We start from the raw sequence: 226,059 nt of genomic DNA on the forward strand, positions 1-226,059 counted from the left end.
GGGGGATCCGCGATGGTCGTTTCCGAGGCCGTGGCGAGAGAGAAGAGGACGCCACCCCCCCCCCCCCCCCCCCCCCCCCCCCCCCCCCCCCCCCACAACCCCTTTCGCCCCACGACCGGTCACCCGCTACGGCCGGCCGATCGCTGGGCCCGCTACGGCCAGCGGGTGAGCGCGGCCCGATGCCCGACCTGTGCCCCGCTGCCCGGGTCGACGCGAAAGGCTCCCAACAGCGTCGTGGTCTCCAGAGCGGTGGCAACGCCCCACAACGCTGCACGCCCGGTGCTCCCGGCCAGCATGGCGCAGTGGGTCGCGACGACGGCGGCGGCCACCGCCTGCACGGCTACATAGTCGGGCACCACCCCGGCCCGCTCCCGGTAGGTGGTCACGAACTCCCGCTCCGACATCCCGACGGCCGCTTCCCGTTCGCAACTCGCTTCGCTCTCGACGGTTGCCCTGTCCCTGCTGTCCGCTTCGCCCTCGCTCGGGAACCACTGCCCGATCCCGTAGATCCCGTACGGATCGCCGACCGCCTCCCCGAATGCCCGCACGCCCGCCGCCACGGCGCAGACCATCCGCGGGTTCGAGGCTCGCCGCAACACCTCGACGTCTTCCTCGAAGGACCCGCAGCACAGCAGGTTCCACGACCCGCCAACGGGCAACGCGGCACCGGGTTCGGCCACGATCACCGGGATGCCGCGCTCGTTCGCGGCCCGCTCGGCGCCCGCCGCCACCTGCCGTCCGAAACTGCCCTTGCCCGGCACGACCCACAACCGGTCGCGCTCGCCCTCCTCGGCCAGTCGCCGCACGAACGGCTCCGCGTACGCGCTTGCGGGCGCCAGGACCGACACGACATGCCCGGGATGCGCGCCCTGCACGTCGTCACCCGCCCCGCCGTGATTCCACACCAGCAGGTCCAGCTCTGCCGCGACCCGCCCCGCCCTGCGCATGAGATGCGTGGAGTACGGCCCCAGCAGCAGATCGCACCGGCCGGCCAGCCCTCGCAACACCCGCTCCAGCACGTCAGGATCGCTGCGATCGTCCTCGACGACGAGTTCCACACCGTCTGCGGCCGCCCGCCAGACCTCCAGCCCCAGCCTGGCCTGCTCACCGAACCGGGCGAACCTCCCGGTCAGCGCTAGCGGAACCCCGATGACCTGCGACGTCATCTATCCATCATGTAACCCTGGGGGTCCCCGCGAAGTGACAGGTGGCCAGCGGAAATGCCTCTCCCTCAATTCATTACGTGACCATACGATGACAAGGAGCATTCGGCGCGAGTAAAGGGAGAACATCCGTGGGCCGACACGAGGACCCCGACAGCCCCAAGGACACGCCGCTCGACCCCAAGCGGGGAGGTCAGGGCAGCAACGACGACGAGAACAGGACAGGCTCCGGCCAGCACGGTGAGGGCGAAGGCGGCAAGAAGTAGTGGACCTCACCGCGCGGATGGAGTCGTTGATCGCCGACCTCGACCCACTCGGGGACATCAGAAATGTTGTCAAGCAAGCGGTCCGCGCGGTGCCCCGTCACCTGTTCATCCCTGACGTCGGTCTCATCTCACCCCGCAGAACCGGCACCGCGGTCCTGATCGACCGCGACGCCGATCCCAGAACCTGGTGGGACATCGTCTACTCCGACACCAGCATCGTCACCCAGCTCGACGACGGCGGCACAGACCTGCGCGAAATGGAAGGTGACTACACGGCCTCGGCGTCCGCTCCTAGCACGGTCGCCCACCTGCTGAACCTGCTGGACCCCTGCCCCGGCCACCGGGTGCTCGAGATCGGCACCGGCACCGGATGGACCGCTGCCCTGCTGTCTCATCTGGTCGGTGCCCACGGGGATGTGAGCACGGTCGAGGTGGACTCCGCCGTCGCCGGACAGGCGGCCAAGAACCTCGCCGCCGCCGGTGCCCAGCCGCATCTGGTCATCGGTGACGGCGCCGCCGGGTGCCCGCAGCAGGCGCCGTTCGACCGGATCCACGTCACGTGCGGGGTCCGGACCGTTCCGTACGCCTGGGTGGAGCAGTCACGGCCGGGCGCGGTGCTCGTGCTGCCGTACTGCCCGGGGTTCGGCACAGGCCACGCGTTGCGGCTCGTGACCATGCCTGACGGTACGGCGATCGGCCGTTTCCCCGGGTTCGCCTCGTACATGCTGATGCGCTCACAACGCGGCATCCATGACCGTCCGCCGCGCGGCCCTGAGGACAAACACCACCTGACCACGCGCATCGACCCGCGCACCATCGCTCATGCTCCCGCCGGTGCCGATCTGGCCATCGCGGCACTGACCGGCCTGACCTCCAACGGCAGCGGCGCGCCGGACGAGGACGGCGATCTGTACCGGTTGTGGGTGTCCGACCCCGCCGAGCCGTACTCCTGGGCGGCGGCGGACTGGCGTCCGGACACCGCGCGGTACAAGGTGTTCCAGGTGGGTGCGCGGGCTCTGTGGGACGAGGTCGTGGACGCCTATTTCCGGTGGGTGAGCTGGGGCGAGCCGGGGCGCGACCGGTTCGGCATGACGGTCACACCCGAGGAACACCACCTCTGGCTCGACTCCCCGGACCGCGTGGTGGCACAGGTGTGGAAGCGGGCAAACAGGAGCTGGTCGCCAAGGTGAAGGACCTGAGCTCTGAGCGATGAGCGGCGGGTGCGGAAAGTGCAAGCCCGCGGGCCGCTTTGGCTTGTGCGCAGGAGTTGGTTGCAGGCGTGCTGTTCGTCGTGCAGGCTGTGTCAGCCGGCCCTCTTCTCGATCGGGACATGCATGAGGTCGGCGGCGGCGAAGATCGCGGGCTCCAGGGCTGTCACGACGATGTCCGTCCCGGCTCCGGCTCCGTTTTGTATGTTGCTTCTGGGGTCAGGAGGTCGCGCCGTACGTTGAGCGGCGGGCGGCTTCCGGGGAGCGCAGACGCACGGTGATGGACAGGCCGCCTTCGGGGCGGGCGCTGGTGGTGAGGGTGGCGTGGTGGGCTTGCGCGACGGCGTTGACGATGGCGAGGCCGAGGCCGTAGCCGTCGCTGCGGCCGTGACGATCGGGCGCCAGTTTCTGGAAGGGCTGAAAGAGCCGCTGGATCTGGTCGCCGGTGATGTCCGGTCCGGTGTTGGTGACCGTGAGGGTCGCCTCCGTGCCGGAGATCCGGGTGGTGATCTCTACGTGCCCGTCCGGGTGGTTGTGGCGGATGGCGTTGTCGATGAGGTTGGCGACGAGGCTTTCGATCAGTCTCGGGTCCCCGGCCGTCACCGCGGGCGCGAGGTGTTCGGCGAGGTCGATGTCTCGCTCCGTGGCCTGGGCGCGGCGGGAGGTGAGCACTCCTTCGACGACATGGGCGAGGTCGAGAGTGTCCCAGCGGGTGACGCCGCGCTCGCTGGTGGCCAGGGCGAGCAGCGCTTGGACGAGTCGCTCCTGGTGTTCGCCCAGAGCGAGGGCCTCCCGGCAGACCGAGCGCAGGGCCTCGGCGTCGGCGTCGGGGTCGGTGAGGGCGACTTCGAGGAGGGTGCGCAGGCCGGCGAGTGGGGTGCGCAGTTCGTGGGAGGCGTTGGCGACGAAGTGGCGTTGGGCGTCGAAGGAGGCTTGCAAGCGGGCGAACAGGTCGTCGAGGGTGTGGCCGAGTTCGGTCAGCTCGTCCGTGGGCTCGCCGAGGTCGAGGCGCCGGTGGAGGTCTCCGGCGGAGATGCTCTGGGCGGTGGTGGTGATGGCGCGCAGCGGGTGCAGGAAGCGGCCGGCGACGTACCAGCCGAGAGCCAGGGCGACGGGAATCAGTACGACCAGGGCGACGGCGGATCCGGTGAGGAGCTGGGGCAGGCTGATCCCGGGTCCGGGCCCGGTTTCGATGACCGTGCCGGATGAGGCGGGGCCTGCGGGCATGGTCTCCTGGACGCTGGCCAGCGGGACGTTGACGAATATGAGCACGAAGGTCCCGGCGGCGTAGATGCCCGCCGCGTAGGCGAGCGCGAGCCGCTTCTGCAGGGGCCTTCTGGTGAGCGTCTGGGTGGTCATGACGGTCCGATGCGGTAGCCGCCCTCGCGGACGGTCTCGATCACGGGCGGGTCGCCGAGCTTGGCCCGTAGCCGGTGCATGGTGTGCTTGACGGCGCTGCTGAAGGGGTCGGCGGCCTCGTCCCAGACGCGTTCGAGCAGTTCCTCGGCGGAGATGACCAGGCCGGGTACGGCGAGCAGGCATTCGAGCAGGGCGAACTCCCGGGGGCTCAGCTCAAGGCGCCGGCCGGCCCGGAAGGCGATACGGCGAGCCGGATCGAGGGTGATGTCCCCGCATGCCAGGGTGGGTGGCAGCGGCGGGGTGGCGCGGCGGGCCAGGGCACGGACGCGGGCGACCAGTTCGGCGAACGCGAAGGGCTTGGGCAGGTAGTCGTCGGCGCCGAGGCTGAGCCCGTCGACGCGGTCCTCGATCGTCCCGGAGGCGGTGAGCATCAGGACGCGGGTCTCACAGCGGCCGTGGGCGAGTCGCCGGCAGATTTCGTCCCCGTGGACGCCGGGCAGGTCGCGGTCGAGGATTACCACGTCGTAGCGGGTGGCGGCCAGGCGGTCGAGGGCGGCGGTCCCGTCCAGGACGACGTCGACGGCCATGCCCTCGCGGCGCAGCCCGGTTCCGATGGAGCGGGCGAGGACCTCGAAGTCCTCGACGACGAGGACCCTCACCGCCCCTCACCGCCGGTCATCGTGCGGCCGAACCTGCCGCCGGGTCGAGGTGCCATGCTCTGACGATGCCAGATCCCAGGTTCCAGCCGGGTCGCAGCCGCTGCGACCGTGCTGGAACCGGGTGCCGCGTACAACCGTCGGCATGAGTTCATTCACACCGAACCGATCTCGCCGGTGGGCCGATCTCTCCGCGTTGCTGCGCGGGGAGTGGGCCACGTTTCGCTCTTCGCGGGGCTGGTTGTGCACCATGGTGGCCTCTGTGCTGGCTGCCGTGTCGCTCGGATTGCTGATCGCCGGGGGCGCGCGCAGTACGTGTGCGACGGGGAAGGGGGAGGGTCCCTGCCCTGCGCCTTTGGTGGGACCTGATGGTACGGCGGTCAACGACAGGTACTACTTCGTGCACCAGCCGCTCAAGGGGGACGGCGGCATCGTCGCCCGTGTGTCGGACATGACCGGGCAGATGCGGATGCCGGACGCCGTACCGGGGGTGCGCAACGTCAAGGAGGGGGTGGTGCCGTGGGCTAAGGCCGGGCTCCTGCTCAGGCAGAGTCTTCGGCAGGGCTCGCCGTACGCGGCTGTCATGCTCACCGGAGCTCACGGCGTGCGGATGCAGCACAACTACATCCATGACGTGGCCGGTGGTCCTCACAATGGCCCGCAGTGGTTGCGGCTGACCAGGTCGGGCGACACCGTCACCGGCTATGAGTCAGATGACGGCAAGGCGTGGGCCGAGGTCGGCACGGTCAAGCTGACGGGGTTGGCGGAGACGGTGGAGATCGGGTTGTTCGCCGCCTCGCCAGGCGTGTTGTGGGAGAGGGCGGAAGCCTTCGCCGAGGTCACCGCCACCTTCGACCAGGTCGCGTTGCAGGGTGCGAACGGTTCGTGGCGGCGTGACGACGTCGGCGTTTCCCTGGAGTCCGATGGCGTGACCCCGCATCACCCGGGCGGGGTTGTCGAGTCCGGTGGCAAGTTCATGGTGACGGGGGTCGGTGACATCGGGCCCGCTCCGGTGGAGGGTGGTCTGCGGGCTGATCTGATGCTGACCGGCGGGGTTGTGGGGTTGATCCCGGTGCTCGTGGTGGCGGTCACGTTCGTCACGGCGCAACGCGGGCGCGGGCTGATCGGGGCCGGTCCGCCGGGCGGGCCGCATCCGGAGTGGGTGCTGGCGGCCAAGGCCGTGGTGGTCGGCGCGGTCGCGTTCGCGGCGGGGCTGGTGACCTCGGGGGTGGTGGTTCCTGTCGGTCTGGCGATGTTGCGTGCCAACCAGAACCCGATCCAGCCGATCACCCTGGCCACCGGGCTGCGGGTGGCGGTCGGCTACGCGGTGCTGACCGCGGTCGCCGCGGTGCTGGCTGTGGGCCTCGCCGCGCTGGTCAGGCGGGCCGTGGTCGCCGTCGGGCTGGCCGTCGCGCTGGTCGTCGTGCCTTACCTGGTGGCGACCGCGGGTTTGGTGCCATGGCTGCTGGCGATCACCCCTGCCGCCGGGTTCGCGATCACGCAGAGCGTTCCCACGTTCGCGCATGTGGACGTGGACCAGTCACTGCTCGGGGGCTATTACCCGCTCCCGCCGTGGGCAGGTTTGACCGTGGCCTGCGGATATGCCGCCCTCGCCCTCGGGACGGCGATGGCTGTACACCGCAGGAAAGCTTCACGTCAGTCTCCGCTCCCCTGAAGGAATGGCCGACGTCCTGTCCGGGGCCGGAGAGGGGAGCGTTGGTGACCACGTCGAGCAGGTCGTGCGTCTCTTCGCTGCGGGCGTAGAAATGGATGCGGGCCGTTTCGTCGGGGCCCGCATCCGGATGCTCTCACTGGATGACCACCGCGGTGCCACGAGCTGGAGCCTGGTGCTGGGGTCAGAAGTCGAATTCGCCGAGTTTGGCGCCGCCGATGAAGGCGCGGAAGACGTCGCCGCGCAGGATCATGGGCGGAACGTCGGGTTGCTCGGAGTCGCGGATCGCGTATCGGTCGCCGCTCAAGCTGGCCGCATAGAGGCAGTCGCCGCCGCTTGAGCCCGACAGCGTGGATTTGATCCACTGAGCGACTTCGAGTTCGGCGTCGAGTTCGTCACTGATCTTCATACCGTGCCGTCACCTCGCGTATCAGTCGCTGACTCATGTGGATGGGATGTGCCCATTTGTGAATAGCGTCATATCTGACACTAACGCGCCGCACGGCCTCCTCGTGAGCGGTTACGGAGCCGAGTGCGGCGTCTTCGAGTGAGATGTGGTCTGGTATGCCTTCGCTTCGGGCGAGAGAAAAGCCTCCCAGCAGACCCGCTGTGGCCCCTACGTCCAGTGGCACGACCTGGATCGAGATGTTGGGGCGTTCCGCCATCGCCAGCAGGTGCTCCAACTGCTCCCGCATGACTTCTTTCCCGCCGACGGGCCGGAGGAGAACGCATTCGTCGAGCAAGGCCCAATACATGGGCGGATCGGTGCGCTCGAACACTGACTGCCGTCGTAGCCGTGTCTCCACGGCCTCCTCAACCCACTGTTCGGTGGCTCCTGGTTCGGCGGCGAGGATGGCTCGGGCGTAGCGCGGAGTCTGGAGAAGGCCGGGAACCACGAGCGGTTGCCACGTGCGAATTGTGTGGGCGTTCTCTTCCACGGCCGGCCACTCGCTGAACCACTTCGGCACGGACATGACCCGGGTGTTGGGCAGGAGCCGGAAGAGGTCGCCGTTCAGCCCGAGGGCGGATTCGACCGCGATGGTGAAGCTTTTGGTCGGTTTTCGTTGGCCGCGCTCGACCAGCCCGATAAGGCTTTCGCTGCACGAGAGAATGTTTCCCAGGGCCACTTGGGAGAGGCCGGCGGCGGTGCGTGCATTCTTCAGCACAACGCCGTAGGAGGGTGTTTCAGGGGGCGGGGGTTGGAGTTGCTCGTCCAAGGTCATGCCGGGCTCCTTCGCGAAGCATGCGCACAGACAATGGCTGCACAGGTCTGTTCCAGCACGGACAGTCATGTGCTGATTACAACCTAGCGATCGGAGGTCACCCTGGGAAGGAGTCCAAGGGCGCAAGAAAGGCATTCAGGCTCATGCTCAGGATTTCGCAGGGATCAAAAAGCTACACACCGGAGAGACCGGACATATCCCTCTGGAGGGGGGCGACGTTGCGTCGCGGGGGCCGTACCTCGTGGCAGGCGCGCCAGGCGGTCGGGCTGTGGCTCGCCGACGCTCCCGCCGCCGTGCGGGCCGATGCGCTCCAGATCGTCGCCGAGTTGGCGGCCAACGTCATCCAGCACGTGCCGGAAGGGCCGGGGCGCGACTGGGTGAGGCTGCGGCTGGGGGTCAGTGCCAAGTTCGTACGCCTGGAGGTGATGGACCCGGGCACCCTGGCGTCGGCGCCGTGTTTCGTGCCCCTCCAGGCGTCCATGGAGGAGGCGGGTCGCGGCCTGGGCATCGTGGCGGGGCTCAGCGCCCGATGCGGCACGTATGTCGTCGAACGTGGTCGCCGCGTCGTCTGGGCCGATCTGGCGACCGCCGGTGCCGTGCCTGAGACGTGACGGACAGGAGATTCCAGGGTTGGACGATCATGGAAGGGGCCGGCGGCGGCTATATCGCCTTCCGCACTGTCCTGGTGCCCCAGGACGGCGGGCTTTCCAACGTGCGGTGCGGTGCGACGCTGGCCGAACTGTACAAACATCTGGAGCAGGAATCCCGTGTCCGGGAGCCTGGCCGTAGGTGACCGACAGGAAGCGCACCAGCACCGCCTCCCTGGCCGGAGCCGGCAGCGCGTCGAGGACGGCGTTGCCCGTCGCCAGATGGACGACGCGGCTGCGCACGCCGCCCACCCGCGGGGGCATCGGGCAGGCCAGAAGGCGCCGCTCGTCTTGTAGGTGCTGTGCTAATTGCATGTGTAAGCACTGCCAACGACAAATTCAATAGTTCATGGCACTCTGGCTCGTGGGTCAAAGAACAGTCGGACGGCTGGACCCTTGAATCGGCCTCGACATAAAGGCTGCACGCTGTCCGCGCCACGCCTCGGAGTGAAGGATTGTCCATGAAATTGCTGACAGGCGTCGTCGGCGGTCTGTTTGTTGTATCCGCGCTCACCGTAACCACTGCTTCGTCGGCGGTCGCAAGCAGTCTCCCTGCGGGGGCGACCATGGCGACAGCGGCCGTAACGGCCACACATGCAGAGCCCAGAGACGTTCTACGCAAAAAATTCGACTGCAAGTCTCCCAAGGGAAAGAAGCTCAGTGTCTCTTGGGGGACCGGCGGCAATGTCTCGACGACCATCTACTTCAACAACCACTGCGATCAGAAGCGTCGCATTCAAACGTGGGTCGACGGTGCAGGCATCCCTGAGCCTGTAAAGGGAAAGTGCCTCACCGTGAATCCACATACAAAAGGAAAGAAGAAGATCTCCACGGTCGGTCGTGACGTTGTGAAGGTGACGTCGCCGAAGAAGTGCTGACGCGCACGGGAATCCCGGATAGCCAGCTCATGCAGCACGTCAGCGATGCCGGGCAGGCTACGAGCCGTAGATGACCGACAGGAAGCGCACCAGCACCGCCTCCCTGGCCGGAGCGGGGAGCGCGTCCAGGACGGCGTTGACCGTCGCCATCTCCGGCTGCCCCGCCCCCGGCCGCAGGTCCACGCCCACCGACGCGGCCAGCTCCGCGAACGCGGCGTCGTCGAGGGCGTCCAGGTCGAGCCCCGCCACCAGCTCCACCAGCCCGTCGGGCAGCATGACCGGGCCGCGCAGCCGGGCGGACTCGGCCGACTCGGCGATGACCTTCAGCATGGCCTCCACCCCTGCCATCGTCACCCCCGTGACCGTGATGTGCAGGTTGGCCGGGATGCCGGCGTAGGAGAGCTGCGGTTGCAGGAACCAGCCCCGCGCCCGGGCCTCGTCCGCCAGCACGAACACGTCGATCCCGTCCCCGGCGAACGCCACCAGCGACGACTCGGGCTCGCCCAGCACGCGCAGCCCGGGGATCGCGGTGATTCCTTCGCGCAGCCTGGCCGTCGCCTCCAGCGTGGCCCGGCCGAGCTCGACGTACCCCTGCCTGCCGAGCGCCTGCAGCGTGGCCCACGCGCCGCCGAGCGGGCCCGCCGACCTGGAGCTCTGCACGGTCGCGTTGATGATCGTGTAGCCGGGCCAGGCGGCCGAGGCGAAGTACGCCCTGCGCCGCATCGCCGGGTCGGCGAACAGCACCACGGAGGCGCCCTTGGGGGCGTACCCGAACTTGTGCAGGTCGCAGGAGAGGGACGTGACCCCGGGCACGGACAGGTCGAACGGCGGGACCGCCGCCCCCGCCTCCCGTAACCACGGGAGCAGCCACCCGCCGACGCACGCGTCCACGTGGCACGGAACGCCCGCGCCCGCGGCCACGGCGGCGACCTCCTCGATCGGGTCGACCACCCCTTGGGGGTAGGAGGGCGCGGACACGGCCACCAGGATCGTGTCCGCGTCGATCGCGGCCTCGACGTCGCGGGCCCGCACCTTGTACGTCGCCAGGTCCACGGGCACCGGCACGACCTCGATCCCGAGGTAGTGCGCCGCCTTGTGGAAGGCCGGGTGGGCGGTGACCGGCAGCACGAGGTTGGGGCGGGAGCTCCGTGCGGCGTCGCGGGCGGCCTTGACCGCCAGCATGATCGACTCGGTGCCGCCGCTGGTGAAGATGCCGTGGCCGCCGCCGAGCAGGTCCGCGACCGCGCCGACGACCTGCCGCTCCATCTCGACCACGCTGGGGAACGCGGTCGGGTCGAGGCAGTTGACCTCCAGCATCTCGGCGTACGCCCGCGCCGCCGCCTCGCCGATCTCGGGCCGTCCGGTGTCGTAGACGTACGCGGTCACCTGGCCGCCGCGCACCGGTAAGTCGTTCCCCTTGAGCCTGGCGATCTCGCTCAGCAGGTCCTCGGCCGTCCGTCCGGTCAGGGGGAGGTTCACGCGGGCTCCTTCGGGGGCGAAGCTCACCGGGGGTCGCCGGGCAGGCTGAGCATGCGGTGCAGGGTCAGGTGCAGGTGGGCGCGGAAACGGCGCAGCACGGCCCGGTCGCCGGCTCCTCTGCGGCGGCCCTGGTCGTCGAGCACTCCGCCCTTGGCGAAGCCGTGCACGGACCAGACGACCGTCCACATCGCGTATTCGAGGTCCACTCTCGCGTCGATCAGCCCTGACTCGGCGATGGGACGCATGGTGGCGGCGACCGCGGCGAAGAGCGGCTGCACGTAGCGGCGCTCCAACTCGGTGATGTCGCCCGCGTCGGAGAGCCATCGGTGCATCCACAGGGCGGGCACCTCGGGGTTGTCCACGCAGAAGTCGAGGTAGTCGTCGACCAGCCGGTGGATCCCGGCGGCGGGGTCGTCGCCGGGCAACCGGTCGAGCGCCTGCTCCAGGGCTGCCTTCTCCGCCAGGTGCGCGCGTTCCATGACGGCGAGGTAGAGCTCGCGCTTGCCGCCCACGTGGTAGTTGACGGTGGCGATGTTGAGCCCGGCAGCGTCGGCGATCTGGCGCGTCGAGGTGCCGTCGTAGCCCAGCGCGGCGAACAGCTGCGTCGCGACCTTGAGGATCTGCGCGACCTGTGCGTTCTCTCCGGGTGGCATGCTACCGAACGTAATTCGGCTGCCACAGCTCAGTCAATCACTTGATGGGGAAATCTACCTTCGGCCGCCGTGGCTCGGATCAGCCCTATGGGGCGCGAGCGGGTCGCGTTCAGCTTGTCTTCATGGCACGAACGGCGAAAGGTGGGGAAGCGCTCTTCCCGCAGCTTCAACGACAGCTGTCGCCGCCGAAAGGTCGTCGCGAACGGTATCCTCGTCGATCCAAGTGGAGGGCGTTGGATATTCGCTTTCGTGGCGAGTCGTACGAATGCGGTCGATCGGCCGGAGGATCGCCCCCATGGACGTGCCGAACTGTGCTCGAGCGGCATGTTGGATCGCAAGGTGGCCGCCGGTTGTCGTCGCACGTAGGCCCTGCATCTGCAGAAGCGCCGCCAATGACTTGCGTACCGCGTCGTGCAGGGCCGCGTAAGCGAGGTGTGGATCTGTGCTGGCCAGTGCCTCGGCGCTGACCAAGTGCTGCCGGGCGGTTGCGATCAGGCGTTCGGCGAGCTCAGAGTCTGCGGTGACCTGGGTGAGTTCGCGTCGTTGTAGCATGCCGACGATCTCGTCCCGCCCTCGCCCCCAACTCGTCATTCGTTCTCTCCGTCGACAATCGGTACGTTCGCCAGCGGGCGCTTGTGAAGCTCACGGATGAATCCGTCTTCGTTCGCTTCCCACCGTGTGCGAGTGACGACGACGGTGTTGACCTGGCGGGCAAGCCTTGATCCGGCGCGTCCCGTGGCGTCGTGGAGATCGTCACGATCCGGTCGGCCGACGACGAGGAGGTCGATGTCCACTGGTGCGGGACCGGCCTCTCCCTGTATGCGTGCCGCCCATGAACCGAATACGGCGGCTACTTCGATGCCTTCGACGTCGGCCAGTTCCTCTGCGAGGACCTGTACTGGACCCAAGGTGATCGTGACGAGGTCGAGCAACGGTCCGTAGAAAGGGGCCGTTTTATTGGCGTGCACCAGTTTGGTACGGCCGACATGCCGACTACCGAGTACTGCGGCTTGCTCCAGCCTGGATACCTCGCGCGCCATCGTGCCACTGTCGGTTTGGGCAATTGCGGCCAACTTGCTGACTGAGGTCTCCCCGCCGCCCAAGTACGTGTGGGCGAGCACCGTACACGTGATCTTGGAGCGGAAGATGGGAAAGACAGGAGGCGGAGGATGTTGCATGCCTGCGTCCTTGGTCGAGGGCATGCGTGACATGTAGATCACGCTCTGTAGTTTACTGTCAAAACGCCAGCATATCCTGGCTCTTTGCCAGAATACCTGGTCGGAGTCATGGTGTGCGTCACCTCAGGGCGTCCACCGGCTCCATTCTGGCCGCGCGCAGCGCCGGGTAGAGGCCGGCCAGCAGCCCCACCACGGCGCCCGCGACGGGCGCGGCGATCGCCAGGCGCACGTCCAGGAGCGGCGTCCACTGCTTGGCGGCCGAGACGGCGACCACGGTGACCACTCCCAGGCTGGCGCCGATCACGCCGCCGGTCAGCCCGATCAGCGTCGACTCCAGCAGGAACTGGGCGGCGACGTGCCGGCGGGCGGCGCCGAGCGCGCGGCGCAGGCCGATCTCGGGTACGCGTTCCATGACGGTGACCAGGGTGACGTTCGCGATGCCGACGGCCCCCACGACAAGAGAGACCAGGCCGAGGATGAGGAAGAGCGCGTTGACGTCGTCCTGCGCCTGGTCGCGGGCCCTGGTGGGGCTGGGCGGGGCGACCACCTGGAGCATGTCGCCGTTCCCCGGGCTGAGCGCGGCCGGCGCCTGCCCGGCGATCAGCCCGGCGGCGCCCAGGGTGGTGTTGACCAGCACCCGGGTGACGTCGCGCAGCCCGAACTGCCGTCCCGCGGTGGGCGGCACGATCACCGCGGTGCTCAGGTTCCGCTCGCGGCGCAGGTCGCCCATGACGCCGATGACCGTGTACGCGTGCTTTCCGATGAAGATCGCCGGTGACCGGTCGAGCCGGGTGACGCCGAGTGCCCGAGCCGCCTGGTCGCCGATCACCGCCACGCGGTCGCCCCGCCGGATGTGTCCCGTGTCGTAGAAGCGGCCCTGCACCATCCGGCCGCGCGCCGCCTCCGGCAACCCGGTCGTCGCGGACAACACGGTCAAGGACTGCGTGGTGACCCTGGTCGGGTCCACGATGTCGTTGGAGCGTACGGACAGGTTCGTGCTGTCCTTGCTCTCGGACACCGCGGCGGCCGACTCCACGCCGCGCAGCCGGGTCAGCCGGTCGATCGCGTCCCACTCCACCAGCGGCTCGAACTCCGACTCGGGCACCTCCACGGTGATGGCCGTGGCCACCAGCGCGTCGAAACGGCCGACGATCTGGTTGCCCGCCGTCGCGGCCACGCCGAGCGTGACGACGAGCGTGGTGATGCCGAGCACGGTGCCGAGCGTGGTGAGGGCCGAGCGCACCGGCCGGGCGAGCATGCCGGCGACGGCCTCGCCGATCAGGTCGCGTACGCGCATCAGCCCTCCTCGACCAGCACACCGTCGGTGATGCGCACCCGTCGCCCGGCCCGCGCGCCGACCTCCTGCTCGTGCGTGATGACCACGATCGTCAGCCCCTGCCCGCGCAGCTCGTCGAACAGGCCGAGCACCGCCTCGGTGTTGCGGCTGTCGAGGTTGCCGGTGGGCTCGTCGCACAGCAGCAGCGACGGCTCGCCCATGAGGGCTCTGGCGATGGCCGCCCGCTGGCGTTCGCCGCCTGACAGCAGGCCGGGCAGGAAGCCGGCGCGGTGGGCGACGCCGACCCGCTCCAGCGCGGCCATCGCCCGTTCGCGCCTGCCGCCGCGTCCCTTCCTGATCGTGCTGACAGCCGTGCGGGAGCGGTAGATCTCGGCGAGCATGACGTTCTCCACGACGCTGCGGTGGGGCAGCAGGTGGAACGACTGGAAGACGAAGCCGATCCGGTCGCCGCGCAACCGGGTCCTGGCGCCGTCGCGCAGGGCGGTGGTCTCGGCGCCGTCCAGCCGGTAGCTGCCCGAACTGGGCCGGTCCAGCAGCCCGAGCACGTTGAGCAGGGTGGACTTCCCGGAGCCCGACGGGCCGGTGACGGCCACGTAGTCGCCCCTGCCCACCCTGAGCGTGACGCGGTCGAGGGCGCGGACCGGCGGCAGGGCGGGGAAATCCCTGCACACCTCCGTCAGCTCGATGACCGGTTCAGCCACCGCTGACCACCACCCGGTCGCCCTCCTGGAGCTCGCCGGTGACCTCGACGTTCCCGTCCGCGGTCAGGCCCGTGCGCACCTCGACGTCCTTGGTCCTGTCGGGCGCGTACTCGACGCGTACGCGGGCCCTCCCGTCCGCCGAAGTGATCACCGCGGCCACCGGGACCACCAGCACGGGCTCCTCGGTCGCCCCCACGCTGACCCGCGCCGTCACCGCCGTCCCCGCCCTGAGCCCCTTGCCCTTGGCGGGAGTGAGCAGGATCGGTACGGTGCCGCCATCCTGTCCCGCGGCGGGCTCCTCGCCGCCCGGCACCTTGGCCTGGTCGCCGGTCGCGGTGAGCGTGGCCTGGTACGTCTTCCCCGTGTCGAGCTCGATGCTCGCCTCCATGCCCGCGCGCAGCAGCTCGGACTCCGCCGCCTCGACGCTCGCGGTCACCATGAACGACGAGCTGGTCACCGTGGCGACCTCGTCCTCGATCCGCTGCCCGGCCTTCACCGACACCTTCTGCACCCGGGCGGGCAACTTCGGCAGGAACACCACCTCGCCGGGCGGGACGGAGGTGCCGTACGTGCGGGCGTACTCGGCCAGCATCGCCCTGGCCGCCGCCACGTCCTTCCTGGCGCCCGCCACCTTGAGCCTGGTGGGGGAGAGCTGCCGGGCCTGCCGCAGCGCCTGCCGGGCCGTGACCAGCGCCTCCTCGGCGGTGCGCACGGCCTTGCGCAGCTCCTCCAGCCGCTTCTCCCTGGCCTGGCGCGCCTTCTCCAGGACGCGGCCGCGCGCCTCGTGGGCGGCGGCGAGGTCGGCCCTGGCGTTCTCCACCCTCATCCGCAGCACGCTCGTGTCGGCCGGTGGCTGGGTCGCCGCGACGACGGACGTCCCGGACGTGGGCGTGGCCGTGGGGCCGGGGGTCGCCGTGGGCCCGGGGGTCGGCGGGGTCCTGGCCGCCTCCAGCGCCTGCTCGGCCGCCGCCAGCTTCTCCTCCGCCGCGCGCACGGCCGCGTCGGCCGCCGCGAGCTCGGTCTCGTCCTCGGGCGTCAGCCGCTGTTCCTCGGCCTTCTTCAGCGCCCGTTTCGCCGACGTCATGTCCGCCTCGGCGTTGTCGAGCTTGACCTTCAGCGGCAGCACGTCGCGGCCCTGGTCCAGCGCCTTCTCCTCGGTCGCGAGGGTCTCCCGCGCCGTCTGCACGGCCTTGCGCAGGGTGTCGTACGCCTGCCGGTCGGCCAGCGTCGGCTCCTGGGCCTCGTACCCTTTCTTCGCGTACATCCTGGTGAGCGCGGCGATCGTGGCGCGGTCGAACACGCCCGTCAGCGGGCCGCCGAAGCCCAGCCGGCGCAGCGCCCGCTGCAGTTGCCTGACGTCGTCGCCCTTGCTGCCGGGCGCGATCGTGCGGTGCATCGGCACGGAGCCGCGCAGCGCGAACACCGGGCGGCCGTTGACCTCCATCAGCACCGCGCCCTCCTTGATCCGGCCCTTGCGCGGAGCCCGGGTCGCCCGTTGCAGCCCTGACGCGCCGCCGACCGGGTCCGCCACTGGGCCGCCGACCGCGCCGGCCAGGCTGATGGGCAGGGGCGAGCCGTACTCCAGGGTGCCGCTGGTCGTGACGGTGCTGACGAGCTTGCGGCGCTCGACGGCGGCGGTGACGAGCGAGGGCCTGGGCGCGGCCCTGCGGGCCGCCTCGTCGGCGGGAGAGCGGAGCCGGGTGCTCAGCGCCCAGCCCACGGCGGCGATGACGACGACGCCGGCGATGACGCCGGCCATGAGCCTGCGTGGCGACTTCATGGGGGCTTCACATGCCGAACTGGTCGTTGACCTGCTTGTTGATCGCCTGCTCGCGCGGGAGGTAGGCGGGGTAGAAGGCCCTGCCGCACTCGAGGTCGTCGAGCGCCGCCTTGATCTCCCTGTTCAGGTAGGGGCGGGCCTCCTCGGGGGTGAGGGTCGGCGCGTAGGTCATCGGCACCTCGTCCTCCTTCGGCGGAGGCGCGACGTCGGGCACGTCGTCCCGCTGCGCCCGGCCCAGCCTGTCCTCCTGGGCACGGAACTTCTCCGGGCCGAGCTCCGCCATGGCCAGTGGCGTGGTGTCGCTGATCGCGTGGCCCTTGCCCTTCAGGCAGGCGGCCATGGCGCCGGCGAGCTCGATCAGCTCCGGATCGCTGTTGACGCCGCTCTTGAGCGCGCGCCGGCGGGCCTTGTTCTGCTCGGCGTGGTAGTCGGCGCCCGGCTTCAGTTCCAGGCCGAGCACCTGGCCGGCCGCCGTGGCCATGCAGGCGTCCAGCGCCTTGCGGTAGGCGCCCATCTGGGCCTTGGAGAGGGAGGACTGGATCTTCCAGTTGGGATTGATCTCAGGGTTGTCGGGCTTGACGGCCGGGTTCCCCATCTCCTTCGGGTAGACGTACAGGGCGAACACCCCGAACCCGTATTTTTCGCGATATTTCCGCAACGTTTGGTAGTCGCCTGCTGCGCGCTTGCGGCTCTCGTCGGTGTCCGGCACCTGAAGGCGCGACACGTGCGGGACGTACTTGAAGCCCTTCTGCTTCATGCAGTCGCCCTTGGCCGCTTCGAGCCGGTGTTTCTTGTCACTCGTCGCGCTCGGCGACGGCGCGGCGGTCCCTGCGGCGCCCCCGCAGCCGCAGAGCAGGGCCAGGGCGGCCAGCGGCAGGAGCGTGCGCACGTGGAGTCTGTACGGCATGCCGCCAGACCATACTCCGTTCAACAGAGTATGGTCAATCCAGGCAGTGCCGCCGTTGCCGGAAGGGCGCGCCGGCGGCCCAGAGCGCCAGCACCGCGAGCACGCCCCAATAGGCCAGGTGCTGCCTGGTCAGCTCGGCGGAATGGGCGGCCAGGTCACCCGACGCCACCGCCAGATAGATCCCCGCCCCCAGCGCCCACCGGTAGTCGCGCGCCAGGTAGCCGCCCCCCGCCGCCAGCCCGAACGCCGCCGCCTCCACGGCCATCCTGCTCAGGGAGAGGGAGAACGTGCTCTCCTCCGCCATCCACTGCGGGCCCGACCACGCGGCCGCCACGGCCGCCGCGCACCACCACCACGACCTGGCCCGCAGCGGCCGCCCGCGCGCGGCCAGCACCCCCAGGCCGGCCAGCGTGACCGCGTAGCCGCCCGCCACCACGTAGGGGCCGCTGTCGGCGAACAACGCCTGATCGCCGAGCGGCGACGGGTAGACGGGCAGCAGCGTGAGGTCGAAGATCTGCCGGCCGCCCGCGATCGCGACCGCCTTCATGCCGACGACCAGCGTGAGCGGGATCGCCGCCCACGCCCACCCGCGCAGGACGGCGACCAGGGCGAGCGCCGACGCCGCCGTCCACAGCGGCATCGCCCCCGCGTACGGCAGCAGCGCCGCCAGCTGAGCCGCCGCCAGGGCCGTCACGCCCAGGTGCAGGCCGTCCTTCCACGGGTTGCCCGTCGCCAGGTGCACGATGCGGCTGCGCACGCCGCCCGACAGCAGGCCCCACGCCTCCCTCGGCACCGGCACGGTCCTGCCGGGGCCGGCCGACTCCAGTAACACGTCGAGCAGCTCGTCACCGTGCGCCGCGCGGTAGGCGCGCGGATAGGCCCGCAACAACCTGCGGTAGCGGCGCTCCAGAGCACTCATGGCGGCCGCGGGCGGGGCGGCGGTCATGTGCTGGACGGCCGAAGGACGAGGGAGGCGGCCTCCTGCATCCGCCTGGCCTCGGCCTCCACGAGCGCCTGGCCCTCGTCGGTGATCCTGAAATAGCGGCGGTTGCGGCCGTTCACCGTCTCCTCGCGGTCGACGGTGATCACTCCGCGCTCGTTCAGCCGCTCCAGGATGCCGTAGAGGGTGCCGACCGAAGGCTGCACCCTGCCCGCGGACAGCTCCTTGATCGACTTGCTGATCGCGTGTCCGTGCAGCGGGCCCGCGCGCAGGGCGGTGAGCACGAAGTACATCGGCTCGCTGACTTCAGATGTTCCCCTCGGCATGGGGCGACAGTATTCCGTTCAACGGAGCGTGTGCAACGGCTCCACCCGTCACGCGCAGCGCTCGCCGTTCAGGTGGAAGACCTCGGGGGCAGGATCCGGGCCCGCGCCGCGGGTGCCGGCGAACCCGAACGTCACCGACCTGCCCGGCTTGATCCGGTCGTTCCAGCCCAGCCCCGTGGCCGTCACCACCGAACCCGACTGCGCCAGCTTCACGCCCCAGCCCTCCTTCACGCGCTGGCCGCCGAGCCACGACCAGCGCAGGCTCCAGCCGTCCACGCTCTGCCTGCCGGTGTTCTCGATCACCACCTGGGCGATGAACCCGCCAGGCCACGAGCCGTGCCCCGAGTAGCGCACCCGGCAGTCGGAGCGCCCGCCGCCGTCCGCCAGGAACGCCGCCACCCACGCCAGCGGGGCGTTCCAGTTGATGGTCAGCTCGTTCGTCGCCCACGACTCGATGTCGTCGATGTAGCAGAACTGCGGCTTGCAGCCCTGCAGCAGGCGTTGCGCGACCGGGTCCTGGATGGCGGAGTTGGGGCCGCCGGCCAGCGTCCCGCGCGGCGGGTTCGGCAGGGCGGGGTCGAGCTGGCGGGCGTACCAGCGGCTGTGCTGGTTCTTCGAGGCCACCTCGCCGTAGCCGGTCACGTACGACTGGTTGAGCGCGTTACGGCCCAGGAGGTAGTCCATGCCCTCGCGTACGGCAGCCAGGTACCTCTCCCGCCCCGTCAGGTCGTAGGCCGTGGCCACGACGACCAGGTTGTTCAGCACCAGATTGTTGGAGCCCCAGTCGAAGTCCGGCGGGTTGTACGGCAGCCCGTACGGGTGCGCCTTCTGGACGGCGAGATACTTGTCCGCCCCCTCGATCACCGACTTGCGCACCCGGCCACGGTCGGGGATGGCGTTCGGCACGGTCGCCAGCTCCAGCCGGCCCAGCTGCGCGGTGTTGCCCCAGTCGAACCCGCGATCGCGCCAGACGTCGCCGGTGTGGTGCGGCGATCCCAGCACGAACTCCTGGAACTCCTTCTCGCCCGTGGTGATGAACAGCTCCGCCGCCGCCCAGTAGAACTCGTCGCTCACGTCGGCGTCGTTGTAGGCGCCGCCGCCCACGCCGTCGGCCGGGTCGGCGTACCGCTCCGGGTTCGCCTTCGCCGCCGCCCACGCCCTGCGGGCCGCCTCCAGGTTCCTGGCGGCGAACGCGGCGTCGTACGGCGCGAACAGCCGCGCCGCCTGCGCCGCCGTCGCGGCCAGGTTGAGAGTGGCGGCGGTCGACGGCGGGTGCAGCTCACGCGGCTGCGGGTCCAGGTGCGGCAGCAGCGGCAGCCCCGTCCAGTTCTGGTCGTGGATCTTGTGGTGGGCCATCCCCGCGTCCCGCTCGCCGTCCGGCACCTGCATGCTCAGCAGGAACTCCTGCTCCCAGCGGGCCTCGTCCAGCACGTCGGGGACGCCGTTGCCGCTCTCCGGGATGTCGAGCTGCCCGTCCTCGAACGCCGCCTTGTTCCGCTCGTACGCCGACATGAGCTGGTGGACCGAGATGCCGCCGTTGACGACGTACTTGCCGTGGTCGCCGGCGTCGTACCAGCCGCCCTTGACGTTCAGCGTGTAGTCGCAGACGCCCGGCTGGCACGGCACCTCGACGTCGCCCTGGTTCGGCGCGACTCCGGCGTGGCCGGCCGGCCTGCCGTAGCCGGGCCGGAGGGCGTCGAGGATCTCGATGCCGCTGCGCTGCGTGTAGTAGAACTTCAGCGCGTCGGCCGGCAGCTCGTCGTAGAGGCCGGCATCGATGTCGAACGGCCGGCTGGTCTCGCCGTCCGCCGTCACCGTGTAGCCCTTGCCCGGCTTGCGGTAGGAGCTGAAGTCGAGGGTGTGCACGTTCTCGCCGGAGCTGGCGTCCACGCCTCTCGGCGTGGTCCTGCCCCTGGCGACGGTCTTCTTGTCGGTGTCCTTGAGCTCCCACTCCAGTGCCGTGGTCTCGGTGGTGACCACGGTGGCCTTCTTGGGGCCCGCCGGGAGGTAGCCGACCATGTTCACGCGCACGCGCGGTCCGGTGTCCGGTTCGTACTCCTCCGGCTCGGCACCGCCCTTCAGCGAGACGTCGTCCATGCAGAACCTCCATGGCTCGGCGCTGCCGCCCAGTTGGAAGACGACCTGGGCGTCGGGCAGCGACACGGGTGCGGTGAACGTGTAGGAGTAGTCGTCACCCGAGACGCTGAGCTCGGGGGCGGCCGACAGATACTGCGTCCACGGGTCGACCGGGAGCTGGATCAGCGCGCGGCCGACCTTGGCGGGGGTTGCCGAGGCGGCGAAGCGGTACGCGTACGTCTCGCCCTCCACCAGCGGGATGCCGTCCTGGCCGATGATCACGTCCCACGGGTTGGCGGTGCCGCCGGGGATGTCGGCGCACAGCCGGCCCTCGTCCACGGCGAGGGTGAGGTTGGCGGTGCCCCACCAGGGAGCGGTGCCGGCGTCGAAGGCGCCGTTCACGATCTGCTCGGGTCCCTCGTCGGCGTGCGCCGCCGTGCCCGGGTGCGCGGCCGGGGACAGGGCGACCATGGTGAGGAGGGCCAGCAGGGCGGCCCGGCATCGGGTCATGGAGGTCCTTCGATGGAGGGTGGGAGCGCTCCCAAACGGCGCGCGCCCTGATACTGCTTTCCCGTCCGCCACCTCGTCAACGCCCCGGCGACGCCCGGCGCCATCGCCCCCGGAAGGCCGTGAAACTTTCAGCCCTGGCTGATGCCCGCCGTCCGGGCGCCGGCGCCCTTGAGGACGAAGTCGGCCGTCTTCTCGAGGAACGCGTCGTCGAGTGGACGGCCGAGCATGAGCAGGCGGAAGTAGAGCGGTCCGGAGATCGCCTCCAGCAGGAAGTCGGGATCGGTGCCGGGCGGCAGCTCGCCGCGTTCGACGGCGCGTACGAGCATCGCACCCGACGCCCGGAAACGTGCCGGCCAGAAGGCGTCGAGGAGTTGGTACAGGTCGGAGTTCTCGGCGGTGCGCGGCCCGGTTTCGCGCAGGAGCGCGGCGATCCAGGGGGTCTGCAGCCCGAGCCGGATCTCCTTGAGCAGTTCGAGGAGGTCGCCGCGCAGGGTGCCGGTGTCGGCCGGGGGGAGGAGCTCGCCGCGGCGCTCGATGAGGGCGGTGGACACGAGGCCGACCTTGTTGCCCCAGCGGCGGTAGATCGTGGTCTTGTTGACGCCCGCGCGTTCGGCCACGGCGTCGATGCGTAGCGCGCCGTAGCCGACCTCGGCCAGTTCGGCCAGGGTGGCGTCGATGACCGCTTCGCCGACGCGTGCCGTGCGGCCTCCTGGCCGGACGGTCGCCGCGTCGGCGTGCAGGTGCTGGACGTCTTCGAGCGGATCTCCTGCCACGGGGACAGGTTAGGGCGCCGGCCGCCATAGGGACAAGTTAATGCACCAATGGGTTGCGCTAGCGAGGGTGACGATCTATGGTCTACAAACGCAACAGCAGGTTGCATCAAGGTTCGCGTGAGGAGAACGCCGTGATCTACCACCAGGTCCGTATGGCCATGAAGCCCGACGCCCCCGCCGATCAGGTGCGGCACGCGCTCGACCTGATGCGCGAGCTCGGCGAGAAGCTCGACGCCGTCGAGTTCCATCTGGTCGGGTGCGACTTCGGCGGTGAGTTCGACTACGGCGCCCTGTACGCGCTCAAGGACATCGACGCCTACCGCACCTACATGTACGACCCGCTGCACCGCCGGATCGACGCGCTCGGCCTGCCGCTGGTGGCCGACATGGTCTCCTCGGACCTCACCGACGACCCCGACCCCGACATCGGCGCCAAGATCGCCCAGGTGCACGCCGACCGCTTCAGCGATCACCCCGAGCTGCGCCACCTGGTCGAGAACCTCGGCTCCTACGAAGGCAGCGGAGTCGACGACGGAGGCCCCGAGCCCGCGTGAGCAGGCGGACGCCGGCCGTGCCCCCCGATCAGGAGTGACGTCCCGTCAGCGGCGCGTGGGGGCGAGGCGCCGGATCAGCTCCGTCGCGCGGTGGCGGTCGTAGGGCACGGCCAGGCGCTCGGCGGCCGCCCCTGCCTCGATCGCCGCCTTCCTGGCCGCGCGCTCCCTGCCGGCGGCGGCCAGCACGAGCGCTCGGGCCCAGCCGATCCTGGCCGCCGCGCCCGGCGTGCGTGACAGGTAACCGGCCAGGTGGGCGTGGAGCCGGTGCACGGCCGCACGATCCGGCCACGGCGCGAGCTCCCACAACACCTCGGCGAGCCCCGCCCAGCACTCGAACATGCCGGGCTGCGCGGCCGGCAACCCCTCCGCCAGCCGCAACGCCTCCGCCAGCGCGGCCCGTGCCACTGCCCGAGGGCTCTGCGGCTGCGCCACCGCGGGTCGCGGGGGTCCGTCCGCGGTCGGAGCGCGTCCCTCCGCCGCGGGAGCGCGGAGGGCGAGGCGGGCCGCGACGGTGAGCAGGCGCATCTCCTGGACCGCCTGCCTGACCGGCCCGTCACGGAGACCCAGCTCCCTCTCATGCGCACGGCGCCGGTCGGCGGACGCGCGGGCGCCCGCCAGCACCCCGCCGATCCGCTCCGCCGCCACCCCGTCCATCCGCAGCAGCGCCTCCGCCCGGCCCGTCAGGCACCAGTGGCGGCCGATGTCGTCACCGCCCACGCGCTTGACAGCCAGTTCCTCCGTCGTGGCGAACAACTCCGCCGCCTCCGCGAAGTCACCCCGCCACAGCGCGGTCTCCGCGAGCATGCCCGCGCAGTGCTCCGCGATCCTGGGATCGAGCGTCCTGGCCCGGCCCTCGGCGAACGACCTCCTCGCCGCCACGAACGCGCCCGCATGGAGCTGGTCGAGCCCTCTGGCCAGCCGGGCTCGGTTCGCGGCGTCCGTCGGGTGCCGGATGCCGGCGAGCGCGCGGTCGGCGAGCACACCGTAGCGGGCGGCCAGCCGGCCGCGTCCGGCGATCCGGACGATCGTGGTGAAGTTCGCGTACGCCTCGGCTCTCAGCGCGGGGTCGGTGGCACGTTCCGCGGCGTTGAGCTGGCGGAGCGAGGTGGCCAGCATGGTGGGGAGGTCCTGCTGGAAGTACGCGAGCCTGGCCAGCAACGTCAGCGCCTGCGCGGCTTCAGGACCGGCGGCGTCCGTCCGCTCCCACGGCAGCAGGCGGTGCGCGGCCTGCCGGACGGCGGCGGCCAGCGCGGCGGCCGCGAGACCGGTGGGCGAGGCGGGCAGCGGCTCGCCCAAGGTCTCCAGCGCCTCCCTGGCCAGGCGGGTGGCCTCGGCCTCCCTGGCGAGCTGGTGCGCGCTCACCGCCGCCATCCAGAGCCGGCGGGCACGCAGGTGCGGGGCCTCGCGCGTACGGGCGAGGTGGCGCAGGACGATGGCGCCCGACTCCTCGTACAGGCGTAATCGCAGGCAGAGCGTCCAATAGTGGTCCAGGAACCGGGGTTCGCCGGACGCGGCCCAGGCCAGCCGGATGTTGTCCAGCTCGGGGCCGAGCACGCGGGTGACCTCCGTGTCCGAGGCGTCCTGGAGCGCGGCGGCGTGCTGGTCGAGCAGGCGGGCGAAGTGGGCGGCGTGCCGCCTCCGTACGGTCCCGCACGTCTCGGGGTCCTCCTCCAGGTGGGAGGCGGCGAACTGCTGGATGAGGGGGTGGAGGGCGTACCTCCCCGAGGGGGTGAGGGTGATCATGCTGTGGTCCACGAGGTGGACCAGCACCTGCGAGGTGGTCACTGCGACCTCCAGCGCCGCGTCCAGCGTGCACCCGTCGCGGAACGTCGACAGCGCCGCCAGCGCCCGCTGCCCCGCCGCGTCCAGCAGGCGCCAGGACGTCTCGAAGACCGTGCGCATGCAGGCGTGCCGCGGGCGGGCGGCGGGCCCGGCGGCGGCCAGCAGGCCGGTGTCCACGCCCAGGCGCTGGGCCAGTTCCGCGATCGGCACGGCCCGCAGCAGGCCGGCGGCCAGTTCGATGGCCAGCGGCAGCCCGCCGGTGGTGGCGCAGATCGCGGCCACGAGGGGCGCCTCGCGATCGGGGTCGAACGCCGGCCGGGCCGCCGGCGCCCGCTCCGCGAACAGGGTTTCCGCAGCCGGTGGCGCCAGCCCTGCCACGGGTACGGCCACCTGGCCGGGCACGTCGAGCCGCCGCCGGCTCGTCGCCAGGACCCGCACCCGGGGCGCCACGCGCAGGACCTCGCCGATGACCGCGTCGAACGAGGGAAGGTGTTCGAGGTTGTCCAGCACGAGAAGGAAGGAGCGCCGGGCAAGGGCCGACAGCAGGAGCTCCAGGGCGGGACGCGGCGGCGAGAGGTCGACGCCCAAGCGGCGGGCCAGCAGGGTGACGGCCGCCTCCTCCCGCACGCCGGCGAAGGACACGAACGCCGTCTCCGACCCGGCGACCGGGGCGGCGTCCGAGGCGGCGGCGATGGCCAGCCGGGTCTTGCCCACGCCGCCCGGCCCGAGCAGGGTGACCAGGCGCTCGCGGGCCAGCAGCCGCCGCAACCGCCGCACGTCGGCGTCCCGGCCGATCAGCTCCGTGCCGGGTACGGGCGGCGCCGCGCGGCGGGGCTGCCGGGGCCGCGGCACGAGCTCCCGCCGGACGGCCAGGGTCTCGGGGGCGGGTTCGACGCCCAGCTCGGTGGCCAGCCGCCGGCGCAGCTGCTCGTAGCAGGCCAGCGCGCCGGCCCGGTTGCCCGCCCTGGCCAGCGACGTGATGAGCAGCCTGTGCGCCTCCTCGTCGTACGGATCCAGCGCGGCCACCACCCGCGCCAGCCGGAGCACCTCCGCGGAACCCGCGGGCGCGGAACGTACGAGCAGGTCCCGCAGCAGCGTGCGCACCCGTACCCGCTCCGACTCCAGCCATCCGGAGAAGGCGGGCGCGTCGCAGAAGGAGACGCCGTCGAGGAACTCGCCGCGCCACAACCGCAGCGCCTCGGCCACCGCCTGCGCCTGGACGAGCCGGCGGTGGTCCACGAAGCAGCCGTCGTTCTCGCGCAGGCACACGTGGTCCCGGGTGATGTCGAGCCAGCGGCCCACCTCCCTGCGCAGCTCGGTGAGCGCGAGGCGCAGGCTGCCCCTGGCGTTGGCGTCGGGGCGCTCGCCCCACAGCAGCCCGGCCAGCTCGGCCCGCGAGCGCGGCCCGGGCGTGGCGGCGAGGTAGCAGAGCAGGGCTCTGGACTTGGCGGAGCGGATGCCCACGGGCTCCCCTCCGATGGCCATTTCAGGCGTGCCGAGCAGCAGGAGCGTCAGCGAGTCCCTCATAGCGGGCAGGCTAGGCGCGATCCGTTCCCCTGACTGTGCCAAACGCTACGGATGGCGTGTGCTCTGCACTACTGACCTGGGCGCTCACGATGCGCTCACGCCGCCTTCCGCACTCTGACGGCGCGTTCCGCGAAGGTCGCGAGACGTCAGCACATCGAGGAGAAGGCAGCATGCGCTCTCACAAACTGATCGCCGCGTTCGCCCTGGCCCTGGGCATGGCGGCACCCGCGGTGCTGGTGGCGAGCCCGGCCACCGCCATGGCCACGTCGTGCCTGGTGGAGCTCTACGACATCGACGCCAGCAACGTGGCGGAACAGGACGGGCGGGACGAGCTCCGCTTCCTGGTGCAGGGCAACCTGTTCCCCAACAACGGCGCCCACAACATGAGAAGCGGGGACGACGCGAACCCGAGCGACTTCGGCTACCCGACCGGGGCCATCAACAACGGCGTGAACGTGGCCTTCAACCTGCGCGAGGTCACGCGGCCGGCCCTCGGGCAGGGCGACAGTCTCGGTTCGGCGGTCGCCGAGGCCGCCACCTGCACCGGGCTCAGCGTCGGCCAGACCCACATCGACACGGACATCATCTCCGGGACGGACGAGACGGCGTACTCGTACACCGTCAAGCTCAAGCTGACCGGGCTGTAGCCGTACCTGACGCGGGCCCCGCCGTATCACGGCGGGGCCCCGCGCCGCGCGCCGGGTCAGGGCGCGGCGGGCCGCCACATCGGCCAGAACACCGTGCCGTCGGGCAGCGCGAACGTGCCGCGTCCCTGATAGCCGTTCCTGGCGTACAGGTCGCGGTTGCGCGGGTCGTTGGCCTCCAGGTACGCGGGCGCGCCGTCCAGCCGGGCGTGCTGGTACCGGAGCAGCGCGGTGCCGAGCCCCTGCCCCTGGCAGTCGGGGTGGACCGCGAGGAAGGCCAGGTAGTCGCAGGGCTCCGCCGGACGGTGCTCTTCGAACAGCCCGTCGAGCACCCGGAACCGGTCGGCCCACTCGCCGGTCGCCTCGGCCAGGCGGCGGTCGTACGCTGACGGCGGGGACGGCGGCGAGACGTGCGGGAACCAGACCGCCGCCGCGGGGCCGTCGTCGATGAGGTGCACCTCGCCGTGCTCGATCGCGTGGTCGACGAGGATGCGGTGGTGGGCGGCGATGACCTTGTGCCGCTCGCGGCGTTCCGGCACCAGATATCTCACGACCCTGAGCTCGGCGAACGCGGTAGCGATGAGCTCCGCGACCTGCCCGGCGTCGTCGGCGCCCGCGTGGCGGACGGCCGGTCTCATCGTGAACGTCTTTCCCACGGCCCAGGCTCCTCTCGTCGCGTGCGGTGTCCTGGGCGGCCCCGCGCCCCTCCTGAGGGTAGACCTCCGTTCGCCCGTGTGGGAAGACGACACGAAATCCCAGGTCATAGCCGGTATTGGGCTTGATGTCCGACGCCGGGTACGGTCGGTCCCATGGGCGCCTTCCTCACGGGATCCGCGGTGCTGGCCACGCTGGCCGCGCTGTCGGTCGCGTGCGCGGGGGCCGTGCCCGCCGTACGCGAGGCGAAGGCGCCGGCAGCGTCGGCGGCGGCAGATCCGTCGCCCACCGGTCGCGGAGGGCCGCTGGCGGGGAAGGTCGTGGTGATCGACCCCGGCCACAACGGCGGCAACGCCGCGCACCGCGAGGAGATCGACCGCCTGGTCGACGTCATCACCGGTCGCAAACCCTGCAACACGATCGGCACCCAGACCCGGGCCGGCTACCCCGAGCACGCCTTCACCTGGGACGTCGCCGGCCGGCTCAAGCCCCTGCTGGAGGAGATGGGGGCCAAGGTCGTGCTCACCAGGCCCGACGACAAGGGCGTCGGCCCCTGCATCACCGAACGGGCCGCCATCGGCAACGAGGCCGGGGCGGACGCGGTCGTGTCCATCCACGGTGACGGCGCCGCCGCGAGCGGGCACGGCTTCCATGTGATCATGCCGGGGCTGATCGCCGGGCACAACGACGCCATCATCAGGCCGTCGCGGCGGCTGGGGCTGGCGATCCGCAAGGCGTACCGGGTGGGGACGCGCATGCCGTACGCCACCTATGCCGGGCGCGACGGCCTGCAGACCCGTACCGACCTGGGCGGGCTCAACCTGTCGAAGCGGCCGGCGGTGTTCGTCGAGTGCGGCAACATGCGCAACAGCCGCGACGCCGCCAGGATGTCGAAGCCCGCCTTCCGGGAGCGCATCGCCACCTCGCTGGCGGCCGGGCTCAGGCAGTATCTGCGCTAGCGGGGCCCAGCGGGATCCATACGAGGTGCGGTCGAGGTCGGGGAGACGTTCGGCGTCGGATCACCAGCCGCAGCGGTTCGGGACGCAGGATGGCGCCAAGGAGCCGCCAGGCCGGCAGTGCGGGAGGCGGCCGACAGGCTCGTCGAGTCAGGCGAGGAGCGCGGGCTCCAGGTGGCCGTCCACCGGGACGGCGTGCGGATCGTGGACGTGGTCGCGGGCGTGGCCGACCTCCGGGAGGTCAGCCGTCACGGCAGAGCGGCTTGCCGCCGACGACGCAGGCGATGTCGTCGAGCTGGCAGCTGAGCAGGGTGCCGTCCATGCCCTGTACGACCACCAGGTCGCGCCGTGACCGGTGAGCCAGCATGACCCTGCCGACGACGCCGTTGTCCAAGATCACGGTCGGGCGGCCTGCCGCGTTCTCCATACCCTTGTGACTCCTCTCAGGTGCGGAACAGGCCTCACGCCGGATCCGTCACCACCAGCATGCACAGGCTTGTGCCGTAAGCGCATCGGTCATGCGGTTGTATTTCCGGATCCACCAGGGAAGGGCGGTGCCTCAGCGGCTCACGAAGAAGCCTCGCGGATGCGGTCGGAACAGGCCGGGAGCCGGCGCCGCGGGACCTGAAAGGGCTGCGGGCGAGAACCTGTTCTGCCCGCACGTTCCTGCCGGTCCGGTGCGATGCCCTCTGCTGGGACGGTGTGCCCGCGTAGTATGACGACCAAGTCCTACGAGGCAGGGAGGAAGGCCCCTAGTGACCGAGCTAGAACGTGTTCCGCCCGGGGTTGACCCGAATGTTCCGAGTTCTGCGCGGGTGTACGACTATCTGCTCGGTGGCAAGGACCACCTCGCCATCGACCGGGCCGTGGCGGAGAAGCTCCTCGCGGTCGCGCCCGACTCCCGTCTCGTGGCCAGGGCCAACCGCCGCTTCCAGGTGGCGGCGGTGCGCCACCTGGCAAGGCAGGGCATCCGGCAGTTCATCGACCTCGGCACCGGCATCCCCACCTCGCCCAGCATCCACGAGGCCGTCCGCGAGGTGCACCCCGCCTGCCGGGTGATCTACGTCGACTACGACCCCGTGGTGCGGATGCACGCCCAGGTGCTGCTCGCCGACTCGCCCGGCGTCGAGGGCATCCAGGCCGACCTGCGCCGCCCAGAAGAGGTCCTGGCCGACCCCTACGTCATCGGGCTGATCGACTTCGACCAGCCGGTGTGCGTGCTGATGGTCGGCGTGCTGCACTTCGTCATGGACGAGGAAGACCCGGCCGGCATCGTGGCCGCCTTCAGGAAACGCATGGCGCCGGGCAGCCATCTCGTGCTCTCCCACGCCATGGCGGAGAGCGACCCCGAGGCGATCGCCCAGCTCACGATGGCCACGGCCGGCTCGCCCGCGCAGGCCAGGTTCCGCGCCCACCACGAGGTGCTCACGTTGTTCGACGGGTTCGACCTGGTCGGGCCCGGCCTCGTGCCGGTGCAGGACTGGCACATCGACGCCGACGACGCCGCGATCCCGCTGCTCGACCGCACGCCGCAACTACGCATCGACGGCGGGGTCGGCCGGCTCAGCGCGGCCCCGCCCCCGCACGGTCCGTGACGTCGAGGCGGGCCGCCGCTACCGGGCGACGGGCTCCTTCGGCTGCTCGGGGGCGGGCAGGTCGAGGCTGTCGCGGAGCTTGACCGGCTTGAGGAAGAGGGCGGCGATCACGCCGACCACGGCGATGGCCGCCGAGAACAGGAAGATGTGGCCGGTGGCGTCGCCGTAGGCGGTGCTCACGATGGTTCTGAACGGCTCGGGCAGCGCCTGGATGTCGAGCGTGCCGGTCCCGCCGGCCGCCTTGGCCGGGTCGATGCCCGCCTTGACCAGCCCTTCGTTGATGCCGACCATGACCCGGTTGGCCAGGACGGCGCCGAGCACGGACACGCCGATGGTGCCGCCGAGCGAGCGGAAGAACGTGATCGCGCCGCTGGCCGCCCCCAGCTCGCTGAGGGGGACGGTGTTCTGGATCGCCAGCACGAGGTTCTGCATCGACATGCCGACCCCGGCGCCGACCAGCACCATCGCGGCGGCGATGAGGAGCAGAGGGGTCTGGTGGTCGATCGTGGACAGCACGAGGAATCCGCCGGTGAGCACGATCGAGCCGACCACGATGTACGGCTTGACGTTGCCGCTCCTCGACACCATGCGCCCGCTGATCGTCGAGGAGACCAGCACGCCGAGCATCATCGGGATGGTGAGCAGGCCCGCCTCGGTCGGGCTGTATCCGCGGCCGGTCTGGAAATACTGGCCGAGGAAGACCGAGCCGCCGAACATGGCCATGCCGACCGCGAGGCTGGCGACGATGGCCAGCGCGGGGGTGCGCCGGCGTACGACGTGCAGGGGCACGACCGGCTCCTTGACGACCGACTCGACCCAGGTGGCGGCGACCAGCAGGAGCGCGCCGCCGCCGGCCATCGCGGCGGTCTGCCAGGAGAGCCACGCGAACGAGTTGTCCACGAAGGTGACCCAGATGAGCAGGACGCTGACGCCGGCGGCGATCAGGGTGGCGCCCACGTAGTCGATCTTGACGTCGGGGCGGCGTACGGAGACCACGTGCAGCGTCTTGTGCAGCATGAAGAAGGCGATCACGGTGAACGGCACCGCGATGAAGAAGCACCACCGCCAGCCCAGCCAGGAGGTGTCGGCGATCAGGCCGCCGAGCAGCGGCCCGGCCACGGTGGCGACGGCCATGACGCCGCCGAGGTAGCCGTTGTACTTGCCGCGGTCCTTCGGGCTGATCATCGCCGCGATCACGACCTGCACCAGCACCTGGAGGGCGCCCATGCCGAGGCCCTGGAGCGCGCGGAAGGCGATCAGCTGCGCGGTGTCCTGGGCGAATCCGCAGGCCAGCGAGCTGACCATGAAGATCACGATGGAGGCCTGGAGCAGCAGCTTCTTGCTGAACAGGTCGGCGAGCTTGCCCCAGATAGGCGTGGACGCCGTGGAGGCGAGCAGCGACGCGGTCACGACCCACGTGTACTGCGACTGGGTGCCCTTGAGCGCGCCGACGATCTGCGGCAGCGCCACTGACACGATCGTTGCGCTGATCATGGCGACGAACAGCACGAGCAGCAGCCCGCTGAGGGCCTCCATGATCTGCCGGTGCGTCATCGGTTCCGATGCCGGAGCCGTGGGTGCGCTCACGCGCGACCTCCCCTAAGGTCTCGGGTAAATAGATGCCGAGTGAGCAACTTTTCTCATTGAGCATATATTCCCCGACGGTAGAGTGAGCGCATCATGGAGACCACGGTGGGGCTGCGCGAGCGCAAGAAGGCCGCGACGCGGCAGGCCGTGCACGAGGCCGCGCTGCGGCTCGTGGTCGAGCACGGGCTCGACCACGTCACCGTCGAGTCGATCGCCGACGCGGCCAACATCTCGCGCCGCACCTTCTCCAACTACTTCGCGGGCAAGGAAGACGCGGTGCTCTACGGGGAGGAGCAGCGTTTCCGCACCCTCGTACGGAAGGTCCGCGCCCAGCCGCCCGCCCTCAGGGCCTGGCCGGCGCTGCGCGGCGCGACCGAGGAGCTCTACCAGGAGATGGGCGAGCCCGAGCGGGAGTGGGCGCAGCGCACCCGGCTGGCCCGGCAACACCCGTCGCTGCTGGCCCGCCAGCTCGCCAACCACGCCGCACTCGAACGCGACCTGTCGGAGGCGCTCGCCGAACGGGCGAGCGGCATACCGCCCCGCGTGATGGCGGCGGCCTTCCTGGTGGGGCTGCGCATCGCCGCGAACGTCTGGAGCGACGAGCAGGAGTCCCGCATGCTCATCGACGTGATGAACGAAACCCTCGACCAGATCGCCCGGCCCTTCACCTGATCGCCGGGGAGCGCACCGTGTCGCGTCGCCGGCCGAAAGACTAGTGCGGGCTCCACCACCGGGTCTCGCCCGCGCGCCCGTGTGCACGGGCCGCGCCGCCGATTCACTGGTCGGCATGACGATCACACGGATGATTCCCGGCCGCTGGGTGGAGGGCACGGGCGCGGTGCTCGGGCCGCCGCTGCTCATCGCGGGGGTGCTCACCCGGATCGGCGAGGACGACTTCTTCCCCGGCCAGCTCGCCGCCTACGCCGCCGATCCGGGGCGGATGGCCGTGTCCTACGCCCTGTTCACCGCCGGCGTGGTGCTGCTGTGGCCGGCGGCCACCGCGCTGGCCCGGCGGATCGCCGCCACGCACCCGGGCTGGGCCCGGTGGGGGGCCACGCTGGTGGTTCTCGGGCTGTTCGGGCGGGTCTTCCACGCCGGGGTGAGCCACCTGGCCTTCCAGATGGTGGACGAGCTCGGGCTGGAGGCGGCGCAGCGGGCGGTCGCGGACACGTACGGCGCGTTCCACGTCTTTAAGGCGGTCAGCGTCTGCATCGTGGCCGGCTGGATCGTGCTCGCCATCGGCGCCTACCGGGCCAGGGCGTTCGGCTCCGGCGCGTACGGCGTGGTCAGGTGCGTCGCGCTGGCGCTCGGGCACGCGCTGCCGCTGGGCGTGCTGAAGGGCGCCGCTGATCCGATCTCGCTGGCCGCCCTGGCCGGGCTCGCCGTCGCCCTGGTGCCTTTCGGCGTCGGCGTGCTGAAGGACGGGCCCGCGCCCCGATGGCAGGCCGTCGCCCTCACCGTCGTGCTGGTGCCGGTCGCGTACGTCCTCGGGATGTACGGCTGAGCGCCCGCCAGGGTCAGCGCGGGGCAGGGCCGGTGCTGGCGCGCGTCACGAGCTCGGCCGCCGGGGCCGGCACGTGACGCGGCTCGCCGCCGTCGAGCAGCTCGAACAGCAGGCGTACGGCCTGCGCGCCGAGCGCGTCCACGTCGCGGCTCAGCACGGTCAGCGCCGGGCGTACGGCCTGGCAGAGCGGGAAGTCGTCGCCCGCCACGAGGGACAGCTCGCCCGGCACGGCCAGGCCCATCTCGCCGGCCACGCTCAGCCCGGCGACCGCCATCACGTCGTTGTCGTAGACGATGGCCGTCGGCCGCGGCGTCGAGCTGAGCACGCGCCTGGTCACCTGCGCGCCCGCCTCGCCGGTGCGGTCGGTGGGGATGAGGGTGCAGGCCATGCCCGCCCGCTCGCAGGCGGCGGCGAAGAGCCCGGCCCGGCGCGCGGCCGGCAGCAGGCCGGCGGGCCCGCACACCCGCGCCACCCGACGGTGGCCGAGCGCGGCGAGATGGCCGGCGACCAGGCCGGCGCCGACGGCCGGATCGGACCAGAGGTGCGTCAGCCCGTGGGGCCCGCTCGGCTCGCCGAGGATCACGGCGGGCAGGCCCATGGACGCCAGGGCGCGCGGGCGCGGGTCGTCGAGCGCGAGGTCGGAGACGATGACGCCGTCGACGCGGCGCTCACCGTGCCAGCGGCGGTAGACGTCCAGCCCGTCGTCGTGGCCGGTGACGAACTGCAGCACGAGCCCGAACCCGCGGCCCGCCAGCTCGGCCTGGATGCCGCTGATGAGGCGGCGGTGGAAGGTCTCGACGGACAGGCCTGGCGACGGGCGCGACACCGCCAGCCCGATGGCGTGCGCCGCCGCGCCGTGCAGGGCCTGCGCGGGGACGCTGGGGAGGAAGCCGAGCTCGGCGGCGATGCGCAGGATGCGCTCGCGCACGGCGTCGGACACCCCGGGACGGCCGTTGATGGCGTAGGAGACCGCCACGCGGGAGACTCCGGCGCGGCGGGCGATGTCGCTCATGGTCGCCTGCCGCCCCATCGCACCTCCACCCGCCGGCCTACGGACATGCTAAGGGTGGCCCGCCGCCGGCGGGACGGTGGCGCGGTGCCGCCCAGGAAGGCCCCGCGGTCAGCGGGACGGCGGCGCGGTGCTGCCCCGGGGCGTGAGGTGGGCCGGCTCGTCGTGCACGTCACCGGGCCTGTCATCGGGCCCGTTGCCGGACCCGCTGTCCATGGCTGCCAGCAGCAGCCGGGCCGCGTGCACGCCGTAGGCGCCGATGTCGCGGGTGAGCGCGGTCAGCGGCGGGTGCAGCAGGTGGCAGATGGGAGAGTCGTCCCAGGCCACGATGGACAGGTCGGCGGGCACCGACAGGTTCAGCTCCTGGGCGACGGTCAGGCCCGCGATGGCCATGATGTCGTTGTCGTAGATCAGCGCGGTGGGCCGGTCGTCCGCGCAGAGGAGCCGCCTGGTGGCCTCGGCGCCGTGCTCGGCGCTGTAGTCGGTCGGCACGGTCACCGCGCTCACCCCGAGCCGCGCGCAGACGCCGGTGAACACCTCGGTGCGGATCGCGGTGTGCGCCAGCTCGGAGATGCCGCTGATCCGCGCGATCCTGCGGTGGCCGAGCGCCGCCAGGTATTCCACCGCCTCCACCATGGACACCCCGTCGTCGGACCAGATGCTGGCAAGCCCGCCCGCGGCCGTCGGCGGGCCGATGACCACGGCGGGCAGGCCCAGCTCGCGCAGCGCGCTCACCCGCGCGTCGTGCACCCGCAGGTCGCAGACGAGCACGCCGCCGACCCGGCTCTCGCTCCACCAGCGGCGGTAGAAGCCGATCTCCTCGTCCTGGTGCGCCACCATCTGCAGCAGCAGCGCGTAGGAGCGGGTGGACAGCTCCGCCTCCAGGCCGCTGATCAGCTCCATGAAGAACGGCTCGACCCCGAGCGTGGCCGGTGGGCGCGGCAGGGCCAGGCCCACGACCTTCGCGGGGGCGCCGGCGAGGGCGCGGGCGGCGCTGTTGGCGCGGAACCCGAGCCGGTCGGCGATGGCCAGGATGCGCTGCCGGGTCTGCGGCGAGACGCCCGGCTGCCCGTTCAGCGCGTAGGAGACGGCCCCCTTGGACACGCCCGCCTCCTTGGCGATGTCCGCGATGGTCGGTCGCTTCACGGCTGGCCTCCCGGGTGACTTTCACGGTTCACCGATCGTACGGGCCGGGCGGGCTGCTGTCGCGGGTGTCGAGCCGGCAGCGGCCCTCGTGCTGCTGATGGACGTTGACGGTCATCGGGGGCCCACGTAGAGTCTGGCTCGCTTACTCGGTTTAGCTTCCAGCGTCAGGAGACCACGTGTACCGTCCGCTGCACGACGGCTGGACCCTCCGCCCTGACGGCGACACCCCGGTGGGCCCTGCGGTCATACCGGCCGCCGTTCCGGGCAGCGTGCACACCGACCTGCTCGCCGCCGGCCTGATCGACGACCCCTACCTCGACGACAACGAGACGCGGCTGGGCTGGATCGGGCGTACGGACTGGGTCTACGAGACGTCCTTCGAGTGGAGTGACGACGGTCACGAGCGGGCCGACCTGGTGTGCGAGGGGCTCGACACGATCGCCACCGTACGCCTCAACGGCCACGAGGTCGGCGCCACCGCCAACATGCACCGGTCCTACCGGTTCGCCGCGCGCGACCTGCTGCGCGAGGGCGCCAACACGCTCCAGGTGTCCTTCCGCGCCCCCTACGCCTACGCCGAGGAGCAGCGCGCGCGGCACGGCGAGCGCCCCGGGGCCTACGACGAGCCGTACGCGTTCATCAGGAAGATGGCCTGCAACTTCGGCTGGGACTGGGGGCCCACGCTGGTGACCAGCGGCATCTGGCGGCCCATCGGCCTGCACTCCTGGTCCGGCGCGCGCCTGGCCGAGGTCCGCCCGCTCGTCCGCGGCGACGGCGTGGACGTGCACGTACGCGTCGACCGCACCGGCGACGCGCCGGTCACCGTCACCGCCGACGTGGCGGGCGTGCGCGCCGAGGCCGAACTGGCCCACGGCGAGAGCGAGGCCGTGCTCCGCCTCGACGTGCCGGGGGCCGAGCGGTGGTGGCCGCGCGGCCACGGCGCCCAGCCCCTCTATCCGCTCACCGTGCGCGCCGGCTCCGACCGGTGGCGGCGCGAGATCGGGTTCCGCACGGTCGAGCTCGACACGGACGCCTTCCGCCTGATCGTCAACGGCCGGCCGGTGTTCGTGCGCGGCTTCAACTGGATCCCCGACGACTGCTTCCCCGCCAGGACGACCAGGGAGAGCCTGGAGGAGCGCTTCGACCAGGCCGCCGCCACCGGCGCCAACGCGCTGCGGGTGTGGGGCGGCGGCGTCTACGAGTCGGAGGACTTCTACACCCTGGCCGACCGCATGGGCCTGCTCGTCTGGCAGGACTTCACCTTCGCCTGCTCGGCCTACCCCGAGGAGGAGCCGTTCCGCTCGGAGGTGGAGGCCGAGGCGCGGGAGAACGTCGCCAGGCTGGCCGCCCATCCCAGCCTGATGTTGTGGTGCGGCAACAACGAGAACATCGAGGGTCACCAGCACTGGGACTGGCGCGAGCGGCTGGCCGGCCGGAGCTGGGGCGCCGGGTTCTACTACGACCTGCTGCCCGGCGTCGTGGCCGAGCTCGACCCGACGCGACCCTACTGGCCGGGCAGCCCCTACTCGGGTGCGCCCGACCGCGACGTGCGCGACCCCTCGACCGGCACCGTGCACATCTGGACTGTGTGGGGGCAGGGCCGCGACTACACGCACTACGCCGACTACGAGCCGCGGTTCGTGGCCGAGTTCGGCTACCAGGGCCCGCCCGCCTACGCCACGCTGCGGGCCGCCGTCTCCGACGAGCCGCTCGCTCCCGGCTCGGCCGGCGTCACGCACCACCAGAAGGCGGTCGACGGCAACGCCAAGCTGCTGTCCGGGCTCGGCGACCACCTGCCGCGGCCCGCCACGTTCGACGACTGGCACTACTACACGCAGCTCAACCAGGCCCGCGCGATGGCGTTCGGGATCGAGCGGTTCCGCTCGCTCATGCCCCACTGCATGGGCACGGTGGTGTGGCAGCTCAACGACTGCTGGCCGGTGACGTCCTGGGCCGCCGTCGACGGCGCGGGCCGCAGGAAACCCCTCTGGTACGCCCTGCGCCGCGCCTACGCCGACCGGCTCATCACCCGGCAGGACGGCGAGATCGTGCTGGTCAACGACACCGACGAGGAGTGGGCGGGCACGCTGGAGCTGGCCCCGCGCGACCTGGGAGGAAGGGCGCTCGCGGCGCACGGACAGCCTGTCACCGTGCCCGCCCGTGCCACGCTGCGCGTCACCCCACCGGATGACCCGGCGGCCGGGCTGCTCACCGTGGAGCTCGGCGGCGAGCGCGCCCTGTTCGTGTTCGCCGAGGACCCGGCCGCCGGCTATCCGCCGGCCGAGTTCACCGCCGCGGTCGAGCCGGAGCCGGGCGGCGTCGCGGTCACCGTCACCGCCGCGACCATCCTGCGCGAGCTGGCGCTCTTCCCCGACCGGCTCGACCCGGCGGCGGCCGTGGACGACCAGCTGGTCACGCTCCTGCCGGGAGAGAGCGTCACTTTCCACGTCACCACCGGACGCGACCTGGACCCGGCGGCGCTGACCTCCTATCCGGTGCTGCGCTGCGTCAACGAGCCGCGGCCGTCACCCGCCTAGCGGGGTGCGGGCGAGCGCCCGCTTGAGGATCTTGCCCGTGGGGCTCATCGGCAGCTCGTCCACGAACGACAACCGCCGCGGGTATTTGTAGGCGGCCACGCGTTCCTTGACGAAGTCGCGCAGGTCCTCGCGGGTCACCGGGGCGCGCAGGGTGACCGCCGCCTCGATCTCCTCGCCGAGCTCCGGGTGCGGCACGCCGTACACGGCCGCCTGGCGCACGGCCGGGTGCTCGTACAGGACCTCTTCGACCTCGCGCGGGTAGACCGTGTAGCCGCCCCGGATGATCACGTCGCGGCGGCGGTCGACCAGGAAGAAGTAGCCGTCCTCGTCGACCCGGCCGAGGTCGCCGGTGTGGAACCAGCCGTCGCGGATGGCCTCGGCCGTGCCGGCGGGGTCGTTCCAGTAGCCCTTCATCACGTTGGGGCCGCGGACGACGACCTCGCCGATCTCGCCGGGCGGGGCCTCGGCGCCGTCCTCGCCGACGATCTTCATCTCGACGTCCCTGATGGGCCAGCCGATCGAGCCGGGCCGGCGGTGGGGTCCGCCGCGGTTGGTCGCGGCCACCGGGGAGGTCTCGCTGAGGCCGTACCCCTCGATGATCTCGCAGCCGAACCGCGCCTCGTAGGCCCGCAGCACGTCCAGCGGCAGCGCCGCCCCGCCGGACGCGCAGACCCGCAACATCGACAGGTCGGAGGCGCCGGGGTGGTCGAGCAGCGCGATGAACATGGTCGGCACGCCCTGGAAGACCGTCACGCCGTCCCGCCTGATGACCTCGAGCGCGCGGCCGGCCTCGAAGCGCCGCAGCAGCGTCAGCCGCGCGCCCGCCTGCACGGTCGCGTTGAGCGAGCAGGTCTGGCCGAACGTGTGGTAGAGCGGCAGCGCCCCCAGCACCACGTCGTCCACGCCGAGCGCGTGCATGCGGGCCACGGTCGCGGCGTTGCCGGCCAGGTTCGCGTGGGAGAGCTCGATGCCTTTCGGGCGCCCGGTGGTGCCGGAGGTGTAGTGGATGACCGCGGTGTCGTCGTCGCGCGTGCCGGCGACGTCGCGGTCGGGCGCCACCTGGCGCAGCAGCCTGCGGAACTCCTCGGGGACGACGAAGAAGCAGTCGGCCTTCGTGCCCGCCGACCCCGCCTCCGCCGTCTCCGCGAACGCGTGCCAGGCGATCAGCAGTCGCGCCCCGCAGTCACCCAGGTAGGCCGCGATCTCCCGCCGCTTCAGCAGCGGATCGAGCGGCACCACCACGGCCCCGATCCGCAGCACCCCGTAATAGACCACGCCGAACTCGGGCACGTTCGGCAACATGATCGCGACCCGGTCGCCGGGGCCGATGCCGCGGCAGCGCAACAGCCCCGCGAGCCGGGCGCTCAGCTCCGACAGAGCTCCGTACGTGAGCTCCGCCTCGTCCAGCGTGAGAACCGCTCTGCCGCCGAGCCGCTCGGCGGTGGTGAGGAGCCGGTCAGCGAGGTTCATGGAAAGACCGTACGTCCGCTCTCCCACGCCCCTCATTGGTCGCGGTGGCCAGTCTTTCCCGGCCGGAATTGGTCGGCAAAGCGTCCTGGAGAGCGATCGCGACGAGCAGGTCGACGAGATCGTTGATGGAGCGCAGGCTCCGGCCCGTGCGCTCCTGGATCCGGCGCATGCGGTACTGGGCGGTGTTGGGATGGATCTGCAACCGTTCTGCCGCGGCCCGCAGGTTGAGGTCGGCGGCGGCGAACGCCCTGATCGTGGCCGTGAGCACGCCGCCACGCGCGCGGTCCTCCGACAGCAGCGCCGAGATGCGCGGATCGACCAGGTGACGGGCGGTGTCGTCGGCCTTCAGCGCCAGATACTGGAACGGCGTGATCCGCGGCAGCGCGGCGACGCCGCCCTCCTCGGGCACGAAGTCCAGCACCGCCCTGGCCTCCTGGTAGGCCTGCGGGATCTGCGCCGGGCCCGCCGCCACGGTGCTGATGCCCATGGCCAGCCTGATGCCCTCGCCCGCCAGGCTCTCCAGCACCTCCTGCAGCCGGTCGCAGAGCCCTCCCGGGTCGGCGCCGGGGCCGAGCACGGGGATCGCCACGATCTCCGACTGGCGCACGACCGACAGCGTACGGGTGCCGTTGCCGCCGGTCCTGGCGATCGCGGCACAGGCCGCGTGGCGGGCGTCGGCGCCCCGGTCAGGGCCCGTCGTCACCGCCGAAGGCGAGCCGACCAGCACCGCGGTCACGACGAGCAGCGGCGTGCGGGACGCCAGGCCGTGCGCCTGCGCCGCGGCCAGTTCCCTGCCGCGCGTCGGCACGCCGCCCACCAGCAGCGTCTCCAGCAGGTCACGGCTCTCGCGGACCGCCTCGGCGGCGGCGTACTGCTGGAACTCCATGTACGCGTTGGCCGCGTGCGTGCTGGCGAAGTCGCAGTAGCGCATCAGGGGGGACGCCAGCGACAGCGCCGCCTCGCGGCCGGCCGGCGTGCGTCCGGCCCGGTCGACCACCGACTGCCAGAACACCTGCTGCCCGACCCTGAACGCGTTGATGTAGTCGGCCAGCGCCACCCCCGCCCTGGCCCGGCGCATCGCCGCCCGCCGGGTGAAGGCGATGTCCTCGAACGTGACCGTGCGCTCCTCCAGCAGCACGGCCAGCTTGGCGCGGTAGTGCTTGACCACCTGGTCGCGCACGTCCGCGTGGAAGTCGGGGCCCTGCGCCGCGTAGGCGGGGATCTCCTCCCGCATGGTGGCGAGCGCGGCGGCGGCCAGGGACGGGAGGTCGTCGAGGAGTTCGGAGAGGATGCGCGCGCGTTGCGCGCGGACCGCCTCCGCACCAGTGAGCGTTTCCGTGCTGGAACCACTGGACATGCCGGGATGATCCATGGCCATGGGCGGGCGGTCAACGGGTCGTGACCGGTATGAGACCCACGCTGTGCTCAGAGGACAACTCGCCTGAGACATCTTGGGTCACCGTGCCCAATGCGGCGCTTCGCGGCCGGATCCTACGCTGAGCCCAACTTCAGAACATTGTTCTCCAGGAGGCCGGATGCTGGAGGTACACGATCTTACCGTTCGCTTCGGGGGCATCACGGCGCTGGACGGCGTCGGCTTCGACGTGAGGCGCGGCGAGATGGTGGGGCTCATCGGGCCGAACGGCGCCGGCAAGACCACCCTGTTCAACTGCCTGACCCGGCGGTACGAGCCCGGGTCGGGGACGATCGTGTACGAGGGCGGCGACCTGACGGCCGTGGCCCCGCACGCCATCGCCGGGCTCGGCATCGCCAGGACGTTCCAGAACCTCGGCCTGTTCCCGCGCCTGTCCGTACGCGACAACGTGCTCGTCGGCGCGCACCACCGGGGCCGGGCCGGCTTCCTGTCGGCCGGGTTGCGCCTGCCGGGCGTGCGCCGCGAGGAGCGCGCGTTGGGCGCCGACGCGGACGGGGTGCTGGAGCGGCTCGGCCTGACCGGGGTGGCCGGGCATCCGGCGACCGGGCTGCCGTTCGGCACGCTCAAGCGGGTCGAGCTGGCCCGCGCGCTCGTCGGCCGGCCCCGGCTGCTGCTGCTCGACGAGCCGGTGAACGGCCTCAACGCGGCCGAGGTCGAGGAGTTCGCGACCACGCTGAACGCGCTGCGCTCCGAACACGACCTGACCGTCATCGTCGTCGAGCACCACATGGGGTTCGTGATGGGGATCTGCGAGCGCATCGTCTGCCTGGACTTCGGCCGCAAGATCGCCGAGGGCCCGCCCGCCGAGGTGCAGCGCGATCCCGGCGTCATCGAGGCCTACCTGGGGACGGCGCCATGACGGATCTGGTGGTGGAGGAGCTGACGGCCGGATACGGCGACGCCCGCGTGCTGCACGGCGTGAGCCTGACCGTCGGCCAAGGGGAGATCTGCGCGATACTCGGGCCCAACGGGGCGGGCAAGACCACGCTGCTCAGGGCGCTGTCCGGCATGATCAGGGCGCGCGGCACCGCCACCCTGGGCGGCGCCGACCTGACCGGCCGCTCGCCCGACACGCTCGCCCGGCAGGGCATCGCCCACGTTCCCGAGGGGCGTGGCACGTTCGTGCCGCTCACCGTCGAGGAGAACCTGCGGCTCGGGGCCTACGTCCGCAGGCGCGGGGCCGGCGTGGAGGCCGACCTCGACCGCATCCACGGCTATTTCCCGGTGCTGAAGACGCGGCTCAAGCAGACCGCGGGCAGCCTCAGCGGGGGCGAGCAGCAGATGCTGGCCATCGGCCGGGCCCTGATGTCGCGCCCTCGGCTGCTGCTGCTCGACGAGCCGTCGCTCGGCCTGGCTCCGCTGGTCACCCGGGAGCTGTTCCGCATCGTCCAGGCCATCAACGCAGAGGAGCGAACCACCGTGGTCGTCGTCGAGCAGAACGCCCATCTCGCCCTCGGCATCGCCCAGCAGGCGCACGTCCTGGAGACCGGGCGGATCGTCCTGTCGGGCACGGCCGAGGAGATCAGGGCCGACGAGCAGGTCGCCCGGTCCTACCTCGGATACCGGGTGTAGCCGATGGCCGGATTTCTGCAGCAGGTCGTCCAGGGGCTCGGCGCGGGCGCCATCTACGCCAGCCTGGCCCTGGCCCTCGTGCTGATCTACCAGTTCACCGGCATCGTGAACTTCGCCCAGGGCGAGCTGGCCATGTTCTCCACCTACGTCGCCTGGCAGCTCACGGCCGCCGGGCTGCCGTTCTGGCTGGCGCTGGTGGTCACCCTGGCGGTGTCGTTCGCCGGCGGGATGCTCATCGAACGGGTGATCATCCGGCCCGTCGAGGGCGCGCCCGAGCTGACCCTGGTGATCGTCACCGTGGGGCTGTTCATCTTCGTCAACGCCGCCGCCGGGTGGATCTGGACGTTCCTCATCAAGGACTTCCCGAACCCGTTCCCCGCCGGCGCGCTGGAGGCGGGCGGGATCAGCGTGAGCTTCTCCACGCTCGGCGTGCTGGCCGTCGTGGGCGCCGTCATGGGGCTGCTGTACCTGCTCTTCCGGCACACCAAGATCGGGCTGGGGATGCGGGCGGTGGCCACCAACCCCGAGTCCGCCCGGCTGGTCGGCATCCGGGTGGGCTGGACGCTCGCGCTCGGGTGGGGGCTCGCCTCGACCGTGGGCGCGGTGTCGGGGGTGCTCGTGGCGCCGCTGCTGTTCCTCGAGCCCAACATGATGGGCGGCGTCCTCATCTACGCGTTCGCGGCGGCGACGCTCGGCGGCTTCGACAGCCCGCTGGGCGCGGTCGCCGGCGGCCTGATCGTCGGCGTCGCGGAGACGCTCGCCGGGGCGTACGTCGGGTTCATCGGATCCGACCTCAAGGTGGGCGTGCCGCTGGTGATCATCCTCGGTGTCCTGCTGCTGCGGCCCCAGGGCCTGTTCGGGCGAGCGGTGGTGGAGCGGGCATGAGCGAGGCCACGAACGCCGCCCGGGCGCGGACCGCCACGCCGCCCCCGCCCCCCGCGCCGCGGCCCGCTGAATGGTGGCGGTCGGCGCGCTGGCGCTGGGGCGCGGCCGCGCTGCTCGCCGCGGCCGCCTGCTACGCGCCGTTCCAGCTGGTGCCGTTCCACGTCTTCCAGCTCACGATGGTGCTGATCTACGCGGTCGCGCTGCTCGGGCTCAACCTGCTGGTCGGGCACGCCGGGCAGATCTCGCTCGGCCACGGCGCGTTCTTCGCCATCGGCGCCTACACGGCCGCCATCCTGCTCGAACACTGGGCTGTGCCGTACCCGCTGACCCTGCCCGTCGCGGCCGGGGCGGCGTTCCTGCTCGGCCTGGCGTTCGGGGTGCCGGCCATGCGGCTGCGCGGCCTCTACCTGGCGCTCGTGACGCTCGCCATCGCGATCTTCCTCGTCCCGCTGCTCAAGAGGTTCGAGGAGCTGACCGGCGGCTCGATGGGGCTGACGCTGGCCAAGCCCGCGCCGCCCGCGTGGAGCGGCCTGGCCGAGGACCAGTGGCTGTACTTCCTCACCCTGGCCGTCGCCGTCGCCGCGTTCCTGCTCTGCGCCGGCCTGCTGCGCTCGCGCGTCGGCCGGGCGCTGCACGCCATCAGGGACAACGAGGGCGCGGCCGAGGTCATGGGCGTGCGGCTGTCGGTCCACAAGACGCTCGCCTTCGCCTGGAGCGCCATGTTCGCCGGGACGGCCGGCTGCGTCTACACGTGGGTGATCGGGTTCGTCTCGCCCGACTCGTTCACCGTCAACCTGTCGATCACGCTGCTGGCCGGCCTGGTCGTCGGCGGGCTCGGCTCGCTGTCGGGGCCCGTGCTCGGGGGCTTGTTCGTGATGTTCGTGCCCAGCCTCGCGCAGGACATCAACGACGCCGCGCCCGGCGTCATCTTCGGCCTGCTGATCATCGCGGTGATGTACGTGGCCCCGACGGGGCTGGCCGGGCTGGCCGGGCGCTTGATCAGGAAGATTCCCCGGAAGGAGTAAGAGGGATGCGAGTATCTGCGATCGGCTGTACGGCGCTGCTCGTGCTCGCCGTCGCCGCATGCGGGGGACGGGACCAGGGCGCCGCCACCGGCACGGCCACGTCGGGCGGCCAGTGCCAGGGGCAGCAGACGACCGGCATCACCGACACGAGCATCAAGCTGGGCGGCATCTACCCGCTGTCCGGCCCCGCCTCCGCCTACGGGGACATCCCCAAGGGCATCAAGGCGTACTTCGACTACGTCAACGCGGAGAAGAACGGCATCGGCGGGCGCAAGGTCGAGTTCGTCGTCCGCGACGACGGCTACCAGCCGCCGAAGGCCGTCGAGGAGGCGCGCAGGCTGGTCGAGCAGGAGCAGGTGTTCGCCCTGTTCCAGACGCTCGGCACGCCGTCGACCACGGCGACCTGGGACTACACCAACCAGCGCAAGGTGCCGCAGATCTTCGTCGCCACGGGCGCGTCGAAGTGGGGCGCCGACACCCAGCACCCGTGGACCATCGGCTGGCAGCCCAACTACATCTCCGAGGCCCGCGTCTACGCCCAGTACCTCAAGCAGGAGAGACCGGACGCCAAGGTCGCCGTCCTCTACCAGAACGACGACTTCGGCGAGGACCTGCTCGGCGGCTTCAAACGGGCCATCGAGGGCACCGAGGTCAAGGTCGTGGCCGAGCAGAGCTACGAGGTGAGCGACCCGAGCGTCGACCCGCAGATGCGCAACCTCGCCCAGTCGAAGGCCGACGTGTTCCTCAACGTCACCACGCCCAAGTTCGGCTCGCAGGCGCTGGCCGCCGACGCCAAGAACACCAAGTGGAACCCGCTGCACATCGTCAACAACGTCGCCGCCTCGATCACCGTGCTCAAGCCCGTCGGCTTCGAGAACGTCCAGGGCGTCGTGTCCAGCACGTACTACAAGGACCCGAACGACCCGACGTGGCAGGACGACGCGGAGATGAAGCTCTACAAGCAGAAGATGGAGCAGTACGCGCCGGGCGCCGACCCCAACGTGCCGTACCACACCTTCGGCTGGGCCGTGGCCAGCAGTTTCCACAAGGCCATGGAGGCGGCCGCCTGCCCGACCCGCGAGGGGCTGCGTGACTCGGTGCGCAACATGAAGGGGATCGCGGTCGACATGCTGCTGCCCGGCGTGACGATGGACACCGCGCAGGGCGACGGGTTCCCGATCGAGTCGATGCAGCTCATGGAGTTCAAGGGCGAGCGGTGGGAGCTGTTCGGCGAGGTGATCGACACGCGCAAGGAGTTCGGGCCCCTGACCAACTGACCTGTCAGGTCGCGGCGACGATCGTGCCCGTCGCGACCAGCCGGTCGACCGCCTCGGAGATGGCCTCGAGCGCGGTGTGGCGGGGCCGGTGGCCCAGCAGCCGCGCGGCCTTCTCCATGCTGCAGTGCGGGCTGTGCGCGATGTGGTCGTACGTCACCCGGGCGTCGTCCTCCGTCACCGTGTCGCGCCACTGCTCCCACGGCAGGTAGGCCAGCCGCGCCTCCCGCCCGAACCAGCCCGCCACCGCCTCGGCGTAGCCGCGCAACGTCACGGCGGTGGTGGCCACGGAGTGGAAGCTCTCGCCCCTGGCGGCGGCCGGGCTCGCCATGGCGTCCATGAAAAGTTTTGCCACGTCGTCGGCGTGCACGTGCTGGACGGTCTCCATGCCCAGGTTGGGCAGCGCCAGCTCGCCGCCGTCGGCCAGCGTCTGGAAGACGGCCGGGTTGACGTTGCCGGCCGGGTTGACCGGCACCCATCCCGGCCCGGTGATGTGGCCGGGATGGATGACCGTGGCGGGGAAACCGTGGCGGTGCGCCCGGTCGAGCAGGTAGGCCTCGATGGCGGCCTTCTGCCGGCCGTACTCGGCGATCGGCCGGCGCGGCCGGTCCTCGGTCGTCGGCACCCGCGTGCTGGGGCCGTGCACCCAGATCGTCCCGCAGTGCAGGAACTGCCGCACCCGCCCGTCCAGCGCCTGCGCGAGGTGCCTGGCGCTCGCCTCCGTGAAGCAGATCAGGTCGATGACGACCTCGCCGCCGAGCTCCGCGACGCGCCGCCCGAACGAGCCGTCGGCCTCCTCCGCCGTCCGGTCGGCGGTGACCTGCTCGACCCGCCGCCAGGCGGGGTGCGGCGTGTAGGGCTGCCGCTCGCCCCGGCTCACGGCGGCCACGTCGTGGCCCGCGTCGACGAGCCTGGGAATGAGATAGGTGCCGATGTGCCCGCTGCCGCCGATCACCACTACGCGCATGCGCACAGCGTAGACCTCCGTGGCGGGCCGGTCACCGTCGCCTTGGGCGGCCCAGATACGCTCCTGATGTCCAGTTTCGGAGGTTAGGGCTTGTCGGGGGTTGTCGCGGCGTTCGTCGCTCTGGTGTCCGTTGCCGTGCTCGGTTACCTCGTCGGCTGGAGCGGGCTCCTGCGGGCCAGCGACGAACTGGTCCTGTCGCGGCTGGCGTTCTTCGTGGCCACGCCCGCGCTGATGTTCGCCACCGTGTCGCGGGCGGACCTGGGCTCGCTGTTCTCGCCGGTGTTGCTGACCCAGATCGTCGCCGTGGCGTGCGTGCAGCTCGCGTACGTGCTGGTGGCGCGGGCGGTCTGGCGCAGGGACCGGCGCGAGGCGACGATCGGCGCGCTCGCCGCCTCCTACGTCAACGCGGGAAACCTGGGCATCCCCATCTCGATCTACGTGCTCGGCGACGGCGCGCTCGTCGCGCCCATCCTGCTCTTCCAGCTTGTCGTGCTCACCCCGGTCTCCTTCCTCGTCCTCGACAAGGGGGCCAGGTCGGTCCGGGCGGTGCTGCTGCTCCCGCTGCGCAACCCCCTCACCGTCGCCTCGCTGCTCGGGCTGGCGTTCGCGCTGACCGGGACCTCGCTGCCGGTCACGTTCATGCGCCCGATCGACCTGCTCGGCGGCGCCGCCGTGCCCGTCGCGCTGCTGGCCTACGGCCTCAGCCTGTACGGCTCCCGGCGCGCGCCGGCGACCCCCGAGGACGGCGGCGTCGGGAAGGAGGTCTTCCTGGTGATCGCGCTCAAATCGTTCGCGCAGCCGGGCATCGCCTACCTGACCGCCCGCCTCGCCCTCGGGCTGGAGGGCGGCGACCTGCTGGCGGCCACCCTGTTCGCCGCGCTGCCCACGGCGCAGAACATCTACGTGTACGCGGTCACGTACGACACCGGGCGGCGGCTCGCGCGCAGCGCCGTGCTGCTGACCACGGGGCTGGCCATCCCGATCATGACAGCGATCGGCGCGGCCCTGGGCTGACTCCCGCGGTCGCCGGCTCACCCCCGGCCGCAGCGCTCGCGCAGGGTCGCGACGCCGTCGCCGTCGAGCTCGTCGCAGTGGGCGGTGCGCCCGGTCATCGCCATCACGAGCGCCAGCGTGCTGCCGGAGACGAGCGCCCCCGAGCCGGTCGCGAAAGGACCGTCGGTCGCCTCCAGCCGCAGGCCGCCGATCCGCCCCTTGGCGAGGACGACGAGATCGGAACCCCGGTAGTAGCGCGCCAGGCGGGTGAGCGTGCCGATCGGGTGGTCGCGGCGGATGCCCAGCGGCCGCCTGATGTCCTCCCCGTGCACGACCGTCTCGCCGAGTATCGCGATGGCGGGGAGCGGCGGCGAGGTCGTGCTCGTGACGGCGCGCCGGAAGCCCTCCAGCGTGTCCTTCGGGGTCGCGCCCAGGTGCTCGGCCAGCCGCATCGCCACCTGCTTGTCGAAGTCGAACCTGCAGCGGATCACGCCCGCCAGCCACCTCAGGGCAGTGAGGTTCGCCGAGGACGTGAGGTGGGCGAGCACCTCGCGCACGGTCAGCCCGGCGCACAACGACGGCGTCGCCCACTGATCGTCGGTCAGATCCGCCAGATCCGCCGCGAGTGCCGCCCGCTCCGCGTGGATCAGCGGCCAGACGTCTTCGCCGTGCTTCGTCATGCTGGGTGCTCTCCTGCTGTGGGTCCTGACTCGTACGGAGAGAAGACTCCCGGACGCGGACAAAGTCATCGCTCCCCCTGCCATCGCATCATCGCCATTTGGGGGCAAAAGGGATCTTAGATGTGAAACGTATATTTCGCCGCGCGACGCAGGGAGAACATTTACGTATACGCGTATGATCGCCCTAGAGGGCGCCCGCCCTGGTTGTTACGGTTCTCGCGATACCGCGACTATCCAGGGGGTTTCATGGGCGAGTCCTCGACCGTCCCGCTGCACATGCGGCGGGTGGGGTTCGATCCCGCGCCGGAGCTGACGGCCGCGCGCGACGGCGAGCGGGTCAAGCGCATCACGACGGCGTTCGGCGACGAAGCCTGGCTCGTGACCCGCTACGCGGACGTACGCGAGGTGCTGGGCGACTCCGAGCGGTTCAAGATCGCGCCGCAGGGCATCGCGCGGTTGCCCGGATCCCCGAAGATGACCGAGGAGCAGCGGGCCAAGGTACGCGCGGGCAACCTGCTCGGCGTCGACCCGCCCGAGCACACCCGGCTGCGCAGGATGCTCACCGCCGAGTTCACCATCCGCCGCATGCGCCGGCTCGAACCGCGGATCAAGCGCATCGTGGACGACCACCTCGACGCCATGGAGGCCGCCGGCTCGCCCGCCGACCTGGTGTCGTCGTTCGCGCTGCCGATCCCGTCACTGGTGATCTGCGAGCTGCTCGGCGTCCCGTACGAGGACCGCGAGACCTTCCAGCACCGCACCAGCAGGATGCTGGACATGACGGTGCCGGGGGAGGAGCGGCTGCGCATGCAGTTCGAGCAGCGCGCCTACATGGAGCAGCTGGTCGCCCGCATCCAGGCCGACCCAGGCGACGAGCTGCTCGGCATGCTGGTCCGCGAGCACCCCGACGACCTGACGACCGACGAGCTCGTCGGCATCGGCGGCCTGCTGCTGTTCGCCGGGCACGAGACCACCTCCAACATGCTCTCCCTCGGCACGCTCGCCCTGCTGCGCCACCCCGAACAGCTCGAACTGCTGCGCAAGGAGCCCGAGCGCATCGACGCCACCGTCGAGGAGCTGCTGCGCTGGCTCAGCATCGTGCACTCCGGCACCACCAAGATCACGACGTCCGAGGTCGAGATCGGCGGCCAGACCATCGGGCCGGACCAGCTGGTGATCTGCTCGCTGCCCTCCGCCAACCGCGACCCCGAGCTCATGTCCGGCGCCGACACGTTCGACATCACCCGGGGCGCGCCCGGCCACCTCGCCTTCGGTCACGGCGTGCACCACTGCCTCGGCGCCCCGCTGGCCCGCATGGAGATGCGCATCGCGTTCCCCGCCCTGCTCCAGCGCTTCCCCGAGCTGCGCGTCGCCGACTCGGGCACCAACTTCCGCTCCTTCAGCGTCGTGTACGGCATGACCGCGCTGGAGGTCGCCTGGTAAGCGCTCCTTCACCGGTCCGGGAGAACGGGACAGCGGCCCCTTCACCGGCTCCGACAACCGGACATCGATCCTTCTCCGACGTGGGAAAGTGTCGGCCCGGCCGGATACCGTGCAAGCGTCATGTCCAGGACGTCACGTCGCACGAGCTGATCGGCAGGGTGCACCCTGCCGCGCTGCTGCATGCCGAGATCTCCAGGGCGATCGGCAGCCACGGCGGCCTGCCACTCGTCATAGGCGAAGTCGATCGCCTGCTTGAGCGGGGCGGGGAAGCCGCGGTTGTACTCGGAGGTGACGACGACGAACGCGTCCGCGGCGCCGACGGCTCCGGCGAAGCGGCACATGGCCGGCGTCGCCTGTGCCGGATGGCGCGCGGGGGGTCCTGCGGAATCCCGTCCGGGTGTCAGCCGGCGGGCCTGATGGTGTAGCCGACCCCGCGCACGGTGTGGATCATCGGGGGGCGCCGGGCGTCGATCTTGCGGCGCAGGTACGAGATGTACAGCTCGACGACGTTGCCCTGGCCCGCGAAGTCGTAGGCCCACACCCGGTGGAGGATCAGCGCCTTGCTGAGCACCCGCCCGGGATGGTGCATGAGCAGCCGGAGCAGCTCGAACTCGGTGGGCGACAGCTTGATCTCCACGCCCGCCCGTCGTGCCTCGCGGGTTCTCTGGTCGAGCGTGAGGTCGCCGACCACGAGCGCGGGCAGGCGTACGGCCTCGGACCACAGGGTCGGGATGGTCGTGTGCATGCTCGTGATGATGGCGTCCGCGCATGAGTTTTTGATGATGACGGTTTCGCAGTCCGCTGTGAAAGGCGGGGCGCCCGGCCGCGTCGCGGGCCGGGCGCCCGGGTGGCTCAGGTGCCGATGTTGCTCTGCGGCCCCGCGTACGTCCTGAGTATGGACGGCACGTCGGCGGCCGGGTCGAGCGTGTAGGAGTAGAACGAGCTCGGGTCGAAGGCCGAGCCGCCGGTCTCGCGCTGCCCGGTCGAGTTGACGACGATGCTGCCGCTCTGACGGAGCTGGGCGGCGTCGTCCTTGTAGTAGGGGTCTTTCACGTTGTCGTAATAGCTGTTCTCGATCACCATCCTGGTGGCGCCGCGCGAGTAGTTGCCGTAGCCGGTGATGTTCTGCAGGTGGTTGTTGTACAGGTGGGCGTAGGCGACGTTGTCGGTGCTGGGGTTGCGCGAGTTGGTGTCGTGGATCCAGTTGTGATGGATGGTCATGCGGGCGGTGACGTTGTCGGTCCAGCCGATGCCGAATGTCTTGTTGTTCTCGGCGAGGATGTTCCACGACACGGTGAGGTACGTGGTGTCCTTGCGGCTGTCGATCAGGCCGTCGTTCATCCGCATGAGCTTGTTGTGGTCGATCCAGATGTGGTCGGCGGTGTCGAGCTGGATGGCGTCGTAGTCGTACGCGTCGTCGCCGGGGTCGTCGTCGGCCATCCGGGTGTCGCGGATGGTGAGGTTGCGGATGATCACATTGCGGACGCCGGCGCCGACGAAGAAGCCGCCGCCCACGATCTGGCCCGACGTGCCCACTCCGACGATGGTCTTGTTGGAGCTGACGCGGATCTCGGTGCCGTACGGGGTGATGGGGATGGCGCCGCTGACTTTGATCACGTATGGGGTGCCGGCGGTGGCGTAGCGGACCAGGTCGGACTGGTTGGTCACGGTCACGGTGGGCCCGGCCGCGCCGCCGGTGGTGCCGTTCACGCCGCCGGCGTTGATCGAGGCGAACCCGTCGGCCACGTCCGGCCAGGTGCGTCCGGACGTCAGCGGGGTGAAGGCCCACTGTTTGTTGCTGTTGTGGGTGCAGGTTTCCTGGATGAGGGCGGCGCCGTTGGTGGTGGAGGCGTTCTGGTCGCTCATGCACAGGCCGCTGGCGATGCTGATGATGTGGTAGGTGCCGGTGCCGGAGGGTGCGAAGCGCCAGAGTTGGTTGGTCTTGTTGTGGTCGCCGCAGCCCCATTGCTGGAGTCGTAGTCCTTGGGTGGTGGCGCCGTTGGGGACGTCGATGCAGCGTCCGCTGTTGATGTTGGACAGGGTGTATCGGCCGTTGCCGGCGGAGGTGACCTTGAAATGTTGCCAGGGGCTGTTGTTGTTGCAGGTCCACTGCTGGAGTTGGGCGCCGTTGACGGTGGAGTGGTCCACCACGTCGGCGCACTTGCCGCTGGTGGCCACGACGAGTTGGTAGACGCCGCCCGCGACGGGTTCCGCCACCGCTCCGGCGGGAGCCGGGGATGCCACCGGTGCGAGGGTCGCGGCCAGCATGGCGATCACTAAGTACCAGGGTCTCTTCGTCATAGGGGGTTCCATCCGTCTGATCCGGCCAGGTACTTCTGCGGGGTGTGGTCGGCGGCCTGGGCGTCGGTGAGCTGCGGCCGGTTGGAGTTGATCGTGGCGCCCGACCCGGTGTTGCGGTATTCGAAGAAGCGGGCGTTCCGCCAGTCGTTGTCGGACATGTTGGTCCACGGTGCCGACGTGTTGATCACTGAGCTGAGCGAGCACTCCCGGTAGAGCACCTGCGCGTCCGGACGCCAGGGGCGGCCCAGCGTGGTCGTGCCGGCGGCCGACGCGCCGGTGATCCGCGACCTGTAGAACAGGAAGCCGTAGGTCCGGCCGGCCGCCGTGCTGGCGGCGGTGATCGGGCCGCCGGTGCTGCGCTTCTCGCGGATGTCGCTGTCGTCGAACACGGCGATGCCGCCGCCGAAGATGAAGTCGACGGTGCCTTCCACGTACGAGTCCGAGATGTAGGCCCGGGCCGAGTCGTTGACCAGGAACGTGTCCTGATCGCCGAGCAGTCGCACGTTCGTCAGCCTGGCCCGATCGGCGCCCAGGTTGAGCGCCACCGCCTGGTGGCCGCTAGGGGCCGAGTTCTCGTCGAAGTCGTTGGAGATCGTCAGGTTCTCGGCGATGAAGTCGTGGCCGTCGATGAACGCGGTCGCGCTGCCGGACGTCCCGTATTCGCCCGCGTGGTGGTTGTTGACGATAACCGTTTGGGCCGCCGAGGAACCGAGGCCCTGGAGCGTCACGTACGGCTTGTTCGAGGGGATCCGGACGATCTCGCGGTACGTCCCGGGGGCGATGGTGATCGTGACCCGGCCGGCGTTTCCCGCCGGCACGGCGTCGACAGCGGCCTGCACGGTCCGGTAGGTGCCCGAGCCGTCCGCCGCCACGGTGGCTCTGCCGGTCGAGAGGGGGGTGAAGGCCCACTGTTTGTTGCTGTTGTGGGTGCAGGTTTCCTGGATGAGGGCGGCGCCGTTGGTGGTGGAGGCGTTCTGGTCGCTCATGCACAGGCCGCTGGCGATGCTGATGATGTGGTAGGTGCCGGTGCCGGAGGGTGCGAAGCGCCAGAGTTGGTTGGTCTTGTTGTGGTCGCCGCAGCCCCATTGCTGGAGTCGTAGTCCTTGGGTGGTGGCGCCGTTGGGGACGTCGATGCAGCGTCCGCTGTTGATGTTGGACAGGGTGTATCGGCCGTTGCCGGCGGAGGTGACCTTGAAATGTTGCCAGGGGCTGTTGTTGTTGCAGGTCCACTGCTGGAGTTGGGCGCCGTTGACGGTGGAGTGGTCCACCACGTCGGCGCACTTGCCGCTGGTGGCCACGACGAGTTGGTAGACGCCGCCCGCGACGGGTTCCGCCACCGCTCCGGCCTGGGGTAACGGCCCCCAAGCCAGCATCGCCGCCGCTGCGAGCACGACGGCGCCCGCACGTCTGCGCTTGGACATCCGCGCTCTCCTTCCTCTCGGGCCATGAGGAAGCATCAGCACAGATATGTATGTCAAGTAAACAAACTAAAGCGGGGTCGAAAGGCCTAGGTGAGGCGTGAAAGTTTCATGCCGCGGCGGTGCTCGAACGCACGATCAGCGCCGTGGGCAGCTCCGTCCTGGCCGGCCGGCCGCCGGAGAGCAGCGCGGCAAGGGCGGCTCCGCCCAGCTCAGGCCAGGGCTGGCGGACCGTGGTCAGCGCGGGCGTGACGTGCCCGGCCGCCCACGAGTCGTCGAACCCGACCACGCTCACGTCGTCGGGCACCCGGTGGCCGTGCTCGCCGAGCGCCTGCAGGACGCCGACCGCCATCGAGTCGGAGCAGGCAAAGACGGCGCTCGGCGGCTCGGGGAGCCCGGCGAGCAACTCGCGGGTGGCCTCCAGGGCGCGCTCGCTCTGGAAGTAGCCGCACACCTCCCAGCGCGGGTCCACCCGGAGCCCGGCGGCGGCCATCGCCTCGCGGTAACCGGACAGGCGTTCGGCGGCGCACGGCACGCCCGGGCGGCCGGTCACGATGGCGATGCGCTCGTGCCCCAGTCCGATGAGGTGCTCGGTGGCGGCGCGGGCCCCGGCCAGGTTGGCTGACACGACGACCGGCATCCCGGGCGGCGGCTTGCGGCGCGGGTCGACGATCACCAAGGGGATCCCGTGGTCGGCCAGCCAGGTGCGCTGGGTCGCGGTCGGTGACGTGCGCACCAGCAGCGCACCTGCGCTGTCGCGGGTGCTGATCCGGTCCAGCCAGGCGGACGGAGGCTGGCCGTTCTTGGTGCTCCTCGCCGCCGCGGAGACCACGAGGTCAACGCCGAGCCGCCAGGCTGCCTCCTCCACACCACCGAGGATCGCCAGCGCGTACACCGAGTCCAGGCCCTGCATCATGACGTCCACCATGCTGCCGCGCGCGGGCTTGGCCCGCTGCCGGGGGTAGCCGCGCCGTTCCAGCACCTCACCGACCAGGCGGCGGGTGTGCGAGGAGATGTCGGGCCGGCCGTTGAGCGCTTTGGAAACGGTTGCAACAGACACGCCGGCCTCGCGGGCGATCACGGCCAGCTTGGGCAGTGGCGGGGGCGTTTCCGGGGCGGTCATGTCCCCCACTCTGCTCCGGTTGCCCCGGCCCAGGCCAGGTGGCCGCCGCGAAAATTTCGAGATTTCGGCATTTCGCCTGATAGCAGGGCTCGGCGCGTTCATCTGCCATTGACGATGCGTTCGTGCTCGCGCAACGTTTCCCTGCAACCGATTGCACAATCGACCACCCGAAGGAGTCGTGCACGTGGCCGTCGTCTCGGCGCGTCCTCCCAGTAAGAAGTCACGCCGTTCCGGCACGTGGACACCATATTGGCTGATCGCCCCATCAGTGATCGCGATGCTCGGGTTCCTCGTCTACCCGATGGCCAGCGTGATCTACTACAGCCTCCAGCACTACAACGTCACCAAACCCTGGGACAACGGCTTCGCCGGGCTCGAGAACTTCCGCACGCTGCTGTTCGAGGACCCGATCTTCTGGCAGAGCCTCGGCTTCAGCCTCAAATGGGTGGTCGTCCAGGTCACGCTCCAGCTCCTGCTCGGCCTCGCGCTCGCGCTGATCGTCAACGAGAGCTTCGTCGGCCGGGCTCTGTCGCGGGCGATGGTGTTCTCCCCGTGGGCGGTCTCGGGGGTGCTCACGACCGCGATCTGGGTGCTGCTCTACAACCCGTTCACGGGGGTGTCGCGCTATCTCGCGGACATGGGCCTCATCGAGTACGGGGCCGCGCCGCTGGCCGACCCGGACACCGTGTTCTGGGCCGCCGTGCTGGCCGAGCTCTGGCGCGGGGTGCCGTTCTTCGCAATCCTGCTCCTCGCCGACCTGCAGTCGGTGTCGAAGGACCTGTACGAGGCCGCGTCCGTGGACGGCGCCGGCCGGCGGCGCAGGTTCTTCCACATCACGCTGCCCCACCTGAAAGACGCGATCATCCTGTCGACGTTGCTGCGCTCGGTCTGGGAGTTCAACAACGTCGACCTGCTCTACACGCTGACCGGCGGCGGCCCCGCCCACCAGACCACCACGCTGCCGCTGTACGTGGCCTCGCTGGCCGCCCAGTCGCACGACTTCGGCTACGCCACCGCGCTGACCACCGTGGCGTTCCTGATCCTGACCTTCTTCTCCATCGTCTACCTGCGGCTCAGCAAGTTCGGGGTGAAAGCATGACCCTGAGGGCGAACCGGGTGTCCCGGTGGCAGATCTACCTCCCGCTCGGCCTGTACCTGCTGTTCACGCTGGTGCCGTTCTACTGGATGCTGGTCTTCGCGTTCCGGCCCAGGGGCTCCACGGCGATCGTGCCGTGGCCGATCACGTTCGAGCACTTCGACACGGTCTGGAATGGGATGGGATTCGCCGTCTTCTTCCGCAACAGCCTGCTCGTCGGCATCGCCTCGCTGATCACGACCACGGTGGTGGCGCTGGCCGGAGGTTATGCCCTGGCCCGTTACGCCTTCCGCGGCAAGGCCGCGTTCATGATCGGGATGCTGTGCACACAGTTCATCCCCGGCGCCCTGATGATCATTCCGCTGTTCGAGATCTTCCGGACGCTGACGCTGACCAACTCGCTGTGGAGCCTGGTCATCGCGGAGACCGTCTTCCAGCTCCCGCTCTCCCTGATCCTCATCAGCGGCTTCATCAGGAACATCCCGTACGAGCTGGAGCAGGCGGCCTGGGTCGACGGCTGCGGCCGGCTGCGCGGATTCCTGGCCGTCGTGCTGCCCCTCCTGCGCCCGGCGCTGGTGGCGGTCGGCTCGTTCGCCTTCATCCACAGCTGGAACAACTTCCTTTTCGCCCTCATGTTCATCAACGACCAGGAGAAATTCACCGTGCCCGTGGGCCTGGCCTACAACCTGGGCGAGAACAGCGTCGACTTCGGCGCCCTCGCCGCCGGCGGTGTCGTCGCCGCCCTGCCCGTCGTCATCGTCTTCGCGTTCATCCAGCGCTACCTCGTCCAGGGCATGTCGGCCGGGGCGGTGAAGGGATGAGCCGCACCTACCGCAACCCCGTGCTGAACGCCGACTGGTCCGACCCGGACGTGATCCGGGTCGGCGCGGACTTCTATCTGACGGCCTCCACCTTCACCAAGGTGCCGGGGCTGCCGATCCTGCACTCACGCGACCTGGTCAACTGGACGATCATCGGGCACGCGTTCACCAGCGGGTACGACGACGTACGGCCGGGCTGCGGGGTGTGGGCGCCGTCGCTGCGCCATCACGACGGCCGGTTCTGGATCTTCTACGGCGACCCCGACGTGGGGATCTGCGTGGTGAGCGCCGTGGACCCGCGCGGCCCGTGGACCGCGCCGCACGTCGTCAAGCCGGGTCTCGGGCTCATCGACCCCTGCCCGCTGTGGGACGACGACGGCCAGGCGTACCTGGTCCACGGCTGGGCGAGGAGCCGCGCGGGGGTCAACAACCGGCTCACCCTGCACCGCATGGCGCCGGACGCGCGGAAGGTGCTCGACGGCGGCACGCTGATCATCGACGGCGACCTGCTGCCGGGCTACCGGACGCTGGAAGGGCCCAAGCTCTACAAGCGCGACGGGACGTACTGGATCTTCGCTCCCGCGGGCGGAGTGGAGCAGGGCTGGCAGTCGGTGTTCCGGGCCGCGTCGATCTTCGGCCCGTACGAGGACCGGATCGTGCTGCGGCAGGGCGGCACGGACGTCAACGGCCCGCACCAGGGCGGCTGGGTGGACACCCCGTCCGGTGGGCACTGGTTCATGCACTTCCAGGACCGCGGTCCCTACGGCCGGGTCGTCCACCTGCAGCCCATGGAGTGGAACGGCGGCTGGCCGGTCATGGGTACGGACGGTGAGCCGGTGCCCGGAGGCCCGGTGCCGGTCGAGGGCGGCGGGCCGGGCGCGCCCGCGACCTCCGACGACTTCGCCGGACCCAGGCTCGGCCTGCAGTGGAGCTGGCAGGCCAATCCCGACCCCGCCTGGTGGGAGCTGTGGGACGGCAGGCTCCGGCTGGCCTGCGTGCCGGGCCCGGACGACCTCGGGCAACGCCCGTCCGTGCTCGGGCAGCGGCTGCCCGGCGACCCCTGCACGGTCACCACGAGCCTCACGCTGGACGGCGAGGGCCGGGCAGGGCTGGCCGTCATCGGGACCACCTCCGCGTGGGCCGGGCTGGAGCGCACCCGAGGCGGGACGGTGCTGGTGTGCGGGGACATGGAGCCTGTGCCGGTCGAGCACGGCTCGCCCGTCACCGTCGGCGCGCGGGTCGGCGACGGCGCGATCGTCACGTGGCTGGCCGACACGGGGGCGGGGCCGCGCGAGATCGGCGCCCCCTTCCAGGCCACGCAGGGCCGGTGGGTGGGGGCGGTGCTCGGCCTGTTCGCCGCGGGCAGCGGCACCGGTCAGGCGATCTTCGACGCGTTCACCGTGGACATCGAAAGGTAGCAGGCAATGACACGACGTGTGGCGGCGGTTTTCCTCGCTGTGACCGTTCTCGCCGGGTGCGGCTCCGACGCGGCCTCCGAGGGCACGACCGAGATCACCTTCTGGGACACCAACGCCGGGCCCGCGCGCACGCCGGTCTGGCAGCACGTGATCGCCGAGTTCGAGAACACCAACCCGGCCATCAAGGTCAACTACGTGGGCGTGCCGATCGCGCAGGCCCCGCAGAAGCTCGGCACCGCCATCGCCGGTGGCGGCACTCCCGACGTGGCCGACGTTGCCACCTCTGGGCTCGGCATCCTCGTCGCCCAGAAGGCGCTGGAGCCGGTGGACGAGCGCATCGCCGCCAACCCCGCGCTGAACGGCAAGTTCAGCGAAGGGCTCATGGCCACCGTGAAGAACGTCGTGCCGGACCGCAAGGCGTACATCATCCCGACCTCCACCAACGCGGGCGCCTTCTGGTACCGCAAGGACTGGTTCAAGGAGGCCGGGCTGGAGCCGCCCGAGACGTGGAGCGAGTTCTTCACCACCGTGGACAAGCTCACCGAACCGGAGGAGAACCGGTACGGGTTCACCATCCGCGGCGGCTCCGGATCCATCGCCCAGATGCTGGAGGTCGTCTACGGCCAGTCGGGTCTCACCGCGTTCTTCGACCCCACAGGCAAGGCCACCCTCAACGACCCGCGCAACGTGACGGCACTGGAGAAGTACGCCGTCCTCTACAAGAGGAACACGCCCGAGGGGGACCTGCAGAACGACTACGTGAAGATGGTCGCCCAGTTCGACACGGCGGGCAACATCGCGGTCATGCAGCACAATCTGGGCTCCTACCAGGACCACATGAAGGCGCTCGGACCGGACAAGGTGGGCTCGTTCTCCGTGCCCAGGTCCGACTCCGGCACCCAGTCGGTGTTGTCCAGCCCGGTCAGCGGCGTGGCGGTGTTCTCGGCCGGCAAGCAGAAGGAGGCCGCGTTCGAGCTCGCGGAGTTCTTCGCCTCCAAGCAGGCCGACAGCTACATCGCCGAGAAGACCGGCGTCATCCCGGCCAACAAGGACGTCGCCGGCGAGCCGTGGTTGTCGGAGGCGGAGCACATCGCCGAGGCGCAGCGGGTGATGAACGCCCCGGAGACCAAGGTCGTGCAGATGCCGTACCACCTGCCGGAGTTCAACGAGATCACCAAGACGTGGGCGGAGCCGCTGTTCCAGAAGGTGCTGCTCGGCCGGCTCGGCGCCAAGGAATTCCTTGACCAGTTCGCGGCCAGACTGACCGAGGCCCAGGCCGCGTACAAGAAGCGGAACGGCTAGCTGACCAGGGCGTTGTCCACCGTACTGCCCGAAATGTGCTTTCAGGTCCGCTGTCGGACGCTCTAGTGTGGCGTCGTGACCACTAACGTGATCTTGCTGAACGGTGGGTCCAGTTCGGGGAAGTCCGGCATCGCCCGGTGCCTCCAGGCGGTCCTGCCCGACCCATGGCTGGCTCTCAGCGTCGACACCATGGTCGACGCGATGCCCGCTGCCATGCGGGGGTCGGAGTCCGGGATCGAGTTCGCTCCGGACGGCGCCGTGAACGTCGGGCCGGAGTTCATGGCTCTGGACGCGGCGTGGACCGAGGGGGTCGCCGCCATGGCCCGTGCGGGTGCCCGGATCGTCATCGACGACGTCTTCCTCGGGGGAGCGGGATCCCAGGAGCGGTGGCGGAAGGCTCTCGCCGGGCTGGACGTGTTGTGGGTCGGCGTCAGGTGCGAGAGCGCGGTCGCGGCCGGCCGCGAGATCGCGAGGGGCGACCGGCCCCGGGGCATGGCCGCTCTGCAGGCGGAGGTGGTCCACCAGGGCGTGACCTATGACCTGGAGGTCGACACCACCCGCACCGAGTCCCTGGACTGCGCGCGGGTCATCGCCGCCCGGGTCGGCTGAGCGGGGGTCCCCCGCGAGGGCGGTCTTGGGAAGACACATATGACCCCAGAGTGATCAAACTGTTACTCATAGTTACTATGGGTCGGGTTGGTGCACGTATGCAGCGTGCAGCCGCGGATCACTCCAGGGGGCTGAAATGACCGATGACACCCGGGCCGAGAAGATAGAGATCGACGCTGAGGAGACGGCGGTGGGGGCCGAGGCCACGCTGCTGCACTCCCAGGACGACCCGGCGGCCTCGGCGGCGATCGACGAGGCGGTGGCGTCAGAGCTGCTGGAAGACGCCTCCGCCCGCACCGCGGCCGAGGCCAGGCGCGAGAGCGAGAGCCAGATCGCCGCACTCGCCGCGCACGATCAGGAGCGCGTACGCGGGCTCCAGCGCGACCTGGGCGCCATGGGCGCGGAGGTCTGGCCGGTGGCCAGATGGTGGGGTTTCGAGATCCACCTCAACGAGAGCGCGGCGCTGCTGGCCTCCGAGATCGCGCAACCGGCAGGAGAGCTCTCGGGCACCGTGCTGGGCTCCTGGCTCGCCCGGATCGTGGAGCGCTCGGTACGGGACAAGGCCGCCTGGATCACTTCGGCCGCCCGGCCGTACGGGGTCCGGCTGGTCTCGCCGTGGACCGCGCCCGCCATGCTCGTCCCCGCCCGCGACGACGACAGGCCCGGCGGCGACGCCCAGCTCTACTGGGCGATGCACGAGCCGGACGAGGGGTGGAGCGACGACCAGCCGTTCGTCGACCACTTCAGCGTCTCGGGGCCGGCCCTCGCGGAGTTCCAGGACCGCCTCTACCTGGCGCACCGCGGCGGCGACGGCGACTCCAGCCTGTGGTGGGCGGTCTACGACGCCGAGGAGGGCTGGAGCGAGGACCAGCGGTTCCCCGAGCACTTCAGCGACTCGGGGCCGGCGCTGGCCGCGTACGACGGGCAGCTCCACTGCGTGCACCGGGGCGCGGGCGACGACGCGCTGTGGTGGACGCGCTGGGACGGCACCTGCTGGACCCCCGACCAGAAGCTGCCCGGCCACGCCGGCTCCGCCGCCCCCGCGCTGGCCGCGTACGACGGGCAGCTCCACTGCGTGCACCGGGGCGCGGGCGACGAAGCGTTGTGGTGGACGCGGTGGGACGGCGCCGAGTGGAGCCCCGACCGGCGGCTGCCCGGCCACTCCAGCCGGTCGAACCCGGCGCTGGCCGTCTACCAGGGCCACCTCTACTGCGTGCACCGCGGCGCCGGCGAGGACTCGTCGTTGTGGTGGACGCGGTGGGACGGCGCCGAGTGGAGCCCCGACCAGAAGCTCCCCCGCCACCACGCCGCGGAGGGCCCGTCGCTGACCGTCTACAAGGACCGCCTCTACTGCGTGCACCGCGGCGACGCCGACCAGAGCCTGTGGTGGACCGCTTTCAACGGCTCCGGCTGGAGCATCGACCAGCGGCTGCCCGGCCACCACAGCGGCGAGGGCCCGGCCGTCATCGCCTACCGCGACAAGAACGCCACCCGCGACCAGCTCATGTGCGTGCACAGGGGCCGCCGCTGAAACGCCCCGCAGAAACACCGGGTGCCGGCCCGAGCCGGCACCCGGTGCGCGGGTCACCACCCCGCGAGCTGCTCCAGGAACCACTCGACCAGGGTCGGGGACACGCTGCTGTGCGCCGAGTTGCCGAGGTCGCAGCAGAACGCGTCCAGGAACGTCTCGTCCTTGGGCAGGTCGCTGAGGTCGCGGTAGAGCTCGGCCTGCCACTGGAAGGGGTCCCTGGCCAGGGCGACCGCGCTGACCACGGGGACGAAGCAGCCGGCGCGCAGGGCGTTGTCGATCGGCAGGCCCATCGCGTCGGCGAGCCGGCCCCACGAGTCGAGCGTGCCGCCCGGAGCGCCGTCGAACGCGGCCACGTGGCTGGTGGCGCTCGTCCACACCGGCCCGCCGAACCGTACCGTGCCGACGTTCTGCAGCTCGCCCAGGTCCGGCTGGATCCTCGCGGTGAGCTGCAGGGAGTCGTGGCGCAGGTCGAAGACCGGCGTGCCCGGCGGCAGGACGGGGCCCGTGCCGTTGCCGATCCCGTTGGCCATCCCCAGCTTGTACGGGCGCATCGGGAACCAGCCGACCCGGCGCAGGTCGTCGAGGAAGCCGGTGCGCAGCGTGCTGGCGGTGGCGACCGGGCCCGAGTAGTTCTCGTTCTCGACCCAGGCCCACAGGAGTTGCTGCGCGGCCGGGCTGCGGATCAGGTCGGCCTGGCCCGGCCCGTCGGAGGGCGGCTGGATCGACTCGTGCAGGTAGGCCAGCTGCTGGAGCACCAGCGGGATCCAGGCGCCGAGGTGCGGCGTGTCGTAGGAGAAGTACTTGTCCGTCTGGTGGTCGAGGCGCTCGCTCTCCATGCGGGCCAGCGCGTACCTGGTGATCATGCCGCCCATGCTGACGCCGCCGACGACCAGCGGATCGTCGCCCCGGCGCTCCTCGATGGCGCGCAGGACGCAGGTGACGGCGACGGCGGCGTTGGCCTGGATGTAGGTGTGCCGCTCGTCGAAGCCGAGCAGCACCACGTCGATGCCCATCATCCTGAGCTGGTCGAGGAACCCGGGGACGTTCTTCTGGTAGGGGGCGTTGAGGTGCAGCCAGAGTGCGTCGAGATCGCTCGGCCCGTGGTTGAAGCCGTCGGCGATGATCAGTGGCCGCGACAGCGCCGTGTGCCCCTCCGCCAGGTGCACGGCGGCCCGGCCGGTGGCCGTGTGGCCCTGGTACGGCTCGTCGCCCACCAGGTCCCAGACGAGGTCGGCCCTGGGCGCCTGGCCGTCGCGCTCGGGCGGCGTGGCGAACCAGACCCCCTGACGCCCGAGCGCGTCCGCGATGCGCTGGACCTGGTCGGCGGAGAGAGTGCCCTCGATCCCCGCTGCCTTGGCCTCGACGTCGATTCTCGGTTCCTGGGACATGTGCTCGATCCTCTCGCTCAAAGCGAAGCCCGCTGGGCCACTGGCCTCACCTTACGGTCACTCTTAGCGATATATCGAGCACATACGGTAGTGGCGCTACTTGTCCGCAGGTCCCCTGGTTTCACCGCCTCCAGTGGGGTAAGCGCAGTGCTGAGGCCAAGCCGGGCACCCGTGCGGCGACGGCCGCCAAGCACTGTCGGCAGGCACTGCCGGCACGTTCTGTCGGCGAGGAGCCGCGATGTCACTCATCGATCCGGAATGCGTCCGTCAACTGCTGGACTCGCGCCACCAGGACGCCACGCTGGTCTACGTCCGCGGCGACTGTGTCGTGCTGCCGGCCGCCGAGGTGGACGACGCCCACCGGGGCCTGGTCATCGCCAGCCGCGACGAGGTGGCGGCCCAGTTCCCCGACGACGGCCCGACCGACGAGACGCTGGAGGCCGTCGCGACCCGGCTGGACAACATCGTCAGGGACCTGGGCGCCTGACGCCGGCGAGCCCGCCCGCTCCCACGGAAGCGGCCGGGCTCCGGAGAACGGCGGGCGCGGCCCGCGCCGGGTCATTCGCAGAGGGCGCGGTCCAGCGCGGTCTCGATGTTCTTGACGGTCTTCATGTCGGCGGGGAGCGCGGTGGTGGCGATGGTGGCCGCCCGCCCGTCCTCGGTCGCGGCGTTGCTCGTGGCGTAGCCGGGGGCGGAGCCGCCGTGCGACCAGGCGACGCCGCCGCAGCTCAGCTTGAAGGTGGCGATGCCGAGCCCGTAGCGGGCCTTGCCCGAGGTGTCGAACTGCGGGGCGGCGACGGTCTTCTTCATCTGCGCGAGCTGCGCGGGCCTGAGCAGCCTGCCGTCCAGCAGCCCGACCATGAACCGGTTGAGGTCGCTCGGCGTGGAGACCAGCTGGCCGGCGGCCCAGGCCATGGACGGGTCCATCGTGGACACGTCGGTGTACGGCTCGTCGGGCTTCGTCCGCCAGTAGCCCTTGGGGTGCGGCCCGCGGATCCTCTGCTCGCCCAGGCTCGGCCAGTACGTCTTCTCCAGGCCCAGCGGCTTGATGACGCGCCGGGTGATCTCCTCGCCGACCGGCCGGCCGGTGACCTTCTGGATGATGAGCCCGGCGAGCACGTAGCCGGTGTTGCTGTAGCTCCAGCGGCCGACGGGCGTGCCCTTCCGCGTCCTGGCCGCCTCGACCAGCTCGTACGGCTCGTAGTGGCGGTGCTGGATGTCGAAGTAGTCCTTGAGCAGCACGCCGTCGTAGTCGGGCAGGCCGGCGGTGTGCTGGAGCAACCGGCGTACCGTGATCTTCCTGCCGTCGCCGGCCTTGCCGCGCAACATTCCGGGCAGGTACTGCTCGACCTTTCCGTCCAGCTTGATCTTGCCCTCGCCGACCAGCTGCAGAACGACCACGGCGGTGAACATCTTGGTGTTGCTGGCGATGCGCACCCGGCCGTCCACGGGCACCTCGGCCCCGGTCCGCAGGTCGGCCACGCCCGCGGTGTAGCGCCGGGTGCGCCCGTCGCGCCCGCGCACCGCCGCCAGGGCGGCGGGGAACCCGCCGTCGGTGACCAGCGCGTCGAGCCTGCGCTGCAGGGACGACGACGGCTCGGCCGCGCTCGCCGGGGCGGCCGCCAGCGTGCCGGCCAGCGCCAGCCCGGTCAGTCCTGCCAGCGTACGCCGGGTGGTGACACGCGGATCGATCATGGGGGGAACGCCTCCTGCTCGCGGCTGTCTGTGATGCCTCCAAGCATGTCGGCGAGCCGGTCCCTCGAGCGATCCCACGTGCTGGAGTCCGGCGGTACAGCCAGCACTACGCCGAGTGCCGCGCACCGCTCTCGAGGTAGTGCAGAACGGCGGCCACCCGGCGGTCCGTGCGATCCGTGGGCGCCAGGTCGAGCTTGGCGAAGATGTTGCGGATGTGCTTGTGCACGGCGCCGTCGGTGACGAAGAGCCGCTCGGCGATGGCCGCGTTGCCCAGGCCTTCGGCCATCAGCGCCAGCACGTCGCGCTCGCGCGGGCTGAGCCGTTCCAGCCGGTTGCCTGGGCGGGTGCGGGTGAGGAGCTGCGCGACGACCTCCGGATCGATCGCCGTGCCGCCGTCCGCCACCCGGTGCAGCGCGCTCAGGAACTCCTGCACCCGCCCCACCCGCTCCTTCAGCATGTAGCCCAGCCGGGAGCTGCCGTGGGCGAGCAGCTCGGTGGCGAAGGCCTGCTCGACGTACGCCGACAACACGAGCACCGCCAGGCCCGGCTGCCGGCGCCTGGCCTCGACGGCGGCCCTGATGCCCTCGTCCGTGTGGGTGGGCGGCATCCGCACGTCGACGATGGCCGTGTCGGGCCTGTGGGCGTCCACCGCCTCCAGGAAACCGTCGGGGTCCGCCGTGGTGGCCACGACGTCGAGCGCCTCGGCGCGCAACAGCAGCGCGAGACCCTCGCGCAGCAACGGGTCGTCCTCGGCGATCACAATCCGCATGGCAAACTCACATTCAGGGTGGTCGGCCCACCTGGGGGGCTGGTCAGCGCAAACGTTCCGTCGTGCGCTTCCGTACGGTGACGGATCCCGGCGAGGCCGGACCCGGATCGTTCCCCGGCTCCGCCGCGGCCGTCGTCGACGATCGTCAGCCAGAGCCGGTCGTCCCGCTGGCGGACGGTGACGGTGGCGCGCCCCGCCCCGCTGTGCCGGGCGACGTTGTTCAGCGCCTCGGCCACCACGAAATAGGCCGTGGCCTCGACGGACACGGCGCACCGGCGGGGGAGGTCGGCGTCGATCCCGCAGGGCACCGGACTGGCCGCCGCGAGGCCCGTCAGCGCGTCGGACAGGCTCCGGTCTTCGAGCACCGGAGGCAGGATGCTGCGCACGACGCCGCGCAGTTCGGCGAGCGCCTGCTCGGCGGCGCCCTGCGCGTCCTCGAGCATGGCCTCCGCGGTCGCCGGGTCGCGGGCCACCGCGCGGCGGGCGGCGCCGAGCATGACGGTGACGGCGACGATCCGGTTCTGGGTGCCGTCGTGCAGCAGCCGTTCGATCCGCCGCAGTTCGGCGGCGTGCGCGTCGACCGCCGCCGCGCGGGTCGCGGTGAGCTGGGCGACCCGCAGCGCCAGGTCCGCCCCAGGGACGGGGGCCAGCAGCCGGCGGCCCGGCCACGCCTGTAACCGCGGGATGACCGGGACCAGAAGGAGGGTGAGGGCGATCCACCCCAGACCCATCAGGACGACCACGAAGGTGTCGGTGAGCTCGTCGACCTCCAGCAGGCCCATGCCGGGGCCGCCGGTCTCGCCCGGCGGCAGGAGCCGCCACCACAGGGGATAGGTGAGGTCACGCGCGGCGTAGAGCGGAAGGGTGATGCCGGCCAGGCCGAGCACCAGCCCGAAGCTCCCGTGCGTGAGCGCCCAGGCCAGCTCGCGCCGGGTCACCGGCTGTTTGAGAGCGGCCCGCAGCCCGGACGGCAGCGGATCGGGGACGATGATCTCCGGGCCCCAGCGGGACAGCCGCGCCCGCTCGCGGTCGGCGATGGCCCGCAGCACCCGCAGCGCGGTGGGCAACACGAGGAGGCCGGCGCCGACCAGGCAGGCCAGCGCGCTGACGATCACCCCGAGCAGGGCTATCAGCGTCAGGACCGCCGTGCCGAACCCGCCGGCCAGATATTCGAGCCCGTCGAGGGTGGCGCGGGCGCGAACGATCGGGTCCCATGGGCGGACCGGCTGCTCACCCCTCGCAGGGTCGTTGACCGGCATTCCCGCACCTCCCGTGCACGACGATAGGACATCGTCGGAGGACCGGTGGAGATCGCCGGGGAAGAGTACAGCCTGCTGTACCGCCGGTGTCCCGATGGCGGGATCGCCGATGCCGGCGACGCTCCGTAGCTTCGACGGCATGACGACCACGACGAGTGAGGAGCGCACCATGACCGACTCCGGCATCGCCGCCCGCGGCAGGATGACCAGGCCCGTTCTCTGGGCGCTGCTGGGCGTCAGCGCCGTGTGCAACATGGTGACGTCCACGATCGGCATCAATCCGCTCATCGGGATCGGCTTCGGCCTGCTCACGCTGGCGCTGGGAGCCGGGTTGATCGCCCAGTACCGCAAGGAGCGCCGCCGCCGGTGACGGAGCACCCGCCCCCGTGGTGCCGGCTGGCTCCACCGGGGGAGGAGGTTCCCCCGGTGGAGGGAACCTCCGGCGGCCCGTCGCCGACAGGCTGGCGGGCATGAAACGAACCATCGCACTCGCCACCCCGATCGCCGCCCTCGCCCTGCTGGCCGGCCCTGCAGGGGCTGTCACGGCCCCCGAGGCGCCCATGTACTCGTTGCGCGGCAGCGCCTCGGGGACGCTGCCCGAGTCGTTCGGCCAGTGGGCGGGGGACAAGGTGCGCTTCGCCATCGACGCCAGGAGTGACGGGGCGAAGACGCGGGGCACCTTCGACGTGTTCCACGCGGGCAAGCCCGGCGAGCCGGCCGTGGGCGAATTCCAGGGCAGGATCAGCTGCCTGGTCGCGGCCGACGGCATCGCGGTCGCCACCGGGGTCATCACCAAGGGTCACGTCACCATCGGCGACAAGCCGGCCATGGACGTGACCGGCAAGAAGGTCTCCTTCACCGTCCACGACAAGGGGCGCCGCGACACCATGTTCTGGATGTGGGAGTTCCTGGGCGCGCCGGTCAACGACTGCCAGGGCACGGTGCCGGTGTTCAGACCGTCGAAGAGCAGCCTTAAGGTCAAAAACTGACTGGTTCACTTAATCACTCCCGAACCGGTCTATGTGCGTGGTCCGACGGCCGTCTAGCCTCGGCCGTATGACGATGACGAGACGGTCGCGGACGGTTCTGACGACCCTGGACCACCAGGTCCCGCCGTTCATCCCGCAGGGGGCGGAGATGATGACGGCGAAGGTCGAGTTGCCGCCGGGTGACCCGGGCACGCCGCCGCACCGGCACTCCGGGCCGGTCTTCGGCTACATGCTCGAAGGCGAAATGATCTTCGAGCTGGAGGGGGAGCCCGAACGGGTGATCAGAGCGGGTGAGGCGTTCTGGGAGCCGGGCGGAGACGTGATCCACTACCAGGCGGCCAACAACCTCAAGGACGATTGGAGCCGGTTCGTGGTGGTGATGGCCGGTGTGCCGGGTGAGCCGATGCTCACCCTCGTGGACGAAGGCGAGCTCGTCGCCCGTCGCGACCGCCGCGTGCCCAGGCCCGCGCAGGCATGACCATGCACGTCTTCCTCGCGGGCGCCACCGGCGTGCTCGGCCACCACATCGTGCCGCGGCTGCTCGCCGCGGGCCACCAGGTCACGGCGCTGACCAGGGGCCGGCGGCCGGTGCCTGACGGCGCCGCCGCCGTGCGCGGCGACGTCCGCGACGCGCACGGCCTCGCCCTGGCGGTCCGCGAGGCCGCCCCCGACGTGATCATGCACCAGCTGACCGACCTGAGCGGCGGTGACCCCGCTGCGAACGCCGAGCTCCGCAAAGCCGGCACCCGCGCCATGGTCGACGCCGCGCTGGCCGCCGGCGTGCGCCGCATCGTGGCACAGAGCATCGCCTGGATGTACGAACCCGGTGACGTCCCCGCGGTCGAGCGGACCCCGCTCGACGTCCACGCCGAGGGCCTGCGGCGGGTCAGCGTCGACGGTGTGGTGGCGCTGGAGGACACGGTTCGCGAGCTGCCCGAATGGGTGGTCCTGAGATACGGGCTGCTGTACGGCCCCGGCACCTTCTACGAGCCCGGCGGCCCGATGGCCGGGCAGGTCCGGCAGGGCGCGCTCGTGGCGGGCCGCGACGTCAGCAGTTTCGTCGAGACCGGGGACGCCGCGACGGCCGCCGTACAGGCACTCGACTGGCCGACCGGGGCGGTGAACATCTGCGACGACGAGCCCGCGCCCGCCGCCGACTGGGTGCCCGCCTTCTGCCGGGCCGTCGGGGCCCCGCCGCCGCCTCGCTCGGACGCTCCGAGGAGCCCGCAGGCGCGGGGCGCGGACAACCACCACGCCCGCAGTCACCTGGGATGGGAGCCCGCCTACCCCTCATGGCGCGACGGATTCGCCGAGGTGATCTCCCGAACGGGCTGACCCCGGCGCGGTGCGGCGGTCGGCTTTTACGCTGACGAGGTGGTGAGCGCGCAGAGGGCCTCCAGGGCGCGGCGCCAGTCGTGCCGGGGCGGGGCGGCGTAGCCGATGAGCAGCGCGGCGGGCCGGTCGCCGGACGGCTCGTGCCAGTAGCCGGCCGCGTGCAGGCCCTGGAGACGGACGCCTGCGCGCCGCCCCGCCTCGATCAGCCGCCGTTCCCGCTCGGCCGAGGGGAGGGGCAGCAGCGCGTGCAGCCCCGCGGCCACTCCCGGCAGCGGTGACGAGAGCCGTCGGGCCAGCTCTGTGCGGCGCCGCCGGTAGACCAGGCGCGAGCGGCGGATGTGCCGGTCGTACTCGCCCCGCTCGATCAGGTCGGCGAAGGCCAGTTGGGTCACGGACGGAACCGACGCCCCGGTGTCCTCGACGGCCCTGATCACCGGCTCGCGCAGCGAGCGGGGGACGATCAGCCAGCCGAGCCGCATCCCCGGTGCCAGTGCCTTGCTGGCGCTGCCCGCGTAGACCACGCGGTCGGGTGCCAGCGCCTGCAGGGCCCCGACCGGGTGGTGGTCGTAGCGGAACTCCCCGTCGTAGTCGTCCTCGATCAGGTAGCCGCCCGTGTGCCGCGCCCAGCCGGCGAACGCCACCCGCCGCTCCGGTGCCAGCACCACGCCCAGCGGGTGCTGGTGCGCGGGGGTGAGCAGCGCGGCCGCGCAGCGTACGGGCAGTCCTGCCGGGTCGGCGCCGCCCGCGTCGACGGCGAGCGGCGCCGTCTCCAGCCCCGCGGCGCGTACGAGCTCGCGGTGGCGCGGGAGACCGGGGTCCTCGGTGGCGATCCGCGTGCCACCGAGGCCGCGCAGGGCCCTGGCGAGCAGCGCCAGCCCGGAGGAGAACCCGCCGACCACGATCACGGAGCCGGCGTGGGCCCGCACACCGCGGGCCCGCCCGGCGTAGCCGGCGATCGCCTGCCGCAGCACCGGCAGCCCGGCCGGGTCGCCGTAGTCCAGGTCACGGGAAGGGGTGGTGGCCAGGGCCCGGCGCACGGCCGACGCCCACGCCGTACGCGGGAACGAGCCGACGTCGGGCCGGCCGGGACGCAGGTCCACCGACCAGGTCTCCGCCTCGTGGGACCTTCCAGCGAGCGCGTCTTCGCCGGGTTCCGCGGTCGGCGTGGGCGGCGTCGCGACCGAGGTGCCCGATCCCGGCGCGCCGGTCAGCCAGCCTTCGGCGATCAGCTGGGTGTAGGCCTGGACGACGGTGCCCCGCGAGATGCCCAGGTCGGCCGCGAGGCTCCGGCTGCCCGGCAACCGGCTGCCGGGCGGCAGCCGGCCGGAGCGCACCCCGTCGCGCAGCGCCGACTCCAGCGACCGCCCCAGCGCTCCCGGCCCGCGACGCCCGTCGCGAGGCCCGTCAAGACGCACGTCGAGATGCAGGTCGAGCCCGCCCGGCTGCTCCGCCACGCCGCCTCCATGCCCCCTGTCACGCCACGTGAACGACGTGAAGGATGGTACGCGTCCACGCCCCGGCGCTCAGGAGCGGGCTTCGTGGTCCGGGGCGGCCGCGGCTCGCGTCCTCCCGACCCGGCCCGTCACGGGCGGAACACGGCCCTGACGCAGCCTTCCTGCTTCGTCTTGAACAGCTCGTAGCCCCTGGGCCCGTCCTCCAGGCGCATGGGGTGGGTGAGCAGGGGCGAGGCGTCGATCTCGCCCTTGCTCATCCGGTCGAGGATCATCGGGATGTAGCGGTGGCCGTGCTGCTGGCCGCCGCGGAGCGTCAGGCCCTTGTTCATGACCGCGCCCATCGGGAACTTGTCGACCACGCCGAGGTAGACGCCGAGCACGGAGACGACGCCGCCCTTGCGGCAGGCGTGGACGGCCTGGCGCAGCGAGATCCCGCGGTCGGTCTGCAGGCGCAGGGCGTGCTTGACCCGGTCGTAGGCGTACTGGGCGCCGGTGCCGTGGCTCTCCATGCCGACGGCCTCGATGCACACGTCGGGCCCGCGCCCGCCGGTCAGCTCCTTGAGCGCCTCCAGCACGTCGGACTCGCCGTAGTCCAGGATCTCCGCGCCCATCTCGGCGGCCATGGCCAGCCGTTCGGGGAACCGGTCGATGACGATCACCCGGTCGGCGCCCATGCGCAGGGACGCCAGGGCCGCCATCTGGCCGACGCCGCCGCAGCCCCACACCGCGACCACGTCACCGGGCCCCACCTCGCCGAGGTCGGCGCCCATCCACCCGGTGGGTACGGCGTCCGAGGCGAACACGGCGCTCGCGTCCGGCACGTCGTCCGGCACGGGGAAGGCGTTGACGTCCGCGTACGGCACCCGTACGTATTCGGCGTGGCTGCCCGCGAAGCCGCCCAGCGCGTGGGAGTAGCCGAAGATGCCCGCCGAGGCGTGCCCGTTCGCCGTCTCCAGGAAGCCGGGGTTGGGGTTGGAGTTGTCGCACAGCGACCACAACCCCTCCTTGCAGTAGTGGCAGCGCCCGCAGCCGATGATCGAGCACACCGTCACTCGTTCGCCGACGCGCCGCCGGCGCACGTCGGGGCCGGTCTCGACCACCTCGCCGACGAACTCGTGCCCGAGCACGTCACCGGCCATCATCGTGGGCACGTAGCCGTCCAGCAGGTGCAGGTCGGAGCCGCACGTGGAGCTCGCGGTGACCTTGACGACGGCGTCCTGCCGGTTGAGCAGCCCGGGGTCGGGGACGTCCTCGACCGCCACCTCGTTCACGCCGGTCCAGCACAGCGCCCTCATCGTGCGCCCTTCCTCGTGAGATGCCGGAACGCCGGCGTGCCGGCGCGGCCGAGCGCGGTGCGGTGGCCCTCGGGCTGCCCGTCGACCAGGAGCACCTCCCCGGTTTCGAGCACCTGCTTCAGCTTCCGTACGCGGTCGCGCGTCTCCCCGTCGGCCTCGCGTACCGCGATCTCGCTGCCCCGGCCGCCGGGTGCGGGCCTGACGCGGATCTCGTGCCGTTCGGCGATCCGGGCCAGTTCGTCGGGCCGGTCGGGGCCGGTCAGCCGGGCCGGGTCCGTCTCGACCGTGACGGTGAACCATCCGTTCGGGTTGGGCGGCGCTGAGCGTGCCGCGCGCACGATCGCCATCCCGGCCACCGCCGCCGCTCCGGCGAGGAGCAGGGCCGTGCGGCCCTTACGCCGCCGGGGGCCGCGGGCGGGCAGTTTCGCGCGGGCCCGGGCGGCCCGCTTTGTGCTGGACGCTTTCATGCTCCGCGGCTGCCCGGGGCCGCCCCCGGCAAACCGGCCCGGCGGAGGGACCTGATCGGCAACACCGGTTGGTCGCGGGTCCAGGTATCAGCGTATATCGTACTCATAACTGGGTACGCTATACGCAGCCAAGGCGCCGCCGCCAGCGAGATCCGTCGAATGCGGCGGTGGGCGGCCCCCGCTACGGTGAGCACATACGCGTTGAGCAGGGGAGTGGCGCGCCGGAGTGGCGCTCCGACGTGAGGGGGAGGCGATGACCGGCGGCAGCCGCGAGGGGTCCGGGCCGCTCACGGGCGCCGAATGGCTCTGGGGAGATCGGCGGCGTGCCCCCAGGGGCCCCAAGCCGGTGCTGCACCTCGACCGGATCGTGGCCGAGGCGATCGCCATCGCCGACGAGGAGGGGCTGGCCGCGCTGTCCATGCAGCGGATCGCCGCCCGGCTCGGCTCCGGCACCATGTCGCTCTACCGCCACGTCTCCACGAAAGACGACCTCGTCAGCCTGATGCTGGACACCGCGATCGGCCCTCCCGCGAAGGAGCCGGCCGAGCCCGGGCACTGGCGGGAGGCGATCGAGCTGTGGGCGCGCGACACCCGCGACATCTTCCTGCGCCACCCCTGGGCGCTCGCGCTGGTGACGACCCGGCGCGTCATGGGGCCGAACGAGACCGCCCGCCTCGAAAGCGCCATGGCCGCCATGTCGGGCGCCGGACTGTCGCCCCGCGACGTGCTGAACTCCGTGCTCCTCGTCAACGGCTACGTCCGCGGCGCCGTCCAGCCGTCCGTCGACCACCAGGACTCCTCCTTCGGCCACGAGCTGATCAGGCGGGCCCAGGACCGTTTCCCTCACCTGAACGCCGTGCTGGGCCACCTCGCCGACGAGGGCAGGCCGGCCGAGGGGTTCGAGTTCGGCCTGGAACGCGTGCTCGACGGCATCGAGGCCTATCTCGACCGGGGATGACGGTCCTGCGCCTGGCCTCTCACGAGGACGACCGGACGCCGTCGAGCACGATCCGGGTGAGCCTGGTGACCAGCGCGCACGACACGGGCGGCGCCTCGAAGCTCGCGTCCGCGTCCTCCAGCTCCAGCTTTCCGCTGGAGAGGCCGACGGTCACGTAGTGCGCGCCGTTCTTCCTGCTGTTCGTGGCCCGCCGCAGCTCCACGGAGTTCTGGCAGGACTTGGAGACCTTGTAGTCGGACCTGGAGTTGAGGGTGTAGAGGCCGTTCATGGTGAGCCGCCGGTTCTTGACCTGCTCGGTCGACTCGCCGCCGGTCTGGCGCTCGTGAAAGGCCAGGCCTGAGGCGAGCGTGAGCTCCTGGTTCTTCGCCTTGTTCGCCAGCTGCAGATCGCAGCTGTACGGGCCGGAGTAGCGCACGTCGATGAGCGTGTACGAGCGGCCGATCGCGGCGAGCAGGTCGTCCTTGCGCGCGCACGGGTCCTTGCCCATGATGCCCACCGCCCGGCCCTTCCTCGGCGGCAGCTTGAGGACCCTGTCCATGACCGCGCCGAGATACTGCTTGGCGGCGGCGCAGCGCTGCGGCCACTCCTGGCTCTCCTCGCCGCGCGGCGGGGTCTTCAACAGGTCGAGGGCGAACGCGCTGCCCTCCACGCCCTCATAAGGCACCTTGTAGTGGCAGCTGCGGTGGCTCGCGCTGTCGGTGGAGTATTCCTCGCGGTAAATCGTGCGCCCGTCGAGCTTCTCCTGCTCGGCGTCTTCCGCGTCCTTCTGCTCGAAGTGCGTGTGCAGATCGATTTTGAAGCTGTAAACGCTCTTGGAGGCGTCGGAGTATCCGGTCAGGTACTGGCATTCGGTGATGCCCGACCCGCGCACGACGAGCTGCTCGGGGCCGTACTTCTTCAACATGGAGTGCGGCACGAGCTCGCACGGGTCGGCCGCCCGCACCCGCTTGAAGTGCGCGAACAGAGGGCCGTCCCCGGCGAGTGGGTCGTTCTTCGGCTGGAGGGGCTCCTCGCTCGGGCTCTCCTCCCGGCTCTGCGCCGGGGGGTCGTCGCCCGGCCGCTCCGCCCCGCGCCGGGAGCCGAGCTCGATCACGCCGCAGCCGCTCAATACAACGGCGGAGCCGAGCACGGCGGCAAGTGTTCGTACGCCTTTACTGACATATTTCGAATTATTTTGAAATGTTGTCGAATTCATAGCGGGACGTCACGGTACAGCAAAGGGGTTGGCCCCTTCAAACCGGCGACGGGTTCAGGGCGGGCGCAGCCCGAGGAGCTCGCCGAGGTGGTGATCATTTCGTGCCCTGGATGATCTCTTATGGCCCCGGGACGGCGAAGAGAGCGAAACGCATGTCCCGTATCCGGGCAATGGCGGTGTGTCGCCCGCTCGCTCCGAAATATGGTGTTTGAGGGGCGCCTGCGTGGCAGGATTGCCGGTGGGCGGCCCGGGGTGATGTGCCGAATTAGGAGCATTTATGTCGACTGCTCGTGAGATGAGCGATCCGACCGATATACCTGACAGGGATTCTCTGCAGCCTGGACCCACGGCGCTGCGCATATTGGTGGGGACACAGTTGCGCCGGCTGCGGGAGTCACGGGAGATCAGCCGCGAAAAGGCGGGATATACCATCCGCGGCTCCCATTCGAAGATCAGCCGGATGGAGGGCGGGCGCAGCAGTTTCAAGCTGCGCGACGTGGCCGACCTGCTCACCCTGTACGGCGTGGCCGACGACGCCGAACGCCAGGCCCTGCTCGTCCTCGCCGAGCAGGCCAACGCGCCGGGCTGGTGGCAGGACTACCGCGACGTGATCCCCGACTGGTTCGAGCCCTACCTCGGGCTGGAGCAGGACGCGGCGCTGATCCGTACGCACGAGATCCAGTTCGTCCCCGGCCTGCTGCAGACCGAGGACTACGCCCGCGCGGTCTTCGTGCAGGGCCACAAGGACGAACCCGCCGAGCTGATCGAGCACCGCGTCGAGCTGCGGATGCGCCGCCGGCGCATCCTGTCCGAGCCCGCGTCGCACAAGCTGTGGGCGGTCCTGGACGAGGCCGCGCTGCGCCGCCGCGTCGGCGGCGAGACGATCATGCGCGACCAGCTCCGCCACCTCGTCGAGCAGGCCGAGCTGCCGCACATCACCCTGCAGGTGATCCCGTTCAGCATCGAGGGCGCGGCCGGCGGCGCCGGCCCCGTCACCATCCTGCGCTTCGCTCAGGCGGAGCTGGACGACGTGGTCTACCTCGAACACCTCGCCGGCGCGCAGTATCTCACCAAGGACTCCGAGGTCCGCCCCTACCAGCACCTGATGAACGAGCTCAGCGTGCAGGCGCCGCCGCCGTCGGAGACCCCGGAGATCCTGCGTCAGATCATGGCCACGATGTAGGTCACCGCTTGCGGGCGACCCCGCACAGCGCGTCGACCTCTTCCATCGGGGCGAGCGGGTCGGGGTCGGGGCGCCACAGCGGCAGGGACACCACCCCGGGCTCCACGAGGTCCATGCCGTCGAAGAACGCGGCGAACCGCTCGGGGGTGCGCAGGTTGTAGGGGACGCCGCCGCCCGAGTTGTAGTCGTCCTGGGCCTGGTCGAGCGCCTCGCCGGTGACCAGGTTGACGCCGTCCCACAGGGCGAGGTGGCTGCCGGGCGGCAGGGCGTCGACCAGCCCTCGCACGATGTCGTGGGCGCCCTCCTCGTCGGTGACGTAGCCGACGATGCCCATCAGCATGAGCGCGACGGGCCGGTCGAGGTCGAGTGTCCTGGCGGCGGCGGAGACGATCGCGCCGGGGTCGCGCAGGTCGGCGTGGACGTAGTCGGTGGCGCCTTCCGGCGTGCCGACCAGCAGGGCGCGGGCGTGCGCGAGCACCAGGGGATCGTTGTCGACGTAGACGACGCGGCACGACGGATCGGCCCGCTGGGCGACCTCGTGCGTGTTGTCCACCGTGGGCAGCCCGGTGCCGATGTCGAGGAACTGGCGCACGCCCGCCTCGTTGACCAGATGGCGCACGATGCGGGCGAGCAGGTGCCGGGACAGGCGGGCGATGTGCACGATGTCGGGGAACGCCTGGCTGAACTGGTCGCCGGCCACGCGGTCGACGTCGTAATAGTCCTTGCCGCCGAGCCAGTAGTTCCACATCCGCGCGGCGTGCGGCACGGACGCGTCGATGCCGGACGCGGCCACGTGACCGGTGGGAGGGGGTTCACCTGCCATGAGAGTGCTGGGCTCCTTCCGAAAGGGCCTGCGGAAATCTCAACCTAGCGTCCCGCCCGCTCCGAAAGGAGATCACGCACAGAGCCGCGGCGCCGGAGACGGCCGGCGCCGCACGATCTCTCGCCGCCGCTCAGCCGGCGGCGACCGGTTCGCCGTTGCTCAGGCTGGTGAACAGGCGCTCCCACTGCGGCATCACGACCTGCGGCGTGTACGCGTGGGCGACCTCGGCGGCGGCGGCGCCCAGCCGCCGGCGCAGCGCGGGGTCGCTCATCACCCGCCTGAGCGCCGCCGACAGCGCCTCGATGTCGCGCGGCGGCACCAGCACGCCGTCCACGTCATGCGTCAGCACGTCACCGGGGCCCGTCGGGCAGTCGAAGGCGACGATCGGCAGGGCGTGACCCATCGCCTCGATCATCGCCATCGGCAGGCCCTCGATCCGCGAGCTCAGCGCGTAGACCGACGACTGCGACAGCTCCTCGTGGATGCGGTCGCTGCGGCCCATCAGCCGGATTGCGTCGCCCAGGTCGAACTCGTCGAGCCGCTGCTGCAGCCGGTCCTTCGACGGGCCCGTGCCGAAGATGCGCAGCCGCCAGTCGGGGAACTCGGGCGCGATCGCGGCGTAGGCCTTGATGAGCATGTCGAAGCCCTTCTGGGGCACCAGCCGGCCGACGGCGATCACCACCGGACGGGTCAGGTCGGAGTGCTTGCGCCCCTCCATGTCGACCGCGTTCGGGATGCGCACGACCGGGGTTCCGGGCAGCAGCGGCCGGTATTCGTCGACGCTGGTCTCCGTCAGCACCGTCACCGCGTCGAAACGGCCGTAGTGCTTGGTGATGTCCTCGCGTACCGCCGGGTGGTAGGAGCCCAGGTTCATGTGCTCCTGCGCGACCCTGATCACCTTGCGCGAGCCGCGGCGCGCGGAGATGAGGTTGAGCGCCGGCCGGGTGGTGACCAGGATGCCGCCCTCAAGCCCGGACACGTAGTCGATGACCGCGCCCTCCACCCGCTCCGTGAAGTATTCGGCGGCGAACTCGCCGTACGGCACGATCTTGCCGCGGGCACGCCGCCACACCTTGCGGGCCAGCGAGTCGGCGGCGACGCCGTCGCGCTGGTCCACCAAGGCCCACACCCGCACGCGCTCGTCGATGGCGAACTGCGGACTGCTCCGCCGGCGTACGACGCTGACGATCTCGACGTCGTGACCCGCCTCGGCCATCGCGTTGGCCTGGTTGACCACCGTCCTGATGGTCCCGCCCATGCCGTACGCGTGCAGCAGCATGTATCGGATCTTCACGGTAGGTACTCCCACGTCCGGCACATGGCGTGCAACACCTCGGGAATCTCCGCCGGCTCGGGCAGGTCGCGGCCCTTCTGCACGGTGCCCGAACGGATCTTGTCCTTCCAGTCGCCGAGCCCCTTGGTCACCACGTCGGGCGTGCCGTAGGAGAGCAGCTCGGGCGCCCAGCCGATGCCGAGGAAATCGCAGATCAGGCGGCTGATCTTCTCCGGGTCGGCGGTCAGCTCCTCGTAGCGCACGGTCAGGCCGGGCAGCGCCTTCCTGGCACGCTCCACCGCCTTCATGTACCGCAACGCGTCGGCCGCCGCTTCGTCCGGCGTGCGTTTGCCGGGGCTGGCTTCGTACCAGGACGTCGCGATCGAGGCGGGGTGGCGCAGCAGGAACACGAACCTGGCATCCGGCCAGCACGCGGCGAGCCGTTCGTAGGCGAAGGCGTTGGCCGGCGTCTTGTCCACGATGTACCGCTTCCCGCTGCGTACCAGCTCGCGGTGGAGCACCCGGTCCCACAGCAGGTGCTCGATGTCGGCGCGGTTGTGCCCGAGCGCCTCCATCGCCTTCTCGGCCAGGGTCGTGCCGAAGTCCACGCTCAACCGGCGTACGTGCAGCTCGTGGGGGGCGTGCAGGTCCGGGTGCGCGTTGAGCATCGACCGCAACAACGTCGAGCCGGACCGGACGGGGGAGATCACGAACACCGGGGCCTCGAGCAGGCGATCGCGGGGGTCGGACGGCGGCCGGAAAGAAGTGTCGGGGGCGGCCTTCCTGGGCCGCTCGACGACCTTCTTCGCGTTCTCCGCTTTTCCTACCCGTTCGATCCGGAATCCTGCGTACTTGGCCAGCGCGCTGTTGAACGTACGCTGCCACATCATGGTGGGCGAGGTTACCTGCCCTTTCTGTGGATTACCTGAAAATCATCGCCGAACTCGATCGTGGCTCAAGAACACGCCATCTCACGGCAAGAAATGACCATGTGTCACGCCAAGAACACGCGATGCAAACCGTATGTCGAGGAAACATCACGGCTATTACCCGTGCCCATTTTCCCGTCGTTCCAGCGGGTACCTGCCGGGTTGGGTAGATGCTCCAGCATGAAAGAGCACACGGTGCGCTGAGGGCGCCATGGGAGCCATCGAACGGGCCGCGAGAGAGCTGCGGCGCAAGGCCGAGCAGACCCCTGCCCACCGCGACCGCCACGTCGACCTCCTGCGTGCCGTCGCGATCGCGGCCGTGGTGACCGGGCACTGGCTGGTGCTCTCGGTCAGCTACAACGGCGGCCTGCACGGGGTCAACGTCCTGGACGTCGTGCCGTGGACCCGGCCGCTGACCTGGTTGTTCCAGGTCATGCCGATTTTCTTCCTGGTCGGCGGGTACGCCAACGCCGCCTCGCTCGCCGCCCACCGCCGCGAGGGCGGCGGCGCCGCCGGGTGGACGCTGCGCCGTACCGACCGGCTGGTGCGGCCCACCACGATGTTGCTGGCGGTGCTCACGGCCGCCGGCCTGGCCGCCGGCGTCGCGGGGGTCGGCCCCGAGCTGGTCGGCATGGGGGTCTGGCTGGCGGGCATCCCGCTGTGGTTCCTGGTGGCGTACCTGTCGGCGGTGGTCCTGACACCGGTGATGCACGCGCTGCACCGCAGGTACGGGCTGGCCGTGCCCATCGTGCTGGTCGTCCTCGTCGCGGCGGGCGACGCGGGGCGGTTCGTGCCGTGGATCCCTTACGGCGGGGCGGGCAACTACCTGTTCGCCTGGCTCGCGGTGCACCAGCTCGGCTTCGCCTGGCAGGACGGGCGGCTGCCGGCCCGCCCGGCCGTCGCGCTGCCCCTGGCGCTGACCGGGCTGGCCGCCCTGGTGGGGCTCACCGTGTTCGGCCCCTATCCGGTCAGCATGGTCGGCGTGGCGGGGCAGGAGATCCAGAACACGTCCCCGCCCACCCTGGCCCTGCTGGCGCTGGCCACCGCCCAGACCGGCGTCGCGCTGCTCCTCCACGAGCCCGCCAACCGGTGGTTGCAGGGAGTACGGCAGTGGACGGCGGTCGTGGCGGTCAACTCGGTGATCATGACCCTGTTCCTGTGGCACATGACCGCCGCCGTGCTCGGCGTCCTGGCGCTCTACCCCACCGGGCTGCTGCCCCAGGCCGCCCCCGGATCCCTTCCGTGGTTGTTGTTGCGCATCCCCTGGCTGGCCGCGCTCGCGATCATCCTCGGTCTGCTCGTCGCGGTGTTCGGGTCCGTGGAACGGCGCAGCGGCCCCAACGCGCCCCCGGGACGCGGCGCCGCTGCTCTGACCTTCGCCGGGATGGCCGCCGTCGTGGGCGGCCTCCTCGCCGTCGCCCTGGCAGGGCCCGGCAACCACGGTCCCGCCGGCTTCCCCACGGCGGCTCTGATCGGCTATTTCGCCGGGGCCTCGCTCCTGCGGATCTTGAGGAGCGGCTTCCCCGGCCGCTCCCGGCCGGACCCCTGACGTTCGAGGCCGGCCCGGGTCCCCCGACCCCCGTCCGAGGAGGTTGCACGGGCCGAGTACGGTCACGCGCTCAGGTCACGCGGGTGCCGTCCGTGCCGTCGCCGTACTCGCGGTCGAGCGTGCCGACGCCGTACTCGCGGTCGAACGTGCCGCCGCCGGAGTCGCGGTCGGCCATCGCCGGGGTCGCGAACAGCGCGGCGGAAAGCGCGCCGAGCGTGATGCCCGCCGCGATACGTGAGATCTTCACCAGTCACTCCTCTCGTGAGGGGAGCCGCTCCCCGTTCACGTCATCGAGTCTTGGCGGGTCGCGCGGGCCAGGACCAGGCCGCGAGCCGGACATTCGCCGGACATTGCGGCGTTCAGCCGGCGCCGCTGAGCTCGTTGGGGCTGCGCGGCAGGGTGGTGCTCCTGACGACCTTCCCGGACGCGAGGTCGATCGCGTGCACCTTCCTGGTCGCCGGGTCGCTCACGTAGACGCTCCGGCCGCGGACGAAGATGGCCGGCCGCGGCTGCTGCCAGTCGATCGGCTCCTTCCACTCGCCCATGACCTCGATCGACCTGACGACCCTCGCCTCGGCGGGGTCGATGACGTGGACGCGGCCGTCGGTGCCGAGCACGAGGGCCTCCCCCTGCGGCCCGCGGGCCAGCGAGCGGAAGGTGTAGCTCGTCCCGAGGTCAAGCAGCCGCATCGTGCCGGCGGCGGTGTCGATGAGCGAGACCTGCGTCGGGCGCTCCAGCTCGGCGTCGGGATCCTTCTTGTAGTCGCCGAGAACGATGGGGGAGACGTCGGAGCCCGCCTGGTTGCCGATGCGGCCGTACTCGTCGGGGCTGTCGACCTTGGTGAACTCGCCGTCCTTGTAGATGAGCACGCCGTCCTCGCAGCCGACCACGACGGCCTCGTCCAGCGCGGTGGCCTCCCCGTGGACGCCCGGGCAGTCCTCGCTGCGCGCGATCTCCTTGCGCGACCTGTCGAGGACGAGCAGGCCCGTCCGCTTCTCCTCGGTGCCGAGGGAGACGACCAGCTCGCCGTTCTCCAGCTGGAGCGCCACACCGTGGTGGGGCGCGGCGGCGGTGTAGACCTCGCCTTCCGGCAGGCCCCCGGCCAGGTCGGCGGGGTCGAACACGGTCACCTCGCCGGTGCCGTCCGAGAACAGCACCGTGGTGCCGCCGTGCCTGACGACGTGGCCCGGCTTGCTGCCCTTGAACTCGTCGTCCTTCAGCGCCGGGGTGACCGCGTCGAGCACACGGAAACCGGTCGCGGTGGAGACCATCACGTGCCGCTCGTCACCCGCGGGGTTGACCCGGTTGAACCCGGCCAGCGGGATGTCCTTGGCCAGCCGCAGGCTCTGGCCGTCGAGCACGTAGAGCCCGCCGTCGTAGGTCACCACGATCGGATCCGTCACGGGCGGCTGAGGGGAGGAGGCGGCGGGCGGCGCGGCGCCGGGCGCAGGGGCGGGCGGCGCGGTTCCGCACGCGGCCAGCAGGGCCGCGGCGGCGACCAGAACGGGAAGGGATGTCCTGACGGTCATGAGTGTGCCTTTCTCTGGGGGTTCAGCGGCCGTTGAGGCCGTCGACGATGGCTTTCGTGTTGGTGCGGACCATGTCGAGGTAGGTGGTGGCGCCCGCCGTGCTGCTCAGCGACTCCGAGAACAGGGGGACGACCTTGACCCGCACGCCGGCCTCGGAGGCGAGCACCTGGGCGAGCCGGTCGGGCTGGGAGGAGTCCGCGAAGATCGCGTTCACCTTCGTGCGCTGGACGGCGACCTTCAGCGACTGCAGGTCCGAGGCGCTCGGGGAGGCCAGGGTGGTGCCGCTGGGGATCACCGCGCCGACGACCTCGAAGCCGTAGCGCCGCGCGAAATAGCCGAAGACATGGTGGTTGGTGACCAGCTTGCGCGCGGCGGGAGGGACGGTCGCGACCTGCTCCGCCACCCAGGCGTCCAGCCGCTCGACCCGCTCGCGGTAAGCGTCGGCGGCGGCCCGCACGGCGGCCGGATCGGCGCCGTCCACGTGCGCGATGACCTGCTCGGCGATCAGGTCGACGGCCCTGGCCATGCGCCGCGGGTCGGTCCAGAAGTGGGGGTCGAGCTGCCCGGCGCTCTCGTCGCCGGCGAAGCGGAGGGGTTCGACGCCCTCGGCGACGGCCAGCGTGGGCAGGCCGGCGTCCGCGGCGGCCCGTACGTTCCGCAGGACGCCCTCCTCCAGGCCGAGCCCGTTGTGGACCACGAGGTCCGCGCGTTCGATCAGCGCGGCCTCCTGGGCCGAGACGCCGAACGAGTGCGGGTCGGAGTCGGGCTTCATCAGCACGGTCACCTCGGCCTCGCCGCCGGCGACGGCGCGGGTGACGTCGCCGAGGATGTTGGTGGTGACGACCACCTGGGGCCCCCGCGCGTCCTGGCCGGCGCATCCGGCCAGCGCCGCCAGCACGACGGCCGCCGCGACGCAGGCGGCCCTGCGCGCCCTCATCGCCCGGTCTCCGTCATGTGCGCGGGCGCGAAGCCGGGCTCGAACGTGCGGGCGTGCCTGAGGCCGTCGTTGTAGTCGATCTCGTGCACGGCCCGGCCCGCCGGGTCGTTGACGTACGCGCGGGCGGCGTCGACCTCGATGGACGGCGCGCCGGTCAGCGGCGTGCGGAGCACCATCGTGCCGGCCTGTTCCTTCCCGGAGCCCGGGTCGTACGCGCGCAGCGTGCCGTCACCTGTCAGGACCAGGACCGGCATCCCGTCCCCCGCGGCGTTGACCGCCACGGCGGGCCCGGTCCTGATCCGCCGCCACGTCCTGGCGGTGACGTCGAGCACCCACACGCCCGCGTCGCCGGCCCTGGCCGCCAGGATCGTGCTGCCAGGCCGGTGCCGGAACTCCGTGGCCCGCCGGCCGGCGGACGGCACGCGCGGGTAGGGGATCCGCACGATCTCGAACGCGCCGTCGTCCTCGGTGACGAGCACGGCGCCGCCGGCGCAGCCGATGATGACGCCGCGCCTGGTCACCGCCGTTCCCGCCGCGTCCGCGCAGGCGCCGATGGCCTGGCCCGGCTCGCCGGCCCGCGTCACGAGCCGCACCTCGCCGCCATCGGCCACGATCACGTGCTCCGCGTACGGCACCGCGGCGGCGGCCGTGAATCTGGCGGTCTCCGCCAGCGTGCCCTTCTCCATGCGGGCGCGGTCGAGCAGCATGACCGTGCCGTCGGAGGAGCGCACGGCGGTCACGGCGGCGTCGCCGGCGATGGTGTACGGGGGCCGCCCGCGCAGCGTGCCGAGGTCGCGGGGCGCCGCCCGGTAGTAGTGCACGTGGTCGCCGTGGTCGACGGTCCACGCGCCGGTGTCGATCACCCGGAGCCCGCCCGTGGCGGTGGTGAGGTAGGCGAAGCGGCCGTCGCCGGTCACGCTCTCGACCTGCTCGACGTCGGCGACCGGTGACACCTTGCCGGTGAGCAGGTCGAGCACGCGCACGGCGCCCGCCCGGTCACCGGCCAGCAGCAGCCGCGACTGGGGCTCCGGCATCTCCTCGGCGCCCGCGACGTACCCGTGCGGGGTGCGGGCGGCCGTGCTCTGCTGCGGTTGCCGCCCGCACCCGGCCAGCAGGAGCAGCCCGGCGAGCGCCGCGGCGACGGCGGCCCTCATGACGGCGCTCCCGTACGGGCCGCGAGGCGGTGTCTCAGCAGGCCGGCCGCCGCGGAGACGAAGAACAGCGCCACGGCGACGGCGGCGATGGTGGCGCCCGCCGCCGTCGCCGCATGCCAGGAGACGACGAGCCCGGCCACGGTCGAGACGATCCCGAGCAGCGCCGCCCCGAGCATGATCTTCGGGATGGCCCGCGCCCACAGCGCGGCGGCGGCGGCCGGCGCGATGAGCAGCCCGAAGACCAGCAGGGTGCCGACGATGTGGAACGAGGCGACGATGGCGACCGTGACCAACCCGACCAGCAGCACCTGAGCCGCCCGCGGGCGCAGGCCGAGCGTGTGGGCCTTGCGGGGGTCGAACGCGAGCGCGACGAACGCCCGGTGGCCGAGCGCCGCCACCACGACGGTGACCGCGAGCGCGGCGCCCAGGCCCGCGAGGTCGTCCCCGCGGACCGCGAGCACGTCACCGAACAGGAACGCGGTCAGGTCGACGGCGAACGACCGGGAGTGGGAGACGACGATCACGCCCAGCGCCAGCATCCCGGCGAAGAGCAGGCCGATGCCGGTGTCCTGGGACAGCCGCGGCGACCTGCCGAGCACGCTCACGCCCAACGCCATCCCGGCGGCGCTGAGCAGCCCGCCGACGAGCACGTTCACCCCCGTCAGGGACGCGAGCGCCACGCCCAGGAGCATCCCGTGGGACATCGCGTCGCCGAGGAAGGCCATGCCGCGCAGCACGACCCAGGTCCCGGCGATCGCGCAGATGAGGGAGACGAGGACGCCCGCCCAGAGCGCCTGCCGGACAAATGACACCTGGAAGGGATCAAGCAGCCAATCCATGACAGCCACACTACAATGAAAACCGTTGTCGTTTTCAAGTGGAGGTTGGCCATGAAGCTCGGCGATGCGGTCGCCATCCATGACGTCGTGGCCGGATTCGGCCGCAGGACGGTGCTGCGCGGGATCTCGGCCGGACTGCCCGCCTCGGCGGTGACGGCCGTCGTCGGCCCGAACGGCTCGGGCAAGTCCACGCTGCTCGGCGTGCTCGCCGGCGTCATCAGACCGGTACGCGGGCGGATCGAGCGCGACCGGCGGCGCCCGGGATACGTGGTTCAGCGCAGCGCGGTGCCGGACGCCCTGCCGCTCACGGTCCGCGACGCGGTGGCGATGGGCCGCTGGGCGCTACGCGGGCCGTGGCGGCGGCTGACGGCGGCCGACTGGGCGGTGGTCGACGCCTGCATGTCTCGCCTGGGCATCCTCGACCTGGCCGGGCGGCAGCTGGGCGCGCTGTCGGGAGGGCAGCGCCAGCGGGCGCTGGTCGCCCAGGGGCTGGCCCAGGAGCCGGGGCTGCTCCTGCTCGACGAGCCGGCGACGGGGCTCGACGTGGAGGCCGGCCGTCTCATCGGCGGCGTCGTCGACGAGGAGAGCGCGGGCGGTGTCACGGTGGTCCACGTCACCCATGACCTGGCCGCGGCCATGAGAGCCGGCCACTGCCTCCTCCTCGACGGTGGCCGGCTGGTGGCGCAGGGCCCTCCCGGCGAGGTCCTGACGCCGGAGGCGCTGCGGGAGGTGTTCGGCGGCTCTCATCCACAGCCTGTGGGCGCCGTGACAGCGCCTCCCGCCACCCTGGAACCGGAAGGGTGACGGGAGGCGCGCGGCGGAAAGGTGCGCCGGTCTCTCTCGCGGGGCGGTCAGACCTCTTCGGCCACCCCCAGGTACATCACGCTGGAGTCGGCGGGGTTGAAAGCGATCGAGGTGACCCGGTCGTAGGCGTTGTGCCGGATGGTGACGTTGTCGCGCCAGAAGTCGTACCGGTAGATGTCGGTGCCGAGGGAGGACCAGCCGGTGCCCCACACGAAATAGAGCACGCCCGGGTCCTTCGGGTGGGCGGCGAGCAGCGGCCCGTTGGGGATCGTGATGCCGTTGCCCTGGTCCACGACGGGGACGAAGCGGCGGCCTCCGTCCATCGAGCGGTAGATGTGCCGGCCGCCGGACGGCGCGCCCGCGTGCAGCTCGTCGAGGTCGAGCCCCATCACGTACACGACGTTCGGCGAGGTGGGCGAGATCGCGGCGCTGAACACGTTGACCTTCCCGCCGGACGCGCTCAGCCCTTTCGCGGTCGTCCAGGTGCGCCCGCCGTTGGTGGTGACGCGCACCCCGGTGTTCGACGCGCCCAGCACGACGTGGTTGAGGTTGTGCGGGTCGAACACCGCCGTGTAGACGCTGCGCAGCTCGTCCTTCTCCCAGGCCGGCACGCCGATGGGCTGCCACGTGCGCCCGCCGTCGCGCGACTCGTGCAGCTGCCCGTCGCCGTCGGCCACCCGCAGCTGGTCGCCGTGGCGGCGGTGGGTGCCGAGCCCGGCCAGCCTGTCGGCCGGCGAGGTCAGCGGCGTGACCCCGTCGGTCGTGGCGAGCGAGAGGTGGCCCTCGCGGTCCCACGCGTAGGCGCGGTCGCCGCGGGCCGCGGTCAGCTCGATGTTCGAGCCCGCCACCTCGCCCACGGGTTCCCACGTGCAGCCGGCGTCCGAGGAGCGCGACAACTGGTTGTTGGCCAAGGAGAGCAACGTGTCAGGGCGGTCGAGGGTGACCAGGCCGTTGGTGTAGACGACCGGCTCCAACGTCTTGCTGGTCGGTGTGATGGTCTTGCCTTCGTCCCGCGTGTACGTCACCGTGCCGTCGCCGGTGACCGTCTCGCAGGAGGGCTGGTGCCAGCGGCCGAAACCGTCAGCGGACGCGGGCGTCGGGGCCGACACGACCGCGAGCGCGGCCGTCAACCCGATGGCGAAAGCCTTCTTCAAAGCTGCCTCCCTGGCAGGCATGGGTGCGAAACATCAACAGGTCCATGTCCGTCCTACCGGGAAGCGGATCGCCGAGGCCAGCTCAGCGGTTGGCAGCTTTGCGACATTTCATGAATATGACATGCTTGTGGATCGTGGACCCGCATGACAACGCACTCGCGGCGGTCGGCGTCGACGCCGAGGACGAGCAAATATACCGTGATCTGCTGCGCCGGCCGCGCGCGACGCTGCACGAGCTGGCCGCGCACACCGGGCGCACCACGGTGGCTCTGCGCCGCGCGTTCGCCCGGCTGGAGGCGCTGGGTCTGGTCAGCCGCATGGCGGGGCGACCGGTCCGGTTCCTGGCGACCCGGCCGGACGTGGCGGTCTCCGCCCTCATCTCGCGCAGGGAGGAAGGGCTGGCGCAGGCGCGGCTGGCAGCGCTGGCGATGCTCGCCGAGACCCCGCGCACGGAGAACCACTCGCCCGAGGAGCTCGTCGAGGTCGTCCAGGGCCGGGCGGCCGTGGTCCAGCGGTTCACGCAGCTCCAGCAGGCGGCGACCGGGGAGATCCTGGTACTGGACCGGCCACCGTACGCGCAGGATCCCAGCGAGCAGAACGTCGCCGAGATGGAGCGCCTCGCGTACGGCCTGCAGGTCCGCGGCATCTACGACGCCTCCGCCCTGGAGATCCCCGGCAAGCTGCGCCTCGCCCAGGAGTCGGTGGCCGCGGGCGAGCAGGCCAGGGTCAGCCCCGAGGTGCCGATGAAGCTGGCCATCGCCGACCGGCGGATCGCGATCCTGCCGCTGAGCACCGACGAGTCCGCCCATGCCGACAGCGCGGTCATCGTGCACTCCTCGACGCTGCTCGACGCGCTGGTCGCCCTGTTCGAGGTGTTGTGGAGGTCGGCGCTGCCGCTGCCGGCCAGACCGCTCGACGCGCCGTCCGGCGGCCCGGCCGACCTTCCCGACCCCGAGCTGTTCACGCTGCTGGCGGCCGGGCTCAAGGACGAGGCCGTGGCGCGCCAGCTCGGAGTGAGCCTGCGTACGGTGCACCGGCGGGTCAGCGAGATGATGGAGCGGCTCGGCGCGCGCACCCGCTTCCAGGCCGGGCTGCTCGCCGCCCGCCGCGGCTGGTGGGGCGAGGACGGCCCCCGACCCGGCTAGGGCCACCGCCCGAGGCCCGGCTGTTCGTCCATGGCATGGCTCCAGCCGCCCGCGACCCGGCTGGGCCCGCCGCCGTCCCCTTCTGCGCTCAGGCGGTCACGGCGAGCGCCGCCTTGACGGCCTGCTCGTGCCAGCCCGTGGCGCCGATGCCGGCGAAGATGTCCGCGGCCTGCCGGAAGCAGCCGATGCTCCCCTCGCCTTCGAGATGGCCGAGCGCGAGGAGAACGCGGCCCTCGATCAGCCTGTCACCCACCTGGCGGGCGATCCCCAACGCTCTGCGCAGGTCGGCGGCGGCCGCGACCAGCTCCCCACGGTCGTGCCGTGCCTCGCCCAGCGCGTGCAGCGCGTACGCCTGGCCCACCAGGTCGTTCAGGTCGATGGTGATGGCCAGGGCCTGCTCGCCGTCCCTGACGGCCTCGGCGTGCAGGCCCTGGCGGCGGCGGACCTCCGCTCTGCGCTTGAGCAGCTGCGCCTGCGACAGGGCCCGGTTCGTGTTGATGACCAGCGCACGATCCAGCAGCCGCGCGGCCTCCTCCAGCCGGCCTTCGAGCATGTGGATGTGCGAGAGGAAACCCAGCCCGTGCGCCAGCGACATGGCGTCGCCGACCTGCTCGAACAGCCCCAGCGCGCGTTCGAGCTCCGCCCTGCTCCTACCCAGGTCACCCTGGAAGAGATGGACGGTGCCGAGGTGACGGAGCACGATGGCCTGGCCGGGCACGTCCGCGAGCCGCTCGAACAGGCCGAGCGCCGCGCGCAGGAACCCGGTGGCCTGCGGCAGCCGCCGCAGGACGAGGTGGAGCGAGCCGATGGAGTAGAGCATGGCGGCCTGGCCCGGCAGGTGGGAGGCGGCACGGCAGGCCTCGAAGGCCCTGGTCGCCACCGCCTGCCAGTCGGTGAAATAGGCGCGACACTCGAACAGGTGCACGTAGCTGGCCACCAGGTCGCGGCTCAGGTCGGCGAGTCCCAGCTCGGCGCACTGCGACACCGCGGCGACAAGCGTCAGCCGCTCGCTCTCCAGCCACGCCAGCGGGTCGCTCAGCAACACCGCCTGAGCCGCCTCGCCGGGCAGCCAGCGCGGCGCGTCGCCGCGCGGAACCCTGCTGTACTGGTGGCCGTAACGCAGGTCGCGCGCCTTCTCCGCCAGACCGAGCAGCCCGCCGAAAGCCCGGCACAGCGCGGCCGACGCTGCGCCCGGCGGCCCAGCCGAGGCCTGCTCGCGGGCGAACAGGCGGATCAGATCGTGGAAGCGGTAACGCGGCTGACCGGCCCCGTCACTACCGAGCGGCTGCAGCAGCTGGGCGTCCACCAGCTGTTCGAGCAGCAGTTCCGCGTCCTGGACCGACGTGTCCAGCAGCGCCGCCGCCAGCCAGGGCGCGAACCCGCCCGGGGTTTCCACCATCGCGAGCCAGCGGAAGGCCAGGGCGGCGCGCTCCGACAGCTCGCGGCAGGACAGCTCGATGCTCGCCCTGACCTCGAAGTCGCCCCGGCTGAGCTGGTCCAGCCGGTGGTGTTCGTCGGCCAGCCGCTCGGCCATCTCGGAGAGCGACCACCGCGGCCTCGCCGTCAGCTTCGCCGCCGCGATGCGCAGCGGCAGCGGTGACCTGTCGCACAGTGTCGCCAGCCGGGTCGCCGCCTCGTGCTCGGCCGACACCCGCTCGGCTCCCACCACGCGTTCGAGCAACTCGACCGACTCCTGCTCGCTCAGGACGTCCAACGGCACCTGCAGCGCGCCGTGGCTCACGGCCAACCCCTCCAACCGGCGCCGCCCGGTGACGATCACGCAGCAGTCCGGCGTGCCGGGCAGCAGCGGGCGCACCTGCGCGGCCGACTCGGCGTTGTCCAGCAGGACCAGCACCCGCTTGCCGTCCAGAGTGCTGCGGAACAGCGCGGTCCGCTCCTCCAGCGCGGGTGGAACCGCCGTCCCCGGCACCCCGAGCGCGCGCAGGAAACGCTCCAGGACGGCCGACGGCTCCGCCGACCTCCTGTCCCGGTCGTAGCCGTGCAGGTTCGTGAACAACTGACCGTCGGGGAACCGCCCGGCCACCTCCTGGGCCCACCGCAGGGCGAGCGAGGTCTTGCCCACCCCAGGGGCGCCGCTGATCACGGCCACCGGCAGGCCGTCCCGCTGCGGCCGCGTCAACCCGTCGAGCATCCGGATCTGCGGCGTACGGCCCACGAACGCCGACACAGCCGGCGGCAACTGGGCCGGACGTACCTTGACCAACGCAACGGGCTGGTCCACCTGAGCACCGGACGCGCCCGGCTGCGCGGTGGACGCGCCGGGTGGCGCGGTGGATGTGCCGGGCTGCGCGGTCGACCCTCCGGGTGGTGCGATGGACTGGCCCGGTGGACCGGACGGAGCGGTGGACGTCGGTACGGATGGCGTGCCGGTTGGGACGGCGGGCGTGCTGGGCGGCGGCGCGGGTGGGTCCTCGTGCGCTGTGCCGGCAGGGGGCGGTCCTGCCAGGATCGCCTGCTGGAGGTCCCGCAGAGCCTGTCCCGGCTCCAGACCGAGCTCATCCAGCAGGTGCCGGCGCCCCTGCTGGTAGCTTTCCAGCGCGTCGGCCTGCCGTCCCGAACGCCACAGCGCCAGCATCAGCCGCTCGCGCAGCCCTTCGCGCAGCGGGTGCTCCTCCACCAGCCCGGCCAGCCGGGCCACGGCCTCGCGGGGACGGCCGCAGGCCAGCTCCGCGTCGGCCCACTCCTCGGCGATGTCGAGCCGGGCGTTCTCCAGGCCGCGGGCGGCGGCGGCGATCTCGGTGGTGTCGATCTCGGCCAGCACCGGGCCGCGCCACAGGTCGAGCGCCCGTGCCAGCGTGGCCGACGCCTCCTCCGGCCGGCTCGCCCGCCGGGCGGCGGCGGCCTGCTGCCGCGCCTCGTGCGCGTCCAGCCATACGTCGTCGGTGAGCAGGCGGTAGCCGACCCGCTCGGTGGTGATCAGCTCCGCGTCCCGGCCGGCGGCCCTGACCGCCTTGCGCAACGTGTGTACGTGGATCGCGACCTGGTTGCGCGCCGAGCCGGGCAGGCGATCCCCCCAGATCGCCGTCACCAGCCGGTCGAGCGGCACGATCCGCCCGGCGTCCAGCAGCAGGGCGGCGAGCAGCGAGCGCGGCCGCGGGCCGCCCAGCTTGACCGGACGCCCCAGGCAGCTCGCCTCCAGAGGCCCGAGGATCCGGAATTCCATCTGTGTTGTCATGTCATCCCCCGTCGACCGTTCGATTGCCGTCTCCCCCTAGCGGCCGGGCCATCATGAATCGGTTCGAAATCACCCCTAAAGCCGGGGCCCTTAGCCTCGCACCTCGGCCTGACATGGCGTACCAGTTACGTAACAGGGAGGCATGAACAAGGCCGGATCCCGAGGAGGCCCGGGTGGCGGTCACCGGTGACCGTGCCGGTTGGACGGGCTCAGGTGAGAGGGCGATTCCGGGCGAGGAGGTTTACCTGGCCCTGCGATCAGGCAGGAGGAAAGCCCGTACGAACCCTGGAGCAGGAGCTGACCGTGCACCATTTCACCATCGCGACCGTTGCCGAGGAGAGCGCCGACTTCCGCCGCGTGTTGTGGACGGGGGAGAAGAGCCAGCTGGTGATCATGACCATCCCGCCGGGCGGCGAGATCGGCGACGAGGTCCACGAGGGCATCGACCAGATCCTGACGTTCGTCTCCGGCGTGGGCGAGGCCCGGGTGGGCGGCGAGACCAGGGAGGTACGGCAGGGCGACCTGGTGGCCGTCCCCGCCGGGACCCGGCACAACTTCGTCAACACCGGCGTGAACCCGCTGGTCCTCTACACCGTGTACGGCCCGCCGGAACACGCCGACGGGGCCGTGCACAGGACCAAGGAGGAGGCCGACCGGGCCGAGCACGCCGCCTGACCCCGCCGCCCCTCCCGGGCCGCCACCCGCGAGCGTCCGGCGTTCATGGGATGGGCTCGTTGCCCTGTCGGGTGGGCGGAGAGGGCCTACCGGGGGGCGTCGAGAGCGAACGGGATGTTACGCCAGGGGCTGCCGGGATCCTGGGTGAGGATGCGGTGCGGGGTGAGCGCGGAGCCGTACATGTGGCCGAACGCCTCGTCGTCGAAGCGCAGCACCCGACCCAGGACGTAGCCGGCGGAGAACGACTCCCACGTCTCGTACACCTGCCGGGTCAGCTCGCCGGCCTTGGTCACGACCTGCTCCACCTCGAACGGCTCGGCGAAGCGGGCACTCAGCCCCCAGCGCGCGAAGTTCACCGCCCGGCCGAAGTCGTAGCCGAGTGCCGAGGTCACGTACCCGTCGGGCGGCAGGATGCCGTCGGCGCGGAACCGGTCCTCGTAGCGGGCGATCCGCCCGATCAGCTGCATCATGGCGTCGATGCCGGGCGGGCCCATGCCCTTCTGGGCGAGCACGCCGGCCGCCGCCTGCTGCCACATCGACGGGTCGCGGTGCGAGCCCGGGTACTGCCGGGCCAGATCGCTTCTCACCTGGAGCAGGAACTCCGGCTCGACCGGGCTGTTGCGTCCCTCCAGCAGGGCGGTGACCTGCGTGTGCCAGCCGCCGCGGTCGGTGACGCCCCAGGACTCGCGCAGGGTCTCGACGTCGCCCTCGTAGTGGGTGTAGACGTCGCCGATCTCGTTCCAGATGACCCCGTTGTGCACCGCGAGGTGCCCGCCGCAGGCCAGCCCGTGGGCCAGCGGCCCGTGCAGGGGGCCGGTGTACCTGGTGAGCAGCTGGTCGGCGTCGTGCTCGCGCTTCGGGACGCTCTTCTTGAGCGACTTCCAGTGCCGGCGTTGGCGCTTGGCGTCGTTGAAGTACGCACCCGACGGGCTCCCCGGGTTGACCAGCAGCCCCTGCAGCTCGCCGCCCCACCACTCCTCGGGAGGGAAGGGCAGGCCGACCTCGCAGGCGACGGCGTCGTGCCGTCTCGGGGGCAGCTCGCCCCGGGTGTAGACGACCAGGCAGTCCTTGCCCTCGGGCCCCTGCTCCGTCAGCCAGTTGACGACCAGCTTGCGGCTGTCGACGCGGTCTTTGGGCTTGTAGGAGAACGTGTCGACGCCCAGCAGGACACTCACGTACGCGTCCCAGTCACCGCGCGACTTGGCTTCGAACAGTGCCCGCTCGACGTCGGTCGGCGGCACCCAGGGCGGTCCCTGGCCCTGCGGGTTGTTGATCGGCATTCCCATGCAGGCGACCTTAGTGAACAAACTCCACGTAAAGGGGCGAAATCACAGGTCCCTCTCGGCGTTCCGGAGCTCGGCCGGCAGCTCGTCCTGCCCGGCGATCACGTCGGTGAGGATCCGGCGTGCCGAGCGCATCAGCTCGGCCACGTCTCCGCTGCTCAGGTCATAGACGGCGGTGGCGCCCCTCCGGGTCGCCGTCACGATCCCGGTCCGGCGCATCACCGCCAGATGCTGGGACAGGTTGGAGGGCTCGACGTCGATGGCGCCGAGCATGTCGCGCACTGACCGGGGTCCTTGCTGCAGGAGCTCCAGCACCCGGATGCGTACGGGGTGGCCGAGCGTACGGAAGAACTCCGCCTTCGCCTGGTGAAGGGGCACAGACATGCGTCAACCTTTGGTTGCCGAGCTCCGCATGGCTCACATGCGGGCTGGAGGTTGTGCGGGGGCCCGGAGGGCGTCAGGCCTTTCGGCCGACGCCGCCGTAGAGCCACTTCGTGGCCTGCGGGGCAGGGTCGGAGGGGTCCGGGTGCCAGTTGTCGATGGTCACCAGCCCGGGCTCGACCAGGTCGAAGCCGTCGAAGAAGCGGGCGATCTCCCCGTGCCCGCGGAAGAAGATCGGCGTCGGCGTCCTGGCGTAGACGGCCTCGATCTGGGCGACCGCCTCCGGCGAGTGGGCCTCGGTGGTGACGTGGGTGGCCGTGAGGTGGCTGCCGGCCGGCAGGGCGTCGTGCAGCTGGCGCATGATCGGGCCGCGTTCGTCCAGGGTGAGGAAGTGCACCATGGCGATCATGAGGACGCCGACCGGCTCGTCGAAGTCGATGAGCTTGACCGTCTCGGGGTGGCCGAACACGTCGGCGGGGCGGCGCATGTCGGCGGCGGCCACGCTGGTGTTGTCGTCGGTGGCCAGGAGCGCGCGGCCGTGCTGCAGCACCACCGGGTCGTTGTCGACGTAGACCACGCGGGAGTCGGGGGCGATCTCCTGGGCGATCTGGTGGGTGTTGCCCACGGTCGGCAGGCCGGAGCCGATGTCGATGAACTGCCGGATGCCGTTGCGGGCCATGTAGCGCACGGCGCGGCGCAGGAAAGCGCGGTTCTCCTGGGCGAGCTGGCGGATCTCGGGCATCGCCTTCTCGACCTGCCGCACGGCCTCCCGGTCGATCTCGAAGTTGTCCTTTCCTCCGAGGTAGTAGTCGTACATCCGGGCGACGCTCGGCCTGGTGACGTCGATGCTCGTCGGTCCGTTGGGCCCCTGCTCCACCATTTCCCCGACCTCCACGGTAGATCATTTCTTACTCAAGTTAGCGCAGTAGGGCAGGTCGAGGTGTAAAGAAGGCGTCATTCGACACCGAACCCGCCAAAGACCCCGGATGGTGCGATCGTTCGCCGACGGTCACGGGGCGCCGCGGCCACGGCGCCCCGTGTGGCGGTCGTGTCGTACCGGTGCAGGGTCCTGGCAGGGCTGGGGTGGCGCTACGGGAGGGTGACGTACTCGTCGAGGAATCTCCGGGCCGTGGGGGTGTCCAGGCGGTAGTCGTAGTTGGTGCCACGGCAGGCGTCGTCGGCGCCGCTGATCGAGGTGGCGACGAGGAGGTGCGACTCGGGACCGCCGAGGAAGTTCGGGCCGCCGGAGTCACCGAAGCACGTGCTGCCGTCGCCTTCGGCCTTCAGTGACAGGTCGAGCCACCGGCGCGAGAGGTTCTTGAAGGAGATGGTGGCCTGGTTGCGGGTGTCCGGGTAGTGGAACCGCGGGGCGTCCTTCTTCTTCCTGGTGGGGTTCAGCGAGCCGTAGCCGACGGGGGTGAAGGCCGACTTCTGCAGCTTGCCCTCGGCTTCGAGCTCGTCGAGCATCCCCTCGCGGGGGAGCTGGGCGGGCTTGATGCCCGGGATGGGCTTGTCGAAGAGGACCACGGCCATGTCGTGCAGGGCTGATTCGTCCTTGAAGCGGGGATCCGGCACGTAACGCCCGGTGTAGTACGCGGTCCCGGGCTGGTAGCGGTCGGCGAAGGTGACCCTGGCGGTCTCCTGCCCGCGCTCCCCGCAGTGGGCGGCGGTGAGGAAGACGGTGGGCGCGATGAGCGTACCGGTGCAGTAGGCCCATGAGCCGTCGGGGTGCGCCTTCTTCGCGATGAGAGCGCCGACTTCGGGGTGTGCGTTTCCGTCGGCGACGCCGTTGGTGATGGCTGCTGCCGGCGCTGAGGGGCTCATCATCAGGGCAGCAAAAATCATGATAAAAAGGACGAAACGCATTAAATGAGTATAAACACCCCTGTCCTCTCCATGAAGATGAGGGGAAAAGATCTACTCATGCCGTTTCCGGCCCGGATCCGGAGCGGATCCAGGCCGGGAACACCCTTCAGAGCGCGTTGGTGTTCTGGGCGGCGCGGTAGACGGCCATCGCCTCGTCGCCGAAGAACGGGCCGAACATGAAGTCCGGGGCGAAGTTGTACTTGAAGCTGTTGACGGAGTTCAGCCAGCCCAGCCCCGTGGACTCGTCGAACCCCTGGAACCACGGGCCGCCGCTGGCACCCCCGGTCATGTTGCAGCGCAGCCCCAGGTCGCGCGTCTGGACGGTGTCGTTGAACGACCGCCCGCTGCAGTAGATCAGCTCGGAGCCGTCGAACGGCTCCGCGGCCGGATACCCGAACGAGAACATCTGCCGGATCCGCGGCTGGTTGAACGCCACCCCCTGCCCGCCCACGACGTCGGTCAGCGTCCGGTTCTGCAGCGGCGCGACCACGGCGGCGCCGACGTCGAAATTGATGTCCTCGCGCGCGTTCCACTGCTGGGTGGTCAGCAACCTGCTGGCCACCCAGGTGCCGAACGGCCGCTGCCCCTCATCGAAGGCCGGGACGAACGCCCAGTTGCGGTGGAACTGGCCGTTCAGCTTCACGCAGTGCCCCGCGGTCATCACCACGCTCTCGTTCGCGCTGGTCACGGCCGTGCCGGAGCAGGAGGAGTTCTGGCCGTCGGCGGTGGTGAAGAAGACCCGGCCGGTGGTGCGCACCACCGCGCCCGCGTCGGTCCACCGCAGGCCGGGGCTGTTGGGCACCGCGGCCTGCCGCCTGACGGCCGAGGTGGCGCCCGTGTCACGGGACGGGGTGGTGGAGGAGCCGCGCGTGGTCCACGAACCGCGGGTGTCGCGGGTGGCCGAGGTGCCGCGGGCCGACCAGGGGTTGCCCCGGGAGGGCTGCTCCGACCGGGCGGTGCGCCGCGGCGCGGGCGACGACAGCGGCTGTGCCGCGAGCATGCGCTGCCGGGTCCAGTACTGCGAGACGGTCCTGCGTTCCGACCACGAGTCCGTGGCCGACCACCTGACGGGCCCGTCGCGGTCAGGGCCGCTCAGGGCGCCGGCCTGCGCGGCTCCCGCGGGCGCCAGGACGCCGGTCACGACCGCGGCGGCGGAGAGCAGGGCGACTCTGCGGTGCATTACGTACCTCCCGAAAACCGGAATCTGCCGATTGGAGGTACGCATGGCGACATCCATGTCGCTCAAGGCATGCGCAGATTGATATGGCGGCGCTACAGCACGGAACGGCCACGAGACCGTGCGTCACCGCTCGCGGTGCGCCGCCTCCTGGAGTGAGCGCCGGTGCTCGGCGAGCAGCCGCCCGTTGTGCCGGATCTGGACCGCCTCGTACGGGCAGAGCTGCCGCGTCACGTACGTCCTGGCGATCGCGTCCGCGTCGGCCCGGCCGACCCCCCAGCCGACCGTGTTCCATTGCGCCTGGCCGTCGTCTCCCGTGGTGTCCAGGACGACGATCTCGAAGAGCTGGCCGGTGGGCGGAGGCGTGCAGGCGGTATGCCCGCGATATTCCTCGCGTGGCCGGTGCGGGACAGTCACGCCACTCCTTTCCGCCGGGACGAAGCCGGCAGCGATCTCAGGGCTGGGCGAACACGGGCATGCCCTGGCCCCTCGGGCGTAAACATGGCAAGAGATCTGGCTGGTAACGGTAACGGGCGATTCGCGGCGAACGCCCCGGGTAGGAGCGCGGCGGCTGACCAGCATCGCCCCGGCAGGGGCGGCGCGAAGGACCGTTCCCCCCTGGCAGGACGAGGGAGAACGATGTGACCAGCTTCACGCCCGGCGACCAGCCGCCGGCCCCATAGCCGACCATGAGCCTGTCGGACTGGGAGCGAAGGGCCCTGGCCGAGATGGAGCAGGAGCTCCGCCGGGAGGACCCTCCATTCGCGCACCGCATCGACGCGCTCAACGCGTCGCCGTGCCGCCTGAGCCCGCAGCGGTTCGCCTGCCAGGTGTCCGCGTGCGAGGTCGTGTGCGTGTTCCTCACCGTGGTCGTGCTCGTTGGGCTGTGCGTGCTGGTCATCCTCACCGCGGGCCCTCGCCAGGCCCCGCCGCCGTCCCGGATCGGCGGTCCCGGCATGGCCACCGGCCAGCCGGCCGCACCGCCGGGCGCCCGCGCGGGAACGCCGCAGCCCGCCGCCCCGCCCTGACCGCGAGCGGGTGCGCGCCCCGGCCCCGGCGGGCGCCAGGCCGGGCGTGGCCGCGCAGGCCGGGTGGAGCGTCCGGCGGGCGCATGCGGGTGGAGCGTCAGGCGGGCTGGTAGTCGCGCATGTAGCGGGCCACCTTGGTGGTGTAGTCGCGCCACTTCGGCGGCACGCCGTTCGCCTGCTTCAGCGGGGCGACGCCGCTGCGGTAGAGGGCGGCGAGCTTCAGCGCGGGATCGCCGGGGATCTTCGTGACCTGAGGGCCGAGCCGGCACATGAACCGCCCCATGGAGACGATCGACAGCTCGGGGCTGAACGGCGGCGACGGCTCGGGACGCTGGAGGCCTCCAGGCTGCCAGTGCCACAACACCGCGGGGGTCCACCGGGCGATGCCGTACTCGTCGTTGGCCTTGTCGGACAGGTCGGGGTCGAAACCGGACTCCGCCTTGAGCATCGCGGCGATCAGCGCCGGGCTCAGGCCGGGCAACTCGCAGTAGGTGCCGGCCTGCACGATCAGCCCGCGGTATTCGTCGGGGATGTCCGAGCCGGTGCGCAGGTGGCCGCCGGTGGACGACACGGTGGACGACACGGTGGACGACACGGTGGACGACACGGCCGGCGAGCCGGCCGTCGTGCTCGGCTCGGGTGGCGGATCGACGGGCGGCGACGCGGTCAGCGCCACGGCCGTCACGGTCGCGGCGGCCACGACGACTCCGGTGCCGGCGACGATCGCCGTACGCCGCCCCGGCCGCCGCGGGCCCTCGTGCGCCTTCTCCTCGGGCGGTTCGCCGTCGTCAGCCGGAGCGGGCACGGGGAGGGGCTCGGGAACGGTGGACGACCTCAGGGCCGCGCCGAACGCGGCGGCGTCGGGCCAGCGGACCTCCCGGTCGGGATCCAGGGCCCGCATCACCGCGACGTCGACCACCTCCGACACCTCGGAGTTCAGCGCGCCGGGCGGCACCCGGTGCTCCGGCTTGGCGGGCACCTTCCCGGTGAGCATGTGGTACGCCAGCGCGCCCAGCCCGTGCACGTCGGCGCGCGCGTCCGGAGCCCCGTCGAAGTAGAGCTGCTCGGGGGCCTGGTAGCCGGGCGATCCCGCGGGCAGTGTCAGCCCGCTCAGATGGTCGGTCGACCGCGCGATGCCGAGATCGGCCACCATCACCCGCTCGCCGCCCTCGGGACGGGAGCAGAACAGCACGTTCGACGGCTTCAGATCGCGGTGGACGACCCCGATGCTGTGGAGCACGGCCACGCCCTGGCAGATGTCCCGCATCACGCCGAGCGCCTCGTCGACGGGGAGCGGGCGGCTGGCCAGGCGCTCCGCCAGGGTGCCGCGGTCGGCGTACGTCATCACGAAGTAGGGCCGGCCGTCGTCGAGTTCGCCGATGTCGAAGACCTGCACCAGCAGGTGGGAGTCGGCCCTGCGCAGCAGGCGCGCCTCCTGCAGGAAGCGCTCGCGCACGTCGGTCTTGCGGGCCCAGTTGTCCGCCAGGATCTTGACCGCCACGGGCGAGCGCAACTCGTCGTCGTGCGCCAGATGCACGGAGGCGAAACCCCCGACGCCGATGAGCTGCTCGATCCGGTAGCGACCTGCGTGGGATGGCGCCGTCATTCGGCTCATCATGGCCGATGGGCACGGGGTTCGTCCACGTCACCTCGCAGCTGACAGGTTTACCCGATCTGAGGTGGCGTCCAGGATCGGGTTGCAACACCGAAACGGGGAGGAATGCACCATGATTGTTCGACGGGCCGCGATCGCGGGGGTCTTCACCCTGGGCCTCCTGGCCGCCGTCGCACCCGCCGCGCAGGCCGCTGGGGACGGCAGCCCGTGCGGCAAGGCGTACAAGCACGGCACCTACAAGGTCCAGAACTGCCCTGACTGGTCGCCGAGCGGGAGCATCCCGGTCTACAAGTCGGCGAAGAAGGGCACGGTCGTCGGGTACATCAATCCGGCGGGCAACGACTGGTATCTGTGCGAGAAGGTCGGCGCCCGCTACGAGCTCGGCCGCTACCACAACTACTGGTGGGCGGCCACCATGGCCGACAACAACCGGTGGGGCTACGTGAACGAGGTCTATTTCCGCGGGGGCGGAAACGACGAGCCCGACGCGGGCCTGCGCACCTGCCGCGGCCCCGGCGGCAAGCCGTTGCCTGAGTGACGTGACCTCGACACCCCCATCCGATCCCGAGTAAGGTCCCCCCGATGCACAGCACGATCCTGATCCAGATGGCGGCCACGCCGACCGACGACCGGCCGTACTCTCTGGAGCTCGGGCCGGGCGAGCAGGCGTTCTTCGGGCGCGGCACCCCGGGCTCGCCGGTGGACATCGTGCTGGACGACCCCGCGGTCTCCCGCCGCGCCGGCAAGATCGTCGCGGTGGGAGACTACTGGCTGCTGTCCAACCTCAGCACGTCGAAGACGTACGTCGTGGAGAACCCCGAGGGTGGCGGGGAGTTCGTGAAGGTGCAGCCGGGACGCGTGGGGGCGCCGATCTCGTTCGAGTTCTCCCGGGTGAGCCTGCCCGCGGTCGACGGCACGGTGTCGTTCCTGGTCTTCGCGCCGCAGCACGTGCACGTGCCGCCGGGAGGCGCCGACGGCGGCGCGGCCACGCAGGTGGCCTACCCCCTCGACCAGAACGCCAAATACTTCCGCATCCTCGTGGCGTTGTGCGAGCCGCGCCTGCGCGACCCGTCGACCTCGCGCATCCCGACCATCCCCGAGATCGCCGAACGGCTCCCCGACCTGGGTCTGAGCCGCACCGCCATCGGCTTTCACATCGGCTATCTGGCGGAGAAGAAACTGCACGTCAAGAGCCCGCAGGGCGGCGACGGGAAGGCCGACTGGCAGCGCCACGCGCTGGTCTCGCTGGCGCTGAGGTTCGACCTGGTGACCAGCGAGCATCTCGCCCTGCTTCCTGTGCCCCGCCGCTGAACGAAGGGCGGCTGATGGGGGATCATCGGATCCATGGAGATCTGGATCAATCCCGCCTGTTCCAAGTGCCGCTCGGCGCTGTCGATCCTGGATGCCGAGGCCGCCTCGTACACCGTGCGCCGCTATCTCGACGATCCTCCGACGGAGAGCGAGATCCGCGAGGTGCTGGCCAGGCTCGGCCTCGAACCGTGGGACATCACCCGCACGGGCGAGCCCGTCGCCGACCGGCTCGGCATGGCCTCGTGGCCGCGCGAGCCCGGCGACCGTGACCGCTGGATCGGCGCGCTGGCCGCGAACCCCGTCCTGATCCAGCGCCCGATCATCACGGCCGACGACGGGAGCGCCGTGATCGGGCGTACCGAAGAGGCCGTGAGGTCCGTGACACGGCGAAGCGACGAAGCCTGACGGCGCTCCGCCGGGAGCGGGCTTCCTGTGAGCTTGCTGGCAGGAACGACCTGGGGCGATGCGGTGGAAAAGTATCCTGACTGATGGGTTTCGCCAGGAAGGTGGCGTAATGTAATGCGCCGTCCGCCACCCCGAGCCGACTGTCAGAGGAGCACCACGCGCATGTCCGACAATCGTCCCGGCCTCCCGCACCCCCCGGAAGATCTGGTGCCGGACGGTGGTGTGCGGCGCGTGCGCGGCAACGACTACCGCGTTCTGCAGCCGCAGGAGCAGTTCACCCCCGAGCTGCGGGTCAGCGTGATCATCCCGGCCTACGGCGCCCAGGACAAGCTCGACCTGGTGTTACAGGGCCTGTCGCGGCAGACGTACCCGGCCGCGCTGACGGAGATCATCGTCGTCGACAACGGCACCTCGCCCCCGCTGCGCCTTCCCGGGGGCACGGCGGCCCGCCTGACCGTCTGCGACAAGCCGGGCCGGGCCTGCGCCCGTAACGCGGGGCTCGCCGAGGCCACCGGCGACGTGATCTTCTGGCTCGACTCCGACGTGGTGCTGACGCCGGGCGCGATCGAGGCTCACATGCGCTGGCACCACACTGCTCCCTACCTCTCGGTGACCAGCTACATCAGGTTCACCGAGGCCCCGCTGCCCGAGGTGCTGCCCGACGACCTGGAGGCGGCGTTCGAGCCGGCCGCGCCGCACGCCTGGCTCGTCGGCCTGGTGGAGCGCACCGACGGGCTGACCACCAACTCGCCGCGCCCGTTCAGCCTCCACGTCGGCGGTGCCACCTCGGTCAACGCCGGCCTCGTCCAGGCGGCCGGACCCATGGACGACGACCTGATCGTCGGCCAGGACACCGAGATGGGCTTCCGCCTCCACCAGGCGGGAGCGGTGTTCGTCCCCGAGCCGCGGGCCCGCGCCTACCACCTCGGGCCGACCATGCGGATGCGGCAGCAGAAGAGCATCGACCGGGTCAGCCACGCGTTCGTCGCCGACCGCATCCCGGCCTACCAGTGGCTGCGCACGCACCCCGCGCGGGAGTGGCAGGTGCCCTACGTGACCGCCGTCGTCGACGGCACGGCCGGGTACGAAGCCGTCCGCGCCAGCGTGGACGCGCTGCTCGCGTCGACCGTCGTGGACCTGTCCGTCGTCGTGGTCGGCCCGTGGGACACGCTCGACCGCGACCGCCGCGCCCCGCTCAACGACCCCAACCTCGACCTGGTGCTGGTCCACGGCCACTACGAGCACGAGAGCCGGGTGCGCCTGGCGACCGCGGAAGAGGTCGACCCGCGCGTCCCGTTCGTGCTGCGCCTGTCGGCGGGCTGGGCGCCCGGCGAGGACAGCGTGGCCGTGCTGCTCGACCTGGCCCGCGTCGAAGGGCTCGGCCTGATCGAGGCGGTGCTCGACGATCCGGCCGGCGACGCGGTGCCGGCCAGGCTGGAGCGCGTTTCCGCGTTCGCCCGCGCCCGGCTCGTCGCCCGGGAGGGAGAGCCGCTCGACGCCGCCGTGCAGGCCGTGTCGGGCGTACGGCGGGTCAAGGGCGACAAGCACGGCTTCACCCGCGAGCCCGGCGAGCTGCCCGGGCGGCGCAGCGCGTACAAGGCCAGGATCCAGGCCAAGGCAGAGGCGGCTCGGCTGGCCAGGGAGTCGGAGCGGCTGCGCGCGCAGGTCACCAAGTGGCGGGACGAGGCCGCGCGCTGGCGCAGGAGCACCGTGGAGTTGCGCCGCGAGGTCGGCACGCTGCGCCGCGAGCTCCACGCGGCCCAGAAGGCCCAGCGCGACATGCGCACCACCCTGGCCGGCACCGTGAAACGGGCCCTGGGCAAGCGGCTGCGCGGCTGACCAGGCGGGGCCCCGGCTCCGGCTCAGGACCCGCAGGGGAGGCTGACTCTGAGGGTGGTCGGTCCGCCCTGAGGGCTGTCGAACGCGAACGTCCCGTCGTGCGCCTCCGTACGGCGCCGGATGCCGCTGATCCCCGACCCGCCGTTCTCGTCGGCCCCGCCCTTCCCGTCGTCGGCGACCTCGACGTGCAGCAGGTCATCGTGGCGGCGCACCCGGATGTGCGCCCGCCGGGCCCCGCTGTGCTTGGCGACGTTGGTGAGTGCCTCGGCCACCACGAAGTAGGCTGTGGCCTCGACGGACATGGCGCACCTGACGGGAATGTCGGCATCGATCGTGCACGGCAGCGGGAAGGTTGTGGCCAGGCCGTCGAGCGCGTCGGCCAGCGACCGTTCGGCCAGCAGCGGCGGCAGGATGCTCCGCACGACCCCGCGCAGCTCGGTGAGCGCCTGCTCGGCGGCGCCCTGGGCCTGGTCGAGGATGTCCTCGGCGGCGGCCGGGTTGCGCGCCACGGCGCGGCGGGCCGCGCCGACCAGCACGTTGACGGCGACGAGCCGGTTCTGCGTGCCGTCGTGCAGCGACCGTTCGATCCGCCGCAGCTCTGTGGCGTGCGCGTCCAGCGCGGCGGCACGGGTCGCGGTCAGCTGCGCCACGCGCACGCCGAGGTCGGCGTCGGGATCGGGGGCGAGGAGCCGGCGTCCCGGCCAGGCCTGCAGCCACGCCATGGCCGGCGAGAAGATCATGGTGAGCGCGATCCACACCGGAGCCACCAGGACGATGGACAGGGCGCTGGGCACGTCGTCCACGGTCCAGAGCCCCAGGCCGCCGTCGGAGGCCTCGCCCGGCGGCAGCAGCCACCACCACGCCCAGAACGTGGCGTCCTGCAGGGCTTTGATGGGCAGGGTGAGGCCGACCGAGCCGAGGAACAGCCCGAGCGAGGCGTGGGTGACCACCCAGGCGAGTTCCCTGCGCACGGTACGGTCGGCCAGCGCGGCGCGCAGGCCGTCGGGTAACGGCTCGGGGGTGATGAGCTCCTGGCCCCAGTCGGCGAGCCGGGAGCGCTCCCGATTCGCGACCGCGCGCAGCCCGTGCAGCGCGGCGGGCACCAGCAGCAACCCCACGCCGATCACGGACGTGAGCGCGGCGGCGACCAGCATCATGAGCGTCAACAGCGCCAGGACCCCCGTGCCGAGCCCGCCGATGAGGCGTTCGAGCGCGTCCAGGGTGGCCCGGCCACGGGCGAACACGCCCCGTCGAGCGGCAGGCCTCCTGCGGTTCGCGGCATCGCGGGTCGGCATCCGCATCTCCTCAACCAGACGACAGGCCCAGGCCGCGGGAGATCACTGCCAGGGACCACAGCAGGCTACACCTGTGCTTATCGCCTTGTTGGGGGCTAAGTCAGGGCATGCCGGGCGTTGTCAGTCGAGGAACGCTGCCACGGCGCTCACGAAGTGGCCGGCGTCGTCGAGCCACGGGAAGTGGCCGGCGCCGGGCTGGACGGTGAGCGTGGCGTTCTTGAACAGGCCGGCGTACTCGATCATGGCGGGGAGCGGGGCGGCGACGTCCACCTCCCCGGCGAGCAGCAGGACCGGGCCCTCGAATGCGGCGAGCGCCGCGCGGGTGGCGGCGGGGTCGAAGGCCCCCTCGGCGCCGAACGCGGCCGCCGCCTCGTCGTTGCGCCGCTCCTCGTCGGCCGCGTGGTGAGCCTGGGCCGCCGCGTCCCACCGGCCGTAGGTGAACGGCGTGATGGCCTCCCAGTCGTCGGCCGTGGCCGTGCCCGCCGTGGCCGCCTCCAGGCCGGCGTACGCCCGCGCGAACCAGGGCTCGCCCGCCCGCAGCCGCGCGGTGTCGTGCCGCCACTCGCCGGCGATCTCGATGCCGACCGCCCGCGTGCTCGGCGTGATCAGCACGAGCCTGCCGGTGTGCTCGGGATGCCGGGCCGCGTACCGCACCGCGAGGTTCGCGCCGGCGGAGTGGCCGAGCAGGTCGATCCGGTCGAGCCCGAGGTGCAGGCGGAGGGCCTCGACGTCGTCGACGAGGCGGTCGCAGCGGTAGGCGGAGGTGTCCGCGGGCGTCTCGGACCCGCTGGCGCCCCGGGGATCCAGCATGACCAGGCGCTTGCGCCCGGACAGGCCGCCGAGCTCGCCGAGGCAGGCCGAGGGCAACATCGGGCCGCCCGGCAGGCAGATCAGCGGCGACCCGTCACCGTACACGTGGTAGGCGAGCACGGCGCCGTCATGCGAGGTCAGGGAAGGCATGATCCAGATCCTGTCAGCGCCGTTCCGGCCAGGGCAACGGCTTTTCCGCCGTCCGGAGCCGCACTTCAGGAGTAAAGTGCACATGATGCGCAGTTACTAGGAAGGGGGGCCATGCCACCGGCGATCGACGACCCGCACAACGCGCGCAGCCGGCGCACCCGCGACGCCCTGCTCGCGGCCACCAGGGAGATCCTGGAGAGCGATGGTTTCGACGCCCTGACCATGGCTGAGGTCGCCGAGCGCGCCGGCGTCTCCCGGCGCGCGGTCTACCTGCACTTCCGCTCGCGCACCGACCTGGTCACCGCGCTGTTCGGCTATGTGGCCGGCCAGGAAGGGCTGGCCGGGTCGCTGGCCGAGGTCTGGGAGGCCGCCGACGCGACCGAGGCGCTGCGGGCGTGGGTGCGCCACCTGGTCCGCTATCACCCGCGGCTGGCCGCCATGAACCACGCGCTGGACCGTGTCGATCCCCAGGACCCCGACGCCGCCCGGCACAGGAGGACGGTCGCGACCGCCCAGATGGACAACTGCCGCCGCATCGCGGCCCGGCTCGCCGACGAGGGCCGGCTCGCGTCTCCCTGGACCGCCGACACGGCCGCCGACATGCTCTGGAGCCTGATCTCGACCGACCTGTTCAACCGCATCATGGTCGATCGCGGCTGGCCGGAGGAGCGGGTCCTGGAGCATCTGCTCGCGGTCTACGAGTCGGCGTTCGTCCGCTGAGCCGCACCTGGCCTGCGGCCGGGAATCCCTCGTTCTAGGACGTCTTCTCTGGTTTCTCTTGCACACAACTTCCCATGCTGTGTAGTTTCCGAACTGCACAGCATGAGAAGTTCGGGGGATCGGGCGAATGGACGGGGAGACCTCGCGGGACCGGTGGTGGCTCGTGGCCGCGAGCGGGATCGCCGTGTTCATGACCCAGCTCGACGCCACGGTCGTCACCGTCGCCATCCCCACCATCCAGGAGCGGATGGACATCGGGCCCAGCCTCGCCCAGTGGGTGGTGCTGGCGTACACGCTGCCCCTCATCGCCCTGACCGTGCCGAGCGGGCGCTGGCTGGACGGCGTCGGGCCGCGTACCGCCCTGGTGCTGTCCGTCTCCGGCTTCGGCGCCGCGAGTGCCCTGGTCGGGCTCGCTCCGGGCATCGCGTGGCTGATCGCCGCACGGGCCGTGCAGGGCGCGTTCGGTGCCGTGCTGCTCGCGCTGATCTCCCTCCTGGCCACGATCGCGGTACGCGAGCAGGCCCGAGGCAGGGCGATGTCCCTGGTGCTGCTCCTGGGCGCGCTGGGCGGGATGAGCGGCCCGGTGCTCGGCGGCCTGCTGATCGAGACCCTGGGCTGGCCCTGGATCTTCTACCTCAACGTGCCCGCGAGCGTTCTCGTGATCGCGATCGGGATGACGCAGCTGCCCCCGGGCGGCCGGCCACGCCTGCCCGACCGGGTCTGGGCCGTCGAGGCAGGGCTGCTCGGCGCCGCCGCCGTGGCGCTGCTGCTCGCCCTCTCGCTCGCCGGCGGATCGGGCGCCGGCTGGGTCGCGCTCGCGGCGGTCGCGGTGCCGTTCGTGCTGGTGTGGCTCCGCTTGCCGGGCAGCCGCCCGGTCGTGGACCTGCTGCGCTCACCCGGGGTGGCCGCCCCGCACCTGGCGCTGCTCGCCGAGATGGCGGCCGTGATGGCCGTGCAGTTCCTGATCCCGTTCCACCTGCAACGGGTCGCGGCGGTCCCGCCGGCCCAGATCGGGCTGACGATGCTGGCCTTCCCCGTGGCGATGTTGCTCACCGGGCCGGTCGGCGGCGCGCTCGCCGACCGCTGGAAACCCGTGCGGGTGGCCCGGCTCGGGACGGTGGTCGTGACCGCCGGGCTCGCGCTGCTCATCCCGCTCGGCTCCGACTGGGGACCGGCCGACCTGGCCTGGCGGCTGGCCGTCGCGGGCGCGGGCGCCGGCCTGTTCGCCGGCCCCGACCAGGCCATGGCCATGGCCGGCACGCCCCGGCACCTGCTCGGCACCACCGCCGCCACGACGAGCCTGGCCCGCCAGCTGGGCGTGGCTCTCGGCCCGGCACTGGCCACCGGCGTCTGGGCCTTCTCCGGCTACGACCCGCAGGGAATGCGCCTGGCCATCGCGCTCGCCACGGCGCTGGCCTGCGCCAGCGTGCTGGCACTGACCTGGCCGGCCCGCCGGCCGCTGATCCGCACCACACAGTGAAGGAAGACCATGTCCGAACCCGTCAAGACCGCCGTGATCTACTACAGCTCCACCGGCAACGTGCACAAGCTCGCCACCGCTCTCGCCGAGGGAGCGGAGAAGGCCGGCTCCGACGTACGCCTGCGCAAGGTGACCGAGCTGGCCCCGCCCCAGGCCATCGCGAGCAACCCGCAGTGGGCCCAGCACGTCGAGAGCACCCGCGACGTCGCCGAGGCCGGCGTGGACGACCTGCTCTGGGCCGACGTGGTGCTGCTCGGCACGCCCACCAGGTACGGGGCGATGGCCAGCCAGCTCAAGCAGTTCATCGACACGACCGGCCCTGCCTGGCAGAAGGGGCTGCTGGCCGACAAGGTCTACGGCGCCTTCGGCTCGGCCGGCACCCGGCACGGCGGCCACGAAAGCACCCTGCTCTCGCTGTACACGATCTTCTACCACTGGGGCGGCATCATCGTCCCGCCCGGATACACCCACTCCATCCAGTTCCAGGTCGGCACGCCGTACGGCACGACCCACGTCGGCGGTGACGGCGAGCCCGGCGAGCCCGCCCTGGAGAGCGGCCGCTACCAGGCGCGGCGCGCGGTCGAAACGGCGGCGAAGCTCAAGGCGGGCCGCAGTTGACCCCTGACCGCCGGATCGCCGGGTGGTCCGGCGTTCTGGCCGGCGCCGGTCTGGCGGTGGAGGCCGCTCTGTGGACGGCCAGCGGCTGGAGCCCCGCGACGTTCGCAGATCCGGCCGCTGCCCTGGAGTTCCTGCGCGCGGAAGGCGGAGTGCTGCGCCTGGCGATGCTCTCGGGGTTCGTCAACCTGGTGTTCCTCGTGGTGTTCGTGGCGGGACTGGCCGCCCGGCTCAAGGACGGCACGCCCACACTCGCGTCGGCGACACTCTGGTTCGGCATGATCGGCATCATCACCCACGTGCTCGTGCCCCTGAACCATTGGTACGGCGTGCCCGCCTTCCTCGCCGCCGCCACGCGGGAGCCTGAGGCGGCGCAGACCGCCTGGACGGCCTATGCCGTCGTCGGCCATGACGCGCCGAGCGGAGCGGGCAGCCTGTTCCTCGGGCTTTCGATGGTCACGGCGGGCTGGGCCGCGATCGCCGGGCGGGCGCTGCCGGCGTCACTGGGTTGGCTCGGCCTGGTCACGGGCTGCGCCACCGTGCTGACCGTCTTCGCGCCGGACACCGTTCTGTCCGGAGTGGCGGGGGCCGTGGCCATGCCCTCGCTGCTGCTCGCCGTCGTCTTCCGCGTGTGGGGTGGGATCGCCCTGATCAGGACGCCGGCACTCTGAGGCCCACGCGTGACGGGGACGGGCGGCCGCAGGCGCCCGTCCGTCGCCCTTGTGCGTCACTTGCGGCGCCTGCCGTACATGCCGACCGACAGCGAGACGCCGAGCGCGGCCAGGGCGACCTGGATGCCCAGCTCGATCCAGTCGACGCCGCCGGTGTCGGCGACCCCCAGAGCCGCCGCGATGGCCGTGCCGATCAGCGCGGCGACCACGCCGATCACGATGGTCAGCCATATGGGGATGCGCTGTCGCCCCGGAATGACCAGGCGCCCCAGTGCGCCGATCACGATGCCGATGATGAGCCCGGAAATGATGCCGGTGATCTCCACGCTGAACTCCCGAAACTCGGTGGGTCCGCCTGTCTCTTCAACGATCGCGCGGTGACGGTGGTTCCTCCAGCCGCCGGCCGGACACAGGGCCCTTCCGCTCCGGATCCCCGCACCGGTCAGCGGATCGTGTAACCGCCGTCCACGAGGATGTCCGCGCCGTTGATCATGTCGGCGCCGTCCGAGGCGAGGAACAGCGCCGTGGCGGCGATCTCCTCGGGACGGGCGAAGCGGCCTGCGGGGATCTGCGCCTTCAACGCGTCGCCTTTGGGCCCCTCCCACGCTTTGCGGCCCAGGTCGGTGAGCACCACGGTGGGGGAGATGGTGTTGACCGTCACCCCGCGCCCCGCCCACTCGGAGGCGAGCACCTTCGACAGGCCGACCACGCCGAACTTGGAGGCGCAGTACGCGGCGTGCTGGTCCAGCGCCACGGTGGCGGCCTGTGACGCCATGTTGATGATCTTGCCGCTGCCGGCGGCCAGCATGTGCCTGCCGACGTCCCGGCACATCAGGAACGTGCCCTTGAGGTTGATGTCGATCGTCCGGTCGAACGCGTTGACGTCGAGCTCCTCGGCCGGGGCCAGGATCGCGACACCGGCGCTGTTCACCAGGATGTCGATGCGGCCGAAGGCGTCCACGACGGCGCCGGTCGCCGACCTGACCGCGTCGGGATCGGCTACGTCGCACGCGAACCCGGCGTGGCCCGCTCCGAGCTCCTTCGCCTTCGACCCAGCGGCCTCGTGGTCGATGTCGACCACGGCGACCCTGGCTCCCTTGGCCGCGTACGTGGCGGCGATGGCGGCGCCGATGCCCGACGCGCCGCCGGTCACCAGCGCCACCTTGCCCTGCAGCCCGAACGTGAGATCGAGGTCCTTCTCCGCTGCCGTCATGAGCACTGCTCCTCGCTGTTGGTCTGTACGGCCTGCTTGTCCTGTTCGTCGCCGGTGACGAGGGACGAGTGCACCAGTTCCTCGCCCAAGCGCAACGTCTCGGCCTGGTCGGCCAGGTCGTGTCCCGACTCGTAGTTGAGGAGGGTCCTGACCTTGGCCGCCGAGCTGGAGCTGGCGTCGAAGCGGTAGCCGAGCCACTCGCTCGCCAGGCGGCGGGCCAGTTCCAGGCCGACGACCCGCTGCCCGAAGCAGAGGATCTGGGCGTTGTTGCTCAGCACGGACCGTTCGACCGAGAAGCTGTCGTGCGCCGTCACCGCGCGGATGCCGGGCACCTTGTTGGCGCTGATCGCGACGCCCAGCCCGGTGCCGCACACCAGCAGCGCGCGGTCGGCCTCGCCGGCGGCGACCATGCGGGCCGCCATGACGGCGATGTGCGGATACGGTGTCGTGTCGTCGGCCCCGACCCCGATGTCGACGACCTCGGCCACTCTGGCGTCGTCCTCCAGGTCGGCCTTCAGGACGTTCTTGTACTCCAGGCCGGCATCGTCGGAACCGACGATGATCCGCCATTGGTGAGGCATGGCCCCCCCATCCCTTCCTCTTCGTACGGCTCAGCGGGCGCGCTCCAGCACGTCCGCGACGGCGAGGGCGCACAGGGCGAGCGACGTCGCGCCCGCGTCCGGGGTCCCCACGCTGCGTTCGGCGAGGGGACGCGCCCGGCCCACCCGGGGACGCAGGCCGGCGGTCGCCTCGGCCGCGGACTTGCACACCCGCGCGGATTCCCGCCAGGCGGCGGGCAGCTCCGACCCGGATCCGACGCGGCCGGTCAGCGCCTCGCAGAACGGGACGAACGCATCGACCATCGTCTTGTCACCGGGCTGCGCCTTCCCGAGGTCGAGCAGCGCCTTCAGCCCTGCCGCGACGGCGTCCGCGACATCGCGGCCGGTGATCTTCTCCCGGTCGTCGCCCAGTTCCCGCCCGACAGCGCACAGCACGGCGCCCCAGAGCACGCCCGACGTGCCGCCGGCTTTCGCGGCCCACGCCTCGCCCGCCGCGAGCAGGACCGACTGCACCCCAGCGCCCGCTCCTGCGGCCTCCCGGCCGGCGGCGAGCGCGGCGGACGAGCCCTTGACCATCCCGCGCCCGTGATCTCCATCGCCGGCCACGGCGTCGATGCGCCCCAGCTCGGCCTCGGCCGCTGCCATGGCGGCGGCCATCGCCTCCAGTGCGGAGACGGCGACCTGGGCACTGGCGCGGGAGGCGGGCGAGCCGGGCGGAGGCGCGGGCACGGACGGCTCCGCCGGGTCGTCCGGGCGCCCGTGGCGGCGGTCACCCGACCCGGCATCACCGGGCGCCGCCGTGCGGCGGGTCGTCGTACGCGCCTCCACCAGGCCCCTGCGGAAGGCCGGGGTGTCGGCGGGCGCGCACCACAGCCGTTCCAGCTCGTCGTCGAGGAATACCAGGGTCAGGGAACAGCCGGCCATGTCCAGGCTGGTGACGAGCTCGCCCACCTCCGGCGCGACGACCTCGAGCCCCTGTTCGGAGAGCAGCCGGGCCACGGTACGCCAGACGACGAAGAGCTCCTCGTATTTCGTGGTGCCGAGGCCGTTCAATATCGCGGTCACCCGATTGCCGGAATCGGCGGGCTTCTCCGCGAGCACGCCGGACACCAGCCGCCTGGCCAGCTCCGCGGCGGGCGGCAGCACGTCCTCTCCCACGCCGGGCTCGCCGTGGATGCCGAGACCCACGCCCATACGTGCGGGAGGGACGGTGAACAGGGGCGCGGTCCCGCCGGGCAGAGTGCACCCGGCGAAGGCCACCCCGAGCGTGCGGGTCCTGTCGTTGGCGTGGCGGGCGACCCGTTCGACCGCGTCCAGATCGTAGCCCTCCTCGGCGGCGGCTCCCGCGACCTTGAACACGACGAAGTCCCCGGCGATCCCCCGGCGTGCGCCGAGCTCCGACTCCGGCGCGCTGGCGATGTCGTCGGTGACGAACACCACGCGGGTGTCGATGCCCTCTTGGCTCAGCCGCTGCTGGGCGAGGGTGAAGTTCATGACGTCGCCGGCGTAGTTGCCGGTGGAGAAGAGCAGGCCGGCGGTGCCGGCGGCGGCTCTGCCCACCGAGTACGCGTCCCGCGCCGACGGCGAGGTGAAGATGTTGCCGACGACGGCGCCGTCGGCGAACCCGTGCCCGACCACGCCGCAGAAGGCGGGGTAGTGCCCGGAGCCGCCGCCGACGACGACCGCGACCTTGCCCGGCGGCGTCTCGGCGGCGCGTACGACACCGCCCGGCACGCCGGTCACGGTGTCGCGGTGCACGTCCAGGAAACCGGCGAGCATGTCGTCGGTGAAGGTGCTGGGGTCGTCGTACAGACGGGTCATCGGGATTGTCCCTTCAGTCGCGACGGGCGAGCGCGCCGGCGTGTCATCGCTGGGGGTTGATCACGGACTTGACGGCGAGCGGGTCGCGTTCGGCGGCGAGCAGCGCCGCTTCCGACTCAGCGAGGGGGAAGTGGCCGGTGACGAGGCTGTCGACGTCGACCCGTCCAGAGGCGGCGAGCGCGATGGCCGTGGGCCAGGTGTTGGCGTAGCGGAACGTGCCCGTGATCTCGATCTCGCGGCTCTGGACGAAGGTGAGCGGCAGCGGCAGCCCGTCGTCGCCCATCCCGACCAGCACCGCGCGGCCCGCCCTGCCGAGGATGCGCAGTGCGTCGGTCGTGGCGCCCGGGTGGCCGGAGCATTCCAGCAGCACGGTGGGCTCGAGGCCGGCCTCGCCGAGGGGCGTGTCCTCGACGTTGACCGTGGCGGTCGCGCCCAGGTTCTGGGCGAGTTCGAGCCGGTGCGGGTTGAGGTCGGCGACCACGATCTCGGTGGCGCCGAAGGCGCGGGCGCACTGCGTCGCCACCAGCCCGATCGGTCCGGCGCCGGTGATCAGTACGCGGCTTCCCGCTCCCACGCGGCCCTTGCGGCAGGCCCAGACCCCGACCGACAGCGGCTCCAGCAGCGCGGCCGCGTCGTCCGAGATCGAGTCGGGCACCGGATGGGCGAAGGCCGCGTGTACGGTGACGAACCCGGCGAGCGAGCCGTCGATCGGCGGCGTCGCGAAGAACCGCATGCCGGGGCAGAGGTTGTAGCGGCCGGCGAGGCACTCCCGGCAGGTCAGGTCGGGCACGCCCGGCTCGACGGACACACGCTGCCCGATCCGGGAGGTCTCCACACCGGGCCCCACGGCGGTGACGAGGCCCCCGGACTCGTGGCCGAGGACCATGGGTCGCTCCACCACGAAGTCGCCGATACGGCCGTGCTGGTAGTAGTGGACGTCCGAGCCGCACACGCCCACCGCATCGACCCGTACCAGCACCTCGCCGGGTCCGGGCTCGGGGACGGGACGCTCCTCGATCGCCAGCTGCTGGATGCCACGCAGGACCGCTGCCCGCATCGTCGTCATGGAGGACCTCCTCGTTGCTCGGGCCGGATGGGACGGCCTACTTGGCCGTCTCCTCGTTGGCGATGTCGCCGGTCTTGAGGTTCGCCTCGATCAGCGCGGGCAACTGCTGGAGGAACTGGTCCTTCTTGGTGACCACGTGCTCCATGTAGGTGTCGACGTTGTCCTGGGTGACCTTCGGCATGAGGTAGACGGGGTTCTTGTCGACCTCCTCACCCTTGGCGATCTTGGCGGCCACGGCCAGGCCGGTAGCCAGCTCGACGGTGCCGTGCTGCAGGTTGGTGCCGATGAAGTCGCCGCTCTTGACGGCGTTGAGCCCGTCCTCGATGCCGTCGACGCCGACGATCGGGATCTTGACGCCGGCCTCGCGGGTGGCCTGCAGGGCGCCGAGCCCCATGTCGTCGTTCTCCGCGACGACGCCGTCGATCTTGTCGCCGAAGCTGGAGAGCCAGTTCTTCATCTTGTTGACGGCCTCGTCGCGCTTCCAGTTGGCCGTGTCCTTGGCGAGGATCTTGATGTCGGGGTACTTGGCCAGGACGTTCTGGATGCCCTTGGTACGGTCGATCTCCCCCGACTGGCCCAGCGGGCCCTGGAGGACGACGATGTTGCCCTTGCCGTCGAGCTCGTCCGCCATCATCTGCATCTCCTGCTCCCCGGCCTTGACGTCGTCGGGCAGGACGGTGCCGGCCAGGTCCTTGCTGTCGAGCCCGGCGTTGACGGCGAGGAACGGGATGTTCTTCGCCTTGGCCGCGGCGACCTGCGGGCCGAGCGAGTCGGCCTGGACGGGGACGACCATGATGGCGTCCACGCCGGCGTTGACGTACTGGTCCACCTGGCTGGCCTGGGTGCTGACGTCCAGGTTGGCCGAGTTCCAGAGGACCTCGATGTCGTTGGCCTTGGCGTAGGCGTCGATGCCGGCCTTCCCCGCGGTGATGAAGGACGACATGTCGTAGACGCTGATGCCGACGCGGAGCTTTCCCTCGCCGGACGCGCCGGCGTTGGGGTCGCCCGCGCCGCAGGCGGAGGTGGTCAGCAGGGTCGCGCTCGCGGCGGCGAGGGCGAAGGCACGCAAGCTTTTCATGCGCATGGATGCTCCATTGGTGCGTTTCGTGCAGGTCTGTTGGGGAGGTGGGGCGTCAGCCCCTGCGTTTGGCGGACCAGACGTCCACGGTGACGGCGGCGACGATGAGCGCTCCCTTGATCACGCTCTGCCAGTAGGCGGGGACGACGAGGATGTCGAGGCCGTTGTTCAGCGTCTGGATCAGGAACAGGCCGAGCGCCGTGCCGAGGATGCTGCCCCGGCCGCCGAGCAGGCTCGCGCCGCCGATGACGACGGCGGCGATGGCGTCGAGCTCGTAGCCCTCGCCGAGGTTGGGCGGGCCGGAGATGACCCTGGATGCGAGCATCACGCCCGACAGCCCGGCGAGCAGACCGCTGAGCGCGTAGACGCTGAACAGGATCCGGGTGGTCTTGACGCCGGCGATCTGCGCCGCGACGGGGTTGCCGCCCACGGCGTAGACGCGCATCCCGTACGAGGTCCGCTTCATGATGAGGGCGAGCGCGACGATGCCGACGATCATGACCACGACGGGGATCTGCAGGCCGAAGATCTTGTTGTTGGCGATCTCGCCGAAGTTCTGCGGCAGGCCGTTGATCGGCGCGCCCTGGCCCACGACGTACGCCAGGCCGGACGCCGTGGTCAGCATGCCGAGCGTGGCGATGAAAGGCGGCACGTTCACTTTCGAGACGAGGAAGCCGTTGACCGCCCCTGCCGCGAGCCCGACCAGCATGGCGACCAGAAGGGCCAGCCAGAGCCGTTCGGGATGGCCCTTCACGGTGTAGGCCGCGGTCATCGCGCTGAGCGCGATGATGCTGCCCACCGACAGGTCGATCCCGCCGGTGAGGATGACCAGCGTCTGTCCCAGCGCGATGAGCGCGAAGGGCGCCGCCGCGATGGCGATCGTCTGGAGGTTGTCCAGCGTGCCGAACCGGGCGCTCCGATAGCTGAAATAGGCGATGATCAGGAGCATCACCACCACCATCGAGTGGCGGATCAGCTGGTCCCGGACCCATGGTCCGGACAAGCGCCAGGTCAGGAGCCGAGCGGCCGCTCCGCCGGGCTTCGTAGGCTCCTGGGCTGACTCCTGCGTAATCATCGGCCCTCCTTCTCGGTGTGTCGGGGCGCGAGGCCGCCCTTCGCGTTCAGTCCGGCGGCGTACCTGAAGATCAGGTCCTGGACGTGGGGTGAGGACAGCTCCTCGCGGGTGAGCTCGCCCGCGACCGCTCCTCCGCGCATGACGAGCGCCCGGTGGGCGAGGCTGAGGATCTCGGGCATGTCGGAGGAGGCCATGACCACGGCCATCCCGGAGGCTGCGAGCTCGGTGATGATGCGGTAGATCTCGCTGCGCGCGCCGACGTCGACGCCGCGGGTGGGCTCGTCGAGCAGCAGGACGTTGACGCTGCCGGTCAGCCAGCGCGCCAGGACCACTTTCTGCTGGTTGCCGCCGGAGAGCGTGCCGACCTGCTGTGACAGCCCGCGGCTGCGCAGCTTGACCGACTCCATCGCCGCGCCGACCTGCTTGCCGCGACTGCGCTGCCGCAACCAGCCGGCGACGGTGAAGCGGGACAGGCGGGGCAGGGAGCCGTTGTCCAGCACGTTCATGGTCAGCACGGCCCCGGCTCCCTTGCGGTCCTCAGGGACGAGGGCCATGCCGCTGGTGATGGCGGCAGCGGGAGCGTTGCGCTTGACGGGCTTGCCGGCGACGGTGACAGTCCCCGCTGCGCTTCTGCGCACGCCGAAGATCGCTTCGAGAAGTTCGGTACGGCCGGCCCCCACGAGCCCGGCCAGCCCGAGGATCTCGCCGCGGCGGACGGTGAGGTCCACCGGCCGCGGATAGCCGCTGACGTGCAGCCCGCTGACCTGAAGGGCGACCTCGTCACCCGGGGGGTGCAGGTCGGGGAAGAACCCTTGCAGTTCGCGTCCGATCATCGCGTGGACGATCTCGTCGTCGGTGATGTCGCCGATCGGCCGGTCGAGGACCAGCCCTCCGTCGCGCAGCACGACCACCCTGTCCGCCAGGGCGCGGATCTCCTCCATCTTGTGAGTGGTGTAGAGCATGGCGACGCCCTGCTCCCGCAGCCTGCCGATGACGGCGTAGAGCCGTTCGACCTCGCGTTCGGAGATGGCCGAGCTGGGCTCGTCCAGCAGCAGGATCCGGGCGCCGCCGCTCGTGCTCTTGACGATCTCCACGAGCTGCCGCAGGCCGACCGGCAGCCGCCGCATCGTCGCCTGCGGGTCGATCTCCACGCCGAAGACGCTCAGGAGCTCGCGGGCCCTGCGCGCCATCGCCCGCCGGTCGAGCAGCCCTGCCCGCGTGCGCAACTCCCGGCCGATGAACAGGTTCTCGTACACCGTCATGTCCATGATCGGCGCGAGCTCCTGGGGGATGATCGCCACTCCGTGCCGGTGTGCCGCCTGCGGGTCGGCGTGGGGCAGGGGCTCGCCGCCGACCAGGACCCGGCCTCCGTCCGGCTTGACCTGGCCAGACGCGATCTTCATCAGCGTCGACTTGCCCGCGCCGTTCTCTCCGGCGAGGGCGGTGACAGAACCGGCGTCGAGAGCCAGAGAGACGCCTTTCAGCACGGGCACGCCGCCGAATGCCTTGGCCAGATCTCGGCACTCCAACGCGACATCTTCCACGAATGATCTCCAGACCCGGCCTGGCGGCTCGGTGTTTGGTCGGGGTCCACCCGGGGACGGTGGCGGTCCGGAACGGGTCCGGACACGTGCGGAAGGTGCCGGTGCGAGAAGCCGGTCCAGGTCAGGATGGCCGGCGCTCGCCCGACGGGCTCCGAGCGAGATCCCTTTTGTTTGCTTGTGTGAACATCACACGAAACGACATCCCAGTGTCAAGAGTGCGTTACCCATTCGATACATCCTGCACGTCCTCGCCCCTGCGCCCTCCTGACCAGCAGAAGGCGGCATTACCCAGCCTTGAACAAGCCGGCCGCATCCTCTATCGTTCACTCGCCAGCAGGTCCACGGCGTCTCCGGATGAGGCTGCGGGTGTGACAGTTGACAAGACTGAACAACAAGGGAGAACGAAGACGGCATGGGCGTCAGGAGCAGCGTGGACCTGGAGAGCAGGCGTCAGGCTCTGGCCGACCTGCTGTCGTCCAGCGGCAGTCTGCGCATAGAAGACCTGGCCGCCCGCTTCGAGGTCAGCACCATGACCATCCGCCGGGATCTGCAGGCGCTGGAGGACGAAGGCCTGGTCCGCCGGGTGCGCGGCGGCGCCGTCAGCTCGGCGCAGCCCTTCGAGGCCCGTAAGAGCCGGGCATGGAGGGCCAAGGAGGAGATCGCGCGGAAACTGACCAGCCTGGTGCCCTCGGGCGGGGTGGGCATCTGCATGGACGCCTCGTCGACGCTGGCCGTGCTCGCCGGCTCGATGCCTCCCGCCGACAACCTCTCCGTCGTCACCGACGGGATCGAGACCTTCCTGACCCTGACCAGGAACCCACGCGTACACGCCTATCTGACCGGAGGTCAGAAGGACCCCAACGCGGGCAGCCTCGTCGGTCCCCTGACCTCACTGACGCTGAAGCAGTTCTCGTTCGCGCGGGCGTTCCTGTCCGCCGCCGCCATCGACCCGCACTTCGGCACCAGCGAGTTCAGCGCGGAGGAATGCGAGATCAAGCGGCTCATGGCCGAGCTGTCCGAGCACGTCGTCATGGCGGTCGACTCGCAGAAACTCGGCACGGGAGCCGCCGCCCGCTGCCTGCCCTGGGACGGGATCGACCTGATGGTCACCGAGCTCGATGTCTCCGACGACCGGCTCGACCCCTACCGCGACCACGTCGAGCTGCTCTGACCCCGCCCCTGCGCCGCCGCTACGGCATCCCGCGTCCTGCGCCTTCCACCGCGTACGTGACCAGCGTGGTGAGCACGTCCCTGACCGACGTGCGGTCGCGCACGTCGCAGAGCACGATCGGGACGTGCGCGGTCAGCCCGAGCGCCCGCCGTACCTTGGCCGGGTCGTGGCGGCGGGCGCCGTCGAAGCAGTTCACGCCGACCACGAACGGGATGCCGCGCTGCTCGAAATAGTCCACCGCGGGGAACGAGTCCTCCAGGCGGCGGGTGTCGGCGAGCACGACCGCGCCGAGCGCGCCGAGCGCGAGCTCGTCCCACATGAACCAGAACCGGTCCTGCCCGGGGGTGCCGAACAGGTACAGCCAGAGCCCCTCGCGAATGGTGATGCGGCCGAAGTCCAGTGCCACGGTGGTGGTGCTCTTGGACTCCACCCCCGAGACGTCGTCCACCCCGACGCCGCGCTCGCTCAGCAGTTCCTCGGTGTGCAGCGGCCGGATCTCGCTGATCGTGCCCACCATGGTCGTCTTGCCGACACCGAACCCGCCCGCGACGAGGATCTTGATGGCCAGCGCCGAGGTGACCGCGGTCGCCCCCGGCTCATAGGCTGCGTAGTCCATCCAGCACTTCCCTGTAGATGTGTTCGTCGATCGTCTGCGCGACCGGGCGCGGGCGCTCGATGGTGACGAAACCCTCGCGCCGGAGGTCACCCAGGATCACCCGGGTGACGTTGAGCGGCAGCCGGAGGTGCGCCGCGACGTCCGCCACCGGCGTCGGTCTGCGGCACACCGACAACACGGCCCGATACTCCGGGATCAGGTCCGCGAGAGTGTGCGGGCCGCCGACCGTCGTGACGATGGCCACCAGGTCGAACGTCTCGCCCTGCGGGCGCGCTCTTCCCCCGGTCAGGCCGTACAGCCGGATCAGCGGCCCGGGATCCTGGCCTGTCACGGCCGCGAGCCGTTCCAGGCGGGTGCCGGTGCCGCTCCTCTCGGCTGCGCGGAGAGGTGCTCGCCGACCCTCTTGACCATGAGCGCCATCTCGTACGTGACCATGCCCAGCTCGGCGTCACTCGCGGCGAGCACGGCCAGCCGCGCGCCCTGACCGGCGGCGGTGACGAACAGGAAACCACCCTCCATCTCGATGATGGTCTGCCGCACGCCGCCCAGGTCGAAGTGCCGTCCCGCGCCCATGGCGAGGCTGTGGCTGCCGGCGGAGATGGCGGACAGGTGCTCGGCGTCCTCCCGGGTCAGCTCCCGGGAACCTCCCATGGCCAGTCCGTCGGAGGACAGCACGATGGCGTGCCGGATGCCGGGGACGCGCTGGGTGAGGTCGTCGAGGAGCCAGCTCAGTTCACTTCTGGGGTCGGGCATCGGGATGGTCGTCCTTTCGGTTCCACATGTCGGCTCCGTGCTCGACGTGGCGGCGTCCTTGCCGCCAGCCCTGCTGCATGGACGACATGAGTTGTGCGAGTTCCTCAGGCGAGCGCGCCGATACCGGTCGCCGCGCAGGGCCTCCGGTGGAACGCAGCTGGGGAGCCATGCTTGCCTGCGGTATCCGCATCGGCAGCCCGTCGAGGTCTTCGTCCGCGTCCTGAGCCGGCACCGTGACGCTCCAGTCGACGGGCGGTCCTGGCGGGTGGGTGGCGGAGGGGGGAGCCTGCCATGGGACCGGCCCGGAGATAGGTCCCGGGATCGGCCCGGAGATTCGCCTAGAGACAGGGCCGGAGACAGGGCCGGAGACAGGGCCGGTCAGCGGCTCGTCCGCCGGCCGGGCCGGGTCGCCGCGTCTCGGCGCGGGCACGGCCTCGAACCAGGTGGGTCGTGCGGGCTCGGGAGAGGGACCGGCCGGATCGGCGTGCTCGCCGGGGACGCTCGCGCCGTTCACCCCGTCCGGCCGTTCGGGAGCCGCGGACACGGTGCCAGAAAGGGCGCCGGAAAGTATGCCGGAGGGAGGGCCGGCGGGCGCCGTGCCGAGCGCCCGCGTCGGCTTGCCCGCGCGGTCTCCCGCGGTGACCGAGGGGTTGCCGGCCTCGGCGAGCAGGACGGTGGGCAGCAGCACGATCGCGGTGGTCCCGTCGTACGGCGAGGGGCGCAGCGAGACCTTGATCCCGTGCCGGGCCGCGAGCCTGGCCACCACGAAGAGGCCGAGCCTGTCGCTGTCGGCCAGGTCGAACTCGGGCGGCTCGGCCAGCCGGGCGTTGTACTCCTGGATCACGGCCTCGGGCAGCCCCAGCCCTCGGTCCTCCACCTCCAGGGCGAAGCCGTTGGCCGCGGTCATGCTGCGGATCTGCACGGTCGTGTCGGGTGGGGAGAAGACGGTGGCGTTCTCGACCAGCTCGGCGACCAGGTGGATCACGTCGGTGACGGCCGCGCCGACGAGCAGCGGGGCGTCCGGCATGGGGGCGACGGAGACGCGGGTGTAGTCCTCGACCTCCAGCACGGCCGCGCGCACGACGTCGAACAGCGGCACCGGGTCGCGCCAGCGGCGGGCGGGGGCGGAGTCGGCCAGGATGATCAGGTTCTCGGCGTGCCGGCGCATGCGGGTGGTGAGGTGGTCGAGCTTGAACAGGTCCTCCAGGACCTCCGGCTCCTCGACGCGGCGCTCCATGGTGTCGAGCAGCGAGAGCTGGCGGTGCAGCAGCGCCTGGTTGCGCCAGGCCAGGTTGAGGAAGACCTGGCTGACGCCCTTGCGCAGGGTCGCCTGGCCCACCGCGGCCTCGACCGCGGTGCGGCGTACGGCGGAGAACGCGTTGACCACGCGGTCGACCTCGGCCGTGTCGGCGGGGGCGAGGCCGGGCGCCTCGGTGGCCGGGTCGACGTCCTCGCCGCGGCGCAGCCGCGCGACCAGCCGGGGCAGCCGCTGCTCGGCCAGCTCGACCGCCGAGGCCTGCAGCCGTTTGAGCTCGTCGATCAGGGACTGGCCGAACCGGTACGACAGGGCCAGCGACGCGACCATGGCCGCCAGGCCCAGCAGCAGGACGAGCCCGATCCGCCAGTAGGCGCCGGTCTTCTGCCCCTCGGCCTCGGCGGCGGCGCGGGCCAGCTCCTCCTGCGTGTCACGGTTGATCGTGTTGAACACGGCGTCGGCGTCGCTCTTCCACCGGGCCGGCTCGACCGGCGGCGCCCCGTTGGTGTCCCAGCTGAACAGCTCGTCCTCGACCTCGACCAGCCGCTTGTAAGCAGCGCTCGCGACCAGCTTGTCGTAGTCGGCCCGCAGGTCGGGGCCGGCGTCGCGTTCGGCGTTGGCGAAGACGAGCCGGCGGCTGGTCATCGCGGCGACGAAGGCGGCACGGTCGGTGGCGGTCATCTTGCGCTGCACGATCGTGCTGGTGAGCACCGCGTGCTCGCGGCCCAGGTATTCCGCGGTGGTGTTGTAGGCGGCCATGCCGCGCACCGCGCGGTAGGAGGAGACGCTGCTCAGCGCGTCGCGGTCGTCGAACTGCCCGTTGGCGACGCTGATCAGGTTGTCGTACGCCTGGATGATCGTCAGCGGTGGGGCGAGCACGCCGCCGTCGGCGGAGGCCCGCAGCGACTGGAGCCCGTCGAGCGCCTGTACGAGCGCCTGCACCTGGGCCGGGGTCTCGGCGCCCGCGGACTCGACGTCGACGGCGCCGATGACCTCGCGTAGGCGTTCGACCTTCTCGTCGGTGACGTGCCGCTGCTCGGCCAGGGGCGCGTACGTCGCCGTGCTCTTCGGCGCCTCAGCCGAGAGCTGGCGTTCCCGCTGCAGCTCGACGATCAGTTGTAACAGGGGCGAGCCGATGGCTTCCCAGCGGTCCTGGGTCTGGGAGACCTCGACGATCTCCTCCACGCTGGAGTAGGCGATGAACCCCCAGAGGGCGACCATGGACACGAGCGGGAGCAGGAGGATCCTGAGCAGCTTGGTGCGGAGAGGTGGGGGCGAGCTCATGCATCTTGTCCAATTCCGCGCGTGATGATGCGCCGCTGGCAGTCGCAACCTGGTACCGGCCCCCGAGAATCCCGTCACGACTGGTACGCCTGTGGTCCGTCCACTATGCCGATGGGGCAGATGTACTTCAAGCAACAGATGTGAACATTCGTCCCGAATGGTGTGTTGACTCTTTGTCAGCACACGATTCGTGAAGGTAACCCTGGGTGAGGATCACGGACGGTGATTCCGGGGCCGCGTTTCCTTACCGGAAGGCCTTATCCGTAAGGCTTCACGGTCACCATGTTCGCCCCCTCCGCCACGGTTCGGCCGAGTCACGCCGGCGATGTCCGGGTGCTCGCTGCCTGCGCGACGGCGGGGTTCCGTTCTGCCCCGATTCAAGGGACGATGCGGTAGGAACCGGGCAAAACGGTCAGGCAACGGTTTTTGGTCTGCTCTTGACGTCCGGATAGGGACGTTCCTAAGTTGGCCTCCCAATGAACGCAAAGACAGTTCCACTGAGTGGAAGCGAATCCCGCACCAGCTACCTCGCCCGGTTGCTCGACGTCCTGGACGTCGCGGTCACCCACGACCGCGCCCCCCTGCAACTGGGCGAGATCGCCGCGGCGGCGGGCGTACCGCCATCGACCGCGTCGAGGCTGGTCGCGCTGCTCGTCGAGCGCGGATTCCTGGTACAGCTGGACAGGTCCGGCTACGCCGCGGGGCCCAGGCTGCTGCACCTGTCGGTGCGCACGCTCGACCAGATGCACGCCGCCGACCGGCTGAAGGCCTCCGTGGAGGCCCTGGCCGAGCAGACCGGCGAGAGCGCGAGCGCGGGGCTGCTGGTGGGCGACGAGATCGTGCTGGTGGCGCGGAAGGAGCCCGCGCACTCGCTGCGGGCCGTGGCGCGCGTCGGTGACGTGCTCAACCCGCACACCTCGGCCATGGGCAAGGCCGTCCTGGCGATGTTGCCGGCGCAGCGGCGGCTGGAGGTCCTCCGCACCGCCGTCGGCGACCGGGCCGAGCAGGCGCTGCGCGAGACGGAGGCCGAACTCGCCACCGCCCGCCGGGAGGGGTTCGCCGTCGACGAGGAGAGCTACGCGGTCGGCCTGCGCTGTCGCGCCGCCGCGATTCTCGACCGGTCGGGACACGCGGTGGGCGGCATCTCGATCGCCGGGCCCGCGGCGCGCTTCACGCGCGAGAACGCCAACGCCTGCGTGCCCGCGCTGCTGGCCGAGGTCAAACGGCTGTCCCTGGAGATCAGGAGAAACAATTGAGCACGTCGCAGACCCTCTACGAGCGCGCGAGCCGGTACGTCCCCGGCGGGGTGCATTCCAACACCCGCTTCCAGGCGCCGCATCCCGTCTATTTCCACCGTGCCGAGGGCGCGTACCTGTGGGACGTCGAGGGCGAGCGTTACCTCGACTGCACCATGGGCAACGCCTCGGTGATGCTCGGCCACGCCCGCCCCGAGGTGGACGCCGCCGTCGCCGGCGCGGTGAGCCGCGGGCTGACCACCGGCGTGGAGACCGAGGCCGCGGTGACCGCGGTGGAGCTGCTCGCCGGGATGATCCCGGATTTCGGCCGGGTCAGGTTCGCCAACACCGGCACCGAGGCGCTGATGCACGCGCTCACGATCGCCCGCCACCACACCGGCAGGGAGCGGGTGGCCAAGGCCGAAGGCGCCTACCACGGCTGGTTCGACCCGCTCTGGGTGTCGACCTGGCCCACCCCCGACCAGGTCGGGCCCGCCGACCGGCCGGCCGCGCCCCCCAGCTCCGCCGGCCTGTCGCGCTCGGCGCAGGGCACCGTGGTGCTTCCGTGGAACGACGCGGCCGCCACCGAGCGGCTGCTGCGCGAGCACGCCTCCGACCTGGCCGCCGTGGTCGTGGAGCCCGTGCTCATCGACATCGGTTTCATCCCGGCGACCGGCGAATACCTGCGGCTGCTCCGCGACCTCACCGCCGAGCTGGGCATCGTGCTCGTCTTCGACGAGCTGCTCACGGGCTTCCGCCTGGCGCCGGGCGGCGCCCGCCAGGTCTACGGCATCACCCCCGACCTGACCACGTACGGCAAGGCCATCTCCAACGGTTACCCGCTGGCGGCGGTCGAGGGCCGCGTGGACCTGCTGGCCGCCACCGACCCGTCGAGCGGCGGCCCGGTCGGCTGGGTCGGCACCTACAACGGGCACGGCTCGGCGGTGGCCGCGGCCGCGGCGACCCTGCCGCTGCTGGCCGACGGCTCGGCCCAGGCCCGCCTCGACCGGCTCGGCGGCCTGGTGCGGGACGGCTTCGCCGAGTTGTCGCGCACGTACGGCATCCCGGCCGTGGTCGCGGGCGGGGGCGGCCACTTCCAGCCGTACTTCCTGTCGGAGCCGGTCACCGGCTACCGCACGGCCATGGTCAGCGACCCGGCCCGCTACGCGATCCTGCACCGCGTCGCGCGCGAGCACCGCATCCTGCTCCCGGCCAAGCCGCTGCTGCACGCGGCGCTGTCCACCGCGCACACGGAGGCCGACGTCGCCGCCCTGCTGAAGGCGGCCGAGGAGGCGTTCGCGGAGATGAGGAGGAGGACGACATGACCGGTGCCGCGACCAGCAGCGGGCCCGATGCCGAGCTCCGCGGCATCCGCAAGGTCTACGACAACGGCGCCAGAGGCGTCGAGCAGGTCGACTTCACCGTGGCCAAAGGGGAGTTCTTCTCCATGCTGGGCCCCTCGGGCTGCGGCAAGAGCACGACGTTGCGCATCCTGGCGGGGCTGGAGGAGCCCACCTCGGGCGAGGTGCTGATCCGGGGCGAGCCGATGCGGGGCCGTCCCGCGCACCGGCGCCCCACGAACATGGTCTTCCAGCGCCTGGCCCTGTTCCCGCACCTGACCGTGGCCGACAACATCGCGTTCGGGCCGAAACTGCGGCGCAGGCCGGCCAGGCAGGTGGCCGAGATCGTCGGCTCGATGCTGGACCTGGTGGACCTGGCCGGGTACGGCAAGCGCTACCCGGCCCAGCTGTCGGGCGGCCAGCAGCAGCGGGTGGCCATCGCCCGCGCGCTGGCCAACGAGCCGGCCGTGCTGCTGCTCGACGAGCCGCTGGGCGCGCTCGACCTGCGGCTGCGGGTGCAGATGCAGCAGGCGCTCAAAAGGATCCAGCACGACTCGGGCACCACGTTCGTCTACGTCACCCACGACCAGGTGGAGGCGCTGACGATGTCGGACCGCATGGCGGTGATGAACGAGGGCCGCATCGAGCAGATCGGCCCGCCGGCCGAGCTCTACCGGTCGCCGGCCACCACGTTCACCGCCACCTTCCTCGGCGACACGAACCTTTTCGAGGGCGTGTACGAGGGCGGCCTGCTGGAGTCGGAGGGCATCGGCGTCAAGGTGGCCAGGCCCGGCCGCGCGGTGTCCGTACGGCCCGAGCACGTCGCCGTAGGCAAGGGCTTGACCTGCGCAAACCGCTATCACGGCCGCCTGGAGGACGTGATCTTCCAGGGTGCGAGCACGCGTTACCACGTACGCCTGGCCTCCGGGGTCCTGGTGATCTCCGAACGGCGCGAAGAAGCCGGATCCACCCTGACGGTCGGCGACGAGGTCGAGACCGGCTGGGACGTGGACGCCGGTGTCGTCCTCGACCACTGAGGGAGTTAGATCGAAATGACGGATATCTCGCGACGCCGGTTTCTCGGTACCGCGGCCGGAACGGCGGGCCTGGCGCTCGCCACGGCCTGCGGCAGCGTGTCCCCCCAGTCCGCCGCGCCGTCCGCGTCGAAGGGCGGCAAGCTCACCCTGACCATGTTCGCCTTCCTGGGCGGCGACCTCGGCAAGATGCCCAAGGAGTTCGCCAAGGAGTACATGGCCTCCCACAAGAACGTCGAGCTCAAGATCTACGAGCAGTCGAACTCCGTCGGCTACACCAAGATGCTGGCCCAGAAGAAGGCCGCCCCCGACCGGCCGCTGGTCAACTTCGGCTTCTTCAACGCCCAGACCTCCGTCCAGGGCGCCGACGACAAGATGTTCACCAAGCTCGACTACGCGGCGATGAGCAACGCCGCCGACATCGACGAGCGGTTCCGCTACGACGACGGCATCGGCATCGGCATCGGCATCGACCAGCTCGGCCTGCTCTACAACAAGCAGGAGATCGCGCGGGCCCCCGGCTCGTGGGCCGACCTGTGGAACCACGCCCACCAGGGAAAGGTCGCGTTCTTCTCCTTCCCCTGGTACGCCGTCTACATGGCCGCCAAGCTCAACGGCGGCGGCCTGGAGAACATGGAGCCCGGCTGGGAGTTGTGGAAGCGCGAGGCCGGGCAGATCCGGCTGCTGGTCGAGTCGAACCCGCAGTACCTCAACGTGCTCAGCAACGGCACCGCGCCGCTGACCGCCTACTTCGCCGGCACCGGACAGCAGTGGATCAACTCCGGCGCCCCGCTGGCGTACGTCGTGCCCAAGGAGGGCGCGATCCCGCTGCCGGTCAACCTCCAGGCCGTCGCGGGCCAGTCGCAGAGCCAGCTCGAGGCCATCCACGACATCATCAACGAGATGCTCTCGCCCAAGTGGTGCGCCCGCTGGGCGGAGACGAGCGTCGAGGTGCCCGCCAACACCAAGGCCGAGCTGCCCGAGAACCTGGCCGGGCTGCCCGCCTTCAGCAAGGCGACCAGCGACGGGTTCCAGCAGATCGACTACGGCATCGTGGGACGCAACAACGCCGAGTGGCAGAAACGCTGGGAAACCGACGTCGCCTCGCGCATCTGAGAGGCCCGGCGACATGCGCAGACATCGCACGGCCTACCTGCTGGCGGCGCCCAGCGTCGTCCTGCTGGCCGGTGTGTTCGCAGGGGCCATGCTCACCCTGCTCGAATACAGCTTCCACCAGTATCTGCCCGACGGCACCGACATCGCGCACACCACGGCCACCTGGCAGACGTTCCTGACGGGCGGCTACCACTGGCAGATCGTCAGGGAGACCGTGGTGCTCGGCCTGATCACCACGGTCGCCGCCGCGGTGGTCGGCTATCCCACGGCCTACGCCCTGCACCGGGTGCGGCGGTCGCGGTGGCGTTACGTGGGCCTGTTCATCATCTTCGCCCCGCTGCTGACCAGCGTCGTGTCCCGCACCTACGGCTGGGAGCTGATCCTGGGCGACAGCGGGGTGCTCAACAGCCTGCTCGAACCGGCCGGGCTCGGCCCCGTGGAGCTGCTCTACGAGCGCTCGTCCGTGGTGATCGCGCTGGTGCACATCCTGCTGCCGTTCATGGTCTTCCCGATCACCCAGTCGCTCGGGCAGCTCGACCCGGCGTTCGGGGAGGCGGCGGGCGACCTCGGCGCGGGCGCGTTCCTGCGCTTCGTCAAGGTCACGCTGCCGCTGACCATGCCCGGCCTGATCGGCGGGGCACAGCTGGTGTTCGCGCTGTCGATCAGCTCGTTCGCCACGCCCAGCCTGCTCGGCGGCGGGCGGGTGAACGTGCTGGCCACCGAGATCTACGACAACGTCAACAACGTCGACTGGCCGCTCGCGGCGGTGTCGTCGTACGCGCTGCTCGCGCTGGCCGTCGTCGCGCTGGGCGTCTTCGGCTGGCTGCAGCGGCGCAGCGGGCGGGCCGAGCAGGGCGGGGTGACGGCGGCGGGCGCGGCCTCCACCGGAGCGCGCGGCTGGAGCGTGTGGCTCGCGATCGTCTACGCCTACGTGCTGCTGCCGCTGGTCATCATCGTCATCAACTCGTTCTCGTCCGTCTCGTACGGCACGTGGCCGCCGCCGGGGCTGTCGGCCAAGTGGTACGCCAACCTCTTCGAGCAGGAAGGGCTGGGCGCGGCGACCCTGCTGAGCCTGGAGGTGGCGATCGCGGCCACCGTCCTCGCCATGGTCATCGGCACGGCCGTCGCGGTGGCGCTGGTCCGGCACCGCATGCCGGGGCGCGGGCCGCTGCAGTCGTTCGTGCTCTCGCCCACCGTCGTGCCCAAGGTGGCCTTCGGCTTCGCCGGGTTCATCTACCTGCACCGGCTGGGCCTGTTCGGCGGGGTGGCCGGCCTGGTCGTGACGCACACCGTGATCGTGCTGCCGTTCGTCGTCATCGTGGTGACGGCGGCGCTGATGCGGGCCGACGCCACCCTCGACGCGGCCGCCAAGGACCTGGGGGCCGCGCCGCTGCGGGCCTTCCGGCTGGCCACGCTGCCGCAGGTCAGGCCCGCGCTGATCGCGGCCGCGCTGTTCGCGTTCGTGGTGAGCTTCGACGAGGTCGACATGACGGTCTTCCTGCTCTCGCCCGACCAGAACACGCTGCCGGTCTGGATGTTCGTCTACATGCAGAAATTTCAGGACCCGACGCTGGCCGCGCTCTCCACCCTGCTCATCGTCGCCGCCCTGGCCGTCGCCGCGACCGTCGCGGTGCTGCTGGCCCGCTCCGGCGTGTTCTCCTCGCTGACCACCTCCCCAGAAGAACCCGTAGAGAAAGTGAAGGAAGGAACCTCCGCATGACCGTCGAACAGATCCCGGTGACCACCCTGGCCAGTGGCCACCGCCTGGAGCTGACCGTGCACACCCTGCGAGGCGCCTCCGACGGCCCGCGCATGGTGATGTTCGGCGGCATCCACGGCGACGAGCCGATGGGATCGGAGACGGTCCGCCGCCTCCTGGATGCCATCGACCCCGCCCATCTCAGCGGCACCGTCGTCGCGGTCCCCGTGGCCAACCCGTACGCCCACCAGGCGCTGACCCGCAACACGCCGCTCGACGGCGTCAACCTCAACCGCATCTTCCCCGGCGACAGGGGCGGCAGCGTCACCGAGCAGCTGGCCGCCGTGCTCTCCGGGATCCTGGAGGGCGCCGACTACTTCATCGACTTCCACTCGGGCGGCAACTTCGCCACCGTCGAGTACGCCTACCTGCACGACGCCGGCGCCGAGATGTCGCGCGCGTACGGCACGTCCGTGCTCTACCGCGGCCACCCCTACGGCGGGTCGGCCACCGGCTGGGCGCTGGAGAAGGGCGTGCGCTGCATGGTCAGCGAGCTCGGCGGCGGCGGCCAGCGCATCGAGCACTACCTGAGGCGGGGCGTCGACGGCACGCTGAACGTCCTGCGCGCCGTCGGCATGCTGCCGGGCGACCCGGTGGCGCCGCCGGAGGACCAGGTGGTCGTGGACACGCTGACCACGCTCAGGCCCACCGTCGGCGGCACCGTGCTGTCGGACTTCGGCGCCGCACGCCTGGGCGAGCGCGTCCCCAAGGGCACGGTGCTGGCCAAGGTCGTCAGCCCGTACACGTCCGAGGAGCTCGAAGTGATCACCGCGCCGTACGAGCCGAGCATCCTGGTCCTCGGCCGCGAGCACCTGACCAACGTCGCGCCCGGCGACTACGGCTTCATGGTCGCCGACGGGGCCACCGCCAAGCCGGCCGACCCGGGCTGAGCGACAGGGACGCGTGGAGGGATGCCGAAGCGTCACGCAGCGTCGCCGTGATGCGTACTACCGTCATCGGGTATGAGGCACACCACCGTCATGACATCGTTAGCCGCCGCCTTTCTGGTCGCCGGTTGCTCGATCACCACCCCCGAGCCCGACCAGAAGGGCATCGTCTACGACGCGGGCATCTTCTCCGACACCACGTTCCAGAACTGCGTCGAGCCGGGCGTGCGCGACGTGTCCGGCCCGGGAGACCAGGGTTACGTCTATCCGGCCGGCCAGCGCACGTTCGAGTTCGCCGCCGACCCCAATGATCCGGAAGGGGAGAAGACGAAGCCGGGGGCCGAGTCCGGGCCGCTGACGATGTGGACCAAGGACCCGCTGGAGATGCGGGTGTCCGGCGTCGTCACGTTCTCGCTCACCAGCGACTGCAAGACGTTGCGGCAGTTCCACGAGCAGATCGGGCTGAAGTACGACGCCGACACCGACGAGGGCTGGGACAAACTGCTCAGCGTCTACATCGGGCAGCCGCTCGACCGGGCCCTCGACGCGGCCAGCAAGGAGTTCGCCTGGCGCGAGCTGACCTACCGCGACCCGCAGGCCAAGCAGCAGTGGGAGGCGAAGGTCGCCGAGTACATGGGGCAGTTCCTGCGCGAGCAGGGCGGCACCGCCTTCTTCGACAAGTTCTCGGTCACGCTGCAGCAGCCGCAGCCGCCGCTGAAGGTGCGCGAGGCGATGGCCGCCGTCCAGCAGGCTCAGGAGGAGAACACGGCGCAGAAGGCGAAGAACGAGAAGGCGCGCACCGAACTGGAGGCCATCAAGGCGCTGAAGGACGTGCTCGGCGCGCAGGGCGCGGTCATGTGGCAGGCCGTCAAGGACGGGCGCATCCAGATCATCGTCTCCGACAGCGGCCAGATCAACGTCACGCCGAACCAGGGTCGGAAGTGAACTGAGCGCCCGTGTACAGACTGATCGTCAGGTCGATCGGAGCGGGCGCGGATCGCCCGAGCCGGCGACCCATGGCGGTCACGTCCGGTCGCGATGGCGTTGTGGACTGATCCCCCGGGCTCGTTTGAAGGCGGCGCTGAACGCGAACGCGCTCCCGTAACCGACCTGACGGGCTATGGAGTCAATCGTGGCGTCTGAGTCCTCAAGGAGATCGGCGGCCAGGTCGATGCGCCGTCCTGTGAGGTATGCCATGGGTGGCATACCGATGAGATCGGTGAAGCGGCGGGCCAGCGTCGCTCGGGACACTCCGGTCCGCCCGGCGAGCGCAGCCACCGTCCAGGGATGGTCCAGGTGGCCGTGCATGAGTCGCAGGGCAGGCCCGACGACGGGATCCTGGCTGGCTCGGTACAAGGCTGGCGCATCGGCATCGGGCTGGATGAACCATGTGCGGAGGAGCGCGACGAGCAGGGAATCCAGAAGTCGGTCGAGTACGAGATCTTGGCCCGGCTCGTTCCGCACGGTCTCCTCGGCGAGTAGCGACACCAGCACAGATCCGCTGTGGGCGGCCCGGGGGATGACCAGAAGCGGCGGCAACGCGTTGACAAGGGGTCCACTGGCGCAGTGTAAGACGCACCATTATGGATACGCGAGCCTCGAGCATGGCCGGTGAACACGACGTACTGGTGGACTGTGGATCATGACAGCGACTGCTCCAACGACGTTGGTCCTCGCGGGGACCGGTAAGACCGGACGCCGCGTCGTGTCCGGGCTCGTAGCGCGTGAAGTGCCGGTACGCATGGGCTCACGGCGTGCCGAGCTGCCTTTCGACTGGCAGGACGACACCACATGGGAACCCGCGCTGCGAGGCATGGACGCGGCTTATGTGGCCTTCTATCCTGATGCGGCGTTCCCCGGTGCGGCCAGGACCGTGGGTTCCTTCGCAGACCTGGCGGTGGCCTGCGGCGTCCGGCGCCTCGTTCTGCTTGCTGACCGCGGTTCTGCCGAGGCCGAGCGGTGTGAACAGGCGGTGCGGGACTCGGGTGCGGAGTGGACCATCGTGCGGGTGGGCTTCATCACCCAGAACTTCAGCGAGGGGTTCCTCGTAGAGATGGTCCGCGCCGGTGTGGTCGCGCTTCCGGCTGGCGATGTCGCGGAACCGTTCACTGACGCAGAGGACATCGCGGATGTCGCCGTTGCGGCGCTGACGGAGAACGACCATGCCGGCCGGATCCACGAAGTGACCGGACCACGACTGCTCACCTTCGGCGATGCCGTCAGCGAGATAGCGAGGGCGACCCGCAGGGAGGTTCGGTATCTGCCGCTCAGTCCTGAGGAGTTCGTCTCATCCCTGACCGGACGAGGCGTACCGGCCGAGTACGCGACGCAACTGGCCGGCCTGATGGTCGAGGTCTTCGACGGCCGTAGGTCCAACGTGACCGACACCGTCGAGCGCATTCTTGGCCGGCCGCCCCGCGACTTCGCGGATTACGCGCACCAAACCGCAGCAACCGGTGTCTGGGATACCCACGCTCAGTCCTCTGGTGGAGCCTGACGTGCTACACGGGCACTGAGCGGCCCACCCCCGGTCGGCACCTGTCCGCCGGGTCAGGCGAGCCGGGGCCTCAGAGCTTGAAGAGCTTGGGGTACGGCGCGGCGATGCGGCGGGTCTGGGCGCCGAAGTCGACGAGGACGGCGACGCCTTCCTCGACCCCGACGACCGAACCGAGGCCGTAGGTGTCATGGCTCACCATGTCCTGCAGGACGAAGCTCTCGAGCGGGGGCGGGGCGACTTCGGGGACGTTGAACGGGCTCCCGGGAAGGCGTCGCCGAGGTGCGGATCGGTTTGACGTCATTGATACAGTATGCGCTGTTTCTGGGGAAAATATCTCGATCTTCGCATTGAAAACGGTGTTTGTGCAGGTCAGGGGGTTGACGACGGGTGGCGACCGCGCACGGCATGTCGCCGCCGCAGATCAAAGGCGTGACAGAGCACCGCCAAAGCATGGGTGGCACGCCTAAGCCGCAGATCCACCGGCTGAGCGTGACCTCCGTTCCGCCCGACCAGGCGGCCATCGACATCACCGTCGAGCGGCCCATCCTGCACGTCGAACTCGACCAGGGCGGCGGCCGGCGGCTGCACGTCATCAACGTGCACCTGAAATCCAAGCTGCCCACCGAGATCCCCGGTCAGAAGATCGACACAGACAGTCCCCGCCACGGCCCGGGTCGTCGCCACCTTCCAGGTCGACTGACCCCTGAGGACAGCCGCCCGGTCAGGCCGGTTCCGGGCGTGTGGGGCAGGAGTCGGTGGTCCGGCCGGTCTCGAAGTACGCGAGCACCTTCGTGACGCAGCCGGGCACCTTGATGGCGGAGCCGTGCACGTCGTCGTCCATGCGCACCAAGGTGCCGCCGATGGTCTTCTGCGTGGCGACGACGCCCTCCCACGGCGACAGGTTCTCGTACCGGTGGCCCGACAACATCAACGAGCCGCCGTGGCGCTTGAGCGGCGTCTTGTTGACCGGCAGCGGCCATCCCGCGCACGCCGGCGCGACGGGGGTGGCCCGGCCGATCACCGGGTAGCGCTTCAGGCGCTTCTGGTAGGCGTTCCAGGCCGACTCGAACGAGCGCGCGCCCAGATCCTCGTTGCAGTGGTACGCGAGGTTCGCCGTCTTGTCGGTGCCGGAGGGCGCGCCGGACGGCGGGCTGCCGAACACCTTCCCGACCGTCGGCGGGGCGTTCGGCCCTTCGGCGTCCCGCAGTTCGCTCAGCACCTGGGCCATCTGGGACCAGTTGAAGCTCGCGCTGCCCGCGGCCTGGGAGATCAGAGCACCGTCCACGGTGAGGTCGATGTCAGTGAAGGTCAGAGGCTCCTCGTCATACGACTTCCGCATCTTCTCCACCGCCGACACCACCTGCCGGCGGGTCGTGCCGAGCCCGTACTCGTCGTCCCGCTCGGCGATCCAGGCGGCCATGCGCCGGAAGTTGCGGTCGGTGGCCTCGGCGCGCAACTCCGTGGCGACGTCCGTCCTGGAGTAAGGCGGTGCCGGGCTGTCGAGCCACATCCGGGCGATCTTGCCGCCGTGGATGCTGCGCAGGACGGTGCCGAGCCATCCGCCCCAGGAGACGCCGTAGAAGCTGATCTTCTTCTCGCCCAGCGCGGCGCGGATCCTGTCGACGTCATGGGCCGCGTTCTCGGTGGTGAGCTGCCCGATGAGCTCGGGGTTCGACTCGGCGCACGCCTTGTTCTTCTTGACCGTCTGGTCGTAGGCCTTCCTGGCCTGCTCCTCCGTGACCGGGCCCGGCTGCGGCCGTCCGCCCTGGCCGCCGCCGGAGCAGTCGGCCTTGGTGCTCCGGCCCACACCCCGAGGGTCGAATCCGATCAGGTCGTAGCGGTCGTCCAGCTCGACGCCCGTGGCGACGAACTCGACGGGCATCAGATAGCCGCTGCCGCCCGGTCCTCCGGGGTTGAGCACCATGGTGCCGAGCCGGCGCTTCTGGTCGGTGGCCTTCAGCCTGGTCAGAGCAACGGTGATCTGCTCGCCGCGCGGGTCGTCGTAGTCACGGGGGACGCTGATGGTTCCGCACTCCATGCGGTCAACCAGTTGCCTGGCCTTGGCGAGCTGCTCCTCGGACAACTTCCTGCCCAGCTCGTCGTCCGAAATCGCAGGGCACGTCGCCCAATCGACGGCGGAGGGCTTGGTCCAGGCGCTCACCGCCGCGGTCGGCGAGGCGAGGGCGACGGAGCCCGTCAGCAGAGCTCCCAAGGTCATGCCGGTCATGCCGGCCGCTGTCGTGCGATTCACAACTCGAAGTCCTTCGGAAGGAACGCACCGCGGAGACGACACCGCGGTGTGCCGGAAATTCCGGGCTTCTCAGTTGTGCACCAGCGGCCGTTTCCGCCGCGTTTCCGAGCCGGCCCCCACCCGAGCGGGTGGGGGCCCGGCGTCCCTAGAACCGCACCTTCCGCAGGTAGCGGTACCCGACCTCCGCCGTACGCCGGGGCGTCACGTCGGGGGTGTCGTTCTCGACGATGTACTCGATCACCCGGTGCTTGTCGAAGATCCGCCGGAAGTCGATCGTCCCGGCGCCGAGGTCGGCCATGTCGCCGTCGAGATGCCGGTCCTTGACGTGGAACTGCAGGACCCGCTGCGGCGCCCGGCGGATCACGTCGAGCGTGAAACGCACCGGATCGCGCTCGCCGCGCCCGACGCCGCCGGTGACCGCCCAGTAGAGGTCGATCTCCAGGTGGACCAGGCGCGGATCGAGCTCTGAGGTGAGCACGTCCCAGGGCGTCCTGCCGCCCCCGAGGTCGATGGTGAACTCGTGGGCGTGGTTGTGGTAGCCGTAGCGCAGCCCGGCCTTGCGCGCGGCGGCCGCCTCCACGTTCATGCGCTCGGCCCAGGCCTTCCACTGGTCCTCGCTGTCGGAGTTCAGGTAGGGCACGACCATGAACGACTGGCCGAGCGTCAGCGCGTTCTCGATCTTGGTCTCCAGCCCGGCGTCGTCGGCGCTGATGTCGTCGTGGCTGGAGGTGGAGCGGATGCCGATCCCGTCGAGGAACTCACGCAGCTGCTTGGCCGTACGGCCGAAATAGCCCAGCGCCAGCTCGACCTTGGGGTAGCCGATCTCGGCCAGGTAGGTGAGCGTGGCGTCGTAGTTCTGGGCGAGGTCGTCGCGCACCGTCCAGAGCTGCATGCTGATCTGGCCCGGCGGGATGCGGTGCTTGCGGTGGTGGTGGGGCGGCGTGGCGGCGGCGGGCGAGGCGGCGCCGGCGATGGCCGCCGTCCCGAGCCCGAGTCCCGCAGCCAGCAGCGAGCGCCTGCTGGGGCCGTAGCCGTAACACATGGGGATCTCCTATCGCGTGGGCTGGAGCACGACCCTGTCGGTGCCGGTCAGCGGCGGCAGATCGCCGCCGGGGTCGGTGTAGGTGGCGACGAAGACGCCGGTCAGCTCGTCGGTCTCCGGGTCGTGCCCGCTCGGCTCGGTGGTCTGGATGGAGCCGGTGCAGCCGCGGGCCGTCGTCTGCGGATGGCCGTGGTCGTCGTGGCCGAGGATGTAGTCCACGGTCACGTCGGCGCAGTCGACCTCCTGGTCATCGGTGACCCGCACCTCGAACTCGACCACGTCGCCGAACGTGAACGGGTCGCCGTCCACGGGCCTGACCAGCTCCACGACCGGCGTGGCGTTGCCCACCACGATCCGCACCGACGTCGCCGCCGACCTGCCGTGCCGGTCGGTGACCTTCAGCGTGGCCTCGTACAGGCCGTTCTCCTCGTACGTGAACGACCCCTCTGCGCGGCGGGAGTCGACCCGCCCGTCGGCGTCGAAGTCCCACGCGTAGCTGAGCCGGTCGCCGTCGGCGTCGGTGGTGCCGTCGGCGGTGAAGGCGACGGCGAGCGGCGCGTGGCCGGCCGTCACCGACGCCGTGGCCGCGGGGACGGGAGTGTGGTTGCCGGTGTTGCCGATGTAGTCGTAGCGCGCCAGCTGGGCGTCCTCGTTCTCCTGGAAATAGCCGTCGCCGTACTCCAGCACGTAGAGGGCGCCGTCGGGGCCGAACTCCATGTCCATCGGGTTGTCGAAGACGAGCGACGGCAGCACGTCCTCGATGCGCCCGTCACGGTGGAACGCCTTCACGTAGTCGCGGGTCCACTCGTAGAACAGCGGGACGCCGTCGTAGTGCTTCGGCCAGCCCACCGCCGTGCGTCCGTGCGTGTCACGCCGGTCGTAGTCGTAGGCCGGGCCCGCCATCGGGCCGATGCCGCCGGTGCCCAGCTGCGGGAACTCCGCCGAAGGGCCGTACGAGTACCACACCTGCGGTTGCACGACCGGCGGCAGCTCGCGCCTGCCGGTGTTGTGCGGCGACTCGTTGACGGGCGCGGCGCAGTCGAACGCCGCGCCGGACGCGCCGGTCGCGAAGTCGTAGTCGACGTACGGGAGCCGCGCCGTCGCGCAGTACGGCCAGCCGTAGTTGCCGGCCTTGCGGATCGTCGTCCACTTGCCCGTGCCCGCCGGGCCGCGCTGGGGGTCGGCCTCCTGCTCGTCGGGGGAGTAGTCGCCCACGTACAGGTCCCCGGTGGAGCGGTTGAGCTCGATCCTGAAGGGGTTGCGCAGGCCCATCGCGTAGATCTCCGGCCGGGTGCGCGGCGTGCCGGGCTTGAAGAGGTTGCCGCGCGGGATCGTGTACGAGCCGTCCGCGCGGACCTTGACGCGCAGGATCTTGCCCCGCAGGTCGTCGGTGTTGCCGGAGCTGCGCTGGGCGTCGAAGGCGGGGTTGCGGTCGGGCCGCTCGTCGATCGGGGTGAAGCCGTCGGAGGAGAACGGGTTGGTGTCGTCGCCGGTCGACAGGTAGAGGTTGCCCTGGGCGTCGAACACGATGTCGCCGCCGACATGGCAGCAGATGCCGCGGTCCACCGGCACGTCCAGGACGCGCTGCTCGGTGCGCAGGTCGATCGTGTCGCCGGTGAGGCGGAATCGGGACAGCCGGATCAGCCCCTTGAAGGGCGCGAAGTCGTCCGGCGTGCCGGTGAGCGGGGCGTCGCCCTCGTTGACGTCGGGGGTGGCCGGGTCGTCGACGGGGGTGTCGAGCGGCGGGGAGTAGTAGAGGTAGACCCAGTCGTCCTTCTTCGATCCCTGGCCGAAGCCGGGGCTGAGGGCGATGCTCTGCAGCCCTTCCTCGTCGTGCTGGTAGACGTCGAGCCGCGCGGCCAGGGTGTTGAGGCCGGTCTCGGGGTCGTGCAGCCAGACCTCGCCCTTCCTGGTGGTGTGCAGCACCCGCGAGTCCGGTAACACCGCCAGGTCCATGGGCTCGCCCGGATGGTCGTTCAGCGTCACCTTCTGGAACTGGTCGTCGGGCGGCGGGGCCGCGCCTCCGGACGTCCCGGAGGCCGGCGCAGCGGCCGGCGCGGTGGCGGTCGCGGCGGCGTTCGTGGTGGCGCCCGACAGGAGGATCGCCGCAGCAGCGATGGCCGCGATCACGGTTCTCGTTCCCATCAGATCCTCCTGAGGGGGCCGTCGCCCTGAGGCGACGGGGGAATGGGGAGCGGGAGGGGCGCCAAGGCCCGAGCATGCCCTGACCTGTCGGGTCCGCGCATCACGGATGCCCTTCCTGTTTGTCGGCGCCAGCAGATATCGTGACGTTGTTGTTACCGAGCGTGATGAGAGGTGGGCCGGGTTCGCCTGTACGGCGTGCGGGCAGGCCGCGCTCGCCGACGCGAACGCGGCGGTCAACATCCCGGGGGCAGGGCTCGCCCTTCGCCAGGCTGCGGAAGCGGCTCAGCGAGAAGCCGCTCCCTTCAGGAAGCGGAGGAGTCACGCCTCTCCCTTCGGTCTGCTCGGGGGGTCAAGAGAGAGCGAAGCACCGTGAATGTAACCCGGCTTCCGCCGGCCAAGGAGGCCCCAATTTCGTTGGCTGGAGCACTTTCGCCTCCGATCGGACTAAGTGCTTCGCGCGGCCTGCGGGCACCTCCGAGCACGGCGCCGGCGCCCGGCCTGAGCACGCGCGGGCGCCGGCCGCGCCCTCCCGTCCACCGGAAAGGTGATACTTCCCTTGCCCGGTCAGCCGTTACGCTGCTGGGCACGATTGGTGACAATATCGCTGACATCTCAGCGGATGAGCGATGGTACGGGGGGAGCTGGACTTGTCGGCTGACCTGGGTGCGTCCGGGGCCGGTGCCGCGGCTCCGGCTGGGCCCGTGCCCGCCCGGCGGGGGGAGAGCGACGCGGACGCCGTGCTCGGCGAGATCCGCGATGCCATCGTCAGGGGCGAATACGTGCCCGACCAGCGCCTGGTGGAGGCCGACCTGAGCGCGCGCTTCGGCGCCGGCCGCAGCGCCGTCCGCGCGGCGCTGCTCCAGCTGGCCAACGAAGGGCTGGTGGAGCGCGTGCAGAACCGTGGCGCGCGGGTGCGGACCGTCTCCCTGGAGGAGGCGATCGAGATCTCCGAGGTGCGGATGGTGGTCGAGGGCCTGTGCGCGGCCAAGGCGGCCGGGCGGGCGACCGCCGCCGACGCGGCGGAGCTGCGCGGGATCGGCGCCCGGATGGAGGCGGCCGTGGCCATGGGCGACGTGCTCGGCTACTCCGAGGCCAACCAGCTGCTGCACCGGCGGATCCGCGACCTCAGCGGCCAGGGCACCGCGGAGCGGGTCCTGGAGCGGCTGCGCGCGCAGGGCGTGCGCCACCAGTTCCGCCTGGCGCTCCAGCCCGGCCGCCCCGCCGTCTCGCTGCCGGAGCATCTGGCGATCATCGAGGCGATCTGCGCCGGTGACGCCCGGGCGGCCGAGCGGGCGGTCCGCCGCCACCTCACCAGCGTGATCGAGGCCCTGAAGGCGACGAATCCCCGACCGGCGGGAACGTCGTTGCGGTAATCGCCCGGCCCGCCCGCCTCTTGGCGGTTGTCGCACAGATTGTTACTCCGGGCTGCGTTGACGTCGGCGTGCTCAACGAAACCGCACGGTTTCGCCCGGGCCTCCTACGACACCGCCGTCGAGTTCCACCGCGAGACCGGCCTGATCGACCGGTTCCCGTCGTACGAGGAGATCGTCCCGGAGAGCCTGAGGATCGCCGGGTCCTGACGCCCGCCGCCAGGACTTCAAGATCGCGGGTCGCGGCCGGTGGGGTGGCCGGCAGACGCCGGGGCCCATGAGCCGGGGCCCGGCTCGGGGGAATGCCCGCGACCAGGTCCGGAAATCCGCCGGTCATTCGACCGAAATAGGGTTGACATTGGCCATCAAATTGTCAACAATTCTGGCTACTGTTTCATCGACAGGATGGTCGGGAGTCGGCGTGACAAAGATCGCGATGTTGGGACTGGGTGAGGCCGGTCGGATTTACGCACGTGACCTGCGTGCAGCCGGCTTCGACGTGCGGGGCTTCGATCCGTACGCGCAGGCCGGCGACGACGTGGAGCAGGTGTCCTCCGTGGAGGAGGCCGTGGCCGGCGCCGACCTCGTCCTCAGCCTCGTGGGCGCCCGCGCCGCGGAATCGGTCGCCCGGCAGGCTCTTCCTGGTTGTCCGAAACATGCTATCTACGCCGACCTCAACACCGGTTCTCCGGCCCTGAAGCGCACGCTGGCGGAGCTCGCCGCGGCAGAGGACGTCCGGTTCGCCGACGTCGCGGTGCTGGCGCCCGTGCCCCGGCAGGGCGCGCGCACCCCGCTGATGGCCAGCGGGACCGGCGCCGGGACGTTCGCCGACCTCGTGCGGCCCGCCGCCGTGCCCGTGGAGAACATCCCCGGCGGAGCGGGTGCGGCCGCCGCCAGGAAGTTGTTGCGCAGCGTCTTCATGAAGGGCATGGCCGCGCTGATGCTGGAGTGCGAGACGGCCGCCGTCGCCGCGGGCGAGCAGGAATGGCTGCGGGCGCAGATCGTGGCCGAGCTCTCCGGCGACGTCGACCAGCTGATCGACCGGCTGGTCGAGGGCAGCAAGGTGCACGCCGCCCGGCGGGTGCACGAGGTCGAGGACGCCGCAGGCTACCTCGCAGAGCTCGGCCGGCCCTCCTGGGTCATGGAAGCCTCCCGCAGCTGGCTCGCCTCACTGCTGGACTGACCGTCCCCCTCCACCACGAAAGGGCTGTCCAAGACATGACCGTACGAAGAATGCTGGTCGTCGGAGCGCACAGCGCGGACTTCGTCTGGCGCGCCGCGGGCGCCATCGCCAAGCACACCCTGGCCGGCGGCGAAGCCCGCGTGGTGACGCTCTCGTACGGGGAGCGCGGCGAGTCCGGCGAGCTATGGAAGGAGCCCGGCCAGACCGTCGAGAACGTCAAGCGGATCCGGCACGCCGAGGCCACCGAGGCGGCGCAGGCCGTCGGCGCGAGCTATGAATGCTTCGACCTGGGCGACTACCCGCTGCGCGCGGGCGGCGAGGCCATCGACAGGCTCGCCGAGCTGATGCGCGACTACGCCCCCCACGTCGTCCTCACCCACCCGGAGAAGGACCCGTTCAACCCCGACCACCCCGTGGCCTACCAGGTGGTCTCGCAGGCCCGGCTGCTCACCTCCGGCGCGGTCGTCGAGGCGGGGTTCCGCACCGCGCCGCCGTCGGAGTTCCTGGTGTTCGAGCCGCACCAGCCGGACCTGTGCGGGTTCGTCCCCACGGTGTTCGTGGACATCACCGAGGTGTTCGAGGCGAAGGCCAAGGCCATGGACGCGATGAGCGCGCAGGCGTACCTGAAGCAGTACTACACCGAACGCGCCGGGCACCGGGCCAACCACGCCCGCAAGGTCACCGGCGACAAGGCGATCCGGCACGCGGAGGCGTTCCAGCGGATCGTCCCGAACGTGGTGGGGGCGCTGTGAGCGGGCGCGACGACAGGTTCGACGAGCTGGCCCGCCTCGGCGTGGCGACCGTGTACGAGGCGTCCGGCCGCCAGGGCCTGGTCGACGAGGACTTCGTCCAGCTGATTCCCGGCACCGCCGTCGCGGGCCCCGCGCGGATCGCGGTGTGCGGCCCGGCCGACAACCGCGCCGTGCACGAGGCCGCCGCCCGCACCCGTCCCGGCGACGTCGTCGTGCTCACGATGGACAACCCGGTGCCCGTGGCGGTGGTCGGAGACCTGCTCGCCACCCAGTTCAAGGCCCAGGGCGCGGCGGGCCTGCTGATCAACGCCTCGGTGCGCGACGCGGACACGCTGCGCGAGCTCGGCCTGCCGATCTGGGCCCGGTGGATCCGGGTGCGCGGCGCGGCCAAGGCGCACCGCGGCGCGATCGACCGGCCCGCCGTCGTCGGCGGCACGCTGATCCGCCCGGGAGACGCCGTGCTCATGGACGGCGACGGCGTGGCCGTCGTCGCCGCCGAGCGGATCGACGACGTGGTGGCGGCCGGCCAGGCCCGCGAGGCGAAGGAGGCCAAGGCGCGCGAGCAGTACCTCGCGGGCGGGCTCTCCTACGACCTGCACGGCTTCCGCGCGGCCGACGAGAAGGGCTCCCCATGAAGGTCGACGTCCACGGGCTCACCCTGAAGTACGGCGACGCGGTCGCGGTGTCCGACCTCGACCTGACGGTGAACGAGGGGGAGTCCCTTGTCCTCCTCGGCCAGTCGGGCTGCGGGAAGACCAGCACCATGCGCTGCATCGCGGGCCTGGAGACGCCGGCGTCGGCCGTCATCACCATCGGCGACCAGACGGTCTTCGACAGCGGCAGGGGCATCAACCGCGCGCCGAACAAGCGCAACGTCGGCATGGTGTTCCAGTCGTACGCCATCTGGCCGCACATGACCGTCTTCGAGAACGTGGCCTTCCCGCTCAAGATGAAAGGCAGGAAGAAGGCGGAGATCGACCAGGCCGTCCACGAGACGCTCGAACTCGTCGGCCTCGACCACCTCGCCGAGCGCGGGGCCAGCCTGCTGTCCGGCGGCCAGATGCAGCGGGTCGCCCTGGCCCGCAGCCTCGCCATGCAGCCGTCGGTGCTGCTGCTCGACGAGCCGCTGTCCAACCTGGACGCCCGGCTGCGCCACCGGCTCCGGATGGAGCTGCGCGAGCTGCAGTTGCGGCTCAGACTGACCTCGTTGTACGTCACGCACGACCAGGACGAGGCGCTGGCCCTGGCCGACCGGATCGCCCTCATGCAGTCGGGCAAGATCGTGCAGATCGGCGAGCCGCACGAGATCTACGCCAACCCGAAGAGCGCCTCCATCGCGGAGTTCCTCGGGGTCGACAACGTCATCCCTGTCACCCCGCAGGACGCCACCTGCGTCCAGCTGACGGCGACCGGGCAGAAGCTGAAGGTCGAGCCGTACGAGGCGGCCGGAACCCTGCGGCTCTGCGTCCGGGCCGAGGACGTCCTGCTCGCCGCGGGCGGCGCCGGTGACGTCAACGCGCTGCCGGGCACGATCGTCAGCTTCGCGTTCCAGGGCTCCACCGTCGCCTACCGCGTCCGGGTCGGCGACGGGCTGGAGCTGGACGCCGTCCAGATGAAGTCCGCCGGGCCGCCGTTCGGCATGAACGACGCCGTCACCGTGTCGCTGCCGGCCCGCGCGATGCGGGTGCTGCCCGCGGAAGTGGCCGCGTGATGACGTCACAGACCGCCGAGAGGCCCGTACGGAACCGGCCGGCGGGGCTGCCGGGACGCGCCCGCCGCCTGCTGCGGGAGCTGTCGCTGCCCGCGGTGCTGTTCGCGCTGCTCGCCCTGCTGATCCTCGCGCCCGTGGGGCTGGTCGTGTTGTCGGCGTTCGCGTCGGACACCCCACGGCCCGGCAACTTCGACCTGAGCGGGCTGACCCTCGACAACTTCGTCAACGTGGCGAGCGCGGGCTCCTTCAAGGCGGCGCTCAACTCGCTCGCCGTGGGCCTCGGAGCCTCCGCGCTGGCCCTGCTCATCGGCGGTTTCCTGGCCTTCGTCACCGCCCGCACCAACGTGTACGCGCGCGGATTCCTCTACCTGGTGGGCCTGCTGCCGATGTTGCTGCCGTCCTACGTGGGCGCGCTGGCGTGGTCGGTGCTGGGCAGCGAGAACGCCGGGCTGGCCAACATCACGCTGCGGGATCTCGGGCTGCCCGGGTTCGTCGACATCAACAACATCGCCGGCCTGATGGTGGTGCTCGCGCTCTACTACGCGCCGTACGCGTTCCTGCTGATCCACGGGGCGCTGAGCCTGATGAACCCCGACCTGGAGGAGGCCGCCAACGTGCACGGCGCGCCGTTCGGCCAGGTGTTGCGCCGGGTCACCCTGCCGCTGGTCACCCCGGCGTTCCTCGGCGCGGCCGTGCTGATCTTCGTGCTCACCATCGAGAACTTCCCGGTGTCGCAGATCATCGGCGGGGCCGCCGGCGTGGAGACGCTGCCCACGTACATCTACCGGCTGATGAACTCGACGCCGTCGCGCGGCAACGAGGCGGCCGCGGTGGCGATCGCCCTGGTCGTCGTCGTGCTGGTCGTCACCGCGCTGCAGCGGCGGATGCTGGCCAGGCGCACCTTCACCACCGTCTCGGGCAAGGGCATGAAGCCGCGCCGGATCGACCTCGGCGGCTGGCGGCTGCCCGCGCTGCTGGCCGGTCTCGGCTACTTCGTCCTGTCGACCGTGCTTCCCGTGCTCGCGCTGCTGTTCGTGGCGCTGCACGACTCGCCGTACATCGGCACGGTGCTCGGGGCGTTCGGCAAGCCGGACGCGTTCACCGTCGAGGCCTTCACCGACGTGCTCGACTCCAGCATCGCCCAGCGGGCCACGGTCAACAGCGTCGTGGTGTCGGTCGCGGCGGCGCTGCTCGGCACCCTCCTGGCGTTCGCGGTGGCGTACGTGGTGCAGCGCACCAAGCTGCCGGGCCGCCAGCCGCTGGAGTACGTGTCCATGTTGCCCCTGGCGATCCCGGCGATCGTGCTCGGCCTGGGCCTGCTGTGGACGTGGCTGATCATGCCGATCCCGGTGTACGGGACGCTCGCCGTCATGGTGATCGCGTTCGTCGCGGCGCAGATGCCGCAGGGGTTCCGCGGGGTCGCCTCGTCGATCGGCCAGGTCGACCGCGACCTGGAGGACTCGGCCGTGATGCACGGCGCCTCCCGCACCCGGGCGATCGCCACCATCACGGCGCCGCTGCTGCGGGTCGGTCTCACCTCGACCTTCCTGCTGTTGCTCATGTTGTCGATGCGCGAGCTGACGGTGCCGTTGTTCCTCTTCACGTCGGACACGCGGTTGTTGTCGATCGTGATCTTCGACGACTTCGACAACGGGATCCTGCAGCGGGCGGCCGCCACCAGCCTGCTCTACTGCCTGGTGATCCTCGCCCTGTCCATCTTGTCCAGGCGTTTCGGCGCCAGCGAGCAGAGATAGCTCAACTTTCGTAGGGAGACGTCATGAAAGCTGGCCGTACGGGTCGCAGAGCCCTCGCGACAGCCGTCGCCGCGGTCCTGGCGCTGGCCGGATGCGGCGGGTCCGCCGGCGGCGCCGGCGAGGCCTCGAAGCTGGAGGTCGGCGGCGAGCTGATCGCCGACGAGCAGCTGTTCTCGGCCGCCAAGGAGGAAGGCTCCCTGGTCTTCTACACCGGCGGCAGCGAGCACTCGGAGAAGGCCGTCACCGACGCCTTCACGGAGGCGACCGGGATCGAGGTCGAGACCATCCGGCTGGCCCCGAACAAGCTCGCCGAGCGCGTGCTCTCGGAGGTCGGAGCCAAGAAACTCGGCGCCGACGTGATCCGCATCTCGGGGGAGGACATCATCGTCTCCCTCGCCAAGGCCGGAACGTTCCAGAAGACCCCGCTGCAGGCCGCGGTGAAGACCGCGGCGGGTGACGCGATCAAGGACGACGGGCTCTACTTCTCCAGCTTCGACCGGGTCTACTCGTTCGCGTTCAACAACGCCGTCGTCCCCAAGGGCCAGGAGCCGAAGAACTGGGCGGACCTGCTGGACCCGAAGTGGCGGGGCAAGCTCGGGATCGTCCAGGTCGGAGCCGGCGGCAGCACCGCCGCGCTCACCCGGTTCCAGATCGACGAGATCGGCGACGACTTCCTGAAGAAGTACGCCGCCAACAAGCCGCGGATCTTCGACTCGTCCGCGGGGCAGACCGACGCGCTGACGCGCGGCGAGGTGTCCGTGTCGACGATGCCGGTGGCGACGGGGGTCGGGGCCATCGCCGACGGGGCGCCGCTCACGATCGCCGTCCCGGAGGAGGGCGCGGCCGGCTACCCGTTCTACGCGGGCGTGGGCGCGCAGGCGCCGTCGCCGAACGCCGCCAAGGTCTTCTCCGCCTGGCTGCTGTCCAAGGACGCCCAGAAGATCGCCGTGCAGCAGGGCGACTATCCGGTGCGCGCGGACGTCGGCACCCCGAAGGTCGGCGACCAGACCTTCCCCGCCGCCGACTCCGGCTGGCTCTACCGGACGGACGCCGAGACCTCGCTGAAGCACGTCGAGGAGGACGCGAAGCGGTGGCGGCAGATCTTCGGCTACACCGGCTGACGAACCGGTGGCCATCCTCTGGCAGTCCCGGCGGGCGGTCCCGCCGGGCGAAATGATCAAGTGAGTCAGGATCGGGGACGTCCGACCAATGAAAGTAGTGGACCGGATTCGTGAAGCCATCTTCGCGGGGGACCTGGCGCCGAATCAGCGGCTCATCGAGGTGGATCTCTGCGCCCAGCTCGGCGCATCCAGGTCGCACGTGCGCAACGCGCTGGCCGACCTGGTGAGCGAGGGCCTAGTGGAGCGGATCCCGAACCGGGGCGCGCGGGTCCGGGCGATCACCCTCGCGGAGGCCATCGAGTTCACCGAGATCCGCATGGTCGTCGAAGGGCTCTGCGCGGCCAAGGCGGCCGCCAGGGTCACCGACGGCCAGGCCGCCCAGCTGCGCTCCATCGGGGATCGGATGCGGCAGTACGAGGCGTCCGGCGACCTCATCGAATACTCCAACTGCAACAAGGAACTGCACGCGTTCATCAGGACGATCAGCGACCAGTCGGCGGCCGGCGACATCATCGAGCGCATCCGCGGCAACCTGACCCGCTACCAGGTGCGGCTCGCGCTCCAGTCGGGCCGCGCGGCCGTGTCGCTGCCGCAGCACCTGGAGATCATCGAGGCCATCTGCGCCCGCGACGAAGGCCGGGCGGAGGCCGCCATGCGCGCTCACCTGCGCAGCGTCATCGAGGCCCTGGAGAAGACCCGGCCCGCCACGGAGAACGGAGACCCATGGTGACCGGACATTCCGGCATCCCCTGCATGATCATGCGCGGGGGCACGTCGAAAGGGCTGTACTTCCTCGCGGACGACCTGCCGGGCGACCCAGGGGAGCGCGACGAGCTGCTGCTGCGGATCATGGGCTCGCCGGACGACCGGCAGATCGACGGCCTCGGCGGCGCCCACCCGCTCACCAGCAAGGTGGCCGTGGTGTCCCCCGGGGACGACGGGTCGGTCGACTACCTGTTCCTCCAGGTCTTCGTCGACCAGGCGCTGGTGTCGGACCAGCAGAACTGCGGCAACATCCTCGCGGGCGTGGGGCCGTTCGCCATCGAGCGCGGCCTCGTCGCGGCGGGGCGGGACACCACGTCCGTACGCATCGCGATGGCGAACACCGGCGGCGCCGTGACCGCGACGGTGCGCACGCCCGGCGGCGAGGTCACCTACGACGGCGACGTCGAGATCGCCGGGGTGCCCGGCACGGCCGCGCCCGTCGTCCTCGACTTCCAGGGCACGGCCGGCTCGACGTGCGGCTCGCTGCTGCCCACAGGACAGGTCAGCGAGATCATCGACGGCGTCGGCGTCACCTGCGTGGACAACGGCATGCCGGTCGTGGTGATGCCCGCGGCCCAACTGGGCGTCACCGGCGTGGAGAGCCCCGAGGAACTGGAGAACGACGCGTCGCTGCGCCGCCGCCTGGAGGCGCTCCGCCTGGAGGCGGGCCGCCGGATGGGGCTCGGCGACGTCAGCGACACCACGGTGCCCAAACTGACCATGGTCTCCCCGCCGCGGGCCGGCGGCGCGTGCGGCACCAGGACCTTCATCCCGCACCGGTGCCACACCTCGATCGGCGTGCTGGGCGCGGCGAGCGTGGCGGCGGCGCTGCGGCTGCCGGGCAGCGCGGTCGACGTCATCGCCGAGCTCTCCGGCGGCCCGCGGGTGCGGGTGGAACACCCGACGGGCTACCTCGACGTCGAGGTCGAGCTGGACGGGCACGACGTGACCAGGACCGGAGTGGTGCGCACCGCGCGAAAGCTCATCGACGGCATCGCCTACCCACGGTGACCGCGGGCCGGGCCTTCTGGCCGTTGCTCGTGGTCCACGCGATCCTGGTCCAGGTCGTCAGCTACGGGCTGCGGCCGTCGTTGTCGTACGCGGTGATCGAGCTCGGGTACGGGTCGGTCTGGCTGGCCGTGCTCGCGATGATGTTCGCGCTCCCCCCGCTGATCCTGGCGGTGGCCACGGGCCGCCTCGTCGACCGGGTGGGGGAGCGGCCGAGCATGGTGATCGGCGGGGCCGCGCTGACCGGCGCCTCGGCGATCGCCCTCGTCGCCTCCGAGCACCTCGCGCTGCTGATCGCCGCCACCGCCCTGCTCGGCATCGGCATCATCTTCTCGATGGTCGCCGAGCAGTCGGCGGTGACCGGCCAGGCGCGGCGGCGCGGCATGGACACCGTCTTCGGGGTCTACACGTTCATCACGTCCCTGGGGCAGGGCGTCGGGCCGCTGCTCCTGCTGATGCCGCCGGCGCCGGGCAGCCTCTCGCCGCCGCTGGAGCCGATCGCCGCCGCGTGCGGGGTGGCGAGCCTGGTGACCCTGGCGGCCTCGTTCGGGTTCGGCAGCCATCACCGCGCCGCGCCGAAGCCCGCCTCCGGGGGCCGCTGGCCGGCGCGGCGGCTGCTCGCCATCCCGGGCATGTACCGGGCGCTGCTGGTCAGCGGGCTGATCCTGGCGTCGATCGACGTGACGCTGGCGTACCTGCCCGCCCTCGCGCACAGCAGGGGCATCGCCCCCGGCTGGGTGACCGCGATGCTCGCCGCCCGCTCCCTCATGACGATGGCCTCGCGCATCAACCTGGGTTCCCTCGTGCGGATGCTCGGGCGCAGGAAGCTCACCGTGGCGGCCTGCGCGGTGTCGGCGCTCGCGCTGTGCGGCCTGCCCCTTCCCGTGCCCGTCGGCGTCCTCATCGGCCTCACCGCCGTGTACGGCTTCGCCTCGGGTCTCGGCCAGCCTATGACGATGGTCTGGGTGACCCGGCTGACGCCGTCCGGCACCCAGGGGACGGTGCTGTCCCTGCGGATCGCGGGCAACCGGCTGGCCCAGACCCTGATCCCGGCGGTGTCCGGGGCGGCCGCCGCGGTGAGCGGCGTCGCGGGCGTGCTGGTGCTGACCGGGGCGGCCCTGGGGGTCGCGGCGTGGTCGGCCACGGCGGTCCCCGACGACTGAGATCGGGGAAGGCGATTCAATAACGTCCTCCCGAGTACGGTTCTGCTGATCCCCTGCGTAGGGACACAATCACTGCATGCCATCCTTCATGCCGCTGATTCCCGGCGACCCGGAGCGTCTGGGAGGCCTCGACCTTCTCGGCAGGCTGGGCGAGGGCGGACAAGGTGTCGTCTACCTGGCCAGGACGCCGATGGATGCGTACGTGGCCGTCAAATGGCTGCGCCCGGACCAGTCGGGCGACGAGGAGAGCGTCGAACGGTTCCTGCGCGAGGCGCAGGTCGCCCAGCGGGTGGCGTCGTTCTGCACCGCCGACGTGCTCAGCACGGGCGTCGAGCACGGCCGGCCGTACATCATGAGCGAATACGTCGAGGGGCCCTCGCTGGACCGGGTCGTCCGCCAGGATGGCCCCCGCGTGGGCCCCTCGCTCGACCGGCTGGCCATCGGCACCGCCACGGCGCTGGCCGCCATCCACGAGGGCCAGGTCGTGCACCGCGACTTCAAGCCGGGCAACGTCATCATGGCCGGCGACGGGCCGCGCGTGATCGACTTCGGCATCGCGCGCACGCTCGACCCGGTGCAGATGACCAGCAGCACCCAGATCGGCACTCCCGCGTACATGAGCCCCGAGCAGATCAGGGGCAGCGCGGTCGGGCCGGCGGCCGACATGTTCTCCTGGGCCGCCACGATGGTCTTCGCGTCCTGCGGGCGGGCGCCGTTCGGCGCCGACGGCACGCACACGGTGATGCAGCGGGTGCTCTACGAGCAGCCCGACCTGGGCGCGCTCGAAGGGCCGCTGCGCGAGGTGGCCGAGCAGTGCCTGGCCAAGGACCCGGCGCGGCGCCCGACGGCCAAGCACGTCATGATGCGGCTGCTGCGCAGGTCGGAGCCCGGGGCCCAGCCGAGCGCCGGGCACGTCGACGAGAGCGGCGGGCCGGCGCCCGCCACCCCGCCCACCCCGCTGGCGGCCGCCCCGCCGTCCGTCCCCCAGCGGCCCGCGCGGGCGCTGCGGCGCAAGACCGTCGTCGTCGGCGCGGCCGTGGCGACGGCGCTGCTCCTCACGCTGGCGGGGGTCGCGGCGACCGGGCTGATGACGCCGAACGGCAGCGCGGCCCAGCCCACTGCGTCCTCGCCGTCCTCGCCGTCGTCGCCCGCGCCGTCGAAGGCGGCGACCCCGGCACCGAGCCCCACGGCCGCGCCCGTCGACACCGATCTGCCCGGCGGGGCCGAGCTCTTCGAGCGGCCCGGCGACCCGATCAGGCTGATGTCGTACAGCATTGAGAACGAGAAGACCGACGAGGACGTCTATTACGCCAGGAAGGTGCGGCAGGGCACGTTCGGGAAGTACACCGGCATCCTCGACTCGCTGGTCTCACCTGACGGCCGCTACCACGCGATCAGGCAGACCGACTACACCTCCGACGGCTACGACTCCGTGCTCATCACCAACGGCGAGGCAGGGGCCAGCTTCCGGGTCAAGACCGTGCACGATCCGCTGGAGAGCACCATCACGGCCTGGTCGACGGACAGCTCGAAGATCCTGCTCAACGTGAGCAAGCCGACCAAGGACGCGCAGGGCAAGGAAGGCCGGGCCACCACCGGCTTCGCCATCATCGACGTGGACCGGGCCGACCTGGCCCGGAGCAAGGCGAACGTGGTCGACGTGCACGACGCCACGCTCGGCGACGACGAGTTCGGCTGGGACGCCCGGGGAGAGGGCGTGATCTACTTCCACGAGAAGATCAAGGGGCTGCGCTTCTACGACGCCTCCGGCCGGCCCGCGCGCGACCTGCCCGGCGTGGGCGCGCTCGAGGCCGGAGCCGAGCTCCAGTTCTCGCCCTCGGGCAAGACCTTCGTGACCGACTGCCGCGACGGAGAGGCCGACGGCGACCACTGCCTCTGGGACACCGCGACCGGCAGGCAGGCCCGTACGTTCTCCTCCGACTGCGACAAGGTGCTCGGCTGGTTCGACGAGAACCATCTCTTCTGCTGGGAGCAGGACAACGGCGCCAACGACGAGATCCAGGTCGTGACCCTGGACGGCAAGCTGGTGCGCAGGCTGCTGGACGTCCCCAAGGACGTGGATCTCTCCCCCCGGTACGCGGCGAACACCTCCTCATGACAGCGACCTTGCCCGCGATCCCCAGCGTCACGACACAATGACGCCATGCCATCCTTCACATCGCTCGTGCCCGGCGATCCCCCCGACCTGGGTGGCCTGGAGCTCCTCGGCAGGCTGGGCGAGGGCGGGCAGGGCGTCGTCTACCTCGCCAGAACACCCATGGGTGCGCACGTGGCCGTCAAATGGCTGCGCGGCGACCAGGCGGACGACGAGGAGAGCGTCCAGCGGTTCCTGCGCGAGGCGCAGGTCGCCCAGCAGGTGGCGCCCTTCTGCACCGCCGTCGTGCTCAGCACGGGCGTCGAGCACGGCCGGCCCTACATCGTCAGCCAGTACGTCGAGGGTCCCTCCCTGGAGCGGATCGTGCTGGACGAGGGCCCCCGCGCCGGCGCCGCGCTGGACCGGCTGGCCATCGGCACCGCCGCCGCGCTGGTCGCCATCCACGAGGGCAAGGTGGTGCACCGCGACTTCAAGCCGGGCAACGTCATCATGGCCGGCGACGGGCCGCGCGTGATCGACTTCGGCATCGCGCGCACGCTGGACCCGGTGCAGATGACCAGCAGCACCCAGATCGGCACTCCCGCGTACATGAGTCCCGAGCAGATCCTGGGCCGGCCGGTGGGGCCGGCGGCCGACATGTTCTCCTGGGGCGCCACGATGGTCTTCGCGTCCTGCGGGCGGGCGCCGTTCGGCCATGACGGGCCGCACGCGGTGACGGACCGGGTGCTCAAGGCCCCGCCCGACCTCGGCGTGCTGGACGGGCCGCTGCGCGAGGTGGTCGAGCGCTGCCTGGCCAAGGATCCGGCGGAGCGCCCGACGGCCCAGCAGGTGATCATGCAGCTGCTGCGGAGACCGCCGGCCGCCGGCGACCCGCTCAGGGAGGTGACCTGGGAACCGCCGGGGGAGGCCGGCCCGCCCGCGAGCCAGGAACGCACGCGCCGGCCCGTCGCCGGCGTGGCCGCCGCCGTCACCGCGCTCGTCCTGGTGTCGGGGGCGGCCGGGGTGGCCGTGGGCAAGGCCGTCTACGAGCCCGACCCGCTCACCACCCGGACCGCGGCCGTCACATCGCCGACGCCACAGGACGCGAGCACGCCGGAACCCGTCGAGACCAAGCCGCCAGGCGGCCGGATCACCCTCTACGAGAGCCCGGCCGACCCGATCAGGCTGACGGCGTACGAGCTCAAGGACAAGAAGTCCGACACCTACGTCGACTACGCCAGGCAGTCGCTGGAGGGCACGTTCGAGAAATATCCCGACAACGACAAGTCGCTGGTCTCCCCCAACGGCCGGTATCTCGCGGAGAGGCCCAAGCTCTACACCGACGACGACTACAGCTCGGTCCTGCTCACCAACAGGGACACGGGGGCCAGTTTCCGGGTCAAGACCGTGCGCAAGCCGATGAGCGGCTCCATCCAGGCCTGGTCGAAGGACGGCACGAAGATCCTGCTCAACGTCACCAGGAAGGCCGGGGAGGAGTGGCTCACCGTGGGCTTCGCCATTCTCACGGTGGACCACACCGACCTCGCGAGGAGCGCGGTCAGCGTGGTCGAGGTGGCCGACAAGGCGATCGCAGACCACGAGTTCGTCTGGGGCCCCGGCGAGCAGAGCGTGGTCAGCGCCTACGGCGACGGCGAGGGGTTACGCGTCTACGACCCTTCCGGCAAGCTCACGCGCGACGTGCGGGACGTCGGCGAGCCGCCGTTCGACGACGCGCAGATCTTCTCCCCCTCGGGCGCGACGTTCGTGACCGACTGCCCGAGCGGCCACGACGGCGACCACTGCCTCTGGGAGTCCGCCACCGGCAAGCAGGTCCGCGCGTTCTCCTCCGACTGCGACACGGTGATCGGCTGGTACGACGAGAGGCATCTCTACTGCTGGGAGCGGGACAACGCGAGCATGATCGAGCTCAGGGTGGTGGACTTCGGCGGCAAGCTCGTGGACAGGCTCATGGAGGTGCCCGACGGGGCCGGCGTGATCGTCCACTACACGGTCAACCCGTCCAGGACCCGGGGACCCCTCCCGGAGGGCGGCGGCTAGCGTCATCAGGTGCATGGAGAGAGGATCGACGGCATGGCGTGGACAGTGCGCAGGCCCCAGAGCAAGGTGGACATCCTGCCGAAGGAGCTCGGAAACTTCGCCGAAGGGCTTCCCCCGGCGCAGCCGGGCACGTTGTTCGTCCGGGGCAGCAACGGAGGGATGCGCGTCGCGCCGGATGCCGAGTTCGACGTGGTGTTCGGGCGTTGCGAGCCGGACGTCCACGTCTGCGTCGGCCCGAACGATCCGCACGTCAGCCGGCGGCACGGATACATCACGCGCGAGGACTCCGCCTGGATGTTGTACAACCTCGGCAGGCTGCCCATCCGCCTGCCGGGCGCGCGGCTGGTGCTCACCGGCCACCGGACGAGGTTGCCGGTGGCGCACACGCCGCTGTTCATCGTCGCCCCCGAGCAGGAACACCTGCTCGAGGTCCGGATCGTGATGGGCAGGGAGGGCCCGGGCCGGGACAACCGCCATGACGCCGAGACCCGCAACCCGCCGGGGTGGAAGCTGAGCTCGGTCGAGCGCCTCGTGCTGGTCTGCCTCGGCCAGCGCTATCTGCGGCCCGAGCCCTGGCCGCAGCCGCTGACCTGGGCTCAGGTCGCCGACGAGCTCAACCGCATCCGCCCCGGTCAGGGCTGGACGGCCAAGCGCGCCGCCCACATCGTCACCCAGACGCGCAAGCGGCTCAGCACCAAGGTTCCGGGGCTCATGGAGGAGGAGATCCCGCCGCCGCTGGGCAACACGCTCAACCACAACCTGATCACGGAGCTGCTGGCCACGTCCACGATCGGCCCGTCCGACCTCGTCCTGCTCGACGGGCCGGACACTACGGGAGCTCCGCCCGCGTAGCCGGGGCGGGCGCTCACCGCGCCCGCCCCGGCCGGTCCGGCTGCGCCCGCCTAGCCGGCGTAGCCGGTGATGATGCCCATGGTGAGGGCGGTGCGCTCCGGGATGTGCTCGACGATGGCGTGCTCGCCGCGGGAGTGGGAGCCCGCTCCCACAGGGCCGAGCCCGTCGAGCACCGGGCGGCCGAGCGCGGAGACGAAGTTGGCGTCGCTGGCGCCGCCGACCCCCGCCTCGCGCAGGTCGAGGCCCTGCTCGATGGCGGCTTTGCAGGCCCTGGCGAACAGGTCTTCCGAGGCCGGGTTGGGGGTCATCGGGGGGCGGTTCCAGCCGCCGGTCAACGCGATGGACACGCGCGGGTCGGGCGAGCGCAGCGCGGCGAGCGCGGCGTCCACGCGGTCCATCTCGTCGGTACGGGAGACGCGCACGTCGATCCCGCACGTGGCGCGCCCGGCGGTGACGTTGGTGCCGGTGCCGCCGTTGACGACGCCGACGTTGACCGTGGTGCCGCGCTCGGGCGCGCCGAGTGCGGCGATGTCGAGGATCAGCGCGGCCAGCGCGTGCACGGCGCTGGCGCCGGCCGTGGGGTCGAGCCCGGCGTGCGCCTCGATGCCGGTGGCGGTCACCTGGAAGATGCCCACCCCCTTGCGGGAGGTCTTCACCGCCCCGTCGATCGCGCCCTCGAAGACCAGGGTGGCCAGCGCGCCCTCGCTGGCCCCCTCGATCCGCTCGCGGGAGGCCGGGCTGCCGATCTCCTCGTCGCCGTTGAACAGCAGCCGGACCGAGGGGTGGGGGAGGCCGAGCTCGCGCAGCCCTCGCACCGCCCACACCGCCTGGACCAGGCCGGTTTTCATGTCGAAGACGCCGGGCGCGCTGATGACGCCGTCGCTGACCCGCCACGGCCAGCCGGCGAGGGTGCCGGCCGGCCAGACGGTGTCGTAGTGGCCGACCAGCAGGACGAAGCCGGGGGCCGTGCCGTGGTAGGTCAGCTCCAGCACGTCACCGTGGCGCCCGCCGTTGTGACGCTGGAGCAGGTCCGGCTTCCCGATGCGGTCGGCGGCCCAGTCGCCGATCTCGTCGAGAGCCCGGTCGAGCAGTGCCTTGTCGTCGCTCGGGCTCTCCAGCTCGACGAGCCTGCGCAGGTCGCCGAGCATGGCGGGAAGGGCCTGGTGGGTCCACATGGGAGCCGGTGTCACTGAAGGATCCTTAATCTAGAGGGAATTACCGGACGGGTACGCCCGGTCCGAGGGGGATGCCGAGGGCCCACCACGCCAGGAACAGCAGCGTCCAGGTGACGAGCATGACCAGGCACAGGGGCAGCACGAGGGCCATCAGGGTGCCGATGCCGGCCGACTTGCGGTAGCGCTGGACGAACCCGAGCACCAGCACGAAGTAGGGGCTCATCGGCGACAGCGCGTTGGTGCAGGAGTCGGCGATCCGGTAGAGCGCCTGGGTGGTCTCCGCCGGGATGTCGAGGAGCATCAACATCGGCACGAACACCGGGCCGACCAGCGCCCACTGGGCGGAGCCGCTGGTGATCAGCAGGTTGATGATCGTGACGATGAGCAGGATGCCGATGAACACCACGGGCCCGGTGATGCCGGCCGCCTTGAGCAGGTCGGCGCCCTTGATCGCCACGATCGTGCCGATGTTGGTCCACTTGAAGTAGGCCAGGAACTGCGAGATGGCGAAGAACAGCACGATGACCGGGGCCATCTCCTTCATGCCGTGCGCCATGAACTCGGGCACGTCGCTGCTCGTCTTGATGGTGCCGACGATGCGCCCGTAGACGATGCCGACGACGCAGAAGGCGACGCCGATCAGCAGGGCGATCGCACCGAGCAGCGGGCCGAAGTCGAGGTCGCCGTTCTCGTCGCGCAGCGGCGAGCCGGACGGGATGATGGCCAGCGCGACCAGCGCGACGATCACCAGCAGCGAGATGCCGGACCAGCGCAGGCCGCGCCGCTCCACGTCGGACAGCTTGAGGTCGCCCAGGTCGCCGACGTCGGCGTCGTCGTCGATCGGCATGCTCTTGGCCCGCTTGGTGAGCAGGGTCTCCGTCACCAGCGTGATGATGGCGGCGAGCACGAACGACGAGGCGAGCGAGAAGAAGTAGTTGGCGAGCGGCGTGACGGTGACGCTCGGGTCGATGGTGTGCGCGGCCTCGGTGGTGATGCCGCCCAGGATGACGTCGGTCGGGGTGACCACGGGGCTGGCGTCGAAGCCGGCCGCGACCGAGACGTACGCCACGATCACACCGATGATCGGGTTGCGGCCGACCGCGTAGAAGGCCAGGCCGCCCAGCGGGATCAGCACGATGTACGCCGAGTCGGCGGCCGCGTGCGAGATCATGCCGGTGAAGGCGAGGGCGAAGGTGACCCACCGCGCGGGCACGCGGGAGATGCCTCGCCTGAGCACCGCCGCCAGCAGCCCCGACTTGTCGGCCACGGCGACGCCGAGCATGACGGCGAGCACCGTGCCCAGCGCGGGGAAGGTGGCGAAGTTGTCGATGGCGTCGCCGAGCATCACCGCGACGCCCTCGGCGGACAGCAGGTTCTGGGCGACGACCGTCTTGTTGTCGGCGGGGTTGACCGCCGAGACGTTCAAGGTCGCCAGCAACCAGCTGAGCGCCATGAGGAAGGCACTCAGGAAGATGAACAGCCAGAACGGATGGGGGAGCTTGTTTCCGGCGCGCTCAATTCCATTCAGAACGCGCAGGGTCGCGCTCATCATGCGCGACTCTTTTTCCACGGTCAGGGGGGTGGACATGAAGTCAGATATTAACCGCACAGGTAACGGATGCGCAAGCGGTAAGCGTTCGTACCGAAGCGCCTTCTTGACTCTATCAGAGACAATTCGTCGCAGTGAACGTCAACGGCATCGTGCCATGTCAAAGGCGTTATGTAACGTTCCAAAAAATGGAGTGCAAGATTATCCAGTAAAGGCAGTTCATCTTTCAACCGATCAGCCACCTACTCAAATAGAAAGCAGCAATCCCGATCGACGTCGAGAGCAGGAATCTTTTCGAGACCATGCCCGCCACGAAGGTGACCGCGCCGCCGACCAGATAGGGATTGGCCAGGGTCAGCTCGAAGCCCTTTCCTGACGGCGTCAGAACGGCCGGGAACACCAGCGCGGCCAGCACCGCCGGCGGCGTGTACTTCAGGAGGGTCTCCACCACCGCGGGCAGCTCCCGGCCGGCCAGGATCGCCAGCGGCAGATAGCGGGGCAGGAAGCTGCACAACCCCATGCCGATGATCAGTAGCAGCATGCTCATGCCACGTTCTCCTTCTGCTCGCTCGCCTTCGGCTGGTTCTTCCGCGTCGCCAGCTCGCACCCCGCGCCGACCCCGGCGCCGACGATCGCGGCCAGCACCACCCCGAGGTTGTACGGCAGGCCCTGCGCCAGCATCACCGTCACGCCGGCCGAGCCGATGGCCGCCGCGACCCGCCAGTTCGTCAGCCCGATCGCGAGCATGGCGATGAACATGGCGGTCACCGGGAAGTCGAGGCCGAGCTTCTCCACGTCGGGCACGGCCGACCCGAGCGACATGCCGATCACCGTGCACGTCATCCAGGTGACGTACAGCAGCCCCGACGCCCCGAGGAAGAACAGGTGCTTGTGGTGGGTGAGCCGCCCGTTGCGCAGGCGGTCGATGGCCACGAAGAACACCTCGTCGATCAGCCCGAAGCCGAGCACGATCCGCCAGCGCTGGGGGACCTCCTTGACGTACGGGATGAGGATGGTGCTGTACAACAACATCCGCAGGCCCAGGATGAGCGTGGTCAGGATGATCGCCGGCCAGCTCGCGCCGTCGGCGATCAGGGCGAACCCGACGAACTGCGCGGTGCCGGAGTTCACCGCCATGGCCAGCCCCAGGGTGGCGAACTCCGACAGCCCGCTCGACAACCCCAGCACACCTCCCGCGATCCCCATCGGGATGGCGGAGGCGAGGAAGGGCATCGTGCTCCTGGCCCCGGCCAGGAACACCTGGCGCGGGGTGGGCGGCGCCTCGGGTGGGTCGGTGGCGGACATGCTCAGCGCTCTTCCTTCCATAGCGTGCGCACGAGGGCGGCCACGGCGTCGGGGGCGGTGCGGCAGAAGTAGTGGCCGGCCGGGCCGATCTCGGCCATCCGGGTCGTGGTCGCGAAGCGCGACCACTCCGTGTGGCGCCGGGCGTACCCGGGGGTGAGCGGGTCGTCGGCGGCGTACACCGCGGTCAGCGGCACGCCGAGCGGGGGCCCCTCCTGTTCGAGCAGGTACGTGTTGGCGGCGCTGGAATCGTGCCGGAACACGCCCGCCACGAAGGCGGCCTGGCCGGGGTCGAGCGCGTCGAGCCCGGTGAGCCCCGTGACGCCGGCCAGCCAGGCCACGACCTCGTCGTCGCCCATCGCCTCCGCCTGCCGGATGGACTCGCGGGTGGTGCCGGCGTCGTGCAGCAGCTTGCCGGCCACGACGACGTGCCGCGGCGGGACGCCGGCCGCCTCCATCAGGCGTGCCGTCTCGACCGCGATCGCCGAGCCGACGCAGTGGCCCCACAGCAGCACGGGAACGCCGACGGCGGCGCGGATCTCGTCCGCCACCAGCCGGGCCGCCTCCCGTACGGGCACGAACGGCTCGCCGGGCCGTCCCGCGTCGTGGCCCGGCAGGTCGACGCCGTAGACGGCGATGCGGCCGTCCTTCTCCGCGAGCGCGGCGGCCAGCGGCTCGAAGTTGGCGGCGTCGCCACCTGCGTACGGGAAGCAGACCAGCGCGCACGCGGCCCGGTCCGGGTCGTCCGTCAGGGGCCTGAGCAGGCGCCGGGGGCGGGGCTCCGCGTCGAGCCCGGCCTCCGCGTCGAGGTTGGCCTGGGCCACCGCGCACAGCGGCCCCAGCGTGGAGTTGCGCATCAGGTCGGTGAGCGTCACCAGGCCGCCCATCTCCATGACCACCCGCATCGCCGACAGCGAGCCGCCGCCCAGCTCGAAGAAGTTGCTGTCGAGCGTGATGGACTCCGCCGGCACGTCGAGCACCGTGGCCCACGCCTTCGCGATGCGCTGCTGCACGGCGCCTTCGGGGCGGACGCCCGGGCGCGCGGAGCCGCGGCCGGCGGAGCGGCGGAAGGTCCTGCGCTCCGGCTCGGGCACGAGCTCCACGCGGCCGTGCAGGCGGCGGCCGTGCAGCCCGGTGTCCACCATGACTCCCTCGTCGCCGGCCGCGACGAGCACGGCCCTGCCCGGGGTGGCGAACGGCACCCGCAGGCCGTGCGCGTCGGCGATCCGCAGGCGGGCCGGGCGGGGGAGGAGCCCCGCCACCTCCGGGGGCAGGTCCTCCGACTCCTCGGCCGCGGCCAGGGCCGCGCTCTCCTCGGCGGGCAGCAGGTCGGCGAGGTGATGCGGGGCGTCGGGATCGGCCGTCATCGCCTCGAAGGCCGCCCGGTAGTACGCGCCCATCCTGGCCACCTGCCAGGGTTCGAAGAGGTGGGCGTGGTAGTGCAGGCTCAGGCGTACCTCGTCGGTGACGAAGTGCCGGGAGAACTCGGCCCGCAGCACGAACTCGGTCTCCGAGTTGGCCCGCACGTCGAGCAGCGCGAACCCGTCGCGCTCCGCCAGCTGCCTGAGCAGGTAGAAGTGGGTGAAGTTGAAGGCCGTCTCGAACAGCGGGTCCTGGGTCTCCAGGTCGTGCTTCATCTGCGCCATCGGATAGCGCCGGGCCGGCAGCAGCTCCACCTCCGACCGGTAGACCTGGCGGACCAGGTCGGCCCAGGAGCCGGTCTCCATGCGGGCGCGGAACGGCACGGTGTTGAGGAACAACCCGATCGCCTCGGTGGCGCCCTCCGTCTCCGGGCGGCCGCTGTGCTCGTACCCCGTGATGACGTCGCGCTCGCCGCTGATCAGCGAGAGCACCTTCACGTGCGCGGCCAGCGCGACGTTCTTGACCGGCACCGACAACTTCGCGGCCAGCGCCACGATCCGGTCCGACAACCCGGCAGGCAGTTCCACCTCGTGGAACACCACGGGGAACACGTCGGGCGCGGCCGGCTCCCTCGTCCTCGGCAGTTCGGTGAAAGCGCCGCCGGCCAGCACCTCCGCCCAGTGCGCGCGGTGCTCCGGGTCCGCGAGCGAGCGCCGTTCCAGCGCCACGTAGTCGCGCACGTGGTTGCCGGCCGGGGCGCCGGGCAGGGGCAGGCCCTCCGCGAGCCGGTGGTACACCTCGAACAGCGTGGTGTGCACCAGCGTGATGCTCCAGCCGTCGAGCGCCGAGTTGTGCTGGCTGAGCGTGTACCTGAACAGGTCGTCGGCCAGCACGTGCACGTGCAGCCGCACCAGGCCGGGCTCGGCCCACACGAAGCGGTGCGCCTTCTCCCGCTCAACCCAGTCGCGGTACCACGCCTCCTGCTCCCCCTCGGTCATGCCGCGCAGGTCGGCGATCGACAGCGGGCTCGGCGCGTCCTCGTGCACGAGCTGCAGGTACTCGGTGTACCCGGTGAGCTGGTAGCTGGTGCGGAAGATCGGATGGCGGGCGGCGAGGACGCGCACCGCCTGCTCGAACCGCTCGGCGTCGAACGCGCTCTGGATCGTGTAGCTGATGATGTCGTGATATTCGACGGTGCCGTGCGACAGCTCGCTCTGGAAGACGAGCCCGGCCTGGAGCTGCGTCATCGGGTACGCGTCCACGACCCCGCCCGGGATCTTGGCCCGGTCCTCCGGCTTGAGCAGCTCGAACGGCTGCGGCGCCCCGCCGTCGTCGCCCGTGCCGTCCTCACCGGCGACCTCGGCGAGGCGGGCCACCGTCGGGTTCTCGAAGAGCTGCCGGAACGTGAAGTCAAGGCCGATGGCGCGGGCCCTGGCCAGCACGGTGACGAAGCGGATCGAGTCGCCGCCGAGCGCGAAGAAGTTGTCGTGCACGCCGACCCGCTCGATGCCCAGCACCTCCGCCCAGACGCGGGCCAGACCGGCCTCCCTCGGCGTGCGCGGCGCCTCGTACGCGGCGCTCTCCGCGGGCTCGGGCAGCGCGCGGCGGTCCAGCTTGCCGTTCGGCGTGAGCGGCCAGCGCTCCAGCGTGACCAGCCGGGCGGGCACCATGTACGCGGGCAGCGCCCGCCGCAGGTGCTCCTTGAGCTCGTCCTCCGGGATCGGCTCGGCCGACAGCACGTAACCGCGCAGGCCGTCGGGCTCGCGCGCCACGACGACGGCGTCCCGCACCGACGGGTGCCGCCGCAGCCGCTCCTCGATCTCGCCCGGCTCGACGCGGTGCCCGCGCACCTTGAGCTGGTGGTCCATCCGGCCCAGGAACTCGATGGAGCCGTCGGACAGCCGCACCGCCCGGTCCCCCGTGCGGTAGACGCGCTCCTCGCCCGCGTGCGGCGCGGCGGTGAACCGCTCGGCGGTCAGCTCGGGCCTGCCGAGATAACCCCGGGCCAGCTGCACCCCGGCGACGCACAGCTCGCCCGGCACGCCGACCGGCTGCGGGCGCAGCCCGGCGTCCAGCACGTGGACGCGGGTGTTGGCGACCGGCCAGCCGATCGGCACCCGGGTCTCGTCGCCCCGGCACGCGTAGTGGGTGACGTCCACGGTGGCCTCGGTGGGGCCGTAAAGGTTCACCAGCCGGGCCGACGGGATCACCTCGCGGAAGCGCCGCACGTGGTGCGGCGCCAGCGCCTCGCCGCTGGCGAACACCTGGCGCAGCGGGTCGGGGCCCTCCTGCGCGCCGGACACGAAGTCGAGGAACGCGCCGAGCATCGGCGGCACGAAGTGCATCGTGGTGACGCGGTGCCGCCGGACGGCCGCGACCAGCGCCTCGGGGTCGCGTTCCGCGCCGGGCGCCGGCAGGCACACGGCGGCGCCCGCGAGCACGCCCCAGAACAGCTCCCACACCGAGACGTCGAACGACGTGGGCGTCTTCTGCATGATCACGTCGGCGGCGTCGACCGGGTACGCCCGCTGCATCCAGGCGATCCGGTTGACGGCCGCGCGGTGCTCGATCTGCACGCCCTTCGGCTCGCCGGTCGACCCCGACGTGTAGATGACGTACGCCAGGTCGCCGGCGTCCCCGACAACGGGCGGCGGGCTCGTGTCCGGCGCGTACGCGGCCTCGTCCGTGATGTCCAGGGTCACCGCCCCCGCGCCCGCCACTGTCCCGGCGAGGTGGGGCTGGGTCAGCACCAGGCGCGCGCCGCTGTCCCGCAGCAGGTACGCGATGCGTTCCCGCGGGTTGCCCGGGTCGATCGGAAGGTAGGCGCCGCCCGCCCGCACCACTGCATGGATGGCCGTGAACATCTCCGGCGACCGGTCGGCCAGCACCGCCACCAGGTCGTCCCGGCCGACGCCGCGGGCGCGCAGCGTGTGCGCCAGGCGGTTGACCCGGGAGCCCAGCTCGGCGTAGGTGAGGCGGGAACCGTCCCCCACCAGGGCGACGGCGTCCGGGGTCGCCGCCACCCGCCGGTCGAACAACTCGTCCAGCCGGGCCGGGCCGCCGAAGGACGTTCGCGTGGCGTTCGCACCGGCGCTCAGCGCGCGGTCGGCGACGGAACGCAGGTCCAGGGCGCCCAGCTCGGCGTCCGGGTGGGCGCTGGCCTGGTCGAGCAGGAGCATGCAGTGGGTGAGCAGGCGCCGCGCGGTGCCGGGGGCGTGGGTGGCGGGCCGGTACCGCAACCGCAAGGTCAGGCCCTCGGCCCGGCGAGCGAAGGAGAACACCACAGGAAACCCGGAGAACCCCCCGCCGTCAGCCGGTCCGTCCGCCGAGCCGTTCATGGGGGCGTTCGCCGGATCGCCTGTCGCGGTTGTCGTGCCGTTCGTCGAGTCGTGCACCGCGTCGACGAGCACTTCGGCGAAGGGGTCGTCGCCGCCGTGCGGCGCGGCGCCGGACGAGCGGGCGAGCAGCTCGATCGGGTAGTCCTGGTGCTCGGCCGCCGCCCGCAACCGGCTCGCCACCTCGCCGAGCAGGCTGCGCAGCGTACGGTCGCGCCCGATCGGCAGGCGCAGCGGCAGCGTGGCGGCCAGCGGCGGGGGGCCGCCCGCGACCGGGAGGGCGGGTACGGCGAGGACGACCTCGTCCTCACCCGTGTGCCGCTGGAGCAGCGCGCCGGCCGCGGCGACCAGCAGGGCGTGCAGGGCGGCGTCCCGGCCCCTGGCCAGCTTGAGCAGCCGGCCCGCCAGGGACGGGTCGAGCTCGCGGGCGGCGACGGCGACACCGGCCGAGCCCCGACCGCCGGCGGAACCGGCGTCGGACGAGTCCTGACCGCCGGAGGAACCGGCGTCAGGCGAACCGCGGTCGGCGGGGAAGCCGGCGCGCTCGGGCAGGGCCGCCAGCTCCGCACGCCAGAACGCGCCCTCGCGGGGACGTTGCGCGGCGGCGACCTTGAGCCTGCCCAGGCTCTCGATGGATTGCATGTGCTCCCTCACCCAGATCAGAAGTCGAAGTCGAACGCGAGCTCGGACAGGTCATGGGGGGTCACGGCGACGCGCCGGAGCTCGCCGAGCGGCGTGCCCGGGTCGGCGATCGCGGCGTCGAGCAGCGCCAGCAGCTCGTCGCGGAACAGTTCCACGGTCGGTCGCAGGAACAGCGTGGTGGCGTACGCCCAGCTGGCGGCGTAGTCGTCGGGCTCGACCTCGATCTGCAGGTCGAGGTCGAAGATCGTGCGCCCGGTGACGTCGGGCCGCCAGCACGGGCGGCCACCGAGGAAGTCCACCCTCCGCAGCCCGGTGTCCTGGACCGCGAAGAACGTGTCGAAAAGGGGGTGCCTGCCGTGGCCGGACGGACGCGCGTACCGGGCGGTGTCGAGGGTGTGGTCCTGGTGGTCGACGGCGGCCACGGCGTGCGCGGCCACGGTCCGCAGGTGCTGGAGGAACGGCAGCTCGGCCGAGGGGCGCGCCCGCAGGCAGAGCGTGTTGACGAACATGCCCTGCACCCGGTCCACGCCCGGCAGGTGCCGCCCCGACGCCGCCGTACCGACCGTCACGTCCGCGCTGCCGCTCACCTGCCCGAGGAAGGCCGTGTACGCGGCCAGCAGCACGTGGAAGGGGGTCACGGATTCGGCGCGGGCCAGCTCCCTGACCGCCAGGGCCCGCTGCGGGCCGAACCGGAACGCGAGATGGCCGCCCTCCGTCGTACGCACCGAAGAGCCCGGCCCGCCGGTGGGCCGGTCGGTGGGCAGGTCGAGCGGCGGGACCGGCCGGTCGAACGTCTCCTCCCAGAAGGGCCGCTGGCTTTCCGACAGCGCCCGGCGCTCGGGCCCGGCCGCCCACTGGGCGTAGTCCCGGTAGCTCAGCTCGGCCCCGGGCGGCCGCTCGCCCCTGACCAACGCCGCCCATTCGCCCATGAGCAGGGTCAGGGCGTGGCCGTCGGTGAGCAGGTGGTGGATGTCGAGCACCAGCCGGGCGCCGTCGCCGTGCCGGACCAGCGCCGCCCGCCACAGAGGTGCCCTGGCGAGGTCGAACGGGCGGATCCAGCGCTCCGCCCACGCGTCGGGGTCCTCGCCCGGCGCCAGGTCCACCACGCCGATCGTGACGTCCAGCGGTTCGCGGACCCGCTGGTAGGGGTGGCCGTCGCCGTCCACGGGGAACTCGGTGCGCAGGATCTCATGTCGCTCCACGAGCGTGGCGAGCGCGGCCGTCAGGCGCTCGTGATCCACCGGGCCGGGCAGGTCCACGAAGATCGGCAGGTTGTACTGGGTGTCGGCGGGGTCCTTGACCTGTTCGACGTGGACGCCGTGCTGCTGGGGCGACAGCGGGGTCCGTTCGGTGGCCAGGCCGGGACGCGGCCCGGTGACCTGCGTACGGTCCGCCGCCCGTACGAACTCGGCCAGTTCGGCGACCGTGCGGGCGGACAACACGGCCGAGACCGGGCAGGACACCCCGAAGCGGCGGCGTACGAGCGCGGACACGCGGGTCGCGGTCAGCGAACTGCCGCCGAGCCGGTCGAGCGGGTCGTCGGCGCCGATCCCGCGCACGCCGAGCACGTCCTCCCAGAGCCCGGCCAGGGTGCGCTCCACCTCGTCGACGGCCGCCCTGCCGCCGCTCGCGACCTCGGGGGCGGGCAGCCCGGCCAGGTCGACCTTGCCGTTGGGGGTCAGCGGCAGCTCGGGAAGCACCACCACATGCGCGGGCACCATGGGGGCGGGCAGCCGCCGCCCGATCTCCGCGCGCACGTGCTCCGCCTCGACGCGGCCCTCGACGTACGCGCACAGGTGCGGCTCGGGCATGCGGCGCAGCACCACCACCGCGCCGCTCACCCCCGCCACGCCCAGCAGGGCCGTTTCGACCTCGCCCGGCTCGACGCGGAAACCGCGCACCTTGACCTGGCGGTCCTCACGGCCGAGGAAGTCGATCGAGCCGTCGGGCAGCCGGCGGGCCCGGTCGCCCGTCCGGTAGAGCAGCCGCCCTTCATGGCGGACGAAGGCCCGCCCGGTGAGTTCTGGCCGCTCGTGGTAGCCGGTCGCCATGCCGTCGCCGCTCACGTACAGGTCTCCTGGGACGCCGACGGGCAGCGGGAGGCGGTCGTGGTTGAGCACGTACGCGGCCGTGTCGGGGACGGGACGGCCGATGGGCACCCGCGCGCCGATCGGCCCGGCGACGGTGTGGACGGTGGAGATGACCGCGTTCTCCGTCGGCCCGTACGCGTTCACCAGCCGCAGACCGGGGTTGGCGCGCAGCACGGCCCGCGCGTGCCCGGGGGAGAGCACGTCGCCTCCGACGAGCAGGTCCCGCAGCGGCCGGAACACCGCCGGGTCCTCGTCCGCCAGCCTGGCGAACAGCGCGGACGTGAACAGCGCCGTGGTGACGCCGGCATCGGCCAGCGACCGCCGCAGCTCCTCGGCGTCGAGGAACGTCTCCCTGTCGAGGAGGTGGAGCGTGCCGCCGTTGAGCAGCGCGCCCCAGATCTCCCAGACCGAGGCGTCGAACCCGGTCGCCCCCACCTGCGCCATCCTGGTGGTGGCGTCCAGGCGCACGTATCCGACGCCGCGCACCAGCCGTACGACGCCGCGGTGGGGAATCATGACGCCCTTGGGGCGTCCCGTCGTGCCCGAGGTGTACATCAGGTATGCGGGCGCGCCCGCATCGCCCACCGCCGGCCCTTCCGGCTCCGGCTCGGCCGTCCAGTCGTGGTCATCGAGGTCGACGACCCGCGACCCGGCGGGCGTCGCGGGGGGCCGTCCCGAGGTGATCAGCAATCTCGCGCCGCTGTCCTCCAGCGTGAACGCGACGCGGTCCCGGACGGTCGTGGGGTCGATGGGCAGGTAACACCCGCCCGCCTTCACCACGGCCAGCGCCGAGACGACCAGCTCGACGGTGCGCGGCAACAGCAGCGCGACCGGCTCGCCTGGACGCAGCCCCTCCCGGAGCAGCGAGCCCGCCAGCGACGAGCTGCGGCGGTGCAGCTCGGCATAGGTGAGGGTGATGCCCCCGTGCACCACGGCCGGATGGGCGGGGGCCCGCTCGGCCTGTTCGGCGAACAGCTGCTCGATGCGTGCATCCCGCTGGTAGCCGGTGGCGGTGTCGTTCCAGCGCTCGAGGCTCGCGTGTTCGGTGGGGGACAGCGGGTCGAGCTCGCGGATCGTGCGGTCCGCCGGCATGGCCAGCACGGCGGCCAGGTGAGCCGCGTGGCGGGCGACCATGTCCGCGCTCAGGGCGTCGCCGGCAGGGCCGTACCGCAGCCGTGCCCCGTCACCGTCCAGCCCGAGCACCAGCGCGCCCGGCTCCCGCCCGAGCGCGCCCGGCTCCCGCCCGTTCCCGCGTACCAGTACGGGCATCGGCCCGGTACCCGGCGTGTGCGGTTCGGCGGCGGGCAGCGCGCGCGTCACCGACGCCGCCAGGCCGGCGAGCGTACCGGCGGGGTCGATCGTGAAACGGACCACGCCGTCCGCCCCGTCGCCGGCGACGCGGAAGGCCACGTCGTGGCGGCCCGTGTGGTGGTGGAGAAGCGCGCCCCAGGCCGCCAGCACCTCCGGCGCCCCGGCGCCGGGCGGGCACGCGACGGGGAACCCTGACGCGCCTTCGCTGCCCCCGCACTCCGCGCCGACCGGCTCCGCGCCCGCGACCTGCGCGCCCGCGAGCGCCGCGTCCCTGCGTTCCGGGCTCGGGGGATCGGTGCCGGCGGGTTGTGCGCTGGTGAGCCAGTCCAGCAGTCCCGCGTCCTCACTCATGGCCGAGCACCCGCGCGAGACCGCGTACCGTCGGATGGAGATACAGCTCGCGCAGCGGCAGCGCGGGCAGGCCCCGTTCCCGCATGGCCGCCCCCAGCCGGATCGCCAGGAGCGAGTTGCCGCCGAGCTCGAAGAAGTTGTCGTCGGGCCCCACCGGCGCGTCGAGCACCGACTCCCAGACCGCGGCGAGCGTCCGGGTGAAATCCTCCGCAGGGGCGGGCGGGGGAGTCGGGGTCGAGGCCGGTTCCGGCAGGGCGCGGACGTCAAGCTTGCCGTTCGGGGTCAGCGGGAGCGCGGGCAGCGCCGTGATGGTGGCGGGCATCATGTGCTCGGGCAGCACCTTCGCCGCCCGACGCCGCAGCGCGGCCGGATCGGCGTCCGCCGGCGTCACGTACGCGTCGAGCCGCGCCAGGGCGTGATCGGCCGCCGCCCCGCGCGGGGCGCCCGGCGGGTCGCCCGGGCGGCCGTCACGGAGGACCACGGCGGCCGAGGTCACCGAGGGGTCGTCGAGCAGGACGCTGCGGATCTCGTCCAGCTCGATGCGGAAGCCACGTATCTTGACCTGGGTGTCCAGCCGGCCCAGGTGCTCGAGCCGCCCGTCGGGGCGCAGGCGGCCGCGGTCGCCGCTGCGGTACATGCGGCCGCCGGCGAACGGGTCGGGGACGAAGCGCTCAGCGGTCAGTTCCGGGCGGCCCAGGTATTCGGCGGCGACTCCCGCCCCGCCGACGTGGATCTCGCCGGGCGCGCCGGTGGGGACGGGCCGGCCCCGCTCGTCCAGGACGTACACATGCCAGCCGGGCAGCGGGTGCCCCACCGACCTGGACCCGGCGATGGCGTCGCCACGGGCGAGAGTCTGCGCGGTCACGTGGACCGTGGTCTCGGTGATGCCGTACATGTTGACCAGGCGGCAGTCCGGATACCGGTCGAGCCAGCCCAGCAGCGGGCGCGCGTCGAGCGGTTCGCCGCCGAAGACCGCCAGCCGGACGGCGAGCCGCTCGTCCCGGAGCCGGTCGGCCTCCATGAGCTGGGCGAAGGCGGACGGGGTCTGGCTGAGTACGGTGACCCGCTCGCGCACCAGCAGCTCGTGGAACTCCTCAGGCGACCTGGAGACCCAGTACGGGACCAGGACCAGCCGCCCCCCGGTGAGCAGCGCGCCCCAGATCTCCCAGACGGAGAAGTCGAAGGCGCTGGAGTGGAAGTTCGACCAGGTGTCGCCCGGGCCGAGCCCGAAGTCGTCCTCGGTGGCCGCCAGGAGGGCGACGACGTTCCTGTGCGGCACCACGACGCCCTTGGGGCGGCCGGTCGAACCGGAGGTGTAAATGACGTACGCGGCGTCGTCGGGGCCGCCCCGCTCCGGCGCGCCCCCGCCGTCAAGGGAGCTGTCGCCGCCGGCCGCCAGCTGTTCGGGGGATACGACGGTCAGGTGCTTGCCGGGAGGGAAGTCGCGATGGGTGACGATCACGCGCAGCGCGGCGTCGCCGGCCGTGTACGCCAGCCGGTCCGCCGGATAGGCGGGGTCCATCGGCACGTAGACGGCTCCGGCCTTCAGCACGGCGAGCATGGTGATCACCAGGTCGGGCGTGCGTTCCAGGCAGAGGCCCACCCGGTCGCCCGGCCGTACGCCCATGCCGTGCAGGGAGGCGGCGCAGCGGCCGGCGCGCTCGTCCAGTTCGGCGTAGGTGAGCGTGCGGTCCTCGCCGGTGAGGGCGACGGCTTGCGGCCGTTCCGCGACCCGGGCGGCGAAGATCTCGTCGATCCGCTCCGGCCGCCGTTCCAGGGGTCTGTCCGGGCGGCCGAGGCGGATCACGTGGCGGCGCTCGGGTTCGTCCAGCAGGTCGACGTCGGCGGGGGCCAGGTCGTCGTCGGCCAGCAGTTCGTGGACGCGGGCGACGTGGCGGGCGAACCGCCGTGCGGACTCCTCGTCCACGTCCTCCAGCCGGTGGCGTACGTCGAGCCGTGGGGAGCCGTCAGGGTCCCGGCCGGGTACGAGGGTGAGCGGGAAGGGAGCGGTCTGGCAGGGGACGACGTCCTCGTCGGACGTCCGGCCGGGGACGACGCTCTCGCCGGCCGTCCGGCGGGGCGGGTCCTCGCCGGAGGGAGTGGCCAGGAGCCCGGCCAGGACCCGGCCGCCCGTCTCCGCGCACAGCCGCGCGTACTGGCGGGAGTCGCACCATCCGCCCTCGCCGTCGAGGATCCGGGCGCTCCCGGCCACCAGCTCGCCCGTCGTGGCGGCGCCGGACAGATCCACCGCCAGCAGCGTCCCTGCGTCGTACGCTCCCAGCGCTCCCTCCGGGCGCGAGGGCAGCCCGGCCAGGGCGCCGATCACGGGACAGCGCCGGCCCTCGTACCGTCCGAGGACCAGCGCGGCCGCCACCGCGATCCGGGCGGCCAGGTGCGCCGACTCGCGGACCGGCACGCTCACGACCCCGGTACGGTCGCCCGCCGCGGCGTCCCCGGCCGCCCACTCGACGGTGGCTCCCGAGTAGTCGGCCTCCTGCCACCGCTTGACCAGCTCGGCGTCGGGGGCGGGCGCCGGCGTATGACCGGCGTGGAAGCGCTCGCGGGGAACCCGCTCGGTGAGCACCTCGGCCACCATCCGCAGCGACGTCGCGTCGAAGCGCGCCCTGTGCGCGACGAGCACCAGGTCGGCGGGCCCGTCGGCGTACTCCAGCAGGACGGCCCGCAGCCCGGTTCCTTCCGGGTGCACCGGCCTGAACAGCTCGGCGTCGAGCCTCCTCCCGGCCTCCGCCGAGCCGGCGGCGGCGGGCACCCGTTCCGTCCACAGGCGGGCGGGCCCGCCCCACCAGAGGCGGGCGGCCTGGTCGAGGATCCGCGCCATCCGGGCGGCGTCGGCGCCTGCGGGCAGCCGGGTCCGCCGGGCATGGCAGTGCCCGGACGGCGGGCCGGCCGCGGGGATCAGCGGCCAGGCGTCAACGGTGCGGTACACAGAGTGATCTCCTGTGGGTTCGGGAGGGCGGCACGGCCGGGTCGGCGGGGCGTCAGCGCGTGGTGAAGCCTCCGTCGACGGTGAGCACGCTGCCGGTGACCTGGCGGGACTCGTCGGAGGCCAGCCACACGGCGGCGGAGGCCACGGCGTCGGGCTCGATGAGCGCGTTGGCCGGCTGGGCCTGCAGGAACGTCTCCTCGTGCGTGCCGACGGGCACGTCGAGCGAGCGGGCGATCTCCGCCAGCATCCGGCCCTCGACCTGCGGGTCGTCCCTGACCGAGCCGGGGCACACCGCGTTGACCCGCACCTGGCGCGGGGCGTAGTCGAGCGCCGCCGCCTTGGTCAGGCCGATGAGACCGTGTTTGGCGGCGACGTAGCCGGCGAAATTCCGGTAGCCCACCAGCCCGGCGGTGGACGCGACGTTGACGATGCTGCCCGAGCCGCGCTCGGACATGAGCTTGCCGACCGCGCGGATGGCCCGCCAGGCGCCCGAGAGGTCGACGTCGAGCATCAGCTGCCACTCGTGCTCGTCGATCTCGTGCGTCACCTTGCCGGACGGGGCGGCGATGCCCGCGTTGTTGACGAGCACGTCGACGCCTCCGAACCGGTCGACCGCGATGCTCACCGCGTCCTCGACCTCGCTCAGGTCGCGTACGTCGGCCTCCTTGACCAGCACGGCGACGCCGGCCTGGCGGCAGAGCTCCTCGGTGTGCCGGAGCTGGCCGGCGGAGCCCAGCGGGTAGGGGACGCCCGGCAGGTCCCGCGCGATGTCGATCAGCACCAGGTCGGCTCCCTCGCGGGCGAACGCCTGGGCGGTGGCGCGTCCGAGACCGCGGGCCGCGCCGGTGATGACGGCCGTCTTCCCGGCCAGGCGCAGCGTCACGTGCCTGCCCTGGAGAGCTCGTCCGTGATCAGCTGGAGCAGGGGGGTGGGGTCGTCGGCCAGGTACATGTGGCCGCCGTCGAGCTCGGCGGTGCTGAACTCCGTGCTGGTGACCCGCCCCCACTGCGCGAGCTGCGCCGTGTCGACCAGCTCGTCGTCGCGGCCGCGCAGCGCGGTGACCGGGATCGGCAGCGGCTTGTCCGTGGCGGGCTCGTACGTCTCGTGCATCTCGACGTCGGCCCGGATCACGGGCAGCAGCAACGAACGCATCTCCGGGTCTTCGAGGGCCGGGTGCGTGTAGCCGGAGAACTCCCTGACCCTGGCCAGGAACTCGTCGTCGCTGAGGCCGCTGGCCTTGGTCTCGCGCCCGTCGTGCGGGCTGGGCGACCCGCTCACGAACAGCCGTTCCGGCCGCACGCCTCTGACGTTCGCGAGGTGGTTCGCCAGCTCGTACGCGAGCACGGCGCCGAGACTGTGGCCGAAGAGCGCCACGGGCGGGGTGGCGCCGTCGATCCTGGCCAGGACCTGGGTGCAGGCCGCCTCGGCAGCGCGGGTGACGTCGGTGTAGGGGGCTTCGTTGAAGCGTTCTTCGCGGCCGGGCAGCTGCACCGGCAGGATGTTCAGTTCGTCGGGGGCCTGCCGCTGCCATCCACGGAAGAACGACGCTCCAGCGCCGGCGAAGGGCAGGCAGACAAGGTACGTGGGTTCCATGAAGCGGACTTTCTCCGATCGATCGTCCAGAGGCGGAATCCTGGCCTGCGGGGACGTCACCGTTCGGGTGAGTATCTCCTCAGCCGATTACGTAGTGGTCCAACCCGGTGACTTTGGGTGATGCTCCTGGTCGGACCGCTGGCCTCTATCGCCTCCCCCGTCCATTCGCGACCGCAAGCCGGGCCGGGCCCGGGGCGGGCGTCGCGCATCGCTCGTTGCGGCCCCAAGCATGCCGAACGACGGCCAAAACTACGGAGTTTCGGTCCTTTAGGTCAAGCCGAACATGAAGATCCTGTGACAGACGGTGGCGGTTCGGTGCCCTCCGGCGTCACAGGCCGGACCCTGCTTCGAGGGCCTGCCATTGCTGTTCCGACCTGCTGCTATATAGCCGTCTCCGGTGGGGGTCCGGCGGATCTTGCATCGTTCCATCGGGCGCCCGGATGCCTTCCTGATTCTTTGCCAGGAAGCACGCGCCCGAGAGCGTATGTCCTGAATCTAAAGTTTGGGGTAGCCGTATGTAAATCACCTGTGTCAGAATGTGAGACGGCGGGTTGATCGCATCTCTCGGGTGCATGCGGGTTCGAGGCTTGCGAACCGGGGCGAGCGCGGCCTGTTCGCCCGGCTTCGGCCCCCGCCGGGCGTGCGGGGGCGACGAGCGCGTTCTCTGAGGAGGAAGGGTTGTCCAACGAGTCGACGGAGTTCGTCGGCGCGGGCCGTCAGGCCGCCGGGCGCAGGACGGCGCGCCAGCCCAGGGTGACGGCGCCGGCCAGGAGCACGACGCCCGACAGCACGCCGCTGACGACCGGCACCCACGCCACGGCCGCCGTCGGCGTCATGACGAGCCCGGCGACGCCGAGCAGGGTGAGCACCACGCCGGGCACGGCGATGCTCCAGTCCTTCCAGACGGGCGCCAGCGCGACGAAGTGCACGCCGACCACCAGCGCCACCCAGGCCACGTTGGCCTGCTCGGGGAGCCCCCAGGCGGACAGCACCCTGAGCCCGCCGAACAGCAGGATCACCTCGGCGGCGACGATGAGCAGATAGCCACGGCCGAACATGCCGCGCCGCGCCTCCGCCCCTTGCCGTTCTCTCCTGGCGGTGGCGAACCACATGGCGAGCACCCCCGCGGCGGCCAGGCAGGCGGCCACCCGCAGCACATTCACGGTCACGGTGTTCAGCGGGCTCTGCGCGTTGACGACGACGAAGACCGCGCCGAAGACCGCACCGACCAATAATCCAGTCATACGTTGCACGGCGTTAGTAAAGCGCATGCCGGCTCGCGCCCACATGGGGGCTGGGCCGAGAACGCGGTGGGCCTGGCCCTACCCCCACCGCGCTACCGCGCCGCTCCGCGCAGGTAGGCCAGCACCGCCAGCACCCGGCGGTTGTCGTCCTCGGTCGCGGGCAGCTCCAGCTTGGCGAACACGCCGGCCACGTGCTTGCCGACGGCCGCCTCCGTGATCGACAGGGCACGGGCGACGGCGCTGTTGGAGCGGCCCTCGGCGATCAGCGCCAGCACCTCGCGCTCGCGCGGGGTCAGCCGGTGCGCCGGCTCGGTGACCTCTCTGGCCCTCGCCCACGTCTGCTCGAACAGGTCGATGAGGGTGGTGATCAGGCTCTGCTGCCTGATCACCAGGGCTCCGGGCGCGTAGGCGACGGGGGTGATGCGCAGGAAGGCCACCGCGCGGTCGAAGACGAGCAGCTGCTGGATCTGCTCGTCGACGACCCGGTGCAGGTCGCCGGCTGCGTGCAGCTCCCTGATGCGGGCCGCTTTGTACGGGTCGTCCAGCACACCGGAGTGGATGATCGTGCGCATCGTCATGCCGCGCCGCAGGGCGTCGAGCACGCTGCGCCGGCTCTTCTGCTCCTCGCGGCCCCGCGCGGGCATGCCCACCGGATGCATGGCGCGCAGCTCGCGGGCGGAACCGGCGAACTGCGCGATCTGCTGCCGTACCAGCTCGCTGTCTTCGAGCCGCTCGACGTCGACGGGGATGCCGCGGAGCTCGCCCACCACCTCTTCCAGCCGATGGGCAAGCTGCGTCAGCGACACGCCCTCGTCCATACGCCTCCTCGCCGCGTTCTCCGACGATTGTGGCGTACGGGGCCCAGGTCTGCTGGAGCGGAGGGTCAGTCGGTGCCGGACTCCATCGCGGCGTGGTCGAGGAGTTCGTCCTCGGGGGCCTCGCCACGGGAGGCGATCGCCTCGGCCCCGCCCTCCGGCATCGCGCCGATCAGCCTGGTCGAGGGCGCCTGCGCGGCGGCGATCAACGCCGAGTGGTCGGCGCCGACCATGCCGAGCCCGGCGTACTGCTCCAGCTTGGCGCGGGTGTCGGCGATGTCGAGGTTGCGCATGGTCAGCTGGCCGATGCGGTCGACCGGCCCGAAGGCGGAGTCTTCCGTGCGCTCCATGGAGAGCTTGTCCGGGTGGTAGCTGAACGCCGGCCCCGACGTGTCGAGGATCGAATAGTCCTCGCCGCGCCGCAGCCGCAGCGTCACCTCGCCGGTGATCGCCATGCCGACCCAGCGCTGCAGCGACTCGCGCAACATCAGCGCCTGCGGGTCGAGCCAGCGGCCTTCGTACAGCAGGCGGCCGAGCCGGCGCCCCTCGCTGTGGTAGACGGCGAGGGTGTCCTCGTTGTGGACCGCGTTGACCAGCCGCTCGTAGGCCGCGTGCAGCAGCGCCATGCCCGGCGCCTCGTAGATGCCCCGGCTCTTGGCCTCGATGACGCGGTTCTCGATCTGGTCGGACATGCCCAGGCCGTGCCGCCCGCCGATGGCGTTGGCCTCCAGCACCAGGTCGACGGCGGAGCCGAACTCCTTGCCGTTGATCGTCACGGGGCGGCCGCGCTCGAAGCCGATGGTGACGTCTTCAGGTGCGATCTCGACGTTCTGGTCCCAGAACCGCACGCCCATGATCGGCTCGACGGTCTCGATGCCGGCGTCGAGGTGCTCCAGCGCCTTGGCCTCGTGGGTCGCTCCCCAGATGTTGGCGTCGGTGGAGTAGGCCTTCTCCGTGCTGTCGCGGTAGGGCAGGCCGTGCTCCAGCAGCCACTCGGACATCTCGGTGCGACCGCCGAGCTCGCTGACGAAACCGGCGTCGAGCCACGGCTTGTAGATGCGCAGCGACGGGTTGGCCAGCAGGCCGTAGCGGTAGAAGCGCTCGATGTCGTTGCCCTTGAAGGTGGAGCCGTCGCCCCAGATCTGCACGCCGTCCTCGAGCATCGCGCGCACCAGCAGGGTGCCCGTGACCGCCCGCCCCAGCGGGGTCGTGTTGAAGTAGCCCCGGCCGCCGGAGCGGATGTGGAACGCCCCGCAGGCCAGAGCGGCGAGGCCCTCCTCCACGAGGGCGGCCCGGCAGTCGACCAGCCGGGCGACCTCAGCGCCGTAGGCCGTCGCGCGCCCGGGCACCGAGGCGATGTCGGGCTCGTCGTACTGGCCGATGTCTGCGGTGTACGCGCACGGCACCGCGCCCTTCTCGCGCATCCACGCGACCGCTACCGAGGTGTCGAGGCCGCCGGAGAAGGCGATGCCGACACGTTCGCCGACAGGCAGAGAAGTGAGAACCTTGGACACGCGTGAAGTATATACATAGTTATGCATGATCATGCAACATCATCGTGCGACGGCCCCTCCGCCGTGTCGCGATCTCCGGAGAACGGCTCAGCGGGTGGGGTGCGTGACCTCGGTGGCGGATCCCGGCGACGATGGCCCGGCGTCGCTCGGTGACTTCCCCCTGGTTTTCGTGCACCCGTACATCGTGACTCCTCCGCTCCCTGATGGGGAGTGGCTTCTCGCTAGGCCGCTTGTGCAGCCTGGCGAAGGGCAAGCCCTGCCCTGAGGATGTTGATCGCCGCGTTGACGTCGGCGTGCGCGGCATGTCCGCACGCCGTACAGGCGAACGCGGCCTGGGTGACGCGGTTCTCCCGTGCGCTGTGCCCGCAGCGGGCGCAGGTGCGGGAGGTGCCGGCGGGGTTCACCGCGATCAGCTCTCGACCGGCGCTTTCAGCCTTGTGCGCGAGGATCGTCAGGAACGCCCCCCAGCCCGCGTCCAGGATCGACCGGTTGAGGCCGGACTTGGCGGCGACGTTGCGGCCGGGGGCTTCGGTCGTGCCCGCCGCCGAGCGGGTCATGTTCGCGATCCGCAGGTCCTCGTGCACGATCACGTCATAGGCGGTCACCAGGGCGAGCGCGGCCTTGTGCGCGCCGTCCAGACGTTGCCTGCGCACCCTGGCGTGCAACGCGGCCACGCGGGCCACCGCCTTACGCCGCCGCTTGGAACCCCGTTCCTTCCGGGCCAGAACCCGCTGCGCGGCGGCCAGCCGGCCTGCGGAGGCGGCCAGGTGACGGGGGTTGCTCAGATGCTGTCCGTCGCTGGTCGTGACGAGGGACGCCACACCCATGTCGATCCCCGCGACCGCGCCGGTGGCGGGCAGCGGTTCAGCCGGCACGTCGTCGCACGACAGCACCACGAACCACCGGCTGCCTTCCCGCTTCACCGCGATCGTCTTCACCCGGCCCTTGACCGCGCGGTGCTGGTGCACACGGACATGCCCGACCCCCTGGAGCCGCACGAACGTGGCCGACGGGTGCTCGGGCTGGGAGTCCCACCGGCAGCCGTCACCGTCCTTCGGCCATTCGACCGTGTCGAACCGGCCACGCCCCTTGAACCGCGGGAACCCCGGCGTGCGTCCGGCCCTGACGCGGTCGAAGAACGCGCGGAAGGCCTTGTCGAGCCGTCGCAGGGTGGCCTGCTGGGAGGAGAACGACCAACGCGCCTGCCCGTCCGCATCATCGGCGCGGATGTGTTTCAGCTCGGCCGACTGCTCGCCGTACCGGACACTCACCCCTGCCCTGGCATAGGCGGTGCGCCGGTGCTCCAAGGCCGCGTTGTAGAGCTGCCGGTGGTCCTCCAGGCACGCCCCCAGCGCCGCCGCCTGCCGGGCGGTGGGGCGCAGCAGGAACCGGAACGACCTGCGCACACCCACCTCCTATCACGTTCGGTAACGACGCCACCACGATATCGGCTGCCGCCGACAAAACCAGGAAGGACATCCGTGATGCGCAGACCTGACAGGTCAGGGCATGCTCGGGCCTTGACGGCCCTTCCGCTCCCGATTCCCCTGTCGCCTCAAGGCGACGGTCCCCTCGGGAGACTCTGATGGGTGTCCCGCACTGGCTGCGGTATTTCGAGCACATCAGGGCCCACAAGGACGTCGCGTTCATGACCGGCGAGCAGATCCTCGACTGGTATCGGGACGTACGCCGTCCCTGACGGCGCCCCCTCGGGCCGTACCCCTTATCGTCTGGTCGATGACCGGAGACAAGAGGTGGGCGTGAGATGACGTGGTGGTCGGCGGTCCGGTTCCTGCACGTGTTGTCGGCGGCGCTGTGGGTCGGCGGGCAGCTCACCGTGTCGCTGGTGCTCCTGCCCGTCGTCCGCCGGTCGATGGACGCGCGGCGGCGGCGCGAGGTGCTGAACGCGGTCGGCCGCCGGTTCGGCCTCTTCACCGCGGTGGCCCTCCTGCCCGTCCAGGTCGTCACCGGGGTGGCCATCGCCTGGCACAAGGGCGTCACCTGGGCCTCGCTCGCCGACCCCGGTTACGGCCGGATCCTGGCCGCCAAGCTGCTGCTGTTCTGCGCGGTGATGGCCGCCGCCGCGCTGCACGGCGTGGCCAGCGCGAAGGGCAGGCCGGGGCCGGCCAGGACCATGGCGGTGGCCTCGCTGGCCGGCTCGCTCGGCGTCATCCTGCTGGCCACCGCCCTGCCGGTGACCTGATCCCGTGACCTAGCGGGAGGGTTCCCAGCCGCGCCGGGTGGCCGGCCGCGTCTCGTCCCTGCTGCGGTAGACGATGTAGGGCCTGGTGAGGTAGCCGACGGGAGCGGTCAGCATGTGCACCAGCCGGGTGAAGGGCCAGATGGCGAACAACACGAGCGCGCTGAGCGCGTGCAGCTGGAACAGCGGGGGCGCGCTCGCCATCAGCGCCGGTTCCGGACGGAAGTAAAAGATCGACCGGAACCAGGGAGAGACGGTGGTGCGGTAGTCGTAGCCGCCGCCGACGACGTTGGCCACGACCGTCGCGGCCAGGCCGAGGGCGATCGTGAGGGCGAGGACGGCGTACATCAGCTTGTCGTTGCGGGTGGTGGCCATGAAGACCGGGCCCACGGTACGGCGCCGGTAGATCAGGATCGCCATGCCGCCCACCGTCGCCACGCCCGCGATCGTGCCGAGGACGACGGCGAGCAGGTGGTAGAGCCCTTCGCTGATGCCCACCGCTTCGGTCCAGCTCTTGGGGATGACGAGGCCGCCGATGTGGCCCAGCGCGACGACGAGGATGCCGAAGTGGAACAGCGGGCTGCCGACGCGCAGCAGCCGTGACTCGTACATCTGGGAGGAGCGGGTGGTCCAGCCGAACTTGTCGTAGCGGTAGCGCCACACGTGGCCGAGCACGAACACGGTGAGCGCCACGTACGGCAGGACCACCCAGAGCAGGATGCTCATCGGCCGGCCTCCATGGTCGCGTAGGGTTCCAGGCCGACGGCCTCGGCGGGTGGCCCCTCTTCCGCCAGCCGCAGCGCGGCTTCCCGTTCGCGGGCGCGGGCCGGGGGCAGGGTGGCCAGGACGGCGGCGACGACGCCGGCGTACGGTGAGCGCTCGTCCTCCAGCGCCGCGCGCAGCACTTCCATGCCGGCGCGGTGCTCGGTCATCAGCCGCCGGGCTGGGCGGACGGCGCCGCGTGCCGACAGCTCGCACACCACGGCCAGGTGGTCGGGCAGCTCGCCGTCGGCGAGCTCGAAGCCCGCGGTGTGCAGCGCGTGCTTGAAGCGCAGCAGTGCGGCGCCGCGTTTGCGGGTGTCGCCGTAGGCGTAGTAGGTGAGGTACGGGCAGCAGCGCCGTTTCAGGTCGAAGGTCGCCACGTAGTGGGCGGCCAGGTCCGCCTGAGGAGTGCCGGCGGCGTGTCCGAGGAAGGCCGACAGGCGGTCGCGGACCTCCCCCGAGGGCAGCGCGGCCACCGCCTCGACCAGCACCTGCCGGGAACCGTAGAGCCGCTCGTCGGGGTAGCCCAGCAGCACCGAGGCCACCATGTGGGCACTGCGCAGGTCGCCGTCGTTCACTTCTTCCTCCTGGGGAACAGCCCGTCGGGCGTGCCTTTGCCGTCCCAGTTGAGCAGGTTGACCCGGCCGCGCAGCTCGTCGGCCTCGTCGAGTTCGTCGCCTGCCTGCCGCTCGCGCAGGGCGTGGAAGCTCTCCACCGCGATCGGCGACGGCCGCCCCGACGCCTCGCCGAACGGGCCGGCCATGCCGGGGCCGCCCTCGTAGTCGAGGCTGCAGCCGGTGGCCGTCTCCTCCAGCCGGGCGCCCTGCTCGGCGTGCGCCTTCGGGATGACGTACCGCTCGTCGTAGGGGGCCAGGGCCAGCAGCCGGTGCATGTCCTCGATGCGCGGGCCGTCCATGCCGACGGCCGCGGCGATCGACTCGTCGGGGTCCTGGCCCAGGTTGAGCCGGCGCATGTACGAGCGCATCGCGGCCAGGCGGCGCAGCACCACGCGCACCGGTTCTGGGTCGCCGGCGGTGAACAGCTCGGCCAGGTAGCCGATCGGGATGCGCAGCGCCTCGATGGCGCCGAACAGGTTGCCGGCGTCCTCGCCGTCGTGCCCGGACTCGGAGAGCACGTCCACGACGGGCGACAGCGGCGGGATGTACCAGACCATCGGCATCGTGCGGTATTCGGGATGCAGCGGCAGCGCCACCCCGTAGTCGAAGATCAGCTTGTGGATCGGGGACGCGCGGGCGGCGTCCAGCCAGTCATCGGGGATGCCCGACCTGCGGGCCGCCTCGATCACCTCGGGGTCGTGGGGGTCGAGCAGGACACCTTTCTGCGCCTGGTACAGGTCCTTCTCGTCCGGAACGGAGGCCGCCGCGGCCACCCGGTCGACGTCGTACAGGACGAGCCCGATGTAGCGCAGCCGCCCGACGCACGTCTCCGAGCAGACCGTGGGGATGCCCACCTCGACGCGCGGGAAGCAGAACGTGCACTTCTCGGCCTTGCCGGTGCGGTGGTTGAAGTACACCTTCTTGTACGGGCAGCCGGTCACGCACATCCGCCACCCCCGGCAGCGGTCCTGGTCGACCAGCACGATGCCGTCTTCTGAGCGCTTGTACATCGCCCCCGACGGGCAGGACGCCACGCAGGAGGGGTTGAGGCAGTGCTCGCAGATGCGCGGCAGGTAGAACATGAACGCCCGCTCGAAGTCCAGCTTCACCTGGTCCGACACCTTGCGCAGCACCGGGTCGGCGGGCGCCAGCTCGGGGCCGCCGGCCAGGTCGTCGTCCCAGTTCGCGCTCCAGCTGATCTTGGTGGGCCGGCCGGTGATGAGCGAGCGGGGCCGCGCCACCGGGGTGTCGTCCTGCATGGGCGCGGAGAACAGCTGGTCGTAGTCGTAGGTCCAGGGCTCGTAGTAGTCCTGGATGGAGGGCATCAGCGGGTTGGCGAAGATGGAGAGGAGCTTCCTGAGCCGGCCGCCCGCCTTGAGTTTCAGCCGGCCGCGCCGGTTGAGTTCCCAGCCGCCCTTCCACCGGTCCTGGTCCTGGTAGGTGCGGGGGTAGCCCTGGCCGGGGCGGGTCTCGACGTTGTTGAACCAGACGTACTCGGTGCCCGAGCGGTTGGTCCAGGCCTGCTTGCAGGTGACCGAGCAGGTGTGGCAGCCGATGCACTTGTCCAGGTTCATCACCATGGCCAGCTGCGCCATGACGCGCATCAGTAATCGACCTCCTGGCTGCGGCGGCGGATCACGGTGACCTCGTCGCGCTGGTTGCCGGTCGGCCCCAGGTAGTTGAAGGCGAAGCTCAGCTGCGCGTAGCCGCCGATCAGGTGGGTGGGTTTGATGAGGAGCCGGGTCAGGGAGTTGTGGATGCCGCCGCGCCGGCCGGACGTCTGGCTCTTGGGCACGTCCACCACGCGCTCCTGGGCGTGGTACATGTACACCGTCCCTTCGGGCATCCGGTGCGAGACGACCGCGCGGGCCACGACGACGCCGTTGCGGTTGACCGCCTCCACCCAGTCGTTGTCGGCGATGCCCGCCTTCGCCGCGTCGGCCGGGCTCATCCAGATGTTCGGCCCGCCCCGCGACAGCGTCAGCATGAGCAGGTTGTCCTGGTATTCGGAGTGGATCGACCACTTGGAGTGCGGCGTGAGATAGCGCACGGCGATGCCGTTCTCGCCGCTCTCTCCCACGCCGGGCTCGCCGAACATCGCGGTCATGTCGAGCGGCGGCCGGTAGGCCGGCAGGGCTTCGCCGGCCTCGTGGATCCAGTCGTGGTCGAGGTAGAAGTGCTGGCGGCCGGTGAGCGTGTGCCAGGGTTTGCGGTGCTCGACGTTGATGGTGAAGGCCGAGTAGCGGCGGCCGCCGGTCTCGATGCCCGACCACTCCGGCGACGTCGTCACTGCCACCGGCCTGGCCTGCGTGTCGGCGAACGTGATCTGCTTGTGCTCGTCGGCCAGCCCGTCGAAGGACGTGCCCGTGCGGCGGGCCAGCGTGGCGAACCCCTGCGCGGCCAGGCGCCCGTTCGTGGTGCCCGACAACCCCAGGATCGCCTCGCACAGGTCGATGTCGCGGGCCAGCGACGGCCGCCCGGCCGCCACGCCGCCGCGCACGGCGCCGTTCCTGCGGCGCAGTCGCTCCACCTCCTCGCCCACCTGGAACGTCAGCCCCTTGGTGGTGGCGCCGAGGGTGTCCAGCAGCGGGCCGAGCGCGGCCATCTTGTCGGCGACGGCCGCGTAGTCGCGCTCCACGATCGTGATCTTCGGGAAGTTCCTGCCCGGTTCAGGGATGGTCCCGGCGCGCCGCCAGTCGTCCACGCGGCCGTGCGGGGTGGCGTACTCGTCGGGGGTGTCGTGCAGCAGCGGCGCCGCCACCAGGTCGCGGCGCACCCCGAGGTGGGTGGCGGCCAGGGTGCTGAACGCCTTGGCGATGGCGTGGAAGGCGGCGAAGTCGGTACGCGTCTGCCAGGGCGGGTCGATGGCCGGGCTGAAGGCGTGCACGAACGGGTGCATGTCGGTCGAGGACAGGTCGTGCTTCTCGTACCAGGTGGCGGCGGGGAGCACGATGTCGGAGAACAACGTCGTGGACGTCATCCGGAAGTCCAGCGACAGCAGCAGGTCGAGCTTGCCGCGCGGCGCCTCCGGCCGCCAGGTCACCTCGTCGGGCCGCTGCTCGGGCGCGGCCTCGACGGCCCGCAGCGACGCGTCGGCGCCCAGCAGGTGCCGCAGGAAATACTCGTCGCCCTTGGCCGACGAGCCCAGCAGGTTGGCCCGCCACACGGTCAGCACGCGCGGCCAGTTGGCGGGCGCGTCCGGGTCCTCGCAGGCGAAGCCCAGCTCGCCGGAGGCGGCCCGGCCCGCGACGTACGCGCCCGGCTCCTGCCCCGACGCCGCCACCTCGTCGGCCAGGTCGAGCGGGTTGCGGTCGAAGGTCGGATACGACGGCATCCACCCCATGCGGGCCGAGGCCGACATCAGGTCGGCGGTGGACCTCCCGGCGAACGCGCCCCGGCCCAGCGGCGACGCGACGGTGTCGGCGCTGTAGGTGTCGTAGCGCCACTGGTCGGTGTGCAGATACCAGTACGCCGTACTGATCATGTGCCGGGGCGGGCGCGACCAGTCCAGGGCCGACGCGAGATGCGCCCACCCGGTGATCGGCCGGGCCTTCTCCTGGCCGACGTAGTGGGCCCAGCCGCCGCCGTTGACGCCCTGGCAGCCGGTCAGCGTGGTCAGCGCGAGGAAGGAGCGGTAGATCTGGTCGGCGTGGAACCAGTGGTTCGCTCCCGCCCCCATGATGATCATCGACCGGCCGCCGGACTCCTCCGCGTTCGTGGCGAACTCGCGGGCGATCCGGGCCGCCCTCGCCGCCGGCACGCCGGTGATGCCCTCCTGCCAGGCCGGCGTGTACGGCTGCGCCGCGTCGTCGTAGCCTCGCGGCCACTCGCCCGGAAGGTCGCGCGGCACCCCGTACTGCGCCATGAGCAGGTCGAACACGGTCGTGACCAGGTGCCCGCCCACCTCCATGACCGGCACGCCCCGGTGCAGCACGCCGCCCGGCAGGTCGAAGCGGGGCAGGGCGACCTTCACCGCCTGCCCGCCGAGCAGCGTGAGCGCCGGGTCGACCGCGCCGAGGTCCAGGTTCCACCGGCCCTCGCCGTCGGGGCGGTAGCGGAAGCCGAGCGAGCCGTTGGGCACCACCGGCTCGCTCGTGCGCGCGTCGATGAGCACCGTCTTGAACGCGTCGCCCTCGCCCTCGCGCAGGTCGGCGTCGGTGAGGAACTTGTCGGGCACGTACCCGCCGCTGTCGTGCTCGCGCAGCCGCACCAGGAACGGCAGGTCGGTGAAGCGTTTGGCGTAGCCGGTGAAGGCAGGGGTCTCGCGGTCGGCGAAGAACTCCTTGAGGATCACGTGGCCCATCGCCATGGCCAGCGCCCCGTCGGTGCCGGGACGGGGGGCCAGCCACTCGTCGCCGAACTTGGCGGCGTCGCTGAAGTCGGGACTGACGATGACGACCTTCTGGCCCCGGTAACGTGCCTCGGTCATGTAGTGCGCGTCGGGGGTGCGGGTGACGGGCACGTTGGAGCCCCACACCAGCAGGTAGGAGGCGTCCCACCAGTCGGCCGACTCGGGCACGTCGGTCTGGTCGCCGAACACCTGGGGCGAGGCCACCGGCAGGTCGGCGTACCAGTCGTAGAACGACAACATCGCGCCGCCGATCAGCGAGACGAACCGGGCGCCGGCCGCGTGCGAGGCCATCGACATGGCGGGGATCGGGGAGAAACCCGCGACGCGGTCGGGGCCGTACTCCCTGATCGTGTGCACGTGGGCCGCTGCGACGATCTCGACGGCCTCGTCCCAGCCGATCCTGACCAGCCCGCCCTTGCCGCGCGCCGACTGGTAGCGCTCCCGCCTGGCGGGATCCGTGGTGATCTCCGCCCACGCCTCGACCGGGTCGCCGAGCCTGGCCCGCGCCTCGCGGTACATCTCCACCAGGACGCCGCGCGCGTAGGGGTATCGCACCCGGGTGGGCGAGTAGGTGTACCAGGAGAAGGCGGCGCCGCGCGGGCAACCGCGCGGCTCGTACTCGGGCCGGTCGCCGCCGACGCTCGGGTAGTCGGTCTCCTGCGCCTCCCAGGTGATGATCCCGTCCTTGACGTAGACCTTCCACGAGCACGAGCCCGTGCAGTTCACGCCGTGGGTCGAGCGCACCACCTTGTCGTGGCTCCAGCGGTCGCGGTAGAACGCGTCACCCTGGCGCCCGCCCACCTGGTGCAGGGTGCGCAGATCCGGCGAGACCGCCCCGGACCGGAGATGCCGCCCCATCTTCAGCAACGCGTCGCTGACAGGCCCGTCCATCGCCGTCATATCACTCGTCTTCCTGCCGTCACGAAGCCGACATGCCAGGCACTGCTGTCGTAGCCCAGGAGGGAGTAGGAAAACGTGGAACGGCCGACAAGGCGGCTTTCCTGATTAAAACTTCGGTGAAGTTAGGTCAGGCGGGGAAACCGATGGAATGGGTGTCCATGAATTCGCGGATCCCCTCGATGCCCATCTCCCGGCCCATGCCGCTGTGGTTGAAGCCGCCGAACGGCGCCCGCTCGTCCAGGCTCCCGGCTCCGTGCGCGTTGACGAACGTGTAACCGGTCCGCAGCCGCGCGGCCAGGGCGGCGGCACGGCCGGGATCGTCCGTCCACACCGAGGAGCACAACCCCGACCAGGTGTCGTTCGCGCGGGCCACGGCGTCGTCCTCGTCGTCGAACGGCAGGATCGGCAAGGTCGGGCCGAACTGCTCCTCGGTCACCACCCGCGTGTCGTCGGCGGGGTCGAGCACCAGCGACGGGCACAGGAAGTTGCCCCTGGACAGGTCGGCGCCCTCGGCGGGCGCGCCGAACTCGCGCACCTCGGCCCCCGACGAGCGGGCCTGGCCGAGGAGCTCCCGCACGTACGCCAGCTGCCGCCCGCTGTGCAGGGGCCCCATGGTCACCCGCTCGTCCAGGCCGTGGCCCAGCCGGGTCGCGGCGAGCAGCCCGGACAGGCCCTCCACGACCTCGTGGTAGCGCGACCGGTGCACGTAAAGGCGCTTGATCGCCATGCAGATCTGCCCGGTCGAGTCGAACGTGCCCGCGAACAGGCGGTGCATCGCGTCAGGGCCGAGATCGGCGTCGTCCAGCACGATCGCCGGGTCGTTGCCGCCCAGCTCCAGCGCCACCCGGGTCAGCGAGTCGGCGGCCATGGACATGATGCGCTTGCCGCCGGCCGGGCTGCCGGTGAAGCAGACCTTCCTGACCCGGTCGTCCTGGATCAGCGCCGCGCCGATCTGCGCGTCCGCGCCGGTGACGACGTTGAGCACGCCGGGCGGCAGTGCGCGCGCCACCACCTCCACCGTGCGCACGGTCGCCAGCGGGGTCGTGGGCGGCGGCTTCACCACGACGGTGTTGCCGGCGATCAGCGCCTGCGGCAGCGAGGCGGCCAGGATCGCCAGCGGCCAGTTGAACGGCACGATGATCGTCACCACGCCCAGCGGCACGTAGGAGACCTCCGTGCGGTACGGCGGCGCCGGAAGCGTGGTCACCCGCCCGACCTCGCCGGCCAGCCCTGCGGCCAGCCGGAAACGGTGCTCGAAGACGACGGAGTCGATGTGGGACTCCAGCCGGATCTTGCCGTTCTCGCGGGTGAGGATCTCGGCCGTCGCCGCGCGTTCCGCCTCCAGCGGAGCCAGCGCGGCGATCAGCGCCGCCGCGCGCTCCTCCGGAGTGCGGGCCGACCAGGCGGGGAAAGCCCGGTGGGCGGCGGCGACCGCCGACGTGGCCTGCTTGGCGTCGGCGGCGGCCGCGTAGCCGACGACCGATGTGCCGTCGGCCGGGTCGATCACCTGCAGCGAGTCGCCCGCGCCGTGGCTCTCGCCGTCGATGTAGAGCTCGGTGCGGATCTCGGGTGGCTGGTCCAGCGGCGTCATCGACTGTCACCTCAGCGTCGTCCCAGGCCCCGTATCACCGGACCCGTCGGCTTTGGCGTCATGCTACAGCGGCTTCACCGGGGGTCCTCGTGGTCATCCGACCCGTTCCGTCCGGTGCGATCCGGCAAGGCCGACCGCGACAGACGACGTAGGCGGTCGCCGCCGAGCAACCGCCAGGCGGCCTGGGCGCCGAGGCTGGTGTCGACGTGCCGGCGCATGACGGCGGCGGCGCCCTCCCCGTCCACTCGCGATCACCAGCTCGACCAGCGCCTCGTGCTCGGCGGCCGAGCGGTCGCGGGCCTCCTGGTCGCGCCCGGCCTCCAGCGCCAGCCGGCGGTAGCGGTCTGATTTGTCCCACAGGCCGTCGAGCGTCTGGATGAGCAGGTCGTTGTGCGAGGCCGAGTAGAGGGCCCGGTGGAACGCGCGGTGGGCGGCGAGGTGCTCGTAGGCGGGATTGCCGGGCAGCGGCTCGAGCCCTTGCCCGGCGGCGCGCATCGCGGCGATGTCGGCCCTGGTACGGCGCTCCGCGGCCAGCGCGACCGCGAGAGGGTCGAGGGAACGCCGCAGCTCCAGCAGGTCGCGTGCCTCTTCCGCGGCGAGCGGGGCGACGCGGGCGTCGCGGTGGGCGTCCAGCTCGACCAGCCCTTCACTCTTGAGGCGGCGCAGGGCCTCGCGCAGGGGAGTGGTGCTGATGCCGATGTCGCCGGCCAGCCGTGCCTGCGCGATGACATAGGCGGGCGGCAGCTCGCCGGAGAGAATGAGCTCCTTGACCCGCAGGTAGGCGTGGTCCGCCTTGGTGAGGTGCGGGGTGAGGTGGGGGGCGGGGTGGGATTCGGCCGCTGGTCCGGTCATCGTCGTCCTAGGTTATTACCCATGCACGGCCCGCGGGCCTCACCGGACGTGCGGATCGGCGGGAGGCGGCGTCCCGGAGCCGGGAGTGAGCAGACCCGTCTCGTACGCGAGGACGACGAGCTGGGAACGGTCACGGGCGCCCAGCTTGGTCAGCAGCCGGCCCACGTGAGTGCGGGCGGTCGCCGGGCTGATGAACAGCCGCTCGCCGATCTCGGCATTGCTCCGGCCCGCGCCGACCTCCGCCAGCACCTCCCGTTCGCGTTCCGTCAGGCGGTCGAGCCGCTCAGGCGACGACGGGCGAGGACCGGTCGCGGCGGCCCGCATGACGCGCCGGGTGACGGCGGGCGACAGCAGCGCGTCGCCACTGGCCACGATCCGCACCGCCTCCCGCATCCGCTCGGGGCTGGTGTCCTTGAGCAGGAAGCCCGCGGCCCCGGCCCGGATCGCCTCCTGGATGTTCTCGTCGGTGTCGAAAGTGGTGAGCACGATCACGTGGACGTCGCGGAGCGCCGGGACGGCCATGATCCGCCGGGTGGCGTCCAGCCCGTCGGGGCCGGGCATGCGGATGTCCATGAGCACCACGTCGGGGCGGAGCCTGGCCACCAGCTCGACACCCGCGTCGGCGCCGCTCGCGTCGCCGGCCACGACGATGTCGTCGGCGCGTTCGAGCAGCAGCCGCAGCCCTTCCCTGACGAGGTGCTGGTCATCGACGATCACGACCCGGATCATGCGCGGTCCTCCAGCGGGACACTCGCCTCCACCACGAATCCTCCCTCGGCGGGCGACGACGTCCGAAGGCCGCCGCCGAGCAGCGCCAGCCGCTCGCGCATCCCGGTCAGCCCCCACCCCGGCGGCCCCCCGGCGCCCGCGGCTCCGCGGCCGTCGTCGCTCACGCGCAGCAGCAGGGCGTCCGTCCCGTAGTCCAGGTCGATGCGGACCGTACGGGCGCCGGCGTGCCGCAGGACGTTGCTCAACGACTCCTGCACCACCCGGTAGGCCGTCGCGTCCGAGATCGCGGGCAGCCGCTCGGGCCGGCCCGAGGTCCGCACGCCGACGTCGAGCCCCGCCGCGGTGGCCGTCGCCACGAGTGTGCCGAGCGCGTCCAGCCCCGGTGCCGGGCCGTCGTCGGGATCGCCCGCGCGCAACGCTCCCAGGGTCAGCCGCAGCTCGCGGCCCACGTCGCTGCACGCCGACCTGGCCGCGGCCAGCGAGCGCTCGGCCACGTCGGGGTCGTCGCGCAGCGACTCGCGCGCCACGTCCGTGTGCAGCGAGATCACCGACACCGTGTGCGCCATCAGGTCGTGCAGATCCCTTGCGATGCGCAGACGCTCCTGCTCCACCCGCCGTGCCGCCTCCCGCTCGCGTTCCAGGCGGGCGGCGTGCTCCTGCCGGGCCAGTTCCGCGCGCCAGGCACGCCGGGCCCGCACGCCGTCGCCCAGCGCGATCGCGGCGGCCATGAGGCCCGCGGAGGTGGTGGTCTCGAAGCCGAGGAGGTAGGCCAGGTCGTCGCCCTCCAGGATGCGCTGTGCGGTCGAGACGACGAGCAGGGCGACGGCCGTACCGATGGACCAGCGCGGCCTGCCCTGCTCCGCCGCGGAGTACAGCGCCGCGGCGAGCGGTGCGGCCAGCCCGATCGGCGGGTAGGACAGCATGTAGTAGACGATCAGCGCCGCGGCCGTGAGCAGGAGCGTCGCCACCGGCCAGCGCCGGCGGGCGAACATGAGGACGGCGAACGACGCGCCGAACGCGTACGCGGCCGGGCCAGGGCCGGCCGACGCGCTGCCGACGTCGGCCGTGATGGCGGTGCCGACCACGACGAGCACCAGCATGGCCAGGCCGAGGTCGACCGCCGGCTCGCGGCGGGCCGGTGATTCGACCCGCACGCCCGGCTCGTGGCGGGCTGGTGATTCGACCCGCACGCTTCCTCCGTCATCGTCGTGGGCGGGGCCGGAAGCCCGGCACGATCCTGCTGATCAGCCAGGCCGCCGCGCCGACGGCCGCGCCGACCGTGAGCCCGGTCACCAGGCTGCTGCCCAGCGAGAAGGCCCGGAGCACCAGCCCTTCCGCGGCGGGGGAGAGCGCGCCGGCGAGGTTGCCGCCCAGGTGGGGAGGGTCGCCGCCGAAGGCTCGTGCCCAAAATAGCTGATGGGCCAGACCCAGCAGGACACCGTAGGCGGCCCCCACGGCGAGCAGCGTCACGAACGGGTTGGGCACCCGCTTCCAGAGCACCACCGCCGCCCAGACGGCGATCGGGACGAACACCAGCAGCGCGTTGCCCACCGGGCCGACGAGCTTCAGGTCGTGGGCGACCACGCGTGGCACGCCGAGCAGCGCGAGCCCCCACACGGCCCAGACCGTGATGCCGAGCCGGGCCGTCACGACGAGCCTCCCACGGGCGCGGCGGCGGCCAGGGCACGGCCGCGGTGCAGACGCCACAGGCCGGTGAAGGCCAGGGTGGCGGTCACCGCGCTCATCGCCAGCCGCCCCCAGTGGCCGGTCTCGAACTCCAGCGCCGTCTGCCGCAACACCTCCGCGGAATGGACCGCGGCGCCCTCCTCGAACATGATGTCGTTACGCGGCCAGAAGTAGAGCGCCGAGAACAGGAACTCGCCCAGCAGCAGTGACAGCAGGCTCCCGCCGGCCCACAGCCGGGTGTCGCGCACCGGCCAGGCCAGCGCCAGGGCGGCCACCGAGGCGACCACGGTCACCGCGCCCATCGGCGGGAAGAAGTCCGCGGGGCCGGTCACCACGAAGAACTCCATCGACTCCGCGAGCGAGGCGGGCACGTCGTGGAAGACGTTCGGATAGATGACGACCGTCTCCACGGCGATGCCGCCGAACGCCACCATGGCGATCCAGACGTACACGGTGAGGACGGCGGGGGTGAGGCGTTGTCGCATCGGGCTCACTTCGGTGGTCGGAGGCGCGGACCTGGTCAGGTCCAGGACCCGGTCAGGTTACGAACCGGGCCTCCCGCCCGTCGTCCGCCTCCAAGCCCTCCCGACGTACGCGTTTCGACGTATCAGCCCAGGCGGCGGGGCCCCGTCACCCGGGGGTGAGGCGCAGGACAGCGCGGTCGCCGGAAAGGTGGGTGAGGTCGAGCCGCAGGTCGTTGACGCGGCCCGTCTCGCCGGGGGAGAGCACCAGGTCGCCCTCGTCGCGGCAGCGGCCGTTGACGCAGTTGCTGCTGATGCTGGCCTGCATGCCCTGGACGCTCAGCCTCCCCGTCGAGCCCCTGAGCGTGATCCGCGCTCCGTCCGGCTGCAGGGCGCCGATGGTCAGCTGCCGCACCCCGAACCGCCCGTCGATGGTGAGCTCGTCGCCGGCCCGGATCTCGACCTCGCAGTCGGCGTCCTCGCACGACGACAGCTCGCGCCCGTCGGCGGCCTGGAGTCCGGCGGGCGTCTCCTCCGGGCTCGCGGCGGGTGCGCTGGGTGAGGCGGGGAGGCGCGCCGCCGGCGTGGTGGGCGTGGCGGCGCAGCCGCTGACCACGATCAGCAGGAAGGCGGTGGCGGCGGGCCGGGCGAGGATCGGCATGACGCTCCTAGTCAGGTCGTGGGCTCATCGGGCAGGCGGTCTTTCCCCATGGAGAAGATAACCCTCCGAGACGATCCGAATCCGGACGGCGACGGATCGGCGTGGCACGTCGGCGCGTACGACCATTCGGTCGGTGCCGGCGGCCCACGCGGCCGGGAATCTCGCGCTTGGCCGGAGAATCGGCAGATCTCCAGCCGATCGTTCGGTCTATATGGCGGTCCTGTGACAAAAGGTCGATTCTTGATCGCGGTGACCAACCATTCGGAAGGGGCAGCACATGCCGGATTTCCAGCACGAACACGTCGTGGTCCGCTCCGGCAGCCGGTCCGGCCTGCCGGTGATCATCGCGGTGCACTCGACGAAGCTCGGCCAGGCGGTCGGCGGATGCCGCGTCTGGCGCTACGCCGACTGGCGTGACGGGCTCGCCGACGCGCTGCGACTGTCGGCCGCGATGACCGCCAAGTGCGCCGTGGCCGGGCTGGCGAACGGCGGCGGCAAGACCGTCGTCGCCCTGCCCGCGGACGCCGACCTGGACGCGGCGACGCGCCGGATGGTGCTGCACGACGTCGCGGACGCGATCACGTCCCTGTCCGGCACGTACGCGACCGGCCCCGACGTCGGGACGACCCCCGAGGACATGGCCGTCATCGGGGAACGGACCCCGTACGTGTTCTGCAAACCCGAACGGCACGGCGGCAGCGGCGGCTCCTCGGAGGCCACCGCGCTCGGCACGCTGGCGGCCCTGCGCGCCGTGCGCCGGCGGCTGCACGGCACGGCGGCGTTCACGGGCGCGCGGCTGGCGGTCGTGGGACTGGGCAGCGTCGGCATGCGGCTGGCCCGCCTGCTCGCCGCCGAGGGGGCCGAGCTCGTGGTCGCCGACATCGACCCGGCCAGGCGGCAGGAGAGCGACGCGCTCGGCGCCACCTGGGTCTCGCCCGAGGAGGCGCTCACCGCGGAGGTCGACATCGTCGTTCCCGCGGCGCTCGGCGGCGTGCTCACCGCGGACGTCGTACCCGATCTGCGCTGCGCCGCCGTCGCGGGACCGGCCAACAACCAGCTCGCCACGGAGCACGTGGCGGATCTGCTGCACCGGCGCGGCATCGCGTGGGTGCCCGACCACGTCGTCAGCGCGGGCGGCGTGATCAACACGCTCGCCGTGGAGCTGCACCACGAGAGCGCCGACGAGGCTCATAAGCGGGTCGAGGCGATCGAGCACACCGTCGCCGACCTCCTGCACACGGCCGCACTCCAGCGGGTGACCCCCGCCCAGGCCGCGACTGAGCTGGCCCGCCTCCGCCTGGCCTCCGCCTGAGGCGTTACGGACGCGGGGACGCCGGGCCGCGGATGAGCCGGGCGACGCGCAGTCCCGCCCAGAGCAGCAGGGCCAGCACGCCGACGAGCACGTACTCGATGGCCGGGATCCTGATCGCCTCGCCGGCGCCGCCGAGGAGGTCGCCGCGCAGGGCGTACACGACCATGAGGGAGACCGCGTAGCAGGCGGCCAGCAGCAGGCGCACGGCGCGCGAGAGCCCCAGCCCGTGCATCTGGGTGATCAGGAAGACGCCGAGGAAGCCGAACAGGAACATCGGCCACATCCCGTCGGGGCCTGAGGTCATGACGGCCACGAGGGTGCCGTGCACCACGACCGTCAGCTCCAGCGTCAGCGTCCACCAGCGGTTGGTGTGGGCGCGGGTGAGGAACAGGCTGCCCTGCAGCAGCAGGAGGAACATGTAGAAGAAGCCGACCAGGTGGCCGCTGGTGGCCTCCGCCGGGTGGTACCAGAAGGTGTACACCGCCGCCCAGCTGAACAGGTAGCCGTGATAGCGGCGGGCGAAGTCGACGACCTCCCGGCCGAGGGGCGCGGGCCTGCCGAGGAACAGGCCGCGGCGGCGGTTCTCCATGAGCAGGACGACGACCAGGAGGAGCACCACGGAGCCCTGGGAGCTGTAGATCGACACGTCCTGGGCCAGGCCGTCGTAGAAGAGGTGGGTCTGCAGCGTGTGCAGGGCGACGAAGCCGGTGTTGACGGCCAGGGCGACGACGTTGACCGGGTGCAGCCCGGCTGCGTGGCGGCGCACCCTGGTCTGCGCGTAGAAGATCATCCACCAGAACGCGATCTGGTGGGCGGCGTATCCCGTCCAGGCCGACAGCCTGGTCCACACGGTGGGCTCGGGCAGTTTCCAGTAGTACCAGGAGGCGCCCTGGTCGGGCAGGAGCGTGATGCCGTGCAGTCGCTGGCCGAACAGCCAGATCAGGCCGGTCAGCACGGCGCTGGCCGCCACCCCGGCCGCCAGCGCCGTGCCCGGCCGCACCGTGCTCAGCGCGTGCTTCGTGCCGTAAGGTATTTCCACCATCGAAATATATAGGGAGGGTTGTGAGCCCTTACGAGGTGATGGTGCTGATTCGCCGGCTCAACGTGGAGAGCGACCGATTCGTCGAGGGCTTCGCCGTGGCCCACCGGCTGCACCGCACCGACCTGAACGCCCTGGTGGAGATCCATGACGCGCACCACGCCGGTCATGCGCTCTCGCCCGGCGAGCTGGGCGCGAAGCTCAACCTCAGCGCGCCCGCCACCACGGCCCTCATCGACCGGCTGGAGCAGGCCGGCCATGCCGGACGCCGGCGCAGCGCCACCGACGGCCGCAAGGTCGAGGTCGTCATCACCGAGCGCGCGGTCGAGCTGGCGCGCACGTTCTTCGCCCCGCTGGGGCGCCACCTCACCGCCGTGGTCGAGGAGTTCGGCCCGGAGGAGCGGGAGACCATCGGCAGGTTCCTCACCCGCGGCATCGAGGCCACCGTGGCGGCCCGGGGGGACCACGGGGCATGAAGAAGATCGTGATCACCGGGGGCACCCGCGGCCTCGGGCGCGGCCTGGCCCGCGCGCTGCTGGAGCAGGGCCACCAGGTGGTGGTGTGCGGCACCACCCAGGCCGGCGTCGCCGCGGTCACCGCCGAGCTCGGCGTGCCCGCCCTCGTGGCGGACGTCACCGACCGCCCCCAGGTCCAGGCGCTCTGGGACGAGGCCGTACGCCGCTTCGGCCGCGTCGACATCTGGGTCAACAACGCCGGGGTGCCCCACCATCGCCTCCCGCTGTGGCGGCTGCCCGAGCCCGAGGCGCGCACGGTGGTGGAGGTCAACCTGCTCGGCGTGCTGAACGGGTGCGCCGTCGCGGCGGCGGGGATGGCGGCGCGGGGCGGCGGCCACATCTGGAACATGGAGGGCCTGGGCAGCGACGGCCGCATCGTGCCCGGCCTCGGCGTCTACGGCGCCTCCAAGCGCGCAGTCACCTACCTGACCAGGGCCCTGGCCAAGGAGGCTCCCGACGGGGTGACGGCGGGCCTGCTCAGCCCGGGCATGGTGGTCACCGACCTGCTGACGTACGGCTACTCGGGCGACGACTTGGGCGGCGATTCCGGCGGCGACTCGGAGGCGGCGCGGGGGCGCGCCTCTGAGATCTTCGCGATCCTGGCCGATCCGGTCGACACCGTGGCGCCGTGGCTGGCACGGCGCGTCGTCAGCCGGGCGAAGAACGGCGCCCACGTCCGCCGGCTGACGACCGCCAAGATCGCCTACCGGTTCGCCAGGGCGCCCTTCGCCAGGCGGTGTCCCCGGAAGTGACGGGTTCCGGACACCAGCGTTGATCAAGTAACGGCCTGACTCGTTAGGCTGCGTGGGTCGCACGTCGCCCATCGGATCACCGGCGGGCCCCCGCAGGCGGCGAAGGATCGATGCGAGGTGACGGTTGGCTGGCGAGGCGGCGCGGCTGCTGGAGCACTTCGGCCGCCGCTACGCGGCCGCGGTGCGCCTGGCCACGATCGCGCCGATCGTCGCCATCGCCCTGTTCCGCGCCCCGCCCGAGAACGTCGCGGCCACCGCGGTGGCGGCCGCCGCCGCGGCGGCGTGGACCTGCGGCTACGCATGGTGGTTACGCGCGGGACGCGGGCACGCGGCGGTCGCCCTCGACGTGGTCGTCCTGCTGGGCCTGTACACGAGCATCTTCCTGACCGACGCCGTCGAGGACCGTAACACCGGGTGGCTGCGGCTGCTGATCACGTTCGCCTGCGTGACGTGCCAGTGGCACGCCCCGCCGCTCGTGGGAGGCCTCGCGGCGGTGGCGACAGCGGGCGGGGCGGTGGCCTTCCTCACGGTGGCGGGAGCGGCCCAGGTGGACAACACGCTGGTCACGGGGACGGTGTGGGCGCTACCGGCCGCCGGGCTGTCCAGAGCGGCCTGGGTGCTCGTCCACCGCGCCGCGGAACGCGCGGACCGGATGGCCGCAGAGGCCGAACGGGCACGCGCCGAGTCTCAGGTGGCCGAGGCGGTCAGGGCCGAGGAACGCGAGCTCGGCAACTCGCTGCACGACACGGCGGCCACGACCCTGCTGATGGTCGGCATCGGGCAGGTGCGCTCGGACGCGGAGTGGCTGGCCCCGCAGGCGAGCCGCGACCTCGACAGGCTCCGCTCCGACAACGGGCGCGCCCCCCTGCACGCCGACCTCGTCGAGCTGCTGAGCGACGACCTCGATTCCGTGCAGCTGACCGTGGACCTCGACACCCCGGCGGAGCTACGGCTGCCGTTCGAGGTGGCCAGGGCGATCGCCGACGCGGCCAGGGAGTCACTCACCAACGTACGCCGCCACGCGGGCACGACCAGGGCGGCCGTCCGGCTGAGCGGCGACGCGCGGTCGCTGCGGCTCGACATCGCCGACCAGGGCAGGGGATTCTCGCCATCGCAGGTGCCCGCCACCCGGCGCGGCCTGCGCGAGTCCGTACGAGGCAGGATGAGCCGCATCGGCGGCACGGCCACGATCACCTCCGCCGAGGGGGAGGGTACCCTCGTCCGGCTGGAATGGCGTGCCGATGGGTGACGCCGCCGAGGAGATGACGCGGACGCAGCTACGGCGGGGCCTGCGGGTCGCGACGCTGCTCGTCGTCCTGGTGACGGTGTGCGGGCAGGGGCTGGCCAACCTCCTGCGCCACCTGGACGACTACACCTCGCCGCTCGCGCAGCTGGCCGCTTTCGCGGTGCTCGCCGCCGTGCTCGCCGGCGAGGCCGTCCTGCTCGTCCGGAGGCGACCGTGGGGACGGCTGCGCCGGGCCGCCATCGCCGCCGTGCTCGCCGCGTCCGTCCTGTCGTACGTGACCCTCCCGGAGGGGCGAACCTCCACCGGCACCGACTGGATGTTCGGCGCCGCCGCCTGGGTGGGCCTCGTCGTGCTGCTCGACCGTCCGCTGCGGGTCGCCGTCGCGTTCCTGCTCGCCCACGACCTGACCGCCCTGGTGCACCTGCTCGCGGTCGACCCCAACCGGGGAGACCTGGCCCGCTTCGCCACCGGCTCGGTGACCGTGGTCGGCCTCCCCCTGTGCGTGGCCGTGGTGGCGGCCGTATTCGCCTCGCTGAGCGCGGCCTCGGCGGCCTCCCAGCGGGAGATCGAGCGGGTACGCGTCGCCGAGGCGGTCGCGGCGGAATCCCACCGCCGCAGGCAGCAGCGGCTCGCCGAGCTGTCGGCGACCACGGTCCCGCTGCTGGAAGGGCTCGCCGACGGCTCGCTCAGCCCCGAGGCCCCGGCGATCCAGCGGCGCTGCGCGATCGAGGCCGGCCGGATGCGCAGGCTGTTCGCCGAGACCGACACCGTGGCCAACCCCCTGCTGCACGAGCTGCGGCACTGCGCTGACGTCGCGGACCGCAAGGGCGTCGTGGTGGAGCTGGACGCGCGGGGGCAGTGGCCGACGCCGCCCGTGGCCGTCCGGCGTGACCTCACCGAGCCGGTGCTGAGCGTGCTCGCCACCGCCTCCTCCCGGGCCAGGATCGCGGTCGTCGGCGGCGCGGACCTGGTGTCGGTGAGCGTCGTCGCGGACAGCGGCGAGGTGGATCTGCCGGACCCGGTGACGCCGGGAGTGCACGTCGAGACGTTGAACGCCGACAACACGGTATGGATGGAGGTCCGATGGCAGCCGAGCCCGCAGCCGGCGAGCTGATCACCGTGGTGATCGTCGACGATCACGTGGCCATCGCCGCGGGCGTGCGCTTCTGGTGTTCCCAGGCCGTGCCGCCGATCGAGCTCGTCGACGCCGGCGACCGGCTCGCCGACGTGTGGACCGGCCCCGGAGCCGACGCCGACGTCGTGATCTTCGATCTGGAGCTGGTGCCGCGCAGGCCGGACTTCGGCGAGCTGCGCAGGCTCGTCGACAACGGCCGCCGCGTGATCGTGTACTCCCAGCACGTCGACGACGCGATCGCGATCAAGTGCGTCGACCTCGGCGCGCTCGCCTACCTGACTAAGCGCGAGGGCCCCGACCACCTGTTGCCCGCCATCCGGGCGGCCGCGAAGGGCGAGCCCTACACCGCGCCGTCGCTGTCCGGGGCGCTCATCGCCGACGACGCTCCCGGCCGGCCGCGCCTGTCCCAGCGCGAGACCGAGGTGCTGCGGGCGTGGTTCGTGGCCTCGTCCAAGGAACTCGTCGCCGCGAAGCTCAACATCACCGTCAAGACCGTCGACACCTACATCGCACGCGTACGGGTGAAGTACGCCAACGTGGGGCGGGCCGCCCGCACCAAGAGCGAGCTCGTCGGCCGCGCCCTCGACGACGGGCTCATCACGCTCGCCGAGCTCAACGAGACGGCGACCTCCCTGTAGGGCCTCCACGGACGTCGGCGCCTCGCCGTCCACTGACCACCGCCAGGGCACGCAGGCTCTCCGCCCGGCGTGTCCAGCGAGCTGCGAGCCCTTGACCTGCGTGAACATGGTGGGAAGGTTGCTGTTCCCGTGACAGGGAACGGGACGCCCTTCACATGCGAGCGTGAGGAGCTTGGGGTGCAAGACCTACTGTCCGCGATCTCGGACTTCGTCTGGGGGCCGTTCCTGCTGATCCCCCTGCTCCTGCTGACGGGCCTCTACCTCACGATCGTGCTGCGCGGCCTGCAGTTCCACAAGCTCTTCTACGCCCTGTGGCTCGCGCTCATCCGGCGCAAGGAAGCCGAGGGCGTGGGCGACATCTCCCACTACCAGGCCCTGTCGACGGCCCTGGCGGCCACCGTGGGCGTCGGCAACATCGCGGGCGTCGCCACGGCCATCCACCTCGGCGGCCCCGGCGCCCTGTTCTGGATGTGGGTGACCGGGCTGCTCGGCATGGCGACGAAATACTCCGAGGCGTTCCTCGGCGTGCGCTTCCGTCGTGCCGACGCGAAGGGAGAGCAGAGCGGCGGCCCGATGTTCTACCTGACCTACGGGGTGGGCGGGAAGTTCGGCGCGATCCTGGGCGTGCTGTTCGCCGTCTTCGGCGCGCTCGCGGCGTTCGGCATCGGCAACATGGTGCAGTCCAACAGCGTGGCCGACGCGATCAACTCGCAGTGGGGTGTTCCCATGTGGCTGACCGGCGCGATCATCACGGTGCTCGCCGCGGTCGTCATCCTGGGCGGAATCAAGAGCATCGGCGCGGTGACCAGCGCCTTCGTCCCCGTGATGATCGTCTTCTACATCCTCGGCGCCCTGTGGATCATCATCGCCAACCTCGGCAACCTGCCCGAGGCGCTGGCCCTCGTCTTCGCCGACGCGTTCACCGGCACCGCGGCCGGCGGCGGGTTCGCCGGCGCGGGCGTCCTGCTGGCCATCCGGTACGGCGTCGCCCGCGGCATCTTCTCGAACGAGTCGGGTCTCGGCACCGGCGGCATCGCCGCGGCGGCGGCCAAGACGAACGAGCCCGTGCGGCAGGCGCTCGTGTCGATGACCCAGACGTTCATCGACACGCTGATCGTGGTCAGCATGACCGGCCTGGCCATCGTCGTCACCGGCGTATGGCGCAGCGGCGAGACCGGCGCGCCGCTCACCACCTCGGCCTTCAGCCACGGGCTGCCCGGCCAGTGGGGAGGCATCGTCGTGACGATCGGCCTGGTCTTCTTCGCGTTCTCCACGCTGCTCGGCTGGGCCTATTACGGCGAGCGCTGCATGGACCGGCTCTTCGGCAGGGGAGCGGTGGTGCCGTACCGGTTGGTGTTCATCATGCTGATCTTCGTCGGCACGGTGCTGGAACTGCAGACCGTGTGGACGTTCTCCGACATCATGAACGGTCTCATGGCGCTGCCCAACCTCATCGGCCTGCTCCTGCTCTCCGGGCTCGTCGTCCGGGAGACCCGCGCGTACTTCAACCGTCCCGACTGGGACAAGGTGCCGGCCGTCGAGCCGCGGTGAACACGTGTGCGCGCTGCCGGTGCCGGCTGCCAGGATGCACGCATGACTGATCTCGAACTGAAGTCGGACCTGAGCTTCTACCTGCAGCGTGCCCGCGAGGCCCTGCTGTGGAAGCTCGACGGCCTGTCCGACCACGACGTCCGCCGCCCGCTGACGCCCACCGGCACCAACCTGCTGGGGCTGGTCAAGCACGTCGCCGGCACGGAGGCGGGCTATCTCGGCGACGTCTTCGGCCGGCCGTTCCCCGAGCCGTTGCCGTGGATGGCGGAGGACGCCGAGCCCAACGCCGACATGTGGGCGAGCGCGGACGAGCCGCGCGAGGACATCGTGGGCCTCTATCACCGGGTGTGGGCCCACTCCGACGCGACGATCGACGCGCTGGCGCTCGACGCGGCCGGAGAGGTGCCGTGGTGGGCGGAGGGGCGTCGCAAGGTGACGCTGCACCGGATCATCACGCACATGATCGTCGAGACCAACCGGCACGCCGGCCACGCCGACATCGTCCGCGAGCTGATCGACGGTGCCGCCGGGATGCAGCAGGGCAACGACAACCTGCCGCGGGGCGACCGGGCGTGGTGGGAGGCCTACCGCGGCCGGCTGGAGCAGGTCGCGCGGGAGGCGGGCCAGCGGTCCGCCGGGTGAGGTGAGGCGGCGGCGCCCGCTGAACCGGCGGCTCACATACCGCTGCGCCCGCCGGGCCGACGGCCGTTATAGTGGACACGTGCAATATCTGTTCTTCCTCTGAGGACGACGACGCCGGCCGCCGTTGCCGACCCGGTTCTGCCCTGATCGACGGGCCCGGGCGCGGCCGGATCCCTCCGTCGTCAGCTCTCGTCTCTCACCGGGCGCCCGCCTGCGCGCGAGCCCGGTCCTTGGAGGAAGCGTGTCCACCGCCATGTCCCTACCGGCTCGTGCGCGGGCCCATCTCAGCGCCACCGACGTGCGTCTCGCGCGCGGTGGCAGGCCGGTCCTGACCGGCGTCAACCTCACCGTCTCTCCCGGTGACCGCCTGGGCGTGGTCGGCGAGAACGGCCGCGGCAAGACCACCCTGCTGCACGTCCTCGCCGGCGCCCTGACCCCCGACTCCGGCTCGGTCAGCCGGGTCGGCACCGTCGGCGTCGCCGACCAGGAACTGCCCATCGGCGACGACCGCACGGTCGGCGACCTGATCGACGTCGAGCTCGCGCAGGTGCGGGCCGTGCTCCGCGCGTTCGACGCGGCGACGCGCGCCCTGGAGGAGGAACGTCCTGGCGCCGAGCAGGACTACGCCGACGCGCTCGCCGCCGCGGAGTCCCTCGGCGCGTGGGACGCCGACCGCCGCGTCGACGTCTCGCTCGCCGCGCTCGGCGCCGTCAGCGACCGGGACCGGCCGCTGGCGGGCCTGTCCGTCGGGCAGCGTTACCGGGTCAGGCTCGCCGGCCTGCTGGGCGCCGGGCACGACCTGCTGCTCCTGGACGAGCCGACCAACCATCTCGACGCGAGCGGCCTCGACCACCTGACCGCCCGGCTGCGCGCCCATCCGGGCGGGGTCGTGCTGGTCAGCCACGACCGCGCGCTGCTGGCCGACGTCGTCACCTCGGTGCTCGACCTCGACCCGACCAGCGACGGGCTGCCCCGTACGTACGGTGGCGGCTACGACGGCTACCGCGAGGGCCACCGCGCGGAACGCGAACGCTGGGAGCTCGCCTACCGCGACCAGGAGAACGAGCGCCAGAGGCTCGCGCAGGATCTGTCCGCCGCCCAGAACCGCCTGTCCACCGGATGGCGGCCCGACAAGGGGACCGGCAAGCACACGCGCGCCACCCGGGCGCCCGCGCTGGTGCGGGCCGTACACCGGCGGCGGGAGGCGCTGGAGTCGCACGTGCTCGACGTGCCGAAGCCGCCGCTGCGCTTCCAGATGCCGCGCCTGGAGGCGACGCCGGGAGCCACGCTGCTGCGGGCCGACGACGTCACGGTGGCCGGAAGGTTGCGGGCGCCCCTGTCGGTGCATCTGCGCGCCGGTGACCGTCTCGTGGTGACCGGGCCCAACGGCGCGGGAAAGTCGACGCTGCTCGCCGTGCTCGCCGAGACGCTGGCGCCCGGCTCCGGGACCGTGCAGCGCAAGCGGGGCGCCCGCGTCGGCCTGCTCGCCCAGGAGTCACCGCCGCCGTCGCGGCGGCGGGCCTTCGAGGTGTACGAGGCCGCGGTCGGCCGGCTCGTCAGCTCCGGCGTGCTGCGCGAGGGTGACCAGGTCGGGCTCACGCAGCTGGGGCTGCTGCCGTCCGAAGCCGCGCACCGGCCGGTGCACGAGCTGTCGGTCGGCCAGCAACGCCGGCTCGACCTGGCCGTCCTGCTGGCCGCGCGGCCCCAGGTCGTCCTGCTCGACGAGCCGACCAACCACCTGTCCATGGCGCTGGTCGAAGAGCTGACCGAGGCGCTGTCCGTGACGGCCGCCGCGGTGGTCCTGGCCACCCACGACCGCAGGCTGCTGCGCGACACCGTCACCTGGCCGCGGCTGCGGATCTGAGAGCCCGCGGGCGGTTCAGAGCCACAACCACAGGGCGAGCGCGGCGGCGGCGACGAGGACGATCGAGGTCCCGGCGAGGGCCTTGCCGAGCGTGGAAACCGGCGCCAGCCGGCCCAGGCCGGTGCGCCGGCCGTGGCGCGCCGTCCGGCCGTCGCCGCCGCCGTCCCGCGAGAGCATCCGGTCGAGGCCGGCCTTGACGGCGTCGGCGACGGGGGTCCCGGTCATGCTCAGCTCGCGCATCGTGCCGCCGGCCATGGTGTGGAGCAGGGCCGGGGCCGTTCCCGGCGCACCGAGCGTCATGATCGCGAGCAGGAACGTCCGGGGCGGGCTGTCCAGGTCCGCCAGGATCTCCTTGATGTCGGCCGACGTCAGATAGCGGCGATGGCCCACCCAGAGCACGTCCTGGTAGCGGAGCACGCTCTCCTCGGCCGCGCAGATGGAGCTGATCGCCTCGATGAGGTAGCGGTGGCGCGCCAGCGCGTACCTGACGGCCTCCATGCCCCGCGGATCGGTGGGCAGCGCGCGGCGGTCCGCCTCGGTGATCACTATCTCCAGCACCTTGCGATTGCGGGACCGGACGGCGACGTGGCACAGCTCGTCCTCCGACATGACGGCGAGCACCTTGTGCAGGTGCTCGGAGCCCTGGAGGCAGGCGATGAGCAACCTGCCCGACGGAGCGCTCGCGGGCAGGAGCTTGCTCATCGCGGCGAGCAGCGCCGGGGAGAGTCCGTGCTCCAGGCGGTGCTGGCCGCCCAGATCGACCAGCATCTCCTCCACGTCCGCCGCGTGCATCGGCGCCGCGTACAGCAACCGCAGCAGGATCTCGAAGAAGTCGCGGACGGCGGCCGAACCGCTCAGCCTCTCCGGCGGGCGGATCGGGTTCGCCCTGATGAACACCCGGTACGTCTTGCGGTCCTGGTCCGTCACCCGGTCGCGCGCCCGCTCCGCCAGCTGCACGTTGAGCGCGCCGAGCCGCTGCTCCTCGGCGTGCGCGATGCTCTCGCGGCACTGGTGCAGCAGCTGCTCCACCGAGGGCCTCGGCGGGCGCACGACGGACTGCCCTCCGTACGCCGCGACCCCGTCGGAGGCATGGCCGCGCAGCAGCCTGGACGCCGCCGCGCGGTCGGACACGTCGTCGAAGTCGCGCGGCTCCACCAGGGTTCCGAGCCACCCCACCAGGTCGCGGAGGTCGTCACCCTGATACCGCTCGAGCTCCTTCTCGTAGAGCAGCGCCTGGGGCGGGAACGACGCCGGGCGGTCATCCGCCTCCCAGGGCAGCTCCCACGCGCCGTGGGTGGGCGGCACCTCGGCGAAGGAGAGCCGGATCCGGTGCCGGGAGGCGCTGTTGGTCCAGGTCGAGACCGCCAGCGTGTGGCGGAACCCGTACGGGAGGAGCGCGGCCACGGCGTCGAGGAAGTCCAGCCGCCCTTCCGGCGGGAGGTGGCCGGCCCGCACCACGCAGACGGGCCGCCCGGTGAGCAGGAGCGCAGCCGCCCGCCGCGCCGTGCCGTTCACCTGGGCGGCGAGGTGCCGCTCGTCGTAGGCGGCGAGGGAGAGCCGGAAGGGCGCGTCGCCGGAGAAGTCCTCCCCGGCCAGCGCTTCGTACAGGGCGCGGTACGACGCCGCGCTCCGGCCCGCGACCACGTCCGCCCAGCGCACGCAGACGTAGTACGTCATCGCGTACGGGCGGTGGAAGCCGTCCTGGGAGTCGGGCTCCCTCTGCAGGGACAACCCCAGCCACGGCTCGCCGCCCGCGGCGAAGTAGCTGGTCGCCACGCGGGGCAGGGCCTTGGGCTCCATGGTGCCGGAGGTGAACGCCTTGAGCCACATGCCGAACTCCGCGTTGGAGATCGCCCCCGCGCTGCAGCGGATCACGCCGTAGTCGTCGAGGCTCTCCGGCGTCTTGCCGAGGATCGCCCAGTGGGCGGTCAGCCGTCCCATCGCCTGCTCCCGATCGCGCCGGGCCGGAGCATCCGGCCGAGCCAGAGCACGGGCTCCATGACGTTCATGGGGCGGATGGCGCCCCTGATCGTCAGCCCGCCGCCGGCGTTGTCGATGACGTTCAGGTAGTCGTCCGGGTCGAAGCGGCCGAGATCCTCGTCGATGAACAGCCCTACCGACGACGTCACGAAGTATCTGATGCGGTCCTTGTGGAAGAACGCCTCGATCAGGTCGAGGATCATCTCCGTGTTGTGGTCGTGGGCCTCGTGGCACAGCAGCCGGAAGAAGTCGCGGACGCGGTCAGGGGGCACGTGGGGGATGCGCAGTTCGTCGGTGGGGTCCCGCTCCGTGAACCCTCCCTCCATCGCGATCCGCAGCACCCGGGGGTCGTCGTACTTGGTGATGCAGACCGCGATGTGGTGGGGCAGCTTGCCGTCCTCGTACTCGTCGCCGACGAGCATCCGGCCGGCGACCTCGTGCAGCGCGGCGTCCAGGTGCTTGAACGCGTCGCCCACCCGGGCCTCACGGTCGGGGTCGAACATGTAGATCAGCCCGCGGCTCTTGACGAGGCTGTCGACCAGGGCCTTCTTGTCGATGTTCGACTCCGACTCGGCGAACAGGTCGCCTCGGAGGTCGAGGAAGTCGAGCTTGATCTTCGGCGCCCTCGCCGCGCGCGCCGTCCACGGCCACCACCATCGCCGGCGTGTCTCCGCCGGACCGATGATCATCCAGCTGTAGTGGGTGAGGGCCTCGGTGGGGGCGGGGAACGTACGCGCCTGCAGCAGCGTGTTGCGCAGTTTCGCCAGCTCTGTCCGCGACACCGCGTTCTCGCCGATGAGCCTCCAGCCGGCGTCACGGGACTTGTTCAGCGCGATGCTCAGCGCCGCCAGGAAGGCGGTCTTGCCGCTGCCCGAGGCTCCCCACATCGCGATGTCGGGCTCCCGGCCGCGCTCGGGGTCGTCAGGGACGGAGTCAGTGTCGGCCACCGCTGTCCTCACTTTGGGAGACGAAGGGAAGGGAGAGCACTCTCGCCGGCTCGGTCACCAGGCCGAGCCGGACCGCGAGCTCTTCCGCGTTGACCGCGTCCACCTGGAACAACGCGGTCGCGCCGAGCCGGTGCCAGGGCGACGTGGAGGTGGCCGGCGGGCTGTCGCAGATGACCGCGCTCCGGAGGCCGTGGCGCTGCTCCATCTCGCGCAGCAGCGCCAGCCAGTCGTGCCGCGCGGGACAGGCCGGCACCCGGTCGAGGCCGGACCGAGGAGGGTGCGGGGGCCGCGCCCCGATGGTGAGCAGCGCCGTGCGCGTGCCCTCCGTCTGCTGGATCAGCCGGGTGCGCACCTCCGCGAGCACGTCCTCGACCTGGGCGGCGTTCGGGTAGGTCGGCGCGGTGGGCCGCAGGAACTCGAGGGCGGCGCGGGCCTGCGCCGTGGACGCCGACCAGGCGGCGACGGCCGGCCTGCTGCGGTCCGCGCGCCTCGTGTCGTACACGTGGGTGCCGTACCCCATGACGGACACCTTGAGCTGCCGCAGGTCGGGGCAGCGTTCGGCGAGGAGGTCGATGACGTAGCCGGCCCAGTGGCAGCGGGCCTCGAACTCCTCCCTCGTGCCCGCCGTCTCGATGGCGCACACCAGGTGCGCGGGCCGGGGCGGGCGCTGGAGCCGCTCCGGCAGCGTGGCCACGATCTCCTCCCACGGGCGCGTGTCCGGCCGGAGCCCGGGGACCTCGGGGAAGCGGACCAGGCCGGGGCGTTCCAGCACTGCCCGCAGCGGGTGCCGCCCCGGCGGGAGCGGCGCGTGGTCGGCCGACACCAGCCCCGACGGCCGGAGCGGGCCCGACCAGGCGGAGACGGCGAGCACCATGCCGCCCGCGTCGGTGCACGTGACGGTCACGTGGGCCTCGTCGCCGGGCTGCGCGCCGGCGCCGAAGAGCCGCCGGCCCACGAGTTCGAGCCTGCCGTCCTCAGCGCGTTCCCTGGCCACGATCAGGTCGTACGTCTGGCGCAGGGGTGCCCCGGCGGTCAGCTCGCCGAGCAGCTCGCCGACCTTCACCCCCGGCGCCTCGATGAGCCGGGCCGAGGGGCGCCACCGCAGCAGCGCGCGCACCGCGGCCTCCTGCTCGTGCCCGCCGGCGGAGCGCGCGATCACCACGGGATCGGCCTCGTCGGCGGAGACGAGATCGCGGGCGACACGGAGCACCGCGTCGAAGACCTCGTCGCCCGAGGCGGTCAGGGTGGACCACTTGGCGGAGGCTCTGCGCGTGTGGTGGGCCGTGCCGACCTCGTCGGCGCGGACCTCGAAGACACGTATGCCGGCGGCGTCGATCTCCACGACGGCCAGCCGTTCCCTGAATGAGACGATCAGATCGGCGAGCTCGCCACGCAACCCGCCCTCTGCGAAATGGTGCAAGAATCTCCCCGCCCGTTTCAAGACCCTGTTCGGCGATTAACCTTGTTCAACACATTGGCGAAATATGTAGTTGATCATAGTTTGTCCGTTTTCTGGTAGTTTGAGACGGGCTGGTGGATCAGGCTCCTGAGTGAGCCGACATTTATCCTCTTGTTATAAGTCATGATTGCCGGTTGTTTATGGTAGTCATGGGATTACTCACGGGATAGGTTGTGCGGCATCCTGTCCCTTTCCCCCGGGGTGGCGTGTGGTCGGTAGATGGTTGATCGTCCTGTCGGGTGCGCGTCCCGAAGTGCTGGACAGGTGCAGGGGAGAGCGCGCCAGATTCCACGGCATGGGTGGCGCCATCCTGACCACGGCCTGCGTCGCCGCCATCTCCATGACGTTCGCCCTCGCCTCGGCGCTCAAGGTGTTCACGCCGCTCGCCGTCCTCATCGGCCTCGTCTGGGGCGTGGCGATCCTGAGCCTCGACCGGTGGCTCGTCACGTCCCTGCCGGCCCAGGGCGGACGTCGCTTCTGGCTCGCCCTGCCCCGGGTGCTCCTCGCGCTGCTGCTCGGGGCCGTCATCTCCACGCCGCTGGTCCTGCAGATCTTCAAGCCTGAGATCGACGCCGAGATCGTCGACATCCAGCAGGAACGGACAGACGCGTTCACCCGCGCGCAGCAGGCGGGGGAGACCGGCCGGCGCATCGCCGAGCTGGAGAAGTCGGCCACGGCACTGGAAGCCGTGATCGTCTCACGCGGTGAGAGCCCGCTCGACCCCGCCGCCGACCCCCGCGTCCAGGAGCTGACCAAGTCGCGGGCCCAGGCCGTCAAGCAGCGCGACAAGGCCTACCAGGAATGGCAGTGCCAGCTGTACATCGGACCGCCCAAGTGCGCGAAGAAGGGCCGAGGTCCGCTCGCGAAGGCGGCGGAGGAGGCGTACATCACGGCCCGCGACCGGGCGAAGGACCTCGACGGGCAGATCGAGCAGCGCAGGCAGCAGCTCAGCGACACCCAGAAAGCGGGAAAGGCGAGCAGGCTGACCCAGGCGGAGCAGGACCTGCGCGCCGTGCAGGCCGAGCTGGACAAACTGACCGAGCAGCAGGCCGGGCTCCGGAACGGCTTCGCCCAGGAGATCACGGGGTCCGACGGCCTGATGTTGCGGCTGGAGGCGCTCAGCAGGGTCTCGCGGGACAACGCCACCCTCAGCACGGCGAGGCTCCTGCTGTTCCTGTTCATCCTGCTCATCGAGTGCCTGCCGATCCTCGTCAAGCTCATGCAGCGGCCTGGCAGCTACGACACGATCGTGGCGGCGCTGGAGAAGCAGGAGGTCAACGACGCCATCGACCAGATCAACGAGGCCGACAGGCGGCTCGCGCGCGGCGCCGGGCGGGACGGCCCGACCCGGCCGTACACCGCGGAGGATCCGCACACGGGCACTTTCCACGGCACCTCCCACGACACCTTCCGCGACGCCTCCCGTGACACCTTCCGCGACGCCGGCACCTCCTACCCGCCGCCGCGGCAGGAGGACAACGTGACCAGGAGTTTCGAGGACGAGGCCCTGCGCGAGCTCCGCGACGACCGCGCCGCACGGACGGCCGCGACCGGCGGGCGGGCCGGGTACGCCGGGCTGAACGATGATTGGTAGGCGCGTCGCCGGCCGGTTCGTCATCGAGGCGCCCCTGGGCAGCGGCGGCATGGGATGGGTCTGGCGTGGGCGTGACAGCAAGCTCGACCGGGTGGTGGCGCTCAAGCAGGTGCGCGCCGACGTCGGGCGCCTGCCGGAGCTGAGGGCGCGGGCCGAACGCGAGGCGCAGGCGCTGGCCAGGATCGACCACCCCGGCATCGTCCGCGTTCACGACGTGCTCGACGCCCCCGACGGCCCGTGGATCGTGATGGACTACGTCCAGGGCACCGTGCTCGGCGAGCTCATCAAACGAGCGCCGCTGTCCGAGCCCGCCGTGGCGCGCATCGGCGCCCAGGCGCTCCACGCGCTCGCCGCCGCGCACGCGGTAGGGGTGCTCCACCGCGACGTGAAGCCGGACAACATCCTGATCACCGCCTCCAGCTCGGTCGTCCTGGTCGACTTCGGGATCGCCACCATCGAGGGCCACGAGCGCATCACCATGCTCGGCCACGTGGTCGGCACCCCCGACTTCATCGCCCCCGAGCGCATACGCGGCACGCCGGTGGGCCCGGCGGCCGACCTGTGGTCGCTCGGGGCCACCCTCTACACGGCCCTGGAAGGACGCCCGCCGTTCCACAAGCGCACCGAGGAGGCCACCAGGTTCGCGATCCTCACCTCGCCCCCGGACCCGATGACCAGGGCGGTCCGGCTCAAGCCGGCCCTCGACCGGTTGCTCGCCAAGAGCCCGGCCAACCGGATGACCGCCGGTGAGCTGGCGCGGCACCTGGAAGGGGCCGCCAGGGGCGATCCCGGCTCCGGGCCGCGGCGGCCGTCGCGCGCTTCCACGGCAACGCCGCCCCATCCTGCCCGATCTTCCCGGCCGCCCGGGGCGGACGGGGCCGTACGGGCGAACGGCGGCGTTGCCGGCGGCAGGGGCGTCTCCGCAGGCGGGGGAGCAGGCGCCGGGGCGGCGGCGCGACGCGTACGCCGGACGCTGGCGGACGCCGGCGAAGCGGAGCGGGGTTCGATGGTCCTCGCCCTGCCCCCCGACGAGGCGGCGGTGCTGCTCGCCGAGCGGTACACGTTGTTCACGACCGCCGCGGTCGAGGAGATGTGCCGCCAGGCGGCGAAGAGCGCGACGATCCTCCAGATGCTGCTCCCGTCCCGCGCGGGCTGGCTGCTCGACCAGGTGCGCGACCCGCGCCTGGTGGCCAGGGTGGTCCTCGCGATGAACGCCCACCACCGCGGGCTCGTGCTGGGCCAGATGCACGACCGGCATTCGGCGGCGGCCATCGAGGCGATGGCCGACATCGACACCCGGCAGAGCGGCCTCGCCGTCGCCGCGATGCAGAAGGACCCGGCGGCTCAGGCGCTGAGCCGCCTTCCGCCCGCCACGATCGCCGGGTTGCTGGCGCAGACTCCGCCGTCCTGCCGCGCCGGCCTGGTGCCCTTGTTGCCGTCGGGGATCCGCGAGGACGTGGCGCGCCGGCTCGCTGGTTGAGGCGGTCGAGGAGCGGCCCGGCCGGAGGCGGGGGGCTGTTCGGCGAGGCGAGGTCCGGCCGGACGCGAGAGCCGGCCCGGCCGGGGTGGGGGCTGCCCGGCCGGGGATGACGGTGCTTCGGCTGGGGTGAGGGTGTGACCGGAGGCCGAGGCCATGGTGGCAGCGGCCTCCGGCCGGCGGGCTCAGCCGAGCAGGTGGTTCGTCGCGGAGGCGGTGTCAGGCGGGGCCAGGTCCTCCAGGATCTCGTCGATGGGCGCGATGGCGACGTCCTCGCTGGGGCGGGAGAGGAAGACGTTGACGTGATACTCGCCGTCCGCTTCCTTGCCCGTGGGGTCGAGGCCCTGCTCGGCCAGCGACCGCAGGGCGAACTCCCGCTCCAGGTCGTCGGCGAAGCGCCGCTGCGGGAAGGTGGCGCTGTCCAGTTGCTCCGTGATCAGCCCGTGGCGGGCGAGCGTGTCGGCCACGGGGGTGAAGTCGACCGTCCGCAGGCAGAGAGCGGCGAACCAGGGGCGGCGGTCGGGGGACGTGCAGTCGAGCAGGCGGTCGATCGACCGGTCGGTGATGTAGCCGATGCCGCCGGTGACCGTGATGAGGTCGGCCTCGCCGACGATCTGCGCCAGCTCGGGTGATGGGTCGTTCTGCTCCAGGTTGTCGGACGCCCCCGCGTCCAGCAGGCCCACGTGTACGGCGTAGTCGACGGCTGAGGAGGCGGTGTCCAGCCCGATCACCCGTGGAGCGGCCTGCCGTCGGCGGCTCCGGTAGAAGCTGCGGTCTTCGTCGGCGAGCGCTTCTGGGGCGAGGTGGGCCACCTGGTCGTCGGCGTAGTGGTCGTAGAGGTGGTCGAGCGTGAGGTCGCATTTCATCAGCGCCGCGTTCACGCCGTACGAGCAGCACAGGTCCACGACGGTCGGGGAGTCCACATCGAGCGCGTCGAGCACCTTGCGGAAGACGCGCTGCCCGTGGTGGGGGACGGCGTAGTCCAGGCTGCCGAGGCGGTCGTAGTACGCCCGGGGGTCTGGACGATCGTAGATGTCGTTGAAGTCGGCCTTTTCTAGCTTCCGGTCAGTGATCTGATCGTCGGCTCGCACACTCTGCCTTTCTTGGTGGCTGTGTCACTACAGGGACAAACGACCCGTTTAACGTATCACGTGTGATAAATCACGATTTAGTGGGATTTCCGTAGAGCGGAAGTCGGGAGGGGCGCACGCTCCCCGTCCAGGCGGCGGGAAGCCCGACGTGGTCGCGGAGCCGGGACGTGGGTGGTGGTGGCCGGCGTGGTCGCGAGGCCTACGTGGTGGTGCAGCCGGGGCGGTCCAGGCCGGCGGCGAGTTCGGCGATGGCGGCGTCGCACTGCTGACCCAGCAGGGCCGTGGCGGACGCGTGGTCCAGGCCCGCGGCCTGGTCGAGCCACCGGTCCAGGACGACGTGGAGCGCCGCAAGCACGGCGGCCGCGCACACGGCCGGATAGTAGCCGTCGCGGCCCGGGGGGTCGACGCGTTCGGCGATGGCCTCGGCGAAGGTCTCCTCCTGGGCGGCGAGCACGGCCAGTTGCTGCGGCATCAGTGATGGTTCGCGCCGGATGAGCCGCAGCGCTTCGATGTGGTCGTGGCTGACGGCGTCGCTCTCGTTGAGGACGATGAGCACCGCCTCGCGGAACGCCCGCAACACCGACTCCGTGCGCGGCCGGGCCCTGAACTGGGTGATGAGCTGCTCCGCGGCGGCCGACACGGGCGCCACCATGGCCTCTTCCTTGCTGGAGAAGTAGTTGAAGAAGGTCCGCAGCGCGATGTCGGCCTCGTCGGCGATCTGCTCGACCGTGACGTTGTCGACGCCGTGGCGCAGGGCCAGGCGCAGGGCGGCGTCGCGGAGCGCGGTCCTGGTGGCCTGCTTCTTGCGTTCGCGGCGGCCGGGGGCCGGCGTCGCCGCGCCGGTGCGCGCGCTCACGTCATCACGGCGCGCTTGACGCTCTCGCGCAACAGGGCGCGACGCTGCTCGTGCGCGTCGGGGGGTTCGTCGGCGGTCGCGGCGTAGACGTTGCTGACCGGCGACCAGGCCATGGACATCGCGATGACCAGGGCCATCACGTCGAACGGGTCGCCGGGTCGCACGGCCCCCGCGGCCTGAGCCTCGGCGATGGCGCTCAGCTTGCGCTCGTCGAGGCGGTCGGTGTCGTCGACGAGGTGGCCGGCGGGGCGCCGCTCCAGGCGCGCCCAGGTGGCCAGCCGGATGAGGTCGGGGCGGCGGAGATATTCGTCGTAGAGGCGCACGGCCCAGTCGGCGAGGTCGGTGGCGTCGATCGGGACGACGTTGGTGATCCGCTCGAGGGAACCGTAGAAGATGGCGTCGAACAACCCTTCCTTGCTGCCGAAATAGGCGTAGAGCTGCGCCTTGTTGGTGCGAGCTGCCGCGACGATCCGCTCGATGCGCGCCCCGGCGATGCCGTGCTCGGCGAACTCCCTGGTCGCCGCGTCGAGGATGCGGCCGCGGGTCGCGGCGCCGCGCGAGGTCAGGGGCGGGTCGGCCATGGCGCGAGCTTACCAAACAGAACAGTCGGTTTGCTCTGCGGGCATACCCTGTGCCATCGTGAAATAAACCGAACAGTCTGTTTATAGGAGTCCAGATGAGAACCACACTGGGATGGCGCGCGGACGGCCCCGTGACGACGCTGCGGCGGGCGTCCCTGGAACGGCGCGACCTGCGGCCCGACGACATCGCGGTACGCGTGGACCACTGCGGCGTCTGCCACACCGACCTGCACGCCGTCCACGCCCCCCGCGAGCCGGGCGCGTCCGTCGTGCCCGGCCACGAGTTCACGGGAGTCGTGACCGAGACCGGGCCCGAGGTCACCCGGTTCGCCCCCGGCGACCCCGTCGCGGTCGGCAACATCGTCGACGCGTGCGGGGAGTGCGCCATGTGCCGCGCCGGCCAGGAGAACTTCTGCCACGCGTTCCCCACCCTGACCTACGGCGGCACCGACCGCCACGACGGATCGACCACCCTGGGGGCCTACTCCCGCGAGTACGTCGTCCGCGACCGCTTCGCCTACCGGCTCCCCGCCGGCCTCGACCCCGCCGCCGCGGCTCCGCTGCTCTGCGCCGGGGTCACCGTCTGGGAGCCGCTGAGCGCGCTCGGCGTGGGGCCGGGCACCCGCGTCGCCGTGGTGGGGCTGGGCGGCCTCGGCCACCTCGCGGTCAAGCTCGCCGTGGCGCTCGGCGCCGAGACCACGGTCGTCAGCCGGTCGGCGGGCAAGGCCGGCGACGCCCGGCGGCTCGGCGCCCACGACGTCGTCGTCCTCACGGACCAGGACCGGATGGCCGCGGCGCGGGACCGGTTCGACGTCGTCATCGACACCGTCCCCGCCCCGCACGACCTCGGCCCCTACCTGCGGCTCGTGGCCATGGACGGGACCCTCAGCCTCGTCGGGCACCTCGGGGAGGTCACCCTGCAGGCCATGGACCTGCTCGTCGGGCGTAAGAAGCTCAGCTCCGCGGGCAGCGGCGGCCGGCTCGGGACCGCCGCCCTGCTGGACTTCTGCGCCCAGCACGGCGTCGCCGCCGACGTGGAGGTGCTCCCGTCGGCGCGCGTGAACGAGGCACTCGACCGTCTCGAACGCAACGACGTGCGCTACCGCTTCGTCCTCGACCTGTCCGACCTGTCCTGAACGCCGGGGCGATCACACGGCGGGGACCTCCGCGTAGTGGCAGGCGGCCGGGTGGCCGTGGCCGCGGTCGACCAGCTCGGGCGCCTGCTCGACGCAGGCCCTCTGCTCGTCCGTCGTGAGCTGCGCGAACTTCGGGCAGCGCGTACGGAACCGGCACCCGCTCGGAGGGCTGACCGGGTTCGGCATGTCCCCTTCGAGGACGATCCGCTCGCGCGCCCTGATCCGTTCACGCCGCGGGTCGGGCACCGGGATGGCCGAGATCAGCGCCCGGGTGTACGGGTGGGCGGGCCGGTCGAACAGCTCGTCCCTGTCGCCGATCTCGACGATGCGGCCCAGGTACATCACCGCGACCCGGTGGGCGATGTGCCGCACCACGGACAGGTCGTGGGCGACGAAGAGGAAGGCGAGGCCCAGCTGCTGCTGGAGGTCCTCCAGCAGGTTGACCACGCCCGCCTGGATCGACACGTCGAGCGCCGACACGGGTTCGTCGAGGACGATCAGCTCGGGCCGCATCGCCAGCGCGCGGGCGATGCCGACGCGCTGCCGCTGGCCGCCGGAGAACTCGTGCGGGTACCGGTTGCCGTGTTCGGGGTTGAGCCCGACGTTGCCGAGCAGCTCCCGCACCCGGTCGGGCCCGTCCTGACGGTAGGTGCCGTGGATGCGCAGCGGCTCCGCGATCGCGTCGTTGACCGTCATGCGGGGGTCGAGGGACGCGTACGGGTCCTGGAACACGATCTGCATGCGCCGGCGCAGGCGGCGCATGCCGGCGGCCGTGACGGCGCCGAGGTCCTGGCCGTCGAGCAGCACCTGGCCGGAGGTCGGCGGCTGCAGGTTGAGCACGGCCCGCCCGGTGGTGGACTTGCCGCAGCCCGACTCCCCGACCAGGCCGAGGGTTTCGCCGCGGTGCAGGTCGAACGACACCCCGCACACGGCGTGCACGTTGCCGGTCGTCCGCCGCAGGAGGCCCTTGCCGCGCACCGGATAGTGTTTGACCAGGTCGCGCACGGACAACAGCGGCTGCCCGGTCATGACGCACCTCCAGCGGCATCGTCGGCTGACGTCACGGTGAAGACGTCCTCGGGCCGCCGCCCTTCCAGGTCGGCGGAGAAGTGGCAGGCGGCCAGGTGGTCAGGGCCGGAGGAGGCGGCCAGCTCCGGCTCGGCGGTCTCGCAGGTGTCCTGGCGCATCGGGCAGCGCGGCGCGAACGGGCATCCCGGCGGCAGGTCGAGCAGCGACGGAGGCGATCCCGCGATCGGCGTCAACCGCTCGCCCCCGCGGGGGCCGTCGAGCCGGGGAAGGCTGCCGATCAGACCGAGCGTGTACGGCATCCGCGGCGTGTAGTAGATGTCGTCGACGCCGCCCAGCTCGACCGGGCGGCCGGCGTACATGACGAGCACCCGGTCGGCGGCCCCGGCGACGACGCCGAGGTCGTGGGTGATCAGCACCATGGCGGCGTCGGTCGCGGCCCGCGCGGTCTCCAGAGCCCTGAGCACCTGGGCCTGGACGGTGACGTCGAGCGCGGTGGTCGGCTCGTCGGCGATGATGACGTCGGGGGAGTTGGCCATGGCGGTGGCGATGACGACGCGCTGGCGCATGCCGCCGGAGAACTGGTGCGGATAGTCGCGGGCGCGTTCGCGGGGCCGCGGGATCTGCATCATCGCGAGGAGTTCGACGGCGCGTTCGCGGGCCTGCGCGGCGGTGACGTCGTTGTGCGCCCTGACCGCCTCGGCGATCTGGTCGCCCACCGCGTAGACCGGGTTGAGCGAGGTCATCGGATCCTGGAAGACCATCGCGATCCGGCCGCCGCGCAGGGCCCGCATGCGCCTGTCCGGCGCGCCGATCAGCTCCTGGCCGCGGAACCGGACCGAGCCGCCGATCCGCGCCGAGGCCGGCAGCAGGCCCATCACCGCCATCGAGGTGACCGACTTGCCCGAGCCGGACTCGCCGACGATGCCGAGCACCTCGCCGCGCCGCAGCTCGTAGCTGACCCCGCGGACGGCGCGGACCAGGCCGTCCTCGGTGGGGAACGACACGGTGAGGCCCTCGACCTCGAGCACCGCCTCACGTTCGCTCATGCGCGCACCTTCCGCTGGGTCGGGTCGAAGGCGTCGCGCAGCCCGTCGCCGATGAAGTTGATGGACAGGGCGATCACCACGATGAACGCGCCGGGGAAGTAGAACAGCCAGGGCCGGGTGCTGACCGCGGTGTCGGCCTCGCTGACGAGGAGGCCGAGGGAGGTGTCGGGAGGCTGCACGCCCAGGCCGAGGAACGACAGCGCCGTCTCCACGAGGATGGCGGCGGCCACGAGGATGGTGACGTTGACGATGATGGGCCCGAGCGCGTTGGGGATCAGGTGCCGGAAGATGATCCAGCGGTCGGTGGCGCCGAGCGCGCGGCTCGCCTCGACATACTCCTTCTCCCGCAGCGACAGCACCACGCCGCGCACCACGCGGGAGACGTACGCCCACTGGAGGGCGGCGATGACGAGCGCGACGAACCACCAGGAGCCGGAGGTGGCGCGGGTCAGCACGGCGGCGACCGCCAGCAGCGGCAGCGTGAGGACGAGGTCGGCGATCCGCATCATCACGCTGTCGGTGATGCCGCGGTAGTAGCCGGAGAACGCCCCCCACAGGGTGCCCACCAGCCCGGCCAGGAACGCGATGAGCAGGGCGATCTCGATCGAGCGTTGGGTGCCGCGCAGCACCTGGGCGAACGTGTCGTGGCCGAGGTTGTCGGTGCCGAACGGGTGGTCGAGCGAGGGCGGTACGGACACCGCCGAGGTGATGTCGGCGTAGTCGTAGCGCCAGAGCGCGCCGCCGACGAAGGCCAGCAGGACGACGGCGGTGAACAGCGCCAGGCTGATCACGGCGGCCTTGTGCCGCAGGAAGCGGCGGAGCACCAGCTCGCCCTGGCTGCGCTGGCGCACCGCGCCGGCCGCCTGCGCGCTCGATGGGGGGCGGGGTGCCGCCTCGGTGTGGTCACTCATGGCGAATCCGGGGGTCGAGGAGGGCGTACAGCAGGTCGGCGATCAGGTTGAAGACGATGACCGCGACCGCCACCACCAGCAGCCAGGCGAGCACCGCGTAGGCGTCGCGCTGGTTGACGGAGGTGACGAGGAACTCGCCGAGCCCGCGCCACTGGAAGACCGTCTCGGTGATCACGGCTCCGGAGATCAGCGTCGCGAAGTCGAGCGCGGTGACGGTGGTCATGGGGATGAGCGCCGTGCGCAGGGCGTGGCGTACGACGACGCGCCGCCTGGACAGCCCTTTGGCGCGGGCGAACAGGACGTAGTCGCTGTTGAGCACGTCGAGCATGGACGCCCGCTGGAACCGGCTCCACGCGCCGAAGGACAGCAGCGCCAGCGAGATCGTCGGCAGCACCATGTGGCCGGCGGCGTCGGCCAGCTGGGCCCAGGCGCCGCCCTCGACGATGACGGATCTCTCCCCGATCGTGTACACGACCTGGTCGCCGATGAGGTTGTTGAGGGAGATGCCGCCCTGCTTGAGCAGCACGGCGAACCAGAACGACGGCATCGACAGGAACAGGAACGCGGCGAACGTGAACCCGTAGTCGATGCCCGAATACTGCTTGACCGCGCTGATCACGCCCACCACGACGGCGAGCGCTAGGGCGAGGAGCACCGCGACGGCTATCAGCCGCAGGGTGACCCCGAACCTGGCGGCGATCTCGTGGCCGATGTCCACGTTGGTGCGCACGGAGGGGCCGAAGTCGCCCTGCACGACGCCGGTGATCCAGGTCCAGTACCGCTGCAGCGGCGGCTCGTCCAGGTGCAGGCGCTGCTCCTCGACCGCGATCACCTGCGGCGACGGCGGCGGGTTGCGGCCCTTGAGGCCCGCGAGCGGGTCGCCCGCCATGGTCACGAGCAGGAAGACGGTGAAGGTCGACGCCACGATCACCGGGACGGCGATGAGGAGCCGGCGGAGTGTGTACGTGAGCACGGGTCGCTACCAGATCTCTCGCACGGCGTCGAAGACCTTGGGCGCGCTGCGGTCGATCGCGGGATAGGTGGTCTGGTCGTTGCTCAGCAGGATGACGGAGATGTCCTGGTCCGGGAACAGGGCGTTCATGGTACGGAACCCGCCCATGCCGCCGTTGTGCCAGACGTACGGCTTGCCGTCGTGTTTCTGGACGACCCAGCCGCACGCGTAGTTGTCGAGCTTCGGGGTGAACATCATCCGCAGCGTCTCCCGGCGGAACAGGCCGGGCCGCGACAGCGCCGCGTTCCATACGGCGAGGTCGCGCGCGCTGCCGGTCAGCCCGCCTGCGCCCGCCATCCACGGCAGGCTCCACTGGTACGCGCGGTGCACCCCGTCGGTCTCGGCGTAGTAGCCGAGGGCGACGTCCCGGCTGCCGCGCGCCGGATATCCCTGGGTCGTGTCGCGCATCCGCAGAGGGCCGAAGAGGTGGCGGTGCAGGAAACGGCCGAGGGGCATCCCGGCCACCTTCTGCACCACCAGCGCGAGGAGCAGGAAGTTGCTGTTGCTGTAGGCGTACTTCGATCCCGGCTCGAACTGGAGCGGCAGCGACTCCAGTTTCGTGACGACGGCCGAGTGGTCGGTCTCCCCGGAGGCGACGAAGGCGTCGTACGCCGACTGGAACAGCGGAAATTGGTTGTAGTCGGGAATGCCGGTCACCTGGTGCATCAGCTGGAGCAAGGTGACGTCGGCGGCCCGCCGGTAACCGGGGAGAAACGTGCCGAGCCGGTCGTGGACCGACAACCGGCGCCGCTCGTGGAGCAGCAGGACCGCGGCCGCCGTGAAACCCTTGCTGATGGAGCCGAGGTTGTAGACGGTGTCGAAGGTGGCCCGGCGCCGGCCCCGCCGCAGGTCGAGCACCTCGTCGAGCTGCTCGACCCGGAAGAAGTCCTCGCCGGTGAAGCGGTCGGGCAGGCCGCGGTCGCGCAGGCCGTAACCCTTCGCGAACACCGTACGGCCCTTCTTGCTCACGGCCACGGTGATGCCGGCGCCCTCCGGCTCGATGGCGGCGACGATCTCGTCGATGCGACGGTGCCAGTCCGGGCGATGCCGGCCGGACGAGGCGGCCCGCGCACCCGGGACGGCGACGGCGCTCATCACCGCCCCGCCCGCACCGGCGAGAGACGCCTTCAACAGCGTCCGCCTCGTGGCTGTGCTCTCCATGCTCGACCTCCGTGTCGTCGTACCGCACACGCCTAGGAGCCCAGTGCAGTCCACCGGCCGGGCAGGCTCTTCGTGGAGAGGGACGTAAAGTGGCCGCCGACTTCGTGCGATCGGATGAACTCCTGCGTGGTCCCGGCGTCGCAGGATGCTCGCATGTCGACGACCCTGGTGATTCGCGGTGGCACAGTCCATGACGGCAGCGGCGGGCCCGGCCGCGTGGCCGACGTCCTCGTCGAGGGAGACCGGATCCTCGCCGTCGGCCCGGGCGGGGGCGATCCCGACGCGCCCGTGCTCGACGCCACGGGCCTGGTGGTCGCGCCCGGCTTCGTGAACGTGCTCAGCCACGCGTACTTCACGCTGGAACGGGACGGCCGCGGCCTGTCCGACCTCTACCAGGGCGTCACCACCCAGGTCTTCGGCGAGGGGATCTCGATCGGCCCGCTCACCGCCGAGATCAGGGCCGAGCTCGAACCCGGCATGGGGCCCGACGACCCGCCGCTGACCTGGGACCGCCTGTCGGAGTTCCTCTCCCACCTCGAGACCAAGGGGGTGGCACAGAACGTCGCGAGCTTCGTCGGCGCGCACAACATGCGCATGATCGGCGCGGGTGCGGACGACCGGCCGATGACCGCGGCCGAGCTCGCCCGCGTCCGCGGCATCCTCGACGAGGAGATGGCCGACGGCGCCCTGGGCCTGGGATCGGCGCTCATCTACCCGCCGGGGTGCTTCGCCTCGACCGACGAGCTGGTGGCGCTGTGCGAGGTGGTCGCGCGGCACGGCGGCATGTACATCTCGCACATGCGCAGCGAGGGCGACCACTTCCTCGACGCCGTCGACGAGCTGATCGAGATCGGCCGCCGGGCCGAGCTGCACGCGGAGATCTACCACCTCAAGACCGCGGGACGGCGGAACTGGCCGAAGATGGCGCGTGCCATCGAGCGCATCGAGGCCGCCAGGGCCGCGGGCCGGCCGGTGACCGCCGACGTCTACCCCTACCTCGCCGGGCAGACCCAGCTCGCCGCCTCGATCCCGCCGGAGTTCCACGACGGCGGCCACGAGGCGCTCGCGGCCAGGCTCGCCGACCCGGGCGAGCGGGCCCGCATCCGTGCGGCCGTCGTCACCCCGTCGGAACGCTGGGAGAACCTCTACCTCGCCGCGAGCGGCGCGAGCGGCGTCATGCTGCTCCCCGACCCGAACGGGCCGGTGGCGAAACACCGCGGCCTCAGCCTCGCGCAGGCGGCGGACGCGGCCGGCACCGACCCCGTGGAGATGCTGCTCCAGCTGGTCGAGCAGGAGCCCGCGCTGCACGCCATGTACTTCATGATGGACGAGGAGGCGCTGCGCACCGCCCTGCGCAAGCCGTGGGTCTCGGTCTGCTCCGACGCCCCCACGTTCGCCGCCGAACCGCCCGACTCCGGCGTGCCCACCCATCCGCGCGCCTACGGCAGCTTCGCCCGGATCCTCGGCACGTACGTCCGCGAGCAGTCGCTGCTCACTCTCGGCGAGGCCGTGCGCCGGATGTCGAGCCTGCCCGCGGGCAACCTCGGCCTGCGCGACCGCGGCGTGCTCGCCCCGGGCAACTTCGCCGACATCGTCGTGTTCGACCCGGACACGGTCGGCGACCGCGCGACATATGAGGACCCCCACCAGTACGCGACCGGTGTCCGGCACGTGGTGGTCAACGGAGAGACCGCGCTGGCCGACGGCGTACCCACCGGGCGCCTGTCCGGCCGGGCCCTGCGCCGCCGGCGCTGAGACGACAGGAGAAACGCGTGAAAGAGCAGGTGGAGCAGGTCCTCGGCGCGGTCGGCGCGCGGGCCTGGGCGCACGCCGTCGATCTCGACAGCGGAGAGGAGATCGGGTACGGCGAGGACGGGCTCGTGGTGCTCGCGAGCGTCTTCAAGATTCCGGTGCTGGTGGAGTTGTTCCGGCGGTTCGGCGACGGGCGGCTCGACCCCGCGGAACGGATCGACGTCCCCGTCGAGGGGCGCTCGGCGGGACCGACCGGGCTGTCCGTGATGGCCGACCCGATCGAGCTCTCGCTGCGCGACCTCGCGTACTGGATGATGAGCGTCAGCGACAACGCCGCCACGGACCTGCTCGTCGACCTGCTCGGCACCGAGGCGATCAACGCCACCCTGCGCGAGCTCGGCCTGACCGCGACCCGGGTCGACGGCACCTGCGACGACATCTACCAGAGCATCTACGAGGACGTGCCGGACGAGAAGGCCGGCCCCGAGGTCTGGCGCGCAGCCCGCGCGGTGGACCCGGAGCGGTCCCTGCAGGCGGGCACCCCCCGCGAGATCACCCGGCTGCTCGCCGCCATCTGGAACGACGAGGCGGCGCCTCCCGAGCAGTGCGCCGAGATGCGCCGCATCCTCAGCCTGCAGGCCTGGCCGCACCGACTGCGCTCCGGGTTCACCGAGCCGGACGCGCGGGTGAGCGCCAAGACGGGCACCCTGCGCTTCTGGCGCAACGAGGTCGGCGTCGTCGAGACCGGCGGCCGCAGGTACGCCGTCGCCGTCTTCGTACGGTCCGACTCCTACGAGTACCGCATCCCCGCCGCGGACGCCTGCGTCGGCACGGTGGCCAGGCTGGCCGTCGACCACCTGTGCGGCGTCGAGACCCGCCGGAGGCCGCGTAGCACCGCCAGGGCGGCGACCCCCGGCCAGATCCGCGACCACGCGCGCGAGCTCGGCGCCGACATCTGGCTGCACGCGCGCGACCTGGCCGGCGGGAGGTCGGTGGGCGTCGGGGAGAGCACCCCGGTCGTCACCGCCTCGGTGCTCAAGGTGCCGGTCGCCCTCGAACTGGCCCGCCAGTCGGTGGCCGGCGAGATCGACCTCTCCGAGCGGGTCACCGTGCCGCCGGGCGGCGTGCCGTCGCCGTACGGCCTGTCGGTGCAGCGCGACGACACCGTCATCTCGTACCGGGACCTCGCCCAGCTGATGATCGTGATCAGCGACAACGTGGCCACCGACCTCGTCATCGACCGGGTCGGCAAGGACCGGGTGGCGGCGCTGCTCGCCGAGCTCGGGCTCACCGCGACGGCCGTGCCGCAGAACTGCGCGGAGATCCTGGCCTCGCTGGAGGAGGACCTCGGCATCAGCTACCGCGACGACGAGCGGGACCTGGCCGAGGTGCCGCTGGAACGCCTCCAGGCGCTGCGGGCTCTGGTGCCCGATGAGACCTGCCGGACGACGCCAGAGGAGATCACCCGGCTGCTGGCCGGGATCTGGCGCGACGAGGCGGCCGCGCCCGAGGCCTGCGCGCTGGTCCGCGGCTGGATGGGCGACCAGATCTGGCCGCACCGGCTGACCAGCGGGTTCCCCGGAGACGACATCGTGGTCAGCGGCAAGACGGGCACCCTCCCGCTGGTCCGCAACGAGGTCGGCGTGGTCGAGTTCGCCGACGGCGGCAGGTACGCCGTGGGCGTCTTCACCCGTGCCGACGACCCCTCACCCAACGCTCCCCATCTCGACGCGCTGATCGGCTGGGCGGCGGCCAACGCGGTCGCGCAGCTGCGCGGCGAGCGTTCTTGACCCTTCTCTGCATCTGGAGCAGACCATGGCTTACCGCGGGAAGCACTCCCTGGCCCTGACGACGAGCGCCGTGGCACTGCTGCTCGCTGCCTGCGCGGGCGGAGGCGGCGCGGCGGCCGGCGACGGTCGCGTGTCCGGCGACGTGAACACGGTGAACACCGCGAAGGTCGCCAAGGGCGGGACGGCGACCTACACCATCACCTATCCGATCTCGAACTGGAACGTGCTGAACTCCGCCGGCGCGACCTACTCGGTGCTCGACATCTCGAGCGTGCTGATGCCCGGCGCCTTCATGATCAAGCCGGACGGTACGCCGGTCCGCAACGAGACCCTCGTGACGAGCGCGGAGAAGGTGGGCGACTCACCGCAGACGATCAAGTACACGATCGACCCCGAGGCGGTCTGGTCCGACGGCCGGCCGATCTCGGCGGACGACTTCGTCTACACCTGGCGCGCCCTCGACCCGCGCGAGTGCCCCAAGTGCCAGGCGTCCAACACGGCCGGGTACGACCGGATCGCGTCGGTGAAGGGCTCGGACGGCGGGCGGACCGTCACGGTCGTGTTCGACGAGCCGTACGTCGACTGGCAGGCGCTGTTCTCGCCGTTCCTGCCGGCCCACGTCGCCGAGACGTACGGGCCGACCGACACCGCCGCGGGCCTGGCGAAGAGCTTCAACGAGGGCTTCGCCAAGTCCGTCCCGAAGTTCTCGGCGGGCCCGTTCCGGATCCAGGAGTACACCTCCGACGGTTCCGTGGTGATGGTCCGCAACGAGAAGTGGTTCGGCCCGCCGCCGAACCTGGACAAGCTGGTCTTCAGGCTCATCACGGACGTCGCGCAGCAGCCGACCTCGCTGGCGAACGGGGAGGTCGACGTCATCTACCCGAACCCGCAGGTCGACATCGTCCAGCAGGTCGAGGAGCTGCCCGGGGTCCGCTACCAGGTGACGCCGGGCGCGTCGGTCCACAAGCTGTGGCTGAACCTCAACGCCCGCGCGCTGCAGGACGTCGCCCTGCGCAAGTCGATCTTCCAGGCGATCCGCGTCCAGGACGTGATCGACAAGACGATCGGGCAGTTCGACGACACCGCGGAACCCCTGCTGAGCCACATGTTCATCGGCGGCGCGCCCGGCTACTCCGACGTGGTCAGCGAGCTCGGGTACGGCATCGGCGACGTCGAGAAGGCGAAGAAGACCCTGACCGACGCGGGGTACACCGGCGTCGGGGCGAAGCTCGCCGACCCGGACGGCAAGGCCGTGCCCCCGCTGCGCATCGTGGTCCAGGCGGGCGACCAGCTGCGCGCCAGCGAGGCCCAGCTGGTCAAGGCGGCCCTCGCGCCGCTCGGCGTGGACGTGCAGGTCGCCACCGTCGCCAACACGATCGAGGCCGTGCAGGAAGGGAACTGGGCGATGACGGTCGCCACCGTGTCGCAGTCGCCGTTCGCGACGACCAGCAACATCCCCTACTACCTGAGCTGCCCCGAGGACCAGACCTTCTGCCGGTTCAACCTCAACAACTACGGCAACCCCAAGGTCGACCGGCTGCTGAACGAGGCACTCTCGGCATCGAGCGCGCAGGCGGCGACGGAGAAGCTGCAGGAGGCCGACAGGATCGTCTCGTCGGACTACGCGATCCTGCCGCTCTACCAGAACAGGTCGTTCCTCGCCTACAGCGCCAAGCTCGGCAACGTCCGCGACAACAGCTTGGGGTTCCCCACCTACAACACCGAGCAGTGGGGCCTGCTGGGCGAGTCATGACGGGTCGTCACCGGGACCGGGCGGATCCCGTCTCCTTGACCACGCCCCGGTCCCTGGCGACGCGGTAGAGCCGCAGCTGCAACGTCGCGGCGAGCCGAGCGTCGGCGTCGGCGAGGTCGAGGCCGGTGATCTCGCAGACGCGGCGCAGCCTGTACCGGAACGAGTTGGGGTGCAGGTGCATCGCGGCGGCCGCCTCCGCGACGTTGCCGAAGGCGTCGAGGTAGGCCGACAGGGTGTCGACGAAGCCGCTCTCGTGCTCGGCGTCGTAGTCCACCAGCGCTCCGAGCGAGCCGAGGTGCAGCTCGCCGTCCTCGGCGACGAGATCGGCCAGGCGCAGCAGCAGCGACTCCACCTGGACGTCGCTGTAGCGGGCGATCCGCCTGCGGCGGCGGTCGGTCTGCAACACCCGCAGCGCCCGGTCGGCCTCGCGGCGGGAGTGGGTCACCTCGGCGAGTGACATGGTGGCCCGCCCGACCCCGATGACGGCGTCCGTACGCGCCCCCACCCGGGCGAGGAAGTCCACCGCCAGCCGGACCACGGACGCCGTGCCGTCGCGGTCGCCGCTCGCGCCGACGGGCAGCACGACGTAGGTGGTCCCGCCGAGCAGCGCCGCGGCCGAGCGCGGGTGCACCGCCGAGAAGTGCAGGGCGAGGGCGTCGCGCAGCCGTTGCATGGCCGCCTCGGTGTCCGCGGCGTCGCCCGTGACGACCTGCGCGGCCATCACGCAGAGCCGGCCGTCGGTGAGCCCGAGGCGGTTGGCCGCCTCGGGAGCTCCGGGGCCGCCCTCCAGCACCATGGCCACCAGGTCGGCGCTGAGCCGGCGCCCGACGTCGGCGCCCGCCCTGGCCCGCAACATGTGCAGCGCCACGATCTTGGCCGAGTCGGCGAAGGCCGCCGCACGCGCCTCGGACAGCGGCTCCCTGACCACGGCCCACATCGAGCCGAGCACCTCGTCCCCGGCCCTGACGACGATGGCGACCCGCGGCAGCATGTCCTCGGCGAGGGGCTCGACGTAGACCGGCGTGCCCTTGGAGAGCTCGCGGAACGCACCCCGCTGTTCGAGCAGCTGCGTGTAGCGGTCGGGGACCTGCCGGCCGAGGATGGTCTCGACCCGGCCCTGGTCGGCGCAGTGCTGGTGCCCGGAGAAGGCCAGCACGCGTGACGCGCGGTCCTCGATCGTCACCGGCGCGTCGAGCAGCGCCCCCACCGCGTTCGCGAGGGCGAACAGGTCACCGGCAGGCGCGCCGGCGAGCAGGTCCGCCCCGCCGGTGAGGTCGGTCGTGGCCAGCGGCAGCGCCCTGAGCATGGCGGCCACGTGCGACCACGAGGCCGCGCGGTTCAGCCCGAACAGTGCCACGCCGCTGTCGCGCACCGCCGCGACGATGGAGGCGTCCGCGGTCACCGGGTGCTTGACGACGAGCCCCACCGCACGGCGCTCGCCGAGGCGAAGCAGGAGCCCGGCGATCGCGTCGTTGTCGTGCAGGCCCACGCCGAGCACGAGCTCGCCCGGTTCGACGGTGAGTTCGTCGCCCGGGCCGTGGATCGCCACACCCGTCAGTTCGCCGTCCAGGTCCCCGGGAGACGCGATGAGGTCGAGCAACATGCGTCCGAGGTCGTCGAGCAACCGCGAGAGCCGCGCTCTTGGTGCAACCATCGGTGACAGATCCTAAGCCCCACATCGGACATAAGGCCAGCTCTCGGGCTTCTGTCCTCTGCGCGACGCTGTCAGTCCCATCGGAAGAACGCGGCCGAGACGGCGCCGCCGACGAGGACCGTCACGGACAGGCTCACCAGATGGAGGGGCTCGATCGGGGTGCCCGCCCAGGCGTTCGACAGGACCTCGACGGTGGCGCCGAACGGCAGCCACTCGCCCACCATGGCCAGCGTCTCGGGAAGGCTCTCCCGGCTGCCGAACAGCCCGCCGAGGGCGCCGAGGGCGAAGAAGGCGACGAGCCCGATCGCCACGGCCGAGTTCGGCGTCGGGGCGACGGCGGCCACGATCATGCCGACCGCGTACATCGCCGCGGTCGCGAGCAGCAGGAGGCCGAGCGCCGTGACGGGACGCAAAGGGAGGTTGGCGTCGAAGACGAGCACGGCCACGGCGAGCGCCGCCCCGATGCCGATGATCGTCTGCAGCGCGCTCACCGCCGCCTGGGCGATCAGCACCATGGCCGGCGAGGCCGGCGTGACCGACAGGCGGCGCAGGATCCCGGCACGCCGGTAGTACGCCAGGAAGCTCGGCATGTTGACGACGCCGATGGTGGCGATGATGATGGCCAGCACCAGGGGCAGCACGTAGAGGTCCAGTACCGTGCGGCCGTTGACCACCACCTCGCCGCCGGCCGACGAGGCGTTCATCACGAGGACCAGCAGGGGCAGCCCGATGGGCACGACGAGCCCGGCCGTGTCGCGGACGACCATCCTGGCCTCGCACCGGATGAGCGTCAGCCACGACCCGAGGCCGGGACGGCGGGCGTCGGCGTTCATGAGATCTCCTCCGGCCGCGATCCGGAAAGGGCGACGAACGCGTCGTCGAGGTTCGCGGCTCCCGTCCTGGCGACCAGCCCGGCGGGCGTGTCGAGCGCCACGAGGCGGCCGGCGTCGAGGAGGGCCACCCGATCGCAGAGCCGCTCCACCTCCTCCATCGCGTGGCTCACGAGCAGGACCGTGACCCGCTCGTCGCGCAGCCGCTCGACCGCGGCCCACATCCGCCGGCGCGTACGCGGGTCCAGCCCGGTCGTGAGCTCGTCGAGGATCACGACGCGGGGCCGCCCGACGAGGGCCACGGCGATGGAGAGCCGCTGCTGCTGGCCGCCGGAGAGCTTCTCGAAGCGGGTCGTACGCCGGTCAGCCAGCTCGACGAGCTCCAGGACCTCCTCGACGGGTCTCGGATGCGGGTAGAAACTGTGGAACATGCCCATGAGCTCGGCGACCGTCAGCGCGTGGTGGAGCTGGGCCTCCTGGAGCTGGACCCCCAGCACCTGGCGGAGCCTCGCGCGGTCGCGCCCCGGATCGAGGCCGAGCACGCGGACACGCCCGCTGTCGGGCTTCCGCAGCCCGGCGATCATCTCCACCGTGGTGGTCTTGCCGGCCCCGTTGCCGCCGAGGATGCCGAGGATCTCGCCCGTCCCGACGCGCAGGCTCACATCGTCGACCGCCACCGTGTCGCCGTAGCGTTTGCGGAGGTTCGCGGCCTCCACCGCCGTTTCCGTCTCTTCCATGCGGCGACGGTAGGCGGGCCAGGCGGGCGCGCGCCCGTGCCGAAGGTCAGGGCATGCGCGCGTGACTTTCGGCACCCGAGGACGGCGACGGGCCGGCGTTAGGGTGAGGCCATGCGTCGACTCGGGCCGGAGGAGTGGTCAGGGCTGGCGATGTTCGTCGTGTCGGTCGTGGCCGGCGGTCCGGTCCTGGCCGGCGCGGCCGGCGCGGTCATTCCCCGGACCCTGTGGATCACGTTGTTCGTGGTGTTCATCGCGGCCGTTCTCGTCGCCGGCGGCCCGGGCCGTCCGCGGTGGGTCCGCCACGCGGCGTTCGCGGCGGCGGTCGTGGCGTCGTGGGCCGTGGTGGTGTCCGCGGAGCAGTGGAGCCTCCTGCCGATCCTGCTGGTGATCGTCGCCGCGATCAGCGTCCACGTCGTGCCCCCGTGGGCGGGCTTCGTCGTGGTGGGCCTCAACACCGTGGTGCTCGCCCTGTCCGCGGCATCGCGCGGCATGGACGCCGCCGACACGGCCCTCGGCATCGGCTTCTACGTGCTCATCCAGGCGGCGACGCTGCTGAGCTCGCTGGTGACCATGCGGGAGCAGCGCATGCGGCGCGAGCTGACCGAGGCGCACGTCGGGCTCCAGGCGGCGAGCGTGTTGTTGTCGGAGTCGGCGCGCACCGCCGAGCGGCTCCGGATCTCCCGCGATCTGCACGACCTCATCGGCCACCAGCTCACCGTGCTCACCCTGGAGCTGGAGGCGGCGCGTCACCGCGACGGGGAGCGGGCCAGGGAGCACGTCGAGCGGGCCAACCGGGTGGCGCGCGACCTGCTGGGTGACGTGCGCGCCACCGTCGGCCGGCTGCGCACCGAGTCGTCCGACCTCACGGAGGCCCTGCGGCAGGTCGTGCGCGATCTGCCCGGCCTCGAAGTGTCGATCGAGGTCGCACCCGAGGTGCGGGCAGGCGAGGAGCAGGTCGCGGCGCTCGTACGAGCCGTGCAGGAGATCGTCACCAACACGATCAGGCATGCCGGCGCCCGCGAACTGTGGATCGAGGTCGCGTCCGACGGCGACGCGGTGCGGCTGACCGCGGTGGACGACGGCCGTGGCGCGGCCGATCCGGTGCTCGGCAACGGGTTGCGCGGGCTGTCCGAGCGGTTCGAGGCGCTCGGCGGCGAGGTCAGCGTCGACGGCCGGAGCGGGTTCCGGGTCACGGCTCAGGTGCCGGCGTCGTGACCCGGGTCGTGGTGGTCGACGACCAGACGCTCGTCCGTCAGGGGATCCGCAGCCTGCTGGAGGTCGCCGACGTCGAGGTGGCCGGTGAGGCCGACGACGGGCACGCGGCGATCGAGGTCATCGCGGCGACCGGGCCGGACGTGGTGCTGCTGGATCTGAGAATGCCGCGTTACGACGGGATCTGGACGCTCGAACGCCTGCGCGAGCGCGGCATCGAGACGCCGGTCCTCGTGCTGACGACCTTCAACGACGACACGCTCGTGCTGCAGGCGCTCCGGGCGGGCGCGCGCGGCTACCTGCTCAAGGACGTGACCTTGGAGCAGCTGACCAGGGCGGTGCGCACCCTGGCCGACGGCGGCACGCTCGTCGCGCCGTCGATCACCGACCGGCTGCTGCGCGCGATCCGCTCCGGCCCTCCACCGGCCGGCGGCGACGCGGCACCGGTGCAGGAGCTCACCGAGCGCGAACTCGAGGTGTTGCGGCTCGTGGCCGAGGGCTACGCCAACCGGGAGATCGCCAGGGCGTTGTTCCTGGCCGAGGGCACGGTGAAGAACTACGTGTCCACGATCCTGCTCAAGCTCGACGCTCGCGATCGCACCAACGCCGTGCTGCGCGCCCTGCACGAAGGCATCCTGCGCTGACGGTCGGTCGATGACCGATCACGGTGAATGAGCTCAGGGTCTTGACCTCGGCATGCACCGTCTCGTACTTTCCTTGTACTTCAAATATATCGAGGGTATACGGATGACCTTGACCGGACGGACAAAGACTGAGCAGGCGTACCACGTTCTGCGAAGGGCGATCGTCACGGGCGACCTCGTCGAGGACCTGCCCCTGGACGACGCGATGCTCTCGACCCGCTACGGGTTCGGGCGCACCCCCATCAGGGAGGCGCTCAAAAAGCTGGCCGACGAGCAGTTCATCAACTACCCGCCGCACCGCACCCCTTACGTGCGCGGGATCCGGGTCAGGGATCTGTCCAGGCTGTACGAGTCGCGCCACCTCCTGGAGGAGCCGGTGGCGCGGCTGGCGGCCAGACGCGCCACCCCAGCGCATCTCGACGAGCTGGAACGGATCTGCGATCGCATCGACGACGAGATCGCGGCCGGCCAGCCGTACGGGGCCATCGAGTACGACCACCAGTTCCACCTCGAGATCGCCAAGTCGACCGACAATCCGTTCCTGGCCGAAGCGGTGAACCGGCTCAACTGCGGATCTCTGCGGATCTGGTACCTGGCCCACAGCACGCTCGGCATGGAGAACACCAACGAGGACCACCGGGCGATCGCCGCCGCGCTCAAGGACAAGGATCCGGACAGGTCAGAGACGCTGGTGCGGCAGCACATCGACAAGTCGTACGCACGGCAGATGGCGCTGCAGCAGCTCGACCCGTGATCCCTCCACCGGCGGCCCGGTGGTCGTCGTCGCACAAGGAGAACCACCTTGACTTCCTCCCCACGGCTGAAGCCGGGGGATTCCAACCGTCGCCGGTTGGTCTTCCTGCTTCACCGCCAGCCGCCCGCCGGGCTTGCGCCCTTGAGGTCTTACAC

201 protein-coding genes and 1 pseudogene are annotated in these 226,059 nt (G+C 71.5%); 87 read left to right on the forward strand and 115 right to left on the reverse strand.

The genetic code is table 11. From position 1 onward, the window contains the following. Positions 1-152: 152 nt before the first annotated feature. Positions 153-1,166, reverse strand: a complete 1,014-nt coding sequence (locus ACZ6SA_RS19170) for an ABC transporter substrate-binding protein (RefSeq protein ID WP_347647913.1) — start codon at positions 1,164-1,166, stop codon at positions 153-155. A gap of 128 nt (positions 1,167-1,294) precedes the next feature. Here ACZ6SA_RS19170 and ACZ6SA_RS19175 point away from each other — a divergent pair, with 128 nt between their 5' ends. After that, complete coding sequence (locus tag ACZ6SA_RS19175) at positions 1,295-1,429, forward strand: hypothetical protein (RefSeq protein ID WP_347647912.1); 135 nt, start codon at positions 1,295-1,297, stop codon at positions 1,427-1,429. Next, positions 1,429-2,619, forward strand: a complete 1,191-nt coding sequence (locus ACZ6SA_RS19180; protein WP_347647911.1) for a methyltransferase domain-containing protein — start codon at positions 1,429-1,431, stop codon at positions 2,617-2,619. Before ACZ6SA_RS19175 ends, ACZ6SA_RS19180 begins: the two co-directional genes overlap by 1 nt. A gap of 237 nt (positions 2,620-2,856) precedes the next feature. Here ACZ6SA_RS19180 and ACZ6SA_RS19185 read toward each other — a convergent pair whose 3' ends face one another. Further along, a complete protein-coding gene (locus tag ACZ6SA_RS19185; protein WP_347647910.1) occupies positions 2,857-3,996 on the reverse strand; it encodes a sensor histidine kinase in 1,140 nt (379 codons plus the stop codon). Continuing rightward, positions 3,993-4,655, reverse strand: coding sequence for a response regulator transcription factor (locus tag ACZ6SA_RS19190; RefSeq protein ID WP_347647909.1), 663 nt, complete (start codon positions 4,653-4,655; stop codon positions 3,993-3,995). Before ACZ6SA_RS19190 ends, ACZ6SA_RS19185 begins: the two co-directional genes overlap by 4 nt. Before the next feature lie 355 nt (positions 4,656-5,010). Here ACZ6SA_RS19190 and ACZ6SA_RS19195 point away from each other — a divergent pair, with 355 nt between their 5' ends. Then, positions 5,011-6,327, forward strand: a complete 1,317-nt coding sequence (locus ACZ6SA_RS19195) for a DUF1349 domain-containing protein (RefSeq protein ID WP_347648085.1) — start codon at positions 5,011-5,013, stop codon at positions 6,325-6,327. A 181-nt stretch (positions 6,328-6,508) separates the two neighbouring features. Here the strand turns inward: ACZ6SA_RS19195 and ACZ6SA_RS19200 are convergent, their stop codons facing one another. Both ACZ6SA_RS19200 and ACZ6SA_RS19205 read right to left on the reverse strand, forming a co-directional pair. Then, complete coding sequence (locus ACZ6SA_RS19200) at positions 6,509-6,733, reverse strand: DUF397 domain-containing protein (protein WP_347647908.1); 225 nt, start codon at positions 6,731-6,733, stop codon at positions 6,509-6,511. Then, entirely contained in the window at positions 6,720-7,547 is an 828-nt protein-coding gene (locus tag ACZ6SA_RS19205) for a helix-turn-helix domain-containing protein (protein ID WP_347647907.1), read from the reverse strand. The genes ACZ6SA_RS19200 and ACZ6SA_RS19205 overlap by 14 nt, the downstream gene beginning before the upstream one ends. A gap of 218 nt (positions 7,548-7,765) precedes the next feature. Here ACZ6SA_RS19205 and ACZ6SA_RS19210 point away from each other — a divergent pair, with 218 nt between their 5' ends. Further along, complete coding sequence (locus ACZ6SA_RS19210; protein WP_465829283.1) at positions 7,766-8,158, forward strand: ATP-binding protein; 393 nt, start codon at positions 7,766-7,768, stop codon at positions 8,156-8,158. A gap of 497 nt (positions 8,159-8,655) precedes the next feature. Continuing rightward, positions 8,656-9,072 carry a hypothetical protein gene (locus ACZ6SA_RS19215; protein WP_347647902.1) on the forward strand — a complete coding sequence of 139 codons (417 nt, stop codon included), beginning with the start codon at positions 8,656-8,658 and terminating at the stop codon, positions 9,070-9,072. A 57-nt stretch (positions 9,073-9,129) separates the two neighbouring features. Here the strand turns inward: ACZ6SA_RS19215 and ACZ6SA_RS19220 are convergent, their stop codons facing one another. The 12 genes from ACZ6SA_RS19220 to ACZ6SA_RS19275 form a co-directional block, all read right to left on the reverse strand. After that, positions 9,130-10,551, reverse strand: coding sequence for a pyridoxal phosphate-dependent decarboxylase family protein (locus ACZ6SA_RS19220; protein ID WP_347647901.1), 1,422 nt, complete (start codon positions 10,549-10,551; stop codon positions 9,130-9,132). Between the two features lie 23 nt (positions 10,552-10,574). Further along, positions 10,575-11,204 (reverse strand): TetR/AcrR family transcriptional regulator, encoded by a 630-nt coding sequence (locus ACZ6SA_RS19225; protein WP_347647900.1) that lies wholly within the window; start codon positions 11,202-11,204, stop codon positions 10,575-10,577. Between the two features lie 120 nt (positions 11,205-11,324). Continuing rightward, positions 11,325-11,795, reverse strand: coding sequence for a hypothetical protein (locus ACZ6SA_RS19230; protein WP_347647899.1), 471 nt, complete (start codon positions 11,793-11,795; stop codon positions 11,325-11,327). Then, on the reverse strand, positions 11,792-12,424 hold the full coding sequence (locus ACZ6SA_RS19235; protein WP_465829286.1) for a hypothetical protein: 633 nt from the start codon (positions 12,422-12,424) through the stop codon (positions 11,792-11,794). The genes ACZ6SA_RS19230 and ACZ6SA_RS19235 overlap by 4 nt, the downstream gene beginning before the upstream one ends. Positions 12,425-12,500: 76 nt before the next feature. Next, positions 12,501-13,679 carry an ABC transporter permease gene (locus tag ACZ6SA_RS19240; protein WP_347647897.1) on the reverse strand — a complete coding sequence of 393 codons (1,179 nt, stop codon included), beginning with the start codon at positions 13,677-13,679 and terminating at the stop codon, positions 12,501-12,503. Further along, positions 13,679-14,380 carry an ABC transporter ATP-binding protein gene (locus tag ACZ6SA_RS19245; RefSeq protein ID WP_465829289.1) on the reverse strand — a complete coding sequence of 234 codons (702 nt, stop codon included), beginning with the start codon at positions 14,378-14,380 and terminating at the stop codon, positions 13,679-13,681. Before ACZ6SA_RS19245 ends, ACZ6SA_RS19240 begins: the two co-directional genes overlap by 1 nt. After that, positions 14,373-16,160, reverse strand: coding sequence for a peptidoglycan-binding protein (locus ACZ6SA_RS19250; RefSeq protein ID WP_465829291.1), 1,788 nt, complete (start codon positions 16,158-16,160; stop codon positions 14,373-14,375). Before ACZ6SA_RS19250 ends, ACZ6SA_RS19245 begins: the two co-directional genes overlap by 8 nt. 7 nt (positions 16,161-16,167) lie before the next feature. Next, positions 16,168-17,067 carry a hypothetical protein gene (locus tag ACZ6SA_RS19255; protein ID WP_465829293.1) on the reverse strand — a complete coding sequence of 300 codons (900 nt, stop codon included), beginning with the start codon at positions 17,065-17,067 and terminating at the stop codon, positions 16,168-16,170. A 34-nt stretch (positions 17,068-17,101) separates the two neighbouring features. After that, positions 17,102-18,013, reverse strand: coding sequence for a hypothetical protein (locus ACZ6SA_RS19260; protein ID WP_465829295.1), 912 nt, complete (start codon positions 18,011-18,013; stop codon positions 17,102-17,104). Next, positions 18,010-18,333 (reverse strand): PadR family transcriptional regulator, encoded by a 324-nt coding sequence (locus ACZ6SA_RS19265; protein WP_132511346.1) that lies wholly within the window; start codon positions 18,331-18,333, stop codon positions 18,010-18,012. The genes ACZ6SA_RS19260 and ACZ6SA_RS19265 overlap by 4 nt, the downstream gene beginning before the upstream one ends. Positions 18,334-18,381: 48 nt before the next feature. Continuing rightward, complete coding sequence (locus ACZ6SA_RS19270) at positions 18,382-20,919, reverse strand: glycoside hydrolase family 9 protein (protein WP_465829297.1); 2,538 nt, start codon at positions 20,917-20,919, stop codon at positions 18,382-18,384. 128 nt (positions 20,920-21,047) lie between these two features. Next, a complete protein-coding gene (locus ACZ6SA_RS19275) occupies positions 21,048-21,692 on the reverse strand; it encodes a TetR/AcrR family transcriptional regulator (RefSeq protein WP_465829299.1) in 645 nt (214 codons plus the stop codon). A gap of 77 nt (positions 21,693-21,769) precedes the next feature. Here ACZ6SA_RS19275 and ACZ6SA_RS19280 point away from each other — a divergent pair, with 77 nt between their 5' ends. Beyond that, a complete protein-coding gene (locus ACZ6SA_RS19280) occupies positions 21,770-22,246 on the forward strand; it encodes a Dabb family protein (RefSeq protein ID WP_465829301.1) in 477 nt (158 codons plus the stop codon). Positions 22,247-22,291: 45 nt separating this feature from the next. Here the strand turns inward: ACZ6SA_RS19280 and ACZ6SA_RS19285 are convergent, their stop codons facing one another. Beyond that, positions 22,292-25,555 carry an ATP-binding protein gene (locus ACZ6SA_RS19285; protein WP_465829303.1) on the reverse strand — a complete coding sequence of 1,088 codons (3,264 nt, stop codon included), beginning with the start codon at positions 25,553-25,555 and terminating at the stop codon, positions 22,292-22,294. Positions 25,556-25,725: 170 nt separating this feature from the next. Here ACZ6SA_RS19285 and ACZ6SA_RS19290 point away from each other — a divergent pair, with 170 nt between their 5' ends. Then, positions 25,726-26,202 (forward strand): hypothetical protein, encoded by a 477-nt coding sequence (locus ACZ6SA_RS19290; protein ID WP_347647889.1) that lies wholly within the window; start codon positions 25,726-25,728, stop codon positions 26,200-26,202. A 56-nt stretch (positions 26,203-26,258) separates the two neighbouring features. Here the strand turns inward: ACZ6SA_RS19290 and ACZ6SA_RS19295 are convergent, their stop codons facing one another. Further along, entirely contained in the window at positions 26,259-26,855 is a 597-nt protein-coding gene (locus tag ACZ6SA_RS19295) for a GNAT family N-acetyltransferase (RefSeq protein ID WP_443153579.1), read from the reverse strand. A 153-nt stretch (positions 26,856-27,008) separates the two neighbouring features. Between ACZ6SA_RS19295 and ACZ6SA_RS19300 the strand changes: the two genes are divergently transcribed. Then, positions 27,009-27,812 carry an N-acetylmuramoyl-L-alanine amidase gene (locus tag ACZ6SA_RS19300; protein ID WP_347647887.1) on the forward strand — a complete coding sequence of 268 codons (804 nt, stop codon included), beginning with the start codon at positions 27,009-27,011 and terminating at the stop codon, positions 27,810-27,812. 238 nt (positions 27,813-28,050) lie between these two features. On the opposite strand, the gene ACZ6SA_RS19305 is transcribed toward ACZ6SA_RS19300, so the two are convergent. Then, positions 28,051-28,236, reverse strand: a complete 186-nt coding sequence (locus ACZ6SA_RS19305) for a hypothetical protein (protein ID WP_347647886.1) — start codon at positions 28,234-28,236, stop codon at positions 28,051-28,053. Positions 28,237-28,564: 328 nt separating this feature from the next. On the opposite strand from ACZ6SA_RS19305, the gene ACZ6SA_RS19310 reads away from it, so the two are divergent. Next, the gene (locus ACZ6SA_RS19310; RefSeq protein WP_465829307.1) at positions 28,565-29,404 is read left to right on the forward strand and encodes an SAM-dependent methyltransferase; all 840 of its coding nucleotides are present in this window, start codon (positions 28,565-28,567) and stop codon (positions 29,402-29,404) included. An 18-nt stretch (positions 29,405-29,422) separates the two neighbouring features. Here ACZ6SA_RS19310 and ACZ6SA_RS19315 read toward each other — a convergent pair whose 3' ends face one another. Then, on the reverse strand, positions 29,423-30,991 hold the full coding sequence (locus ACZ6SA_RS19315; RefSeq protein ID WP_465829309.1) for an MDR family MFS transporter: 1,569 nt from the start codon (positions 30,989-30,991) through the stop codon (positions 29,423-29,425). 93 nt (positions 30,992-31,084) lie between these two features. Here ACZ6SA_RS19315 and ACZ6SA_RS19320 point away from each other — a divergent pair, with 93 nt between their 5' ends. After that, complete coding sequence (locus ACZ6SA_RS19320; RefSeq protein ID WP_347647883.1) at positions 31,085-31,663, forward strand: TetR/AcrR family transcriptional regulator; 579 nt, start codon at positions 31,085-31,087, stop codon at positions 31,661-31,663. A gap of 115 nt (positions 31,664-31,778) precedes the next feature. Further along, a complete protein-coding gene (locus tag ACZ6SA_RS19325) occupies positions 31,779-32,495 on the forward strand; it encodes a hypothetical protein (RefSeq protein ID WP_465829312.1) in 717 nt (238 codons plus the stop codon). A gap of 13 nt (positions 32,496-32,508) precedes the next feature. On the opposite strand, the gene ACZ6SA_RS19330 is transcribed toward ACZ6SA_RS19325, so the two are convergent. Continuing rightward, positions 32,509-33,525 carry a LacI family DNA-binding transcriptional regulator gene (locus tag ACZ6SA_RS19330; protein WP_347647881.1) on the reverse strand — a complete coding sequence of 339 codons (1,017 nt, stop codon included), beginning with the start codon at positions 33,523-33,525 and terminating at the stop codon, positions 32,509-32,511. Between the two features lie 90 nt (positions 33,526-33,615). Further along, positions 33,616-34,650: a LacI family DNA-binding transcriptional regulator gene (locus tag ACZ6SA_RS19335; RefSeq protein ID WP_465829314.1), complete on the reverse strand. Its 1,035-nt coding sequence runs from the start codon at positions 34,648-34,650 to the stop codon at positions 33,616-33,618. Between the two features lie 176 nt (positions 34,651-34,826). On the opposite strand from ACZ6SA_RS19335, the gene ACZ6SA_RS19340 reads away from it, so the two are divergent. Next, entirely contained in the window at positions 34,827-37,187 is a 2,361-nt protein-coding gene (locus ACZ6SA_RS19340) for a glycoside hydrolase family 2 protein (protein ID WP_465829316.1), read from the forward strand. Here the strand turns inward: ACZ6SA_RS19340 and ACZ6SA_RS19345 are convergent. Together ACZ6SA_RS19345 and ACZ6SA_RS19350 are read right to left on the reverse strand one after the other, a co-directional pair. Continuing rightward, positions 37,176-38,657 (reverse strand): long-chain-fatty-acid--CoA ligase, encoded by a 1,482-nt coding sequence (locus tag ACZ6SA_RS19345; RefSeq protein WP_347647878.1) that lies wholly within the window; start codon positions 38,655-38,657, stop codon positions 37,176-37,178. The two genes, ACZ6SA_RS19340 and ACZ6SA_RS19345, sit on opposite strands and share 12 nt — an antisense overlap. Then, on the reverse strand, positions 38,644-40,014 hold the full coding sequence (locus ACZ6SA_RS19350; RefSeq protein ID WP_347647877.1) for a PucR family transcriptional regulator: 1,371 nt from the start codon (positions 40,012-40,014) through the stop codon (positions 38,644-38,646). The genes ACZ6SA_RS19345 and ACZ6SA_RS19350 overlap by 14 nt, the downstream gene beginning before the upstream one ends. Positions 40,015-40,192: 178 nt before the next feature. On the opposite strand from ACZ6SA_RS19350, the gene ACZ6SA_RS19355 reads away from it, so the two are divergent. From ACZ6SA_RS19355 to ACZ6SA_RS19375, 5 genes are read left to right on the forward strand one after another with little or no spacing between them, the layout of a single operon-like run. Continuing rightward, on the forward strand, positions 40,193-40,951 hold the full coding sequence (locus ACZ6SA_RS19355) for an ABC transporter ATP-binding protein (RefSeq protein WP_465829319.1): 759 nt from the start codon (positions 40,193-40,195) through the stop codon (positions 40,949-40,951). Next, a complete protein-coding gene (locus ACZ6SA_RS19360) occupies positions 40,948-41,664 on the forward strand; it encodes an ABC transporter ATP-binding protein (protein WP_465829321.1) in 717 nt (238 codons plus the stop codon). The genes ACZ6SA_RS19355 and ACZ6SA_RS19360 overlap by 4 nt, the downstream gene beginning before the upstream one ends. A gap of 3 nt (positions 41,665-41,667) precedes the next feature. Further along, the gene (locus tag ACZ6SA_RS19365; RefSeq protein ID WP_347647874.1) at positions 41,668-42,549 is read left to right on the forward strand and encodes a branched-chain amino acid ABC transporter permease; all 882 of its coding nucleotides are present in this window, start codon (positions 41,668-41,670) and stop codon (positions 42,547-42,549) included. Beyond that, on the forward strand, positions 42,546-43,574 hold the full coding sequence (locus ACZ6SA_RS19370) for a branched-chain amino acid ABC transporter permease (RefSeq protein WP_347647873.1): 1,029 nt from the start codon (positions 42,546-42,548) through the stop codon (positions 43,572-43,574). The genes ACZ6SA_RS19365 and ACZ6SA_RS19370 overlap by 4 nt, the downstream gene beginning before the upstream one ends. Positions 43,575-43,579: 5 nt before the next feature. Further along, complete coding sequence (locus ACZ6SA_RS19375; RefSeq protein ID WP_443153565.1) at positions 43,580-44,851, forward strand: ABC transporter substrate-binding protein; 1,272 nt, start codon at positions 43,580-43,582, stop codon at positions 44,849-44,851. Between the two features lie 4 nt (positions 44,852-44,855). On the opposite strand, the gene ACZ6SA_RS19380 is transcribed toward ACZ6SA_RS19375, so the two are convergent. Continuing rightward, positions 44,856-45,815 carry an NAD-dependent epimerase/dehydratase family protein gene (locus tag ACZ6SA_RS19380; RefSeq protein ID WP_465829325.1) on the reverse strand — a complete coding sequence of 320 codons (960 nt, stop codon included), beginning with the start codon at positions 45,813-45,815 and terminating at the stop codon, positions 44,856-44,858. A 90-nt stretch (positions 45,816-45,905) separates the two neighbouring features. Here ACZ6SA_RS19380 and ACZ6SA_RS19385 point away from each other — a divergent pair, with 90 nt between their 5' ends. After that, positions 45,906-46,829, forward strand: a complete 924-nt coding sequence (locus ACZ6SA_RS19385; protein ID WP_465829327.1) for an AEC family transporter — start codon at positions 45,906-45,908, stop codon at positions 46,827-46,829. 17 nt (positions 46,830-46,846) lie between these two features. Here ACZ6SA_RS19385 and ACZ6SA_RS19390 read toward each other — a convergent pair whose 3' ends face one another. Beyond that, entirely contained in the window at positions 46,847-47,488 is a 642-nt protein-coding gene (locus ACZ6SA_RS19390; RefSeq protein ID WP_465829329.1) for a maleylpyruvate isomerase family mycothiol-dependent enzyme, read from the reverse strand. A 246-nt stretch (positions 47,489-47,734) separates the two neighbouring features. On the opposite strand from ACZ6SA_RS19390, the gene ACZ6SA_RS19395 reads away from it, so the two are divergent. Then, on the forward strand, positions 47,735-48,931 hold the full coding sequence (locus ACZ6SA_RS19395) for a cytochrome P450 (RefSeq protein WP_347647868.1): 1,197 nt from the start codon (positions 47,735-47,737) through the stop codon (positions 48,929-48,931). A gap of 41 nt (positions 48,932-48,972) precedes the next feature. Here the strand turns inward: ACZ6SA_RS19395 and ACZ6SA_RS19400 are convergent, their stop codons facing one another. The 5 genes from ACZ6SA_RS19400 to ACZ6SA_RS19420 form a co-directional block, all read right to left on the reverse strand. Next, on the reverse strand, positions 48,973-49,335 hold the full coding sequence (locus tag ACZ6SA_RS19400) for an NADPH-dependent FMN reductase (protein WP_465829528.1): 363 nt from the start codon (positions 49,333-49,335) through the stop codon (positions 48,973-48,975). Then, on the reverse strand, positions 49,332-49,676 hold the full coding sequence (locus ACZ6SA_RS19405) for a winged helix-turn-helix domain-containing protein (RefSeq protein ID WP_347647867.1): 345 nt from the start codon (positions 49,674-49,676) through the stop codon (positions 49,332-49,334). The genes ACZ6SA_RS19400 and ACZ6SA_RS19405 overlap by 4 nt, the downstream gene beginning before the upstream one ends. A 107-nt stretch (positions 49,677-49,783) precedes the next feature. Then, positions 49,784-51,232 carry an RICIN domain-containing protein gene (locus tag ACZ6SA_RS19410; RefSeq protein WP_465829331.1) on the reverse strand — a complete coding sequence of 483 codons (1,449 nt, stop codon included), beginning with the start codon at positions 51,230-51,232 and terminating at the stop codon, positions 49,784-49,786. Next, entirely contained in the window at positions 51,229-52,653 is a 1,425-nt protein-coding gene (locus tag ACZ6SA_RS19415) for a pectinesterase family protein (RefSeq protein ID WP_465829333.1), read from the reverse strand. The genes ACZ6SA_RS19410 and ACZ6SA_RS19415 overlap by 4 nt, the downstream gene beginning before the upstream one ends. 106 nt (positions 52,654-52,759) lie before the next feature. Beyond that, positions 52,760-53,773: a LacI family DNA-binding transcriptional regulator gene (locus ACZ6SA_RS19420; protein WP_347647864.1), complete on the reverse strand. Its 1,014-nt coding sequence runs from the start codon at positions 53,771-53,773 to the stop codon at positions 52,760-52,762. A gap of 184 nt (positions 53,774-53,957) precedes the next feature. Here ACZ6SA_RS19420 and ACZ6SA_RS19425 point away from each other — a divergent pair, with 184 nt between their 5' ends. The 6 genes from ACZ6SA_RS19425 to ACZ6SA_RS19450 all read left to right on the forward strand — a co-directional run bounded on the left by ACZ6SA_RS19425 (position 53,958) and on the right by ACZ6SA_RS19450 (position 60,550). Continuing rightward, the gene (locus ACZ6SA_RS19425; protein WP_347647863.1) at positions 53,958-54,872 is read left to right on the forward strand and encodes a carbohydrate ABC transporter permease; all 915 of its coding nucleotides are present in this window, start codon (positions 53,958-53,960) and stop codon (positions 54,870-54,872) included. After that, positions 54,869-55,690 (forward strand): carbohydrate ABC transporter permease, encoded by an 822-nt coding sequence (locus tag ACZ6SA_RS19430; RefSeq protein ID WP_347647862.1) that lies wholly within the window; start codon positions 54,869-54,871, stop codon positions 55,688-55,690. The genes ACZ6SA_RS19425 and ACZ6SA_RS19430 overlap by 4 nt, the downstream gene beginning before the upstream one ends. Beyond that, complete coding sequence (locus tag ACZ6SA_RS19435; RefSeq protein WP_465829336.1) at positions 55,687-57,108, forward strand: glycoside hydrolase family 43 protein; 1,422 nt, start codon at positions 55,687-55,689, stop codon at positions 57,106-57,108. The genes ACZ6SA_RS19430 and ACZ6SA_RS19435 overlap by 4 nt, the downstream gene beginning before the upstream one ends. 6 nt (positions 57,109-57,114) lie before the next feature. Next, positions 57,115-58,410, forward strand: a complete 1,296-nt coding sequence (locus ACZ6SA_RS19440) for an ABC transporter substrate-binding protein (RefSeq protein WP_465829338.1) — start codon at positions 57,115-57,117, stop codon at positions 58,408-58,410. Between the two features lie 75 nt (positions 58,411-58,485). Then, positions 58,486-59,019: a chloramphenicol phosphotransferase CPT gene (gene cpt, locus ACZ6SA_RS19445; protein WP_347647859.1), complete on the forward strand. Its 534-nt coding sequence runs from the start codon at positions 58,486-58,488 to the stop codon at positions 59,017-59,019. A 136-nt stretch (positions 59,020-59,155) separates the two neighbouring features. Then, positions 59,156-60,550, forward strand: coding sequence for a PLL family lectin (locus tag ACZ6SA_RS19450; RefSeq protein WP_465829341.1), 1,395 nt, complete (start codon positions 59,156-59,158; stop codon positions 60,548-60,550). 53 nt (positions 60,551-60,603) lie between these two features. On the opposite strand, the gene ACZ6SA_RS19455 is transcribed toward ACZ6SA_RS19450, so the two are convergent. After that, positions 60,604-61,938: a lipase family protein gene (locus ACZ6SA_RS19455; RefSeq protein ID WP_347647857.1), complete on the reverse strand. Its 1,335-nt coding sequence runs from the start codon at positions 61,936-61,938 to the stop codon at positions 60,604-60,606. Positions 61,939-62,176: 238 nt separating this feature from the next. On the opposite strand from ACZ6SA_RS19455, the gene ACZ6SA_RS19460 reads away from it, so the two are divergent. Continuing rightward, complete coding sequence (locus ACZ6SA_RS19460; protein WP_347647856.1) at positions 62,177-62,425, forward strand: hypothetical protein; 249 nt, start codon at positions 62,177-62,179, stop codon at positions 62,423-62,425. 71 nt (positions 62,426-62,496) lie between these two features. Here the strand turns inward: ACZ6SA_RS19460 and ACZ6SA_RS19465 are convergent, their stop codons facing one another. The 3 genes from ACZ6SA_RS19465 to ACZ6SA_RS19475 all read right to left on the reverse strand — a co-directional run bounded on the left by ACZ6SA_RS19465 (position 62,497) and on the right by ACZ6SA_RS19475 (position 65,661). Then, positions 62,497-63,633 (reverse strand): serine hydrolase domain-containing protein, encoded by a 1,137-nt coding sequence (locus ACZ6SA_RS19465; RefSeq protein ID WP_465829343.1) that lies wholly within the window; start codon positions 63,631-63,633, stop codon positions 62,497-62,499. Between the two features lie 106 nt (positions 63,634-63,739). Then, on the reverse strand, positions 63,740-64,402 hold the full coding sequence (locus tag ACZ6SA_RS19470) for a response regulator (RefSeq protein ID WP_465829345.1): 663 nt from the start codon (positions 64,400-64,402) through the stop codon (positions 63,740-63,742). Then, the gene (locus ACZ6SA_RS19475; RefSeq protein ID WP_465829347.1) at positions 64,390-65,661 is read right to left on the reverse strand and encodes a sensor histidine kinase; all 1,272 of its coding nucleotides are present in this window, start codon (positions 65,659-65,661) and stop codon (positions 64,390-64,392) included. Before ACZ6SA_RS19475 ends, ACZ6SA_RS19470 begins: the two co-directional genes overlap by 13 nt. 139 nt (positions 65,662-65,800) lie before the next feature. Between ACZ6SA_RS19475 and ACZ6SA_RS19480 the strand changes: the two genes are divergently transcribed. The 4 genes from ACZ6SA_RS19480 (at position 65,801) to ACZ6SA_RS19495 (ending at position 67,985) form a co-directional block, all read left to right on the forward strand. Next, entirely contained in the window at positions 65,801-66,031 is a 231-nt protein-coding gene (locus ACZ6SA_RS19480) for a hypothetical protein (RefSeq protein ID WP_347647852.1), read from the forward strand. Between the two features lie 100 nt (positions 66,032-66,131). Then, positions 66,132-66,650: a hypothetical protein gene (locus ACZ6SA_RS19485; RefSeq protein WP_465829350.1), complete on the forward strand. Its 519-nt coding sequence runs from the start codon at positions 66,132-66,134 to the stop codon at positions 66,648-66,650. Between the two features lie 67 nt (positions 66,651-66,717). Continuing rightward, positions 66,718-67,128, forward strand: a complete 411-nt coding sequence (locus tag ACZ6SA_RS19490) for a cupin domain-containing protein (RefSeq protein WP_465829352.1) — start codon at positions 66,718-66,720, stop codon at positions 67,126-67,128. Further along, positions 67,125-67,985 (forward strand): NAD-dependent epimerase/dehydratase family protein, encoded by an 861-nt coding sequence (locus tag ACZ6SA_RS19495; RefSeq protein WP_465829354.1) that lies wholly within the window; start codon positions 67,125-67,127, stop codon positions 67,983-67,985. Before ACZ6SA_RS19490 ends, ACZ6SA_RS19495 begins: the two co-directional genes overlap by 4 nt. Positions 67,986-68,011: 26 nt before the next feature. On the opposite strand, the gene pdxR is transcribed toward ACZ6SA_RS19495, so the two are convergent. The 3 genes from pdxR to ACZ6SA_RS19510 all read right to left on the reverse strand — a co-directional run bounded on the left by pdxR (position 68,012) and on the right by ACZ6SA_RS19510 (position 71,201). After that, a complete protein-coding gene (gene pdxR / locus ACZ6SA_RS19500) occupies positions 68,012-69,439 on the reverse strand; it encodes a MocR-like pyridoxine biosynthesis transcription factor PdxR (protein WP_465829356.1) in 1,428 nt (475 codons plus the stop codon). A gap of 128 nt (positions 69,440-69,567) precedes the next feature. After that, positions 69,568-70,734, reverse strand: a complete 1,167-nt coding sequence (locus ACZ6SA_RS19505) for a zinc-dependent alcohol dehydrogenase (RefSeq protein ID WP_347647850.1) — start codon at positions 70,732-70,734, stop codon at positions 69,568-69,570. Further along, positions 70,731-71,201: a hypothetical protein gene (locus tag ACZ6SA_RS19510; RefSeq protein WP_347647849.1), complete on the reverse strand. Its 471-nt coding sequence runs from the start codon at positions 71,199-71,201 to the stop codon at positions 70,731-70,733. The genes ACZ6SA_RS19505 and ACZ6SA_RS19510 overlap by 4 nt, the downstream gene beginning before the upstream one ends. A gap of 253 nt (positions 71,202-71,454) precedes the next feature. Between ACZ6SA_RS19510 and ACZ6SA_RS19515 the strand changes: the two genes are divergently transcribed. Next, the gene (locus ACZ6SA_RS19515; RefSeq protein ID WP_465829359.1) at positions 71,455-72,159 is read left to right on the forward strand and encodes a TetR/AcrR family transcriptional regulator; all 705 of its coding nucleotides are present in this window, start codon (positions 71,455-71,457) and stop codon (positions 72,157-72,159) included. 19 nt (positions 72,160-72,178) lie between these two features. Here the strand turns inward: ACZ6SA_RS19515 and ACZ6SA_RS19520 are convergent, their stop codons facing one another. Next, on the reverse strand, positions 72,179-73,252 hold the full coding sequence (locus ACZ6SA_RS19520) for a hypothetical protein (protein WP_465829361.1): 1,074 nt from the start codon (positions 73,250-73,252) through the stop codon (positions 72,179-72,181). 397 nt (positions 73,253-73,649) lie between these two features. Between ACZ6SA_RS19520 and ACZ6SA_RS19525 the strand changes: the two genes are divergently transcribed. Continuing rightward, positions 73,650-74,537, forward strand: a complete 888-nt coding sequence (locus tag ACZ6SA_RS19525; protein ID WP_465829530.1) for a helix-turn-helix domain-containing protein — start codon at positions 73,650-73,652, stop codon at positions 74,535-74,537. A gap of 1 nt (position 74,538) precedes the next feature. On the opposite strand, the gene ACZ6SA_RS19530 is transcribed toward ACZ6SA_RS19525, so the two are convergent. The 3 genes from ACZ6SA_RS19530 to ACZ6SA_RS19540 form a co-directional block, all read right to left on the reverse strand. Then, positions 74,539-75,360, reverse strand: a complete 822-nt coding sequence (locus tag ACZ6SA_RS19530) for an SAM-dependent methyltransferase (RefSeq protein WP_347647845.1) — start codon at positions 75,358-75,360, stop codon at positions 74,539-74,541. A 130-nt stretch (positions 75,361-75,490) separates the two neighbouring features. Then, positions 75,491-76,654 (reverse strand): glycosyltransferase family 4 protein, encoded by a 1,164-nt coding sequence (locus ACZ6SA_RS19535; RefSeq protein ID WP_347647844.1) that lies wholly within the window; start codon positions 76,652-76,654, stop codon positions 75,491-75,493. Beyond that, a complete protein-coding gene (locus tag ACZ6SA_RS19540; protein WP_347647843.1) occupies positions 76,651-77,523 on the reverse strand; it encodes a sulfotransferase family protein in 873 nt (290 codons plus the stop codon). The genes ACZ6SA_RS19535 and ACZ6SA_RS19540 overlap by 4 nt, the downstream gene beginning before the upstream one ends. A 250-nt stretch (positions 77,524-77,773) precedes the next feature. Here ACZ6SA_RS19540 and ACZ6SA_RS19545 point away from each other — a divergent pair, with 250 nt between their 5' ends. Continuing rightward, positions 77,774-79,111 (forward strand): acyltransferase family protein, encoded by a 1,338-nt coding sequence (locus tag ACZ6SA_RS19545; protein WP_347647842.1) that lies wholly within the window; start codon positions 77,774-77,776, stop codon positions 79,109-79,111. Positions 79,112-79,181: 70 nt separating this feature from the next. Here the strand turns inward: ACZ6SA_RS19545 and ACZ6SA_RS19550 are convergent, their stop codons facing one another. The 5 genes from ACZ6SA_RS19550 to aztB all read right to left on the reverse strand — a co-directional run bounded on the left by ACZ6SA_RS19550 (position 79,182) and on the right by aztB (position 83,570). Then, positions 79,182-79,358, reverse strand: a complete 177-nt coding sequence (locus ACZ6SA_RS19550; protein ID WP_347647841.1) for a hypothetical protein — start codon at positions 79,356-79,358, stop codon at positions 79,182-79,184. Positions 79,359-79,470: 112 nt separating this feature from the next. After that, positions 79,471-80,640, reverse strand: a complete 1,170-nt coding sequence (aztD, locus tag ACZ6SA_RS19555; protein WP_347647840.1) for a zinc metallochaperone AztD — start codon at positions 80,638-80,640, stop codon at positions 79,471-79,473. A 22-nt stretch (positions 80,641-80,662) separates the two neighbouring features. After that, positions 80,663-81,577, reverse strand: a complete 915-nt coding sequence (aztC, locus tag ACZ6SA_RS19560; protein ID WP_465829365.1) for a zinc ABC transporter substrate-binding protein AztC — start codon at positions 81,575-81,577, stop codon at positions 80,663-80,665. Then, on the reverse strand, positions 81,574-82,731 hold the full coding sequence (locus ACZ6SA_RS19565) for an ABC transporter (RefSeq protein WP_465829367.1): 1,158 nt from the start codon (positions 82,729-82,731) through the stop codon (positions 81,574-81,576). Before ACZ6SA_RS19565 ends, aztC begins: the two co-directional genes overlap by 4 nt. After that, entirely contained in the window at positions 82,728-83,570 is an 843-nt protein-coding gene (aztB, locus tag ACZ6SA_RS19570) for a zinc ABC transporter permease AztB (protein WP_465829369.1), read from the reverse strand. Before aztB ends, ACZ6SA_RS19565 begins: the two co-directional genes overlap by 4 nt. Positions 83,571-83,621: 51 nt before the next feature. Here aztB and aztA point away from each other — a divergent pair, with 51 nt between their 5' ends. Further along, a complete protein-coding gene (gene aztA / locus ACZ6SA_RS19575) occupies positions 83,622-84,374 on the forward strand; it encodes a zinc ABC transporter ATP-binding protein AztA (RefSeq protein ID WP_347647836.1) in 753 nt (250 codons plus the stop codon). 47 nt (positions 84,375-84,421) lie between these two features. Here the strand turns inward: aztA and ACZ6SA_RS19580 are convergent, their stop codons facing one another. Next, complete coding sequence (locus tag ACZ6SA_RS19580; protein WP_347647835.1) at positions 84,422-85,528, reverse strand: hypothetical protein; 1,107 nt, start codon at positions 85,526-85,528, stop codon at positions 84,422-84,424. 134 nt (positions 85,529-85,662) lie between these two features. Here ACZ6SA_RS19580 and ACZ6SA_RS19585 point away from each other — a divergent pair, with 134 nt between their 5' ends. Beyond that, positions 85,663-86,673, forward strand: a complete 1,011-nt coding sequence (locus ACZ6SA_RS19585) for a helix-turn-helix transcriptional regulator (protein ID WP_347647834.1) — start codon at positions 85,663-85,665, stop codon at positions 86,671-86,673. Between the two features lie 88 nt (positions 86,674-86,761). Here the strand turns inward: ACZ6SA_RS19585 and ACZ6SA_RS19590 are convergent, their stop codons facing one another. Beyond that, positions 86,762-89,869, reverse strand: coding sequence for an AfsR/SARP family transcriptional regulator (locus ACZ6SA_RS19590; RefSeq protein ID WP_465829373.1), 3,108 nt, complete (start codon positions 89,867-89,869; stop codon positions 86,762-86,764). A gap of 303 nt (positions 89,870-90,172) precedes the next feature. Between ACZ6SA_RS19590 and ACZ6SA_RS19595 the strand changes: the two genes are divergently transcribed. Then, complete coding sequence (locus ACZ6SA_RS19595; protein WP_347647832.1) at positions 90,173-90,544, forward strand: cupin domain-containing protein; 372 nt, start codon at positions 90,173-90,175, stop codon at positions 90,542-90,544. 86 nt (positions 90,545-90,630) lie between these two features. Here the strand turns inward: ACZ6SA_RS19595 and ACZ6SA_RS19600 are convergent, their stop codons facing one another. The 6 genes from ACZ6SA_RS19600 to ACZ6SA_RS19625 all read right to left on the reverse strand — a co-directional run bounded on the left by ACZ6SA_RS19600 (position 90,631) and on the right by ACZ6SA_RS19625 (position 95,668). Then, the gene (locus ACZ6SA_RS19600) at positions 90,631-91,830 is read right to left on the reverse strand and encodes a DUF1266 domain-containing protein (protein ID WP_347647831.1); all 1,200 of its coding nucleotides are present in this window, start codon (positions 91,828-91,830) and stop codon (positions 90,631-90,633) included. Positions 91,831-91,872: 42 nt separating this feature from the next. Continuing rightward, entirely contained in the window at positions 91,873-92,211 is a 339-nt protein-coding gene (locus ACZ6SA_RS19605; protein WP_347647830.1) for an ArsR/SmtB family transcription factor, read from the reverse strand. Positions 92,212-92,284: 73 nt separating this feature from the next. Further along, the gene (locus ACZ6SA_RS19610) at positions 92,285-93,103 is read right to left on the reverse strand and encodes an SAM-dependent methyltransferase (protein ID WP_465829376.1); all 819 of its coding nucleotides are present in this window, start codon (positions 93,101-93,103) and stop codon (positions 92,285-92,287) included. 194 nt (positions 93,104-93,297) lie between these two features. Then, the gene (locus tag ACZ6SA_RS19615; RefSeq protein WP_465829378.1) at positions 93,298-94,035 is read right to left on the reverse strand and encodes a S1 family peptidase; all 738 of its coding nucleotides are present in this window, start codon (positions 94,033-94,035) and stop codon (positions 93,298-93,300) included. Positions 94,036-94,180: 145 nt separating this feature from the next. Next, a complete protein-coding gene (locus ACZ6SA_RS19620) occupies positions 94,181-95,254 on the reverse strand; it encodes a trypsin-like serine peptidase (protein ID WP_465829380.1) in 1,074 nt (357 codons plus the stop codon). Between the two features lie 123 nt (positions 95,255-95,377). Further along, positions 95,378-95,668 (reverse strand): hypothetical protein, encoded by a 291-nt coding sequence (locus ACZ6SA_RS19625; protein ID WP_347647826.1) that lies wholly within the window; start codon positions 95,666-95,668, stop codon positions 95,378-95,380. A gap of 272 nt (positions 95,669-95,940) precedes the next feature. On the opposite strand from ACZ6SA_RS19625, the gene ACZ6SA_RS19630 reads away from it, so the two are divergent. After that, positions 95,941-96,279 carry a DUF3040 domain-containing protein gene (locus tag ACZ6SA_RS19630; protein ID WP_347647825.1) on the forward strand — a complete coding sequence of 113 codons (339 nt, stop codon included), beginning with the start codon at positions 95,941-95,943 and terminating at the stop codon, positions 96,277-96,279. A gap of 97 nt (positions 96,280-96,376) precedes the next feature. Here the strand turns inward: ACZ6SA_RS19630 and ACZ6SA_RS19635 are convergent, their stop codons facing one another. Beyond that, positions 96,377-97,885: a serine/threonine-protein kinase gene (locus ACZ6SA_RS19635; protein WP_465829383.1), complete on the reverse strand. Its 1,509-nt coding sequence runs from the start codon at positions 97,883-97,885 to the stop codon at positions 96,377-96,379. 121 nt (positions 97,886-98,006) lie between these two features. Here ACZ6SA_RS19635 and ACZ6SA_RS19640 point away from each other — a divergent pair, with 121 nt between their 5' ends. The 4 genes from ACZ6SA_RS19640 to ACZ6SA_RS19655 all read left to right on the forward strand — a co-directional run bounded on the left by ACZ6SA_RS19640 (position 98,007) and on the right by ACZ6SA_RS19655 (position 101,449). Beyond that, positions 98,007-98,432, forward strand: coding sequence for a hypothetical protein (locus ACZ6SA_RS19640; protein ID WP_443153526.1), 426 nt, complete (start codon positions 98,007-98,009; stop codon positions 98,430-98,432). A 44-nt stretch (positions 98,433-98,476) separates the two neighbouring features. Beyond that, positions 98,477-99,205: an FHA domain-containing protein gene (locus tag ACZ6SA_RS19645; RefSeq protein WP_347619813.1), complete on the forward strand. Its 729-nt coding sequence runs from the start codon at positions 98,477-98,479 to the stop codon at positions 99,203-99,205. Positions 99,206-99,238: 33 nt separating this feature from the next. Further along, positions 99,239-99,610, forward strand: a complete 372-nt coding sequence (locus ACZ6SA_RS19650) for an arsenate reductase family protein (RefSeq protein WP_347647822.1) — start codon at positions 99,239-99,241, stop codon at positions 99,608-99,610. 162 nt (positions 99,611-99,772) lie between these two features. Beyond that, positions 99,773-101,449 (forward strand): glycosyltransferase family 2 protein, encoded by a 1,677-nt coding sequence (locus tag ACZ6SA_RS19655; protein WP_465829386.1) that lies wholly within the window; start codon positions 99,773-99,775, stop codon positions 101,447-101,449. Positions 101,450-101,472: 23 nt separating this feature from the next. Here the strand turns inward: ACZ6SA_RS19655 and ACZ6SA_RS19660 are convergent, their stop codons facing one another. Both ACZ6SA_RS19660 and ACZ6SA_RS19665 read right to left on the reverse strand, forming a co-directional pair. Continuing rightward, positions 101,473-102,744, reverse strand: a complete 1,272-nt coding sequence (locus ACZ6SA_RS19660; RefSeq protein WP_465829388.1) for a sensor histidine kinase — start codon at positions 102,742-102,744, stop codon at positions 101,473-101,475. 120 nt (positions 102,745-102,864) lie between these two features. Further along, positions 102,865-103,704 (reverse strand): alpha/beta fold hydrolase, encoded by an 840-nt coding sequence (locus ACZ6SA_RS19665; RefSeq protein ID WP_465829390.1) that lies wholly within the window; start codon positions 103,702-103,704, stop codon positions 102,865-102,867. A 111-nt stretch (positions 103,705-103,815) separates the two neighbouring features. Between ACZ6SA_RS19665 and ACZ6SA_RS19670 the strand changes: the two genes are divergently transcribed. From ACZ6SA_RS19670 to ACZ6SA_RS19685, 4 genes are all read left to right on the forward strand, one after another. Continuing rightward, positions 103,816-104,424 (forward strand): TetR/AcrR family transcriptional regulator, encoded by a 609-nt coding sequence (locus ACZ6SA_RS19670; protein ID WP_347647818.1) that lies wholly within the window; start codon positions 103,816-103,818, stop codon positions 104,422-104,424. A gap of 127 nt (positions 104,425-104,551) precedes the next feature. Beyond that, positions 104,552-105,904, forward strand: coding sequence for an MFS transporter (locus tag ACZ6SA_RS19675; RefSeq protein ID WP_465829393.1), 1,353 nt, complete (start codon positions 104,552-104,554; stop codon positions 105,902-105,904). A 9-nt stretch (positions 105,905-105,913) separates the two neighbouring features. Next, on the forward strand, positions 105,914-106,522 hold the full coding sequence (wrbA, locus tag ACZ6SA_RS19680) for an NAD(P)H:quinone oxidoreductase (RefSeq protein WP_347647816.1): 609 nt from the start codon (positions 105,914-105,916) through the stop codon (positions 106,520-106,522). Further along, positions 106,519-107,190 carry a DUF4386 family protein gene (locus ACZ6SA_RS19685; RefSeq protein ID WP_347647815.1) on the forward strand — a complete coding sequence of 224 codons (672 nt, stop codon included), beginning with the start codon at positions 106,519-106,521 and terminating at the stop codon, positions 107,188-107,190. Before wrbA ends, ACZ6SA_RS19685 begins: the two co-directional genes overlap by 4 nt. 56 nt (positions 107,191-107,246) lie before the next feature. On the opposite strand, the gene ACZ6SA_RS19690 is transcribed toward ACZ6SA_RS19685, so the two are convergent. From ACZ6SA_RS19690 to ACZ6SA_RS19725, 8 genes are all read right to left on the reverse strand, one after another. After that, positions 107,247-107,516 carry a GlsB/YeaQ/YmgE family stress response membrane protein gene (locus tag ACZ6SA_RS19690; protein ID WP_347647814.1) on the reverse strand — a complete coding sequence of 90 codons (270 nt, stop codon included), beginning with the start codon at positions 107,514-107,516 and terminating at the stop codon, positions 107,247-107,249. A 116-nt stretch (positions 107,517-107,632) separates the two neighbouring features. After that, positions 107,633-108,403: a GolD/DthD family dehydrogenase gene (locus tag ACZ6SA_RS19695; protein WP_347647813.1), complete on the reverse strand. Its 771-nt coding sequence runs from the start codon at positions 108,401-108,403 to the stop codon at positions 107,633-107,635. Then, positions 108,400-108,984 (reverse strand): ribose-5-phosphate isomerase, encoded by a 585-nt coding sequence (locus ACZ6SA_RS19700; RefSeq protein WP_465829397.1) that lies wholly within the window; start codon positions 108,982-108,984, stop codon positions 108,400-108,402. The genes ACZ6SA_RS19695 and ACZ6SA_RS19700 overlap by 4 nt, the downstream gene beginning before the upstream one ends. A 30-nt stretch (positions 108,985-109,014) precedes the next feature. Further along, the gene (locus ACZ6SA_RS19705) at positions 109,015-110,784 is read right to left on the reverse strand and encodes a dihydroxyacetone kinase family protein (protein WP_465829399.1); all 1,770 of its coding nucleotides are present in this window, start codon (positions 110,782-110,784) and stop codon (positions 109,015-109,017) included. Between the two features lie 43 nt (positions 110,785-110,827). Further along, positions 110,828-111,850, reverse strand: a complete 1,023-nt coding sequence (locus ACZ6SA_RS19710; protein WP_347647810.1) for an NAD(P)-dependent alcohol dehydrogenase — start codon at positions 111,848-111,850, stop codon at positions 110,828-110,830. 37 nt (positions 111,851-111,887) lie between these two features. Then, a complete protein-coding gene (locus ACZ6SA_RS19715; protein WP_443153721.1) occupies positions 111,888-112,928 on the reverse strand; it encodes a substrate-binding domain-containing protein in 1,041 nt (346 codons plus the stop codon). Between the two features lie 55 nt (positions 112,929-112,983). Then, entirely contained in the window at positions 112,984-114,003 is a 1,020-nt protein-coding gene (locus ACZ6SA_RS19720; protein WP_347647808.1) for an ABC transporter permease, read from the reverse strand. Beyond that, positions 114,000-115,547 (reverse strand): sugar ABC transporter ATP-binding protein, encoded by a 1,548-nt coding sequence (locus ACZ6SA_RS19725; protein WP_465829402.1) that lies wholly within the window; start codon positions 115,545-115,547, stop codon positions 114,000-114,002. The genes ACZ6SA_RS19720 and ACZ6SA_RS19725 overlap by 4 nt, the downstream gene beginning before the upstream one ends. Positions 115,548-115,959: 412 nt before the next feature. Between ACZ6SA_RS19725 and ACZ6SA_RS19730 the strand changes: the two genes are divergently transcribed. Beyond that, positions 115,960-116,718, forward strand: coding sequence for a DeoR/GlpR family DNA-binding transcription regulator (locus ACZ6SA_RS19730; RefSeq protein WP_347647806.1), 759 nt, complete (start codon positions 115,960-115,962; stop codon positions 116,716-116,718). A gap of 19 nt (positions 116,719-116,737) precedes the next feature. On the opposite strand, the gene ACZ6SA_RS19735 is transcribed toward ACZ6SA_RS19730, so the two are convergent. Genes ACZ6SA_RS19735 through ACZ6SA_RS19750 form a run of 4 tightly spaced genes read right to left on the reverse strand, consistent with a single transcriptional unit; the run spans position 116,738 to position 120,626 of the window. After that, positions 116,738-117,334 carry a GTP-binding protein gene (locus tag ACZ6SA_RS19735; protein WP_347647805.1) on the reverse strand — a complete coding sequence of 199 codons (597 nt, stop codon included), beginning with the start codon at positions 117,332-117,334 and terminating at the stop codon, positions 116,738-116,740. Beyond that, positions 117,315-117,665 (reverse strand): DUF742 domain-containing protein, encoded by a 351-nt coding sequence (locus tag ACZ6SA_RS19740; RefSeq protein WP_201760457.1) that lies wholly within the window; start codon positions 117,663-117,665, stop codon positions 117,315-117,317. Before ACZ6SA_RS19740 ends, ACZ6SA_RS19735 begins: the two co-directional genes overlap by 20 nt. Further along, positions 117,662-118,087 carry a roadblock/LC7 domain-containing protein gene (locus ACZ6SA_RS19745; protein WP_347647804.1) on the reverse strand — a complete coding sequence of 142 codons (426 nt, stop codon included), beginning with the start codon at positions 118,085-118,087 and terminating at the stop codon, positions 117,662-117,664. The genes ACZ6SA_RS19740 and ACZ6SA_RS19745 overlap by 4 nt, the downstream gene beginning before the upstream one ends. Next, positions 118,068-120,626: a sensor histidine kinase gene (locus ACZ6SA_RS19750; RefSeq protein ID WP_465829406.1), complete on the reverse strand. Its 2,559-nt coding sequence runs from the start codon at positions 120,624-120,626 to the stop codon at positions 118,068-118,070. Before ACZ6SA_RS19750 ends, ACZ6SA_RS19745 begins: the two co-directional genes overlap by 20 nt. Positions 120,627-121,102: 476 nt before the next feature. On the opposite strand from ACZ6SA_RS19750, the gene ACZ6SA_RS19755 reads away from it, so the two are divergent. The 7 genes from ACZ6SA_RS19755 to ACZ6SA_RS19785 all read left to right on the forward strand — a co-directional run bounded on the left by ACZ6SA_RS19755 (position 121,103) and on the right by ACZ6SA_RS19785 (position 128,942). Beyond that, positions 121,103-121,882, forward strand: a complete 780-nt coding sequence (locus tag ACZ6SA_RS19755) for an IclR family transcriptional regulator (protein WP_443153511.1) — start codon at positions 121,103-121,105, stop codon at positions 121,880-121,882. After that, complete coding sequence (locus ACZ6SA_RS19760) at positions 121,879-123,186, forward strand: aspartate aminotransferase family protein (protein WP_465829408.1); 1,308 nt, start codon at positions 121,879-121,881, stop codon at positions 123,184-123,186. The genes ACZ6SA_RS19755 and ACZ6SA_RS19760 overlap by 4 nt, the downstream gene beginning before the upstream one ends. Continuing rightward, positions 123,183-124,238 (forward strand): ABC transporter ATP-binding protein, encoded by a 1,056-nt coding sequence (locus tag ACZ6SA_RS19765; protein ID WP_465829410.1) that lies wholly within the window; start codon positions 123,183-123,185, stop codon positions 124,236-124,238. The genes ACZ6SA_RS19760 and ACZ6SA_RS19765 overlap by 4 nt, the downstream gene beginning before the upstream one ends. A gap of 15 nt (positions 124,239-124,253) precedes the next feature. Beyond that, positions 124,254-125,351, forward strand: a complete 1,098-nt coding sequence (locus ACZ6SA_RS19770) for an ABC transporter substrate-binding protein (RefSeq protein WP_347647799.1) — start codon at positions 124,254-124,256, stop codon at positions 125,349-125,351. A gap of 13 nt (positions 125,352-125,364) precedes the next feature. Continuing rightward, complete coding sequence (locus ACZ6SA_RS19775) at positions 125,365-127,071, forward strand: ABC transporter permease subunit (protein WP_347647798.1); 1,707 nt, start codon at positions 125,365-125,367, stop codon at positions 127,069-127,071. Continuing rightward, entirely contained in the window at positions 127,068-128,000 is a 933-nt protein-coding gene (locus ACZ6SA_RS19780; protein WP_347647797.1) for a succinylglutamate desuccinylase/aspartoacylase family protein, read from the forward strand. The genes ACZ6SA_RS19775 and ACZ6SA_RS19780 overlap by 4 nt, the downstream gene beginning before the upstream one ends. Before the next feature lie 90 nt (positions 128,001-128,090). Beyond that, the gene (locus tag ACZ6SA_RS19785; RefSeq protein WP_347647796.1) at positions 128,091-128,942 is read left to right on the forward strand and encodes an SPFH domain-containing protein; all 852 of its coding nucleotides are present in this window, start codon (positions 128,091-128,093) and stop codon (positions 128,940-128,942) included. 78 nt (positions 128,943-129,020) lie between these two features. Here the strand turns inward: ACZ6SA_RS19785 and ACZ6SA_RS19790 are convergent, their stop codons facing one another. Beyond that, positions 129,021-129,536 (reverse strand): helix-turn-helix domain-containing protein, encoded by a 516-nt coding sequence (locus ACZ6SA_RS19790; protein WP_465829414.1) that lies wholly within the window; start codon positions 129,534-129,536, stop codon positions 129,021-129,023. Positions 129,537-129,639: 103 nt separating this feature from the next. On the opposite strand from ACZ6SA_RS19790, the gene ACZ6SA_RS19795 reads away from it, so the two are divergent. Beyond that, positions 129,640-130,494 carry an NAD(P)H-binding protein gene (locus ACZ6SA_RS19795; protein WP_465829416.1) on the forward strand — a complete coding sequence of 285 codons (855 nt, stop codon included), beginning with the start codon at positions 129,640-129,642 and terminating at the stop codon, positions 130,492-130,494. Positions 130,495-130,564: 70 nt separating this feature from the next. Here the strand turns inward: ACZ6SA_RS19795 and ACZ6SA_RS19800 are convergent, their stop codons facing one another. The 5 genes from ACZ6SA_RS19800 to ACZ6SA_RS19820 form a co-directional block, all read right to left on the reverse strand. Further along, complete coding sequence (locus ACZ6SA_RS19800) at positions 130,565-130,795, reverse strand: hypothetical protein (RefSeq protein ID WP_347647793.1); 231 nt, start codon at positions 130,793-130,795, stop codon at positions 130,565-130,567. Between the two features lie 68 nt (positions 130,796-130,863). Beyond that, on the reverse strand, positions 130,864-131,160 hold the full coding sequence (locus ACZ6SA_RS19805) for a hypothetical protein (RefSeq protein WP_465829418.1): 297 nt from the start codon (positions 131,158-131,160) through the stop codon (positions 130,864-130,866). A 55-nt stretch (positions 131,161-131,215) separates the two neighbouring features. Continuing rightward, a complete protein-coding gene (locus ACZ6SA_RS19810; protein ID WP_465829420.1) occupies positions 131,216-132,745 on the reverse strand; it encodes an alpha/beta fold hydrolase in 1,530 nt (509 codons plus the stop codon). 145 nt (positions 132,746-132,890) lie between these two features. Then, a complete protein-coding gene (locus tag ACZ6SA_RS19815) occupies positions 132,891-133,787 on the reverse strand; it encodes a sugar phosphate isomerase/epimerase family protein (RefSeq protein WP_465829422.1) in 897 nt (298 codons plus the stop codon). A gap of 9 nt (positions 133,788-133,796) precedes the next feature. Next, positions 133,797-135,932: a PQQ-dependent sugar dehydrogenase gene (locus tag ACZ6SA_RS19820; RefSeq protein WP_465829424.1), complete on the reverse strand. Its 2,136-nt coding sequence runs from the start codon at positions 135,930-135,932 to the stop codon at positions 133,797-133,799. Between the two features lie 647 nt (positions 135,933-136,579). Here ACZ6SA_RS19820 and ACZ6SA_RS19825 point away from each other — a divergent pair. The 14 genes from ACZ6SA_RS19825 (at position 136,580) to ACZ6SA_RS19890 (ending at position 151,764) form a co-directional block, all read left to right on the forward strand. Further along, positions 136,580-137,305 carry a GntR family transcriptional regulator gene (locus tag ACZ6SA_RS19825; protein ID WP_465829426.1) on the forward strand — a complete coding sequence of 242 codons (726 nt, stop codon included), beginning with the start codon at positions 136,580-136,582 and terminating at the stop codon, positions 137,303-137,305. Between the two features lie 57 nt (positions 137,306-137,362). Next, positions 137,363-137,512 (forward strand): hypothetical protein, encoded by a 150-nt coding sequence (locus ACZ6SA_RS19830; RefSeq protein WP_347647786.1) that lies wholly within the window; start codon positions 137,363-137,365, stop codon positions 137,510-137,512. Between the two features lie 211 nt (positions 137,513-137,723). After that, complete coding sequence (locus tag ACZ6SA_RS19835) at positions 137,724-138,485, forward strand: NAD(P)-dependent oxidoreductase (RefSeq protein WP_347647785.1); 762 nt, start codon at positions 137,724-137,726, stop codon at positions 138,483-138,485. Positions 138,486-138,535: 50 nt separating this feature from the next. Beyond that, positions 138,536-139,237: a PIG-L deacetylase family protein gene (locus tag ACZ6SA_RS19840; protein ID WP_347647784.1), complete on the forward strand. Its 702-nt coding sequence runs from the start codon at positions 138,536-138,538 to the stop codon at positions 139,235-139,237. After that, a complete protein-coding gene (locus ACZ6SA_RS19845) occupies positions 139,234-139,872 on the forward strand; it encodes an RraA family protein (RefSeq protein ID WP_347647783.1) in 639 nt (212 codons plus the stop codon). The genes ACZ6SA_RS19840 and ACZ6SA_RS19845 overlap by 4 nt, the downstream gene beginning before the upstream one ends. Further along, complete coding sequence (locus tag ACZ6SA_RS19850) at positions 139,869-140,948, forward strand: ABC transporter ATP-binding protein (protein ID WP_347647782.1); 1,080 nt, start codon at positions 139,869-139,871, stop codon at positions 140,946-140,948. The genes ACZ6SA_RS19845 and ACZ6SA_RS19850 overlap by 4 nt, the downstream gene beginning before the upstream one ends. Further along, positions 140,948-142,702 (forward strand): ABC transporter permease, encoded by a 1,755-nt coding sequence (locus ACZ6SA_RS19855; protein WP_347647781.1) that lies wholly within the window; start codon positions 140,948-140,950, stop codon positions 142,700-142,702. The genes ACZ6SA_RS19850 and ACZ6SA_RS19855 overlap by 1 nt, the downstream gene beginning before the upstream one ends. A 23-nt stretch (positions 142,703-142,725) precedes the next feature. Beyond that, positions 142,726-143,823: an ABC transporter substrate-binding protein gene (locus ACZ6SA_RS19860; protein ID WP_347647780.1), complete on the forward strand. Its 1,098-nt coding sequence runs from the start codon at positions 142,726-142,728 to the stop codon at positions 143,821-143,823. 88 nt (positions 143,824-143,911) lie between these two features. Continuing rightward, on the forward strand, positions 143,912-144,553 hold the full coding sequence (locus ACZ6SA_RS19865; RefSeq protein WP_465829431.1) for a GntR family transcriptional regulator: 642 nt from the start codon (positions 143,912-143,914) through the stop codon (positions 144,551-144,553). Next, the gene (locus tag ACZ6SA_RS19870) at positions 144,547-145,599 is read left to right on the forward strand and encodes a 4-oxalomesaconate tautomerase (protein ID WP_465829433.1); all 1,053 of its coding nucleotides are present in this window, start codon (positions 144,547-144,549) and stop codon (positions 145,597-145,599) included. Before ACZ6SA_RS19865 ends, ACZ6SA_RS19870 begins: the two co-directional genes overlap by 7 nt. Continuing rightward, on the forward strand, positions 145,596-146,759 hold the full coding sequence (locus ACZ6SA_RS19875; protein WP_347647777.1) for an MFS transporter: 1,164 nt from the start codon (positions 145,596-145,598) through the stop codon (positions 146,757-146,759). Before ACZ6SA_RS19870 ends, ACZ6SA_RS19875 begins: the two co-directional genes overlap by 4 nt. Positions 146,760-146,835: 76 nt before the next feature. Beyond that, positions 146,836-148,878, forward strand: a complete 2,043-nt coding sequence (locus tag ACZ6SA_RS19880; protein ID WP_465829435.1) for a serine/threonine protein kinase — start codon at positions 146,836-146,838, stop codon at positions 148,876-148,878. A gap of 45 nt (positions 148,879-148,923) precedes the next feature. Beyond that, a complete protein-coding gene (locus tag ACZ6SA_RS19885) occupies positions 148,924-150,912 on the forward strand; it encodes a protein kinase domain-containing protein (RefSeq protein WP_465829437.1) in 1,989 nt (662 codons plus the stop codon). A gap of 33 nt (positions 150,913-150,945) precedes the next feature. Continuing rightward, positions 150,946-151,764 (forward strand): FHA domain-containing protein, encoded by an 819-nt coding sequence (locus ACZ6SA_RS19890; protein ID WP_465829439.1) that lies wholly within the window; start codon positions 150,946-150,948, stop codon positions 151,762-151,764. 50 nt (positions 151,765-151,814) lie between these two features. On the opposite strand, the gene ACZ6SA_RS19895 is transcribed toward ACZ6SA_RS19890, so the two are convergent. The 13 genes from ACZ6SA_RS19895 to ACZ6SA_RS19955 form a co-directional block, all read right to left on the reverse strand. Further along, entirely contained in the window at positions 151,815-152,954 is a 1,140-nt protein-coding gene (locus tag ACZ6SA_RS19895; protein WP_465829441.1) for a M20 family metallopeptidase, read from the reverse strand. 25 nt (positions 152,955-152,979) lie between these two features. Then, positions 152,980-154,527, reverse strand: coding sequence for an AbgT family transporter (locus ACZ6SA_RS19900; RefSeq protein WP_347647772.1), 1,548 nt, complete (start codon positions 154,525-154,527; stop codon positions 152,980-152,982). Between the two features lie 187 nt (positions 154,528-154,714). After that, positions 154,715-155,035, reverse strand: coding sequence for an AzlD domain-containing protein (locus ACZ6SA_RS19905; protein ID WP_443153488.1), 321 nt, complete (start codon positions 155,033-155,035; stop codon positions 154,715-154,717). Further along, the gene (locus ACZ6SA_RS19910; RefSeq protein WP_347647770.1) at positions 155,032-155,793 is read right to left on the reverse strand and encodes an AzlC family ABC transporter permease; all 762 of its coding nucleotides are present in this window, start codon (positions 155,791-155,793) and stop codon (positions 155,032-155,034) included. The genes ACZ6SA_RS19905 and ACZ6SA_RS19910 overlap by 4 nt, the downstream gene beginning before the upstream one ends. Positions 155,794-155,795: 2 nt before the next feature. Then, a complete protein-coding gene (locus ACZ6SA_RS19915) occupies positions 155,796-161,129 on the reverse strand; it encodes an amino acid adenylation domain-containing protein (RefSeq protein WP_465829444.1) in 5,334 nt (1,777 codons plus the stop codon). 17 nt (positions 161,130-161,146) lie between these two features. Beyond that, positions 161,147-164,881, reverse strand: coding sequence for an amino acid adenylation domain-containing protein (locus tag ACZ6SA_RS19920; protein WP_465829446.1), 3,735 nt, complete (start codon positions 164,879-164,881; stop codon positions 161,147-161,149). Further along, positions 164,874-167,828 carry an amino acid adenylation domain-containing protein gene (locus ACZ6SA_RS19925; RefSeq protein WP_465829448.1) on the reverse strand — a complete coding sequence of 985 codons (2,955 nt, stop codon included), beginning with the start codon at positions 167,826-167,828 and terminating at the stop codon, positions 164,874-164,876. Before ACZ6SA_RS19925 ends, ACZ6SA_RS19920 begins: the two co-directional genes overlap by 8 nt. A 52-nt stretch (positions 167,829-167,880) precedes the next feature. After that, entirely contained in the window at positions 167,881-168,711 is an 831-nt protein-coding gene (locus ACZ6SA_RS19930) for an SDR family oxidoreductase (protein WP_347647766.1), read from the reverse strand. Next, positions 168,708-169,421, reverse strand: coding sequence for a thioesterase II family protein (locus tag ACZ6SA_RS19935; protein WP_347647765.1), 714 nt, complete (start codon positions 169,419-169,421; stop codon positions 168,708-168,710). Before ACZ6SA_RS19935 ends, ACZ6SA_RS19930 begins: the two co-directional genes overlap by 4 nt. A gap of 716 nt (positions 169,422-170,137) precedes the next feature. Continuing rightward, on the reverse strand, positions 170,138-170,665 hold the full coding sequence (locus tag ACZ6SA_RS19940) for a hypothetical protein (RefSeq protein WP_347647764.1): 528 nt from the start codon (positions 170,663-170,665) through the stop codon (positions 170,138-170,140). A 92-nt stretch (positions 170,666-170,757) separates the two neighbouring features. Next, entirely contained in the window at positions 170,758-171,483 is a 726-nt protein-coding gene (locus ACZ6SA_RS19945; RefSeq protein WP_347647763.1) for a helix-turn-helix transcriptional regulator, read from the reverse strand. 65 nt (positions 171,484-171,548) lie between these two features. Further along, positions 171,549-172,994: an argininosuccinate synthase gene (gene argG / locus ACZ6SA_RS19950; protein ID WP_347647762.1), complete on the reverse strand. Its 1,446-nt coding sequence runs from the start codon at positions 172,992-172,994 to the stop codon at positions 171,549-171,551. Positions 172,995-173,215: 221 nt separating this feature from the next. Continuing rightward, positions 173,216-174,400 carry an RNA-guided endonuclease InsQ/TnpB family protein gene (locus ACZ6SA_RS19955; RefSeq protein WP_465829452.1) on the reverse strand — a complete coding sequence of 395 codons (1,185 nt, stop codon included), beginning with the start codon at positions 174,398-174,400 and terminating at the stop codon, positions 173,216-173,218. A 359-nt stretch (positions 174,401-174,759) separates the two neighbouring features. On the opposite strand from ACZ6SA_RS19955, the gene ACZ6SA_RS19960 reads away from it, so the two are divergent. Continuing rightward, complete coding sequence (locus tag ACZ6SA_RS19960; RefSeq protein WP_465829454.1) at positions 174,760-175,197, forward strand: DUF2269 family protein; 438 nt, start codon at positions 174,760-174,762, stop codon at positions 175,195-175,197. 9 nt (positions 175,198-175,206) lie between these two features. On the opposite strand, the gene narI is transcribed toward ACZ6SA_RS19960, so the two are convergent. The 11 genes from narI to ACZ6SA_RS20015 all read right to left on the reverse strand — a co-directional run bounded on the left by narI (position 175,207) and on the right by ACZ6SA_RS20015 (position 187,804). Then, positions 175,207-175,920, reverse strand: a complete 714-nt coding sequence (gene narI, locus ACZ6SA_RS19965; protein ID WP_347647754.1) for a respiratory nitrate reductase subunit gamma — start codon at positions 175,918-175,920, stop codon at positions 175,207-175,209. After that, positions 175,917-176,534, reverse strand: a complete 618-nt coding sequence (gene narJ, locus ACZ6SA_RS19970; RefSeq protein ID WP_347647753.1) for a nitrate reductase molybdenum cofactor assembly chaperone — start codon at positions 176,532-176,534, stop codon at positions 175,917-175,919. Before narJ ends, narI begins: the two co-directional genes overlap by 4 nt. Continuing rightward, entirely contained in the window at positions 176,531-178,177 is a 1,647-nt protein-coding gene (gene narH / locus ACZ6SA_RS19975) for a nitrate reductase subunit beta (protein WP_465829457.1), read from the reverse strand. Before narH ends, narJ begins: the two co-directional genes overlap by 4 nt. Next, a complete protein-coding gene (locus ACZ6SA_RS19980) occupies positions 178,177-181,824 on the reverse strand; it encodes a nitrate reductase subunit alpha (protein ID WP_465829459.1) in 3,648 nt (1,215 codons plus the stop codon). The genes narH and ACZ6SA_RS19980 overlap by 1 nt, the downstream gene beginning before the upstream one ends. A 127-nt stretch (positions 181,825-181,951) precedes the next feature. Continuing rightward, positions 181,952-183,415 carry an aldehyde dehydrogenase family protein gene (locus ACZ6SA_RS19985; protein ID WP_465829461.1) on the reverse strand — a complete coding sequence of 488 codons (1,464 nt, stop codon included), beginning with the start codon at positions 183,413-183,415 and terminating at the stop codon, positions 181,952-181,954. Positions 183,416-183,508: 93 nt separating this feature from the next. Continuing rightward, complete coding sequence (locus ACZ6SA_RS19990) at positions 183,509-184,267, reverse strand: GntR family transcriptional regulator (protein ID WP_465829463.1); 759 nt, start codon at positions 184,265-184,267, stop codon at positions 183,509-183,511. A gap of 39 nt (positions 184,268-184,306) precedes the next feature. Next, the gene (locus tag ACZ6SA_RS19995) at positions 184,307-184,996 is read right to left on the reverse strand and encodes a response regulator transcription factor (protein WP_347647748.1); all 690 of its coding nucleotides are present in this window, start codon (positions 184,994-184,996) and stop codon (positions 184,307-184,309) included. After that, on the reverse strand, positions 184,993-186,186 hold the full coding sequence (locus tag ACZ6SA_RS20000; RefSeq protein ID WP_465829466.1) for a sensor histidine kinase: 1,194 nt from the start codon (positions 186,184-186,186) through the stop codon (positions 184,993-184,995). The genes ACZ6SA_RS19995 and ACZ6SA_RS20000 overlap by 4 nt, the downstream gene beginning before the upstream one ends. A gap of 10 nt (positions 186,187-186,196) precedes the next feature. Beyond that, positions 186,197-186,646, reverse strand: coding sequence for a hypothetical protein (locus tag ACZ6SA_RS20005; RefSeq protein WP_465829468.1), 450 nt, complete (start codon positions 186,644-186,646; stop codon positions 186,197-186,199). Then, the gene (locus ACZ6SA_RS20010; protein ID WP_465829470.1) at positions 186,643-187,167 is read right to left on the reverse strand and encodes a hypothetical protein; all 525 of its coding nucleotides are present in this window, start codon (positions 187,165-187,167) and stop codon (positions 186,643-186,645) included. The genes ACZ6SA_RS20005 and ACZ6SA_RS20010 overlap by 4 nt, the downstream gene beginning before the upstream one ends. A 145-nt stretch (positions 187,168-187,312) precedes the next feature. Beyond that, entirely contained in the window at positions 187,313-187,804 is a 492-nt protein-coding gene (locus ACZ6SA_RS20015) for a hypothetical protein (RefSeq protein ID WP_465829472.1), read from the reverse strand. A 277-nt stretch (positions 187,805-188,081) separates the two neighbouring features. On the opposite strand from ACZ6SA_RS20015, the gene ACZ6SA_RS20020 reads away from it, so the two are divergent. Continuing rightward, on the forward strand, positions 188,082-189,116 hold the full coding sequence (locus tag ACZ6SA_RS20020) for a Glu/Leu/Phe/Val family dehydrogenase (protein ID WP_443153470.1): 1,035 nt from the start codon (positions 188,082-188,084) through the stop codon (positions 189,114-189,116). 4 nt (positions 189,117-189,120) lie between these two features. Here ACZ6SA_RS20020 and ACZ6SA_RS20025 read toward each other — a convergent pair whose 3' ends face one another. Further along, positions 189,121-190,155, reverse strand: coding sequence for a hypothetical protein (locus ACZ6SA_RS20025; RefSeq protein ID WP_465829474.1), 1,035 nt, complete (start codon positions 190,153-190,155; stop codon positions 189,121-189,123). Positions 190,156-190,178: 23 nt separating this feature from the next. On the opposite strand from ACZ6SA_RS20025, the gene ACZ6SA_RS20030 reads away from it, so the two are divergent. The 8 genes from ACZ6SA_RS20030 (at position 190,179) to ACZ6SA_RS20065 (ending at position 198,498) form a co-directional block, all read left to right on the forward strand. After that, positions 190,179-190,631: a MarR family winged helix-turn-helix transcriptional regulator gene (locus ACZ6SA_RS20030; protein ID WP_347647741.1), complete on the forward strand. Its 453-nt coding sequence runs from the start codon at positions 190,179-190,181 to the stop codon at positions 190,629-190,631. Further along, positions 190,628-191,422: an SDR family oxidoreductase gene (locus ACZ6SA_RS20035; RefSeq protein ID WP_465829477.1), complete on the forward strand. Its 795-nt coding sequence runs from the start codon at positions 190,628-190,630 to the stop codon at positions 191,420-191,422. Before ACZ6SA_RS20030 ends, ACZ6SA_RS20035 begins: the two co-directional genes overlap by 4 nt. A 124-nt stretch (positions 191,423-191,546) precedes the next feature. Further along, positions 191,547-192,671, forward strand: coding sequence for a sensor histidine kinase (locus ACZ6SA_RS20040; protein WP_347647739.1), 1,125 nt, complete (start codon positions 191,547-191,549; stop codon positions 192,669-192,671). Then, complete coding sequence (locus ACZ6SA_RS20045) at positions 192,664-193,782, forward strand: hypothetical protein (RefSeq protein WP_347647738.1); 1,119 nt, start codon at positions 192,664-192,666, stop codon at positions 193,780-193,782. Before ACZ6SA_RS20040 ends, ACZ6SA_RS20045 begins: the two co-directional genes overlap by 8 nt. After that, on the forward strand, positions 193,752-194,441 hold the full coding sequence (locus ACZ6SA_RS20050) for a response regulator transcription factor (protein ID WP_347647737.1): 690 nt from the start codon (positions 193,752-193,754) through the stop codon (positions 194,439-194,441). Before ACZ6SA_RS20045 ends, ACZ6SA_RS20050 begins: the two co-directional genes overlap by 31 nt. Before the next feature lie 177 nt (positions 194,442-194,618). Next, positions 194,619-195,992 (forward strand): alanine/glycine:cation symporter family protein, encoded by a 1,374-nt coding sequence (locus ACZ6SA_RS20055; protein WP_347647736.1) that lies wholly within the window; start codon positions 194,619-194,621, stop codon positions 195,990-195,992. A gap of 42 nt (positions 195,993-196,034) precedes the next feature. Continuing rightward, positions 196,035-196,634: a DinB family protein gene (locus tag ACZ6SA_RS20060; RefSeq protein ID WP_465829481.1), complete on the forward strand. Its 600-nt coding sequence runs from the start codon at positions 196,035-196,037 to the stop codon at positions 196,632-196,634. Between the two features lie 253 nt (positions 196,635-196,887). Next, a complete protein-coding gene (locus ACZ6SA_RS20065; RefSeq protein WP_465829532.1) occupies positions 196,888-198,498 on the forward strand; it encodes an ABC-F family ATP-binding cassette domain-containing protein in 1,611 nt (536 codons plus the stop codon). Between the two features lie 15 nt (positions 198,499-198,513). On the opposite strand, the gene ACZ6SA_RS20070 is transcribed toward ACZ6SA_RS20065, so the two are convergent. The 3 genes from ACZ6SA_RS20070 to ACZ6SA_RS20080 are packed head-to-tail and all read right to left on the reverse strand — an operon-like array spanning position 198,514 to position 202,845. Beyond that, positions 198,514-200,439 carry a hypothetical protein gene (locus tag ACZ6SA_RS20070; protein WP_465829483.1) on the reverse strand — a complete coding sequence of 642 codons (1,926 nt, stop codon included), beginning with the start codon at positions 200,437-200,439 and terminating at the stop codon, positions 198,514-198,516. Continuing rightward, positions 200,427-201,425 carry a hypothetical protein gene (locus ACZ6SA_RS20075; RefSeq protein ID WP_347647733.1) on the reverse strand — a complete coding sequence of 333 codons (999 nt, stop codon included), beginning with the start codon at positions 201,423-201,425 and terminating at the stop codon, positions 200,427-200,429. The genes ACZ6SA_RS20070 and ACZ6SA_RS20075 overlap by 13 nt, the downstream gene beginning before the upstream one ends. Continuing rightward, entirely contained in the window at positions 201,412-202,845 is a 1,434-nt protein-coding gene (locus ACZ6SA_RS20080; protein WP_465829485.1) for a hypothetical protein, read from the reverse strand. Before ACZ6SA_RS20080 ends, ACZ6SA_RS20075 begins: the two co-directional genes overlap by 14 nt. 292 nt (positions 202,846-203,137) lie before the next feature. On the opposite strand from ACZ6SA_RS20080, the gene ACZ6SA_RS20085 reads away from it, so the two are divergent. Together ACZ6SA_RS20085 and ACZ6SA_RS20090 are read left to right on the forward strand one after the other, a co-directional pair. After that, entirely contained in the window at positions 203,138-204,478 is a 1,341-nt protein-coding gene (locus ACZ6SA_RS20085; RefSeq protein ID WP_465829534.1) for a DUF4407 domain-containing protein, read from the forward strand. Then, complete coding sequence (locus tag ACZ6SA_RS20090) at positions 204,468-205,958, forward strand: serine/threonine-protein kinase (RefSeq protein ID WP_465829487.1); 1,491 nt, start codon at positions 204,468-204,470, stop codon at positions 205,956-205,958. The genes ACZ6SA_RS20085 and ACZ6SA_RS20090 overlap by 11 nt, the downstream gene beginning before the upstream one ends. A gap of 182 nt (positions 205,959-206,140) precedes the next feature. Here ACZ6SA_RS20090 and ACZ6SA_RS20095 read toward each other — a convergent pair whose 3' ends face one another. From ACZ6SA_RS20095 to ACZ6SA_RS20105, 3 genes are all read right to left on the reverse strand, one after another. Then, the gene (locus tag ACZ6SA_RS20095; protein WP_465829489.1) at positions 206,141-207,046 is read right to left on the reverse strand and encodes a class I SAM-dependent methyltransferase; all 906 of its coding nucleotides are present in this window, start codon (positions 207,044-207,046) and stop codon (positions 206,141-206,143) included. Positions 207,047-207,245: 199 nt separating this feature from the next. Beyond that, on the reverse strand, positions 207,246-207,902 hold the full coding sequence (locus ACZ6SA_RS20100; protein WP_465829491.1) for a TetR/AcrR family transcriptional regulator: 657 nt from the start codon (positions 207,900-207,902) through the stop codon (positions 207,246-207,248). Then, positions 207,899-208,483, reverse strand: a complete 585-nt coding sequence (locus tag ACZ6SA_RS20105) for a TetR/AcrR family transcriptional regulator (protein WP_347647727.1) — start codon at positions 208,481-208,483, stop codon at positions 207,899-207,901. The genes ACZ6SA_RS20100 and ACZ6SA_RS20105 overlap by 4 nt, the downstream gene beginning before the upstream one ends. A 95-nt stretch (positions 208,484-208,578) precedes the next feature. On the opposite strand from ACZ6SA_RS20105, the gene ACZ6SA_RS20110 reads away from it, so the two are divergent. Then, positions 208,579-209,619 (forward strand): NAD(P)-dependent alcohol dehydrogenase, encoded by a 1,041-nt coding sequence (locus ACZ6SA_RS20110; protein WP_465829494.1) that lies wholly within the window; start codon positions 208,579-208,581, stop codon positions 209,617-209,619. A 12-nt stretch (positions 209,620-209,631) separates the two neighbouring features. Here the strand turns inward: ACZ6SA_RS20110 and ACZ6SA_RS20115 are convergent. The 4 genes and pseudogenes from ACZ6SA_RS20115 to ACZ6SA_RS20130 form a co-directional block, all read right to left on the reverse strand. Next, positions 209,632-211,694: pseudogene (locus ACZ6SA_RS20115) on the reverse strand (ABC transporter ATP-binding protein). Next, entirely contained in the window at positions 211,691-212,605 is a 915-nt protein-coding gene (locus ACZ6SA_RS20120) for an ABC transporter permease (protein WP_347647725.1), read from the reverse strand. The pseudogene ACZ6SA_RS20115 and the gene ACZ6SA_RS20120 overlap by 4 nt, the downstream one beginning before the upstream one ends. After that, positions 212,598-213,578, reverse strand: coding sequence for an ABC transporter permease (locus tag ACZ6SA_RS20125; protein ID WP_465829496.1), 981 nt, complete (start codon positions 213,576-213,578; stop codon positions 212,598-212,600). Before ACZ6SA_RS20125 ends, ACZ6SA_RS20120 begins: the two co-directional genes overlap by 8 nt. A 6-nt stretch (positions 213,579-213,584) precedes the next feature. After that, positions 213,585-214,778: a serine hydrolase domain-containing protein gene (locus ACZ6SA_RS20130; protein WP_465829498.1), complete on the reverse strand. Its 1,194-nt coding sequence runs from the start codon at positions 214,776-214,778 to the stop codon at positions 213,585-213,587. A 153-nt stretch (positions 214,779-214,931) separates the two neighbouring features. On the opposite strand from ACZ6SA_RS20130, the gene ACZ6SA_RS20135 reads away from it, so the two are divergent. Genes ACZ6SA_RS20135 through ACZ6SA_RS20145 form a run of 3 tightly spaced genes read left to right on the forward strand, consistent with a single transcriptional unit; the run spans position 214,932 to position 220,073 of the window. Beyond that, positions 214,932-216,533, forward strand: coding sequence for an N-acyl-D-amino-acid deacylase family protein (locus ACZ6SA_RS20135; protein ID WP_465829500.1), 1,602 nt, complete (start codon positions 214,932-214,934; stop codon positions 216,531-216,533). 17 nt (positions 216,534-216,550) lie between these two features. Next, entirely contained in the window at positions 216,551-218,320 is a 1,770-nt protein-coding gene (locus ACZ6SA_RS20140) for a serine hydrolase (protein ID WP_465829502.1), read from the forward strand. Between the two features lie 25 nt (positions 218,321-218,345). Continuing rightward, positions 218,346-220,073: an ABC transporter family substrate-binding protein gene (locus ACZ6SA_RS20145; protein WP_465829504.1), complete on the forward strand. Its 1,728-nt coding sequence runs from the start codon at positions 218,346-218,348 to the stop codon at positions 220,071-220,073. A 7-nt stretch (positions 220,074-220,080) separates the two neighbouring features. Here the strand turns inward: ACZ6SA_RS20145 and ACZ6SA_RS20150 are convergent, their stop codons facing one another. The 3 genes from ACZ6SA_RS20150 to ACZ6SA_RS20160 form a co-directional block, all read right to left on the reverse strand. Beyond that, the gene (locus ACZ6SA_RS20150) at positions 220,081-221,727 is read right to left on the reverse strand and encodes a PucR family transcriptional regulator (RefSeq protein ID WP_465829506.1); all 1,647 of its coding nucleotides are present in this window, start codon (positions 221,725-221,727) and stop codon (positions 220,081-220,083) included. A 71-nt stretch (positions 221,728-221,798) separates the two neighbouring features. Beyond that, entirely contained in the window at positions 221,799-222,560 is a 762-nt protein-coding gene (locus tag ACZ6SA_RS20155; RefSeq protein ID WP_347647718.1) for an ABC transporter permease, read from the reverse strand. After that, on the reverse strand, positions 222,557-223,294 hold the full coding sequence (locus ACZ6SA_RS20160) for an ABC transporter ATP-binding protein (protein WP_347647717.1): 738 nt from the start codon (positions 223,292-223,294) through the stop codon (positions 222,557-222,559). Before ACZ6SA_RS20160 ends, ACZ6SA_RS20155 begins: the two co-directional genes overlap by 4 nt. A gap of 111 nt (positions 223,295-223,405) precedes the next feature. Here ACZ6SA_RS20160 and ACZ6SA_RS20165 point away from each other — a divergent pair, with 111 nt between their 5' ends. The 3 genes from ACZ6SA_RS20165 (at position 223,406) to ACZ6SA_RS20175 (ending at position 225,904) form a co-directional block, all read left to right on the forward strand. Next, positions 223,406-224,509 carry a sensor histidine kinase gene (locus ACZ6SA_RS20165; protein ID WP_465829509.1) on the forward strand — a complete coding sequence of 368 codons (1,104 nt, stop codon included), beginning with the start codon at positions 223,406-223,408 and terminating at the stop codon, positions 224,507-224,509. Next, the gene (locus ACZ6SA_RS20170) at positions 224,506-225,150 is read left to right on the forward strand and encodes a response regulator transcription factor (protein WP_347647715.1); all 645 of its coding nucleotides are present in this window, start codon (positions 224,506-224,508) and stop codon (positions 225,148-225,150) included. Before ACZ6SA_RS20165 ends, ACZ6SA_RS20170 begins: the two co-directional genes overlap by 4 nt. 109 nt (positions 225,151-225,259) lie before the next feature. Next, the gene (locus tag ACZ6SA_RS20175; RefSeq protein ID WP_347647714.1) at positions 225,260-225,904 is read left to right on the forward strand and encodes a GntR family transcriptional regulator; all 645 of its coding nucleotides are present in this window, start codon (positions 225,260-225,262) and stop codon (positions 225,902-225,904) included. Positions 225,905-226,059 lie beyond the last annotated feature (155 nt).

Source organism: Nonomuraea sp. NPDC049378, from assembly GCF_055586745.1.

What these genes read in the sequence shown, in the direction of transcription:
- ACZ6SA_RS19170 (WP_347647913.1), bottom strand. Translation starts at nt 1,166, where the DNA reads ATGACGTCGCAGGTCATCGGGGTTCCGCTAGCGCTGACCGGGAGGTTC.
- ACZ6SA_RS19185 (WP_347647910.1), bottom strand. Translation starts at nt 3,996, where the DNA reads ATGACCACCCAGACGCTCACCAGAAGGCCCCTGCAGAAGCGGCTCGCG.
- ACZ6SA_RS19200 (WP_347647908.1), bottom strand. Translation starts at nt 6,733, where the DNA reads ATGAAGATCAGTGACGAACTCGACGCCGAACTCGAAGTCGCTCAGTGG.
- ACZ6SA_RS19205 (WP_347647907.1), bottom strand. Translation starts at nt 7,547, where the DNA reads ATGACCTTGGACGAGCAACTCCAACCCCCGCCCCCTGAAACACCCTCC.
- ACZ6SA_RS19215 (WP_347647902.1), top strand. Translation starts at nt 8,656, where the DNA reads ATGAAATTGCTGACAGGCGTCGTCGGCGGTCTGTTTGTTGTATCCGCG.
- ACZ6SA_RS19225 (WP_347647900.1), bottom strand. Translation starts at nt 11,204, where the DNA reads ATGCCACCCGGAGAGAACGCACAGGTCGCGCAGATCCTCAAGGTCGCG.
- ACZ6SA_RS19230 (WP_347647899.1), bottom strand. Translation starts at nt 11,795, where the DNA reads ATGACGAGTTGGGGGCGAGGGCGGGACGAGATCGTCGGCATGCTACAA.
- ACZ6SA_RS19240 (WP_347647897.1), bottom strand. Translation starts at nt 13,679, where the DNA reads ATGCGCGTACGCGACCTGATCGGCGAGGCCGTCGCCGGCATGCTCGCC.
- ACZ6SA_RS19250 (WP_465829291.1), bottom strand. Translation starts at nt 16,160, where the DNA reads ATGAAGTCGCCACGCAGGCTCATGGCCGGCGTCATCGCCGGCGTCGTC.
- ACZ6SA_RS19255 (WP_465829293.1), bottom strand. Translation starts at nt 17,067, where the DNA reads ATGCCGTACAGACTCCACGTGCGCACGCTCCTGCCGCTGGCCGCCCTG.
- ACZ6SA_RS19260 (WP_465829295.1), bottom strand. Translation starts at nt 18,013, where the DNA reads ATGACCGCCGCCCCGCCCGCGGCCGCCATGAGTGCTCTGGAGCGCCGC.
- ACZ6SA_RS19265 (WP_132511346.1), bottom strand. Translation starts at nt 18,333, where the DNA reads ATGCCGAGGGGAACATCTGAAGTCAGCGAGCCGATGTACTTCGTGCTC.
- ACZ6SA_RS19270 (WP_465829297.1), bottom strand. Translation starts at nt 20,919, where the DNA reads ATGACCCGATGCCGGGCCGCCCTGCTGGCCCTCCTCACCATGGTCGCC.
- ACZ6SA_RS19280 (WP_465829301.1), top strand. Translation starts at nt 21,770, where the DNA reads ATGGTCTACAAACGCAACAGCAGGTTGCATCAAGGTTCGCGTGAGGAG.
- ACZ6SA_RS19285 (WP_465829303.1), bottom strand. Translation starts at nt 25,555, where the DNA reads ATGAGGGACTCGCTGACGCTCCTGCTGCTCGGCACGCCTGAAATGGCC.
- ACZ6SA_RS19290 (WP_347647889.1), top strand. Translation starts at nt 25,726, where the DNA reads ATGCGCTCTCACAAACTGATCGCCGCGTTCGCCCTGGCCCTGGGCATG.
- ACZ6SA_RS19300 (WP_347647887.1), top strand. Translation starts at nt 27,009, where the DNA reads ATGGGCGCCTTCCTCACGGGATCCGCGGTGCTGGCCACGCTGGCCGCG.
- ACZ6SA_RS19305 (WP_347647886.1), bottom strand. Translation starts at nt 28,236, where the DNA reads ATGGAGAACGCGGCAGGCCGCCCGACCGTGATCTTGGACAACGGCGTC.
- ACZ6SA_RS19320 (WP_347647883.1), top strand. Translation starts at nt 31,085, where the DNA reads ATGGAGACCACGGTGGGGCTGCGCGAGCGCAAGAAGGCCGCGACGCGG.
- ACZ6SA_RS19325 (WP_465829312.1), top strand. Translation starts at nt 31,779, where the DNA reads ATGACGATCACACGGATGATTCCCGGCCGCTGGGTGGAGGGCACGGGC.
- ACZ6SA_RS19330 (WP_347647881.1), bottom strand. Translation starts at nt 33,525, where the DNA reads ATGGGGCGGCAGGCGACCATGAGCGACATCGCCCGCCGCGCCGGAGTC.
- ACZ6SA_RS19345 (WP_347647878.1), bottom strand. Translation starts at nt 38,657, where the DNA reads ATGAACCTCGCTGACCGGCTCCTCACCACCGCCGAGCGGCTCGGCGGC.
- ACZ6SA_RS19350 (WP_347647877.1), bottom strand. Translation starts at nt 40,014, where the DNA reads ATGTCCAGTGGTTCCAGCACGGAAACGCTCACTGGTGCGGAGGCGGTC.
- ACZ6SA_RS19355 (WP_465829319.1), top strand. Translation starts at nt 40,193, where the DNA reads ATGCTGGAGGTACACGATCTTACCGTTCGCTTCGGGGGCATCACGGCG.
- ACZ6SA_RS19360 (WP_465829321.1), top strand. Translation starts at nt 40,948, where the DNA reads ATGACGGATCTGGTGGTGGAGGAGCTGACGGCCGGATACGGCGACGCC.
- ACZ6SA_RS19365 (WP_347647874.1), top strand. Translation starts at nt 41,668, where the DNA reads ATGGCCGGATTTCTGCAGCAGGTCGTCCAGGGGCTCGGCGCGGGCGCC.
- ACZ6SA_RS19370 (WP_347647873.1), top strand. Translation starts at nt 42,546, where the DNA reads ATGAGCGAGGCCACGAACGCCGCCCGGGCGCGGACCGCCACGCCGCCC.
- ACZ6SA_RS19375 (WP_443153565.1), top strand. Translation starts at nt 43,580, where the DNA reads ATGCGAGTATCTGCGATCGGCTGTACGGCGCTGCTCGTGCTCGCCGTC.
- ACZ6SA_RS19380 (WP_465829325.1), bottom strand. Translation starts at nt 45,815, where the DNA reads ATGCGCGTAGTGGTGATCGGCGGCAGCGGGCACATCGGCACCTATCTC.
- ACZ6SA_RS19390 (WP_465829329.1), bottom strand. Translation starts at nt 47,488, where the DNA reads ATGACGAAGCACGGCGAAGACGTCTGGCCGCTGATCCACGCGGAGCGG.
- ACZ6SA_RS19395 (WP_347647868.1), top strand. Translation starts at nt 47,735, where the DNA reads ATGGGCGAGTCCTCGACCGTCCCGCTGCACATGCGGCGGGTGGGGTTC.
- ACZ6SA_RS19405 (WP_347647867.1), bottom strand. Translation starts at nt 49,676, where the DNA reads ATGCACACGACCATCCCGACCCTGTGGTCCGAGGCCGTACGCCTGCCC.
- ACZ6SA_RS19410 (WP_465829331.1), bottom strand. Translation starts at nt 51,232, where the DNA reads ATGACGAAGAGACCCTGGTACTTAGTGATCGCCATGCTGGCCGCGACC.
- ACZ6SA_RS19415 (WP_465829333.1), bottom strand. Translation starts at nt 52,653, where the DNA reads ATGTCCAAGCGCAGACGTGCGGGCGCCGTCGTGCTCGCAGCGGCGGCG.
- ACZ6SA_RS19420 (WP_347647864.1), bottom strand. Translation starts at nt 53,773, where the DNA reads ATGACCGCCCCGGAAACGCCCCCGCCACTGCCCAAGCTGGCCGTGATC.
- ACZ6SA_RS19430 (WP_347647862.1), top strand. Translation starts at nt 54,869, where the DNA reads ATGACCCTGAGGGCGAACCGGGTGTCCCGGTGGCAGATCTACCTCCCG.
- ACZ6SA_RS19435 (WP_465829336.1), top strand. Translation starts at nt 55,687, where the DNA reads ATGAGCCGCACCTACCGCAACCCCGTGCTGAACGCCGACTGGTCCGAC.
- ACZ6SA_RS19440 (WP_465829338.1), top strand. Translation starts at nt 57,115, where the DNA reads ATGACACGACGTGTGGCGGCGGTTTTCCTCGCTGTGACCGTTCTCGCC.
- ACZ6SA_RS19450 (WP_465829341.1), top strand. Translation starts at nt 59,156, where the DNA reads ATGACCGATGACACCCGGGCCGAGAAGATAGAGATCGACGCTGAGGAG.
- ACZ6SA_RS19455 (WP_347647857.1), bottom strand. Translation starts at nt 61,938, where the DNA reads ATGTCCCAGGAACCGAGAATCGACGTCGAGGCCAAGGCAGCGGGGATC.
- ACZ6SA_RS19460 (WP_347647856.1), top strand. Translation starts at nt 62,177, where the DNA reads ATGTCACTCATCGATCCGGAATGCGTCCGTCAACTGCTGGACTCGCGC.
- ACZ6SA_RS19465 (WP_465829343.1), bottom strand. Translation starts at nt 63,633, where the DNA reads ATGATCGATCCGCGTGTCACCACCCGGCGTACGCTGGCAGGACTGACC.
- ACZ6SA_RS19470 (WP_465829345.1), bottom strand. Translation starts at nt 64,402, where the DNA reads ATGCGGATTGTGATCGCCGAGGACGACCCGTTGCTGCGCGAGGGTCTC.
- ACZ6SA_RS19475 (WP_465829347.1), bottom strand. Translation starts at nt 65,661, where the DNA reads ATGCCGGTCAACGACCCTGCGAGGGGTGAGCAGCCGGTCCGCCCATGG.
- ACZ6SA_RS19480 (WP_347647852.1), top strand. Translation starts at nt 65,801, where the DNA reads ATGACGACCACGACGAGTGAGGAGCGCACCATGACCGACTCCGGCATC.
- ACZ6SA_RS19485 (WP_465829350.1), top strand. Translation starts at nt 66,132, where the DNA reads ATGAAACGAACCATCGCACTCGCCACCCCGATCGCCGCCCTCGCCCTG.
- ACZ6SA_RS19490 (WP_465829352.1), top strand. Translation starts at nt 66,718, where the DNA reads ATGACGATGACGAGACGGTCGCGGACGGTTCTGACGACCCTGGACCAC.
- ACZ6SA_RS19495 (WP_465829354.1), top strand. Translation starts at nt 67,125, where the DNA reads ATGACCATGCACGTCTTCCTCGCGGGCGCCACCGGCGTGCTCGGCCAC.
- ACZ6SA_RS19505 (WP_347647850.1), bottom strand. Translation starts at nt 70,734, where the DNA reads ATGAGGGCGCTGTGCTGGACCGGCGTGAACGAGGTGGCGGTCGAGGAC.
- ACZ6SA_RS19510 (WP_347647849.1), bottom strand. Translation starts at nt 71,201, where the DNA reads ATGAAAGCGTCCAGCACAAAGCGGGCCGCCCGGGCCCGCGCGAAACTG.
- ACZ6SA_RS19515 (WP_465829359.1), top strand. Translation starts at nt 71,455, where the DNA reads ATGACCGGCGGCAGCCGCGAGGGGTCCGGGCCGCTCACGGGCGCCGAA.
- ACZ6SA_RS19525 (WP_465829530.1), top strand. Translation starts at nt 73,650, where the DNA reads ATGAGCGATCCGACCGATATACCTGACAGGGATTCTCTGCAGCCTGGA.
- ACZ6SA_RS19530 (WP_347647845.1), bottom strand. Translation starts at nt 75,360, where the DNA reads ATGGCAGGTGAACCCCCTCCCACCGGTCACGTGGCCGCGTCCGGCATC.
- ACZ6SA_RS19540 (WP_347647843.1), bottom strand. Translation starts at nt 77,523, where the DNA reads ATGATGTGGCAGCGTACGTTCAACAGCGCGCTGGCCAAGTACGCAGGA.
- ACZ6SA_RS19545 (WP_347647842.1), top strand. Translation starts at nt 77,774, where the DNA reads ATGGGAGCCATCGAACGGGCCGCGAGAGAGCTGCGGCGCAAGGCCGAG.
- aztD (WP_347647840.1), bottom strand. Translation starts at nt 80,640, where the DNA reads ATGACCGTCAGGACATCCCTTCCCGTTCTGGTCGCCGCCGCGGCCCTG.
- aztC (WP_465829365.1), bottom strand. Translation starts at nt 81,577, where the DNA reads ATGAGGGCGCGCAGGGCCGCCTGCGTCGCGGCGGCCGTCGTGCTGGCG.
- ACZ6SA_RS19565 (WP_465829367.1), bottom strand. Translation starts at nt 82,731, where the DNA reads ATGAGGGCCGCCGTCGCCGCGGCGCTCGCCGGGCTGCTCCTGCTGGCC.
- aztB (WP_465829369.1), bottom strand. Translation starts at nt 83,570, where the DNA reads ATGGATTGGCTGCTTGATCCCTTCCAGGTGTCATTTGTCCGGCAGGCG.
- aztA (WP_347647836.1), top strand. Translation starts at nt 83,622, where the DNA reads ATGAAGCTCGGCGATGCGGTCGCCATCCATGACGTCGTGGCCGGATTC.
- ACZ6SA_RS19590 (WP_465829373.1), bottom strand. Translation starts at nt 89,869, where the DNA reads ATGACAACACAGATGGAATTCCGGATCCTCGGGCCTCTGGAGGCGAGC.
- ACZ6SA_RS19600 (WP_347647831.1), bottom strand. Translation starts at nt 91,830, where the DNA reads ATGGGAATGCCGATCAACAACCCGCAGGGCCAGGGACCGCCCTGGGTG.
- ACZ6SA_RS19605 (WP_347647830.1), bottom strand. Translation starts at nt 92,211, where the DNA reads ATGTCTGTGCCCCTTCACCAGGCGAAGGCGGAGTTCTTCCGTACGCTC.
- ACZ6SA_RS19615 (WP_465829378.1), bottom strand. Translation starts at nt 94,035, where the DNA reads ATGATGAGCCCCTCAGCGCCGGCAGCAGCCATCACCAACGGCGTCGCC.
- ACZ6SA_RS19620 (WP_465829380.1), bottom strand. Translation starts at nt 95,254, where the DNA reads ATGCACCGCAGAGTCGCCCTGCTCTCCGCCGCCGCGGTCGTGACCGGC.
- ACZ6SA_RS19630 (WP_347647825.1), top strand. Translation starts at nt 95,941, where the DNA reads ATGAGCCTGTCGGACTGGGAGCGAAGGGCCCTGGCCGAGATGGAGCAG.
- ACZ6SA_RS19635 (WP_465829383.1), bottom strand. Translation starts at nt 97,885, where the DNA reads ATGACGGCGCCATCCCACGCAGGTCGCTACCGGATCGAGCAGCTCATC.
- ACZ6SA_RS19640 (WP_443153526.1), top strand. Translation starts at nt 98,007, where the DNA reads ATGATTGTTCGACGGGCCGCGATCGCGGGGGTCTTCACCCTGGGCCTC.
- ACZ6SA_RS19645 (WP_347619813.1), top strand. Translation starts at nt 98,477, where the DNA reads ATGCACAGCACGATCCTGATCCAGATGGCGGCCACGCCGACCGACGAC.
- ACZ6SA_RS19650 (WP_347647822.1), top strand. Translation starts at nt 99,239, where the DNA reads ATGGAGATCTGGATCAATCCCGCCTGTTCCAAGTGCCGCTCGGCGCTG.
- ACZ6SA_RS19655 (WP_465829386.1), top strand. Translation starts at nt 99,773, where the DNA reads ATGTCCGACAATCGTCCCGGCCTCCCGCACCCCCCGGAAGATCTGGTG.
- ACZ6SA_RS19660 (WP_465829388.1), bottom strand. Translation starts at nt 102,744, where the DNA reads ATGCCGACCCGCGATGCCGCGAACCGCAGGAGGCCTGCCGCTCGACGG.
- ACZ6SA_RS19665 (WP_465829390.1), bottom strand. Translation starts at nt 103,704, where the DNA reads ATGCCTTCCCTGACCTCGCATGACGGCGCCGTGCTCGCCTACCACGTG.
- ACZ6SA_RS19670 (WP_347647818.1), top strand. Translation starts at nt 103,816, where the DNA reads ATGCCACCGGCGATCGACGACCCGCACAACGCGCGCAGCCGGCGCACC.
- ACZ6SA_RS19675 (WP_465829393.1), top strand. Translation starts at nt 104,552, where the DNA reads ATGGACGGGGAGACCTCGCGGGACCGGTGGTGGCTCGTGGCCGCGAGC.
- wrbA (WP_347647816.1), top strand. Translation starts at nt 105,914, where the DNA reads ATGTCCGAACCCGTCAAGACCGCCGTGATCTACTACAGCTCCACCGGC.
- ACZ6SA_RS19695 (WP_347647813.1), bottom strand. Translation starts at nt 108,403, where the DNA reads ATGACGGCAGCGGAGAAGGACCTCGATCTCACGTTCGGGCTGCAGGGC.
- ACZ6SA_RS19700 (WP_465829397.1), bottom strand. Translation starts at nt 108,984, where the DNA reads ATGCCTCACCAATGGCGGATCATCGTCGGTTCCGACGATGCCGGCCTG.
- ACZ6SA_RS19705 (WP_465829399.1), bottom strand. Translation starts at nt 110,784, where the DNA reads ATGACCCGTCTGTACGACGACCCCAGCACCTTCACCGACGACATGCTC.
- ACZ6SA_RS19710 (WP_347647810.1), bottom strand. Translation starts at nt 111,850, where the DNA reads ATGACGACGATGCGGGCAGCGGTCCTGCGTGGCATCCAGCAGCTGGCG.
- ACZ6SA_RS19715 (WP_443153721.1), bottom strand. Translation starts at nt 112,928, where the DNA reads ATGAAAAGCTTGCGTGCCTTCGCCCTCGCCGCCGCGAGCGCGACCCTG.
- ACZ6SA_RS19720 (WP_347647808.1), bottom strand. Translation starts at nt 114,003, where the DNA reads ATGATTACGCAGGAGTCAGCCCAGGAGCCTACGAAGCCCGGCGGAGCG.
- ACZ6SA_RS19730 (WP_347647806.1), top strand. Translation starts at nt 115,960, where the DNA reads ATGGGCGTCAGGAGCAGCGTGGACCTGGAGAGCAGGCGTCAGGCTCTG.
- ACZ6SA_RS19735 (WP_347647805.1), bottom strand. Translation starts at nt 117,334, where the DNA reads ATGGACTACGCAGCCTATGAGCCGGGGGCGACCGCGGTCACCTCGGCG.
- ACZ6SA_RS19745 (WP_347647804.1), bottom strand. Translation starts at nt 118,087, where the DNA reads ATGCCCGACCCCAGAAGTGAACTGAGCTGGCTCCTCGACGACCTCACC.
- ACZ6SA_RS19750 (WP_465829406.1), bottom strand. Translation starts at nt 120,626, where the DNA reads ATGAGCTCGCCCCCACCTCTCCGCACCAAGCTGCTCAGGATCCTCCTG.
- ACZ6SA_RS19755 (WP_443153511.1), top strand. Translation starts at nt 121,103, where the DNA reads ATGAACGCAAAGACAGTTCCACTGAGTGGAAGCGAATCCCGCACCAGC.
- ACZ6SA_RS19765 (WP_465829410.1), top strand. Translation starts at nt 123,183, where the DNA reads ATGACCGGTGCCGCGACCAGCAGCGGGCCCGATGCCGAGCTCCGCGGC.
- ACZ6SA_RS19770 (WP_347647799.1), top strand. Translation starts at nt 124,254, where the DNA reads ATGACGGATATCTCGCGACGCCGGTTTCTCGGTACCGCGGCCGGAACG.
- ACZ6SA_RS19775 (WP_347647798.1), top strand. Translation starts at nt 125,365, where the DNA reads ATGCGCAGACATCGCACGGCCTACCTGCTGGCGGCGCCCAGCGTCGTC.
- ACZ6SA_RS19780 (WP_347647797.1), top strand. Translation starts at nt 127,068, where the DNA reads ATGACCGTCGAACAGATCCCGGTGACCACCCTGGCCAGTGGCCACCGC.
- ACZ6SA_RS19785 (WP_347647796.1), top strand. Translation starts at nt 128,091, where the DNA reads ATGACATCGTTAGCCGCCGCCTTTCTGGTCGCCGGTTGCTCGATCACC.
- ACZ6SA_RS19795 (WP_465829416.1), top strand. Translation starts at nt 129,640, where the DNA reads ATGACAGCGACTGCTCCAACGACGTTGGTCCTCGCGGGGACCGGTAAG.
- ACZ6SA_RS19800 (WP_347647793.1), bottom strand. Translation starts at nt 130,795, where the DNA reads ATGACGTCAAACCGATCCGCACCTCGGCGACGCCTTCCCGGGAGCCCG.
- ACZ6SA_RS19815 (WP_465829422.1), bottom strand. Translation starts at nt 133,787, where the DNA reads ATGTGTTACGGCTACGGCCCCAGCAGGCGCTCGCTGCTGGCTGCGGGA.
- ACZ6SA_RS19820 (WP_465829424.1), bottom strand. Translation starts at nt 135,932, where the DNA reads ATGGGAACGAGAACCGTGATCGCGGCCATCGCTGCTGCGGCGATCCTC.
- ACZ6SA_RS19840 (WP_347647784.1), top strand. Translation starts at nt 138,536, where the DNA reads ATGCTGGTCGTCGGAGCGCACAGCGCGGACTTCGTCTGGCGCGCCGCG.
- ACZ6SA_RS19850 (WP_347647782.1), top strand. Translation starts at nt 139,869, where the DNA reads ATGAAGGTCGACGTCCACGGGCTCACCCTGAAGTACGGCGACGCGGTC.
- ACZ6SA_RS19855 (WP_347647781.1), top strand. Translation starts at nt 140,948, where the DNA reads ATGACGTCACAGACCGCCGAGAGGCCCGTACGGAACCGGCCGGCGGGG.
- ACZ6SA_RS19860 (WP_347647780.1), top strand. Translation starts at nt 142,726, where the DNA reads ATGAAAGCTGGCCGTACGGGTCGCAGAGCCCTCGCGACAGCCGTCGCC.
- ACZ6SA_RS19865 (WP_465829431.1), top strand. Translation starts at nt 143,912, where the DNA reads ATGAAAGTAGTGGACCGGATTCGTGAAGCCATCTTCGCGGGGGACCTG.
- ACZ6SA_RS19870 (WP_465829433.1), top strand. Translation starts at nt 144,547, where the DNA reads ATGGTGACCGGACATTCCGGCATCCCCTGCATGATCATGCGCGGGGGC.
- ACZ6SA_RS19880 (WP_465829435.1), top strand. Translation starts at nt 146,836, where the DNA reads ATGCCATCCTTCATGCCGCTGATTCCCGGCGACCCGGAGCGTCTGGGA.
- ACZ6SA_RS19885 (WP_465829437.1), top strand. Translation starts at nt 148,924, where the DNA reads ATGCCATCCTTCACATCGCTCGTGCCCGGCGATCCCCCCGACCTGGGT.
- ACZ6SA_RS19890 (WP_465829439.1), top strand. Translation starts at nt 150,946, where the DNA reads ATGGCGTGGACAGTGCGCAGGCCCCAGAGCAAGGTGGACATCCTGCCG.
- ACZ6SA_RS19900 (WP_347647772.1), bottom strand. Translation starts at nt 154,527, where the DNA reads ATGTCCACCCCCCTGACCGTGGAAAAAGAGTCGCGCATGATGAGCGCG.
- ACZ6SA_RS19905 (WP_443153488.1), bottom strand. Translation starts at nt 155,035, where the DNA reads ATGAGCATGCTGCTACTGATCATCGGCATGGGGTTGTGCAGCTTCCTG.
- ACZ6SA_RS19910 (WP_347647770.1), bottom strand. Translation starts at nt 155,793, where the DNA reads ATGTCCGCCACCGACCCACCCGAGGCGCCGCCCACCCCGCGCCAGGTG.
- ACZ6SA_RS19915 (WP_465829444.1), bottom strand. Translation starts at nt 161,129, where the DNA reads ATGCAATCCATCGAGAGCCTGGGCAGGCTCAAGGTCGCCGCCGCGCAA.
- ACZ6SA_RS19920 (WP_465829446.1), bottom strand. Translation starts at nt 164,881, where the DNA reads ATGAGTGAGGACGCGGGACTGCTGGACTGGCTCACCAGCGCACAACCC.
- ACZ6SA_RS19935 (WP_347647765.1), bottom strand. Translation starts at nt 169,421, where the DNA reads ATGGAACCCACGTACCTTGTCTGCCTGCCCTTCGCCGGCGCTGGAGCG.
- ACZ6SA_RS19940 (WP_347647764.1), bottom strand. Translation starts at nt 170,665, where the DNA reads ATGACTGGATTATTGGTCGGTGCGGTCTTCGGCGCGGTCTTCGTCGTC.
- ACZ6SA_RS19945 (WP_347647763.1), bottom strand. Translation starts at nt 171,483, where the DNA reads ATGGACGAGGGCGTGTCGCTGACGCAGCTTGCCCATCGGCTGGAAGAG.
- ACZ6SA_RS19960 (WP_465829454.1), top strand. Translation starts at nt 174,760, where the DNA reads ATGACGTGGTGGTCGGCGGTCCGGTTCCTGCACGTGTTGTCGGCGGCG.
- narI (WP_347647754.1), bottom strand. Translation starts at nt 175,920, where the DNA reads ATGAGCATCCTGCTCTGGGTGGTCCTGCCGTACGTGGCGCTCACCGTG.
- narH (WP_465829457.1), bottom strand. Translation starts at nt 178,177, where the DNA reads ATGCGCGTCATGGCGCAGCTGGCCATGGTGATGAACCTGGACAAGTGC.
- ACZ6SA_RS19980 (WP_465829459.1), bottom strand. Translation starts at nt 181,824, where the DNA reads ATGACGGCGATGGACGGGCCTGTCAGCGACGCGTTGCTGAAGATGGGG.
- ACZ6SA_RS19985 (WP_465829461.1), bottom strand. Translation starts at nt 183,415, where the DNA reads ATGACGCCGCTGGACCAGCCACCCGAGATCCGCACCGAGCTCTACATC.
- ACZ6SA_RS19990 (WP_465829463.1), bottom strand. Translation starts at nt 184,267, where the DNA reads ATGACCGGACCAGCGGCCGAATCCCACCCCGCCCCCCACCTCACCCCG.
- ACZ6SA_RS19995 (WP_347647748.1), bottom strand. Translation starts at nt 184,996, where the DNA reads ATGATCCGGGTCGTGATCGTCGATGACCAGCACCTCGTCAGGGAAGGG.
- ACZ6SA_RS20010 (WP_465829470.1), bottom strand. Translation starts at nt 187,167, where the DNA reads ATGCGACAACGCCTCACCCCCGCCGTCCTCACCGTGTACGTCTGGATC.
- ACZ6SA_RS20015 (WP_465829472.1), bottom strand. Translation starts at nt 187,804, where the DNA reads ATGCCGATCCTCGCCCGGCCCGCCGCCACCGCCTTCCTGCTGATCGTG.
- ACZ6SA_RS20020 (WP_443153470.1), top strand. Translation starts at nt 188,082, where the DNA reads ATGCCGGATTTCCAGCACGAACACGTCGTGGTCCGCTCCGGCAGCCGG.
- ACZ6SA_RS20035 (WP_465829477.1), top strand. Translation starts at nt 190,628, where the DNA reads ATGAAGAAGATCGTGATCACCGGGGGCACCCGCGGCCTCGGGCGCGGC.
- ACZ6SA_RS20045 (WP_347647738.1), top strand. Translation starts at nt 192,664, where the DNA reads ATGGGTGACGCCGCCGAGGAGATGACGCGGACGCAGCTACGGCGGGGC.
- ACZ6SA_RS20050 (WP_347647737.1), top strand. Translation starts at nt 193,752, where the DNA reads ATGGCAGCCGAGCCCGCAGCCGGCGAGCTGATCACCGTGGTGATCGTC.
- ACZ6SA_RS20060 (WP_465829481.1), top strand. Translation starts at nt 196,035, where the DNA reads ATGACTGATCTCGAACTGAAGTCGGACCTGAGCTTCTACCTGCAGCGT.
- ACZ6SA_RS20065 (WP_465829532.1), top strand. Translation starts at nt 196,888, where the DNA reads ATGTCCCTACCGGCTCGTGCGCGGGCCCATCTCAGCGCCACCGACGTG.
- ACZ6SA_RS20070 (WP_465829483.1), bottom strand. Translation starts at nt 200,439, where the DNA reads ATGGGACGGCTGACCGCCCACTGGGCGATCCTCGGCAAGACGCCGGAG.
- ACZ6SA_RS20090 (WP_465829487.1), top strand. Translation starts at nt 204,468, where the DNA reads ATGATTGGTAGGCGCGTCGCCGGCCGGTTCGTCATCGAGGCGCCCCTG.
- ACZ6SA_RS20105 (WP_347647727.1), bottom strand. Translation starts at nt 208,483, where the DNA reads ATGGCCGACCCGCCCCTGACCTCGCGCGGCGCCGCGACCCGCGGCCGC.
- ACZ6SA_RS20110 (WP_465829494.1), top strand. Translation starts at nt 208,579, where the DNA reads ATGAGAACCACACTGGGATGGCGCGCGGACGGCCCCGTGACGACGCTG.
- ACZ6SA_RS20120 (WP_347647725.1), bottom strand. Translation starts at nt 212,605, where the DNA reads ATGAGTGACCACACCGAGGCGGCACCCCGCCCCCCATCGAGCGCGCAG.
- ACZ6SA_RS20130 (WP_465829498.1), bottom strand. Translation starts at nt 214,778, where the DNA reads ATGGAGAGCACAGCCACGAGGCGGACGCTGTTGAAGGCGTCTCTCGCC.
- ACZ6SA_RS20135 (WP_465829500.1), top strand. Translation starts at nt 214,932, where the DNA reads ATGTCGACGACCCTGGTGATTCGCGGTGGCACAGTCCATGACGGCAGC.
- ACZ6SA_RS20145 (WP_465829504.1), top strand. Translation starts at nt 218,346, where the DNA reads ATGGCTTACCGCGGGAAGCACTCCCTGGCCCTGACGACGAGCGCCGTG.
- ACZ6SA_RS20150 (WP_465829506.1), bottom strand. Translation starts at nt 221,727, where the DNA reads ATGGTTGCACCAAGAGCGCGGCTCTCGCGGTTGCTCGACGACCTCGGA.
- ACZ6SA_RS20155 (WP_347647718.1), bottom strand. Translation starts at nt 222,560, where the DNA reads ATGAACGCCGACGCCCGCCGTCCCGGCCTCGGGTCGTGGCTGACGCTC.
- ACZ6SA_RS20160 (WP_347647717.1), bottom strand. Translation starts at nt 223,294, where the DNA reads ATGGAAGAGACGGAAACGGCGGTGGAGGCCGCGAACCTCCGCAAACGC.
- ACZ6SA_RS20165 (WP_465829509.1), top strand. Translation starts at nt 223,406, where the DNA reads ATGCGTCGACTCGGGCCGGAGGAGTGGTCAGGGCTGGCGATGTTCGTC.